Origin of the sequence: Paenirhizobium cremeum (genome assembly GCF_047553425.1) — a bacterium.
Lineage (GTDB): Bacteria > Pseudomonadota > Alphaproteobacteria > Rhizobiales > Rhizobiaceae > Allorhizobium > Allorhizobium cremeum.
Genome location: NZ_CP180217.1, coordinates 1,832,456 through 2,058,935 on the forward strand (window position 1 = coordinate 1,832,456; position 226,480 = coordinate 2,058,935).

The 226,480-nt window shown below is 62.0% G+C and carries 214 protein-coding genes, 1 tRNA gene, 1 other RNA gene, 1 pseudogene and 1 riboswitch (2 of these 218 cut by a window edge); of the genes and pseudogenes, 105 read left to right on the forward strand and 112 right to left on the reverse strand.

Translation table 11 applies throughout. The annotated features are described in order from the left end of the window. Positions 1-283, reverse strand: partial view of a 50S ribosomal protein L3 N(5)-glutamine methyltransferase gene (prmB, locus tag ACLBKR_RS09210; RefSeq protein WP_414901510.1) — the 5' portion only. The gene continues 647 nt to the left of window position 1, outside the view; only the first 283 of its 930 coding nucleotides appear in the window; its start codon is at positions 281-283; its stop codon lies beyond the left edge, outside the window. A gap of 184 nt (positions 284-467) precedes the next feature. Here prmB and ACLBKR_RS09215 point away from each other — a divergent pair, with 184 nt between their 5' ends. After that, positions 468-1,283: a pseudouridine synthase gene (locus ACLBKR_RS09215; protein WP_414901512.1), complete on the forward strand. Its 816-nt coding sequence runs from the start codon at positions 468-470 to the stop codon at positions 1,281-1,283. Positions 1,284-1,315: 32 nt separating this feature from the next. Here ACLBKR_RS09215 and ACLBKR_RS09220 read toward each other — a convergent pair whose 3' ends face one another. The 9 genes from ACLBKR_RS09220 to ACLBKR_RS09260 form a co-directional block, all read right to left on the reverse strand. Continuing rightward, positions 1,316-1,945, reverse strand: coding sequence for a LysE family transporter (locus ACLBKR_RS09220; protein ID WP_113340233.1), 630 nt, complete (start codon positions 1,943-1,945; stop codon positions 1,316-1,318). A 1-nt stretch (position 1,946) separates the two neighbouring features. After that, positions 1,947-2,396, reverse strand: a complete 450-nt coding sequence (locus ACLBKR_RS09225) for an Lrp/AsnC family transcriptional regulator (protein ID WP_113340232.1) — start codon at positions 2,394-2,396, stop codon at positions 1,947-1,949. A 158-nt stretch (positions 2,397-2,554) separates the two neighbouring features. Then, entirely contained in the window at positions 2,555-2,944 is a 390-nt protein-coding gene (sufA, locus tag ACLBKR_RS09230) for a Fe-S cluster assembly scaffold SufA (RefSeq protein WP_112828223.1), read from the reverse strand. A 70-nt stretch (positions 2,945-3,014) separates the two neighbouring features. Beyond that, positions 3,015-3,395 (reverse strand): SUF system Fe-S cluster assembly protein, encoded by a 381-nt coding sequence (locus ACLBKR_RS09235; protein ID WP_113457176.1) that lies wholly within the window; start codon positions 3,393-3,395, stop codon positions 3,015-3,017. A gap of 10 nt (positions 3,396-3,405) precedes the next feature. Continuing rightward, positions 3,406-4,650, reverse strand: coding sequence for a cysteine desulfurase (locus tag ACLBKR_RS09240; RefSeq protein ID WP_113457061.1), 1,245 nt, complete (start codon positions 4,648-4,650; stop codon positions 3,406-3,408). Next, positions 4,643-5,917: a Fe-S cluster assembly protein SufD gene (sufD, locus tag ACLBKR_RS09245; protein ID WP_414901516.1), complete on the reverse strand. Its 1,275-nt coding sequence runs from the start codon at positions 5,915-5,917 to the stop codon at positions 4,643-4,645. Before sufD ends, ACLBKR_RS09240 begins: the two co-directional genes overlap by 8 nt. 25 nt (positions 5,918-5,942) lie before the next feature. Beyond that, a complete protein-coding gene (sufC, locus tag ACLBKR_RS09250; protein WP_113340292.1) occupies positions 5,943-6,698 on the reverse strand; it encodes a Fe-S cluster assembly ATPase SufC in 756 nt (251 codons plus the stop codon). A gap of 74 nt (positions 6,699-6,772) precedes the next feature. Continuing rightward, a complete protein-coding gene (gene sufB / locus ACLBKR_RS09255) occupies positions 6,773-8,242 on the reverse strand; it encodes a Fe-S cluster assembly protein SufB (protein WP_414901519.1) in 1,470 nt (489 codons plus the stop codon). 160 nt (positions 8,243-8,402) lie between these two features. Then, the gene (locus ACLBKR_RS09260) at positions 8,403-9,569 is read right to left on the reverse strand and encodes a cysteine desulfurase family protein (RefSeq protein ID WP_113437630.1); all 1,167 of its coding nucleotides are present in this window, start codon (positions 9,567-9,569) and stop codon (positions 8,403-8,405) included. 214 nt (positions 9,570-9,783) lie between these two features. Between ACLBKR_RS09260 and ACLBKR_RS09265 the strand changes: the two genes are divergently transcribed. Both ACLBKR_RS09265 and ACLBKR_RS09270 read left to right on the forward strand, forming a co-directional pair. Next, positions 9,784-10,461 carry an alpha/beta hydrolase gene (locus tag ACLBKR_RS09265; protein ID WP_113437665.1) on the forward strand — a complete coding sequence of 226 codons (678 nt, stop codon included), beginning with the start codon at positions 9,784-9,786 and terminating at the stop codon, positions 10,459-10,461. A 154-nt stretch (positions 10,462-10,615) separates the two neighbouring features. Continuing rightward, a complete protein-coding gene (locus ACLBKR_RS09270) occupies positions 10,616-11,479 on the forward strand; it encodes a patatin-like phospholipase family protein (protein ID WP_113437629.1) in 864 nt (287 codons plus the stop codon). A 6-nt stretch (positions 11,480-11,485) separates the two neighbouring features. On the opposite strand, the gene ACLBKR_RS09275 is transcribed toward ACLBKR_RS09270, so the two are convergent. Beyond that, positions 11,486-12,610 carry an anhydro-N-acetylmuramic acid kinase gene (locus tag ACLBKR_RS09275; RefSeq protein ID WP_113437628.1) on the reverse strand — a complete coding sequence of 375 codons (1,125 nt, stop codon included), beginning with the start codon at positions 12,608-12,610 and terminating at the stop codon, positions 11,486-11,488. A gap of 151 nt (positions 12,611-12,761) precedes the next feature. Here ACLBKR_RS09275 and tyrS point away from each other — a divergent pair, with 151 nt between their 5' ends. Next, complete coding sequence (gene tyrS / locus ACLBKR_RS09280; RefSeq protein WP_112828217.1) at positions 12,762-14,018, forward strand: tyrosine--tRNA ligase; 1,257 nt, start codon at positions 12,762-12,764, stop codon at positions 14,016-14,018. A 122-nt stretch (positions 14,019-14,140) separates the two neighbouring features. Here the strand turns inward: tyrS and ACLBKR_RS09285 are convergent, their stop codons facing one another. Next, positions 14,141-17,443 carry a hypothetical protein gene (locus ACLBKR_RS09285; RefSeq protein ID WP_414901523.1) on the reverse strand — a complete coding sequence of 1,101 codons (3,303 nt, stop codon included), beginning with the start codon at positions 17,441-17,443 and terminating at the stop codon, positions 14,141-14,143. 257 nt (positions 17,444-17,700) lie between these two features. On the opposite strand from ACLBKR_RS09285, the gene bcp reads away from it, so the two are divergent. From bcp to ACLBKR_RS09315, 6 genes are all read left to right on the forward strand, one after another. Then, positions 17,701-18,168, forward strand: a complete 468-nt coding sequence (gene bcp, locus ACLBKR_RS09290) for a thioredoxin-dependent thiol peroxidase (protein WP_113486844.1) — start codon at positions 17,701-17,703, stop codon at positions 18,166-18,168. Positions 18,169-18,184: 16 nt separating this feature from the next. Then, a complete protein-coding gene (locus ACLBKR_RS09295) occupies positions 18,185-19,009 on the forward strand; it encodes a ferritin-like domain-containing protein (RefSeq protein ID WP_113486846.1) in 825 nt (274 codons plus the stop codon). A gap of 147 nt (positions 19,010-19,156) precedes the next feature. After that, positions 19,157-20,470 carry a M23 family metallopeptidase gene (locus ACLBKR_RS09300; protein ID WP_414901526.1) on the forward strand — a complete coding sequence of 438 codons (1,314 nt, stop codon included), beginning with the start codon at positions 19,157-19,159 and terminating at the stop codon, positions 20,468-20,470. Between the two features lie 51 nt (positions 20,471-20,521). Continuing rightward, the gene (locus ACLBKR_RS09305) at positions 20,522-21,145 is read left to right on the forward strand and encodes a LysE family translocator (protein ID WP_113467507.1); all 624 of its coding nucleotides are present in this window, start codon (positions 20,522-20,524) and stop codon (positions 21,143-21,145) included. 146 nt (positions 21,146-21,291) lie between these two features. After that, positions 21,292-22,779: a DEAD/DEAH box helicase gene (locus ACLBKR_RS09310; RefSeq protein ID WP_113340222.1), complete on the forward strand. Its 1,488-nt coding sequence runs from the start codon at positions 21,292-21,294 to the stop codon at positions 22,777-22,779. A gap of 29 nt (positions 22,780-22,808) precedes the next feature. Continuing rightward, on the forward strand, positions 22,809-23,216 hold the full coding sequence (locus tag ACLBKR_RS09315; protein WP_113486848.1) for an NUDIX domain-containing protein: 408 nt from the start codon (positions 22,809-22,811) through the stop codon (positions 23,214-23,216). Here ACLBKR_RS09315 and ACLBKR_RS09320 read toward each other — a convergent pair. Genes ACLBKR_RS09320 through ACLBKR_RS09350 form a run of 7 tightly spaced genes read right to left on the reverse strand, consistent with a single transcriptional unit; the run spans position 23,178 to position 28,916 of the window. Continuing rightward, positions 23,178-23,576, reverse strand: a complete 399-nt coding sequence (locus tag ACLBKR_RS09320; RefSeq protein WP_113340220.1) for a TfoX/Sxy family protein — start codon at positions 23,574-23,576, stop codon at positions 23,178-23,180. The genes ACLBKR_RS09315 and ACLBKR_RS09320 overlap by 39 nt on opposite strands. 5 nt (positions 23,577-23,581) lie before the next feature. After that, positions 23,582-25,216 (reverse strand): molybdopterin-binding/glycosyltransferase family 2 protein, encoded by a 1,635-nt coding sequence (locus ACLBKR_RS09325; protein WP_113448496.1) that lies wholly within the window; start codon positions 25,214-25,216, stop codon positions 23,582-23,584. Continuing rightward, entirely contained in the window at positions 25,213-25,920 is a 708-nt protein-coding gene (locus tag ACLBKR_RS09330; protein ID WP_112828208.1) for an XdhC family protein, read from the reverse strand. Before ACLBKR_RS09330 ends, ACLBKR_RS09325 begins: the two co-directional genes overlap by 4 nt. Then, entirely contained in the window at positions 25,920-26,249 is a 330-nt protein-coding gene (locus tag ACLBKR_RS09335) for an XdhC family protein (RefSeq protein WP_112828207.1), read from the reverse strand. Before ACLBKR_RS09335 ends, ACLBKR_RS09330 begins: the two co-directional genes overlap by 1 nt. 2 nt (positions 26,250-26,251) lie before the next feature. After that, positions 26,252-27,508: a vWA domain-containing protein gene (locus tag ACLBKR_RS09340; RefSeq protein WP_112828206.1), complete on the reverse strand. Its 1,257-nt coding sequence runs from the start codon at positions 27,506-27,508 to the stop codon at positions 26,252-26,254. Positions 27,509-27,511: 3 nt separating this feature from the next. Further along, positions 27,512-28,441 carry an AAA family ATPase gene (locus ACLBKR_RS09345; RefSeq protein WP_112828205.1) on the reverse strand — a complete coding sequence of 310 codons (930 nt, stop codon included), beginning with the start codon at positions 28,439-28,441 and terminating at the stop codon, positions 27,512-27,514. Positions 28,442-28,466: 25 nt separating this feature from the next. Beyond that, positions 28,467-28,916 carry a flavin reductase gene (locus ACLBKR_RS09350; RefSeq protein ID WP_112828281.1) on the reverse strand — a complete coding sequence of 150 codons (450 nt, stop codon included), beginning with the start codon at positions 28,914-28,916 and terminating at the stop codon, positions 28,467-28,469. 238 nt (positions 28,917-29,154) lie between these two features. Here ACLBKR_RS09350 and ACLBKR_RS09355 point away from each other — a divergent pair, with 238 nt between their 5' ends. Continuing rightward, on the forward strand, positions 29,155-30,228 hold the full coding sequence (locus ACLBKR_RS09355; RefSeq protein WP_113439640.1) for a branched-chain amino acid ABC transporter substrate-binding protein: 1,074 nt from the start codon (positions 29,155-29,157) through the stop codon (positions 30,226-30,228). Between the two features lie 10 nt (positions 30,229-30,238). Here the strand turns inward: ACLBKR_RS09355 and ACLBKR_RS09360 are convergent, their stop codons facing one another. Beyond that, complete coding sequence (locus tag ACLBKR_RS09360) at positions 30,239-31,003, reverse strand: SDR family NAD(P)-dependent oxidoreductase (RefSeq protein WP_414901532.1); 765 nt, start codon at positions 31,001-31,003, stop codon at positions 30,239-30,241. 153 nt (positions 31,004-31,156) lie between these two features. On the opposite strand from ACLBKR_RS09360, the gene rpe reads away from it, so the two are divergent. From rpe to ACLBKR_RS09390, 6 genes are all read left to right on the forward strand, one after another. After that, complete coding sequence (rpe, locus tag ACLBKR_RS09365) at positions 31,157-31,834, forward strand: ribulose-phosphate 3-epimerase (RefSeq protein WP_414901534.1); 678 nt, start codon at positions 31,157-31,159, stop codon at positions 31,832-31,834. After that, complete coding sequence (locus ACLBKR_RS09370) at positions 31,831-32,562, forward strand: DUF2259 domain-containing protein (RefSeq protein WP_414901535.1); 732 nt, start codon at positions 31,831-31,833, stop codon at positions 32,560-32,562. The genes rpe and ACLBKR_RS09370 overlap by 4 nt, the downstream gene beginning before the upstream one ends. Then, on the forward strand, positions 32,562-33,086 hold the full coding sequence (locus tag ACLBKR_RS09375) for a hypothetical protein (RefSeq protein ID WP_414901537.1): 525 nt from the start codon (positions 32,562-32,564) through the stop codon (positions 33,084-33,086). The genes ACLBKR_RS09370 and ACLBKR_RS09375 overlap by 1 nt, the downstream gene beginning before the upstream one ends. A 115-nt stretch (positions 33,087-33,201) precedes the next feature. Continuing rightward, positions 33,202-34,503, forward strand: a complete 1,302-nt coding sequence (gene purB / locus ACLBKR_RS09380) for an adenylosuccinate lyase (protein ID WP_414901539.1) — start codon at positions 33,202-33,204, stop codon at positions 34,501-34,503. Positions 34,504-34,645: 142 nt separating this feature from the next. Further along, positions 34,646-35,218, forward strand: coding sequence for an RBBP9/YdeN family alpha/beta hydrolase (locus tag ACLBKR_RS09385; RefSeq protein ID WP_112828200.1), 573 nt, complete (start codon positions 34,646-34,648; stop codon positions 35,216-35,218). 210 nt (positions 35,219-35,428) lie between these two features. Beyond that, the gene (locus tag ACLBKR_RS09390; RefSeq protein ID WP_113448541.1) at positions 35,429-37,903 is read left to right on the forward strand and encodes a bifunctional diguanylate cyclase/phosphodiesterase; all 2,475 of its coding nucleotides are present in this window, start codon (positions 35,429-35,431) and stop codon (positions 37,901-37,903) included. Between the two features lie 48 nt (positions 37,904-37,951). Here the strand turns inward: ACLBKR_RS09390 and ACLBKR_RS09395 are convergent, their stop codons facing one another. Beyond that, entirely contained in the window at positions 37,952-38,266 is a 315-nt protein-coding gene (locus tag ACLBKR_RS09395; RefSeq protein WP_113340209.1) for a DUF1476 domain-containing protein, read from the reverse strand. Positions 38,267-38,514: 248 nt separating this feature from the next. Here ACLBKR_RS09395 and purC point away from each other — a divergent pair, with 248 nt between their 5' ends. The 6 genes from purC to ACLBKR_RS09425 all read left to right on the forward strand — a co-directional run bounded on the left by purC (position 38,515) and on the right by ACLBKR_RS09425 (position 41,536). After that, complete coding sequence (gene purC / locus ACLBKR_RS09400) at positions 38,515-39,279, forward strand: phosphoribosylaminoimidazolesuccinocarboxamide synthase (RefSeq protein ID WP_112828198.1); 765 nt, start codon at positions 38,515-38,517, stop codon at positions 39,277-39,279. A 32-nt stretch (positions 39,280-39,311) separates the two neighbouring features. Further along, on the forward strand, positions 39,312-39,554 hold the full coding sequence (gene purS / locus ACLBKR_RS09405) for a phosphoribosylformylglycinamidine synthase subunit PurS (protein WP_112828197.1): 243 nt from the start codon (positions 39,312-39,314) through the stop codon (positions 39,552-39,554). A gap of 17 nt (positions 39,555-39,571) precedes the next feature. Beyond that, positions 39,572-39,751, forward strand: a complete 180-nt coding sequence (locus ACLBKR_RS09410) for a hypothetical protein (protein WP_414901543.1) — start codon at positions 39,572-39,574, stop codon at positions 39,749-39,751. After that, the gene (purQ, locus tag ACLBKR_RS09415; protein WP_113467499.1) at positions 39,748-40,419 is read left to right on the forward strand and encodes a phosphoribosylformylglycinamidine synthase subunit PurQ; all 672 of its coding nucleotides are present in this window, start codon (positions 39,748-39,750) and stop codon (positions 40,417-40,419) included. Before ACLBKR_RS09410 ends, purQ begins: the two co-directional genes overlap by 4 nt. Positions 40,420-40,469: 50 nt before the next feature. Then, positions 40,470-40,853 (forward strand): hypothetical protein, encoded by a 384-nt coding sequence (locus ACLBKR_RS09420; protein WP_113448488.1) that lies wholly within the window; start codon positions 40,470-40,472, stop codon positions 40,851-40,853. A gap of 113 nt (positions 40,854-40,966) precedes the next feature. Next, complete coding sequence (locus ACLBKR_RS09425; protein ID WP_244709128.1) at positions 40,967-41,536, forward strand: acyloxyacyl hydrolase; 570 nt, start codon at positions 40,967-40,969, stop codon at positions 41,534-41,536. A 63-nt stretch (positions 41,537-41,599) separates the two neighbouring features. On the opposite strand, the gene ACLBKR_RS09430 is transcribed toward ACLBKR_RS09425, so the two are convergent. Then, positions 41,600-41,881 (reverse strand): DUF1127 domain-containing protein, encoded by a 282-nt coding sequence (locus ACLBKR_RS09430; protein WP_113437612.1) that lies wholly within the window; start codon positions 41,879-41,881, stop codon positions 41,600-41,602. Positions 41,882-41,964: 83 nt separating this feature from the next. Between ACLBKR_RS09430 and ACLBKR_RS09435 the strand changes: the two genes are divergently transcribed. The 6 genes from ACLBKR_RS09435 (at position 41,965) to ACLBKR_RS09460 (ending at position 48,054) form a co-directional block, all read left to right on the forward strand. Continuing rightward, positions 41,965-43,383, forward strand: coding sequence for a PLP-dependent aminotransferase family protein (locus ACLBKR_RS09435; protein WP_112828274.1), 1,419 nt, complete (start codon positions 41,965-41,967; stop codon positions 43,381-43,383). 153 nt (positions 43,384-43,536) lie between these two features. Next, positions 43,537-45,759, forward strand: a complete 2,223-nt coding sequence (gene purL / locus ACLBKR_RS09440) for a phosphoribosylformylglycinamidine synthase subunit PurL (protein WP_113448487.1) — start codon at positions 43,537-43,539, stop codon at positions 45,757-45,759. A gap of 32 nt (positions 45,760-45,791) precedes the next feature. Beyond that, positions 45,792-46,025 carry a BolA/IbaG family iron-sulfur metabolism protein gene (locus ACLBKR_RS09445; protein ID WP_112828193.1) on the forward strand — a complete coding sequence of 78 codons (234 nt, stop codon included), beginning with the start codon at positions 45,792-45,794 and terminating at the stop codon, positions 46,023-46,025. Between the two features lie 19 nt (positions 46,026-46,044). Next, on the forward strand, positions 46,045-46,266 hold the full coding sequence (locus ACLBKR_RS09450; RefSeq protein WP_112828192.1) for a hypothetical protein: 222 nt from the start codon (positions 46,045-46,047) through the stop codon (positions 46,264-46,266). 108 nt (positions 46,267-46,374) lie between these two features. After that, positions 46,375-46,707, forward strand: a complete 333-nt coding sequence (gene grxD, locus ACLBKR_RS09455; protein WP_112828191.1) for a Grx4 family monothiol glutaredoxin — start codon at positions 46,375-46,377, stop codon at positions 46,705-46,707. A 141-nt stretch (positions 46,708-46,848) separates the two neighbouring features. Next, a complete protein-coding gene (locus ACLBKR_RS09460) occupies positions 46,849-48,054 on the forward strand; it encodes a multidrug effflux MFS transporter (protein WP_113424879.1) in 1,206 nt (401 codons plus the stop codon). Positions 48,055-48,129: 75 nt separating this feature from the next. Here ACLBKR_RS09460 and ACLBKR_RS09465 read toward each other — a convergent pair whose 3' ends face one another. The 4 genes from ACLBKR_RS09465 to rpsD form a co-directional block, all read right to left on the reverse strand. Continuing rightward, on the reverse strand, positions 48,130-48,951 hold the full coding sequence (locus tag ACLBKR_RS09465; RefSeq protein ID WP_112828189.1) for an inositol monophosphatase family protein: 822 nt from the start codon (positions 48,949-48,951) through the stop codon (positions 48,130-48,132). Between the two features lie 2 nt (positions 48,952-48,953). Next, complete coding sequence (gene ttcA / locus ACLBKR_RS09470; RefSeq protein WP_113448486.1) at positions 48,954-49,835, reverse strand: tRNA 2-thiocytidine(32) synthetase TtcA; 882 nt, start codon at positions 49,833-49,835, stop codon at positions 48,954-48,956. A 62-nt stretch (positions 49,836-49,897) separates the two neighbouring features. Next, positions 49,898-50,824: a glutaminase gene (locus tag ACLBKR_RS09475; RefSeq protein WP_112828187.1), complete on the reverse strand. Its 927-nt coding sequence runs from the start codon at positions 50,822-50,824 to the stop codon at positions 49,898-49,900. Positions 50,825-50,934: 110 nt separating this feature from the next. Then, the gene (rpsD, locus tag ACLBKR_RS09480; protein WP_113424882.1) at positions 50,935-51,552 is read right to left on the reverse strand and encodes a 30S ribosomal protein S4; all 618 of its coding nucleotides are present in this window, start codon (positions 51,550-51,552) and stop codon (positions 50,935-50,937) included. 335 nt (positions 51,553-51,887) lie between these two features. Between rpsD and ACLBKR_RS09485 the strand changes: the two genes are divergently transcribed. The 3 genes from ACLBKR_RS09485 to ACLBKR_RS09495 all read left to right on the forward strand — a co-directional run bounded on the left by ACLBKR_RS09485 (position 51,888) and on the right by ACLBKR_RS09495 (position 54,745). Then, a complete protein-coding gene (locus tag ACLBKR_RS09485; protein WP_113340198.1) occupies positions 51,888-52,886 on the forward strand; it encodes a TerC family protein in 999 nt (332 codons plus the stop codon). A gap of 147 nt (positions 52,887-53,033) precedes the next feature. Beyond that, entirely contained in the window at positions 53,034-54,272 is a 1,239-nt protein-coding gene (gene pepT, locus ACLBKR_RS09490; RefSeq protein ID WP_113340197.1) for a peptidase T, read from the forward strand. Positions 54,273-54,322: 50 nt separating this feature from the next. Continuing rightward, positions 54,323-54,745 (forward strand): DUF1810 domain-containing protein, encoded by a 423-nt coding sequence (locus tag ACLBKR_RS09495; RefSeq protein ID WP_113340196.1) that lies wholly within the window; start codon positions 54,323-54,325, stop codon positions 54,743-54,745. Positions 54,746-54,757: 12 nt separating this feature from the next. Here the strand turns inward: ACLBKR_RS09495 and ACLBKR_RS09500 are convergent, their stop codons facing one another. From ACLBKR_RS09500 to ACLBKR_RS09530, 7 genes are all read right to left on the reverse strand, one after another. Beyond that, positions 54,758-56,278 (reverse strand): ATP-binding protein, encoded by a 1,521-nt coding sequence (locus ACLBKR_RS09500; RefSeq protein WP_113340286.1) that lies wholly within the window; start codon positions 56,276-56,278, stop codon positions 54,758-54,760. Positions 56,279-56,447: 169 nt separating this feature from the next. Then, complete coding sequence (locus tag ACLBKR_RS09505) at positions 56,448-57,740, reverse strand: hemolysin family protein (RefSeq protein ID WP_113340285.1); 1,293 nt, start codon at positions 57,738-57,740, stop codon at positions 56,448-56,450. Between the two features lie 211 nt (positions 57,741-57,951). Further along, the gene (locus tag ACLBKR_RS09510) at positions 57,952-58,188 is read right to left on the reverse strand and encodes a DUF1127 domain-containing protein (protein WP_113486866.1); all 237 of its coding nucleotides are present in this window, start codon (positions 58,186-58,188) and stop codon (positions 57,952-57,954) included. Between the two features lie 377 nt (positions 58,189-58,565). After that, entirely contained in the window at positions 58,566-59,375 is an 810-nt protein-coding gene (gene murI, locus ACLBKR_RS09515) for a glutamate racemase (RefSeq protein WP_113486868.1), read from the reverse strand. Continuing rightward, positions 59,356-60,183, reverse strand: a complete 828-nt coding sequence (locus ACLBKR_RS09520; protein WP_113467494.1) for an RNA methyltransferase — start codon at positions 60,181-60,183, stop codon at positions 59,356-59,358. The genes murI and ACLBKR_RS09520 overlap by 20 nt, the downstream gene beginning before the upstream one ends. Before the next feature lie 75 nt (positions 60,184-60,258). Beyond that, positions 60,259-60,789, reverse strand: a complete 531-nt coding sequence (locus ACLBKR_RS09525) for a hypothetical protein (RefSeq protein WP_113448483.1) — start codon at positions 60,787-60,789, stop codon at positions 60,259-60,261. A gap of 75 nt (positions 60,790-60,864) precedes the next feature. Beyond that, positions 60,865-61,386 (reverse strand): hypothetical protein, encoded by a 522-nt coding sequence (locus ACLBKR_RS09530; protein ID WP_113486958.1) that lies wholly within the window; start codon positions 61,384-61,386, stop codon positions 60,865-60,867. A 222-nt stretch (positions 61,387-61,608) separates the two neighbouring features. On the opposite strand from ACLBKR_RS09530, the gene ACLBKR_RS09535 reads away from it, so the two are divergent. Beyond that, positions 61,609-62,823: an NADP-dependent isocitrate dehydrogenase gene (locus ACLBKR_RS09535; protein ID WP_112828176.1), complete on the forward strand. Its 1,215-nt coding sequence runs from the start codon at positions 61,609-61,611 to the stop codon at positions 62,821-62,823. A 205-nt stretch (positions 62,824-63,028) separates the two neighbouring features. Further along, a complete protein-coding gene (locus tag ACLBKR_RS09540; protein ID WP_113340191.1) occupies positions 63,029-63,655 on the forward strand; it encodes a glutathione S-transferase family protein in 627 nt (208 codons plus the stop codon). A gap of 55 nt (positions 63,656-63,710) precedes the next feature. Here ACLBKR_RS09540 and ACLBKR_RS09545 read toward each other — a convergent pair whose 3' ends face one another. Then, positions 63,711-64,562, reverse strand: coding sequence for an AraC family transcriptional regulator (locus tag ACLBKR_RS09545; protein WP_113340190.1), 852 nt, complete (start codon positions 64,560-64,562; stop codon positions 63,711-63,713). A gap of 199 nt (positions 64,563-64,761) precedes the next feature. On the opposite strand from ACLBKR_RS09545, the gene ACLBKR_RS09550 reads away from it, so the two are divergent. Next, entirely contained in the window at positions 64,762-66,399 is a 1,638-nt protein-coding gene (locus ACLBKR_RS09550; RefSeq protein WP_113486870.1) for a SulP family inorganic anion transporter, read from the forward strand. Positions 66,400-66,507: 108 nt separating this feature from the next. Here the strand turns inward: ACLBKR_RS09550 and alaS are convergent, their stop codons facing one another. Further along, positions 66,508-69,171, reverse strand: coding sequence for an alanine--tRNA ligase (alaS, locus tag ACLBKR_RS09555; protein ID WP_113448479.1), 2,664 nt, complete (start codon positions 69,169-69,171; stop codon positions 66,508-66,510). 156 nt (positions 69,172-69,327) lie between these two features. Beyond that, a complete protein-coding gene (gene recA / locus ACLBKR_RS09560) occupies positions 69,328-70,410 on the reverse strand; it encodes a recombinase RecA (protein WP_112828172.1) in 1,083 nt (360 codons plus the stop codon). A gap of 242 nt (positions 70,411-70,652) precedes the next feature. Here recA and ACLBKR_RS09565 point away from each other — a divergent pair, with 242 nt between their 5' ends. Continuing rightward, positions 70,653-71,597, forward strand: a complete 945-nt coding sequence (locus ACLBKR_RS09565; RefSeq protein ID WP_414901556.1) for a carbohydrate kinase family protein — start codon at positions 70,653-70,655, stop codon at positions 71,595-71,597. Between the two features lie 28 nt (positions 71,598-71,625). After that, positions 71,626-72,555: a pseudouridine-5'-phosphate glycosidase gene (locus tag ACLBKR_RS09570; RefSeq protein WP_112828170.1), complete on the forward strand. Its 930-nt coding sequence runs from the start codon at positions 71,626-71,628 to the stop codon at positions 72,553-72,555. Between the two features lie 105 nt (positions 72,556-72,660). Here ACLBKR_RS09570 and ACLBKR_RS09575 read toward each other — a convergent pair whose 3' ends face one another. After that, entirely contained in the window at positions 72,661-73,395 is a 735-nt protein-coding gene (locus tag ACLBKR_RS09575) for a helix-turn-helix transcriptional regulator (RefSeq protein ID WP_414901559.1), read from the reverse strand. A 140-nt stretch (positions 73,396-73,535) separates the two neighbouring features. Then, positions 73,536-76,154 carry a cell cycle histidine kinase CckA gene (gene cckA, locus ACLBKR_RS09580; RefSeq protein ID WP_113424894.1) on the reverse strand — a complete coding sequence of 873 codons (2,619 nt, stop codon included), beginning with the start codon at positions 76,152-76,154 and terminating at the stop codon, positions 73,536-73,538. 256 nt (positions 76,155-76,410) lie between these two features. Here cckA and ACLBKR_RS09585 point away from each other — a divergent pair, with 256 nt between their 5' ends. Then, positions 76,411-77,583, forward strand: coding sequence for a flagellar biosynthetic protein FliO (locus tag ACLBKR_RS09585; protein ID WP_414901561.1), 1,173 nt, complete (start codon positions 76,411-76,413; stop codon positions 77,581-77,583). Between the two features lie 152 nt (positions 77,584-77,735). On the opposite strand, the gene dksA is transcribed toward ACLBKR_RS09585, so the two are convergent. Then, the gene (gene dksA, locus ACLBKR_RS09590) at positions 77,736-78,155 is read right to left on the reverse strand and encodes an RNA polymerase-binding protein DksA (RefSeq protein ID WP_112685083.1); all 420 of its coding nucleotides are present in this window, start codon (positions 78,153-78,155) and stop codon (positions 77,736-77,738) included. Positions 78,156-78,435: 280 nt separating this feature from the next. Between dksA and ACLBKR_RS09595 the strand changes: the two genes are divergently transcribed. From ACLBKR_RS09595 to ACLBKR_RS09610, 4 genes are all read left to right on the forward strand, one after another. Further along, positions 78,436-78,945 carry a SixA phosphatase family protein gene (locus ACLBKR_RS09595; RefSeq protein ID WP_112828166.1) on the forward strand — a complete coding sequence of 170 codons (510 nt, stop codon included), beginning with the start codon at positions 78,436-78,438 and terminating at the stop codon, positions 78,943-78,945. 95 nt (positions 78,946-79,040) lie between these two features. Next, a complete protein-coding gene (locus tag ACLBKR_RS09600; RefSeq protein WP_414901564.1) occupies positions 79,041-80,516 on the forward strand; it encodes a YcjX family protein in 1,476 nt (491 codons plus the stop codon). Then, complete coding sequence (locus ACLBKR_RS09605) at positions 80,513-81,598, forward strand: TIGR01620 family protein (RefSeq protein WP_113448475.1); 1,086 nt, start codon at positions 80,513-80,515, stop codon at positions 81,596-81,598. The genes ACLBKR_RS09600 and ACLBKR_RS09605 overlap by 4 nt, the downstream gene beginning before the upstream one ends. Before the next feature lie 134 nt (positions 81,599-81,732). Further along, complete coding sequence (locus ACLBKR_RS09610) at positions 81,733-82,281, forward strand: hypothetical protein (protein WP_112828163.1); 549 nt, start codon at positions 81,733-81,735, stop codon at positions 82,279-82,281. Between the two features lie 32 nt (positions 82,282-82,313). Here ACLBKR_RS09610 and folK read toward each other — a convergent pair whose 3' ends face one another. The 3 genes from folK to folP are packed head-to-tail and all read right to left on the reverse strand — an operon-like array spanning position 82,314 to position 84,056. Continuing rightward, positions 82,314-82,760 carry a 2-amino-4-hydroxy-6-hydroxymethyldihydropteridine diphosphokinase gene (folK, locus tag ACLBKR_RS09615; RefSeq protein WP_162708186.1) on the reverse strand — a complete coding sequence of 149 codons (447 nt, stop codon included), beginning with the start codon at positions 82,758-82,760 and terminating at the stop codon, positions 82,314-82,316. A gap of 58 nt (positions 82,761-82,818) precedes the next feature. Continuing rightward, a complete protein-coding gene (gene folB, locus ACLBKR_RS09620; protein ID WP_113448474.1) occupies positions 82,819-83,190 on the reverse strand; it encodes a dihydroneopterin aldolase in 372 nt (123 codons plus the stop codon). After that, positions 83,187-84,056, reverse strand: a complete 870-nt coding sequence (gene folP, locus ACLBKR_RS09625) for a dihydropteroate synthase (RefSeq protein WP_113448473.1) — start codon at positions 84,054-84,056, stop codon at positions 83,187-83,189. Before folP ends, folB begins: the two co-directional genes overlap by 4 nt. A gap of 101 nt (positions 84,057-84,157) precedes the next feature. Here folP and ACLBKR_RS09630 point away from each other — a divergent pair, with 101 nt between their 5' ends. After that, positions 84,158-84,784: a DUF922 domain-containing Zn-dependent protease gene (locus ACLBKR_RS09630; RefSeq protein WP_414901568.1), complete on the forward strand. Its 627-nt coding sequence runs from the start codon at positions 84,158-84,160 to the stop codon at positions 84,782-84,784. A gap of 291 nt (positions 84,785-85,075) precedes the next feature. On the opposite strand, the gene ACLBKR_RS09635 is transcribed toward ACLBKR_RS09630, so the two are convergent. Together ACLBKR_RS09635 and ACLBKR_RS09640 are read right to left on the reverse strand one after the other, a co-directional pair. Continuing rightward, complete coding sequence (locus ACLBKR_RS09635) at positions 85,076-85,396, reverse strand: 2Fe-2S iron-sulfur cluster-binding protein (protein ID WP_112828270.1); 321 nt, start codon at positions 85,394-85,396, stop codon at positions 85,076-85,078. Positions 85,397-85,572: 176 nt separating this feature from the next. Continuing rightward, on the reverse strand, positions 85,573-85,944 hold the full coding sequence (locus tag ACLBKR_RS09640; RefSeq protein WP_414901570.1) for an Hpt domain-containing protein: 372 nt from the start codon (positions 85,942-85,944) through the stop codon (positions 85,573-85,575). 479 nt (positions 85,945-86,423) lie between these two features. Between ACLBKR_RS09640 and ACLBKR_RS09645 the strand changes: the two genes are divergently transcribed. Then, positions 86,424-92,300 carry a hypothetical protein gene (locus ACLBKR_RS09645; protein ID WP_414901572.1) on the forward strand — a complete coding sequence of 1,959 codons (5,877 nt, stop codon included), beginning with the start codon at positions 86,424-86,426 and terminating at the stop codon, positions 92,298-92,300. Positions 92,301-92,470: 170 nt separating this feature from the next. Here the strand turns inward: ACLBKR_RS09645 and ACLBKR_RS09650 are convergent, their stop codons facing one another. The 6 genes from ACLBKR_RS09650 to ACLBKR_RS09675 all read right to left on the reverse strand — a co-directional run bounded on the left by ACLBKR_RS09650 (position 92,471) and on the right by ACLBKR_RS09675 (position 98,277). Then, on the reverse strand, positions 92,471-93,088 hold the full coding sequence (locus ACLBKR_RS09650; protein ID WP_113447354.1) for an ABC-type transport auxiliary lipoprotein family protein: 618 nt from the start codon (positions 93,086-93,088) through the stop codon (positions 92,471-92,473). Between the two features lie 33 nt (positions 93,089-93,121). Then, complete coding sequence (locus ACLBKR_RS09655; RefSeq protein ID WP_113447337.1) at positions 93,122-94,492, reverse strand: MlaD family protein; 1,371 nt, start codon at positions 94,490-94,492, stop codon at positions 93,122-93,124. Positions 94,493-94,495: 3 nt separating this feature from the next. Beyond that, positions 94,496-95,314, reverse strand: coding sequence for an ABC transporter ATP-binding protein (locus ACLBKR_RS09660; protein ID WP_113443403.1), 819 nt, complete (start codon positions 95,312-95,314; stop codon positions 94,496-94,498). Positions 95,315-95,324: 10 nt separating this feature from the next. Beyond that, complete coding sequence (locus tag ACLBKR_RS09665) at positions 95,325-96,473, reverse strand: ABC transporter permease (protein ID WP_414901575.1); 1,149 nt, start codon at positions 96,471-96,473, stop codon at positions 95,325-95,327. Positions 96,474-96,659: 186 nt separating this feature from the next. Then, positions 96,660-97,520: a UDP-2,3-diacylglucosamine diphosphatase gene (locus ACLBKR_RS09670; protein WP_414901577.1), complete on the reverse strand. Its 861-nt coding sequence runs from the start codon at positions 97,518-97,520 to the stop codon at positions 96,660-96,662. A 160-nt stretch (positions 97,521-97,680) separates the two neighbouring features. Further along, a complete protein-coding gene (locus ACLBKR_RS09675) occupies positions 97,681-98,277 on the reverse strand; it encodes a TetR/AcrR family transcriptional regulator (RefSeq protein WP_112828155.1) in 597 nt (198 codons plus the stop codon). Positions 98,278-98,652: 375 nt separating this feature from the next. Here ACLBKR_RS09675 and ACLBKR_RS09680 point away from each other — a divergent pair, with 375 nt between their 5' ends. From ACLBKR_RS09680 to ACLBKR_RS09700, 5 genes are all read left to right on the forward strand, one after another. Continuing rightward, a complete protein-coding gene (locus ACLBKR_RS09680) occupies positions 98,653-98,805 on the forward strand; it encodes a hypothetical protein (protein ID WP_162708179.1) in 153 nt (50 codons plus the stop codon). Positions 98,806-99,055: 250 nt separating this feature from the next. Continuing rightward, a complete protein-coding gene (locus ACLBKR_RS09685) occupies positions 99,056-101,368 on the forward strand; it encodes an NADP-dependent malic enzyme (RefSeq protein ID WP_414901580.1) in 2,313 nt (770 codons plus the stop codon). Positions 101,369-101,522: 154 nt separating this feature from the next. After that, positions 101,523-102,269 carry a helix-turn-helix domain-containing protein gene (locus tag ACLBKR_RS09690; RefSeq protein ID WP_113340179.1) on the forward strand — a complete coding sequence of 249 codons (747 nt, stop codon included), beginning with the start codon at positions 101,523-101,525 and terminating at the stop codon, positions 102,267-102,269. A 131-nt stretch (positions 102,270-102,400) separates the two neighbouring features. Continuing rightward, on the forward strand, positions 102,401-103,042 hold the full coding sequence (locus tag ACLBKR_RS09695) for an acyl-homoserine-lactone synthase (protein WP_113340178.1): 642 nt from the start codon (positions 102,401-102,403) through the stop codon (positions 103,040-103,042). Positions 103,043-103,187: 145 nt separating this feature from the next. Next, a complete protein-coding gene (locus ACLBKR_RS09700; protein ID WP_113486881.1) occupies positions 103,188-104,216 on the forward strand; it encodes a DUF2865 domain-containing protein in 1,029 nt (342 codons plus the stop codon). 128 nt (positions 104,217-104,344) lie between these two features. Here ACLBKR_RS09700 and bluB read toward each other — a convergent pair whose 3' ends face one another. From bluB to ACLBKR_RS09715, 3 genes are all read right to left on the reverse strand, one after another. After that, positions 104,345-105,052, reverse strand: a complete 708-nt coding sequence (gene bluB / locus ACLBKR_RS09705) for a 5,6-dimethylbenzimidazole synthase (RefSeq protein WP_113486883.1) — start codon at positions 105,050-105,052, stop codon at positions 104,345-104,347. 45 nt (positions 105,053-105,097) lie between these two features. Further along, positions 105,098-105,300: riboswitch (cobalamin riboswitch) on the reverse strand. A 42-nt stretch (positions 105,301-105,342) separates the two neighbouring features. After that, entirely contained in the window at positions 105,343-106,176 is an 834-nt protein-coding gene (locus ACLBKR_RS09710) for a TolB family protein (RefSeq protein ID WP_112828150.1), read from the reverse strand. A 30-nt stretch (positions 106,177-106,206) separates the two neighbouring features. After that, positions 106,207-107,886, reverse strand: a complete 1,680-nt coding sequence (locus ACLBKR_RS09715) for an NAD+ synthase (protein ID WP_113486960.1) — start codon at positions 107,884-107,886, stop codon at positions 106,207-106,209. A 384-nt stretch (positions 107,887-108,270) separates the two neighbouring features. On the opposite strand from ACLBKR_RS09715, the gene ACLBKR_RS09720 reads away from it, so the two are divergent. Beyond that, complete coding sequence (locus tag ACLBKR_RS09720) at positions 108,271-110,010, forward strand: LTA synthase family protein (protein ID WP_113486962.1); 1,740 nt, start codon at positions 108,271-108,273, stop codon at positions 110,008-110,010. A gap of 220 nt (positions 110,011-110,230) precedes the next feature. Next, complete coding sequence (locus ACLBKR_RS09725; protein ID WP_244709179.1) at positions 110,231-111,178, forward strand: hypothetical protein; 948 nt, start codon at positions 110,231-110,233, stop codon at positions 111,176-111,178. On the opposite strand, the gene ACLBKR_RS09730 is transcribed toward ACLBKR_RS09725, so the two are convergent. Next, positions 111,115-111,531 (reverse strand): GFA family protein, encoded by a 417-nt coding sequence (locus ACLBKR_RS09730; RefSeq protein ID WP_113447332.1) that lies wholly within the window; start codon positions 111,529-111,531, stop codon positions 111,115-111,117. The two genes, ACLBKR_RS09725 and ACLBKR_RS09730, sit on opposite strands and share 64 nt — an antisense overlap. Before the next feature lie 262 nt (positions 111,532-111,793). Here ACLBKR_RS09730 and ACLBKR_RS09735 point away from each other — a divergent pair, with 262 nt between their 5' ends. Further along, on the forward strand, positions 111,794-112,228 hold the full coding sequence (locus ACLBKR_RS09735) for a TadE/TadG family type IV pilus assembly protein (protein ID WP_112828148.1): 435 nt from the start codon (positions 111,794-111,796) through the stop codon (positions 112,226-112,228). A gap of 1 nt (position 112,229) precedes the next feature. Beyond that, positions 112,230-113,966 carry a pilus assembly protein TadG-related protein gene (locus ACLBKR_RS09740; RefSeq protein WP_113447331.1) on the forward strand — a complete coding sequence of 579 codons (1,737 nt, stop codon included), beginning with the start codon at positions 112,230-112,232 and terminating at the stop codon, positions 113,964-113,966. Between the two features lie 63 nt (positions 113,967-114,029). Here the strand turns inward: ACLBKR_RS09740 and ACLBKR_RS09745 are convergent, their stop codons facing one another. After that, positions 114,030-115,406, reverse strand: a complete 1,377-nt coding sequence (locus ACLBKR_RS09745) for a class II 3-deoxy-7-phosphoheptulonate synthase (protein ID WP_112828146.1) — start codon at positions 115,404-115,406, stop codon at positions 114,030-114,032. Positions 115,407-115,710: 304 nt separating this feature from the next. Here ACLBKR_RS09745 and ACLBKR_RS09750 point away from each other — a divergent pair, with 304 nt between their 5' ends. Both ACLBKR_RS09750 and ACLBKR_RS09755 read left to right on the forward strand, forming a co-directional pair. After that, entirely contained in the window at positions 115,711-116,571 is an 861-nt protein-coding gene (locus ACLBKR_RS09750; protein WP_113424900.1) for a hypothetical protein, read from the forward strand. Positions 116,572-116,731: 160 nt separating this feature from the next. Continuing rightward, complete coding sequence (locus tag ACLBKR_RS09755; RefSeq protein ID WP_113340173.1) at positions 116,732-118,021, forward strand: VWA domain-containing protein; 1,290 nt, start codon at positions 116,732-116,734, stop codon at positions 118,019-118,021. 367 nt (positions 118,022-118,388) lie between these two features. Here the strand turns inward: ACLBKR_RS09755 and gor are convergent, their stop codons facing one another. The 3 genes from gor to rpiA form a co-directional block, all read right to left on the reverse strand. Further along, the gene (gene gor, locus ACLBKR_RS09760) at positions 118,389-119,777 is read right to left on the reverse strand and encodes a glutathione-disulfide reductase (RefSeq protein WP_414901587.1); all 1,389 of its coding nucleotides are present in this window, start codon (positions 119,775-119,777) and stop codon (positions 118,389-118,391) included. A 151-nt stretch (positions 119,778-119,928) separates the two neighbouring features. Continuing rightward, the gene (locus ACLBKR_RS09765) at positions 119,929-120,462 is read right to left on the reverse strand and encodes a DUF2059 domain-containing protein (protein ID WP_112828142.1); all 534 of its coding nucleotides are present in this window, start codon (positions 120,460-120,462) and stop codon (positions 119,929-119,931) included. A gap of 18 nt (positions 120,463-120,480) precedes the next feature. Then, entirely contained in the window at positions 120,481-121,179 is a 699-nt protein-coding gene (gene rpiA / locus ACLBKR_RS09770; RefSeq protein ID WP_112828141.1) for a ribose-5-phosphate isomerase RpiA, read from the reverse strand. Between the two features lie 162 nt (positions 121,180-121,341). Between rpiA and ACLBKR_RS09775 the strand changes: the two genes are divergently transcribed. Continuing rightward, positions 121,342-122,019, forward strand: a complete 678-nt coding sequence (locus ACLBKR_RS09775) for an HAD family hydrolase (RefSeq protein WP_414901589.1) — start codon at positions 121,342-121,344, stop codon at positions 122,017-122,019. A gap of 18 nt (positions 122,020-122,037) precedes the next feature. Here the strand turns inward: ACLBKR_RS09775 and ACLBKR_RS09780 are convergent, their stop codons facing one another. Both ACLBKR_RS09780 and ACLBKR_RS09785 read right to left on the reverse strand, forming a co-directional pair. After that, complete coding sequence (locus tag ACLBKR_RS09780) at positions 122,038-123,876, reverse strand: L,D-transpeptidase family protein (protein WP_414901591.1); 1,839 nt, start codon at positions 123,874-123,876, stop codon at positions 122,038-122,040. 356 nt (positions 123,877-124,232) lie between these two features. Beyond that, positions 124,233-124,592, reverse strand: a complete 360-nt coding sequence (locus tag ACLBKR_RS09785; protein WP_244709187.1) for an ArsR/SmtB family transcription factor — start codon at positions 124,590-124,592, stop codon at positions 124,233-124,235. A gap of 166 nt (positions 124,593-124,758) precedes the next feature. On the opposite strand from ACLBKR_RS09785, the gene fumC reads away from it, so the two are divergent. From fumC to ACLBKR_RS09800, 3 genes are all read left to right on the forward strand, one after another. Next, positions 124,759-126,147, forward strand: coding sequence for a class II fumarate hydratase (gene fumC, locus ACLBKR_RS09790; RefSeq protein ID WP_112828137.1), 1,389 nt, complete (start codon positions 124,759-124,761; stop codon positions 126,145-126,147). A 169-nt stretch (positions 126,148-126,316) separates the two neighbouring features. Continuing rightward, positions 126,317-127,924: a fumarate hydratase gene (locus ACLBKR_RS09795; protein ID WP_113437581.1), complete on the forward strand. Its 1,608-nt coding sequence runs from the start codon at positions 126,317-126,319 to the stop codon at positions 127,922-127,924. Between the two features lie 223 nt (positions 127,925-128,147). After that, positions 128,148-129,212 (forward strand): diguanylate cyclase domain-containing protein, encoded by a 1,065-nt coding sequence (locus tag ACLBKR_RS09800; protein ID WP_113424905.1) that lies wholly within the window; start codon positions 128,148-128,150, stop codon positions 129,210-129,212. Positions 129,213-129,245: 33 nt separating this feature from the next. On the opposite strand, the gene ACLBKR_RS09805 is transcribed toward ACLBKR_RS09800, so the two are convergent. Together ACLBKR_RS09805 and ACLBKR_RS09810 are read right to left on the reverse strand one after the other, a co-directional pair. After that, entirely contained in the window at positions 129,246-129,854 is a 609-nt protein-coding gene (locus ACLBKR_RS09805; protein ID WP_113340167.1) for a pyridoxamine 5'-phosphate oxidase family protein, read from the reverse strand. 48 nt (positions 129,855-129,902) lie between these two features. After that, complete coding sequence (locus tag ACLBKR_RS09810; RefSeq protein WP_113340166.1) at positions 129,903-130,847, reverse strand: alpha/beta hydrolase; 945 nt, start codon at positions 130,845-130,847, stop codon at positions 129,903-129,905. Between the two features lie 49 nt (positions 130,848-130,896). Between ACLBKR_RS09810 and ACLBKR_RS09815 the strand changes: the two genes are divergently transcribed. Beyond that, positions 130,897-131,364 (forward strand): MarR family transcriptional regulator, encoded by a 468-nt coding sequence (locus ACLBKR_RS09815; RefSeq protein WP_113340165.1) that lies wholly within the window; start codon positions 130,897-130,899, stop codon positions 131,362-131,364. A gap of 12 nt (positions 131,365-131,376) precedes the next feature. Here the strand turns inward: ACLBKR_RS09815 and ACLBKR_RS09820 are convergent, their stop codons facing one another. Next, positions 131,377-131,739 carry a gamma-butyrobetaine hydroxylase-like domain-containing protein gene (locus tag ACLBKR_RS09820; RefSeq protein WP_113340164.1) on the reverse strand — a complete coding sequence of 121 codons (363 nt, stop codon included), beginning with the start codon at positions 131,737-131,739 and terminating at the stop codon, positions 131,377-131,379. Between the two features lie 205 nt (positions 131,740-131,944). On the opposite strand from ACLBKR_RS09820, the gene moaA reads away from it, so the two are divergent. After that, complete coding sequence (gene moaA / locus ACLBKR_RS09825; RefSeq protein WP_113340279.1) at positions 131,945-132,934, forward strand: GTP 3',8-cyclase MoaA; 990 nt, start codon at positions 131,945-131,947, stop codon at positions 132,932-132,934. Between the two features lie 43 nt (positions 132,935-132,977). On the opposite strand, the gene ACLBKR_RS09830 is transcribed toward moaA, so the two are convergent. Continuing rightward, positions 132,978-135,545 (reverse strand): methyl-accepting chemotaxis protein, encoded by a 2,568-nt coding sequence (locus ACLBKR_RS09830; protein ID WP_113447329.1) that lies wholly within the window; start codon positions 135,543-135,545, stop codon positions 132,978-132,980. Positions 135,546-135,801: 256 nt separating this feature from the next. Here ACLBKR_RS09830 and ACLBKR_RS09835 point away from each other — a divergent pair, with 256 nt between their 5' ends. From ACLBKR_RS09835 to mobB, 3 genes are read left to right on the forward strand one after another with little or no spacing between them, the layout of a single operon-like run. Beyond that, positions 135,802-136,713: a DMT family transporter gene (locus tag ACLBKR_RS09835; protein WP_112828131.1), complete on the forward strand. Its 912-nt coding sequence runs from the start codon at positions 135,802-135,804 to the stop codon at positions 136,711-136,713. Positions 136,714-136,727: 14 nt separating this feature from the next. Next, positions 136,728-137,363 carry a molybdenum cofactor guanylyltransferase MobA gene (gene mobA, locus ACLBKR_RS09840; RefSeq protein ID WP_113447328.1) on the forward strand — a complete coding sequence of 212 codons (636 nt, stop codon included), beginning with the start codon at positions 136,728-136,730 and terminating at the stop codon, positions 137,361-137,363. After that, positions 137,360-137,896 (forward strand): molybdopterin-guanine dinucleotide biosynthesis protein B, encoded by a 537-nt coding sequence (mobB, locus tag ACLBKR_RS09845; RefSeq protein ID WP_113439629.1) that lies wholly within the window; start codon positions 137,360-137,362, stop codon positions 137,894-137,896. The genes mobA and mobB overlap by 4 nt, the downstream gene beginning before the upstream one ends. 77 nt (positions 137,897-137,973) lie before the next feature. On the opposite strand, the gene ACLBKR_RS09850 is transcribed toward mobB, so the two are convergent. Further along, a complete protein-coding gene (locus ACLBKR_RS09850; protein WP_113447327.1) occupies positions 137,974-140,136 on the reverse strand; it encodes an OmpA family protein in 2,163 nt (720 codons plus the stop codon). 364 nt (positions 140,137-140,500) lie between these two features. Between ACLBKR_RS09850 and ACLBKR_RS09855 the strand changes: the two genes are divergently transcribed. From ACLBKR_RS09855 to ACLBKR_RS09890, 8 genes are all read left to right on the forward strand, one after another. After that, positions 140,501-141,274 (forward strand): ABC transporter substrate-binding protein, encoded by a 774-nt coding sequence (locus ACLBKR_RS09855; protein ID WP_113439627.1) that lies wholly within the window; start codon positions 140,501-140,503, stop codon positions 141,272-141,274. A gap of 109 nt (positions 141,275-141,383) precedes the next feature. Continuing rightward, a complete protein-coding gene (locus tag ACLBKR_RS09860) occupies positions 141,384-142,187 on the forward strand; it encodes an ABC transporter permease (RefSeq protein ID WP_112828127.1) in 804 nt (267 codons plus the stop codon). Then, positions 142,184-143,014 (forward strand): ABC transporter permease, encoded by an 831-nt coding sequence (locus tag ACLBKR_RS09865; protein ID WP_113447326.1) that lies wholly within the window; start codon positions 142,184-142,186, stop codon positions 143,012-143,014. The genes ACLBKR_RS09860 and ACLBKR_RS09865 overlap by 4 nt, the downstream gene beginning before the upstream one ends. Before the next feature lie 226 nt (positions 143,015-143,240). Continuing rightward, on the forward strand, positions 143,241-143,507 hold the full coding sequence (locus ACLBKR_RS09870) for an usg protein (RefSeq protein ID WP_112828125.1): 267 nt from the start codon (positions 143,241-143,243) through the stop codon (positions 143,505-143,507). Between the two features lie 107 nt (positions 143,508-143,614). Beyond that, complete coding sequence (locus ACLBKR_RS09875; RefSeq protein ID WP_113447351.1) at positions 143,615-144,430, forward strand: class I SAM-dependent DNA methyltransferase; 816 nt, start codon at positions 143,615-143,617, stop codon at positions 144,428-144,430. 243 nt (positions 144,431-144,673) lie between these two features. Continuing rightward, positions 144,674-145,594: a LysR substrate-binding domain-containing protein gene (locus ACLBKR_RS09880; protein ID WP_113447325.1), complete on the forward strand. Its 921-nt coding sequence runs from the start codon at positions 144,674-144,676 to the stop codon at positions 145,592-145,594. A gap of 105 nt (positions 145,595-145,699) precedes the next feature. After that, positions 145,700-146,569 carry an NAD(P)-dependent oxidoreductase gene (locus ACLBKR_RS09885; RefSeq protein WP_414901602.1) on the forward strand — a complete coding sequence of 290 codons (870 nt, stop codon included), beginning with the start codon at positions 145,700-145,702 and terminating at the stop codon, positions 146,567-146,569. Beyond that, entirely contained in the window at positions 146,566-147,258 is a 693-nt protein-coding gene (locus ACLBKR_RS09890) for a DNA alkylation repair protein (RefSeq protein WP_113457086.1), read from the forward strand. The genes ACLBKR_RS09885 and ACLBKR_RS09890 overlap by 4 nt, the downstream gene beginning before the upstream one ends. Before the next feature lie 15 nt (positions 147,259-147,273). Here the strand turns inward: ACLBKR_RS09890 and ACLBKR_RS09895 are convergent, their stop codons facing one another. The 3 genes from ACLBKR_RS09895 to ACLBKR_RS09905 all read right to left on the reverse strand — a co-directional run bounded on the left by ACLBKR_RS09895 (position 147,274) and on the right by ACLBKR_RS09905 (position 149,076). Then, complete coding sequence (locus tag ACLBKR_RS09895; RefSeq protein ID WP_112828121.1) at positions 147,274-147,762, reverse strand: Lrp/AsnC family transcriptional regulator; 489 nt, start codon at positions 147,760-147,762, stop codon at positions 147,274-147,276. A gap of 64 nt (positions 147,763-147,826) precedes the next feature. Continuing rightward, positions 147,827-148,453, reverse strand: coding sequence for a uracil-DNA glycosylase family protein (locus ACLBKR_RS09900; protein ID WP_113486891.1), 627 nt, complete (start codon positions 148,451-148,453; stop codon positions 147,827-147,829). Positions 148,454-148,515: 62 nt separating this feature from the next. Then, positions 148,516-149,076 carry a thermonuclease family protein gene (locus ACLBKR_RS09905; protein ID WP_414901605.1) on the reverse strand — a complete coding sequence of 187 codons (561 nt, stop codon included), beginning with the start codon at positions 149,074-149,076 and terminating at the stop codon, positions 148,516-148,518. Between the two features lie 122 nt (positions 149,077-149,198). Between ACLBKR_RS09905 and ACLBKR_RS09910 the strand changes: the two genes are divergently transcribed. Beyond that, the gene (locus ACLBKR_RS09910; RefSeq protein WP_112828118.1) at positions 149,199-150,731 is read left to right on the forward strand and encodes a sensor histidine kinase; all 1,533 of its coding nucleotides are present in this window, start codon (positions 149,199-149,201) and stop codon (positions 150,729-150,731) included. 48 nt (positions 150,732-150,779) lie between these two features. Here ACLBKR_RS09910 and ACLBKR_RS09915 read toward each other — a convergent pair whose 3' ends face one another. After that, the gene (locus ACLBKR_RS09915; RefSeq protein WP_113457089.1) at positions 150,780-151,172 is read right to left on the reverse strand and encodes a diacylglycerol kinase; all 393 of its coding nucleotides are present in this window, start codon (positions 151,170-151,172) and stop codon (positions 150,780-150,782) included. Beyond that, complete coding sequence (gene cobT / locus ACLBKR_RS09920; protein ID WP_113437572.1) at positions 151,165-152,187, reverse strand: nicotinate-nucleotide--dimethylbenzimidazole phosphoribosyltransferase; 1,023 nt, start codon at positions 152,185-152,187, stop codon at positions 151,165-151,167. Before cobT ends, ACLBKR_RS09915 begins: the two co-directional genes overlap by 8 nt. A gap of 121 nt (positions 152,188-152,308) precedes the next feature. Between cobT and ACLBKR_RS09925 the strand changes: the two genes are divergently transcribed. Genes ACLBKR_RS09925 through ACLBKR_RS09935 form a run of 3 tightly spaced genes read left to right on the forward strand, consistent with a single transcriptional unit; the run spans position 152,309 to position 154,045 of the window. Continuing rightward, positions 152,309-153,091: an adenosylcobinamide-GDP ribazoletransferase gene (locus tag ACLBKR_RS09925; protein ID WP_113486895.1), complete on the forward strand. Its 783-nt coding sequence runs from the start codon at positions 152,309-152,311 to the stop codon at positions 153,089-153,091. A 34-nt stretch (positions 153,092-153,125) separates the two neighbouring features. Then, positions 153,126-153,347 carry a DUF1289 domain-containing protein gene (locus ACLBKR_RS09930; protein ID WP_112828114.1) on the forward strand — a complete coding sequence of 74 codons (222 nt, stop codon included), beginning with the start codon at positions 153,126-153,128 and terminating at the stop codon, positions 153,345-153,347. Next, complete coding sequence (locus ACLBKR_RS09935; protein WP_113486897.1) at positions 153,344-154,045, forward strand: TIGR02281 family clan AA aspartic protease; 702 nt, start codon at positions 153,344-153,346, stop codon at positions 154,043-154,045. The genes ACLBKR_RS09930 and ACLBKR_RS09935 overlap by 4 nt, the downstream gene beginning before the upstream one ends. Positions 154,046-154,061: 16 nt before the next feature. Here the strand turns inward: ACLBKR_RS09935 and ACLBKR_RS09940 are convergent, their stop codons facing one another. The 6 genes from ACLBKR_RS09940 to ACLBKR_RS09965 form a co-directional block, all read right to left on the reverse strand. Further along, on the reverse strand, positions 154,062-155,402 hold the full coding sequence (locus ACLBKR_RS09940; RefSeq protein ID WP_414901610.1) for a diguanylate cyclase domain-containing protein: 1,341 nt from the start codon (positions 155,400-155,402) through the stop codon (positions 154,062-154,064). Positions 155,403-155,495: 93 nt separating this feature from the next. Then, complete coding sequence (locus tag ACLBKR_RS09945) at positions 155,496-156,317, reverse strand: response regulator (RefSeq protein ID WP_112828112.1); 822 nt, start codon at positions 156,315-156,317, stop codon at positions 155,496-155,498. Positions 156,318-156,580: 263 nt separating this feature from the next. Beyond that, entirely contained in the window at positions 156,581-156,835 is a 255-nt protein-coding gene (locus ACLBKR_RS09950) for a hypothetical protein (RefSeq protein ID WP_112828258.1), read from the reverse strand. 136 nt (positions 156,836-156,971) lie between these two features. Next, entirely contained in the window at positions 156,972-159,455 is a 2,484-nt protein-coding gene (locus tag ACLBKR_RS09955) for a mechanosensitive ion channel domain-containing protein (protein WP_414901613.1), read from the reverse strand. A gap of 149 nt (positions 159,456-159,604) precedes the next feature. Then, positions 159,605-160,099, reverse strand: coding sequence for a heme utilization cystosolic carrier protein HutX (hutX, locus tag ACLBKR_RS09960; protein WP_414901615.1), 495 nt, complete (start codon positions 160,097-160,099; stop codon positions 159,605-159,607). A gap of 23 nt (positions 160,100-160,122) precedes the next feature. Beyond that, the gene (locus tag ACLBKR_RS09965) at positions 160,123-160,467 is read right to left on the reverse strand and encodes an antibiotic biosynthesis monooxygenase family protein (protein WP_112828256.1); all 345 of its coding nucleotides are present in this window, start codon (positions 160,465-160,467) and stop codon (positions 160,123-160,125) included. Between the two features lie 229 nt (positions 160,468-160,696). On the opposite strand from ACLBKR_RS09965, the gene ACLBKR_RS09970 reads away from it, so the two are divergent. The 3 genes and pseudogenes from ACLBKR_RS09970 to ACLBKR_RS09980 all read left to right on the forward strand — a co-directional run. Beyond that, positions 160,697-161,605, forward strand: a complete 909-nt coding sequence (locus tag ACLBKR_RS09970) for a heme/hemin ABC transporter substrate-binding protein (RefSeq protein ID WP_414901618.1) — start codon at positions 160,697-160,699, stop codon at positions 161,603-161,605. Positions 161,606-161,610: 5 nt separating this feature from the next. Further along, positions 161,611-162,699, forward strand: coding sequence for an iron ABC transporter permease (locus ACLBKR_RS09975; protein WP_113447348.1), 1,089 nt, complete (start codon positions 161,611-161,613; stop codon positions 162,697-162,699). A gap of 8 nt (positions 162,700-162,707) precedes the next feature. Next, a pseudogene (locus ACLBKR_RS09980) lies at positions 162,708-163,490 on the forward strand (heme ABC transporter ATP-binding protein); the annotation flags it as partial. A gap of 286 nt (positions 163,491-163,776) precedes the next feature. Here the strand turns inward: ACLBKR_RS09980 and ACLBKR_RS09985 are convergent. The 8 genes from ACLBKR_RS09985 to ACLBKR_RS10020 all read right to left on the reverse strand — a co-directional run bounded on the left by ACLBKR_RS09985 (position 163,777) and on the right by ACLBKR_RS10020 (position 171,222). After that, entirely contained in the window at positions 163,777-164,109 is a 333-nt protein-coding gene (locus tag ACLBKR_RS09985) for a hypothetical protein (protein ID WP_112828109.1), read from the reverse strand. Between the two features lie 164 nt (positions 164,110-164,273). Further along, positions 164,274-164,349 (reverse strand) — tRNA-Lys (locus tag ACLBKR_RS09990). 125 nt (positions 164,350-164,474) lie between these two features. Next, positions 164,475-165,407 carry a PhzF family phenazine biosynthesis protein gene (locus ACLBKR_RS09995; protein WP_414901620.1) on the reverse strand — a complete coding sequence of 311 codons (933 nt, stop codon included), beginning with the start codon at positions 165,405-165,407 and terminating at the stop codon, positions 164,475-164,477. 95 nt (positions 165,408-165,502) lie between these two features. Beyond that, positions 165,503-166,264 carry an NUDIX hydrolase gene (locus ACLBKR_RS10000; RefSeq protein WP_113338997.1) on the reverse strand — a complete coding sequence of 254 codons (762 nt, stop codon included), beginning with the start codon at positions 166,262-166,264 and terminating at the stop codon, positions 165,503-165,505. Continuing rightward, positions 166,261-167,370, reverse strand: coding sequence for an endonuclease/exonuclease/phosphatase family protein (locus ACLBKR_RS10005; RefSeq protein WP_113338998.1), 1,110 nt, complete (start codon positions 167,368-167,370; stop codon positions 166,261-166,263). The genes ACLBKR_RS10000 and ACLBKR_RS10005 overlap by 4 nt, the downstream gene beginning before the upstream one ends. 149 nt (positions 167,371-167,519) lie before the next feature. Next, positions 167,520-168,548 carry an ABC transporter ATP-binding protein gene (locus ACLBKR_RS10010; protein WP_113338999.1) on the reverse strand — a complete coding sequence of 343 codons (1,029 nt, stop codon included), beginning with the start codon at positions 168,546-168,548 and terminating at the stop codon, positions 167,520-167,522. Continuing rightward, a complete protein-coding gene (locus ACLBKR_RS10015) occupies positions 168,536-170,230 on the reverse strand; it encodes an ABC transporter permease (protein ID WP_113447319.1) in 1,695 nt (564 codons plus the stop codon). The genes ACLBKR_RS10010 and ACLBKR_RS10015 overlap by 13 nt, the downstream gene beginning before the upstream one ends. An 11-nt stretch (positions 170,231-170,241) precedes the next feature. After that, positions 170,242-171,222: an ABC transporter substrate-binding protein gene (locus ACLBKR_RS10020; protein WP_113447318.1), complete on the reverse strand. Its 981-nt coding sequence runs from the start codon at positions 171,220-171,222 to the stop codon at positions 170,242-170,244. Positions 171,223-171,497: 275 nt separating this feature from the next. Between ACLBKR_RS10020 and ACLBKR_RS10025 the strand changes: the two genes are divergently transcribed. After that, positions 171,498-173,399, forward strand: a complete 1,902-nt coding sequence (locus ACLBKR_RS10025; protein ID WP_113447317.1) for a CASTOR/POLLUX-related putative ion channel — start codon at positions 171,498-171,500, stop codon at positions 173,397-173,399. Positions 173,400-173,455: 56 nt separating this feature from the next. Here ACLBKR_RS10025 and ACLBKR_RS10030 read toward each other — a convergent pair whose 3' ends face one another. After that, positions 173,456-174,679, reverse strand: coding sequence for a PLP-dependent aminotransferase family protein (locus tag ACLBKR_RS10030; RefSeq protein WP_113447316.1), 1,224 nt, complete (start codon positions 174,677-174,679; stop codon positions 173,456-173,458). Between the two features lie 250 nt (positions 174,680-174,929). On the opposite strand from ACLBKR_RS10030, the gene ACLBKR_RS10035 reads away from it, so the two are divergent. After that, positions 174,930-175,679 (forward strand): hypothetical protein, encoded by a 750-nt coding sequence (locus tag ACLBKR_RS10035; protein ID WP_113447315.1) that lies wholly within the window; start codon positions 174,930-174,932, stop codon positions 175,677-175,679. Between the two features lie 97 nt (positions 175,680-175,776). Here ACLBKR_RS10035 and ilvC read toward each other — a convergent pair whose 3' ends face one another. Beyond that, positions 175,777-176,796 (reverse strand): ketol-acid reductoisomerase, encoded by a 1,020-nt coding sequence (ilvC, locus tag ACLBKR_RS10040; RefSeq protein WP_113447314.1) that lies wholly within the window; start codon positions 176,794-176,796, stop codon positions 175,777-175,779. Between the two features lie 72 nt (positions 176,797-176,868). Beyond that, positions 176,869-177,507, reverse strand: a complete 639-nt coding sequence (locus tag ACLBKR_RS10045) for a TetR/AcrR family transcriptional regulator (RefSeq protein WP_113447313.1) — start codon at positions 177,505-177,507, stop codon at positions 176,869-176,871. Between the two features lie 250 nt (positions 177,508-177,757). Between ACLBKR_RS10045 and ACLBKR_RS10050 the strand changes: the two genes are divergently transcribed. Next, a complete protein-coding gene (locus ACLBKR_RS10050) occupies positions 177,758-178,150 on the forward strand; it encodes a DUF4087 domain-containing protein (RefSeq protein ID WP_113447312.1) in 393 nt (130 codons plus the stop codon). 32 nt (positions 178,151-178,182) lie between these two features. Here the strand turns inward: ACLBKR_RS10050 and ACLBKR_RS10055 are convergent, their stop codons facing one another. After that, entirely contained in the window at positions 178,183-178,647 is a 465-nt protein-coding gene (locus ACLBKR_RS10055; protein ID WP_113447311.1) for an Lrp/AsnC family transcriptional regulator, read from the reverse strand. 160 nt (positions 178,648-178,807) lie between these two features. Between ACLBKR_RS10055 and ACLBKR_RS10060 the strand changes: the two genes are divergently transcribed. Both ACLBKR_RS10060 and ACLBKR_RS10065 read left to right on the forward strand, forming a co-directional pair. Then, entirely contained in the window at positions 178,808-179,500 is a 693-nt protein-coding gene (locus ACLBKR_RS10060) for an aspartate/glutamate racemase family protein (protein ID WP_113443484.1), read from the forward strand. Positions 179,501-179,591: 91 nt separating this feature from the next. After that, on the forward strand, positions 179,592-180,521 hold the full coding sequence (locus ACLBKR_RS10065; RefSeq protein WP_113447310.1) for a helix-turn-helix domain-containing GNAT family N-acetyltransferase: 930 nt from the start codon (positions 179,592-179,594) through the stop codon (positions 180,519-180,521). A gap of 9 nt (positions 180,522-180,530) precedes the next feature. Here the strand turns inward: ACLBKR_RS10065 and ACLBKR_RS10070 are convergent, their stop codons facing one another. Next, positions 180,531-180,935 carry a winged helix-turn-helix transcriptional regulator gene (locus ACLBKR_RS10070; RefSeq protein ID WP_113447309.1) on the reverse strand — a complete coding sequence of 135 codons (405 nt, stop codon included), beginning with the start codon at positions 180,933-180,935 and terminating at the stop codon, positions 180,531-180,533. Positions 180,936-181,075: 140 nt separating this feature from the next. Here ACLBKR_RS10070 and ACLBKR_RS10075 point away from each other — a divergent pair, with 140 nt between their 5' ends. Next, positions 181,076-181,960 carry an SDR family oxidoreductase gene (locus ACLBKR_RS10075; RefSeq protein WP_112828092.1) on the forward strand — a complete coding sequence of 295 codons (885 nt, stop codon included), beginning with the start codon at positions 181,076-181,078 and terminating at the stop codon, positions 181,958-181,960. Between the two features lie 104 nt (positions 181,961-182,064). On the opposite strand, the gene ACLBKR_RS10080 is transcribed toward ACLBKR_RS10075, so the two are convergent. Beyond that, entirely contained in the window at positions 182,065-182,817 is a 753-nt protein-coding gene (locus tag ACLBKR_RS10080) for a pyridoxine 5'-phosphate synthase (protein WP_113447308.1), read from the reverse strand. A 336-nt stretch (positions 182,818-183,153) separates the two neighbouring features. Here ACLBKR_RS10080 and ACLBKR_RS10085 point away from each other — a divergent pair, with 336 nt between their 5' ends. The 3 genes from ACLBKR_RS10085 to ACLBKR_RS10095 all read left to right on the forward strand — a co-directional run bounded on the left by ACLBKR_RS10085 (position 183,154) and on the right by ACLBKR_RS10095 (position 185,770). After that, complete coding sequence (locus ACLBKR_RS10085; RefSeq protein ID WP_113447307.1) at positions 183,154-184,164, forward strand: hypothetical protein; 1,011 nt, start codon at positions 183,154-183,156, stop codon at positions 184,162-184,164. Between the two features lie 215 nt (positions 184,165-184,379). Next, positions 184,380-185,069 carry a MerR family transcriptional regulator gene (locus ACLBKR_RS10090; RefSeq protein WP_113339011.1) on the forward strand — a complete coding sequence of 230 codons (690 nt, stop codon included), beginning with the start codon at positions 184,380-184,382 and terminating at the stop codon, positions 185,067-185,069. A 167-nt stretch (positions 185,070-185,236) separates the two neighbouring features. After that, positions 185,237-185,770 carry a DUF4405 domain-containing protein gene (locus ACLBKR_RS10095; RefSeq protein WP_414901630.1) on the forward strand — a complete coding sequence of 178 codons (534 nt, stop codon included), beginning with the start codon at positions 185,237-185,239 and terminating at the stop codon, positions 185,768-185,770. A 20-nt stretch (positions 185,771-185,790) separates the two neighbouring features. Here the strand turns inward: ACLBKR_RS10095 and ACLBKR_RS10100 are convergent, their stop codons facing one another. Then, entirely contained in the window at positions 185,791-186,918 is a 1,128-nt protein-coding gene (locus ACLBKR_RS10100) for an ATP-dependent DNA helicase (protein WP_112828087.1), read from the reverse strand. 183 nt (positions 186,919-187,101) lie between these two features. Between ACLBKR_RS10100 and ACLBKR_RS10105 the strand changes: the two genes are divergently transcribed. Genes ACLBKR_RS10105 through ACLBKR_RS10120 form a run of 4 tightly spaced genes read left to right on the forward strand, consistent with a single transcriptional unit; the run spans position 187,102 to position 189,531 of the window. Further along, positions 187,102-187,473, forward strand: a complete 372-nt coding sequence (locus ACLBKR_RS10105) for a hypothetical protein (RefSeq protein WP_113447305.1) — start codon at positions 187,102-187,104, stop codon at positions 187,471-187,473. Further along, positions 187,457-188,041: an RNA polymerase sigma factor gene (locus tag ACLBKR_RS10110; protein ID WP_113447304.1), complete on the forward strand. Its 585-nt coding sequence runs from the start codon at positions 187,457-187,459 to the stop codon at positions 188,039-188,041. The genes ACLBKR_RS10105 and ACLBKR_RS10110 overlap by 17 nt, the downstream gene beginning before the upstream one ends. Continuing rightward, the gene (locus ACLBKR_RS10115; RefSeq protein WP_113447303.1) at positions 188,038-188,832 is read left to right on the forward strand and encodes an anti-sigma factor family protein; all 795 of its coding nucleotides are present in this window, start codon (positions 188,038-188,040) and stop codon (positions 188,830-188,832) included. Before ACLBKR_RS10110 ends, ACLBKR_RS10115 begins: the two co-directional genes overlap by 4 nt. Before the next feature lie 33 nt (positions 188,833-188,865). After that, positions 188,866-189,531: a glutathione S-transferase family protein gene (locus tag ACLBKR_RS10120; protein WP_414901633.1), complete on the forward strand. Its 666-nt coding sequence runs from the start codon at positions 188,866-188,868 to the stop codon at positions 189,529-189,531. Between the two features lie 7 nt (positions 189,532-189,538). Here the strand turns inward: ACLBKR_RS10120 and ACLBKR_RS10125 are convergent, their stop codons facing one another. From ACLBKR_RS10125 to nthA, 3 genes are read right to left on the reverse strand one after another with little or no spacing between them, the layout of a single operon-like run. Next, entirely contained in the window at positions 189,539-189,913 is a 375-nt protein-coding gene (locus ACLBKR_RS10125; protein ID WP_113339016.1) for a nitrile hydratase accessory protein, read from the reverse strand. Next, the gene (gene nthB / locus ACLBKR_RS10130; protein WP_414901636.1) at positions 189,900-190,559 is read right to left on the reverse strand and encodes a nitrile hydratase subunit beta; all 660 of its coding nucleotides are present in this window, start codon (positions 190,557-190,559) and stop codon (positions 189,900-189,902) included. Before nthB ends, ACLBKR_RS10125 begins: the two co-directional genes overlap by 14 nt. Next, complete coding sequence (gene nthA / locus ACLBKR_RS10135) at positions 190,556-191,215, reverse strand: nitrile hydratase subunit alpha (RefSeq protein ID WP_414901638.1); 660 nt, start codon at positions 191,213-191,215, stop codon at positions 190,556-190,558. Before nthA ends, nthB begins: the two co-directional genes overlap by 4 nt. Before the next feature lie 189 nt (positions 191,216-191,404). On the opposite strand from nthA, the gene ACLBKR_RS10140 reads away from it, so the two are divergent. Together ACLBKR_RS10140 and ACLBKR_RS10145 are read left to right on the forward strand one after the other, a co-directional pair. Continuing rightward, complete coding sequence (locus ACLBKR_RS10140; RefSeq protein WP_414901640.1) at positions 191,405-192,688, forward strand: SDR family oxidoreductase; 1,284 nt, start codon at positions 191,405-191,407, stop codon at positions 192,686-192,688. After that, a complete protein-coding gene (locus ACLBKR_RS10145) occupies positions 192,688-193,167 on the forward strand; it encodes a DUF2269 family protein (protein ID WP_414901642.1) in 480 nt (159 codons plus the stop codon). Before ACLBKR_RS10140 ends, ACLBKR_RS10145 begins: the two co-directional genes overlap by 1 nt. Here ACLBKR_RS10145 and ACLBKR_RS10150 read toward each other — a convergent pair. Next, positions 193,159-193,752 (reverse strand): LysE family translocator, encoded by a 594-nt coding sequence (locus ACLBKR_RS10150; RefSeq protein ID WP_112828079.1) that lies wholly within the window; start codon positions 193,750-193,752, stop codon positions 193,159-193,161. The two genes, ACLBKR_RS10145 and ACLBKR_RS10150, sit on opposite strands and share 9 nt — an antisense overlap. A gap of 285 nt (positions 193,753-194,037) precedes the next feature. Between ACLBKR_RS10150 and ACLBKR_RS10155 the strand changes: the two genes are divergently transcribed. Further along, a complete protein-coding gene (locus ACLBKR_RS10155) occupies positions 194,038-194,883 on the forward strand; it encodes an aldo/keto reductase (protein WP_414901645.1) in 846 nt (281 codons plus the stop codon). A 231-nt stretch (positions 194,884-195,114) separates the two neighbouring features. Beyond that, positions 195,115-195,594 carry a metalloregulator ArsR/SmtB family transcription factor gene (locus ACLBKR_RS10160; protein WP_414901647.1) on the forward strand — a complete coding sequence of 160 codons (480 nt, stop codon included), beginning with the start codon at positions 195,115-195,117 and terminating at the stop codon, positions 195,592-195,594. A gap of 84 nt (positions 195,595-195,678) precedes the next feature. Here the strand turns inward: ACLBKR_RS10160 and ilvN are convergent, their stop codons facing one another. Together ilvN and ACLBKR_RS10170 are read right to left on the reverse strand one after the other, a co-directional pair. After that, the gene (gene ilvN, locus ACLBKR_RS10165; RefSeq protein ID WP_113443493.1) at positions 195,679-196,251 is read right to left on the reverse strand and encodes an acetolactate synthase small subunit; all 573 of its coding nucleotides are present in this window, start codon (positions 196,249-196,251) and stop codon (positions 195,679-195,681) included. Positions 196,252-196,273: 22 nt separating this feature from the next. After that, entirely contained in the window at positions 196,274-198,031 is a 1,758-nt protein-coding gene (locus ACLBKR_RS10170) for an acetolactate synthase 3 large subunit (protein WP_414901765.1), read from the reverse strand. Positions 198,032-198,393: 362 nt separating this feature from the next. Between ACLBKR_RS10170 and ACLBKR_RS10175 the strand changes: the two genes are divergently transcribed. Continuing rightward, entirely contained in the window at positions 198,394-200,544 is a 2,151-nt protein-coding gene (locus tag ACLBKR_RS10175; RefSeq protein ID WP_414901649.1) for a helicase HerA domain-containing protein, read from the forward strand. On the opposite strand, the gene miaA is transcribed toward ACLBKR_RS10175, so the two are convergent. After that, positions 200,529-201,452, reverse strand: a complete 924-nt coding sequence (gene miaA / locus ACLBKR_RS10180; protein WP_414901651.1) for a tRNA (adenosine(37)-N6)-dimethylallyltransferase MiaA — start codon at positions 201,450-201,452, stop codon at positions 200,529-200,531. The genes ACLBKR_RS10175 and miaA overlap by 16 nt on opposite strands. On the opposite strand from miaA, the gene serB reads away from it, so the two are divergent. After that, positions 201,451-202,341, forward strand: coding sequence for a phosphoserine phosphatase SerB (gene serB / locus ACLBKR_RS10185; RefSeq protein WP_113466297.1), 891 nt, complete (start codon positions 201,451-201,453; stop codon positions 202,339-202,341). The genes miaA and serB overlap by 2 nt on opposite strands. 117 nt (positions 202,342-202,458) lie before the next feature. Here the strand turns inward: serB and ACLBKR_RS10190 are convergent, their stop codons facing one another. The 6 genes from ACLBKR_RS10190 to ACLBKR_RS10215 all read right to left on the reverse strand — a co-directional run bounded on the left by ACLBKR_RS10190 (position 202,459) and on the right by ACLBKR_RS10215 (position 207,847). Beyond that, positions 202,459-204,036, reverse strand: a complete 1,578-nt coding sequence (locus ACLBKR_RS10190) for a Do family serine endopeptidase (protein WP_113424938.1) — start codon at positions 204,034-204,036, stop codon at positions 202,459-202,461. A gap of 97 nt (positions 204,037-204,133) precedes the next feature. Further along, complete coding sequence (locus tag ACLBKR_RS10195) at positions 204,134-204,319, reverse strand: DUF2065 domain-containing protein (protein ID WP_113447293.1); 186 nt, start codon at positions 204,317-204,319, stop codon at positions 204,134-204,136. Between the two features lie 10 nt (positions 204,320-204,329). Beyond that, positions 204,330-205,244 carry a protease modulator HflC gene (gene hflC / locus ACLBKR_RS10200; protein WP_112828069.1) on the reverse strand — a complete coding sequence of 305 codons (915 nt, stop codon included), beginning with the start codon at positions 205,242-205,244 and terminating at the stop codon, positions 204,330-204,332. Positions 205,245-205,247: 3 nt separating this feature from the next. Further along, entirely contained in the window at positions 205,248-206,348 is a 1,101-nt protein-coding gene (gene hflK / locus ACLBKR_RS10205; RefSeq protein ID WP_113437562.1) for an FtsH protease activity modulator HflK, read from the reverse strand. Between the two features lie 149 nt (positions 206,349-206,497). Then, positions 206,498-207,022: a dihydrofolate reductase gene (locus ACLBKR_RS10210; protein WP_113447292.1), complete on the reverse strand. Its 525-nt coding sequence runs from the start codon at positions 207,020-207,022 to the stop codon at positions 206,498-206,500. 30 nt (positions 207,023-207,052) lie between these two features. After that, positions 207,053-207,847, reverse strand: coding sequence for a thymidylate synthase (locus tag ACLBKR_RS10215; protein ID WP_113447291.1), 795 nt, complete (start codon positions 207,845-207,847; stop codon positions 207,053-207,055). Between the two features lie 148 nt (positions 207,848-207,995). Here ACLBKR_RS10215 and ssrA point away from each other — a divergent pair. The 4 genes from ssrA (at position 207,996) to ACLBKR_RS10235 (ending at position 209,585) form a co-directional block, all read left to right on the forward strand. Beyond that, positions 207,996-208,365: a transfer-messenger RNA gene (ssrA, locus tag ACLBKR_RS10220) on the forward strand. Between the two features lie 152 nt (positions 208,366-208,517). Continuing rightward, a complete protein-coding gene (locus tag ACLBKR_RS10225) occupies positions 208,518-209,024 on the forward strand; it encodes an SspB family protein (protein ID WP_113339028.1) in 507 nt (168 codons plus the stop codon). A 57-nt stretch (positions 209,025-209,081) separates the two neighbouring features. Then, on the forward strand, positions 209,082-209,273 hold the full coding sequence (locus ACLBKR_RS10230; protein WP_112828064.1) for a DUF4169 family protein: 192 nt from the start codon (positions 209,082-209,084) through the stop codon (positions 209,271-209,273). A 90-nt stretch (positions 209,274-209,363) separates the two neighbouring features. Continuing rightward, complete coding sequence (locus ACLBKR_RS10235) at positions 209,364-209,585, forward strand: ribbon-helix-helix domain-containing protein (RefSeq protein ID WP_112828063.1); 222 nt, start codon at positions 209,364-209,366, stop codon at positions 209,583-209,585. 122 nt (positions 209,586-209,707) lie between these two features. Here the strand turns inward: ACLBKR_RS10235 and ACLBKR_RS10240 are convergent, their stop codons facing one another. The 5 genes from ACLBKR_RS10240 to ACLBKR_RS10260 form a co-directional block, all read right to left on the reverse strand. Then, positions 209,708-213,448 (reverse strand): AsmA-like C-terminal region-containing protein, encoded by a 3,741-nt coding sequence (locus tag ACLBKR_RS10240; protein WP_414901657.1) that lies wholly within the window; start codon positions 213,446-213,448, stop codon positions 209,708-209,710. Positions 213,449-213,639: 191 nt separating this feature from the next. After that, a complete protein-coding gene (locus ACLBKR_RS10245; protein ID WP_414901659.1) occupies positions 213,640-215,049 on the reverse strand; it encodes an FAD-binding oxidoreductase in 1,410 nt (469 codons plus the stop codon). 120 nt (positions 215,050-215,169) lie between these two features. Continuing rightward, positions 215,170-215,904: a dienelactone hydrolase family protein gene (locus ACLBKR_RS10250; protein WP_414901661.1), complete on the reverse strand. Its 735-nt coding sequence runs from the start codon at positions 215,902-215,904 to the stop codon at positions 215,170-215,172. A gap of 43 nt (positions 215,905-215,947) precedes the next feature. Next, positions 215,948-219,112 (reverse strand): efflux RND transporter permease subunit, encoded by a 3,165-nt coding sequence (locus ACLBKR_RS10255; RefSeq protein WP_414901663.1) that lies wholly within the window; start codon positions 219,110-219,112, stop codon positions 215,948-215,950. Beyond that, positions 219,109-220,299 carry an efflux RND transporter periplasmic adaptor subunit gene (locus ACLBKR_RS10260; RefSeq protein WP_113447288.1) on the reverse strand — a complete coding sequence of 397 codons (1,191 nt, stop codon included), beginning with the start codon at positions 220,297-220,299 and terminating at the stop codon, positions 219,109-219,111. Before ACLBKR_RS10260 ends, ACLBKR_RS10255 begins: the two co-directional genes overlap by 4 nt. Positions 220,300-220,562: 263 nt before the next feature. Between ACLBKR_RS10260 and add the strand changes: the two genes are divergently transcribed. Continuing rightward, positions 220,563-221,594 (forward strand): adenosine deaminase, encoded by a 1,032-nt coding sequence (add, locus tag ACLBKR_RS10265; RefSeq protein WP_113447287.1) that lies wholly within the window; start codon positions 220,563-220,565, stop codon positions 221,592-221,594. Positions 221,595-221,694: 100 nt separating this feature from the next. After that, the gene (locus tag ACLBKR_RS10270; protein ID WP_113447286.1) at positions 221,695-224,187 is read left to right on the forward strand and encodes a UvrD-helicase domain-containing protein; all 2,493 of its coding nucleotides are present in this window, start codon (positions 221,695-221,697) and stop codon (positions 224,185-224,187) included. Here ACLBKR_RS10270 and ACLBKR_RS10275 read toward each other — a convergent pair. Continuing rightward, entirely contained in the window at positions 224,184-225,086 is a 903-nt protein-coding gene (locus ACLBKR_RS10275; protein ID WP_414901666.1) for a LysR family transcriptional regulator, read from the reverse strand. The two genes, ACLBKR_RS10270 and ACLBKR_RS10275, sit on opposite strands and share 4 nt — an antisense overlap. A 131-nt stretch (positions 225,087-225,217) precedes the next feature. Between ACLBKR_RS10275 and ACLBKR_RS10280 the strand changes: the two genes are divergently transcribed. Further along, positions 225,218-225,841, forward strand: a complete 624-nt coding sequence (locus ACLBKR_RS10280; protein ID WP_113486917.1) for a cupin domain-containing protein — start codon at positions 225,218-225,220, stop codon at positions 225,839-225,841. Positions 225,842-225,846: 5 nt separating this feature from the next. Here ACLBKR_RS10280 and ACLBKR_RS10285 read toward each other — a convergent pair whose 3' ends face one another. Together ACLBKR_RS10285 and ACLBKR_RS10290 are read right to left on the reverse strand one after the other, a co-directional pair. Then, positions 225,847-226,125 carry a DUF6074 family protein gene (locus ACLBKR_RS10285; protein WP_112828054.1) on the reverse strand — a complete coding sequence of 93 codons (279 nt, stop codon included), beginning with the start codon at positions 226,123-226,125 and terminating at the stop codon, positions 225,847-225,849. A 141-nt stretch (positions 226,126-226,266) separates the two neighbouring features. Then, positions 226,267-226,480, reverse strand: the 3' end of a protein-coding gene (locus ACLBKR_RS10290) for a glucose/quinate/shikimate family membrane-bound PQQ-dependent dehydrogenase (RefSeq protein WP_414901669.1). It continues 2,105 nt past the right edge of the window; only the last 214 of its 2,319 coding nucleotides appear in the window; its start codon lies beyond the right edge, outside the window; the stop codon is at positions 226,267-226,269.

A 226,480-nucleotide genomic window follows, 5' to 3' on the forward strand; every position in this document is an offset into this window, starting at 1 on the left:
CGCGACCGGTGAGATAGGACGAGGGCTTTCGGGTCGTGACGCGCGCCTCGATCCTGTCTGCAAGAAGCCGCCGTTCCGAAGGCAGAAGTCGAGAATCGAGGAACGGATCGAGCGCATCGATCGGTAGATCTAACGAATCGAGCAACAGGAAGGCCGCGTCGTCGCCCGCGGTCGTCGTGCCGTGACCGTAGCTCAGGTTCGCCGCATTGAAGCGGGAAATCGCATAACGCCAGTAGTCGCGCAGCGTTACGAGTTCACCGGTAATGTCGTCCAGCTTCGCCATTCTCTTCACTCCAAACTTGCCCATCTCGCGAATTGCCGGTTGCTGAACGGCAGGCACGGTCTTATTGCAGACACTCCAAAGGCACGTTTCAGCAATTCCGGACCCAGGTCCGCCGCGCGCTTCTCTTGAACGTGCTCTAGAATGACAAGGGTCGGCGGGTCAACAGATCCTGTCAGGAGAACGCATGGCGCCACGGGAACGAAAAGACAGCCGCAACCGGCCGAAACCGGCCCCCGCCCGCAAGCCGGAGGTGTCTCAAGGCGGCAAGCGCGTCACCATAGCCCGCGCGCTCTCGAAACTCGGCCACTGTTCCCGCACCCAGGCCGAGGAGCTGGTGACCGCAGGGCGCGTGTCGCTGGCCGGACGCATTGTCAGGGACCTCCAGACCTGGGTCGATCTTTCGGACGCTGCGATTGCCGTGGATGGCAAACCCGTCATCGCGGAAGAGCGCGTCTACCTGATGCTGAACAAGCCGCGAGGCCTCGTCACCACCCGCCACGACCCGGAGGGCCGCCCGACGGTCTTCGATTGCCTGAAGGACCTCGACCACACCCACCTCTCTCCCGTCGGCCGGCTCGACAAGGCAAGCGAAGGACTGCTGCTCTTCACCAACGACACGGAATTCGCCCAAAGCCTGCTCGATCCCGAGACCCATGTGGCGAAGACCTACCACGTCCAGATCGACCGCATCGCCACCGACGAGATGCTTCAAGCCCTGACGACAGGCATCCGCCATGACGGCGAGTTTCTCCACGCTGAAAGCGTGGAGAAACTGCGCGAAGGCGATAAAAACTCATGGCTGGAGATCGTTCTCGACGAAGGCCGCAACCGCCAGATCCGCCGCATGCTCGAAGCCCTCGGCATCTCGACGCTGCGCCTCATCCGCGTCTCAATCGGCAACCTCCCCCTCGGCGACCTCGAAAAAGGCGCCGTGCGTTCGCTGACAGACAAGGAGGTCGAGGACTTGCGAAGCCTTGTTGCGGCCAGGGCTGCGAAGTAAGGATGCTTAGGGCAACCTCGCAATCGGCAGCCTCAAGCCACCAGTAGCGCCTTGACCCCCATGCCGAGAGCGAGGACGCCGAAGACCAGCAGCACCAAGCCGGAGGCGCGGGCGACCCAGTGGGAGAAGCTTTCCGGCAGACGGTGGTGGAGCAGCGATACCGTTCCGCACAGGAAGAACCACCAGAGCAGCGAGCCGGCAAAGACGCCGACCACGACAAAGGCGGCACTCGAGCCATCCACGGCACCCGCAATCCCAAGCCCCGCCAGGATTGCGGCAAAGGACAGGATGGTCGCGGGGTTTGCCATGGTCAGCAGGAAAGTGGCAATCGTGGTCGAGAACAGGTCACGCGCGCCGATGGTCGCGGCCACGGCAGCCGGGCGCGGCTGGAAGCTTTTCACCCCGAGCCACAGCATGAAGGCGCCACCGAAGAGTTGCAGCGGCACGGTGATGGCATCGAAGAACATCGTGAAGGCGGCAAAGCCGGCCGCCGCCATCAGCGCAAAGGTGCAATCGGCAAGCGCCGTGCCGAGGCCGCCGGCAATCCCCGCCCAGAAGCCGCGCTCCAGCGTCCGCGAGATGCAGAGCGTGCCGATCGGTCCAAGCGGGGCAGCAATGGCAAGACCGAGCAGGATGCCCTTGCCGAACAGGAAAAGGCTCATGTCAGTTCTCCGCTGAGGTAAAGGCGCGCTCGGTGGGCGTGGAAAGCGCGATCATGGTCTGGCTGCGGGCAAGGAAGCGCCGCGACTTGAGTTCGGAAAGAAAGGCCTCGACGCCGGCGAGATCCCGGACGCGGATCTTGACGAGGTAGGACCACTCCCCGGTGACATGGTGGCATTCCGCAACGGAGAGATGCCCTTGCGCAAAGGCCCTGAAGGCCTCCTCGCCGGTATCGTAATCGAGCGCGACGAGCAGGAAAGCGGTAACCGAAAGCCCAAGTGCTGCCGGATCGGCATCCACAGTGAAGCGCTTGATCGCCCCTTCGGCGACCAGACGGCGTATGCGGTCGTTGACAGCCGAAGGCGACAGCCCCACCCGCTCGCCGATATCGGCAAGCGAACGTCGGGCATCCTCGGCCAGCAATCCGGTGATTTTGCGGTCTATTGCATCCATGACAGGTACATATGCGGAATATCGGCCAACATCAATATATTTTGCGAAAAATGTTCGCGATAACCGCAAATACAGGGTAGCGGCGCAAGGTCTCCCGCAAAACATAAGGTCCGGCGTTTGTCGGACCTCAGCATGGAGATCGAGGTTCCGGGCGGCGGTCAGCGGGCCGCAACGGTTTCCTTCTGCCGGGCGAGTTCCGCAAGATCGGCGGCCTTGAGTTCGACCGATTCGCCGCAGCCGCAAGCCGAAGTCTGGTTGGGATTGTGAAAGGTGAAGCCCGAGCGCAGCTTGGTCGTCTCGAAATCCATCTCGGTCCCCAGCAGGTAAAGAACGGCGGCCGGATCGATCCAGACGCTTGCGCCGTCACGGCTGATAAGGTCGTCCTTCGGGTTGGGCTCGGTGACGAGGTCGATGGTGTATTCCATCCCCGCGCAGCCGCCCTTCTTGATGCCGACGCGGATTCCGCGCGCACCGGGACCGGAATTTTCGACGATAGCCCGAACGCGCGCCGCAGCCGCATCCGTCATGCTCATGACTTGAAAGCCCATGCTGTTCTCCTGTCGCAACCGGGTTCAAGGTCCGGTGCTTCGGTGAATGTAGTTGCCGTCTTGACGGCGATCAATACCAGCCGACGGCGACCTGTGCTTCTTCCGACATGCGGTCCGGCGTCCACGGCGGATCGAAGGTCATTTCCACCTCGACGCCCGATACGCCCTCAACCGCGCTGACGGCATTCTGCACCCAGCTCGGCATCTCGCCGGCAACCGGGCAGCCCGGTGCGGTCAGCGTCATGACAATCTTGACCATCCGGTCGTCATCGATATCGATCTTGTAGATCAGGCCGAGTTCGAAGATGTCGGCCGGAATTTCCGGGTCGTAGACTGTCTTCAGCGCAGCGATGATGTCGTCGGAAAGCCGCGCGACCTCCTCGGCGGGGATCGCCGTGTGCACGATGCCATCGCGGACATCCGACTTCTGTTCGGTTTCATTCATGCTCATCGTCTGATCCTCACGCGAAGAAGGTGCGGGCATGGTCCAGCGCATCGGCCAGCGCATCGACCTCTTCACGGGTGTTATATAGGGCAAAAGACGCCCGGCAAGTGGAGGTCACGCCGAAACGGGCAAGAAGCGGCTGGGCGCAGTGGGTTCCGGCCCGGACAGCCACGCCGCGCCGGTCGATCAGCATCGATACGTCATGCGCGTGGATGCCGGCAAGCTCGAAGGAGAAGATCGAACCCTTGCTCGGCGCATTGCCGATGATCCTCAGCGAATTGATCGCCGAAAGGCGCTCATGCGCATAGGCGCGCAGGCTCTCCTCATGGGCAGCGATCGCCTCGCGGCCAAGGCTTTCCATGTAATCGAGCGCATAGCCGAGCCCGATCGCCTGGACGATCGGCGGCGTGCCGGCCTCGAAACGGTGCGGTGGGTCGTTGTAGGTGACGTTGTCTTCCGTCACCTCGACGATCATCTCGCCCCCGCCCATGAAGGGCCGCATTTCCTTCAGCCGCTCCATCTTGCCGTAGAGCACGCCGATACCGGAGGGGCCGTAGAGCTTGTGGCCGGTCACGGCATACCAGTCGCAGTCGATGTCCTGCACGTCGACCGGCATGTGCACGGCGCCCTGGCTGCCATCGACCAGCACCGGAATACCGCGCGCGTGGGCGATCCGGCAGACGTCCTTGACCGGAACCACCGTGCCGAGCGCATTCGACATATGGGTGATCGCGACAAGCTTGGTGCGCTCGGTCAGGCAGTTCTCGAAGGCCTCGAGATCGAAAGAGCCGTCTTCGTGGACCGGCGCCCAGACGAGTTTCGCGCCCTGACGTTCGCGGATGAAATGCCACGGAACGATATTGGAATGATGCTCCATGATCGAGAGGACGATCTCGTCGCCCTCGCCGATATGGGTCATGCCCCATCCGTAGGCAACCGTGTTGATCGCCTCGGTCGAGGACTTGGTGAAGACAAGTTCGTCCACGGAACCGGCATTGAGGAAGCGCCGCACCTTTTCGCGCGCCGCTTCATAGGCATCGGTTGCCGCATTCGAGAGGAAATGCAGGCCGCGATGCACATTGGCGTATTCGTGAGAATAGGCATGCGCCACCGCGTCGATCACCAGCTTCGGCTTCTGCGCCGAGGCGGCATTGTCGAGATAAACCAGAGGCTTGCCGTAGACCTCGCGGGAAAGGATCGGGAAATCCTCCCTGACCTTCTGGACGTCGTAGCCGGACTTCGTGGAGGAGAGATCAGCCATGACGTTCCAGCCAGTCGGAAATGATCCCTTCCAGCGCCTCCACCAGAGCCTCGTCTTCCAGTTCCTCGACCACTTCGGCCACGAAGGCGTTGACCAGCAGCGCCCGCGCCTTCTTCTGCGGAATACCGCGCGCCATCAGGTAATAGAGATGGGTATGGTCGATGTCGGCGACCGTCGCACCATGGGCGCACTGCACGTCGTCGGCGAAGATCTCGAGTTCCGGCTTCACCGAAAACTCGCCGTCATCCGAAAGCAGCAACGTATTGCAGGCCATGCGCGCATCGGTCTTCTGGGCGTCGGGCGCAACCCGGATCTGCCCCTGGAAGACGCCACGCGCCCGGTCGAACACCACGTTGCGGATGACCTCGGTCGAGGTGGTGTTGGGCAGGTCGTGGCCGAGCGTCATCGTCACGTCGGTATGGCTTTCGCCGCCGAGCAGATTGACGCCGCGAAGGGTGAAATCCGATCCCTCGCCTGCGGTCCGGACATGGATTTCCTGACGCACCAGCTTGCCGCCGGCATTGATGACGAAGAGCTTGAACTTGGCATCCGCGCCGAGTTCAACCTTGATCTGGGCAAGATGGGTATCGGCAAGTCCCTGCGTCTGCACGATGATCCAGACGACCTCGGCGCCATCCTCGATCTTCACGTCGCTGACGGAAGAAACGAGCGCGGCCTCTTCACCGGCATTGAGGTGGCGTTCGATCACCACGGCCTTGCTGGCCCGGCCGAAACGGGCGGGAAAGCGCACATGCACCTGGCCCGCTCCATGGATGGCCTGCAATTCGATCGGAGCCTCGGGTGTGGCGTCGGCAGCGATCGTCAATTCGAAGCCGTCTTTCACGAAGCTGCCGTTCAGCCGGCCGACTGCGTCATCGGACCCGGTGGCCGTCAGCCGGGCAGCGGCGGTGCCGTTGGCGAGCGCATCGCGATAGGCGGTGGCGGTCACGCCCTCCGGCAGGGTGACGTCATCCGCCCTGCCCTGGGCAACGCCAAGAAGGGTCGAACCTTCCACGATCGGCACGACCGCCTTGGCGAGCGCCGAGGGATCGATCGCAGGCACGGCACGCAGCAGCGCCTTGAGATCGGTATAATGCCAGGCCTCGACGCGGCGCGTCGGCAGGCCGGCGCGCTTCAGTTCGTCGAACAGCCTGTCACGGGCGGCAAGCACCGCGCCATCGCCGGGCAATGCGCCGATTTCCGCGCCATAGGCTTCGATCAGTTGGCTTTCCGCCGCCGTCAGCCTGTTTGCAGCTTGCAATGTCATGATCTGCACTCCTTGCCGCAATGGATCAGGCGGCGGCCCCGATGATATCGGCATAGCCATTGGCCTCGAGTTCCAGCGCAAGATCCTTGTCGCCGGTCTTGATGATCTGCCCCTTGTAGAGAACATGAACCGTATCCGGCACGATGTAGTCGAGCAGGCGCTGGTAGTGGGTGATGACGATGACCGCGCGATCCGGCGACTTCAGCGCGTTGACGCCGTCGGCGACGATCTTCAGCGCATCGATGTCGAGACCGCTGTCGGTTTCGTCGAGAATGCAGAGATTGGGCTCCAGAAGCGCCATCTGCAGAATTTCCGCACGCTTCTTCTCGCCGCCGGAGAAGCCGACGTTGAGCGGGCGCTTCAGCATGTCGGGATTGATCTTCAGCTCGGCGGAAGCTTCCTTCACCCGGCGCATGAATTCCGGCGTGGTCAGTTCGTCTTCGCCGCGCGCCTTGCGCTGCTCGTTCATCGCCACCTTGAGGAACTGCATGGTGGCGACGCCCGGAATTTCCACCGGATACTGGAAGGCAAGGAAGATGCCCTTGGCCGCGCGCTCTGCCGGGTCGAGGTCCAGAATGCTCTCGCCATTGTAGAGGATCTCGCCCTCGGTGACCTCGTAGTCCTCGCGGCCGGACAGAATGTAGGACAGCGTCGACTTGCCGGAGCCGTTCGGGCCCATGATAGCAGCGACTTCGCCAGCCTTTACGGTCAGGTTCAGGCCGCGAATGATCTCGGTGCCGTCTTCGGCGATGCGGGCGTGCAGGTTCTTGATTTCAAGCATGGTCATATCCTTCCGGACGAATAGGGTAATGCGCTTCGAGGCGCAGGAAATCGGTTACCGGGATGGTCGGCCGTTTAGCCGACCGATCCTTCAAGGCTGATGCCGATCAGCTTCTGCGCTTCGACGGCGAATTCCATCGGCAGTTCCTGAATGACTTCGCGGACGAAGCCGTTGACGATGAGCGCAATGGCCGCTTCTTCCGGGATGCCGCGCTGCAGGCAATAGAACAGCTGGTCTTCCGAGATCTTCGAGGTCGTCGCCTCGTGCTCGAACTGGGCCGTGGCGTTCTTCGCCTCGATGTAAGGCACGGTATGCGCCCCGCACTTGTCGCCGATCAGAAGGCTGTCGCACTGGGTAAAGTTGCGGGCGTTCTCGGCCTTGCGATGCGCCGAAACCTGACCGCGATAGGTGTTGTTCGAGAAGCCGGCGGAAATGCCCTTGGAGATGATGCGGCTCGACGTGTTCTTGCCGAGATGGATCATCTTGGTGCCGCTGTCGACCTGCTGGTGGCCGTTCGAAACCGCGATGGAGTAGAACTCGCCGCGCGAACCGTCGCCGCGCAGGATGCAGGACGGATATTTCCAGGTGATCGCCGAACCGGTCTCGACCTGCGTCCAGGAGATCTTGGAATTCCTGCCACGGCAATCGCCACGCTTGGTGACGAAGTTGTAGATGCCGCCCTTGCCGTCCTTGTCGCCCGGATACCAGTTCTGGACGGTGGAATACTTGATTTCGGCATCGTCGAGCGCCACGAGCTCGACGACAGCCGCGTGCAGCTGGTTTTCATCGCGCTGCGGCGCGGTGCAACCTTCGAGATAGGAGACGTATGCTCCTTCCTCGGCGATAATCAACGTGCGTTCGAACTGGCCGGTATTCTTCTCGTTGATGCGGAAATAGGTCGATAGCTCCATCGGGCAACGAACGCCCTTCGGAACGAAGACGAACGAACCATCGGTGAACACGGCCGAATTCAGCGTTGCATAATAATTGTCGGTGACCGGAACGACGGAGCCGAGATACTTCTGCACGAGGTCTGGATATTCGCGGATCGCTTCGGAAATCGACATGAAGATCACGCCGGCCTTCTTCAGCTCTTCCTTGAAGGTGGTGACGACAGAAACGGAATCGAAAACCGCATCGACCGCGATCTTCGACTTCTCGACGCCTGCCAGAATTTCCTGTTCCTTGAGCGGAATCCCGAGCTTTTCATAGACCTTCAGAAGCTCCGGATCGACCTCGTCGATGGACTTCGGCCCCTCCGCGGTCTTGGGCGCCGCATAGTAGTAGATGTCGTTGAAGTCGATCTTCGGATAGTTGACGCGCGCCCAGGTCGGCTCTTCCATGGTGAGCCAACGCTTGTAGGCATCGAGCCGCCACTGCAGCATCCAGTCCGGTTCATGTTTTTTCGCGGAAATGAAGCGGATGATGTCTTCCGACAGGCCCTTGGGGGCCTTGTCGACCTCGATCATCGTCTCAAAACCGTACTTGTACTGGTCGACATCGATCTGGCGGACCCGATCGATCGTTTCCTGCACGGCAGCCATTTGCGTTCTCCAATCTTGCCGGGTCCAAGGTCCGGCAGCTTGTCAACGTGTGAAGCGGAAACCCGCTCTTATGTAATCGCCAGAGGCGAATTTTCACCCCTTGTGGCAAGGATAAAATTGCATTTTGCCAATTTTATCCAAGTCTTCCTCGTTCAGGCCCTCACGCGGCCTGACCGGCCAATTTCCGTCGCGCCGCGACCCGCGCGAAGATCCCGATGGCGAGATCGATTTCCTCGCCGGTCGTCGAGTGCCCGAGAGACATGCGCAGGCCTCCCGTCTTCGCATCCTCGCCCATCGCGGTCAGCACATGGCTCGCCCCGACCTTGCCGGAGGAACAGGCCGCGCCCGCCGAAAGGGAAAGCCCTTCCAGATCGAAGGCGATCTGACCGGTCTCCGCCTTCAACCCCGGCAGGGTGAAGAAACTCGTATTCGCCACGCGGGCCACGCCACCGCCATGGATCACCACGTCCGGCGCGGCGTCCCGCATGCCCTTTTCCAGCCGGTCGCGCAAGGCGCCGATTGCCGCATTGCGTGCATCGAGGCCACGGGCCATGAAGGCCGCCGCCGCGCCGAAACCGGCGATCGCCGCGACATTCTCCGTGCCGGCGCGATGACCCTTTTCCTGCCCACCGCCACGAATGAGCGGCGCGGGCATCAGCGTCTCGCCGCGACTGACAAGTGCTGCCGCACCCTTCGGACCAGCGATCTTGTGGGCAGAAAGGATCAGGAAATCGGCGCCGAGCCGTTCCATATCGAGCGGCAAGCGGCCGGCAGCCTGTACGGCATCGACGACGAGGAGGCCGCCGTGTGACCGCACGATCTTGGCTGCGTCCTCCACCGGCTGCACGATGCCGGTCTCGTTGTTGACCATCATGATCGCCACCAGCGCGAAGCCGTCTTCCGCTCGATGAGCCGAAAGCAGGCGTTCAAGCGCTTCGAGATCGACCACCCCGCTTCGCAGGACGGGGATTTCGGTGATGCGGTCTGCCGGAAAACGCCCGCCTTCGCGGATCGCCGGATGCTCGATCGCGGACACATAGAGACGGCTAACGGAAAGCGGAGCCCGGCCCATGCGGAAGTCGGGGGTCAGCACCAGATTGGCGGCCTCGGTCGCGCTTGCGGTAAAGATCACCGAAGCGGGATTGGCGCCGACCAGCATCGCGACCTGCCGCCTCGCGGCTTCGACAACGGCGCGCGCCGCGCGCCCCTCGGCATGGACGGAGGATGGGTTGCCGGGAAGCGCAAGCGCATCGACCATGGCAAGACGCGCGGGCTCGCAAAGCGGCGCCGTGGCGTTCCAGTCGAGATAGATGCGTTGCCTGCTCATGGGCTCCTGCCTGACGCTCCTCATTCACAACCGGCGCATTTTCCTTGAAATTTCCGCCGGGCTTGTCCTATGACACGATCCAACATGGATGGACAGCCATTCCAGTTTTGAACTGTTCTAAACTGAGTTTTAGAAAAGCTGACTGACTTCGTCAAGTCATCTCTCTGAAACGATGGACCGTGAACCGATTTTTTTCACAGGGACCGGAGTCTCAATGCCTGAAGTGATATTCAATGGCCCGGCGGGCCGCCTCGAGGGACGCTACCAGCCATCCAAGGAAAAGAGCGCGCCGATCGCCATCATCCTGCATCCGCATCCGCAGTTCGGCGGAACGATGAACAACCCGATCGTCTATCAGTTGTTCTACATGTTCCAGAAGCGCGGCTTCACCACGCTGCGCTTCAATTTCCGTGGCATCGGCCGCAGCCAGGGTGAGTTCGACCATGGCGCAGGCGAGCTTTCGGATGCGGCTTCCGCACTCGACTGGGTGCAGAGCCTGCATCCCGACTCGAAGAGCTGCTGGGTAGCCGGTTACTCCTTCGGTGCCTGGATCGGCATGCAGCTGCTGATGCGCCGGCCGGAAATCGAAGGCTTCATGTCGATTGCTCCGCAGCCGAACATCTACGACTTCTCCTTCCTTGCACCCTGCCCTTCGTCCGGCCTCATCATCCATGGCGATGCCGACAAGGTCGCGCCTGAAAAGGACGTCCAGGGCCTCGTCGACAAGCTGAAGACCCAGAAGGGCATCCTGATCACCCACAAGACGATCCCGGGCGCCAACCACTTCTTCAACGGCCAGGTGGAAACCCTGATGTCTGAATGCGAGGACTATCTCGACCGCCGCCTCGACGGCGATCTGGTTCCGGAACCGGCTGCCAAGCGTATCCGCTGATAGCCAGAACAACTCGTTCAAGGGCGTCGACCGAAAGGCCGGCGCCTTTTTCTTTGCGGCGTCATTCCGCCGGCGTTGACAAGGGTGCCCGAGATAGTTCTCAATTGAACAATTGAGACGTCGTCCTTTTCAGCCAATCGATGATACGACAGCAATGACCGGAAGCCTTTCCTTCGATGCCATCGGGTTTGCCGGAGGCGGCAACCGCTGCTACTGGCAAAGCGGTTTCTTCGAGGCGTTAAACGCGCGCCACCCTCAGCGGCCGAACTACTACGTCGCCGTTTCGGCCGGGGCCTATCACTGTGCGATGAACCTTGCCGGCGTCGGCGAACGGGTGCGCGCCGCAGCCTTTGCCTTTGCCGAGCGAAAAATGCCGGATATCGACTGGTCGGCCCTTCGCCGTCGCCGGTCGCCTCTGGTGGTCGGCGCTCTCTTCCGCGATTTCCTGGCGGAGCAGTTCGGCAGGGCGGAGCTGGCGGCCCTGCATGACGCCCCGCCCATCCTGATCCAGCTTTCCGCCCCGCCGGCATGGATGCCCGGAGGCGTGGCTGCGCTGGGCTCGATCACCGCCTACCAGATCGAGAAGCGCCTCACCGGCGGCGCCCATTCGAAGGCCGGTTCCTATCTCGGGCTGAAACCCGCATGGATCTCGACGCACGAGATCGACAGCCCGGCCATGCTTGTCGATGCGCTCATGGCGACGTCCTCGGTGCCGCCCTTCATGCCGGTCGGACGCATTGCCGGGAGAGCCCATCTCGACGGCGGACTGGTCGACAATCCTCCACTTCGCAGACTGATGGAAACGGAAAAGAGCGGCGGCAGGACCCTCCTGCTCACCACCCGCTACGGCAAACTGCCACCCTCGGCGCCGGAACGGATCGTAGTCGGACCGAGCGAGGATATCCCGGTCGACAAGTTCACCGTCGGCGACGCGGCCGGGCTGCGCCACGCCTACGAGGTCGGGCGGCGGGACGGGGCTGCCTTCGCTGAAAAGCTACCGGAACTGCTTGCCGCCTGAAACTTCCTACCCCTGGGTCCGGGCCAGAATGCCACCGCTCACCGGCTTGCGCACTCCAGTCGTTCCGGGAAAGGTCAGCGGTAATCCCTTCAACGAACGTACCGCGAGATAGGCCCATGCCTCAGCCTCCATCGCGTCCCCGTCGAAGCCGGCATCCTCGGCGGAGAGCACGACCGACCCATGACGCGCCGCGAGGTCCCTCAGGTCTGCCATGATGATGCGGTTATGCCGTCCGCCGCCGCAAATGACGAAAGTCCCCGGCATTTCAGGGAGATGGCCGGAGGATTTCAGGATCGCGGCGGCCGTCAGGTAGGCGAGCGTTCGTGCACCATCGGAAAGTTCGGCCTCGCCGCCCTCCGGCGGCAGGAAGTCGTTGCGATCGAGCGAGCGGCGCTTTTCCGCGGTGAAGAACGGACTATCGAGGTAACGCTCGACAAGAGACGCGACCACCCGTCCCTCCGAGGCGATCATCCCGCCCTGATCGTAGGGAACGCCGGCATGGGTCTCCACCCATTGGTCGATCAGCGTATTGCCCGGCCCGCTGTCGAAGGCGACGATCTCGCCGTCGTGCCCGAGAAAGGTCAGGTTGGATATGCCGCCGATATTGACGAAACAGACCGGCCACGCCGCTCCCTTCAGTCCTTGCGCCAGCGCCGCGTGATAGGCGGGAACCAGCGGCGCCCCCTGTCCCCCATGAACCATGTCGTTGGCGCGCATGTCGTAGATCACGTCGATGCCGGTCCTGGCCGCCAGCATCGGGCCGTCGCCGATCTGCACCGTCAATGCGTCGTCAGGCCGGTGCAGTACCGTCTGGCCGTGGAAACCCAGAATATCGATATCGGCGGCGTTCAATCCGTTCAAAGCCAGAAAGCGCTCGACCGCATCCCCATGCCGGAGCGTCAGCTCCCTTTCGAGATCGGCAAGGATGCCGGACCGCTCCGTGCGGGCGCAGATTGTCTTTGCATCCTCCAGCCCCCGTTTCAGGCGATCGCGGAAAGCGGGATCGTAGGGCACGGCGAGGAAGGGACCGCGTTCGACCACGTTTTGACCATCCGTCGCCAGCATGGCGACGTCGATCCCGTCCATCGACGTTCCGCTCATCAGGCCGATCGCCCGCACCAGTTCGCTCACACTGCACTCCCGTCTGTCAAAAGGCACCCTCGACCGCCCGAATGAATCGCATCAGCAACATTCATGGCCGAAAGACGTGCACATTTCAAAAAACAGTGCTAAAGCCGCCGCGAAATTTAATATCCCGCACGATCCAGAGAGTTCCAAGGTCATGACGAAGCTCAAGTCCGATTTCCTCCGCACCATGCATGAACGCGGCTTCATTCATCAGATTTCCGATGAAAGCGGCCTCGACGATCTGCTGAGCAAGGAAACCGTCACGGCCTATATCGGCTTCGACCCGACGGCGCCTTCGCTTCATGCCGGCGGCCTCATCCAGATCATGATGCTGCACTGGTTCCAGGCGACCGGCCACCGGCCGATCTCGCTGATGGGCGGCGGCACCGGCATGGTCGGCGATCCCTCCTTCAAGGAGGAGGCGCGCCAGTTGATGACCATCGACACGATCGAGAGCAACATCGCATCGATCAAGCGGGTCTTCGCCAACTACCTCGACTACGACAAGGGTCCGAAGGGCGGTGCCCTGATGATTAACAACGCCGAATGGCTGCGGTCGCTCAACTACCTCGAATTCCTGCGCGATGTCGGCCGTCACTTCTCGGTCAACCGCATGCTATCCTTCGACAGCGTGAAGACTCGCCTCGACCGCGAACAGTCGCTCTCCTTCCTCGAATTCAACTACATGATCCTGCAGGCCTACGACTTCGTGGAACTCAGCAAACGCTACGAGTGCCGGCTGCAGATGGGCGGTTCCGACCAGTGGGGCAATATCGTCAACGGTATCGATCTCGGCCACCGCATGGGTACGCCACAGCTCTACGCGCTGACCTCGCCGCTTCTCACCACGTCTTCGGGTGCCAAGATGGGCAAATCGGTAAACGGCGCCGTCTGGCTGAATCCGGACATGCTGTCCGCCTATGACTTCTGGCAGTACTGGCGCAACACCGAAGACGCCGATGTCCCGCGCTTCCTGAAGCTCTACACGACCCTGCCGATGGCCGAAATCGGCCGACTGGCGTCGCTCGGCGGCTCGGAAATCAACGAGGTCAAGAAGATCCTCGCGACCGAGATCACCGCCATGCTGCACGGCCGCGAAGCCGCCGAACAGGCAGCGGAAACCGCCCGCAAGACGTTCGAGGAAGGCGGTCTTTCAGAGAACCTCCCGTCGATCGACGTGCCTGCCGCTGAACTAGACGCCGGTCTGGGCCTGCTTTCGCTGATCGTGCGCGCCGGTCTCGCCGGTTCGAACGGCGAAGCCCGCCGCCATGTCCAGGGCGGTGCGGTGAAGATCAATGACGCGGCAGTCAACGACGAGCGCATGACCGTGGGCAGCGGCGAAGTCACCGCCGACGGCGTCATCAAGCTCTCGCTCGGCAAGAAGAAGCACATCCTGGTTCGTCCGGCCTGACCCTGAAACGGCATCCGATGTCAAAAAAGCCGGCGTCTTCGCCGGCTCTTTTGTTTCTCCTGTCTGAACACGACCGGCAAAGCGAGCGGTGCCGATGGCGCGCCGTTCTCACCGAAATCGCCCTAGCGGAACTCGAAGATCTGCCGGAAGACACCGGGGGCTATGAGCGACAGGGGATTGATCGTCAGCTTGGGCTGTTCGGTAGCGCCCGTCAGCTTGAAGGTGATGCCGAGCAGGCCGCGATCCCGGCCGTTGCCGAGCAGGATGCCGATCACCGGCAATTCGGCAAACAGCCGGTTGAGCCCATAGGCGGGCATGAAGGTTCCGGTCATGTCGATCCGCCCGTTGGCGTCCCGCACGGTTCCCTGGATGGTCGCACCGACCTGTTCGCCGCGAACGATGCCGTTGTCGATGCGAAGCGTCGAGTCCGAATAGACCAGACGGGCAAAGGCGCGCTGGAACCGCGCGCTGCTGACATCGATATCCCGCCTGACCGCGCTGTTCAGGCTTCGACCGTCGGCACCGGTCGGCGTGGAAACGATCGACTGCAGGCGCTGTTCGTTCTCCACCTGAAAATTGCGGATATCGAGCGAACCGTTCCAGATCCCGTTTGCGCTTTCCGCAAGCTTGAGGTTAAGCAGGCCGCCGATCATATGGTCGTAGAGATCGATGAAGCGGCTGAGCGCACCGGCATCGCTGCTGGTTACGGAAACCTCGCTGAGGCCTTCCGGCCGGCGAAGTTTGGCCACCAGCGCCTGTCCCGTATCCGTGACGGCCGAAATATCGAGTGCGGTCGTCTTGCCGCCGCGCGAGCCATAGGTCAGCGATACATTGCTCATCGCCTCGTCGCCAAATCCGACCACGCGATCGAGCTTTGCCTGGAGCCGAAGATTGAGATTCGCCTCCCCGCTGCCTCCCTTGCTCCCGCCCCCCTTGGCCCCGACAGGCCCGTCCGATTTCATCTTGGCCACCAGTGAGCGGACATCCGCCGACTTGCCGGAGATGTTGACGTCATAGGTTCCCTTGGCCAGGCGCAGGACCAGTGCGAAATCGTCACCGGGAGAAAGCTGCATGCTGCCGAAATCGGCCGAAATCAGCCCGTCCTTGCCGGCGGCGAGGTTGCCCTTGGCGCCGAACCCGTCGCCATCCAGAACGAACTTGTCGATGGCCGTCTGGCCATTTTCTCCCTCGACCGTCTCGAAGCTCGCTTTGGCGGCAATACCCTGCCCCTTTGACCAACCGATCCACGGCACCATGAGGTTGGCGGATTTCAGATCGACGCTGACCGCCTGACGGTTCTCGTCAAGACGCGTCAGTTCCACCGCAACCGGTCCGTCGATGATGCCATCGAGGCCCGGCGCCAGCTTGTCGCGGTCGGCATTGCTCAGCGTAGCCTTCACGACCCGTTCGCGCGCCACATCCGAATCCGAATCCACCGGTTCGGTCATCGCGATATCCATGGGAACCCCGTCGACACCTGCCTTCGCCTGCAGGCGAGCGGCGCGCGGATCGACATCGAGCGTACCGTCGACATCGGAGATCACACGATCGCCGAACGGTTTGGCGATATCGACGCCCTGAAGCTGCAGGCTGGCCTTCCAGACCGGTTCCGGAGGATTCTGGTCGGCGATCAGTCCGAGACGAACCTGCGCAGACCCCTTGACCTCGCCGGAAAAGTCCTCCGGCACGAAGCCGACCCGCTGCAGGGCGCGCATCGGCTTGAAGGAGACGAGTTCGGCGACCGCGTCGGCAGCGCCGGACACCGCGATATCGATGTCGGCCATCAGCGGCTTGACATAAACGTTGTCGAGCCCGATGCCGCCGCCTTCAATCTTCACCATGCGCCCCGACGGGAAATAGGAGGCCGCCGACTTGATGTCGACCGCCACCTTGCCGCCGGTCATGTCGAAATGCGCATTGAGATCCCTCAGCGGCGGGATATCGCCGGTGACATTCATTCGGGCATTGACGATATCGAAATTGATATTGAGTTCGTTCGCGTCGAGATGCAGCGGCCTAGGCTCGACGGTCAGCCGGTCCTGGGGAATGAAGACCGAGATCTGACCGTGTGTGACGGTTCCGCCGAAGATGTTGGCCAGCACCCATTTCCTCGGCTTGTCCGCCATCCAGTAGGGCCAGAGCTGCTTGATGACGCCGGACTTCATATTGTTAATCAGGGCGTCGAAGCGGATTTCGGGACCCGTGCCAACGAACCGGATGCGCAGGTTTCCGTCCATGGTGCCGGAAGGCGTGGAAACCGACAGCGTATCGATCTGCAGTTCCTTCGCCTCGTTCACATAGCGGCCGAAAACCTTGAGGGAGAACGGAAAAGGCGTATCTCCGGACGCGGGAACGGCAGCAAGCCCCTGCGAGACGACAAGATCGATGCCGAAGCCGGTACCGGGCACGGTGTTCCCCGGCAACCGGTCGAGATCGATGAGGCCGCCGGACAAGGGCAGCACCATCGGTCCAAATTCCATGCGCGAGGTCGAGGCGACCTCCAGCGTATCCTTGGCGAAGTCATAGCCGAGATCCAGATGCGCGCGGGTCAGTTCCTGCGGATTGCCGTCGAAATAGAATGTCCCGGCCTGACTGTTCAGCGTCATCGTCATCGCCGGCGTACGGCCCTCGCCCGCCCGCTTGGCCGAAATTATGACTTCGGAAGACCCGTCGAGCCCCTGGCGTGGATTGCCCGTCTTGTCGCGCCTCAGCAGGAAGGGCGTAAGCCTGAGATCGGCGACGCGCATGGTCAGCGACTGTGCGCGACCGCCGTCGTTGACGGTGAGCGCCGTCAGTTCGGTCTGCTGGCCGTTGATGGAAATCGCGCCATACATCGACAACGAATTGTCATCCCCGCGCTCCATCGCCAGATCGTCGACGGCAATCGTCATGGGACGGCCGCTGGCGCTTGTCGCCGAGATTTCGAGACCGCCGACCCTCATCCGGTCGAGACCGCCTTTGGCGATGAAGGACTGCACGATGTCGAGTTGACGGAACGACTCCTCGAGCACGGCCGGAATGTGGTCGATCCTGAGTTTCGACAGGTCGAGCGGTTCGCTGGCCGGCAATAGCCGGGCGTCGAGCGCCACGCCTTCGCTCTCGATCTCCCGAACCCTGATTTTGCCTCCGAGCAAGGCGACCGGATCGAGAATGAGACGGACAGACTGTGTTCTGGCAATCGGGCTGCTGTCGGCTTCCCCGACCATCGAAACGTCCCGCGCCTCAATGGCAAGCTGAAAGCCCTCGGCAAAACGGATGGCGGTGCCGCCGATCTCGGCGCGATAAGCCGGCGCAACGGCTGAGTTGAGCGCGGAACGGGCAACGTTAGAGAGAACGGAATCGAGACCGCCAGCTTCGATCAGCGCAAAGATACCGCCTGTAATCAGCACGAAAAAAGCGAGCACGCCAAGAGACCAACGTCCCACGCCCCCCAGGGCGGTGGACCGCGGAGGGCAATGCACAATGATGGGATCCTCGATTCGGGCCGAGGGCATTTCGTGCAGGGGAACGAAGTCTTCTTTGCGAAATCTTATCTTTTCGCCGCGGATCTCTCCCATGTGTCTGGCGATTGTCTCCGTCCAAGGATGCCGATATTCACAGTCGCGCTGGACGACCTCGGTCCGGACTATATATCGATAGCCGTGACAATCATCCATAAAACGGGCAAAAGAAAGGTTATCCCATGGCGGAATTGGCAGTTGGCGATCAGGCCCCCGACTTCACCCTGCCGCGCGACGGCGGCGGCTCGGTTTCGCTTTCGGCGTTTGGCGGCAAGCCGGTCGTTCTATACTTCTATCCCAAGGACGACACCAGCGGCTGCACGGCCGAGGCCATCGCCTTTACCGAGCTCGCAGACGAATTCGCCAAGGCTGGCGCAGAGATCATCGGCATGTCTCCGGACAGCGTCAAAAGCCATGACAAGTTTGCCGGCAGGCACAATCTTTCCATCACGCTGGCCTCCGACGAGGAGAAGACAGTGCTTTCAGCCTATGGCGTCTGGAAGGAGAAGAGCATGTATGGCCGGACCTACATGGGCGTCGAACGCACCACCTTCCTGATCGACCGCGCCGGGCGAATCGCCGCCATCTGGCGCAAGGTCAAGGTTCCCGGCCACGCCGAAGCGGTTCTGAATGCGGTCCGCGCCCTGTGAGCGGCAAGCGTCCGGCATGAGCGGAAACCCCTTCACCTCCCTGCGCGCGGCGGCGACGCGCGCGATCCTCAGCACCGATCTCGACGAAAAGACGGAACTGGCGCAGGAGGCCGCCCGCCGCTGGCATCGGCGGCGGCTGTCGCTGCGCTCGCCGCTCGACCCCGACCTGCCGGAACGCCCCGGCCGGCCGGACAAACCGGAACTCGTCCCTCCGAAGGCGACCGAGAAACGCTCGCTGCACACCCTGCCCGGCCGCGTCGCCATGCTGCATGCGCTCGCGCATATCGAGCTCAACGCCGTCGACCTCGCGCTCGATATCGTCGCCCGATTCGCCGCCGAACCGGTGCCGCATTCCTTCTTCGACGGCTGGATGCAAGTGGCATTCGAGGAATCCAAGCATTTTCGCATGGTTCGCGAACGATTGAAGGCGCTCGGCGCCGATTACGGCGACATGCCCGCCCATGACGGACTGTGGCAGGCGGCGCACGCCACCCGCAACGATCTGACGGCAAGGCTCGCCGTTGTACCGCTCATCCTCGAAGCCCGCGGCCTCGACGTCACGCCCTCGCTCCAGGAAAAGATGCGCGAAACCGGCGATATCGAGAGCGCCGACGTGCTGAAAGTCATCTATGACGACGAGAAGGGTCATGTGGCGATCGGCGCCAAATGGTTCCGTTTCCTCTGTGCGCGCGAAAGACGCGATCCGGCCGCAACCTTCAAGGAGCTGGTGCGTGCCAATTTCCGCGGCTCGCTCAAGGCTCCTTTCAACGACGTCGCCCGCGCCGAAGCCGGCCTGACCCCGTCTTTCTACCGGTCCCTGACATCGAAGAACAGCGACTGATTCAACCGCCGTCTCCGGGCAATCCTCCTCTTTTCAAGCCTTTGTTAACCTTAATGATGTCTGATCGCATCAGGCAAAAACCGGTACCGGAGCGGCGTTCATCGCCCTCCGAAGAGCTCGGTCAGCCGACGGGACAGGGGATATTGCGTGGCGACTTCGGCGGGAAATCGGGTCTTCGGCAAACGCAGTCAGCCGCATGTCGTGATTCTGGCGCGCGGCGACAAGATCCGCCACATGACCGTGCACCCCTGGATGGCGGCGGTCGCCTTCTGCTTCGTCGGCGTCATGGCGATCGGCTATCTCGGCGCGACCACCTATCTCGTCTTCCGTGACAACCTGATCGGCGCAAGCATGGCCAGACAGGCCCGCATGCAGCACGACTACGAGGATCGCATCGCCGCGCTCAGGGCCCAAGTCGACCGCGTCACCTCGCGCCAGCTCCTCGACCAGCAGGTGGTCGAAGAAAAGGTGGAAAAGCTGCTCGAACAGCAGATGGCGCTCTCCTCCCGCCATGGACGGCTGGGCGCGTTGCTTGACCGCGCCGAGGCAGTCGGCCAGCTGCCGACCTCCGTTCCGGTGCCGAACGAGAAGCCGGGGGCGACCGGCAAGCAGGCGAACCTTTCCGGCGGACTGGACGCGATCGAGAATCTTTTGGGGCGCAAGACTGCGTCGGACACGCCGCCAACCGACAAGAGCGGCCAGACCCCGTCCGCCGCGCTCGGCTACGTGCCGTTGACCGACACGGCGGCGGACCGTTCCGACCGGCTCTTTTCGCACATGACGCTGTCGCTGAAGGACATCGAACGCGACCAGATCAACCGGGTGCAGAAGCTCGCGGACGGCGCCAGCGAAACCGCGGAGGAAATTTCCGGAATCCTGCGACGCAACGGTATCCCGCTCGACCAGGCGGACAAAGCCTCGAGCATGGACGCCATCGGTGGCCCCTATGTCGCTCCCCGGACCGCGGAGGCCTTCAACACCTCGCTTAACGAACTCGACGCGGCGCTGAGCCGGCTCGAAAACGTCCGCGCCACGGCGATCCGCATGCCTTTCGCCAATCCCGCACCCGGCCGCGAGATCACCAGCCGCTTCGGCAACCGGCCCGATCCGTTCTTCGGCGGACTAGCGATGCATGCCGGCATAGACTTCCGCTCGCCGGTGGGCGGCGAGATCCATGCGACGGGCTCCGGCAAGGTGGTCAATGCCGGCCCCTCCGGCGGCTACGGCAACATGGTCGAAATCGATCACGGGCTGGGCTTCAGCACCCGCTTCGGCCACATGTCGAAAATCCTTGTGAAGGTCGGCGACGAAATCAGTGCCGGCGACGTGATCGGCTATTCCGGCAATACCGGCCGTTCCACCGGCCCGCATATCCACTATGAAGTGCGCCGCAACGGCGAGGCGGTGGACCCGATGCAGTTCCTGAATGCCGGCATGAAGCTGACGACGCTCATCGATTGACCCCTTCTGCGGGACATGTACTCTCGGCATCATCACGCTGGAGGAATCGTCATGGAGCCGCATGCACTTTTGGCCTTCGCCCTCGCCTTCTTCGTGTTCGCGGCAAGTCCCGGTCCCGACAACATGACCATCATGGCGCGGACTGTCTCCAACGGCGCGGCGTCCGGCATCGCCTACGGCACCGGCACGGTGATCGGCATCCTGATCTATCTGGCGCTTGCCGCTTTCGGACTTTCGCTGATCGCCAGCGAAATGGGTTTTCTGATGACGCTTCTGCGCTATGGCGGCGCGGCCTATCTGATCTACATGGGCTTCAGGCTTTGGACGGCGCCGCCCGTCATCCCCGATGCAACCGTAACGGAGCGGGGACGCGATCTCGTAAGCGTGTGCCTGACCGCCGTCGCCCTGAACCTCGGAAACCCCAAGATGCCGCTCTTTTATCTGGCGCTTCTGCCGAATTTCGTCGGCGCCGATTTCTCGACCGGTACATATCTCAGCCTCGCCGCGACGATCGTCGCCGTTGAGGTGATCGTGATCGGCGGCCATGTGTGGATCGCCGGGCGCGCGCGCCGGTTGCTGCGCACTCCGGGCATCGTCAAGGCGGTCAATCGCGGTGCCGGTGCGGTGTTGGCGCTTGCCGGAGTGGCCGTCATCGCCACCCGGCGTGCCGCCTGAAGCTTTCGTTTATCCTTTGTTACTCCAAATCCGCCAGTTTCCTTGACTTTCCGGCTTTTTGGCACTATCCCGCGCTGACGTTAACGCCCGCGTTCGAGGGCGATTCAATTGTGTTCGCAAGAACCGGAACGGAAACAGATTTCCCTTTGACCACTTTCGCTGACCTTGGCCTGAGCCAAAAAGTACTTTCAGCCGTCACAGATGCCGGCTACACCATCCCTACCCCGATCCAGGCCGGAGCCATCCCGCCTGCCCTGCAGCGCCGCGACATTCTCGGCATCGCTCAGACGGGGACAGGCAAGACCGCCTCCTTCGTTCTCCCGATGCTGACGCTCCTCGAAAAGGGTCGAGCTCGCGCCCGGATGCCCCGCACGCTGATCCTTGAGCCGACCCGCGAACTGGCAGCCCAGGTCGCAGAGAACTTCGAGAAATACGGCAAGAATCACAAGCTCAACGTCGCGCTGCTGATCGGCGGCGTTTCCTTCGAGGACCAGGACCGCAAGCTTGAACGCGGCGCCGACGTTCTGATCTGCACGCCGGGCCGCCTGCTCGATCATTGCGAGCGCGGCAAGCTGCTGATGACCGGCGTTGAGATCCTGGTCATCGACGAAGCCGACCGCATGCTCGACATGGGCTTCATCCCGGATATCGAGCGCATCGCCAAGATGATCCCCTTCACTCGGCAGACGCTTTTCTTCTCGGCCACCATGCCGCCGGAAATCCAGAAGCTCGCCGATCGCTTTCTGCAAAACCCCGAGCGCATCGAAGTGGCTCCGCCGTCCTCGACGGCAAAGACCGTGACGCAGCGTCTCGTGGCGGCCCACAACAAGGACTACGAGAAGCGCTCGGTCCTGCGCGATCTGATCCGCGCCCAGGAAGACCTGAAGAACGCGATCATCTTCTGCAACCGCAAGAAGGATGTTGCCGACCTCTTCCGTTCGCTGGAGCGTCACGGTTTCTCGGTCGGCGCCCTTCACGGCGACATGGATCAACGCTCGCGCACCAACATGCTGGCCGGCTTCAAGGACAACCAGATCTCGCTGCTTGTCGCCTCGGACGTCGCCGCCCGCGGCCTCGATATTCCCGACGTCAGCCACGTCTTCAACTTCGACATCCCGATCCATGCGGAGGATTATGTCCACCGCATCGGCCGCACCGGTCGCGCAGGCCGTTCCGGCGCCGCCTTCACTCTTGTCACCCGTTCGGACACCAAGTATCTCGACGCGATCGAGAAGCTGATCGGCCAGAAGATCGAATGGCTGAACGGCGATCTTTCGACCCTCCCCGCGGCTGCGGAATCCCATGACGACCGTCGCGGCAAGCGCGGCGGCGGCAAGGACCGGGATAAAGGCCGCGAGCGTCGCGGCGGTCATAAAACCGATACACGCAACGAACAGACTGCGGACATCGCGGAACAAGTGGAAGAGGCAAAGGTGGAATCAGTGGCGAACGAACGCAGGTCCGAAAAACGTGGCCGTGACGCCAATCGAAACAGCCGCCCGAACCCGGCGAACGACGATCATCGCGAACGCCGCCGCAGCCACTACCGCGACCATGACGACGGCCCGACGCCCGTCGGCTTCGGCGACGACATTCCGGCCTTCATGCTGATCGTCGCCAACGCCAAGGTCTGACGTCATCCGCTGCTGAAAAGCATCCGCTTATGGCCACGCCCGGTATCGATTTTCCCGGCCTCGGAGTCGGTCTTGCCATCCTTCGCGATGGCAAGCTCCTGCTTTACCGTCGCCGGAAAGCCCCCGAAGCAGGTTTCTGGAACATTGTCGGCGGCAAAGTCGACCATATGGAACCGGCAGAGCAGGCCGCCCGCCGCGAAGCCGAAGAGGAAACCGGTCTCTCGATCGGTTCGATCGGCTTTCTTGCCGCGACCGAACAGATCATCGACGACGACCGGCAGCACTGGGTTTCACTACTCTACCGGACCGAGGACTTTTCGGGCGAAGCGCAACTGACTGAACCGGACAAGCTCTCGGAGTTCGGCTGGTTCGACCTCGATGCCTTGCCCGAGCCGTTGTCAGCCTTCACCCGCGCCATTCTTCCCTTTCTTCGCTGATTTCGCTTTGGCCGGCTTCGCTCCGCCTGCCCTGGCTTTCAACGCCTCTGCCCTGAGACCCGCCTCGAAGGCGAGCCGCACCCACTTTGCCATTTCGTCGGGATCGTCATAGGCATCATCCGGGATCGACCAATAGGGCATGGCGACAGGGCTCTTGCCCTCCCTCTGATAAATCCACTGACGGGCGCCCGCCTCCTCGAAGAGCGGCGCGCTCTCCTCGTCCGCCTTCAGCATGACCTCCTCGAACAGTTCCAGCGCAAAGATCACGCCGTCGCGATAGATCCCCTTGCCGCCGAACATCCGGCGAATGGAGACGGGGCCGACCGCCTGAAACATTTCCTCGATCTCGATATTGTCCATTAGCCTCAGCCCTTCAGCACGCCGCCCGCGGCAAGGACTGCCTCCGGCGTATCGACGTCGAGTTTTGCGGCGGCACCAACCTCGACGTCAACAATCGGCAGACCGGAAGTCTCGATGATATGGCGGGCGCCGATATCGCCCTCAAGCCGCATCAGCGCCGGAAAGGTCGCACGTGGCAGGATGACGGGATTGCCGCGCTCGCCGTCGGCCACGGCTCGCACGATGGATCGGCCGGCCGACGCGCGAAAAGCATCGGCCAGGCGGGCCAGGTCATTGCTCGTGATACCCGGCATGTCGCCGAGCAGGATCATGACGCCGTCCGCGTCATGCAGGGAGGGGACAGCAAGCCCTGCCCGGATCGAGCTTGCCATGCCGCTGGCGTAATCCCGGTTCTCCTGCAGTTCGGCCGGCAACCCTTCCAGACAGGCGGAAATCTCCGGAGCGCGAAAACCGGTAACGACGACGACGGGACCGGCCGCCGCGTCGAGCGCCCGTTCCGTCACGCGCCTGATGAGCGGCACGCCCTCGAATTCCGCCAGCAGCTTGTGCCGACCGCCTTCACCCATCCGGCTTGCCCTGCCGGCGGCAAGAATGATGATGCCGACACGAAAAGCCTTGTCGGCAGAGGTCGCCGCCTCGCGCGGCAGCGGACGGCTGGGGATTTCCATGAGCAAGCCTCCGACACCAAGCCCGGTCAGCTCCAGCGCATCAGGATTCTCACCGGCGAGAATCCGGTTCAAAATCCAGTCGAAGCCGTTTTCCTTCGGCGAACGGGCACAGCCCGGCGCACCGATGACTGGTATTTCTCCCACATGCCCCAGCACGAGCAGATTGCCCGGATCGACCGGCAACCCGACCTGATCCACCGTGCCACCCGCCATGCGGATCGATTCCGGGATGACATCGACCGGATCGCATACAGCCGATGCACCGAATACGATCACGAGCGGCGGGTCGGAAAGCTCCCGGCGCAAGGCGTCCTCGATGGCCCTGGCAACCGCATCCGCCCGGTGCGCCACCCTCCATTCTCCGATCAGCCGGCTGCCGGAAGCAAGAAGGCGCTGCTCGAGCACCCGCGCGGTCTTGTCCATGACCGAGGTCTTCAGCGACGGCAGCTGCGTGGCGATCAGGGCGACATTGCGGGGACGATAGGGCTTGAGTTCGATGGCCCGCCCTTCGGCGAGAATGCCCAACGCGCGCGCGACGCTCGCGCCGGAAACGCCGAGTGGAATGATCTTCACGGTCGCAACGAGATCGCCTTCGCGCACGTCGCTGTGATCGGCGAGACAGGCAAAGGTTATTGCCGGATCGATGCGGTTGAACCGGTCGACCAGATCCCGGCTCGCCACGAGGAGGCCGTTGCGCGTGGCATAGAAATTGACCCGGCCCGTCGAGGGCTCGGACATGCGCAGGTTGTCAAGGCCTACGCCTGCCGCAAGTCGCCCGGCCGCCTCGTCCTCCCCCAGATCTCCATCTTCCAGCCTGCAGGCGATGACGGTGCGCAGCCCCGCCGCCTCCAGAGCAAGGATATCGGCCTGCGTCAGCCGCTGGCCTTTGGGAAGCCGGCCCGACGGCAATTGCACGGAATGCGCCAGCACCAAGCCTTCGGCCCCTTTCAGCGGGAACTCCCCGAAGATCATGCCGCCTCGCTTGCCGCCGCCCCGAGCGACCGGCGCCGGAAAGACTGGATGACCTCGGCAAGGATGGACACCGCGATCTCGGACGGGGTGGCGGCCCCGATATCGAGCCCGACAGGAGCCGAAATGCGGCCGATTTCGGCCTCGGAGAGCCCATCGTTCTTGAGCCGCTCCACCCGTTTCACATGGGTTTTGCGGCTGCCGAGCGCACCGACATAGAAACAGCCGGCCCTGAGCGCTGCAACGAGCGGAAAGTCGTCGATCTTCGGGTCATGCGTGACTGCGACCATCGCGCAATAGCGGTCAAGCGGCCTCGCCTTCAGCGCATCTTCCGGCCAGTCCGCTAGAAGATCGACACCGGCAAACCGCTCAGGCGTCGCAAAGGCGGTGCGCGGATCGATCACCGTGATGTCATAGCCGGCGATCTCGGCCATGGGGCAGAGCGCCTGGCTGATATGAACCGCGCCAATCACCACAATGCGCGGCGGCGGCAGGTGGACGTTGAGAAAGAAGCTGCGTCCTTCCAGATCGACGAGGCCGGATTTTCCGGACAACAGCCTTTGCCCGATCTCGGCCCCCAGCGGCCCGATGACGGCTTCGCCCTCGACCACAAGCCGGTCACGGCCGTCGCCGAGATCGGTCACCAGCACGGCCGCGCGCCGCGCAAGCCTCGCCTCGTTCAGCTTCTTCAGGTTTGCCGTGTCCATCAGCCGAGCCTTTCGACGTAAACGCGGATGCGGCCGCCGCAGGAGAGCCCGACCCGCCATGCGGTCTCATCGGCAACCCCGAATTCCAGCATCCGCGGCTTGCCCGATTGCAGCACGTCCAGCGCCTCGGTGATAACCGCCCCCTCGACGCATCCGCCGGAGACGGAACCTTGGAAATTGCCATCGGCATCGATGACCAGATGACTGCCAACCGGGCGCGGTGCCGACCCCCAGGTCTCGACCACGGTCGCAATCGCCACATCCCGCCCCTTGCCCTTCCAGTCCTCGGCAACGAGCAACGGGTCCATTCGCTCTGCAACGGCCGTCATGTTCAAACCCTCATCGTGTTCAGGAAACGCCGCGGATCGGCATCGCCTTTCATGGGTGCGGAAAGTGCGGCGACGAGATCGGCAAGGGAATCGAGATTGTGCACGGAACGCAACTCGTCGACATGGGGAAGCATCGCCCTGACGCCCCGCGCCCGTGCCTCGAACCCTTCGAACCTCAGGAGCGGATTGAGCCAGACCAGCCGGCGGCACGAGCGATGCAGCCGATCCGTCTCGGCAGCGAGCATCGCGACATCCTCCCGCTCCAGACCGTCGGTAATCAGCAGGACCACCGCGCCCTGCCCGAGCACGCGCCGCGCCCATTGCCGGTTGAAGAGCCTGAGCGTCTCGCCGATTCGCGTGCCGCCGGACCAGTCGCTGACCGCGCCGCTGCATTGCGCGATCGCCTCATCGGGGTCGCGGTTCTTCATCTGGCGCGTGACATTGGTGAGGCGCGTGCCGAACAGAAATGTGTGGACGCGACGGCGGCGCTCCGTCAGCACATGCAGGAAATGCAGGAAGATGCGGGTGTACTGGCTCATCGAACCCGAGATATCGGCAAGGATGACCAGCGGCGGTTGTTCGATACGACGTGCCCTGAACTTCGGCAGGATGAGATCGCCACCGCTGCGCAACGCCGCGCGCATCGTCGCCCGCGCATCGACATGTCCCGGCCGTCGAGACGGGCGAAACCGGCGCACGCGCACGGTATCGAACGGCATAGCCAGCCTCTCGATCTCGCGCCGCGCCTGCGAAAGCTCAGCCGCAGACATCTGGGCGAAATCCATCCGGCGCAACACTTCCGAGCCCGAGGTGGTGAAACGGGCGTCGATCTCGATATCCGGCTCGTCGCGCGCCTCCTGCCGCCGCTTGCGTTCTGCATAAAGCGCGTCGCTCACCCGCGAGGCGCCGGCCTTCGCCTTATCTCTTTCGCTGAGGTCGGCAGCGACCGGCGACATCATTGCAATCATCTTCGCTACCAGATCGCGCGAACGCCAGAAAAGTCTGAACGCCTCGTCGAAAACCGGCTGATCCTCGTGCCGGTTGACGAAGATCGCGCCGAGGGCCGCATGAAACTCCTCCCGCGATCCGATGCCAATGGCATCGACCGCGGCGATGGCGTCGAGCACCGCCCCCGGCCCCGGTTTCAGGCCGGCCCTGCGCAGCACACGGGCAAAATGCACGATATTGTCGGCGAGCCTGCCGTCGCCGGCCACAGGCGGCGGTATCACGATCCCGTCACGGCCGGCCGAAATCTCCATGGCTCAGCCCGCCGCCAGAAGCTCTGCCTTCACCTCGGCAAGAACCTTCTGGCCTTCCGAACCCTGAATGCGGACAATATCGTCCTGGTATTTCAGAAGCGTGCCGAGTGTGTCGGCAATGGTTTCGGGGTCGAGCGCCAGCCGGTCGAGTTCGGTGAGAGCCGTAGCCCAGTCGATCGTCTCGGCAACGCCTGGGTTCTTGAAGAGATCGAGGGTGCGCAGCTTCTGCACATAGGCGACGATCTGGCTGGAGAGCTGTTCGTTGCAACCCGGCACCTTGCGCCGGATGATCGCCAGTTCCTCGGCCGCTTTCGGATAATCGACCCAGTGATAGAGGCAGCGCCGTTTCAAAGCGTCGTGAACCTCTCGCGTCCGGTTGCTGGTGACGATGACGATCGGCTTTTCCGTCGCTTTCACGGTTCCGTATTCCGGGATCGTCACCTGGAAATCGGAGAGTACTTCCAGGAGGAAAGCCTCGAAGGCCTCGTCGGTGCGGTCGAGTTCGTCGATCAGGAAGACCGGCGCGCGGCCCGGCTCGCACTCCAGCGCCTGCAGCACCGGCCGGCGGATCAGATAGCGTGCGGAAAATATGTCATGCTCCAGCCGGTCGCGGTCGGAAACTCCTGATGCCTCGGACAGGCGGATTTCGAGCATCTGCGCGGGATAGTTCCACTCATAGACGGCCGATGCGACATCGAGGCCTTCATAGCACTGGAGGCGGATCAGCGGCCGGTCGAGCGCGGATGCCAGCACCTTGGCCACCTCGGTCTTGCCGACACCGGCCTCACCTTCGAGAAAAAGCGGCCGCTGCATGCGAAGGGCAAGGAAGAGAACCGTGGCCAGTGGCCGGCCGGCCAAATAATCGTGCTGCGAAAGGAGATCGACGACGGCATCGATCGATCCGGGCAGGCCCTTTGAGGACGTCTCAGGCATCCTTCCTCCTCTTTTTGAGAGGAGCTTACAGGGTGTGGTAGCTGCGGTCCAGATAGATCAGCGACGCTTCCTTGGCCCCGAAATGCACCGCCTTCACCTCGCCGAAAAGCACGGTATGGGTCGCCGTGACTTTCGTGTCGGTCACCCGGCAATCGAAGGAAACGATGGCGTCGGACAGCACCGGAGCGCCGGTGACCAGCCTTTGCCATTCGCCAAGCGCAAAGCGCTCATCGACGGAGAGGCCGCCGAAACCGGCAAAGCCGTTGGCGAGTTCCCGGTGATGCGCGCCCAGCGTATTGAGGGCGAAGAACCCGCTTTCGAAAAACACGGCATTCTTTTCGTTGGTATTGTTCAGGCAGGCGAGAACAGTCGGCGGATGGTCGGAGACCGAGCAGGCGGCGGTAATCGTCACGCCACGCCGGATGCCACCATGCTCCGTGGTGATGAGCTGGACATGACCCGCATAACGGCTCATCGCTTCCCGGTAGACGACCGGGTCAATCTGCTGCGCGTTCAACACTTCACTCTCCGCGATTGGCCCTAAGCCTGTATCCGACAGGACTATGCCGGGCAAGTTTTACCTTTTCCCCAACGGACGGATTTTACCCTGGTAGCCCGCTGTTATTGCACCGCATTGCAGTTTGCGTCACGGAGCGGTTAAACTAGGCGCGTTTCAATGGCCGAGCGCCGCATCCGGAAAAATCGAAACAAGAATGAACCCGCATCGACTTCTGCCACTGACCTTTCTCGTTTTGACCGGACTTGCCGCGCCGCTCGCCGCTGCCCCGCTGAAGATCGCGGTGGTCGCGCCGCAATCGGGAAATTTCGCGACCTTGGGCGATGAAGTGCGCCAAGGAGCGAAGATCTCCGCCGACCGCCTCGGCGTGGAGATCGCCCTGATCGACGAAAGCTGCGAGGCCGGCAGCGGGCCGCAGATCGCCGCAAGTATCCGTGAGGCGGGCGCAACGGCGGCAATCGGTTTTCTCTGCTCGGAAAGCCTCGACGGTGCCCTTGCGCCGCTGAAGGATGCGGGCGTCCCGGCGATTACGCTTTCTGTCCGCTGGAAGGGGCTGATGGAAGACGCTCTCAAGAATGGCTGGCCGCTCTTCCGCATGGCGCCGACGGTGGATGACGAGGCTGAAAAGCTGACCGAAATCATCCTCCGCGACTGGAAGAGCGAGGCGATCGCGCTCATAGAGGACGGCACGATCCATGGCCGGGAGCTTACGGAGACCATCCGCAACAGTTTGGAAGACCGTGGCCTGAAACCGGTTTTCACCGATACGTTCCGTCCGGGACAGGAGCAGCAGATCGCACTCGTGCGCCGCCTGCGGAAGGCGGGCGTGACCAGCGTCTTCGTGGGCGGCGATCGTGCCGACATGTCGGTGATTGCCCGAGACGCAGCCACGGAAAAGATCGATCTCAACTTTTTGGGCGGTGAAGCCTTGAATGCCGCCGACCAACCTGTGCCGCTTGCCGAGGGCGTTCAGGCGGTACTGCTCCCCTATGTCGTCGGCGGCCCGCAAACAACGGACGGCAATACCAGCGAACCGCCGCGAGAAGGTTATGTGCAGCCGGCCGAAGCGGCAATCTCCATCCTTGCCGATGCCGCCGCACTGTCCGGCGCCATGGGCTCGCCACTTGTCGATACGCTGGTCGATACGGCTTTCGATACACCGATCGGTCCGATCACTTTCACGACAGGCCATGAACTCGCCGACAATCCCTACCGCCTGATGGAATGGCGCAGGGGCGGTTTCGTCGAGCCTTCTCCGTCAACCCAGTGATCGCTGCCGGTCATGACGGATAGGGCCAGAAGGCCTGCGTGAATACGCCTCCGTCCACCCAGATCGTCTGCCCGGTGACGAAAGCGGCATCGGCACTCGCAAGAAACAGCACCGGCCCCGCAATGTCTCTCGGCGTGCCGACCCGGCGCAACGGTGTCACCCGGCCCCAGGTTTCGGCATAATCGGGCGCCTCCGCGCGGGTGCGCTCCGTCTCGATTGCGCCGGGAGCCACGCAATTGACCCGGACGCCGTGGGGACCGAGTTCGACGGCCGCCACCTTGGTGAACTGCTCGACGCCGCCCTTTGAAGCCGTGTAGTCGACCAGTTTCGGAAAGGCGAGCTTGTTGCAGCCGGAACCGATATTGACGATTGCGCCACCCTTACCGGCCTTCACCATGCGACGCCCCGCTTCCCGCGTGTTGAGGAACGTGCCTGTCAGATTGGTGCGGATCACCGCATCCCACCGCTCCTCGGACAATTCCAGCAGCGGAGCCCATGTCTGGATGCCGGCATTGTTGACGAGGACATCCGGCGCATCGCCAAACCAGGCGCAAGCCTCCTCCATAAACGCCGTCACGCAAGCTGCGTCGCCGGCATCGGAAGAAAAAGCGCGCGCATGACCGCCGGTGGCAGTAATCTCCGCGAGGACCTCGGCAGCCGCGGACTCGTCATTGCGATGCGTGAAGGCCACTCGATACCCCGCCTGCGCAAAGGCGATCGCGAGATGTCGCCCGATGCCGCTGCTGCCGCCGGTGATGATCGCGGAACGTTCCATGTCTCTCTCCCTTTGCTCCTCGTCACGAGGGATGGAGAAGGATCGGGCCAAGGTCAAGCCGACCGCTCCCATGGCAGACTTTCGAAGAGTTGCCGGGCTGGCCGGGCGATGCTATGGGCAGGCCGAAAAGTCAGCAATTCCGGAGCATCCGCCATGACACGCCCCCTCAAGATCGCCCCTTCGATCCTCGCCGCCAATTTCGCCCGGCTCGGCGATGAAGTGGCCGACGTGGTCGAAGCCGGCGCAGACTGGATCCATCTCGACGTCATGGACGGCCATTTCGTGCCCAACATTTCCTACGGCCCCGCCGTCATCAAGGCACTGCGCCCCTTCACCAAGGCGGTGTTCGACTGCCATCTGATGATATCGCCCGCCGATCCCTATCTCGACGCCTTTGCCGATGCCGGCTGCGACGTCATCACCGTCCACGCCGAGGCCGGCCCGCACCTGCATCGTTCGCTGCAGAAGATCCGCTCGCTCGGCAAGAAGGCGGGCGTCTCGCTGAACCCCGCAACGCCGCTCTCCGCGATCGAACATGTTCTCGACGACCTCGACCTCCTGCTCATCATGAGCGTCAACCCCGGCTTTGGCGGCCAGAAGTTCATTCCCGCCATGACCGAGAAGCTCGCCAAGGCCAACCTGATGATCGGTAACCGCCAGATCGATCTCGAGGTCGATGGCGGCGTGACCGCGGAAAACGCAGCGCTCGTAACGTCGGCGGGCGCCAATGTCCTCGTCGCCGGTTCCGCCATCTACAAGGGCCAGGGCGTTGACGACTATCGCAAGACAGTCGACACTCTGCGCAAGGCTGCGGAAGAGGGACGCCGTTGATAGATTGCAGGACATGGCTGGCGGGTCTCGCGGCGGCATTCGTCGCACTGCCGGCCGTGGCTGCCGAGTTCTCCACGTTCCAGTCGCTCGGCTTTTCCGAAGACGGAGGCGTCTATGCCTTCGAGGAATACGGTATCAGCGACAGTTCGGGCCTGGCCTACTCGTCCATTTTCTTCATCGATACCGTGAAAGACGCGTTCCTGCCGGGCACGCCGATCCGCATAGGCGTGAAACGCGACAAGGCAAGCATCGCAACTGTCCGTCGCGAGGCGATGGAAAAGGCCGCACCGCTGCTGTCCGAGCATGGACTTCTCGACCGGCCCGGCGAACTCGCAGCCTTCAACCCGATCAGCGAGGTCGATGCCGCGAAGGACGAACTTCGCTATTTCCAGCATCCCGCCGACCCCGCCTTCGGCAAGCCATATACCCTGAAGATCGAAGAGTTCTTCGCGACACCGACCCGCTACTGCGTGGATCTCGTCGATGCGCTCAAGGCCTTCCGGCTGAAGTTCAGCGAGAAGAACGGCGAACCGGTCGACGAGATTGTGCACGAGGACAGCACCGATATTCCCGAAAGCCGCCAATGCACCGTCGACTACCGCCTGGGCGGCGTCGTCACCTATGCGCCGCCGGCGGGCGCTCCCGTCCACGTGGCGCTTATCAATGTCCTCAGCCTCGGCTACGAGGGCAATAACGGGCGCTGGATCGCCGTCCCTGCCCGCCCCTGATGATGGAAACCGGCCTCACCAAGCCCCAGATGCCAATACGCGCGCGCCTTGCCGCGGCCCGTCCCCCGGCCTCGTTCTGGTTTGCCGGGGCGCTGGTCTGGGGCGCGCTCATGGCGGCGACGTTAGCGGTCTCGCTCTACGGTATCGGACGACCGGCAAGCGGGCACGCGCCGGCGCTCTTCGGCATCTACTTTGCAGGAGGCGCTCTCGGCTGGCTTCTCGCCTTGCCCCTCATTCGCTTCTTCAGCTTCCGCCGGCGCCCCGAAACGCGTTTCGCGGCGGCCTTCCTCTTCCTTTCCTGCGGGACGATGGGCGCGACCGCCCTCCTCTTTGCGCTGCAATACCGGATGTTCTACGCCCAGTGGCACGCCCCTTTCGGCACGGTCATATGGGCGTTCCAGTTCGTCTTCACGTCGGCTTCCGCCGTCTATCAGTTCACGGCCCTCGGCAGCCGCCATTACCTTCCCTTGGGCGTCGCACTGCTCGTTGCGGCAAGCCTCTGGCTTGCGCGCCGCAACCGTTGAGCTTGCCGGGCTTCTTTGCTAAGAGCGCCTGACAAAGCCCCGGCCAGCCCGCCCTTCCGGTGTTTGACCAGGCGCTCCAATCCGCGCCATCGCCAGTCCAAGGAAAGAAAAGCCCATGATCCCGCGTTATTCCCGGCCCGAAATGGTCGCCATCTGGTCTCCCGAAACCAAGTTCCGTATCTGGTTCGAGATCGAGGCCCATGCCTGCGATGCGCTGGCCGATCTGGGCGTGATCCCGAAGGAAGCCGCGCGGATCATCTGGGAAAAAGGCGGAGCCGCCGAATTCAACGTCGCCCGCATCGATGAGATCGAGGCCGTCACGAAGCATGACGTCATCGCCTTCCTCACCCACCTTGCCGAATTCATCGGCCCCGACAGCCGTTTCGTGCATCAGGGCATGACCTCTTCCGACGTGCTCGACACCACGCTGAACATCCAGCTCGTCCGCGCCGCCGACATCCTGCTCGCCGACATGGACCGCGTGCTCGCAGCCCTCAAGGCCCGCGCCTTCGAGCACAAGGACACGGTGCGCATCGGTCGCAGCCACGGCATCCACGCCGAACCGACGACCATGGGCCTCACCTTCGCCCGCTTCTACGCCGAAATGACCCGCAACCGCGCCCGTCTCGTCGCCGCGCGGGCGGAAGTGGCAACCGGCGCCATCTCCGGCGCTGTCGGTACCTTTGCCAATATCGACCCGCGCGTCGAGGAGCATGTCTGCGAAAAGCTCGGTCTCGTTCCCGAACCGGTCTCGACGCAGGTCATCCCGCGTGACCGTCACGCCATGTTCTTCGCCACCCTCGGCGTGATCGCGTCCTCGATCGAGAACGTCGCGATCGAAATCCGCCACATGCAGCGCACCGAGGTTCTGGAGGCGGAAGAATTCTTCTCGCCGGGCCAGAAGGGTTCGTCCGCCATGCCGCACAAGCGCAACCCCGTGCTGACCGAAAACCTGACCGGCCTCGCCCGTCTGGTGCGCATGTCCGTCGTCCCGGCCATGGAAAACGTGGCTCTCTGGCACGAGCGTGACATCAGCCATTCGAGCGTCGAGCGCGCCATCGGCCCGGATACCACGATCACCCTCGACTTCGCGCTGAACCGTCTCGCCGGCGTCATCGAGAAACTGGTGATCTATCCCGAGAACATGCTGAAGAACATGAACAAGTTCCGTGGCCTCGTGATGAGCCAGCGCGTTCTTCTCGCCCTCACCCAGGCCGGCGTCAGCCGCGAGGACGCCTATCGCCTCGTCCAGAGAAACGCCATGAAGGTCTGGGAACAGGGCAAGGATTTCCTCGAGGAATTGCTCGCTGACCAGGAAGTTCGCGCGGCCCTGTCCGAAGAAGATATTCGCGAGAAGTTCGACCTCGGCTACCACACCAAGCACGTCGACACGATCTTCAAGCGCGTCTTCGGCTGATATCATCGCCATCGAAGAACGATCCGGTCCGTGACGACGCGGGCCGGATTGTCTGTTTTCAGAGATGCGCGTTGACTGGTTTTGTCGGGTGCCCCGCGCAGATATCCTTGACGAAAGCCTGCCCAATAAGCAGATAAGGCCCATGAAAGCTTCCGACGCAGACATCCTCATTATTCCCGGTTACACCAATTCCGGTCCCGACCACTGGCAGAGCCGCTGGCAGGCGAAGCTCTCGACAGCGAGGCGTGTCGAGCAGGCGGAGTGGTCGAAGCCCGTGCGGGAAGACTGGGTCGCCCGCGTCGTTGAGGAAGTCGAGAAGTCCACGCGGCCGGTGGTGCTTGTCGCCCATTCGCTCGGCGTGCCGACGGCGGTCCATGCCGTTCCCCGTATCGGCAACAAGGTGGCCGGCGCCTTCTTCGTGGCGCCGCCGGACGTGGCCAATCCGGCCATCCGTCCCAAGCACCTGATGACCTTCGGCCCCTACCCGCGCGATCCGTTGCCCTTTCCGTCGATCACCGTCGCCAGTCGTAACGATCCCTTCGGTGCGTTCGAGCATGCCGACGATATAGCCGGCGCCTGGGGATCGCTGCTGATCGATGCCGGGGAGTCCGGGCATATCAACTCCGATTCCGGCCACGGCCCCTGGCCGGAGGGCACCATGGTCTTCGCGCAATTCCTGAGCCGGCTCCGGGCCGATGTCGGCAGGACCGCGTAGCGCGCCAGCCCGGTAATATCCCGGCAGATTATGCTCTCATCCATGATAAATGAGGCGTTTCGGGTTTAAGCGGATCTTAATCGAAGACGGCTATCGTCGGCACCACCGAACGTTGTCGATGGATAGCCTTTGCATCCCAGCCCGACCAAAGCCAGTCATCCCGACGCCAGCGAAGCCAGCGGCCTTCGCCAACTTATTTCGATTCTGCCCATGCCAAGCGTCGTTCTCGACCCGGTCGGCCGCATTCTGGCGACCAACGATCGTTTCGACGCATTGCCGCTGCCACCTGGGGAACCATCCGGCGCTCTTCTGATCGATTATCTGCAGGAGGAGGATCGGAATATCCTCGCCGTCCAGCAGCTTGCCGCCCTTTCCGGCAAAGTAGGTTCCGATCCCGTCGAGGTCCGCTTCATCACCCATGACGGCTTTCCGCTGTGGATGTCGCCCCATGTCTCGACAATACCGGCGGATGGACAACTGGCGGCACCGAGACTGCTGGTACAGCTTGCCGACATCACCCAACTGAAGGTTCGGGAACTGGACCTTGCAGACCGGGAAAGCCGCTGGAACAACGCGCTCGTCAGTTCATCGACCGGCGTGTGGGACCACAGGCTCGATCTCGGCATCTGGTATTATTCGGAGGAGTGGCGCGCCATTCGCGGCCTGCGGCCAGACGATCCTCTGCCGCCCACCACCAAGGATTGGCTGCAACTCGTGCATCCGGACGACCGCGAGCGGACCATGCGCTGTATCGAGCGTCAGAATGCCGGCGACGCCGACTACATGACCTTCGAGTATCGGGAGCGCCACAAGGACGGTCACTGGGTGTGGATCGAATGCCGGGGTGCCTGCGTAAGCAGGGACGAGAACGGCAAGCCGCTGCGCATTATCGGCACCGACGTGGATATTACCAGCCGCAAGCTGGCCGAGGAGAAGATCGCCCATATGTCGCGCCGGCTCAAGCTTGCGCTGGAAGTGTCCCGCATTGGCGTGTTCGAGGCGGACTTCGACAAGGGGACGGCCGATTGGGACGAGGGCATGAGAACCCTTTTCGGCATAGAGGGTCACCAGGATGTGCAGATAGGCGGAATCTGGGAGAACATGCTGCACCCGGAAGACGCTCCCCGCGTTTTCAGCAAGGTGGAACACCATGTGGAAAAACTCCTGCCTTTCTCCGACGAATACCGTGTAATCCTCAAGGACGGTTCAACGCGCTATATTCGCTCGCGCACCCTGCCCTTCATCGATGCCGACGGACACCGCAAGATGATCGGCGCCAATTGGGACGTCACCACCGATCTCGCGCTCCACCGCGAACTGGAACGGGCAAAGATCCTCGCGGAAGCCCGCAATGCGGAGCTTGAGGCGGCCAAAGCGCGCATCGAACATATCGCGCTGCACGACTACCTGACCGATCTGCCGAACCGGCGTTATCTGGACGAGACGCTGGATCGTTATGGCGAAAGCGCCGGCGCTCGCAGCAGCGGCCTTGCCGTGCTGCATATCGATCTCGACCGGTTCAAGCAGATCAACGACACCCTCGGCCACAGTGCCGGCGACATGATGCTGAAACATGCGGCGAAGGTACTGAAGGCCAACACGCGCGTCGGAGATTTCGTCGCCCGCATCGGCGGCGACGAGTTTGTCTTTCTCGCGCGTTTCGAAGGTTCCCAGCGCAAGCTCGCCCAACTCGCCGACCGCATCATCGGGGAACTCAGGAAGCCTGTCTCGTATGAAGGTCACGAATGCCGCTTCGGCGCCAGCATCGGGATCGCCTGCGCGCTCGGACCGGAGATCAATGCCCGCCAGTTGCTGCTGAATGCCGATATCGCGCTTTACCATGCCAAGAATCGCGGCCGCAACCGCCATGAATTCTTCTCCCGCGACAGCCATCGGCACATGGTCAATACCCGCAGGCTGTCGGACGACATTCTCCGGGCATTGGAAAACGACGAGTTCGTTCCCCACTACCAGTTCCAGTTCGACGCGCGGACGCTTGCGATCGCCGGCGCAGAAGCTCTGGCGCGCTGGGACCATCCGAAACACGGCATTTTGACGCCCGGCCGCTTCCTCTCCGTGGCTGAGGAACTGGGCGCCGTACCCCATATCGACGCCCTTATTCTGGAGAAAGCGCTCGCCGACTTCGAGCGGTGGCGCGCACTCGGCCTGACCGTGCCCAAGATATCGGTCAATGTCTCAACCCGCCGCCTGCACGACCCGCTTCTGAGGAAAAAGCTCAGCGCATTTACCCTCGAACCCGGTACCGTTTCCTTCGAACTGCTGGAATCGATCTTCCTCGACGAATATGACGACCAGGCCATGGAGAATCTGAACCATCTCCGCAAACTCGGCGTCGACATTGAGATCGACGATTTCGGCACGGGTCACGCTTCCATCGTCAGCCTGCTGAGGCTCAATCCCAAGTCGCTGAAGATCGACAGGGAACTGGTACGCGACGTGCCGGAATCGACCGAACAGCGCAAGCTCGTCGGCTCGATCATCGATATCGGCCGTTCTCTGAACATCGGAGTAACTGCGGAAGGTGTCGAGACGCCGGACCATGTCCGGATACTGGCCGCTCTCGGCTGCGACGTGCTACAGGGTTTCGGGCTGGCGCGCCCCCTGCCATTCGAATTGACCGCCGATTTCATCGCCGGTGAATCCTGGCGCCGCCCGTTCCGGTGAACGGACGGCATATGATAAAGCGACCCGAGGACCGCGCCCGGACAAGCCTTACTCGCCCTGGACCTGAGCGACGGCTTCGGCCAGGAATTCAAGCATCTTGGAGCGCAGTTCCTCGTCGGTGACCGAAACGCCGCCTGCCGTGAGATCGGCCTTCAGCTTGCGAATGACGTCCGCATCGCCAGCCTCTTCAAAGTCAGCGGCAACGACTTCCTTGGCATAGGCGTCGGCATCCGCCTTGCCGAGCAGGCCGGCAGCCCAGAGCCCGATCAGCTTGTTGCGCCGTGCCTCAGCCTTGAAACGAAGTTCCTGGTCATGTGCGAACTTGTTTTCAAAGGCCTTTTCGCGATCACTCATACCGCTCATCTGTGTCTCCCAAAGAGTATGCCGTCACCATGCGGGGGCTTCGTTTCCCCCATTAATCAAAAGGCTGTAGAAAGTGCAATGCAAACTTGGAGCGAATGCTGATTCTCCGAGCCTTGCCTTGGTTTGGACGAAATCCGGGGAGGTAACAACAGCCGCATTGTGAAAAGCGTGGTTTTCCTTTATGGGACCGCTTCAATAATCGTTCCACAGCGTCCCCAGTGTGACGCCAACAGCAGAGAAAACCAGCCATGAACCGTCGCCGCCGTGTTTACGAAGGCAAGGCCAAGATCCTTTACGAGGGTCCGGAGCCCGGCACGCTGATCCAGTTCTTCAAGGACGACGCCACGGCGTTCAACAAGAAGAAGCATGAAGTCATCGACGGAAAAGGCGTCCTCAACAACCGCATTTCCGAATATCTCTTCAGCCACCTGAACAAGATCGGCATCCCCACCCATTTTATCCGCCGCATCAACATGCGCGAGCAGCTGATTAAGGAAGTGGAGATGATCCCGCTCGAGATCGTCGTGCGCAACGTCGCCGCCGGCTCGCTCGCCAAGCGCCTCGGCATCGAGGAAGGCATTGTCCTGCCGCGCTCGATCATCGAGTTCTACTACAAGTCCGACGCGCTCGCCGACCCGATGGTCTCGGAAGAGCACATCACCGCCTTCGGCTGGGCCAATCCCGCCGAACTCGATGACATCATGGCGCTCGCCATCCGTGTCAACGACTTCCTGTCCGGCCTCTTCCTCGGCATCGGCATCCAGCTCGTCGACTTCAAGATCGAGTGCGGACGCCTTTACGAGGGCGACATGATGCGCATCATTCTGGCCGACGAAATCTCACCGGACAGCTGCCGTCTGTGGGACATCGAGACCCATGAAAAGCTCGACAAGGACCGGTTCCGCCAGGATCTCGGCGGCCTGCTCGAAGCCTATCAGGAAGTGGCCAAGCGCCTCGGCATCATCAACGAAAACGAGCCGCTGCGCGGCACCGGTCCGGTGCTGGTGAAGTAAGCTGCCAAAGAAGTAATCTACGGAGATTGAGAGTGATCAAGGCACGCGTGACCGTAACCCTTAAGAACGGCGTCCTCGACCCGCAGGGCAAGGCGATCGAAGGCGCGCTCGGCGCGCTCGGTTTCGACGGCGTCGGCCATGTCCGCCAGGGCAAGGTCTTCGACCTCGAGCTTGAAGGCACCGATAAGACAAAGGCCGAAGCCGATCTCAAGGCGATGTGCGAGAAACTCCTCGCAAATACGGTCATCGAGAACTACACTATCGCCATCGCCTAAGGGTCGAAGGCAACGGGATGGCCGAGATCAAGGCCGAATTGAATGCAGTGCGCGGGACAATGATCCCGATGCATCGGGACATTCGCAATATCTGTAGCGTTCTCGCCCGCAACGGGAACCGCCTCGACCGTATCGAAAACTGCCTGGAGCTGCGGGGGCTTCAGGAAGCACAGGCAAGGTTTGAGCCACACCCATGAAATCTGCTGTTCTGCAACTTCCGGGCCTCAATCGCGACCGCGATATGATCGCGGCGCTCACCAAGATTTCGGGCAACGCGCCGGTGACCGTCTGGCAGACCGAAACCGAGCTTCCGGATGTCGATCTCATCGTCATCCCCGGCGGCTTCTCCTACGGCGATTACCTGCGCTGCGGCGCGATCGCAGCCCGCATGCCGGTCATGCAGGCGGTGAAGGCTGCAGCAGAACGGGGTGTCAAGGTTCTCGGCGTCTGCAACGGCTTCCAGATCCTGCTGGAAGCGGGCCTGCTGCCGGGTGCGCTGATGCGCAACGCCTCGCTGAAATTCGTGTGCCGGGAAATCAAGCTCGAGGTCGTAAACGCCGACACCGACTTCACCCGCGCCTATGCAAAGGGCCAGATCATCCGCAGCCCCGTTGCCCATCACGACGGCAACTACTTCGCGGACGCTGAAACCCTGAAGGCCATCGAAGGCAACGGACAGGTCGTCTTCCGCTATGCGGAAGACACCAACCCGAACGGCTCGATCAACGACATCGCCGGCGTGATGAACGAGAAGGGCAATGTTCTCGGCATGATGCCGCATCCGGAAAACCTGATCGAAGCGGCGCATGGCGGCAATGACGGACGCGGCATCTTCGCTTCCGCCCTCGACGTAATCGCTGCTTAACCAGTCGGGTGATAGAGAGCGGGCGCCCGATGAACGAAAAGCGATTCAGCATGCGCCCTGCCCTCCTTCTTGCCGCCCTTCCCCTTATCGCACTTGCCTCCTGCCAGTCGAAGCCGCAACCGGCAGCGTTCCATGGGCCGTCTGCGCTCGATATCATGGAGAAGGTCGCGGTCGGCGCCAATCGCTGCTGGATCAAGTCGGGCGATCCTGCCTTCAGGGCCTATGCCATGGCGCCGGAACTCAATTCCTTCTCCGGCAAGCCACGCATTCTTCTCGTCCGCAAGGGTTCCGGGGATATTCGCCCGCTGCTCGTCGTGCAGGCGGAAGGCCGTCCGGCCCGCCTCGACGCCTTCGGCCCGATGATGGGCGAACCGGTCAGCGCCCGCATCACCGCAGACGTCAACCGCTGGGCCCGCGGCGGCAAGGACTGCTGACTTTTCAGCAACGCCTGGGGACATTTCAACGCAGAGTGAGGAAATCCGCTTCGCAGCGCGCCGCGGCTTATGCTAGCGTCCCGCAATCCCTGCGAACGACACGGATACCTGTCATGACCGACTGCAGACTTTCCGAATGTCTCCGTGTTCCGCTGCTCGCAGCGACATGCATGCTGCTGTTTTCCCAAAGCTCTTTTGCCGCCGACTGGTCGCTGAAAGAAGTCCGGGCAGGCGCCACGGCCTCGATCCAGGCGAAAAGCACCTTCGAATCAGGTTTCTTCCCGACGGTGATTCTCTACTTCGATCCGCTGGATTCGGCCAATGCGGCAACCTGGGGCGAAAAACTGCTTCGGCCGCAGATCCACGCGGGGCTTTCCGTGAGCAGCGCCGGCAATGCCAGCCAGGCCTTTGCGGGGTTTAACTGGAAGGTCGATCTGACGGATCGCCTGTTTCTCGATGTTGGCTTCGGCGGCACGGTACACAATGGCGACCTGGACGATGACGGCACCGATGGCCCCAAACTGGGTTGCAGCGTGCTGTTTCACGAATACGCCGCCGCGGGCTTTCGTGTGACCGACAAGGTCGACGTGCTCGCCACCATCGACCATTCGTCGAATGCGGACCTCTGCGACGTCAATGACGGCATCAGCCACGCCGGATTGATGCTCGCCTACAGGTTCTGAGGTTTTCCATCTCTTCAGCGACGCCGGTCCTGCGCGCAGGAATGGCCGTTGCGACGATTGACATCATGGCAGCATGAGCAGCCATGACTTGCGCGCCTCGCGCTTGGCATCGATCCGCGTTATGCCGATATCGAGCAACTGGTCGTCGGTCAGCTCCAGAAGCGCAAGGCGGCCGCTGCGCCTCATGCGCCAGTGGGATGCGGCTCGGAACAGCCTCAACCAGAACCCTTCCTCCGGCCGCGCAGGCGAAAGCATGTCACCGCTGGAGCGGAACAGGGTCTCGCGGGCATAGCCATCCGGCCATATCGTATCGATTGACTCAATATATCGCGCCGTCTCAGTCATTTCCTCACCAAATTGTCTCTATTTATTGATGCAATATGGATATCATTGACTCGAAAATGAGGACAATATATTGAATTGTCATGATGACAAATTGGCTTCCCGACCTTTCCCAGGGCAAAGGCCCGATCTATGTCCGCCTCGCCGACCAGATCGAGGCCTCGATTGCCGGCGGCGCGCTGCCCCCCGGCGCCAAGCTTCCGCCCCAGCGGAACCTCGCCTTCGATCTCGGCATCACCATCGGCACCGTCAGCCGCGCTTATGCGCTTGTCCATGAACGCGGGCTGGTGACGGGCGAGGTCGGCCGCGGCACCTTCGTGCGCGACATGCGCGACACGTCACCGAACGGAGACCTCGACCCCGTCGCGGCAGCTCTGGTCGGGACGCGTCCGATTGCACCGCCACCCGGCAAGATTCGTTTCGACAGCACTGCGGCCCCGGATGTCGGCCAGGGCGAATATCTGCGCAGTCACATCGAGGGGATCCTGCGCGACCATCCGGTCGACATCGCCAGCTACACCCGAAGCTTTCCGGAACACTGGTTTGCCGCGGGCGCCCGATGGCTCGGCAAGGGCGACTGGTCTCCGGACCCGCAGAACATCGTTCCGACCCTTGGCGCCCATGCCGGCATCATGGCAGTCATCACCGCCGTAACGGCCCCCGGCGAGCGCGTGGTCTTCGAGCATCTCACCTATTCCCAGGTCAGCCGCAGCGCCGGACTGGCCGGTCGCCGCACGACGCTGGTGGAAAGCGACGAGGACGGCGTGTTGCCCGACGATTTCGAACGGGTCTGTGCCCAGCAGCATCCGAAGATCGCCTTCATGATGTCGTCTGCGCAGAATCCGACCCTTGCCGCCATGCCGGTCGAACGGCGGAAGGCGCTGGTCGACATTGCGCGCCGGCATAATGTCTGGCTGATTGAGGACGACCTCTACGGCTCGATGTCGCAGCAGCAGTTGCCCCCTCTTGCTGCGCTGGCGCCCGACCGGACGTTCATGGTCGGCGGTCTGTCGAAATCCGTGGCCGCCGGCGTGCGCGGCGGCTGGGTCGCCTGCCCTCCCCATTTCGCCCAGCGGGTGCGTATCGCCCACAAGATGATGACCGGCGGCATTCCCTTCCTGCTGGCGGAGCTTTGCGCCCGGCTGGTGATGTCCGGCGACGCAAGAGCGATCCGAACGCTCTGCGCCGAGGAGATTGCCGCAAGGGAAGCCCTCGCCCGCCGGGCTCTTCACGGCTTCGATTTCCGCTCGAACCCAGCTGTTCCCTTTCTCTGGCTGTCGCTTCCCGACCCCTGGCTCTCGGTTACCTTCAAGAATGCCGCACTTGCAGAGGGCGTGCTGATAGACGACGAGGATGAATTCAAGGCCGGCCGCTCGGAGAAGGTCCTGCACAAGGCCCGCATCGGCTTCTCCTCGCCGAAGGACCGCGACGAGGTTCAAAGCGGTTTTGCCGTCCTGCGAAGGCTGCTTGAAAATGGCGGAGCAGGCTACGACAGCGTGGCCTGAGCGGCCACCCGCCGGAAGCGGCATAACCGGCTGTTGTCAGGCGCATTTTCCTGTCGCACTGTCGGCCTACATGCGCTAAAGAGGCGCCGAAACGCCGATTTCCCGCAGCCGGCCGGCGCAGGACGAGCCCCAGGACAAGCCTCAGGACAAGCGATGACGATCTCCAACACGATTGCAATCACTCCCGAACTCGTAGCCGCCCATGGCCTCAAGCCGGACGAGTACGACCGTATCCTGCAGCTCATCGGCCGCGAGCCGACCTTCACCGAACTCGGCATCTTCTCGGCGATGTGGAACGAGCACTGCTCCTACAAGTCCTCGAAGAAATGGCTCCGCACGCTGCCCACCAAGGGCGAGCGCGTCATTCAGGGCCCCGGCGAAAACGCCGGTGTCGTCGATATCGATGATGGCGACGTCGTGGTCTTCAAGATGGAGAGCCACAACCACCCGTCCTATATCGAGCCGTATCAGGGTGCGGCGACCGGCGTCGGCGGCATTCTCCGCGACGTCTTCACCATGGGCGCTCGCCCCGTTGCCGCGATGAACGCGCTTCGCTTCGGCGCGCCCGACCACCCGAAGACCCGTCATCTCGTCGCCGGCGTCGTTGCCGGCGTCGGCGGTTACGGCAATTCCTTCGGCGTGCCGACCGTCGGCGGCGAAGTCGAATTCGACGCCCGCTACAACGGCAACATCCTCGTCAACGCCTTCGCCGCCGGCCTTGCCAAGTCCGATGGCATCTTCCTTTCCGAAGCCAAGGGCGTCGGCCTGCCTGTGGTCTATCTCGGCGCCAAGACGGGCCGCGACGGCGTTGGCGGCGCGACCATGGCATCGGCGGAATTCGACGAGTCGATCGAGGAAAAGCGCCCGACCGTGCAGGTTGGCGACCCCTTCACCGAAAAGTGCCTTCTGGAAGCCTGCCTCGAGCTGATGGCAACAGGCGCCGTCATCGCCATCCAGGACATGGGCGCAGCCGGCCTGACGTGTTCGGCCGTTGAAATGGGCGCCAAGGGCGACCTCGGCATCGAGCTCGAACTCGACAAGGTGCCGGTGCGCGAGGAGCGCATGACGGCCTACGAAATGATGCTGTCGGAAAGCCAGGAGCGCATGCTCATGGTTCTTGAACCGTCGAAGGAAGACGTCGCCAAGGCGATCTTCGTCAAGTGGGGTCTCGACTTCGCTATCGTCGGCCACACGACCGACGACCTTCGCTTCCGCGTCATCCACCAGGGCGAGGAAGTCGCGAACCTGCCGATCAAGGAACTGGGCGACCAGGCACCGGAATACGACCGTCCGTGGATCGAGCCGAAGGCGCCGGCCCCGCTCGCAGAAAACGATGTGCCGCAGGCCGATGTCGCCGACGCGCTGGTCAAACTGGTCGGCTCCGCCAACAACTCCTCGCGTCGATGGGTCTATGAACAATACGACACGCTGATCCAGGGCAATTCCCTACAGCTTCCGGGCGGCGACGCCGGCGTGATCCGCGTCGACACCCACCCGACCAAGGCGCTCGCCTTCTCTTCCGACGTCACGCCGCGTTACGTCGAGGCCGATCCGTTCGAAGGCGGCAAGCAGGCCGTCGCCGAATGCTGGCGCAACATTACCGCGACGGGCGCGCTGCCGCTTGCTGCCACCGACAACCTGAACTTCGGCAATCCGGAGCGCCCTGAAATCATGGGCCAGCTGGTCTTCGCCATCAAGGGCATCGGCGAGGCCTGCAAGGCCCTCGACTTCCCGATCGTCTCCGGCAACGTCTCGCTCTACAACGAGACCAACGGTCAGGCGATCCTGCCGACCCCGACGATTGCAGGCGTCGGCCTGATGAAGGACTGGTCGAAGATGGCCCGTATCCGCTTCGCGGCGCAGGGTCAGGCAATCCTGCTCGCCGGCGCGCCCTCGGGCTGGGGCACCCACCTGGGACAATCGGTCTATCTGCGCGATATCCACGGCCGCACCGACGGCCCGGCCCCGTATGTCGACCTCGCCCATGAAAAGAAGGTTGGCGACTTCGTCCGCGGCCTGATCCAGGATGGTCTCGCGACCGCCGTGCACGACTGCTCGTCCGGCGGTCTGGCGCTTGCGATTGCGGAAATGGCGATTGCATCCGGCATCGGCGCGACGATCAACGCGCTCGACGGCGCCGATCCGATCCCGGTCTTCTACGGTGAGGACCAGGGGCGCTATGTCGTCACCGTCGAAGAAAAGAACGTCGATGCGGCAATGGTCCGTGCGAAAGCCGCCGGCGTCTTCTGCCCGTGGATCGGTCGCACCGGCGGCAGCAACGTCGTGCTGGGCAATGCCCGCGCGGTGGCAATTGAGGAATTGCGTTCCGCCCATGAATCGTGGTTCCCTGATTTCATGAATGGCGAAGTGGCCTGACCGGCCGCTTCCAGGAAGCAGGGAGAACGACCATGGCAATGAAACCGGGAGAAATCGAAGACCTGATCAGGGCGGGCATTCCGGGAGCCAAGGTCGTGATCCGCGATCTCGCGGGCGATGGCGATCACTACGCAGCCGAAGTCGTGGCGGAAGCCTTTCGCGGCAAGTCCCGCGTGCAGCAGCACCAGATGGTCTATGACGCGCTGAAGGGCAATATGGGCGGTGTCCTGCATGCGCTTGCGCTGCAGACCTCCGTTCCGGATTGAGCAGGCACCGGGGACCGATATGGCCGACCTCATCAAGGAAGTGGTCGAGAACGTCGTTGAAGGCGTTCTGAAGGAAATCCTGAAGAAGACCGGCGGACGCAGCGCCACGCGCCGCCGCAAGCGCCAGACGCGGTCTTCCTCCACCGGACGCTTTACCAGGAAGACGACGCGCAAGCCCGCGAAGAAGCAGGTCAGCCGCCGCCGGACCGCAGCAAGCCGCAGCCGCCAGCGCAAGAGCTGATCGCACCCCTCCGGTCCGCGGATTGCTCTGGCAAAAGCGCCTCATGCTTGCTATCTAGAAGAGACGTTTAAACAGCGGTCCTTGAAGCCGCATGTGAAAGGAAATCCCATGAGCGTTCACGATTTCATCGACAATGAAGTGAAGACCAACGACGTCGTTCTTTTCATGAAGGGCACCCCGCAGTTCCCGCAGTGCGGCTTCTCCGGCCAGGTCGTCCAGATTCTCGATTATCTCGGCGTCGCCTACAAGGGCGTGAACGTTCTGGCCGACAGCGAGATCCGCCAGGGCATCAAGGATTATTCCAACTGGCCGACGATCCCGCAGCTTTACGTCAAGGGCGAATTCCTCGGCGGTTGCGATATCGTCCGGGAGATGTTCCAGGCCGGCGAACTCCAGAAGCACTTCGAAGACCAGGGCATCGCCGTCCGCGGCGCCGCCTGACCATCGGCCCGCGGCTGATCCGCGGGAGTTCATTTTCGTTTCGATTTGAAAAGGCGTTGCCATCAGCAGCGCCTTCTCCTTGTTTTCAAGGCACGCATTATGACTAAAACGTTACAGCCCGCTCCGGCCAGCCTCAAAGGCATGGGACGGGTGGAATTCATCGCGATGATGGCCTTCCTGATGGCGCTCAATGCGCTCGCCATCGACATCATGCTGCCGGGCCTGCCGCAGATCGGCGCCTCGCTCGACGTCCAGAACGAAAACCACCATCAATACGTGGTTTCCGCCTATCTGATCGGCTTCGGTATCGCCCAGCTATTTTACGGACCGATTGCCGACCGCTTCGGCCGCCGCAGGCCGATGCTGTTCGGCCTCGGCATCTATGTGCTGTCGTCGCTTGTGGTCGTTCTCGTGCCGTCCTTCGGCACGCTGCTCGCGCTGCGTTTCATCCAGGGCATCGGTTCGGCCGCCACCCGCGTCATCACCGTCTCCATCGTGCGTGACGTCTATGGCGGCCGCCAGATGGCGGAAGTCATGTCCCTCATCATGATGGTATTCATGGTCATTCCGGTTGTCGCCCCCGGCACCGGGCAGGTCATCATGATGTTCGGCCACTGGCACTGGATCTTCGTCTTCATGGCCGCTGCCGCTCTAGCCGTCGGCCTTTGGATGTATCTGCGGCTGCCGGAAACGCTGCACCCCGAGGACGTTCGCTCCTTTACCGCGAAGTCCATCGTTCAGGGCTTCCGCATCGTGCTCACCGAGCGGGTAGCGCTTTGCTACACGATCGCAAGTACCTTCATCTTCGGCGCCCTGTTCGGGTTCATCAACTCCGCGCCGCAGATCTATCTCGGCATCTACGGATTGGGCGCGCTGTTTCCGGTGGCATTCGCAGCCGTTGCGCTGTTCATGGCGCTGTCGTCCTTCGTCAATGCCCGTCTCGTCGGGCGTTTCGGCATGCGGCGACTGTCGCATGCCTCTCTGCTGGGGTTCATCGCCATCAACAGCGTATGGCTGCTGATACAAATCCTGGGTCCCCAGCCCATGCCTTTCCCGCTTTTCATCGTGTTCTTCGCTCTGGCGATGTTCCAGTTCGGCTGGATCGGTTCGAATTTCAATTCGCTCGCCATGGAACCGTTGGGCCATGTCGCAGGTACCGCCTCGTCGGTCCTCGGCTTCATGGGCACGGTTGGCGGCTCGCTGATCGGCGCGATCATCGGCCAGGCGTTCGACGGTACCGCCCTGCCGCTGGTGGCGGGTTTCTTCACGGTTTCGCTGATCGGCCTCGTCTTCGTGCTCATCGCCGAACGCGGCCAGCTTTTCCGGCCGCACAACAAGCCGGTCTGAGTTTTCAGCCCTGAAAAGGAAAGGCGCGCGAACCGAGCGGCTCGCGCGCCTTTTCATTGGTGCGCCGAATGACGCTCAGACGTTGAAGATCTTTTCACGAAGCTCGTTCCAGCTTGCCTCGTCCGAGGCCACGAGAATGCCGCCTTCGAAATCATAGGGCCTGTAGGCCGTACCATCGAGCTTGCGCACATGAGCGCCTGCTTCCGCCGAGATCAGCGTGCCGGCCAGATGGTCCCACGGCATCAGCTTGCGATATTGCAGGAAATGCAGGTGGCCGGCTGCAAAGGCGCGATATTCATGGGCCGAGCAGCGATAACTGGTGAAGAGCCTGACATCGGCGAGATTGGCAAGCGTCTGCCGCTTCGCCTCGCGCTCCATATAGGTCACTGCGGCGATGCCCACCATCTGCGAAAGCGGCACGGACGGAGCGACCGCCATCTGTTCCTGCTGGCCGTCCGGCCGGCAGAGCCATGCTCCGGACCCCTTTTCCGCAATCAGCCAGTCATTGCCCATCGGATCGTAGATCACCCCGGCGACCGTCTCGCCTTTGCGGACCACCGACAGCATGACGCCGAACAGCGGCAGGCCGGCCGCATAGTTGAAGGTGCCGTCGATGGGATCGACGATGACAGCCAGATCCGCATCCTCGATCTTGCCGAGCAGCGCCGGATCGGCGGCGACCGCTTCCTCGCCAATAAAGACGGCCTCCGGCATCATGGTCGCGATGCGTTCGCGGATAACCCGCTCTGCCGCCTCGTCGGCTTCCGTGACCAGATCTATCGCCTCCGACTTCATCCGCACGTCATCCGTGCCGAGATTCCTGAAACGCGGCAGGATCTCGCCTTCCGCTGCCTCCTGAAGCAGGTTGGCAAGCGCTGCGATATCAAGTTCGGCCATGGTCAGAAATCCTTTGTCGTCTGAAGGGCGGAGAAATCGAAAAGCTTCGGGTCGAGAAGGTGCGAGGCATCCACATGGCCGAGCGCACGCAGCATCGCGTCCTTGCGTCCCGGCATCTTCGCCTCGATCCCCGCCAGCATCTCCTTCATCGCATTGCGCTGCAGTCCGTCCTGGGAACCGCAGAGATCGCAGGGGATGATCGGAAACGCCATCGCCTCGGCAAAGCGCGACAGATCGTCTTCGGCCGCATAGGCGAGCGGCCTCAGCACCATCAGATCCCCCTCGTCGTTGAGGAGCTTCGCCGGCATCGCCGAGAGACGACCGCCATGGAAAAAATTCATGAAGAAGGTTTCGAGGATGTCCTCGCGATGATGGCCGAGCACCAGCGCGTCGCAACCCTCCTCACGGGCGATACGATAGAGATTGCCGCGCCGGAGGCGCGAACACAGCGAACAATAGGTTCCGCCCTGGGGAACCTTCTCCTTCACCACGGAATAGGTGTCGCGATATTCGATGCGATGCGGCACGCCGATCGAGGAAAGATAATCCGGCAGGATATGCTTCGGGAAATTCGGCTGGCCCTGATCGAGATTGCAGGCAACCAGTTCGACCGGCAGCAGGCCGCGCCATTTGAGATCGAGCAGGATGGCGAGCAGCCCGTAGGAATCCTTGCCGCCCGAAAGGCCGACCAGCCAGCGCTTCTGGCCCTTCAGCATGTCGAAATCCAAAAGCGCCTGCCGTACCTGCCGGATCAGCCGCTTGCGCAGCTTGTTGAAGCCGACGGAACGCGGTGCGGCGGCAAAGACCGGATGGGCGCCGCTCGAAAGATCCTCGTCCTCAGCGGCATCGGCTGTGAAACTGTCGGTCGATGGCAGGACGTTCATGGGCGGGCTCCGGTGCGCATGCGGCGCTTGAAAACAGCCAATGCCTGTTTAGGCCGTCAAGATCAAGTGCCGAACACCGACCAGCCGGTCCGCGTAGCGAGCATTTCCAGCGCAACCGAACCCAGCGCCGAGTTGCCGACCCTGTTCAATCCCGGCGACCAGACCGCGATGGACGCCTTGCCAGGCGCAATCGCCAGGATGCCGCCACCGACACCGCTCTTGCCCGGCAGGCCGACATGATAGGCGAAATCGCCCGACCCGTCGTAATGGCCGCATGTCAGCATCAAGGCGTTGATGCGCCGCGCACGCTTCGGCGACACCACGGAGAAGCCGGTGAGCGGATTGGTGCCGCGATTGGCAAGATAGAGCCCGGCATGGGAAAGCTGTACGCAGCTCATGGCCAGCGCGCACTGGTGAAAATAGACCCCGAGAACATGCTCGACCGGATGCTGGAGATTGCCGAAACCGCGCATGAAATTGGCGAGCGCAAAGTTGCGGTAACCCGTCTCCTGCTCCGAGCGCGCCACCTTCTCATCGATGGTAACGGCATCGTCGTCGGCGATGAAACGCATGAAGCGCAGGAACTCGCCGATCGCCTCGCGCGGCTCGTGGCCGGCCAGAACCATGTCGGTAATGACGATGGCGCCCGCATTGATGAAGGGGTTGCGGGGAATGCCGTGCTCATGTTCGAGCTGGACGATGGAATTGAATGAGGAGCCCGAGGGTTCGCGACCGACCCGTTTCCAGATCGCCTCTCCCGCCTTGCCAAGCGCCAGCGTCAACATGAAGACCTTGGAGATGCTCTGAATCGAGAAGGACGTCCCCGCATCGCCGGCGGTATAGGTGGTGCCGTCGACGGTCGTGATCGCAATGCCGAACTGGTTCGGATCGACGCGCGCGAGCTGCGGTATGTAGTCGGCTACCTTGCCCTCGCCGAGCCGGGGCTGAAGATCGCGCACGATATCGTCAACGACTGCCTGAAGGTCCATGGCTTCCTCTCGATGCAAAGCGCGGCCGACATAATCAACCGGGAATGCTGCAGCGCAAATAGAAAAAGCCGCCCGGAAGGGCGGCTTTCCACAATCGGCTCTCGCAGAAATCAGCGAGAATAGAATTCGACGACGAGCTGCGGCTCCATGACGACCGCATAAGGTACGTCGGAAAGGCCCGGCACGCGAGCGAAGGTGGCAACCATCTTGTTGTGGTCGACTTCGATGTAATCCGGAACGTCACGCTCGGCGAGAGAAACCGATTCCAGAACGGAAACGAGCTGCTTGGACTTCTGGCGAACTTCGATGACATCGCCGGCCTTGCAACGGTAGGAACCGATGTTGACGCGAACGCCGTTGACGGTGACGTGGCCATGGTTGACGAACTGACGGGCAGCGAAAACCGTCGGAACGAACTTGGCGCGGTAGACGATCGCGTCGAGGCGCGATTCGAGCAGACCGATCAGGTTCTCCGAGGTGTCGCCCTTGCGGCGGTTGGCTTCGTCGTAGATGGCGCGGAACTGCTTCTCGCGCAGGTCGCCATAGTAGCCCTTCAGCTTCTGCTTGGCGCGGAGCTGAACACCGAAGTCGGACAGCTTGCCCTTGCGGCGCTGGCCGTGCTGGCCCGGGCCGTATTCGCGGCGGTTGACCGGGGACTTCGGACGACCCCAGATGTTTTCGCCCATACGGCGATCGATTTTGTACTTGGATGCAGCGCGCTTGCTCATCGCATTTCCTTCTCAATAAGTTAGGCCGGTTTGTTGCCAAACCGGTCGAGGAAACACGCCCTCCTCTGAACGCCATTTTGGACGTTCTGACAGGTTTCTCACGTAAGCGTACGGATGAAACCACGGGACATGTCAAAACAAACACCGGGCATTACGGCCCGGCGTTGGTGGGCTCAATAGCGACGGATCACGGGAAAGTCAACGGCTGGTGCTTGAACTAATTGCGCCGATGACCATTTCGAGGGAGCGCAGCACCGGGCCCCTCTGACGCGAGTGCCGGATTCCCGTGATGTCGGAGCTGCTATCACCAACCGTTCCGGCAAAGGAAAGCCTCGATGGATTTTCTTTGGACAGACTTCTTGGGGACCGCCATATGGATGTGGCTCTCCTTCCTGGCCCTTGTCATACTTCTCCTCGCCCTCGACCTGGGCGTCCTGCACAAAAAGAACGCCGAGATCGGCATTCGTGAAAGCTTCCTGCTTTCCGCCTTCTACATGTCGCTCGGACTTGCCTTCGGCGGATGGGTCTGGTGGCAATCCGGCCAGCAGGCCGGCCTTGAATATCTGACAGGTTTCGTCGTCGAGAAAAGCCTGGCGATGGACAACATCTTCGTCATCGCCATGATCTTCGGCTATTTCGCCATTCCCCGCGCCTACCAGCACCGGGTTCTGCTCTGGGGAATTCTCGGAGTGATCGTCTTGCGCGGCATCATGATCGCCGCCGGTGCCTCCATTGTCGAGAACTATCACTGGGTTCTCTACCTTTTTGCCGCCTTTCTGATTGTCACCGGCATCAAGATGCTGCTTACCGCCGACAAGGAATACGATGTCTCGGGCAATCCGCTTCTGCGGTTCCTGCGCAAACATCTGCCGATCACGGAAAAACTCGAAGGGCACCGCTTCGTCGTCCGGCGGGAAGACGTCTTTTCCGGCAAAATGAAGATCTATTTCACCCCGCTCTTCCTGGCCTTGGTCATGGTCGAACTCGCAGACCTCGTCTTTGCGGTCGATTCCATTCCGGCGGTGTTTGCCATCACCACCGATCCCTTCATCGTCTACACCTCGAACATCTTCGCGATCCTCGGCCTCAGGGCGCTGTACTTCGCGCTGTCGGCGCTCATTCACCGCTTCGCTTATCTGAAGTATGCGCTCTCCGTGGTGCTGATCTTCATCGGTTCGAAGATCTTCGTGGCCGATATGCTCGGGCTTGCAAAGATCCCCCCCACGGTTTCGCTCGGCGTAACCCTCGCCATCCTCGGCGCTGGCATCCTCGGATCGCTCTGGGCGACCCGCAACGAGGACAAGGCGGGCGCGAACACGCTGGCTCGGGAATAGCGATCCCCTCGAAGCAGGCAGGGGCGGCGCGGTCATGCGCCGCCCCTCGTCTTGTCGCACCCTCCGGCCTTTCGCTTTCGAGCATTCACGACAGCCCTCCGAAGGGCTATAGCTGGACGGTCTCCATACTTTCAATCCGGATAGCTCATGACCGATACCGTCCTTGAACGCTTTCTTCGCTACGTTGTCATCGATACCCAGTCGGACCCAGCCTCGTCGGCGCAACCCTCCACCGAAAAGCAGAAGGATCTCGGCCGTCTGCTGGTCGATGAACTGCTGGCAATCGGCCTTTCGGACGCCCATCTCGACGAACACGGCAATGTCTACGCCACCATTCCGGCCAACGTCCAAAAGCCGGTTCCCGTCATCTGCTTCTGCTCGCATATGGACACCGCCCCGGATTTCACCGGCACGAATGTCAGGCCGCATGTCCTGCGCAACTACCAGGGCGGCGACATCCGTCTGACCGGCGACACCAGCCAGGTCATCCGCGTTGCCGATAATCCCGAACTGAACGCCCAGATAGGCCACGATATCGTCACCACCGACGGCACGACGCTTCTCGGCGCCGACGACAAGGCCGGTATCGCCGAAATCATGACGGCGGCCCAATATCTGATGGATCACCCCGAAATCCGCCGGGGCAAGGTCCGCATCCTCTTCACCACCGACGAGGAAATCGGCCGAGGCGCCGACAAGGTCGATCTCGAAAAGCTCGGCGCGGCCTTCGGCTATACGCTGGACGGAAGCACCGTCGGCGAAATCGAGAACGAAACCTTCTCGGCCGACGGCGTGGACATCGTCATCTCCGGTGTCGCCATTCATCCCGGCACCGCCAAGGGCAAGATGGAAAACGCGATCAAGATCGCAAGCGAGATCATTGCCCGGCTACCGAAAGACATCGCGCCGGAAACCACCGAGGGCAAGCAGGGCTTCATCCATCCGGTCGATATCGGCGGCTCCATGGAAAAGGCCCGCCTCTCCTTCATCATCCGCGACTTCGTGGAAGACGGTCTCAAGACCAAGGAAGCCCTGCTGGAGGAGATCACGAAAGAGGTGATGAAGGGCTATCCCGGCTCGACCTTCACCTTCTCGGTCAGGGAACAATATCGCAACATGAAGGTCGTCCTCGACCGGCACCCGATGGTCGTCGACAATCTGGTGGAAGCGGTGCGACGTGTCGGCCTGACACCGGAACTGCACAGTATCCGTGGCGGCACCGACGGTTCGCGCCTGTCCTTCATGGGCCTGCCTTGCCCGAACATCTTCACCGGCGGCCACGCCTATCACTCGCCGCTCGAATGGATAAGCCGGCAGGACATGGAAAAATCGGTCGAAACGATCGTGGAACTGGTGAAGGTCTGGGAGGAACGCACGCCGGACTGACGGTCGACGCGGCCTGCGGATATCCGGCGGCAGGCAGGAAAGGAATTCGCATGAACGATCCTTTCGATCTCGAACGCTTCGTGAAAGCCCAAAACCCGGTTTACGGCGGGGTGCTTTCAGAACTTCGCAACGGGCGCAAGACGAGCCACTGGATGTGGTTCGTCTTCCCGCAATTGCGCGGGCTCGGCAACAGCCCCATGGCGGCAAGATATGCCATTTCATCGCTTGAAGAAGCGGCCGCCTATCTCGATCATCCGGTCCTCGGGCCACGCCTGTGGGAATGCTGCGACATCCTCATGGAGACCGATGGACTGAGCGCAGACGATATCTTCGGTTATCCCGATGTGCTGAAGCTGCGGTCATCGATGACGCTTTTCTCGAAGGCCGCCCCCGCACCCAGCATCTTCGGCGGCATATTGGAGAAATATTACGATGGCGAGCCCGATCCGGGAACTCTGTCCCGATTGCGATAAACAAAGCCGATCTTATTCCGCCGCCGAGGGAACCTCCGCACAGTCGTCAGTGGCGTTCGGATCGCCGGGCCGGGTCTCGGCCTGAAGATCCGGAAAGGCGACAATGCGCTTGCCGGCAAAGTCGGTATGTACGACGATCAGCCCCTGCTCCTCGAAATAGCCGAGAAGCCTGCGGGCGCGGCGCGCGGAATGGGTCCCGTACGCCTTGGCGATTCGCTGATCGGAGGGGCAGACCTCGCCCCGGATCGCGGCCTTCGCCATCAGCAGGAAAACGCCCTGAAGATCGTCGGAAACACCGGCGGAAAGCGAAAGCGCGGTCGCCCAGGCTTCGCTCGCCGCCGTTTCTTCATCCACCCCTGCCCGCGCGATCGCCACCCGGCGACGGAATTCGCCCATCGCCATCGGCGGCCCTGGCACGCGGCGCATGCGGGCGCGAACGAGGAACTCCTGATAGAGAACGGAATCCGTGCGATACGCGGCCTGCGGATCGGCGAGGATTTCCGACAGAACGGCGGCAAGCCGTTCCTCCCGTTCTTCCTCCGAGATTTCCGGCGCGGCTGACCGGCTTTCGGTCGCGACCGGCTGGGTCGCCGCCGGCGTCGAACGGGAGAGTTCGGCGAGAATGTCGGTGGTCGGACGTGGCGCGGGTGGCGCCCGGCGCACGATCGGACGGGTGAATTCCTCAGGGTCCGGCGTGAAAATCAGGTCTTCGACGTCCTGCGGCGCATCCGGCAGCGGCATCAGCTTGGGGCTAGACGAACGCGCCGAGGTCTCGACCGCACCGATGACGATCGGCAACGGACGGCGGGACAGCGCCGGGCCGAGCGCGACGAAGTTGCCGCGTTTGAGATCGCGGAACATCTCCGCCTGGCGGCGATCCATGCCGAGCAGGTCGGCCGCGCGCGCCATGTCGATATCGAGGAAGGTACGGCCCATCAGGAAGTTGGAGGCCTCGGCCGCCACGTTCTTGGCAAGCTTGGCGAGACGCTGCGTGGCGATAACGCCGGCAAGCCCGCGCTTGCGGCCGCGGCACATCAGGTTCGTCATCGCCCCGAGCGACATCTTGCGGGCGTCTTCGGAAACGTCACCACCAACGGAGGGCGCGAACATCTGCGCCTCGTCCACCACCACGAGAACCGGAAACCAGTATTCGCGCTCGGCATCGAACATGCCGTTGAGGAAGGCAGCGGCCGCCCGCATCTGTTGTTCGATATCAAGCCCTTCGAGCGTCAGGACGCAGGAAACCCGGTGTTGGCGGATACGGTTGGCGATGCCGGCAAGTTCGGCTTCGGTCCGTTCGCCGTCGACCACGACATGGCCGTACTTGTCGGAAAGCGTGACAAAATCGCCTTCGGGGTCAATGACGACCTGCTGCACCCAGGGGGCGGACTGTTCCAGCAGCCGGCGCAGCAGATGTGACTTGCCCGAGCCGGAATTGCCCTGCACCAGAAGGCGCGTCGCCAAAAGCTCCTCGATATCGAGCTTGGCCGGCTGACCGCCCGACACCGTTCCCATATCGATCCCGACCTGCAAATCCCCGACCTCGAAAAGTGCGAATCCCCAACGCCGCCAAAGCGGCGCATCAGGACATGCCATAACAAAAATGATGCGGATACGCGCGTCAGGAAAAATTTAACCCACAGGGGAATGCGGCGCGTCCGGAACCGGCGCTGCATTCAAGCGAATGCTGCGCCGGGACCTGTCAGATATTCGGGTCCTCGGCCGGAGAAACCAGCAGCTTATCGATTCGGCGACCGTCGAGGTCGATCACCTCGAACTTCCAGCCGTCCTTGATGAAGCTCTCGCCGAGTTCCGGAATGCGCTTGAGCTCCGCGATCACGAAGCCGGCAACGGTCGTGTAGTCCGGGTCAGCCTCGGTCGTCACGCGAATCTTGTCGACGAACTCGTCGATCGGCGTCCAGCCGGCGACAAGGAAGGAGCCGTCATCGCGGCGAACCAGCGAGGGTTCTTCCTCCTCGCCTTCCTGGAAGGCGCCGGTAATCGCCTCCAGGATATCGCCGGAGGTGACGATACCCTCGAAATGACCGTACTCATCATAGACCAGAACCATGTGCAGCGGCGTCCGACGCATGGCCTGGATGATGTCCGTAGCGCTTGCGAGGTCGGATACGATCGGCACCTCGCTGACGAGGGGGCGGATATCGAGAAGATCGCCCCCGGCGGTGATCGCGTCATAGACGTTCTTCACGAACAGCACGCCGATGATCTCGTCGGAATTGCCGGTACGCACCGGCAGGCGCGAATGCTGTGTCTTGCGCAGCGTTTCGCGGATTTCCTCCGGCGTATCCTCGATGTCGACCACTTCGACGTCGCGGCGCGGCGTCATCAGCCCACGCGCAGTCCGGTCCGCCAGGCGCATGACGCCGGAAATCATCGCCTGTTCCTCGGTCTCGATCACGCCGGCGCTCTGCGCTTCCGCCAGCACCGTCTTGATTTCCTCGTCGGTCACCGTGCCGGCGGCAACGCCGCTCTGGCCGAGCAGGCGCAGAACCAGCTTACCGGAAGCGTCGAGCAACCAGACAAGCGGCGCGGCGACCCGCGACAGGATCAGCATGGGCCCCGCGACCTTCGAGGCGACGCCCTCGGGATTGCGAAGCGCGATCTGCTTGGGCACGAGTTCGCCGACGATGAGGGAAAGATAGGTAATGAGAACCACGACGGAACCGACGCCCAGCGCATTTGCGGCACCGGCCGAAAGCCCCTGCGTTTCAAGCCAGACCGAAAGCCGGTTGCCAAGGGTGGCGCCTGAAAACGCACCCGAAAGAACGCCGACCAGGGTAATGCCGATCTGCACGGTGGACAGAAACCTGCCGGGCTCTTCGGCGAGCCTCATCGCCACGGCTGCGCCAATATTGCCCTGTTCGGAAAGCACCCTCAGGCGCGCGGTCCTCGATGACACGACAGCCAGTTCCGACATTGCAAGAACGCCGTTCAACAGGGTTAGAAAAACGACGATCAAAATTTCCGTTAACAAAACGAGAATCAAAGCTCCTCTACACCGGCTAAGCGTCCGGCAACAGGGAAGATCTCTAGCATAGATGCCGACGCCTTCCAAACGGGAACCCCGACGCCTCCCGGATTTAGCGGGCTGTTGATTTCGAACCGGAATTCAGGCCGCAGCCTGCCGAAAAGGCGTGTCTGCTGTCACGCCCGGCATGGCATAGCCGGGCGCGACCGCACACCGTTCACGGCCTGAAATCCCAGGGATCGAGGCTCGGGTGGCGACGGGGAGCCTCCATTTCCGGCAGGCCGATATCCCGACGCATGTAATTGTCGAGATCGTCCAGCCGGTTCGAGGAACGACGCTCCCGCCAGCCGAGGGCGAGAATAGCCCGGACAAGCTTCCAGAAACCGTATTCCCTGTGCAGTTCATTCATGGCCTCAGCCAGAGGATAGGCAACCAAAGATTGCATTTCACGCATGGTTTTCCGTCCCGGCGCATCGCAGCAGCCAGGCCCTTTCAAAGTGCTGGGGACGTGCGGAGAAGCCGCGCGAAGGCACAAGCCGCCGCAGTGTCAGCCGGTCACGTCAGAAAAATGGAAAAGACGCCAAAAGGCAGAAATATCAGGCGCAATAGGCCTGAAAACCAGATCGGCGTCGGGTCATCGCACCAAGTGCGCTCCCCTTGTGGTCAATGCCGCCGGTGAGGCGCATAAGCAAAGAAAAAGCAGTCATATTGCGCCTCCTATGGTTCGATTTGCAGACGTCTGGATCATCGCACGACTGAGGCCAAACGACAAGACCACAATTGCGAATTGCAAGAGTTGCGGCAATCGAGTTGCCGAAATGCCACAGTGTCCTATAGGGCGCGGATCGTAAGGCCGAAACCCTGCATCAAGCGCCGGGTGGAGAAATCCGGCTTGCCCGAGGTGAAGACGGCGAAATCGAAACCGTCGGGGTGCTCGGCGCCGTCGACCATCGGCACGAGACGGCGGGCCTGCCTGGCAATCGCCTCCGCCGGGTCGAGCCAGTCGACCGGCCAGGGTGCAAGCCGGCGAAAAACATTGGCAAGAAAGGGATAATGCGTGCAGGCAAGCACCACGATGTCCGTCTTCGCACCGTCCTTATCGACGAAGCAGGGCACAATCTCCGAAAGCACGGCCTCATCCGCAATCGCCTCGCCGCGAATATAGGCTTCCGCCATCCTCGCAAGGCTCTCCGAACCGACGAGCCGGACATGGCATTTCGAGGCGAAAGACTGGATGAGGTCGCGCGTATAGGCGCGCTTGACGGTACCCGGCGTGGCGAGCACGGAGACGAGACCGGAGCGGGTCCGCTCGGCGGCGGGCTTGATCGCCGGCACGGTGCCGATGAAGCGCATGTCGGGAAAGGCGTGTCGCAGGTCGGTACCGGCAAGGGTGAAGGCGGTGTTGCAGGCGACGATCACCGCCTCCGGGCTGTAGCGTTCCAAAAGATCGGTGAAGAGCCCGACGATCCGCTCCCGAAGCGGCTCTTCCTCCCATCCGCCATAGGGAAAGCCGGCATCGTCGGCGACATAGATGAAGCCTCGTTCCGGCATCAGTACGCGCGCCTCGCGCAACACGGTGAGGCCTCCGATCCCGGAATCGAAAACCAGAACCGGTTTCAGGTCATGCCCCGCTGTCGTCATCCCCGTGCTCGTCCCCATTGCCCGATTTCCCCGCGCCGCGCGGGTTCTTGCGGCTGTAGCGGTCGAATGTGGCGAAAACGCCGCGAAGCACATGGATTTCCTGTTCGGTGAAGGCGCGCCGCGACAGAACCGCCCTCAGATTCTCCACCATGCGCGGCTTCTTGCCGACCGGGCGGAAATAGCCCCGGGCGTCGAGCGCCTCCTCGACCATCTCGAAAAGGCCGATCAGGTGCTCCTTGGTCGCCGGGCTCTGTTCCACCGCCTGGAACCGCGTTTCGCCAAGGTCCTCCATGCCGGATTTCATCCACTCATAGGACATTAGCAGCACGGCCTGGGCGATATTGAGCGAGGCAAAGGCGGGATTGACGGGAAAGGTCACGATCTCGTCAGCCAGCGCCACCTCCTCGTTGGTGAGCCCCCAGCGCTCGCGCCCGAACAGGATGCCCGTCCGTTCGCCGCCGCGGAACTTGCCGCGCAAGGTTTCGGCGGCAGTCACCGGCGAGCGCACCGGCTTGAAGCCGTCGCGCTCCCGCGCGGTCGTCGCATAGACGAAGTTGAGATCGGCAATCGCTTCCTCGAGCGTTTCATAGACCCGCGTCGCATCGATGACGTGATCGGCCTTGGACGCGGCGGAACGGGCCTTCTCGCTCGGCCATCCGTCCCGCGGCTTGACGAGACGCAACTCCCATAGCCCGAAATTCGCCATGGCCCGGGCAACCATCCCGATATTTTCGCCAAGCTGCGGCTCGACGAGAATGATTACGGGCCCTTCCGCCAGAAGCGCGCGCTCGCTGTTCGTACCTGCCATGTTCCTGTCCGAGATTTTCAAGTGGCGGCTTCACTGGCACAGGCTGGGGCAAAAATCAAAAACTCATTGCCGCAATCAGGGGCGGGCAAGCCTTTCCAGCGAGGCTTTCAGTGAAAACCAGCTGCCATCGAGCCTCTCTCTCAAGATATCGTCGATGACGAAACGCTTTCCCGCGGCATCGTCCGCAAGCAGGATGAACATCAGCCGTATCTGCGATCCGTTCCCGGAATTGCCGTCACAGGACGGCAGATCGAGCCTCGCCTCGACCATAATCCGCGTATCCGCCCGGGTAAGATCGGCAATATGGGTGTTGCCGATGGGACAGCGGTTCGCATCGCCCGTGATTGGGTCATCCTCGAAGAGGCTGACCTCCCGACGCATCCGAGCCGCATTCAGGGCTGCCGCGTAGGCGGAAACGAAATCCGCGCCGAAATCGTTGAGCAGCTGGATCTCGGTGAAATAGGCGCGATGGCCATCCGGCTGATCGAGCGAGTTCGCAACGATCCTGTCGACATACATGCGAACGAGCCCCACCCGGTCATTCGCGTTCGCCGGCTGGACCAGAGCCGGCAGAAAAAACAGCAGCAGCCCGAACGTCCGTCTCATACGCCCCTCACCTCTCGCCGCCGCAATCAGTAGCGCAGCCACGATGATCGATGCAACAACCCGGATTTCAGGGCTCTATTGGGCGGCGATGGTCTTCAGGTCGTCCTTGATCGAGCTTGAGGAATTGCCGTTCTCTACAGGATAGATGTCGTCGATCACCTGCCGGCCATTCTCGGTCTTCATATGGAAGATCAGTACCCTGTCTTCCTTGTAGGCGGGATCGTCGCCGAAGCATTGTCGATTGTTGAAAAGCGCCGTCACCTGGCCGTCCCCGTCGTCCTCGATACGGATGTTTTCGAAGTTGCAGCCATCCTGGCCCCCGGCGATCGGATCGTAGTCGAACGGGCTTCCCGTGGTTTCGCCCTCGGGCGGATCGAAAGCCGGATGCTTCGACGCCGCGCGATAGGCATTGGCGAAATCGACGCTGAACAGCCGTTTCAGGCGGTCGTCGCTGAACACGTCGTCGTCGGTCGCATTGGCCGCCGCCCAGTTTCCGGACGCCACATTTATGACCTCCTGGACGGGAACGGTTGGATCGGCAGCGAACGCAGGCGCTGCGAAAAGAACGAGCAGAGCGGCGAGAAACATGGATTTCATGGTCGGCTTCCGAACGGGCTGATGGTTGCGGCGCAAGATATCCGGCCACTCGTAAAGCTCAAGGCCGCAAGGCGGGGTCGTAAGGCCAAAGTTGGTATGATTTTATGAACGAAAAGCCGCTATCCGGGCAGCGCAACGCTTTGCGTTCCCGGTTCGGAATGCTATAGCGCAGCGAGCCTAACAACGGGACCCTCGTCCCTCCCCCAATCAGCGAGGATATTCATGAGCAAGATCAAGGTAGCCAACCCGGTCGTCGATCTCGACGGCGACGAGATGACCCGCATCATCTGGCAGTTCATCAAGGACAAGCTGATCCTGCCTTATCTTGACCTGCAGATCGAATATTACGACCTCTCTGTCGAGAACCGCGACGCCACCAACGACCAGGTGACCGTCGACGCCGCCAACGCCATCAAGAAGCACGGCGTTGGCATCAAGTGCGCGACCATCACCCCCGACGAAGCCCGCGTCAAGGAATTCAACCTCAAGGAAATGTGGAAGAGCCCGAACGGCACCATCCGCAACATCCTCGGCGGCGTGATCTTCCGCGAGCCGATCATCTGCAAGAACGTTCCGCGCCTGGTTCCGGGCTGGACCAAGCCGATCGTCGTCGGCCGTCACGCCTTCGGCGACCAGTACAAGGCAACCGACTTCAAGTTCCCGGGCAAGGGCACGCTGACCATCAAGTTCGTCGGCGAAGACGGCCAGACGATCGAGAAGGAAGTCTACAAGGCTCCGGGCGCCGGCGTGGCTCTCGCCATGTACAACCTCGACGAATCGATCCGCGAATTCGCCCGCGCCTCGATGATGTACGGCCTGATGCGCAAGTGGCCGGTCTATCTGTCGACCAAGAACACCATCCTCAAGGCCTATGACGGCCGCTTCAAGGATATCTTCGAGGAAGTCTACCAGACCGAATTCAAGGCCAAGTTCGACGAGATCGGCATCACCTACGAACATCGCCTGATCGATGACATGGTCGCCTCGGCGCTCAAGTGGTCCGGCGGCTACATCTGGGCCTGCAAGAACTACGACGGCGACGTTCAGTCCGACACGGTTGCCCAGGGTTTCGGCTCGCTCGGCCTGATGACCTCCGTCCTGCTCACCCCCGATGGCAAGACCGTCGAAGCAGAAGCTGCCCACGGCACCGTGACCCGCCACTACCGCCAGCATCAGAAGGGTCAGGAAACCTCGACCAACTCGATCGCATCGATCTTCGCCTGGACCCGCGGTCTCGCACACCGCGCCAAGCTGGACGACAACGCCGAGCTCGCGAAGTTCGCAACGACGCTGGAACGCGTCTGCATCGAGACCGTCGAATCCGGCTTCATGACCAAGGACCTGGCGCTCCTGATCGGCCCGGATCAGCCGTGGCTTTCGACCACCGCCTTCCTCGACAAGATCGACGAAAACCTGAAGAAGGCCATGGCCGCCTGAGGCCGGGCCCCCGCCGTTCTTCTTGAGAAACCCGGCCTTGTGCCGGGTTTTTTGTTCCGGAACCTCCGGGTCCGGCGATGGACGGATTTCTGAAAACCGCCAAAAGGGCCATCTGCGCTTGGCAACATCATCTCAAGGATCGCAAACCGGCTTCGTTGACACGCAGGAACAACGAACATAAAGTGAACGAAAACGGAGGAGCGGTATGAGTGAAATCGTCTTCTACACCAATCCCATGTCGCGCGGACGCATTGCTCGTTGGATGCTTGAGGAAACCGGCGCTCCCTATCGTGCGGAGATCGTCCCTTTCGGTCCACCGATGAAAACCGCGGTTTATTGCGCCATCAATCCGATGGGCAAGGTGCCCTCGATCGTGCATCGCCAGAAGATCGTCACCGAATGTGCGGCGATCTGCGCCTATCTCGCCGACGCCTTTCCCGAGGCGGAGCTTGCGCCCGCAACAACGGATCGGGCAGATTATTATCGCTGGATGTTTTTTGCCGCAGGTCCGCTGGAGGCCGCGGTCTCCAATCGCGCGCTTGGCTTCGTCGTGCCCGAGGACAGGCGCCGCATGATCGGCTACGGTTCGTTCGATGATGTCATGGCCACGCTGGAAAAGGCGGTGAGCCGCACCGCCTATATCGCCGGCGAACGCTTTACCGCAGCGGATGTCTATGTCGGTTCGCATATCGGCTGGGGGCTGCAGTTCGGCTCGATCGAGAAGCGTCCTGCCTTCGTCGACTATCTGGGGCGCGTGAGCGAGCGTCCTGCATATCGGCGCGCCGTCGAACTGGACGATGCCGCGATGGCGGCCATGCAGAAAAGCGCATGATTCCTTCGCGACATCCATATCGGACACATCGATATGCGATCTTTCTGCGCCCGAGCTATCTGAGCGGCAGACATATCTCCGTCAGCAATTCGGCCGGAGGGACTTCCCGGGGATTGTTGAGGTAGATTTCGAAGACCGGCGCATCGCGCACCTCCCGGCCTGAATTGCGCAACCACTCCCCGTAAAGCCAGCGATAGGCGAAACGCATATCGGCATATGGCCCCTTGTGCAGCAGGACGGCGCATTCCCCGGCTTCGATGAGAGCCGTCTGCAACGGCGGATCGACGGGTGTCGGCTGAGCAACGGTGACACAGGCAAGCGAGCGGAGCGCGCTTTCCGCGACGCTTTCGGGATCGTCGTAATAGATCGCCAACATGCGCGCATGCGGATCGCCAAGATTTCGGCTGAACAGCGTTCCGAAAAGCTGTTCGAACGCCTTGCCGATCTCCATATAGGCACCGCGATGGGCAACACCCATGACCGGCATGTCCGCAAATGTTCTCAATGTCACGTCATACATCGCCCAATCCTCCTTATCCCGGATCGTCTGGAACATCCGATGGCTCCCCTCCTTCCGATATCGGGCCGGCGGCAGACCGTAGGCCGCCTTGAAGATCCGGTTGAACGACTGGAGATTGGGGTAGCCGCAACGGCGGGCGATCAGCGGGACAGGACGGTCGGATGCCGCAAGCTCCGCGGCCGCGCGCTGCAGGCGCAGCCGCTTGACCGTGGCGGCCAGCGTCTCACCATGCACCGCGCGATAGATGCGATGCCAGTGATAGGGCGACATGCAGGCAACCCCTGCGAGCCTGTCGTTGTCGAGTTCCTCGTCGAGGTGCTCGTAGATATGGCGCGAGACGCGCGGCAGCCTGCTTTCGTAGGTCGCCCAGATATCCGTCTTCGTCATGTTTTCCGTCTGCCGATTGCCATGCCGTTGCGCTTGAGAAGGAAGCACAGGCCGATTTGACAAATCCTGCTTTCCATTCCTTGACTTTTATCAAATATCGCCGGACCGGCGATTTGCGATCAGGCAGACTCGGGGTACCAATGATAGGGCGCCATGAACCGCGTTTGTCCTCAACCCCTATTCGCATCGTCGAGCCATCGTGAACAGCGAATTCGAGCCAAAGCTCATCAGCGTCTTTGCCGAAGGTTACAGCCTGCCACGGCTGAAGGCCGATGCCATAGCGGGCCTGACGGTTGCCATCGTCGCCCTTCCCCTTTCCATGGCCATTGCCATCGCCTCCGGCGTAACTCCGGATCGGGGGCTCTTCACCGCCATCATCGGCGGCTTCCTTGTCTCGCTCCTGGGGGGCAGTCGCCACCAGATCGGCGGACCCGCCGGTGCCTTCATCGTGCTGGTGGCCGCGACCGTCGCCACACATGGGGTGGAAGGCCTTCTGCTTGCCACGGCGATGGCCGGCTTCTTCCTCATGCTCGCGGGGCTTCTGCGGCTCGGCGACTACGTGAAATTCATCCCCTATCCGGTCACCGTCGGCTTTACCGCCGGCATTGCCGTCATCATTTTTTCGAGCCAGATCACCGAACTCCTGGGACTGACATTGCCCGGAAGGGAACCAGGACCACTGATCGAAAAACTGCCGGTCCTGATCGAAGCCTTTCCGACGCTCAACGTCGCTGCGGCGGCAGTGGCATTTCTGACGATTGCCACCATCCTCATCCTGCGCCGGTTTCGCCCTTCCTGGCCCGGATTGCTGATCGCAGTATGTCTCGCATCCCTCGTCACGGCGCTTCTGGACCTGCCGGTGGCAACCATCGGCACGCGCTTCGGCGGCATCCCGCGCAGCCTGCCGGTACCCCACCTGCCGTCGCTGTCGCCGGAGCTTGCCCGCGCAGTATTGCCTGACGCCATTGCCTTTGCATTGCTCGGCGCAATCGAATCCCTTCTGTCGGCAGTCGTGGCCGACGGCATGACCGGTCGTCGTCACCGCTCCAACATCGAACTCATCGGCCAGGGCGTCGCCAATATCGGCTCTGCCCTCTTCGGCGGCATCTGCGTGACCGGAACCATCGCCCGGACCGCAACCAATGTCCGCGCCGGTGGAACGAGCCCAATCTCCGGCATGCTGCATGCCGTCTTCCTGCTCGTCTTCATGGCCGCCGCAGCCCCGCTCGCCAGCTATATTCCACTGGCCGCGCTGGCCGGCGTGCTGGCAATCGTCTCCTGGAACATGGTCGAAAGGCCGGCCTTCGCCGCCCTGCTCAGGTCGTCGCTCGGCGATGCCGTCGTCTTGCTGGTCACCTTCCTGCTCGTGGTCTTCCGCGACCTGACGGAAGGGATCATCGTCGGCTTTACCCTCGGCGCGCTGCTCTTCATCAACCGCATGAGCAAGAGCGTTACCATCGTGCCCCACGAGGAGGAGACCGAACATCCGCTGGACAACAGCGATGCCAGCACCGTTGTCTACCGGATCGGCGGCGCCTTCTTCTTTGGCGCGGCCGCGACCGTCGGTTCGGTTCTCGACCGTATCGCCGACCGATACCAGAATTTCGTGCTGGACTGCTCGGCCGTATCGTTCATGGACTCAACTGCGGCCAACGTGATCGCCGGCACGATCCGCAAGGCCGAAAGGGCGGGCGTTCGGGTCTTCATCGTCGGCGCCAATCCTGATTTCCGGCGTCTTCTGGAAACCCATGAGGTAAGAAGCCCGCAGGTCGACTATGTTCCAAACATCCGGACCGCACGCGCGCTGATCCGGGAAGCCGCCGCTCCCGTGGCCTGAGAACCGCAACAGCACCGCGCCGCGACCAAACGAAAGGGGCGCGGATGTGGTCCACGCCCCTATTTCCTGTTGGAATCGTCGGCCCGGCGAAACGGGCCAACCCGAAGATCAGCCGGCCAGTGCGGCGGCGACGGCCTCGATTGCGGCTTCGGCCTTGTCGCCATCCGGACCACCCGCTTGGGCCATGTCCGACCGGCCACCGCCACCCTTGCCGCCAACGACGGCCGCGGCAACGCGAACGAGGTCCACGGCACTGAATCGGCCGGCGAGATCGGCGGTAACGCCGACCACAACGCTTGCCTTGCCATCCTCGGAAACGCCGATCAGCGTGACGACGCCCGATCCGAGCCCGGCCTTGCTTTCATCGACAAGGCCCTTGAGATCCTTGGCATCGACACCCTTCAGCACCTTGCCGAGGAAGCGCGTACCGGCCACATCGCGCGCGCCTTCATCGGCGGCAGCCGGACCGCCGCCGCCCATGGCGAGTTTGCGCTTGGCATCAGCCAGTTCGCGCTCCAGCTTGCGGCGCTCATCGACCAGAGCCTCGACGCGTGAGACGACATCACCCGGCTGGACCTTCAGCGTCGTGGCAAGCTGCTTCACCCGCTCGTCCTGCTCGGACAGATAGGCACGCGCCGCTTCGCCGGTCAGCGCCTCGATGCGGCGTACGCCGGCGCCGACCGCGCTGTCCGACAGGATACGGACAAGGCCGATATCGCCAGTCGCGGCCACATGGGTGCCGCCGCAAAGCTCGATGGAATAGGGCTTTCCGGCCTTCGGTCCGCGGGTCGCGGTACCCATGGAAACCACGCGGACTTCGTCGCCGTATTTTTCGCCGAACAGAGCCATAGCGCCTTCCGCGATCGCGTCGTCCACGCTCATCAGGCGCGTCGTGACGGGCGCGTTCTGGACGATGATCTCGTTGGCCATTTCCTCGACGACCTTCAACTCGTCCGCCGTGATTGGCTTCGGATGGGAAACGTCGAAACGCAACCGCTCAGGCGCGACCAGCGATCCCTTCTGCGCCACATGGGTGCCAAGCACCTCGCGCAGCGCCTCATGGATCAGATGGGTGGCCGAATGGTTGGCGCGCAGGCGCGAGCGGCGAGCGTGATCGACCGTCAGGCTGACGGCGTCTCCGACACGGATCGTGCCGTCCGAAACCTCGGCGATATGCACGAACAGTCCTTCGCCCTTCTTCTGGACGTCCGAAACGGCAAGGCTTGCGGTGTCGCTTGCAATCGTGCCCGCATCGCCCATCTGACCGCCGGACTCACCGTAGAACGGCGTTTGGTTGACAATGACCTGCACCGCATCGCCCTTGGAGGCGCTGTCGACGGCGGCGCCGTCCTTGACGATGGCAAGAACTTGGCCTTCGGCCGCCTCGGACGAATAGCCGAGGAATTCCGTCGCACCGTGTTTTTCCTTGAGTTCGAACCAGATGGTCTCGGTCGCCTTGTCGCCGGAACCCGCCCAGTGAGCGCGCGCCTCGGCCTTCTGGCGCTGCATGGCGTCGTTGAAGCCGGTGATGTCGACGCCAATGCCGCGGGCGCGCAGCGCATCCTGCGTCAGGTCGAGCGGGAAGCCATAGGTGTCGTAAAGCTTGAAGACGGTCTCGCCATCGAGGCTGTCGCCCTTCTTCAGCTCGGAGGTGGCGTCCGAAAGCAACGAGAGGCCGCGCTCCAGCGTCTTGCGGAAGCGGGTTTCCTCGAGCTTCAGCGTCTCGGAGATCAGGGCCTCGGCCCGCACCAGTTCCGGATAGGCGCGGCCCATCTGCTGGACCAGCGTCGGCAGCAGCTTGTAGATGATCGGCTCACGCGCACCGAGAAGTTCGGCGTGACGCATGGCGCGGCGCATGATGCGGCGAAGCACATAGCCGCGGCCTTCATTCGAAGGCAGCACGCCGTCCGCGATCAGGAATGCCGAGGAGCGCAGGTGGTCGGCAATGACCCTGTGGCTTGCCCGGCGCTCGCCCTCGGCCTTGACGCCCGTCAGTTCGACGGAGGCTTCGATCAGCGCGCGGAAGAGGTCGATATCGTAGTTGTCATGCTTGCCCTGCAGGACGGCGGCAACACGCTCGAGGCCCATACCGGTGTCGATCGAGGGACGCGGCAGGTCGACGCGCTCCTCCTTCGTCACCTGCTCATACTGCATGAAGACGAGGTTCCAGATTTCGATGAAGCGGTCACCATCTTCTTCCGGCGAGCCGGGCGGGCCGCCCCAGATATGGTCGCCATGGTCGTAGAAGATTTCCGAACAGGGGCCGCAGGGCCCGGTATCGCCCATGGCCCAGAAATTGTCGCTGGTCGGAATACGGATGATCTTCTCGTCGGAGAGACCGGCGATCTTCTTCCACAGGCCGAAGGCTTCGTCGTCGGTATGGTAGACGGTGACCAGAAGGCGATTGCGGTCGAGACCGAATTCCCTCGTAATCAGGTTCCAGGCAAGCTCGATCGCACGCTCCTTGAAGTAGTCGCCGAAGGAGAAATTACCGAGCATTTCGAAGAAGGTGTGGTGGCGCGCAGTGTAGCCGACATTGTCGAGGTCATTGTGCTTGCCGCCGGCACGCACGCATTTCTGCGCCGTCGCGGCCGTCGAGTACGGGCGCTGTTCGAGGCCGGTAAAGACGTTCTTGAACTGCACCATGCCGGCATTGGTGAACATCAGCGTCGGGTCGTTGCGCGGCACTAGCGGGCTGGATGAAACGACTTCGTGGCCGTTCGTCTTGAAGTATTCGAGGAAAGTCGACCGGATGTCGTTTACACCGCTCATGTCACGCCCTTCATTCACGCCGGGAAACCGGCCATTCGCGAAAATCAATGGCTTTTATCGTCCGGCATCCCCCCTGTCCAGCCGCCCGACGCAAAACCGGCCGCACCTCGCGGGAGATGCAGCCGGCAAAGAAATCAAAACGCAAGAACCGGGAGTTTATTCGTCCGAACCATCCCCGTCGTTTGCATCCGGCCCGCCGTTCTGCAGGCTCTCGGCAATGAGACCGGCGTTCTGGCGAAGCGCCATCTCGATCTCCTGGGCAAGCGCCGGATTGTCACGCAGGAACAGCTTGGCGTTTTCGCGTCCTTGCCCCAGCCGCTGGCTGTTGTAGGAGAACCAGGCACCCGATTTCTCGACGATCCCAGCCTTGACGCCAAGATCGACCAGTTCGCCGGTCTTGGAAACGCCCTCGCCGTACATGATGTCGAATTCAACCTGCTTGAAGGGCGGCGCCATCTTGTTCTTGACGACCTTGACGCGGGTCTGGTTACCGATGACCTCCTCGCGCTCCTTGACGGCGCCGATACGGCGGATGTCGAGACGAACCGAAGCATAGAACTTCAGCGCATTGCCGCCGGTGGTGGTTTCCGGCGAGCCGAACATCACGCCGATCTTCATGCGGATCTGGTTGATGAAGATCACCATGCAGTTTGAACGGGAGATCGACGCTGTCAGCTTGCGCAGCGCCTGGCTCATGAGACGCGCCTGAAGGCCCGGCAGATTGTCGCCCATTTCGCCTTCGATTTCAGCGCGCGGCGTCAGCGCGGCAACCGAGTCGACGACGAGCACGTCGACGGCACCGGAACGCACCAGCGTATCGGTGATTTCAAGCGCCTGCTCACCGGTATCGGGCTGGGAGATCAGAAGATTCTGCAGGTCGACACCGAGCTTGCGGGCATAAACCGGATCGAGCGCGTGTTCGGCATCGACGAAGGCGCAGATGCCGCCCTTCTTCTGGGCTTCCGCGATGGTCTGCAGAGCCAGCGTCGTTTTACCCGAGCTTTCCGGACCGTAGATTTCGATGATGCGGCCCTTCGGCAGACCGCCGACGCCGAGCGCGATATCGAGACCGAGAGAGCCGGTCGAAATCGTTTCGATCTCGACCACGCTCTCGTTTGCGCCGAGCTTCATGATCGAGCCCTTGCCGAACGACCGTTCGATCTGAGAGAGCGCCGCTTCCAATGCCTTGCTTTTATCCACCGATTTGTCCTCTACGAGCCGCAAAGAATTCTGTGCCATTCTGTCCACCTTTAGGTTATTGAAGCCGCATAGGCAATGAAGCAGCCGGTGAACTGTATGTACACGTTTTGTTCCAATATTGCAATACCCCGTCAACCCAATGAATTATCGGGAAATTCTGCAATACGTACTTTTTATGTTCCGCCACTGCGGGACGCAGCTTCCCCGCGCCTCTCCGACATCGCTGGCAGCACCGGAACATGGCTCGATTCGCCACCGTCCGACACCGGTGGCGCACCCCTATGACGGTCGATGTCCTCGTCATCGGCGGCGCCCATATCGATCGCCGCGGCCGTCTCTTCGGCCCGGCGAAAATGGGTGCGAGCAACCCCGGGCGCTGGATTGAGGAACCGGGTGGCGGCGGCTTCAATGCAGCCTGTAATCTTGCCCGCCTGGGCCGCAGCGTCCGGCTGATCTCCCCCCGCGGCGGCGATCCGGCCGGTGAACGTGTCTCTGCGGCCGCTGAGCGACTCGGCATCGACGATTGCCCCATCACATTTCTCGATCGGGTCACGCCAAGCTATACGGCCATACTGGAAGAGGATGGCAATCTCGTGATCGCGCTGGCGGACATGGCGCTCTACGACCTTTTCACGGCACGGCGCCTGCGGGCCCGCACCGTCCGGGAGAGCCTCGCTTCTGCCCACATGATCCTGTGCGACGCCAACCTGCCATCGGAGACGATCGCCGCTATCGCCGACATCGCCGCATCGAACGGTGCATCGCTTGCCGCCATTGCCATTTCGCCGGCCAAGGCGACGAGACTGCTGCCCTGCCTCGAGCGCCTCGACCACGTATTCATGAATGCAACCGAAGCCGAGGTGCTTGCCGGCCGCCGCGCCGTCGATGCCGTCGAGTGGCCGGACCTGCTGCGACGCGCGGGCCTGAAGGCCGGGACGATCACCGCCGGCGGCGACATGACCATCGCCTTCGAGAAGGATCGCGTGATCGCCCTCACGCCGCCGCCTGTGTCGGATATCGCTGACGTCACGGGCGCCGGAGACGCCTTCGCCGCCGGGTTCCTTGCCGCGCGGCTCGACGGCGCGTCCCTCGACATCGCCCTGCGCACCGGCACCGCGGCCGCCGCAGTCACCCTGCTTTCGCCGCAGGCGACGGCCGAAAATCTCGCGACGGATATTCTTGCCAGCCGGCTGGAGCTTGTGCCCGACGCCGAAATCCTGTCATGACAATGTTTGCACAATACGGATATCAGTGATGACCAAAGCCATCTCGCCTCTCCTGCCCATCGTCTATTCCGGTGAAGTCACCGCCGCCAAGGCCCGCAACGCGCCGATCGTTGCCCTGGAATCGACCATCATCACGCATGGCATGCCCTATCCCGGCAATCTGGAGATGGCGCGCAGCGTCGAATCCATCATCCGCCAACAGGGCGCCGTTCCCGCGACCATCGCAGTGATCGACGGCGTACTGCATATCGGCCTCGATACCGCACAGATCGAGGCACTGGCCAGGCGCCACGATGCAATGAAGCTCTCCCGTGCGGATATCGCCTTCGCGCTTGCCGAGCGTCGCACCGGCGCGACAACGGTTGCCGCAACCATGATCGCGGCCGCTCGCGCCGGCATCTCGGTCTTTGCGACCGGCGGCATCGGCGGCGTCCATCGCGGGGCGGAGGAGACCTTCGACATTTCCGCCGACCTGGAGGAACTCGGCCGCACGCCGGTCATCGTGGTCTCTGCCGGCCCGAAGGCCATTCTCGACATCCCGAAGACGCTGGAATATCTGGAAACCCGTGGAGTGCCGGTTGTAACCTACGACAGCGAGGAATTTCCGGCCTTCTGGTCGCGCAGTTCCGGCCTGCCGAGCCCGCTGACATTGCCGAGCCCGGCAGCCATCGCGAATTTCCAGCGCATGCGCGAGCAACTGGGGATCGAAGGCGGCATGCTCGTGGCAAATCCGGTGCCGCTTGCCGACGAGATCCCGCGCGAGGAAATGGAAATCTATATCGGCCGGGCGCTCGTCAATGCCGAACGCGAGGAAATCACCGGCAAGAACGTCACGCCATTCCTGCTCGATAATCTTTTCCATCTGACCGATGGTCGCAGTCTGAAGACCAACATCGCCCTGGTCGAGAACAACGCCCGTCTCGCCGCCGAGATCGCCGTCGCGATGAACGACCGATAACGCCTCGGCCGGAAACGATGGGGCGGCAGGTCGGACGCTGCCCCCTCGACACGCCGAAGTCTGCAACGACTTTGCCCGACACGCCCGCCGCGACAATCCTCCTGCTTAGATGAACCCGATCTGCGCGGCACGGCGCAGGGCCTGTTCCAACCGGTCCGTATTCAACTTGCGGCAGAGCGAACCGACGAGATAATTGACCGTCCGCGTCGAAAGCGACAACCGCACCGCAATCGCCGCAGTGTCGAGGCCGGAGGCCGCCATTTGAAGGCATCGGATCTCCAGGTTGGACATGCCCGCCCGGGCGCCGTCGAGACGTTTCTCCAGCATCCCCGCCCGGTCGAGCACGTGGATGGCGAGAAAGCAGAAGTCCTCGATCTCGGCGGAGGAAAGCGGCAAGCGGTCGCCATAAAGGCTCATGATCTGTTTTTTGCCATCGAGCGCCGGCAGGGCGAAATAGACGCCGTTCAGCATGTCGTGGCGCGTCAGCAACTTTGTCAGTTCGACCAGGTTGGGTGCGAGGCCTTCCAGACATCGCAGATCGTCGATAGACCATTGATAGAGCTGCTGCTCGGCACTGGCGAGAATGATGTCGGGCGTGGGCGGTAGATCGCTGATGGCGTCGAAGCCGTCGAGGAAGGCCTCGTCGACACTGTAGAGCAGCAATCTGCCGCGTAACGATGTGCCATTCGCCGGGCGCTGCGCAAAAAGCTTGTAGAAGCGAAAACCGAAGCGCCGCTGCAACAGCCGCATGCAGGTATCGAGATCAGTCAGACTGTCGGCGGTCTGTATCCGGGCAAGAATTGCATTCCGCTCGACCGGCCCCTCGGCCCACTCGTTCATCTCGCTCAGTTCCCGAATACCTCCCGCATGGATCGACCGCCCGCCGAAAATAGCGCATCCGGCCCGCCACGATCACAGGATATCGATGTGACAGGAGGATGTTGTCCGTCACAGAAATAGGGCAAATATGGTGACTGTTGTCAATTTGAACTATCGAGCATCTCGCGCACGGCCACGGCGAGCTGCTTGAGCGAGAAGGGCTTGGGCAGGAACCCGAACTTTGCGTCGGCCGGCAGGTTGCGCGCGAACGCATCCTCCGCATAGCCGGAAACGAAGATGAATTTCAGGTCGGGATATTTCTTGCGAAGCTCCCCAAGCAGCGTCGGGCCATCCATTTCCGGCATCACCACGTCGGAAACGACGATATCGACCGCTCCGCCGAGCTCGTCCATGATATCGAGCGCTTCCACGCCGGAACCCGCCTCATGCACGGTATAGCCGCGGGTTTCCAGCATGCGCTTGCCCCCGCGGCGCACGGCCTCCTCGTCCTCGACCAGCAGCACCACCGCCGACTTGCCGGTAAGATCGTCGGGTTCCGATGCCTGCGGGGCCGCCGCCTGCGCGGTCTGCGCGGCATCGCCCCCCTCGGACACAGCGCCCGTCGGCGCTGCGCTCGGCGCGAGCTCGACCACATGGCGTGGCAGGAAGATGCGGAAGACCGTGCCTCTGCCCACTTCGGACTCGGGATAGATGTAGCCGCCGGATTGCTTGATGATGCCATAGACCATCGCCAGTCCGAGACCGGTTCCCTTGCCCACTTCCTTGGTGGTGAAGAAGGGTTCGAAGATCTTGTCCATGATCTCGGGGGCGATGCCGGTACCGGTATCGGCGACCTCGACGAGAACCATCTCCTCTTCCGGCAGGCCACGATAATGGAAAGCCGCAGTCTCCGGGGGCGAGACGTTGCGTGTCGTGATGGTGATCGTACCGCCATCCGGCATGGCGTCTCGGGCATTGACGCACAGATTAATCAGCACCTGCTCGAACTGCGAGAGGTCGGTTTTCACCGGCCAGAGATCCCGCCCGTACTCGACCTTGAGCTTGACGTTGGTTCCGGAAATCAGCCTGTCGACCAGCATTCTCAAGTCGCCGATCACGTCCGTCAGATTGAGCACGGTCGGGCGCATGGTCTGCTTGCGCGAAAAGGCGAGCAACTGCCGAACGAGTACCGCCGCCCGGTTAGCGTTGCGCTTGATCTCCATAAGGTCCGCAAAGCTGGCATCCGAAGGCCGGGCCTGAAGCAGCAGGTGGTCGGAGGAAAGCAGAATGGCTGTCAAAACGTTGTTGAAGTCGTGCGCGATACCGCCCGCAAGCGTGCCGACTGCGTTCATCTTCTGCGTCTGCGCCATCTGCGTTTCGAGCGCCTTCTGGTCAGTCACGTCGACGGCGTAGACGATGGCCGCCTCTTCCGGAGCCTCGTCGCTCTGGTCGATCACCGCATTGACATAGAAACGGAAATGCCGCGCATCGTTTTCCGGGTGACGGCTATCGATCGGGGCGATGTCGACCTGGCGATCCTTGGCGGCAGCCAGCGCCTGACGGAACTGCTCCCGCTCGCTTTCGTGGATCACGGCCTCGAGCTTGCCCCCGCGATCGACATAGTCGCGGCCGACGATATCCGAAAAGAGCTTCATGAACGGCGCGTTGGTGCGCAGGATCCGGCCCTCGCCATCGACGGAGGCGATCGCCATCGGCGTATTGTTGAAGAACCGGGTGAAACGCATGGAAGCGATCGAGGCCGACTGATCGGAACCTCTGCCCTCCTGCCGCGCAAGCACGATGGAACGGCTCTCGCCGGGTGCCCCGTCCCGCGCCGAACGAACGCGGTGGACGAGGTGCACCGGAAAGCTCTGGCCGTTGGTCTTTCTGAGATCCAGGTCCAGCGTTTCCGTCTTCGACAGGCCGGGCTCGGCCTGCACCGAATTGACCAGCGCCATGCCTTCGCCCGCGACAAGATCGGCAATCGTCATCGAACCCGGCGCAAATTGGGTCAGGTCGATACCGAGCCATTCCGCCAGCGTGGCATTGAGATAGTAGATTTCGCCTTTCCGACCGGCCGAGAAGAAGCCTGCGGGTGCATGGTCGAGATAGTCGATGGCGTGCTGCAGTTCCTTGAAGAAGCGTTCCTGATCGTCCCGCTCCGAGGTGATGTCGGTGATCTGCCAGACATGCAGCTTCCGCGCACCGGTTTCACTGGGGACCAGCCTGGCCTTGAGCCTGTACCAATGTGCGCCGGAACCGTTCCCGGTGTGGACACCCAGCGGCTTGAGCAGGCGAAATTCCTCATAGCCCTCACGGCCCTCGCGCAAGCCGTTGGTCAGGCGATAAAGCGCCTCGGACGACTCGCGATAGCGCGACAAAAGGGTTTCAAGAGCCTGAACCTCGGTCGCCTTGGTGGCGCCGGTCATTCGACCATAGGCGGCGTTCGCGTAAATCACCCGCCCGTCGGCCTCGGTAATCAGCGTGCCTTCCGGCAGGTTGGCCAGGAAATTGCGCGCGAGCGAATCCGAACGGGATTGCGGCATCACCTCGACGAAGCCGATCACGGCAGAAACCAGAAAGAAAATTCCAGTCATCGCCAGAACGCCGAGAACGCCGAGCACCACCTCATTTTCGAGCTGGTCCTTGAAAAAGACAAAAGCGACGGCGGCACAGACAAGCACAAGTGCAAGCAGAATGATGCGGAAAGCCGCGCCGGAACGGGCGCCGCGATCCAACAATGGACCTTCGTACTCGCCGGCCTGCTGCAATCTCTTCATATATGCCTCGTGTGTGAAGCCGACCCGTGGGAATCGGATACTTCAGATCTTCTTTAGCAATTTGCACCTGTCGCAAAAAGCTCCGAACAAGCGGATTGAGGGGCTGAGGCGCGGCAATCCCCACAGGATTGCCTCATTTAGGTCGTGGAATGCGAAAGAGAAACGATCAGCGCCGTGTCAGCCGGTCGTTGGCGCCCTGCCCCGGATTGCTAAAACAATCGCCTTCTGCCAGAAAGCAGAAAAAGGAGAGCGCGACATGCTTGAAGAACTGGTCACCACCTATGGTAACCGTTTCCTGGTCGCTGCGCTCGGCGTAAGCCTTGCGCTTCTGTGCCTGTTTGTCGTTTTACGGCTCTTGCGCAACCGCGCGCCGTCGCCCTTCGTGCGTGGCGGAAGGAATCGCCAGCCGCGGCTTCAGGTGCTGGATGCGGCAGCCGTCGACGCAAGGCGTCGGCTCGTTCTCGTTCGCAGGGACAATGTCGAGCATCTCGTGATGATCGGCGGTCCGACCGATATCGTCATCGAGAGCGGCATCGGCGACGAGCGCGCTTATCTCTCGGCCGTTCCCGTAGCCGCGTCGGTGGAGAACCCCGAAACGGCGGCCCGTATCGCCCCCCATGCAGAGTCTCCCCGCAGCCTGCCGCAGGAGCAGCCCATCCCGGCCGTCGAACAGGCCCCGAGACCGCCGGTCGCCGAACGTCCGCCGGCGCCCCAGCCCGTCAAGGCAGAACCCGTCGCGGCAAGACCGGCGCAGCAATCCGCTCGTGCCCCCGCTCCTCGCCCCGAACCGGCAGCCCCCCCGGTTGCCGCAGCCGCACCTGAAGCAGTGGCGCAGACTCACGCACCCCAGAGCGCGCCTGTGGTGCCGACCGCATCGCCCGCATCCGGGGCCACCAACGTTCAGCCGGTCCATATCGAGCCACCGGCGCTGGCCGCGGCGACGGCGCCTTCCTCGGACGCGCGCGCTGCAATGCCCGTGCAGCAACCCGCGCCCGCCGCGCCCCCGCCAAAACAGCAGGAGCAATCCGAGCACCAGGCGCAGGGGCAAATGGTTCATGCGGAGGATATTCTCGAAGCGGCCCGTCAGCGCGTTCTTCCTTCCAGCCAGGATCAACCGCCGGCAGCAAACATTGCTCCGGCCATTCATGCGGCGGACGAACAGCATCCCAAGCAGGAGCTGAGCGAGTTCGAGCGCGTACTGGAGGAGGAAATGGCGCTTCATCTTTCGGCGAACGAGACAGCCGCGACAAGAACGCCGTTCGAGGTGGCAGCAATCGTGCCGGACATTCGGCCCAACCGCCCTGTGGCGCCTCCCGTGATCGTTACGCCGCCGCCCGGCACGCCGACATCGGGCAATCGTGAAGAACCGAACCTTCAGAAGGAAATCGCCCGCATCTTCGGCGAGATATCGGTCAACCGCAACAACTGAACGGCAGGGCAGGAAGCGCCCGGAAAGCCGAGCGCACGTCCACCGCGGGGATAAGCCCGGATCGCTATCCAATGAAAAATGCCGGCTTTTGGCCGGCATCTTCTTTTCCGGCCCTGGGCCGGCAGTTCATTTCATCCTCGCCCGGAGGGATATCACTCGTCGCGATAGACTTTCTCGCGACGCTCGTGACGCTCCTGCGCCTCGATGGACAGCGTCGCAATGGGACGTGCATCCAGCCGCTTCAAGCCGATCGGCTCGCCGGTTTCCTCGCAATAACCGTAGGTGCCGTCTTCGATGCGCTGCAGGGCTGCATCGATCTTCGAGATCAGCTTGCGCTGACGATCGCGGGCCCTGAGTTCGATGGCACGGTCTGTTTCTGAGGAAGCCCGGTCGGCAAGATCGGGATGGTTGGCGCTTTCTTCGGCAAGGTGATCGAGGGTTTCCCGCGCTTCCCGGAGGATGTCGTTCTTCCATGCGATGAGTTTTGCCCGGAAGTATGCCCTCTGGTTTGCGTTCATGAACTCATCGTCTTCCGAGAGAACATAATTGCTAAGATCGATCTTCTCACTCAACGCGATTCTCCTGAAGAACATCTCAATGGGCGGGTGTATAACCTTTCGGTAAAACAGGTTCAAGCCTTCTGGACGTTTTCAAGGCATTTTTAAATCTGTCACATTTTTCAGCTAAACGCATAGTATTTAACCACTATTTCATTTTTCGCACTCGACGGGCCGCAAGTCCTGGTTGATAGCCGACAGGCCTCGCCTCCTATCGGCCTTTAGCAGCAGTTGACGGACGTCCCTGTCAACGGCTAGGTCAATGCCGAAGTCCATTCGCGGAAAATCTCACCGGATGTCTCTCGTAACCCCGCCTCCCGATCGTATCTATCTGCTGCGGCATGCGAAATCCGGCTGGGCGATGCCTGGACAGCGCGATTTCGACCGTTCCCTCGACGACGCCGGATATGCGGAGGCTGAACTCGTGGCGGACGCGGCGGCCGACAGGAACTATCGTCCGGAACTGCTGATTTCCTCGACTGCCGTGCGTTGCCGGCAAACGGCAGATGCCATCCAGCGGGCGTTCCCCGGCGAAATGGAATGCCGGTTCGTTGACGAACTCTACAACGCGCCGGCCGACAACTACCTCGAAATTCTCTCCGCCCTGGAGGGCTACGGTTCGGTAATGCTCGTCGGCCACAATCCCGCGATCGAGGAAGTGCTGATCTCGCTTGCCGGCATGGATGCGGCAAACCGCTTCATTCCGGAGGGGTATCCGACCGCGGGTCTTGCGGTTCTGAACTACGGCGCGCCTTCTGCATCGGGTGAAAAGCCCTGGCTGCTCGCGGATTTTCTGGTCGGCTGACGAAGGCCACCCGGAGGAAAGCACGCCGCCTCGTCTTTCGGGCTTCGCCACGGCACCCTATATTGGCGCTGCAGACCATTGCGGGAAAAAGACAATTGCCTCCTTCGCTGACCAGCCTTTCCGATGAAGCCGCCATCGTATTCGACAATCTCACGGACCGGGCCGCCAATCTCGTCAATCCGACGCTGAGGCTCGGCGTGACCGGCCTGTCGCGCGCCGGCAAGACCGTCTTTATATCGTCGCTTGTTCACAATCTCCTGCATGGCGGCCGCCTGCCCCTGTTCGAGCCCGTCCGTTCCGGCCGTGTTTCGAACGTCCGGCTGGAGGAACAGCCCGACGATGCGATCCCGCGCTTCCAGTATGAGGATCACATCCGCGCCTTGGTCAAGGATCGCGTCTGGCCCGATTCCACCCGGGCCATCTCCGAACTGCGCGTGACGATCGAATTCAGGAGCGCCAGCGGCTGGAACCGACTTTTCTCGCCCGGACGGCTTTCGATCGATATCGTCGACTATCCCGGAGAATGGCTGCTCGACCTGCCGCTGCTCGGACAGGATTTTCGCGAATTCAGCGAAAACACCGCCGCACTCGCAAAAAGGGGCATTCGCGCCGAACTGGCGCGCGACTGGCTGGCACATTGCTCCGCAACCGTGATGGATGCCCCCGCCGATGAAATGACCGCCCGCCGGCTCGCGGAAAGCTTCACCGCCTATCTGAGAGCCTGCAAGTCGGACGAGCGATCGCTTTCGACGCTGCCGCCCGGCCGCTTCCTGATGCCTGGCGATCTCGAGGGGTCACCGGCTCTGACCTTCGCGCCACTACCCGACATGCCCGAAACCAGGGCTCCGAAAGGCTCGCTCCGGGCAATGATGGAGCGCCGTTACGAGGCCTACAAGACGGTCGTCGTCAAACCCTTCTTTCGCGAGCATTTCGCCCGTCTCGACCGGCAGATCGTGCTGATAGACGCGCTGCAGGCGATCAACCGAGGGCCGGAAGCCGTCCAAGACCTCGAACGGGCTCTGGCCGACGTCCTTGCCTGTTTCCGGCCGGGCTCGAATAACCTGCTGACATCGCTGATCCGCCGCCGGATCGACCGCGTTCTCGTCGCAGCCACCAAGGCCGACCACCTCCATCACGAAAGCCACGACCGCCTGCAAGCGATTACCCGACGGCTGGTCGAGCGCGCCATCCACTCGATCGGCATGGCAGGCGCCGGCATCGACGTCATGGCTCTCGCCTCCGTCCGCGCGACCCGGGAAGCCAATGTCCGCCGCGACGGCCACGAACTTCCCGTTATTGTCGGCACCCCCATGGCCGGCGAGACGATCGGTACGGAGCATTTCAACGGCCACCGCAAGACCGCCGTCTTTCCGGGCGACCTTCCGGAAAACCCGGAGGCCTTTTTTCACGCATTGGACGACGCCACCTCGCCCGGCCATCTGCCCGAACTCAACATCGTGCGCTTCCGTCCCCCCATGCTGGAGGAAACGGGCGGTGGCATAACACTCTCGGTGCCCCATATCCGGCTCGATCGCGCCATGCAATTCCTGTTTGGAGACCGTCTCGCATGAAGGATTCCAAATCCCCGACTGCGCCGCCGTCAAACGGTCGCCGCCCCGCCTCCTTCAGTGTCGAACCCGACGAACCGATCCGGCCGACACCGCAGCAGCGGCGCTCACCCCAGAGTTTCGATCATGACGTCGATATCGTTCCAGATGAAGCCGACCCGTTTCTCGGCGTGGACCTCGCCGGCGAGCAGATTCCGGTGGCGGAACCGCGCAGGCGCACATTCTCTTTTGCGCGCATAGCGTTCGGCGCCTTCGGCATCCTCCTTTCGCTGGCGATCGGCCTCTGGATCGACAGCCTCATCCGCGATCTCTTCGCCCGCTCCGACTGGTTGGGTTATGCGGCTATCGCCGTGCTCGCGGTCGGCCTTCTGGCGCTGTTGATCGCCGTTAGCCGGGAAATCGCCGGGATCTACCGGCTGGACGCCGTACAGAAACTCAAGGAAGACGCCGAACGCGCGACGGCGGAGGGCATCAGGCCCGCCGCCCGCGCCGTCGTCGCGAGGCTCGTGCGGCTCGTTGCGTCCAAACCGGAAACCGCCCGCGGCAGGCGCACCCTTGCTGAAAGCGACGAGGACATCATCGATGCGCCGTTGCTGATCGAGCTTGCCGAAAGGGAACTGATGGCTCCGCTCGATATCCGCGCCCGCGCCCTCATCCTTGGTGCATCGAAGCGCGTGTCGGTCGTTACCGCCGTCAGCCCGCGTGCCGTGGTCGATCTCGCCTATGTGCTGTTCGAGGTCGTGCGGCTGGTGCGGGCCATGGCCGAACTCTATGGCGGCAGGCCGGGTGCTTTCGGCATGCTGCGCCTCTTGCGCGACGTCATCGCCCACCTTGCCGTAACCGGTTCCATCGCTGTCGGAGACAGCCTCGCCCAGCAGATTCTCGGTCACGGCCTTGCCGCCCGCCTGTCGGCCCGCCTCGGCGAAGGCGTCATAAACGGCCTGATGACAGCACGAATCGGCATCGCCGCCATGGACCTCTGCCGCCCCCTTCCCTTCAAGGCCTTGCGCCGCCCCGGTATCGGAGACTTCATCTCGGATCTCGCTCCGAAGTTGACAGGCAACGCCCCGGATGCGAAGGAATGACATACCGTCGCCGCACGGAAGTCGTGTTGCCGCCACGGACAGTTGAAGTGTTGATGCGCCAATCAAGGAAGCGTTAACCACTTTCACCTTATTCTTCATGCGGGTTTATTGGTTGCTCGTACCAAGGTAAGTCGATGTCACCTCGTTTCTTTTCGCCAGTCGGCCGCGTGGTCGCCGCATCCGTCGTCGCCACGATCGCCACCGCTCCGGCTGCCGATGCGGCCTCGCGCGACAAACGCTTTTTCCAGCAGGTTGCCGGTGTCTGGAAAGGTCCGGGCGAGATCGTCGCAGGCAAGTACAAGGGTACCAAGTTCACCTGCAACCTGACGGGCCAGCCGGCCGAAGGCAAGGAAACCGGCATGACGCTCGACGGCACCTGCCGCGTCGGTGTGTTCTCTCAGCCGATGCGCGCCGTCATCGCGCAGGTCGACGGCAACTACAAGGGCGAGTTCCTCGACGGCGCCGACGGCAAGGGCCTCGACATCGTTTCGGGCCAGGTCAACGGCGACCGCGTCGTCATGGGCATCAACCGCGCCAAGCTGAACGGCGCCATGGTGGCCCGCATCGAAAAAGACACCGCGATGAACATCACCATCTCGGTCAAGGTCGAAGACCGGATGATTCCCGTCATCGGCCTCAAGCTTAATCGTCAGGCATCCGCCATGGCGGTCGCCGAGGAATAGCTTTCACCTCGAAGGCAAGCGACTGAAGGATTTCAACCGCGCCACCAGGCGCGGTTTTCGTTTGCAACGACGATTCCGCCTGCATCCGCCTCGCCAAGCCAATCGGAAACGGTCCGCCCGTCCACCTCAAGATCGGGAGCGATATCGGCAAGAGGCATCAGCACGAAGGCGCGCTCCGTCATGCGCGGATGCGGCACTTTCAGCGCCTCCTCGTCATGCTGCTCGTCGGCATAGGTCAAGATATCGATGTCGATGGTCCGCGGCCCCCAGCGCTCGATCCTCTCACGCTTCATGTCACGCTCGATGTCGAGACACAGCGCAAGCAGCGCCCTGGCGGAAAGCGTGGTCTCGACGGCCGCGCAGGAATTGTAGAAATCGGCCTGATCCGTCTTGCCCCAGGGCGGTGTGCGATAGAGACGGGATACGGCCGTGACGCGGCAATCCGGTCGCGCATCGAGCCGACGAAGCGCAAGCGCCATCGCGGCGACCGGGTCCCCGATATTGCCGCCGAGCCCCAGCGTCGCCGGACGCCAGGCATCATTTGCTGAAGTGTTCAACACTCACCTGTACATAGTCGAGAATGCCGGGAATCGGCGCACTGGGCTTGCGTACGGTAATCCTGGCCCGCTTGATCGGCTGAAACCGGGCGCAAAGCTCCCTGGCGATCGAAAGCGCCAGCGCCTCGATCAAAAGCTTCCTGTTGGTGGTGACGATTTCCTCGATCACCTTGAAAACGATCCCGTAATCGACGGTGCCGTCGAGATCGTCGTTCTCGGCAGCCTTAGCGCCGGCCACGTCGAACTCCGCATCGACGTAGAAACGCTGGCCGAGAAACTCCTCTTCCGGATAAACGCCGTGCCGGGCGAAGAAGGCGCAGTTCTTCAGTGTGATGGTGTAGATATCGGTCATTGCTCGCCTTCCCTTGAAGCCTTGCGGCCCGCGGCCACCATAGCATCGGCGACGAGCAGCGCGTCCCTGTTGATCGCGACATTGTGCACCCGGAAAACCGAAGCCCCCTTGAGGCGTAGAAGCGCGGTCGTCGCGGCCGTCGCAGCATCGCGCTCGGCGGGCTCGCGGCCGGTGACGGCACCGAGGAACCGCTTTCGGGACGTGCCGACCAGCAGCGGAAAACCGAGACTGGAGATTTCCTCCAGCCGGGCCATAAGTTCGAAATTCTCCTCCGCCGTCTCCTTGGCGAAGCCGAACCCCGGATCGAGCGTGATCGCCTCTGGCGCAACACCCGCAGCCGACGCGATATCAAGCGAACGCCGCAGAAATGCGAACTGATCCGCCACCACGTCGGCAAGCTTCTGCCTGTCGCGCCCCGTATGCATGATGCAGAGGCCCGCGCCGGTGTTCGCCGCCACTTCGGCGATGTCAGGCTCCCGCTGCAACCCGAAAACGTCGTTGACGATATGCGCCCCGGCGGAGACCGCCGCCCGCGCCGTATCCGCACGATAGGTGTCGATGGAGATCGGGGCATCTGTCTCTCGCGACAGACGTTCGATCACTGGCAGGACACGGTCCTGCTCCTCGCCGGCGCTGACGGGATCGCTTCCCGGACGGGTCGATTCGCCGCCGATATCGAGGATATCGGCACCTTCGGCAAGGCAGGCAAGCGCATGCTCCACCGCCTTTTCGACGCTGAAGTGCCGGCCGCCGTCGGAGAAGGAATCTGGCGTAACGTTGACGATCGCCATCAGGCGGCCCTTTTCTCCAAGTAGAAGTTGCCGTCCATGGGCAAGGTGCCAGTTCGTGACGTTCCCGGAAACCATGACCGGCCCTTTCCACTCTTTAAAAATTGCGGGCACCGATATTGCGCTCGCTGTCGCTATGCCCCAAGGTCGCGGCGAATACAACATTGCGGATACGAAGAATGACGTTTGCAAACCGGCTGGGGATCATGGCCATCACTGCCACCATGCTGGCGCTTTCCCCCTTCCAGTCGCAAGCAGAGACAATCGTCAGCAAGAGCTTCAGCTACTTCCAGATCGGCGGCCGGACCGCCGAGGAACTCGACCGGGAACTCGAGCGTCGCGGCCCGATGACGAAGACCAGCGGCAACCGTCATCCCGGTGCGACCCAGATAAGATTCGGCGGCGAAATCACCTATCTTCCATCCGATGGACGCTGTTCCGTCGGCGAGGTGAAGGTGACGTTGAAGACCAAGATCATCCTGCCGCGCTGGAAGAACCGCAACCGCGCCGACCGGGAACTCGGTCTGATCTGGGATGCGCTTTCGAGCGATATCAAGCGGCACGAGGAGCGCCACGCGGAAATCGCTAGGCAGCATGCCCGCAAACTGGAGCAATCGCTGAAACGCTTGCGACCCGCGCGTGACTGCGAAACGCTTCAGGCAAAGGTATCGGAAATCACGGCCAAAGCCGTCGAGGAACATGACAAGGCTCAGATCGCCTTCGACCGCATCGAAGCGGTCAATTTCGAGGACCGGCTGATTCGCATTCTCGAATACCGCTCCAGAAGCAAAAAAGCCCAAAACTGAAGGGTGATCCCTCGACACCCCCCGGAAAAGCGGCCGTTTGGCGGCGAAGCTTGCGCGAAACTTGCGCACTGCCCTGTGAATAATCGGCTATTTCTTCTGATAGCACTTGATGAAAAGCTGAAATACAAGTGTCATGATACTTGTAAGTTCATCTCAGTTGTAAGCGGGTCCCCGAGTTCTCCTGGCGCATCATGGTGCCGCAGGTGTCTCCTCCCTCGCCTGCCAGGGCGATGCGCCCACTTGCCTCGCTCTTCGCTGGTCGACGAGCGAGGCTTTTTTTGGCGGCCGGGTTTAGCCCTGGCGTTCGGGCACGTGCACGGTCAGCCCGTCGAGGGCCGCCGTCATCTTGATCTGACAGGACAGGCGCGAATTCGGGCGCACGTCGACCGCGAAGTCGAGCATGTCCTCTTCCATCGGCGAAGGGGAACCGGCCTTTTCGACCCATTCCTCGTCGACATAGACATGACAGGTGGCACAGGCACAGGCGCCGCCGCATTCGGCATCGATCCCGGGAACCGAATTGCGCACCGCATTCTCCATGACCGTCGAGCCCTCTTCGGCAGAAAGGTCGAAACGGGTTCCGTCAAATGCGATGATAGTGAGTTGTGCCATGATGAGATGTCCAGACGTCGCGGATTGAAAACCGGCGAAGTCATCCACCAATTCTCCCTGTCAGTCAACATTTCGCGGGAGAGTGCATGTTGCATTGCGGCGCTACCGGGAAAGCATCGCGCCGCAAGCTGTATGCAAGCGGCGAACGCAAGTGGCATTCGACCGCTGCCGAACCTTCAACGGCAGAGCTTGCAGATGAAGTTTTCGGCTTCGACGACCGCAGCCGCGACGGCAGCGATTGCGGCAGGCTCCTCGGCACGGGTTTCAACGTCGGCAGCCGCTGCAGCAACCGCATGGGCGCCGACCGCATGGGCGGCGTTCTTCAGCCTGCGGGCGATCGCCTCGCGGGTTTCGGAACTTGCCGGATTGCCGAAAGCCTGCAGGCAACCCCGCGCCTGGCGGGCGAACATCTGCAGCACTTCCATTTCGAGCGCCTTGTCGCCCTTGGTCTGCTTGGCGAGGTGTACGAGGTCGATCGGGCGGTTCTGGGAGGGGCAACGCCCGCCGGAATTTTCGGGGGCTTCAAACGCGATATTCAGCGCTGCCATGCCAATTTCCTTTTTTTATCTTTATTGGGTGCCATGATGTTTTTCATGGCGGCGTGCCTATCCGGTTAAATTCAGGCCCATTTTGGGCGAAAACCTCGAGACATGGTTAACAACCGTTAAACATTTGTCTCAAATGGTTTTTCCCTCTCTAAATTAGTTTAAATGCTGTTAACAACCGATATGCCCCGTTAGGAATGACAGGGCGATTAATTGTAACGCATCCGCGAATGTGTCACTACGATACGCTCATATGGGTGAAGGGTGTAAACCTTTGCCCGTTGGTCGGAAGATGATAAGGAATTGTCATTATGTGCTGAAGAAAAGCACTGTCCGGCCATTGTAATCCAATGGGATTTCCCTCTGGCGTGGCGGCAGAACGGCAATCCCTGAGTAAGGCGGTCAATGCCGCGCCCCTATTGCAGGCGGCTGAGGGAGCAAGGCAGAAACCGGCCGAGTAGGCGGTAACGAGGCGTAACCCTATGGCGAACAACAAGACGGTCGAGTCGATTGACGACAGCGCGTTCCAGGCACTCGAGGCGGCTCTGAGGATCGACTTCGACGAAGAAGAAAAGCCCGCGTCGAAAACTCGACCGGCGCCACACGCACCGGAGGCCAAAGTGTCCGAGTCCCATACCTCCCGCCCGACTGCTGCACAACAGAAACAGGCGGAACGACGGGCACAACGTGCCGGCGAACTTGCTCCCGAGCCCGCGCCAAAGGCGCCCGCTTTCGAACCGGCCAACGATGCCTCCCGCCGCAGCCCCGCCGCGATCATGAAGTCGCTGGAAGGCGCTTCGATGCGCTCGGCCATCCGTAACGCCGCCATCGTCTCGGTGCTCTGGGTGCTCGGCGCGATCGGCCTCTCCCAGCTCCTTTACGGCAACCAGATCTGGCAGGCGGCGACAGTGGCCGATGTCGTGGCCATGCCCGGCGTGGTCGCCATCGCGATCGGCACCGTCATCCCGGTCCTGCTCTTCTTTGCATTCGCGATCATGATGGCCCGCGCCCACGACCTGCGCAACGCCGCGCGCTCCATGGCGGAAGTCGCCCTGCGCCTTGCAGAGCCGGAAACCATCGCCTCCGAACGCATCATGACCGTCGGACAGGCTGTCCGTCGCGAAGTCTCGGCCATGAATGAAGGCATCGAGCGCACGATCGCCCGCGCGACCGAACTCGAAACCCTCGTCCATTCCGAAGTGACCGCGCTCGAACGCAGCTATACGGACAACGAACTGCGCGTGCGCGGCCTCGTCCACGAACTCGGCTCCGAACGCGACGCAATCGTCAACCACGCCGAGCGCATCCGCACTTCCATCGTCGGCGCCCACGAGCAGCTGAAGGAGGAACTCTCGCTCGCGACGGAAGAGATTTCCGTGCGTCTGGCGACCTCCGGCGAAGCCTTCGCCTCGCTGATCGACACCCGCGCGGCAGCCCTGATGGAGAAATCCGACGCGGCGGCCAGCGCCATTGGCTCGTTGCTCACGGCAAAGACCGAAAATCTCGTCCAGACGCTGAGCGCCTCGGGCATTTCGCTCGCCAGCGAATTCGATACACGCCTCAACCAGCTCACCGGAACGCTGGCCGAGCGCGGCCGCGAACTCCTCGGTGAATTCGAGACCCGCGCCTCCACGCTCGACGCCAATACCGAAAAGCTCAACGCGGCGCTGAGCGAGCGCGCACGCCAGCTCAATGAAACGCTGGTCGAAAGAACCCGCGAGATTGCCGAGAAGCTGACCACCGGCGAACAGGGCATCACCAATTCGCTCGGCGAAGCGCTGGCCAAGCTCAATGCGAGCCTCGACGAGAAGGGCCAGACCTTCCGCCAGAGCCTGCAGTCCAGCGTCGACGATGCGATCGTCGATCTCGACCTGCGTTCCGGCCTCTTCGAAGACCGTCTCCAGGCCACCATCGGCCAGGTCAACACCGTCTTCGACGAGCGCGTGGCGGAATTCGCCAGCGCCTTCGACCAGCGCGCCGGCTCGCTCGACAGCAAGCTCATGGAAAGCCTCGCCCGCATCAACGAAACGGTCAGCGGCGGCTCCGAGGCGATCGACGGCATTCTGAACTCCAGCATCGATCGCCTGGGCTCGACGCTCACCGACCAGTCTTTTGCGCTCGCAACCGCAGTCGGCACCGGTCAGGAGCTGATCGACTCGGCGCTGGCCAACCGCGCGCAGGAAATCGCGGACGCCATGTCGGCCCGCGCCCAGGCGCTCACGGAAAGCCTGGAGAACGCGCAGCGTCGGATCGACACCGTCATGGAGGAGCGTGGCGGCGCGCTTTACAACGCGCTTGCCGACAATCAGTCGCGCTTCGAGGAAACCCTTACGAGCCGTGCCGAAACGATCGTCAACGCCCTTTCCGGCAATCATGATCGCTTTGCCGAAACGCTTGATACCAAGAGCCGCGAAATCGCGCAGACGCTCTCCGAAGCCCAGGCGCGCCTGGACGAGACCTTCGACGGTCGCGCCGAAGCCATAGGCCTTGCCATTTCGCTCAATCACGACCAGATCGCGGAAACGCTGGAAGCCCGCAACCGGGAGATCGCGCAGACGCTCGCCGAAGGACATGCGCGCCTCGACGAGACCTTCGACGGCCGCGCCGAAGCCATCGGCCTTGCCCTCTCGCTCAATCACGACCAGATCGCCGAAACGCTGGAAGCCCGCGGCCGCGAAATCGCCAAGACGCTCGCCGAAGGACATGCGCGCCTCGACGAGACCTTCGACGGCCGCGCCGAAGCCATCGGCCTTGCCCTCTCGCTCAATCACGACCAGCTCGCCGAAACGCTCGAAAACCGTACACGCGAGATCGCTCAGTCCATGTCGGAGCTCAAGGCGAGCCTTGACGAGACGCTGGAGACCCGAAGCCGTGAGATCGCCCTTGCCCTGTCCGAGGGACAGACGCGCCTCGACGAAACCCTCGACGGCCGTGCTTCGGCGCTCGTAGACGCCGTCACCGGGACCGAAACCCGTCTTGCGGAAGCGCTCGACCGGCGCACCAACGCAATCGTCGAAACGGTTGCGGAAGCCGACCGACGCCTCGAATCCACCTTCGCCGACAAGGCGGAGATGATCCGCAATGTTTATGGCGATACGCAGCAGCAGCTCGACATGGCGCTCGCAAGCCACACGTCCTACCTTACCTCCACCCTTGAGGACGCAGGCAGCCAGATCGAAAAGACCCTCAGCGAAGGTTCGGGCCGCATCGGTCAGACACTCTCGTCGGGCATTTCCGAGATCGATGACAAGCTCTCCGACACCCATGAGCGTATCCGTTCGACGCTCGATGACCGCAGCAACGCCATCAATCTGGCCCTCAATGACGCACGCAGCCAGCTGGAAACCACGCTGACCGAACACGGCACCTCCATGGGTGCATCGCTCGCAGCCAGCGCCGGCATGCTCGAGATGACTCTCGAGCAGCGCGAGGAAGCGCTTCGGCGCACGATCGACGAAAGCGGCAAGGCGCTCGACGAGCGTCTGCGCGGCACCGCTGAATCGCTGGTCACCCGCATCGGCGACGCCGCCGGTGAAATCACCCGCACCGCAGAGGACTTCTCCGGCCGGGTCGAGCAGTCGGTCGGCGGCATGAGCGCAAGGATCGACGAAACCAGCGCCCGCATCGAAACGAGCCTCGGCACATTGGAAGACCGTATCCGCAACGGTCTCGACGGCGTAGACACCCGCGTCGGCGATGCCGGCGAGATTTTCGCCGCGAAGCTGGCCGAAAAGGTCTCCGATATCGAGAAGGTGGGCGCCGAAACCGCCGAACGCGTCTCGCGCATCCTCGAGGAAGGCACCAATCGCGTCGCCCAGACCTTCGAGGGCCGCACCGCCCAAATCGACGAGCGTCTCTCCACCATGGACCGCGCGCTCAATATCGGCCTCGACAATGTCAATCGCACCATCGAGGGCAAGGCGGCCGGCCTTGCATCGACGCTGCGCAGCGCCGTGGCCGATGCCGCCCGCGAACTCGATACGGAAGCGCAGCGCTCGGTCGATCTGCTCAACCAGAGCGGCCAGCAATTTGCCGAACGGATAGGCGAGCGCAGCGCCGAGCTGAGCCGCGCCGTCGAAGAACGGTCTGAGGATCTGGCAAAGCGCATTGCCGAGACCCAGAGCCGCCTTGCCGGCCAGGCCGCATCGGTTGCCCAGACCTTCTCCGAAGCCGGTGACATCATCGCAAATAAGGTGGCCGAGGCGGAAACCCTCGTCGGCAGCCAGATCCAGGCGCTGACCGGCACGCTCTCGGAAGCCGGCAACACGCTCGAAGCCCGCGCCGCAGCGATCCGCGAAGCCCTGAGCGGCAATACCGCGGAACTGGCTGAGACCATGGATACGGTCGACAAGGCGCTGGAAGCGCGCGGCAACTCGATCCGCGCCGTGCTCGACGAGCGCACCCGCGAACTCAACTCGATGCTCGCCGGCCGTTCGGCCGAGCTGTCGCGCCTGATCGACGAGAAGGCGACGCCGGTCATCGCGGAATATGCCGAGACCGGCCGCGTTGCAGCGGAACGCATCACCGAGGCCGCACGTCTCAGCGCCGAGCGCCTGCGCTCCGAAAACCAAGCCGTCGTGGCGGCGATCAGCGAACGCGCGGAAAAGGCTGTAGAGGCTCTTGGCACCGCCGAGAGCAGCATTGCCGAAAGCGCTGGCCGCCTGATCCAGCGTCTCGGCGAAAGCAATTCGAACCTCGCCGGCATGATCGAGCAGGTGGCCACCAACATCGCCGCAGCCGACAGCCAGCTTGGCCAGACGACGGAACGCTTCACCGAAGCATCGTCCAAAGCCGCCGACCTCCTTTCCACCTCCAGCCGGCTACTTGACGGCAAGCTCGAACGCCTGTCGTCGATCTCCGACGATACGCTGTCGCAGGTCACCGCCATCGTCGGCCGTTTCAGCGACCATTCGAAGGTTCTCGGCCAAGCCTCCGACCTCCTTTCGGCAGCCCAGTCCAATCTCGTCGGAACGCTGGAAGACCGGCAGCAGGCGCTGCGCGATCTCGCCGTGGGTCTGGTCAAGCGCTCCGAAGAAATCGAAACGACCATGCGCGGCCTGACCAACATGGTCGAATCTGCCTTCGAGCGCGCCGAACAGCGCTCGGGTCAGGTGGCCGGAAATCTCCGGCAGGGCATCCAGACGTCGTTTGCCGATATCGGCAAGATCCTTTCTGAGACCGAAAAACAGGCTCAGGCGACGGCCGGCAGCATGCGCAACGCGCTGCTTTCCGCCGGTGAGGAAGCCAACCACTCGATCGAGAAGACCCTCTCGGAAGCAGAGAAGCGCTCCGCCGATCTCGCCGACCGTCTGCGCGGAGGCCTCTCCGCATCGCTTTCCGACGTGGACAGGCTGCTCGGCGAGGCCGGCCGCAAGTCGGATGGCGCAGCAAACCATCTGCGCGAAGCCCTGCGGCAGGCAGTCGAGGAGGCCGTCAGCCGCTTTGCCGGCGCCACCGACGAAATCCGCCGCTCCGCCCAGGATATCCGCAAGGAACTCGACCTGACCCGCAGCGAGCTGAAACGCGGCGCCTTCGACCTTCCGGAGGAAGCCAAGGAAAGCGCCGCCGCCATGCGTCGCGCGGTTTCCGAGCAGATCAAGGCATTGCAGGACATTTCCCAGCTTGTCGGCCGTTCGACCCAGTCGCTGGAAATCTCCGAACCGGTCGCGCGCCGCCTGGCCGACGCCCGCCCGGCTGAACAGCCGCGCAGGGCCGCTCCGGCGCCTGCACCTGCCCCGCAACCGGCTCCTGCTCCGGCACCCGTGCAAACACGCGCCAGCGAACCGCTCGGCCTGCGCGGCAGCCTGAACGTCACTGCTGCCCCGGTTCCCGCCTCGGCTCCGACCCCGGTCCCCCGCCAGGAAACCGGCGGCTGGATCAGCGACCTGCTGCGCGGCGCCTCGCGCGACGAGGAACAGGAAATGGCAGCCCCCCAGCCTGCCCGTCCTGCGGCACCTCGCCCCGCGGAACAGCAGCCCGCACAGCAGCGGCAGGCCGACACCCGCAATCCGCGTCATATGGTGGAATCGCTGAACTCGCTTTCGGTCGATATCGCCCGCGCCATCGACCACGATGCCTCGGTCGAACTCTGGCGGCGCTATCAGCGCGGCGAGCGCGATGTCTTCACCCGTCGCCTCTATACGCTGAAGGGCCAGCAGACCTTCGACGAAATCAAGCGCAAATACGAGCGCGAGCCGGAGTTCCGCACCGCTGTCGACCGTTACATCAACGACTTCGAAAAGCTGCTCGCCGACGTCGCCCGCACCGACCGCGACAAGAGCGTCACGCAGTCCTACCTGACGTCGGACACGGGCAAGGTCTACACCATGCTCGCCCACGCCGCCGGCCGCTTCAACTGAGCCGCAAGCAGCGCAGAAGACCGAGCACCGCAGAAGACAAGGAAAAGCCCCCGGAGCCGATAACTCCGGGGGCTTTTCTTATCGATAGAGATCTCTGGATGGCCTTGAGCCGGCTCAGCCGAACCCTTATCAGCCCTGTCCCGTCATCGCCGAAAGCCGGTTGCAGGCGATCAAAGCTGCGTCATCGTCCAGGCAACGATTTCCGCTGTCACCTGACCGAAGGCACGGTCCATCGCCCGGATATAGATCTCGTTGGTCGAACCACCGGTCGGTACGGAAGCGCTGAAGGCACGTTGAGCCTTCACGGTGCCGTTGCGGTCGTTGAGCAGCTTAGCCGAAATCTCGACCACCGCGCGGTCGCTGCCGCTGGCATCGATCTCGAAGGCACGAATATCGGTAATCAGCTGGTAATCGATCGCCAACCCCTGCCCCGGCTTGCCGACACCACCGAGTTTGCCGGTGTTCTCGAACGCTTCCACAAGTTTCGACTGCACCATCCGGCTCAGCTTGTCGCTCCACTGGGCATTCGAGAGGTAACGGATTTCTGACCCGGAGACCCGGACCAGCACCTGTTCGCTGTCAACCGCTTTCAGGGCCGAAGGATCGGCGATCAGAAGCTGCCGGTTACGGGCGGAAGCCGTGGTTTCGACCGCCGGCGAGGCTGAGAGATCGAAGGTATCGTTCTTCGGAGCCGAACTGCAGGCACTGAGCCCGCTCAAAGCAAGTGGCATGACGATCGCCGCAAGAAGCCCGATCCGTCGACGCGCCAGCAAACCGCCTACCTTCATGTCAGCCCTGTCCTTTCGGCCTTCGATCATCATTCACCGCCGAGTCCGTCCGTCATACTGCTTGACGGTTTCGCCGCCGAAAATCAACCGCTGCGGGTCGCGGTCGAAGTTGGTGATCGCATCGTTGAGATCGCGCATGGTCTGCCGCGTATCAGTGACGAGCGACTGGATATCCCTCAGACCGCCGCCAGAGAACCGTGTCAGGTTGTCGGCGATCGGACCGATCCTGGCATTCAGGTTCTCGGCCATGACACGAATGGATTCCAGTGTCTTGCGCGCCTCAACCGTCAGGGAGTTGGTGTCGTCCGAGCCGAGAATGCCGTCGACCTTCTTCAGAATGCCATCCACCCGATCGGAAGCGTTGTTCAGCTTGTTGGCAAGCTGGGTGAAATCGGTGATCGCCTGATCGATATCCTGGCGCCGGTTGGTGACGCTCTGGCTGAGATCCTTGAACCCCGCGACGGCGGTTCGCGTATCGGCGGCGGCAACGGAAACGTCGTCGACAACGCGGCCGACCTTCTGGCTGTCCACCGCATCGATGAGCTTGGTGACCTTCGTGAGTGTCTCGTCTGCATGCACGCCGAACTGTTGGAAGGTGGAGGCGGTCTCGCGGAAACCGTCGATGGCCGGCGCGATCTTCTTGGAGGCGTCTGCGAAATTCGCGGTCGCCTCCTGCGTATTGGTCAGGATCTTGTCGATCTTTTCGGAATTGAGCGACCGGAACAGATCCTCGGCCGCCGCAAGGGTCGAGTCGAGCCGTCCGGAAAGGCCCGAGACGGATTCAGACAGCGCGCTGACGCTCTCCAGGAACTTGTCGATGCCATCGGCATTGTCCGCGAGAGCCTTGGAGAAGGTCTCCGCATTCTTCACCGTATTGGTCAGCGGCGTCCTCGAATCCTCGATAAAGCCCTGCAACTCGCCGATTGCGCTGTTCGCCCGCTGCAGGATCTTGTCGGCGGTCGCAAGCAGGTTGGTTACGCTCGACTGGTCCGCGATGATGACCGCCGGCTCACCGGTCGAAATCGCCTTGGCGAGGATGTTTTCGTCTGCCGCGTTACCACCGGAAAGCTCGATATAGGCGGCCCCCGTCAGCCCCTGGATCTCCAGGACGGCTTTCGTGGAGGTGGTAACAGGCGCGTCCGCACGCACTTCGGTAAAGGCAATGGAGAACTGTGGGTCCTGCTTGTCGATGTAGAGATTGCGCACCGAGCCGACGGCGATACCGTTGAACCTCACCGGTGAGCCTATGCTCAGGCCGTTTGCGGAGCCGGGAATGCGGATGGCAAGCGGCGCGACCGGGCCGCCGCGACCGTATTCCGCCATCCAGTAGACGAAACCGAATGCCGCCGCGATGACGAGCACCGTGAAAAAACCGACGATGGCGTAATTGGCTTTGGTTTCCATAGGTCAGTCACTCACCGGATTTTGCGCCGGAGCTGCCGGCCTCTCAATGGAACGGGCGCGCTTGCCCCTGAAATACGACCTCACCCATGCATCGTCGCAGGCGAGCATATCGTCTAAGCTTCCTTCGACCAAGACCCGCTTCTGTCCCAGCACCGCGATGCGGTCGCAGACGGAAAACAGGCTGTCGAGGTCATGCGTCACCATGTAGACGGTAAGACCGAGCGTGTCGCGCAACCGCGCGATCAATTCGTCGAATTCCGCCGCACCGATCGGATCGAGCCCCGACGTCGGCTCGTCCAGGAAGACGAGATCCGGATCGAGCGCAAGCGCTCGCGCAAGGGCAGCGCGCTTAATCATGCCGCCGGAAAGCTCGGACGGATATTTGTCCGCCGCATCAGGGTCCAGTCCCACCAGCTCGATCTTCAGATAGGCGAGTTCGTCCATCAGCCATTTCGGCAGATCGAGATATTCGCGCATCGGCAACTGAATGTTTTCCTTGACGGTCAGCGCCGAGAACAGGGCGCCGTGCTGGAAAAGCACGCCAAGGCGGGTATCGAGCATCATCCGCTCGGCCTCGGATACCTTGTCGTAATCGGCGCCGAGAATTTCGATCGAGCCGGAACGCCGTGGCAAGAGCCGCAGCACCGTGCGCATCAGCACCGACTTGCCGGCGCCGGAGGCGCCGACGAAACCGAGGATTTCACCGCGATAGATGTCGAGATTGAGATGGTCGAGCACGACCTTCTCCCCGAAGGCGACCGTCAGGTCGCGTACGGAAAGCACCGCCTCGCGCTTCTGCCTGCCGGAGGGATTGTCTGCCATTCATCCCTCCTCAGAAGTCGATTGCGGCGTAGAACATGGCGAAAAGCCCGTCCACGAGGATGACGACGAAGATCGATTTGACCACCGACGCGGTGACGTGCTGCCCGAGCGATTCCGCGCTGCCCCCCACCTTCATGCCTTCGACCGCCGAGACGATGCCGATGATGAGCGCCATGAAAGGCGCCTTGATCATGCCCGAAGCTATGGTCGAATAGTCGACTGCATCGTGCAGGCGGCCGGTGAAGACATCGAAGGTGATATCGGAATAGGCCCAGGCGACGAGTGCCGCCCCGTAAAGGGCCGCGAAGTTGGCAACGATGGTCAGAAGCGGCAGGGCGATGGTCAGCGCCACCAGCCGCGGAAATACCAGGACCCCGATCGGATTGAGGCCGATGACCTTCAGCGCGTCGATTTCCTCGCGCATCTTCATCGAGCCGATTTCGGCGGTGATCGCGCTGCCCGAACGGCCGGCGATCATGATCGCGGTCAGCAATACGCCGATTTCCCGCAGTTGCAGGATGCCGACGAGGTCGACGACAAAGACTTCCGCCCCGAAATAGCGAAGCTGGAAGGCACCCTGCTGGGCAATGATCGCCCCGATCAGGAAGGACATGAGCACGATGATGGGAACGGCCCTAACACCCATGTGGTCGAGCTGGTTCACCACGGACGCCGGCGAAACGCCGCTACCCCGGCCAAGCTTGGTCTGGGCGCCGCGCACCGCCGAACCCAGAACGAACATCATGGCGACGAAGTCCTGCCAGAGCTCCACCACCGTCTCGCCGATCGGCGCGAAGAAGCGCTGGAAGAGAGGCCCCCTGGCCTCACCCTTGCCCGGGGAGTTGACCTTTTCCGGCATGGCGGAAATGAGTTCCCGCATGGCTTCGGTGCCGCCGGTCACCGCGACGGAAACCCCTTCAGCCTTCTGCTTGGCAAGGAAGCGACGGATCAGCCACGCACCGGCGGTATCCATTGCCGAAATGCGCGAGAGATCGATTTCGACGATGCCGGCCTCCCCGTCAGCCAGGCGACCCGCATCGTGCAGCATCGCACCGAGGCTGTTGTTGCGCCAGACCCCACGCAACTCGATGCGCCGTCCTGCCCGATCGGGCAGGTCGTGTATCTCGATCGACGCGCTTTCTGGATGAACCGGCTTCACTGTCCCGACGACTTCTACGCTTTGGCCATGCGCACTCGCCAGTGACGGCCGCCTGCGCGAAATACGATTCCTCGCAGTATAGCCGGACCGCACAAGGATGAAATCCTTAACCGGCGTTAAAGATTGTTAGGTGCAGCAAAACCACAACAAAAACCGGTCATTCCGCCGACCGGACGGCAAACGTCCTCACGCGGCGCGGACATCCTCGCCGGTATCCTGCTTGACCGGCGCGAGAGCGAGCGGAACCGGCGCCATGACAAGCTGCTTGGCGGGCTTGGCCGCGCCCACGAGATGCCCCCAGGAAATCAGCTCGAAGCGGCCATCCGGATGCTCGGCAATGGCGGTGCAGCTTTCCACCCAGTCGCCCGTGTTGATGTAATGGATACCGTCGATATCCTCCATGATGGCATGGTGGATATGGCCGCAGATCACCCCGTCGACCTCGTTTCGACGGGCTTCCTCGGCCACCACGCGCTGGAACTCGCCGATGAAGTTGACGGCCTGCTTTACCTGCTGCTTGGCCCAGGAGGAAAACGACCAGTAGGGCATCCCAAGCCGGCGCCGGAGTCCGGCGAGCACCACATTGATCGCGATGGCGGTGTCATAGGCCCAGTCGCCGAGATAGGCGAGAAGCCGCGCGTTGCGCACCACGACGTCGAACTCGTCCCCGTGCAGAACAAGATATTTCTTGCCGTTGGCGGTCTCATGGATCATGCGCTCGGCGACCTCGATCCCGCCGAAATGGGTGCCCGGGAAACCCCGCAGGAATTCGTCATGGTTGCCGGGAATATAGACGATACGGGTTCCCTTGCGCGCCTTGCGCAGCAGTTTCTGCACGACGTCGTTGCAGTCCTGCGGCCAGTACCAGCTCCGCTTCAGCCGCCAGCCATCGACGATATCGCCGACGAGAAATATCGTGTCGGCCTCGTGCTGCCGCAAGAAATCGAGAAGAAAATCGGTCTTCGCCGCCTTTGAACCCAGATGCACGTCGGAAATGAAAAGGGTTCTGAAATGCCGCGTTTCCGTCTGCCCACTCACGGTCGCCATCCTCTGGATCTCGCTTCATGAAATCATGAACTGGCTCAAACCAGACTCGTGTTTCAGGATGATGACATGTTGGGGATATGCGACAGGGGACCGCACAAAACCGGGCAAAATACCCTGCCCGGTCGGCTTCTGGGGAGGAAGGTGCGACGAGAAGCTGCCGTCAGATGAGTTCCGGCAACCGATGCCGGGACATGCGCCCCGCCTCCCCGCGCTCCACCCCGAGCGACACGAGAACGAGTTCGGCGACCTCGCTGCCGGCATCGCGCCAAGTCTTGTAACCCTCCTGCACCAGCATCATCCCGGAAAGCGTCGCGCCGCCGATGATTGCCAGCGCCGAATTGGCCTGCTCCGGCGGGATCGTATAACGGCCGTTCTCGATCCCCGACCTGAGATCCTCGCCCGAGGTCCCCGCAAGAAGCCCCTGAAGCGTCCGGTTGCTGAAGCCGAAATGAACCATGAAACGGCCCCATTGCGGCTCCTCGTGCGACCTGCGAATGAAAAGCCGGATGCCGCAGGCCAGCCGCAGGGGAGGATCGCTTATCGTTTCCAAGGTGGCGCGCACCTTGAGCAGCATTTCATCCGCCAGGTCGCCGGCGATCTGCTCGAACAACATGCCGGGATCGGGTATGGTGTTGTAGACCGTCCCGCGGGCCACGCCCGCCTCTTCCGCAAGGTCGCTGATCGTCACACGATCGGACCCTTTTCGGGAAAAAAGCCGCATCGCGGCGTCATAGATACGGCATTTTACATTTGTCACGTGAAGGAACCCTCCATGGCCGCCGGCCGGACATGCTTCATCCGACGATCATTCCGGCAACAGAATCCGCCTGAAACCTTTTCATATCGCAATTGAGAGACAACCGGTCTCATATCACCCCCGGAAGCCTTCGCCTTCCTTCCTCGCCCCTGGACGGGCGACAATGGCCAACCGACGGAATACCGGATTCTCTTTGGGCGATACCACATTGAACTCCTTAGGGCAGCCCCGTTCATGCCGCCTGCGTCAAATAGACGCTCGTGTTGACTTTTGAACATTTGTGTTCAATATAGACCGGAACTGATTACACATCAACATCTCATCCCGGGTCATGAGAATCGTTCTCCCGAAAAAGGCCCGACAAGGAGAAAATCCGTGAAGAAACTGATCGTCGCACTGGGCCTGGTCATGACACTCGCGGCCTGCGCACAGACCACAAGCGAAACCACAGGCAGCACCCCGTCCGGTAAATCGAAATACGGCATCGGTCCCACCTCGCTGCCGCCGGTCATCACGCCGTCAGTCTGATACCCGCCCCTCGGATCATCGGTTTTCGCCACCGCCACTGGCGAACGCCATGCCTCCGATGGCGCATGTCGGACCGGCCGATGCAGGTCCGGCAAAGCGCCGCGATGGCCGGATCGGGTCCGCCGTCCGGCCATCGCCGGTGCACTGTCGGCAATGCGGTTGCGATAGGAACCGAATGGGACTTCCACCGGAAGCCAATTGGTGTATTCAGGGATTTCGATAACCTGAAACGACGATGCCGATGGACCCGATGAACGCTCCCGAAAAGAACAAGCCGCAGCCGACGACCGCAACGGCGGATCTCGATGAACAGGCCCTGTTTTATCACCGCTATCCCCGTCCCGGGAAGCTCGAGATTCAGGCGACCAAGCCGCTGGGCAACCAGCGCGACCTGGCGCTCGCCTATTCCCCGGGTGTGGCCGCTCCCTGCCTTGCGATCCGCGACGAACCTGAGACCGCTGCCGACTACACCGCCCGCGGCAATCTCGTCGCCGTCATCTCCAACGGTACCGCCGTGCTCGGTCTCGGCAATATCGGCCCGCTGGCCTCCAAGCCGGTCATGGAGGGAAAAGCGGTTCTTTTCAAGAAGTTCGCCGGCATAGACGTCTTCGACATCGAAATCGACGCCGCAAGTGTGGACACCATGGTGTCGACGGTTTCGGCACTGGAGCCGACCTTCGGCGGCATCAACCTTGAGGACATCAAGGCCCCGGAATGCTTCGAGGTGGAAGCCCAGCTTCGCGAAAAGATGAACATCCCGGTCTTCCACGACGACCAGCACGGCACGGCGATCATTGTCGCCGCCGCCATCCTGAACGGTCTGGAACTGGCGGGCAAGAAGATCGACGAGGTAAAGATCGTCGCCTCCGGCGCAGGCGCCGCCGCACTGGCCTGCCTCAACCTGCTGGTGACGCTTGGTGCGCGCCGCGAGAACATCTGGGTCCACGACGTCGAAGGCCTGGTCTATGTCGGGCGCGAGGTGCTGATGGACCGCTGGAAATCGGTCTATGCACAAGAAACCGACAAGCGCGCCCTGGCCGAGTCCATCGATGGCGCCGATGTCTTCCTCGGGCTTTCCGCCGCCGGCGTGCTGAAACCGGAACTCCTGGAGAAAATGGCCGAAAAGCCGCTGATTATGGCGCTGGCCAATCCGACGCCGGAGATCATGCCGGATCTCGCACGGGAAGCCCGCCCTGACGCGATGATCTGCACAGGACGCTCCGACTTCCCCAACCAGGTCAACAACGTCCTCTGCTTCCCCTATATCTTCCGTGGCGCGCTCGATTGCGGCGCGACCACCATCAACGAAGAGATGAAGATGGCCGCTGTGCGCGCCATCGCGGCTTTGGCGCGCGAAGAAGTCTCCGAGGTCGCGGCCCGCGCCTATACGGGCGAAACCCCGACCTTCGGCCCGAACTACCTGATCCCGTCCCCCTTCGATCCACGGCTCATCCTGCGAATTGCGCCGGCCGTGGCGCGCGCTGCCGCCGAAAGCGGCGTGGCGAAGCGCCCGATCGTGGACTTCGACAGTTATCTCGACCAGTTGAACCGATTCGTCTTCCGCTCCGGCTTCGTCATGAAGCCGATCTTTACCGCGGCGAAGAAGGCAACCCAGAAACGGGTCATCTTCGCGGAAGGCGAAGACGAACGCGTGCTGCGCGCGGCCCAGGTGCTTCTCGAGGAAGGCACCGGACGGCCAATCCTGATCGGCCGCCCCCAGATCATCGAAACCCGCCTCAACCGCTTCGGCCTGCGCATCCGCCCTGGCGTCGATTTCGACCTCGTCAATCCCGAAGACGATCCGCGCTACCGCGACTATGTCGACGACTATTTTGCCCTTGTCGGACGCGAGGGCATCAACCCGGAAGCCGCCCGCACCATCGTGCGCACCAACAACACCGTGATCGGAGCGCTTGCCGTCAAGCGCGGCGAAGCCGATGCGCTGATCTGCGGCGTTGAAGGCCGCTACGACCGCCATCTGCGCGATGTCCACCAGATCATCGGCAAGAAGCCCGGCGTGTGCGCCTTCTCGGGTCTCAGCCTGCTGATCTCCCAGCGCGGCGCGATCTTCTTCACCGACACCTTCGTGACCTATAATCCCTCGGCCGCGGAAATCGCCGAAATGACGATCCTCGCGGCACAGGAAATCCGCCGCTTCGGCATCACGCCACGGGCAGCCCTCGTCACCCATTCCAATTTCGGTTCACGCGATTCCGAAAGCGCCCGCAAGATGCGCGACGCCCTGAAGCTCATCCGCGAGCAGGCGCCGGAACTGGAAGTCGACGGCGAAATGCAGGGCGGTTCGGCGCTGTCGGAAAGCCTGCGCAAGCGGGCCATGCCGAACAGCACGCTGACCGGCGAAGCGAACCTGCTGGTCTTCCCCAATCTCGATGCAGCAAACATCTCGCTCGGTATCGTGCGCACGATGATGGATGCCCTGCATGTCGGCCCGATCCTTCTCGGCGCGGCACTTCCGGCTCACATCCTCTCGTCTTCGGTCACCTCGCGCGGTGTCGTCAACATGGCAGCACTCGCCGTGGTCGAGGCGTCACAGCCCGGCTGAGACAAGCCCTTGAACAAGCAGATGATGATATCCCCGCCGCCCGGCGGCGGGGATCGCGGGTCACGGCTGCCCACCATGAATGCCCCCTAAAATTCGGCTGGACAACGGCCACCCCTCCGCCCAATCTCGACCCACGTAATTTCAGGGTTTCAGAATGACGAACCAGGGCGGCTATTTCGACCTGCTGGACTGGCTAGAGAGTGAAAAGGGCGTTCGACCGCAACAGTTTTTCAAGAGGATGCAGAAGGTCTTTGGCCTTGCCAATCTGCTCTACGCCGAAGCGTCCATAACCCCGGCCGGGGCCAGGCTTCACCGGTTGCACCACACTTTCGCGCCGGCTGCGGTTCGCGCCGTCAACGCCCTGCCCGCAGGGATCACCCGCCCACCGGTTCAGGAGGCCTTCGGCGCGATAGGGGTGCTCGACTGGTCCTGGATCGCCACGCACACCGTTGGTCTCGAAACATTCCAGCAGCTTGTCGCCGAGCTTGCCATCGCACCGCGCGGGGCCGTCTATCCTCTGGTGGCAAGAGAGGGACGCTCGGCCCTTCTGGCCGTCAATGCGGACATGCCGGAAACGGAATGGGCACGCTTCAGGCGCCACAACGATCCTTTCCTGCATGACCTCGCGACCCGTTTCCACGCCACTCTCGTCGATGGCCAGACACCCCGCTCGATGACCGGCCGGCGACAATACCAGCTGACGACCCGCGAACGCGAAGCGTTGACCTGGGCGGCAGCCGGCAAGAGTTATTGGGAAACCGCGATGATCCTCGGCATTTCGGAGCGCACCGTGCGGTTCTTCATGTCCAATGCCCGAAGAAAACTGAACGTCGCCACCAATACCCAGGCCGTGGCGGAAGCCGTCTGGCGCGGGCTGATTACCGGCTCGAAGGACAGCTAGCGTCCCATAGCCCGTAGTCAGGGGCCGCAATAATAATCAAGAATTGCATAATTTTGCACTGTCACTACCGACAGTTTAAATTCCTAGGCGGTACGGCATTTTTTCCTCTCCAACTATGGAAGGAAAGCGCCATGATTAGGATTATTACCGCCGCAAACCGCGAAAGCCATTCGGCCGAGATCGCCGAGATGCACACCCTGCGCAAGCGGGTCTTCCACGATCTGCTGAAATGGGACGTCTCTGTGAAGGGCGACTGGGAGATCGACCACTATGACGACGCCAACCCGGTCTACGTTCTCTCCTATTCGCCCGAGGGCCGCCTGCGCGGCTCGCTGCGGCTGCTGCCCACCCTCGGCCCCAATATGCTGGACGACACCTTTCCCATTCTTCTGGGCGGGGAACCCGAGATCCGCAGCGCCTCGGTCTGGGAATCCAGCCGTTTCTGCATCGAGCCGGAAATTTCCCAGGACCGAGCATCCAACCAGGTGACGGTGGCCGCCGCCGAACTGATGTGCGGGGTGGGCGAACTTTGCCTTGCTTCCAGCATCTCGCACATCGTCACGGTCACGGACGTCTTCCTCGAACGCATGTTCCGGCGCATGGGATGCCCGGGCGAACGCATCGGCGAGCCACAGAGGATCGGTTCGGTCTTCGCCGTTGCGGTCGGATGGGAAATCGATACGGAGATGCTGGCTGGCATGAAGGCCATCGCCGCCATCGACGGTCGCGTTCTTGAGGAAGCCTATGCGCTCGACCGCGCGCGTGCGGCCTGACGCACGGCCCGGGCGCAGATACAAGGCCCGTTAACACAAATAAGTGTTCCCGGTTGGCACTTCGTCACTCGCTAATTATGGTCAGATTACCTATAGGCTCATCGGATATGAGCCGAAGTGGAACAGAGCTGACCGGGGACACGATTTGCAGCGCGGCAAGAAACGATTTCTGCTGGCATTCGCCGCCTTTCTGGCCTGTCAGCCGCTTGCCACCCAGGCCTCGGACGTCTGCGAGAGACTGCGGGAAGGACTCGCCTCGGGCAGCCGGATCATCGCCAACAGCAGCGAATTCCGCCGTTATTCCAGTGCGATAGCCCGACAGAATATCGAGATCCGCAAGACCCGGCAGGACATGCGCCGCCTGCACTGCGACACCTCGGCGATCGTGGTCATCCGCTCCGACGGCGGCAATGACTGCTCGGACCTGTCAACGGCCCTTGCCAGGATGGAAGAGAACAAGCGCGATCTCGCCGGCAAGCTGGAAGCTCTGCGCAACAGCGGCCCCGACGAGGCAACCAGGGCACGCATTCTTGCCGCCCTTGATGCGAACGGCTGCAACGAAGAACCGCAGGAGCGTGCGGAACCTACGTCGTCAGACGGAACGGATGACCGGATGGCCGCCGCGCTTGAGAGCGCCACCGGCATGGGAAACCTCCGCACGCTCTGCGTCCGCACCTGCGACGGCGGTTTCTTCCCGATTTCGTCCAACACCTCCCCGATGAACTTCCGACGGGACGCCGATACCTGCCAGCAGATGTGTCCGGGGGTGGAAACGGAGCTCTACTATCATTCGATGCTTTCAGGTGAGAGTTCCGACATGGTCTCGGCCGAAACAGGCAAACCCTATCGGGAATTGCCGACCGCGTTTTCCTATCTGAACCGCCCGAGCGGCGAAAAGGCGGCCTGCGGCTGCAATCTCTCGGCCTATTACGAAAAGATGCGGGCAAACGGAGCCGCAGGGACCATTCCGGACGACAATTCGTCGATCATCGAGATAAAGCCTCGGGACCCTGTAACCGCCCCCTCGCAACAGGCGTCCTCGGCACCGGCCGAACGCCCCTATGATCCGGAAAACAGCAGGATCCGCCGCGTCGGCCCCGCCTTCCTTGCCCCCGACCAGGGCAAGATCGACCTGAGGCATCCGGCAGCGCCGGGACCGCAGCCGCAGCAATAGAGCGATGCCGCCAAGAGCGGCACTTGCCCTTCTTCCGGAACAGCTTGAAAACAAACGGATAAGATATTGAGGTGACTCCGTTTTCGCTGGAAACGCACCAGCAAGTCGCCCGTTGCACGACGACCGCGTCAGCCGCTCGCGGCGCCGTCGCGGCGAGCGCCCCATTCCTCCTCGAACACCAACTCTTCCAGCGGAATCCTCTGCCTCCAGCCTCTCACCGCCAATTCAGGCTGATCGAACAGCCTGTCGACATAACCGAGACAGAACCAACCGATGACCTCGACATGATCGGGGATCGAGAGGATGGATTTGAGGTCGGCCTGATGGAAGATGCTGACCCAGCCGACACCGACGCCTTCGGCGCGGGCCGCAAGCCAAAGGTTCTGAACGGCACAGACCGTCGAATAGCTGTCCATCTGCGGGTTGTGTGTCCGCCCCAGGATAACCGGGCCGCCCCGGGTCGGATCACAGGTCACGCAGATGCCGACCGGCGCCTTGCGAATACCTTCGAGCTTCAGCGCCTGATAGGTCTCGCGCTGTTTTCCGGAAAACATCGCCGCCGCCTCGCCATTGGCCCGGCAAAATGCCTGCCAGACGGCTTCCCGCCGGGCCGCATCACGCACCACCAGGAAATTCCAGGGCTGCATGAAACCGACCGAGGGCGCGTCATGCGCCGCCTGCAGCAGGCGCCAGACAAGTTCGTCCGGCAAGGGCTCCGGCAGGAACTGGTCGCGTACGTCGCGGCGGCTGCGAATGGCACGATATACAGCCTCCCGCTCCTCGGCGGAAAAGGCGCCTGCCGTTACGAGATGATCGTTCGGTTCGTCGTTGCGCATCGTCATATCCCCAACAATGCCTGCAACCGCCTGCCGTCCACGCAGGGCGAGTCTATCCCGCCAGGCCGGTCTTCTGACTGGGCTTCATCTGCTCCGCGCGACCTTCCCGGCCTTTCGGCCAGTGGTCCGGACCCGAAGGGGTCCAGCGGCTGAGCATCCACCTCACAGCGTTGGGCACGTGCCGGAATTCCACCGGCTTCCCGATTCTCCCGCGGCAGTCCGCGGGCACCTGACACAAACGGTTCTACAGCAAGCAGGCAGCCATGCAAGCAGTCGTTTGCGACACGGTTTCAGGCGGTTGCGGGAAAGTAGCGGACATAGGCGAACTCGTCTCCGTCGGGCGACCAGTTCGGCACATTGATCGTACCCTGACCGCCGAAGAGCTCGAACAGCGTCTCAAGGTTGCCGCCATCCATGTCCATCAGGCGAAGGCGGACGGAAAGATCGCGCGGATGATCGAAGACATCGGGATCGTAGGAGAGCAGCACGACCTTGTCCCCCTTCGGCGAGGGATGCGGAAACCAGTTGCCGAAATTGTCGTCGGTCAACTGCTGCAGGTCACGCCCGTCCGGACTGACCCGCCAGATCTGCATCAGGCCCGTGCGGCTGGAGTTGAAATAGATCCACGCCCCGTCGGCAGACCAGTCGGGACCGTCATTACGCCCTTCGCCGAAGGTCAGACGCCTCTCCTCGCCGCCTTCGATCGAGATAGTGTAGATGTCGAAGATCTGGTCGCGGATGCCGCAATAGCTGACGAAACGCCCATCCGGCGACCATCCGTGCCAGTAGGACGGCAGGTTCTCCGTCACCTGCACCGGCGTCCCGCCTCCGGCCGGCAGTATGTACATGCACGTTTTGCCATGTTCGACCTTGTCGCACAGCATGATGAAACGGCCGTCCGGCGAAATGCCGTGATCGTTGTTGCAGCGGGTCGCGAAGCCGGTATCGATCTGCCGCGGCTCCTCGCTGCCGTCGGGCGGCAGTCGATAGAGCAGGCCGTCGCTGTTGATGAGCAGATAGCTGCCGTCGGGCGACCAGTTCGGGGCCTCGATGAGCCGATCCGTCTGCCAGACGATGCGATGGCGGCGCGTTCGGATATTGAAGATCTCGAGCGAGCTTCGCATGTCCCCTCCAGCCAGGCCGCCGACGTGCCGTCAGCGGTCCCGGAAACGGTTGGTGATCGGATAGCGCCGGTCGCGGCCGAAGTTCTTCTTGGTGATCTTCACGCCGGGGGCCGACTGTCGCCGCTTGTATTCGGCGAGATAGAGCAGATGCTCCACCCGGTGCACCGTCGCGACGTCATGGCCGCGGGCCACGATATCCTCGACCCCCATCTCCTTTTCGACGAGGCATTCGAGAATGTCGTCCAGCACCGGATAAGGCGGCAGCGAATCCTGGTCTGTCTGGTTCGGCCGAAGCTCCGCAGACGGCGCCTTGGACAGGATATTGGCAGGAATGACCTCTCCCGACGGTCCAAGCCCGCCCGGCGGCACATGGGCGTTGCGCCAGCCGGAAAGAGCGTAGACCTGCATCTTGTAGAGGTCCTTGATCGGATTGAACCCGCCGTTCATGTCGCCGTAAAGCGTGGCATAGCCGACCGACATCTCCGACTTGTTGCCTGTGGTCACCACCATCGAACCGAACTTGTTGGAGATCGCCATCAGGATCGTGCCGCGGGCACGGCTCTGTAGGTTTTCCTCGGTGATACCACTGTCCGTTCCCTCGAACATGTCCGACAGCGCAGACAGGAAACCTTCGACGGGTTCTGCGATCGGCACGATGTCATAGTGGCAGCCGAGCGCCTTTGCGCAGGCCTCCGCATCCGTGAACGATTCCTGCGAGGTATAACGATAAGGCAGCATCACCGTGCGCACCCTCTCCTCGCCCAGCGCATCGACCGCGATTGCCGCACAGAGCGCCGAGTCGATACCGCCGGAAAGGCCGAGCACGACGCTCTTGAAGCCGTTCTTGTTGACGTAGTCGCGGAAGCCCAGCATGCAGGCGCGATAGTCTGCCTCTTCCTTCTCCGGAATATGCGACATCGGCCCGTCGCTGCAGCGCCAGCCATCGGCAGACCGCTTCCAGGTGGTGACGGTCAAGGTCGGTTCGAACTGGCTCATCTGGAAAGCCAGGGACTTGTCGGCGTTAAAGGCGAAGCTCGCACCGTCGAAGACCAGTTCGTCCTGCCCGCCGACCTGGTTGGCGAAGATCAGCGGCAGTCCGCTTTCGATCACCTGACGCAGCGCTACCTGATGGCGCACGTCCACCTTGCCGCGATAATAGGGGGAACCATTGGGCACCAGCAGGATCTCAGCCCCCGTCTCCGCCAGCGTCTCGCAGATGCCAAGATCGTTCCAGATCTCCTCGCAGATCGGGATTCCAAGCCGCACCCCGCGGAAATTCACCGGCCCCGGCATATCGCCCTCGACGAAAACCCGCTTCTCGTCGAACTCGCCGTAGTTGGGCAGGTCGATCTTGTCGCGAAGACCGAGAATCCTGCCGCCGTCGAGAACTGCCGCCGAATTATGCCGGCCCTTCTCCCCCTGTCGCGGAAAACCGACGATCACGCCCGGCCCGCCATCCGCAGTATCGGCGGCAAGCTGCTCTACGGCATGCAGGCACGCCTTGAGAAAGGCTGGCTTAAGCACGAGGTCTTCCGGCGGATAACCGGAAATGAACAACTCGGTCAGCAACAGGAGGTCGGCTCCTTGCGCGGCCGCCTCGGCACGGGCCTCCCGCGCCTTTGCCAGATTGCCGGCGACATCGCCGACCGTCGGATCGAGTTGGGCAATCGCAATGCGCAGGATGTCGGGTCGAATGGTTGTATCGCTCATGCGGCAGGTGTAGCGCGTGACGGTGACAATCGCAATGCGGCCGTCAATCCGGAACGCCGATCTTGGGAATGGATCGGCGCCAAACGCATCCTGTGGGAACAAACCGCCTGAACGGTCAGTTCATCTGGCATTCATGACGGTTATGTGACAGCTATGTGAAGTTTGGATAACGTGACGTAATAGCTGGAGAGCAAAGTGGTCGAGATTGGCTCAGAGCCGGCGGTTTCGCCAAAGACCGCCAGGAATGGCGCTGCTGTTCAGGTGGGCAGGCAGCAGGTTGCAAGCGCTCTCTTGCCGGTCGCGAATTCGCTGCTGCTGGCCATCCTCACGATCATCTGCAGCGAATGGCTTGCCCGGGGTAACCTGGTCGATATTCCCGACTACATGCTTTCGCCGGCCCGGCCCGGTCTCGTGGCAGCAGGCGTGATCTTTGTGCTGCTGCTCGCAGGCGACGCGCTGTTCGGCCGTGCCTATCAATCGGCGCTGGTGGTCATTCCGCTGGCGCTGCTTCCGGCCTTCTTCTCCGGGCAGAAGCAGCTTTTTCTCTCCGATCCGCTCTATCCGAGCGATCTGCTTTTCGGTCGCCAGATCGCCGAACTCCTGCCGGTCATGGTGGCGGCGAAGCCGGTCGTGGCCGCCGGCATATTGGCCGCCACGCTCGCGGCGCTCAGTGCTCTCGTCTATCTGTTCGCCGTGAGCTGGCAACGCTTTCCGCGCCTCTCCGGCCTTTCCAAGCTGACGCGCCTGATCCTCACCCTGCCCTTGATCGGTGCCTTTCTGTCCCTGATGGATGCAACCTCCTACTCCTATCTGCGCGACCGGCTCAACATCGTCCCCATGATGTGGGACCAGCAGGAAAACTATCGCCATAACGGCTTCCTGCTCGCCTTCGCCTTCAACGTGCCAATGGCCAATGTCTCGGCGCCCGAGGGCTATAACGGCGACGCAATAGCGGACATTCCAGCCGACCGGGTGCCTGCAAGCTTCTTCTCAGGTCGCAACGCCGACGTCATCATGGTGATGAGCGAGTCGCTCTGGGATCCGACGCGCCTCTCGAATGTGGGCTTCTGGCCCGACCCGATGCCGACCATCCGCGCCAACCAGTCGGGCAACGTCTTTTCGCCGGAATTCGGCGGCATGACCGCCAATGTCGAATTCGAGGCGCTTACCGGTTTCTCGAACGCTTTCCTTCCCTATGGAAGCATTCCATACCAGCAATACATACGCCGCCCGCTGCCCTCGCTCGCCACCTTCTTCGAATCCAAGGGCTATACCAGCAAGGCATTCCATCCTTTCCAGAGCTGGTTCTGGAACCGCTCGAACGTCTATTCCGCACTTGGCTTCGAAAGCTTCGATTCCGAGGAAACCATGCCCGCAATGGAAAAGCGCGGCATCTTTGCCTCCGATGAAGCGTTGACCCGCGAGATCATGCGCGTCGGCGACGAGACCGGTCGGCCCTTTTTCTTCTTCGCCGTCACCCTGCAGGGACATGGGCCGTACGAAGCCAACCGCTATGTGAAGAACACCGTTGAACTGGATGAAGCGGTGCTTTCCTCGGAAAGCCGCGCAACGCTCGCGACCTATGCCCAGGGCGTGCGTGAAGCGGACAAGAGCCTCAAAACCCTGATGGAATGGGCGAAGAAGCGCCGTCGCGAGACCATCATCGTGATGTTTGGCGACCACCTACCGCCGCTTGGCACGGTCTATACGGAAAGCGGCTACATGCCGGATCAGGTCGCTACCCGCAGGGCGCCGCTCGATGTCATGAAGCGCGAGCATGAAACGCCGCTGGTCGTCTGGTCGTCGAGGCGCGGCGTGCAAAAGGATATCGGTTCGATCAGCCCCGCCCAGTTGCCCTCCCTCGTGGTCAAGCTGGCAGGCTATCGCCATCCCTACTACACCGGCGTCCTCGGTCGGGCGCAGGAGCGCTTTACGGTCTTCGACCGCCACCTGCTGGTCGAGCGCAGCGGCAAGACCCAGGCCGACTGGGCCGTCGACGGAACCAGGCTCGACCCTGCCATTCGCGACCTGCGCCTGCTGCAGCACGACATGATGTTCGGAAAACAGTTCGGCGCCGAACGTTTCTTCCCTGAGATGACGGACCGTCTCAATCCGTCCTCCTGACGGTACGACGAAAGGACAGGGCAATTGGACCGGGCTCCACGCATTATCGTTGCCCGGTATCTTGCGCGGACGAAAGAAAAGCGTCATTGACATAGCCGGCACATCCCAAAAGGATTGGCGGGAAAATGATATTTCCCCGCGTGGCAGGATGCCATGGTTCCATGGCATCGGCCCGCGATTGTGAAGAATGTTCAAGGATTTCATCAGAGCGTAACGAGCCATGCGGTCACTGACCCGAGCTGAGATTGCTGCACATCCGTCGTTCCCGTCGATTGAAAAGCAGATCGCCAAACACCTTATCGGCATCCATGTCCGCACGCCGCGTCTGTCGCGGCTGAAGGCATCCCATCGCAAATGGCTGATGACGCAATCTCTCTACGCGCTGAGCCTGCAGCGAACGCAGGACGATCCGCTGTCCGGCCTGACCGCGACCCGTTTCGTCGAGATCGTGATGAAGCTCGGCGCGGCCAGCCGCAACACCGCGACCGCGTTTCTGGCCGAACTGGTTGCCTACAAGTTCCTCCGGGATGTGCCGGACGTGCCGGACCGACGGGTCCGTGTCCTCGAGACGACGGAGGCCAGCAATACGGCCATGCTTGGCTGGTTCATGGGCCATATGGCCTGTCTCGACCAGCTCGATGGCGGCAACCGGGAGGCTGCCGCTGCCTCCGATCAGCGCATCTTCCGCATCGCCCAGCCCTATGCCGCAGCCAAGCTCGTCGAGGATCCGATCTGGCGGGACCCGCCGGATACGATCGGGCACTTTCTATGGTCCGATCTTGGCGGCATGGTTCTGCACGACCTGATCGCACGCATAGATGTGTTCGATCCGACGGCGGAACGGACCAATATCGGCCCGGTGACCCTTGCCGAACTCAGCGAGACCTACATGATCTCGGCTACCAACCTGAAGCGGATGTTCAAGAAGGCGGAACTCGAAAACCTGCTCGGTTGGGATCAACCGCGCCGCCGCGGCGATCTTTGGCTGTCGAAGTCGTTCCTCGACGATTATTTCACCTGGCAGTCCGCTAAGTTCGCAGCCCTTGACGAAGCCTATCGCCACGCGATCGATGAAATCGCCGAAACGGCTTCCACCACCTTGCCTCACGCCGTTGCGGCAGACGGTCCGTCCGCCGGAAACTTCGGCAGCGCATCGTCGAGATCGTAATAATCGCCCTTGTCGGCGCAGTAGATATGGTAGCCGGGCTCAAGCCCCGTGGGTCCCTCGAACGAGCCCGCTAGGACCGACATATAGTCCAGCCCGTCGCCGCGCCAGAAGAGCGCCGAGCCGCATGTGCGGCAAAATCCGCGCGCCGCATTGTCGCTTGCGCGATACCAGGTGAGATTGGCTTCACCCGTCAGCCTGATGTTCTTCAGCGCAACATTGGTCGCAGCGTAATAATGTCCCGTCTGCTTGCGACATTGTGAGCAATGGCAAAAGATGATCGGCCGAAGGCTGCCCCTCACCTCGAAGGACACCGCACCGCAAAGGCATGCACCATGTCGCAGCTCGTCGCTCATTGCCGCTGTTCTCCCTTTTTGTTTGTGACTTGCCACAGGTTCGCCTTCGGTGCCTTTCGCCGTCAATGGCAAACCGTTGATGCATTGATTGCAATTTACTGAAGAGCGCCCCAGCCCCTCACGCGTCCACTGACAGCGCTAACCATATGGATATTTTCTAATGCAAGCACAAATTGCCAAAATGAAATAACTAAACCTTAATGAACGAGGGAGTTTCATCGTCGTCTAAATTACGCATAAAAGAAAAGAGGGGTATTCTGAGATGCGTAGAAGACGACACCTGCTATCACACCTGACGAACGACACCCGCGGCACATCGGCAATCGAGTTCGCTATCCTGGCACCCATCTTTTTCATGGTGGTCTTCTCGATGATCGGATACGGCATCTACCTGAGCGCAAGCCATGCCGTGCAGCAGATTACGGCCGATGCCGCCCGCACTGCCGTCGCCGGCCTCGACGCTGCGGAGCGCAGGAGGCTCGCTGAAGACTATGTGAAGACATCCACGAACGAATACGCCTTTCTTGACGAACGCGCCTTTGCGGTCGCCGTCCAGGACGATCCGAGCAATCCCGCACAATTCACCGTCAGCATATCCTACGATGCGACCGATCTGCCGATCTGGCAGCTTTACAGTTTCGCGATGCCGGACAAGGTCATCAGGCGCTTCGCCACCATACGGGTCGGAGGTATCTGACATGCTCCACCGCCCTTCCCTCCAGCCACGTTCGATTTCGATATTGAAGAACCGCGCCGGCAACATCGCCGTCACCGCGGCACTCGTCTCTCCGCTGATGATCGGCGCCCTGGCGCTCGGCGTGGACTACGGCCACCTGACAACGCAGCAGCGCGCCCTGCAGCAGGCCGCCGACCTCTCCGCCATCGCCGCGGCTTCCAGCTTGTCGGCCCCGGAGCGGGCTGCCTTCGACTATTTCCGGATGAACGGGCTGGATATCCCCGTCGCCACGGCGTCCGGCCTGATGACCGACGCCGGCATGGTGCCGTTTGAAAATATCGACCAGTACACAGCGATGGCCACCGTGACACCCGGTCGCTACACCGCCGATCCCGCGCTGTCCGTCGAGGCGCGTTTCATCCGGGCGGGAAGCCAGCCCGATGCGGTTCGCGTCGAGATCCACAAGCGGGCCGATCTCTTCTTCGCCGGCGCCTTTGCTGAAGCGCCGATGCTCGGAGCGGTCGGTACCGCCGCGGCAAACAAAATCGCGAGCTTCTCGATCGGTACCAGGCTTGCGAGCCTGCATGACGGCGTGCTGAATGCCGTTCTTTCCGGATTGCTGGGAACGAGCGTCGATCTCGAACTCATGGACTATCGCGCCCTCGTCGACGCCGATGTCGATGTTCTGCGAACCCTCGATGCCATCGGGATCGATCTCGGCCTGACCGCGGTGACATACGAGGAGTTGCTTCAGACCGACATCGGCTTCGGCAAGCTGATCGACGGCGTGTTGCGCGCGACGACGCTCGATGCCCGGTCGCGGTCGGCACTCGAGGCGCTGAAGCGTTCGGCCTCAAGGACAAGGCTCACCGTTCGCCTTGAAAGCGTCCTCAATCCCGGCCCCTATTCCGAAAGACTGGTCGGCAGCGCCGGCCACCTGCAGGTGAATGTCGGGATCTTCGAATTTCTGACGGCCGCAGCGGCGGCGGCAAATGGCGAGAACCAGATAGCGGTCGATCTCGGCGCATCCCTGCCCGGAATTGCTTCGGCGAAACTGTTGATCGCCATCGGCGCGCCGCCCGTCTCCACCCCGCCCGCGGCAATCGGAGGAGAGGGCACGATCGTCCGCACGGCACAGACGAGGCTTTCTCTGAACGTCACCGTCAATGGCCTGCTCGCGCTTGCCGGGATCAAGGTGAAGGTTCCGCTCTATGTCGAAGTCGCCCATGCCGAGGCAAAACTTGCCGGTGTCCATTGCCGCGACCGGAACGGTGCGGCGGATGTGAGGATCGAGGCGGTGCCCGGCGTCGCGGAAATCGCCATAGGCAACATCGACCCGAATGCCTTTGCCAATTTCGGCACCACACCGAGAGTGACGAAGGCAACGCTGGTCCAGGAGCCGCTTCTCGGCATCGACGCCATGGCCCACGTCAACGCCACCAATTTCGACAGGAAGACGCTGACGTTCACACCAAACGACATTGCAAATGGCGTCGCCAAGACCGTTTCGACCAGCCAGACCCTTACGACGCTGCAATTCTCCCTGCTGCGCAATCTCGATGTCGACGTCCGTCTTGCGGGGCTGACCCTCGGCACGCCGCAGACTGTTCAGAACGCCCTCTCCCAGACGCTGGCGAATCTGACCGTTCCGCTGGACAGCCTGCTCTACAATACGCTTCTCGTGCTGGGTATCCGCATCGGCGAGGCCGATGTCAGGGCCACCTATGCCACCTGCCAGCAACCCGCGCTGGTTCAGTAGGCGCAACGAAAAAGGCCGGCGCCATGGGAGCGCCGGCCTTTTTCGTGTTTCTTCTGTGGAACGTCAGCCGTTTGCGACCAGCATCCGCTTCTCGTCCCGACCACCCTTCATCCGCTCGGCCAGCAGGAAGGCCAGTTCGAGGGCCTGATCGGCGTTGAGACGCGGGTCGCAATGGGTATGATAGCGATCCTGCAGGTCCTCGGCCGAGACGGCGCGCGCGCCGCCGGTGCATTCGGTCACGTCCTTACCGGTCATCTCGATATGGATGCCGCCCGGATGCGAGCCTTCCGCCCGATGGATCTGGAAGAAGCTCTCGACTTCCGACAGGACCCGTTCAAACGGACGGGTCTTGTAGTTGTTGAGCGTGATGGTGTTGCCATGCATCGGATCGCAGGACCACACGACCTTGCGTCCTTCGCGTTCGACGGCGCGGATCAGCTTCGGCAGATGATCGGCGACCTTGTCGTGACCGAACCGGCAGATCAGCGTGAGACGGCCGGCTTCGTTTGCCGGGTTCAGGATGTCGATCAGGTTCAGGAGGTCGTCCGGCTGCAGGGACGGACCGCACTTCAGGCCGATCGGGTTCTTGATACCGCGGCAATATTCGACATGGGCATGATCCGCCTGGCGCGTGCGGTCGCCGATCCAGATCATGTGGCCTGACGTCGCATACCAGTCGCCCGAGGTGGAATCGACGCGGGTCAGCGCTTCCTCATAGCCGAGAAGCAGCGCCTCGTGGCTGGTGAAGAAATCCGTCTCGCGCAGGCTCGGATTGTTGTCCGAAGTGATGCCGATGGCCTTCATGAAGTTCATCGTCTCGGAGATCCGGTCGGCGAGCTTGCGGTAACGCTCTGCCTGCGGGCTGTCCTTGACGAAGCCGAGCATCCACTGATGCACGTTTTCGAGGTTGGCATAGCCGCCCATCGCGAAGGCTCGCAGCAGGTTCAGCGTCGCGGCCGACTGCCGGTAGGCCATGATCTGGCGTTCCGGATTGGGGATGCGAGCTTCCGGCGTAAACTCGATGCCGTTGATGATGTCGCCACGGTAGCTCGGCAGTTCGACATCGGCCTGCTTCTCGAAATCGGAAGAACGCGGCTTGGCAAACTGGCCGGCGATACGGCCGACCTTGACCACCGGCAACTGCGCGCCATACGTCAGCACGACCGCCATCTGCAGGAAGGCGCGGAAGAAGTCGCGGATCGTGTCGGCGCCATGTTCGGCAAAGCTCTCGGCGCAATCGCCGCCCTGGAGCAGGAAGGCGTTGCCTTCCGCCACATTCGCGAGCGCCTTGGTCAGACGGCGGGCCTCGCCGGCAAAGACGAGCGGCGGATACTTGGAAAGCCGGGATTCCGCATCCACGAGCGCTGCCGCATCGGGATAGGCCGGAACCTGCTTGATCGGCTTCTGTCGCCAACTGCCGGGGGTCCAATTCTGTGCCATGGTCGTCACCTGCTGTTAAGGGCGGCCTCCTCGGGGCCGCTTGGAATTCGGGGCTTATAGACGGATATATCGGCATTGCAAAGCCGAAGTTGAAGGCCTTTCGCAGACACGGGGGTCTCGTCTGAGGAACCCTTCCGTCCATTCCGCCCCGCCTGCCCGCTACTCTATCAGATTTTCCTGAAAAAGCAGCGCTTTCGCTGACGCCCTTTTCCCGAGCCGTCTGCTGCTTGTTGATTTTACATGAACGTAAACGTAAGAATTGATCGGGTTGGAGTTTGCACGCGACGGAGGAGGAGATCGGTCGATGCGAAAGGAAGCGGATGTTGGACGAAGCGATATCGCCTTCGAGGCCTCCGACGGGTTTCCCCTTGCAGGCACCCTCTTCGAAGGCGCGGGGGACGGGCCGCTCGCCCTGATCTCCTCGGCCGCCGCCGTTCCACGCGCCATCTACGCCCGCTTTGCGCAGTATCTCGTCGCAGAGCACGGCTACCGCGCCGTTCTCACCTACGACTATCGCGGCGTCTCCGCCTCCAGAGCGCCGCCCGGCTGGCGTGCCCCGCCCCGCATGGCGGACTGGGCGGAAAAGGATATGCCGGCCGCCATCGACCGGCTTGAGCGGCAAGCGCCCGGTCATCCCATGGTCGGCATCGGCCAATCCTTCGGCGGACAGGCACTCGGCCTTAGCGGGCGTTCCGCACGGTTCGAACGCTATCTGATGGTGGCCGTGATGTCTGGCCACTGGCGCTATACCGATGAACCCCTGAAGGTCTACGCCGCCATGAATCTCGTCGGCGTGCCCCTCGCCCTGCTGACAGGCAGGGTCCCGGGCTGGGTCGGTCTTGGGGAGACACTGCCCGGTACTGTCTTTCGCCAGTGGGCGGCCTGGGGCCGCTCGCCGGAGTATTTCTTCGCCGACCCCGCGATGGACGCGGCAAGGCGCTTCGCCGAGGTCCGCACCCCCATCCTCTCGATCGGCCTCGAGGACGATCCCTGGGCGACCCCGCGAGCACAGGAAGCTATTTTGAAGGGTTATGTCAACGCACCGATTGAGCGACGACGCATTGCCGCGCCTCCCGGCCAGACCATCGGCCACCTCGGCTTCTTCCGGCCGTCTTTCAAGGAAAGCCTCTGGAAACCGGCAACGGATTGGCTGAACGGAAAATAGTCTCTCGAATGGCGGCATATTCCCGAAATTCATGGGGATAGGGCGAACATTAACAAACCCGCAACAACATTCGGTTTACCTATGCGGCAGTCGCCCGCTGCAGGGTGAAACACAGGCACCATGACGATGCCGCCCCAACTGTGCTTAAGGGACATTTGTCATGCGTGCGTCTTTCAAGCGCCTTCTCGCTTGCCGGGCAGGCAATTTCGGTGTGTTGACGGCACTTCTCGCCGTACCCCTTCTCGGTTGCATCGGCATGGCGCTGGATTTCACCCGTGCACTGGATGAACGCAACCTGCTCATGACGGCTGCCGACGCAGCGGCCATCGGCGCATTGTCGGAACAATCGGCCGGCGTCATCGCCGCGCTGAGCGCAGGCGGCAACGGGGAAGTGACCATTGCCGAGGAAGATGCGCGCCACCTCTTCAATGCCCAGTTGGAAGCCGCTGGCATCGAAATCTCCAGCCTCGACATCTCGGTCACCAAGACGGGCTCGGACCTCAAGTCCACAGTCTCCTTCTCTGCCAAGGTTCCGACCAGCTTCCTCAGGGTGATCGACAAGAACGAGATCACGGTATCGGGCACCGCGAATGCCGTCTTTAAGGGCGGCGGCTTTATCGATTTCTACGTACTGCTCGACAACACTCCATCCATGGGCGTCGGCGCGACGGAAGCCGATATCGCAATGATGGAAAAGAACACCTCCGACACCTGTGCCTTCGCCTGCCACGACCTTTCCAAGAGCAACAACTACTACAATCTGGCCAAGAAGCTGGGCGTTCAGATGCGCATCGACGTGGTACGTCAGGCCACGCAGAAGCTGACGCAGACGGCAGCCGACAGCATGCGTTATACGGATCAGTTCAGAATGGCGGTTTATACCTTCGGTGCCTCGGCAACGGACGCGAAACTGACGAATGTGGCCGGCCTTTCCTCGGACATGAAATCGGTTTCGAGCGCTGCAAGCGCCATCGACTTGATGACGATCCCTCGTCAGAACTACAACGACGACCAGACGACCGACCTCGACGCCGCCCTCAAGCAGTTGAAGGACATAATCCAGAAGGGCGGCAGCGGACAGAACAAGAGCGACCCGGAGAAGGTTGTCTTTTTCGTTTCCGATGGCCTGACGGACAGCGCCAAGGGCAGCGCCTGCACCAAGAAGACCACCAACGGTACACGCTGCCAGGAGCCGATCGACTATTCCTTCTGCACCACCCTCAAGGACAAGGGCATCAAGATCGCCGTACTTTACACCACCTATCTGCCGCTGCCGAAAAACGACTGGTACAAGAACTGGATCAAGCCATTCCAGAGCGAGATCGCGACGCATATGCAATCCTGCGCCAGCCCCGGTCTTTATTTCGAAGTCAGTCCGTCCGAGGGCATTGCGGACGCTATGAACGCCCTCTTCAAGAAGGTCATCAGCAGCCCCCGCCTTGCCAGCTGACCATCCGGCGCAAACGCCTGCAGCGATCGCAAAAGGGTGAAGACGGCAAGTTTCGCGCAAGCTTCGCGACCTACCCCGACCGCCGCAGGATGCGGGCCGACGACAATCCGCCCGGCGGTTACCCCGGTCGACTGCATGTGTAAGGTTATGTCATGAGGACGAGTTGAATGGCGTATGATTGGAGCGGCGTTCGCACCAGACGCATCCGGCAGTGGAAACTGGCCGCCGCCATATTGATCGGCCTTCTGGCCTTGGCTGCACCCGTTCTGGCCTTGGCCTGACAACTCCCGAGCCGGCGCCGCGGTCGAAGGGAGAGCTTGAAAGCGCGGCAAGAACTGAAATTGCCGCGCTTCGCGATGCGGGAGCGTCAGACGCGCTCGCCGTTCCTGATCCGATAGCTCGGGCTGTACATCGTCACCAGTTCCTCGGCAGCCGTCGGATGCACCGCCATGGTACGGTCGAAGTCATCCTTGGTGCAGCCCGCTTTCAGTGTGATTCCGAGAAGCTGTGCCATTTCTCCGGCGTCGTGGCCGAGAATATGGGCGCCGACAACCTTGCGGTCGGCGGCATTGACGATCAGCTTCATAATCATCTTTTCCGTCCGGCCGGAAAGCGTGGCCTTCATCGGCCGGAACTGCGCCCGGTAGATCTCCAGTTCGTCGTACATCTTGGCAGCGGCTTCTTCCGAAAGCCCGACCGTGCCGATCTCCGGCTGGGAGAACACCGCCGTCGCGATCAGGTCGTGGTCCGGAGACGTCGGGTTGTTCTTGTATTCCGTCTCGATGAAGCACATCGCCTCATGGATCGCCACCGGCGTCAACTGGACCCGGTCGGTGACATCCCCGAGGGCGAAAATGCTCGGCACATTGGTACGCGAGTACCGGTCGACGATGATCGCGCCGCGCTCGTTGGTGGCGACGCCCGCCGCCTCCAGACCGAGGCCGCGGGTATAGGGATCACGGCCCAGCGCCAGCATGACCTGGTCTGCCACCAGCGTCCCGTGGTTCATAGTTTCGGCGGCCAGGCGTCCACCGACCGTCTTCGAGACAGCGGTGAAATGGTCGTGGAGAAGGATCCGGATACCCTTTTGCTCCATCGCTTCGTGCAATCCCCGGCGCAGGTCCTGGTCGAAACGGCTGAGTATCTCCGCGCCACGGTAGATCAGCGTCGTCTCGACGCCAAGGCCATGGAAAATGTTGGCGAATTCGACCGCGATGTAGCCGCCGCCCGCGATCACGATGGATTTCGGCAGTTCGGGCAGGTGGAACGCCTCGTTCGACGAAATGCAGAGTTCATGCCCCGGCAATGCGATATGCGTATTCGGCGCGCCGCCGACCGCGATGACGATCTTTTCGGCGGTGACGACCTTGCCGCTGTTCAGCAACCGCACGCTGTTGGGGCCGACGAGCTCCGCCCGCGTTTCGAGGATCTCCGCTCCGGCGCCTTCCAGCCCCTTGCGATAGAGACCTTCGAGCCTTGCGATCTCCTTGTCCTTTGCGGCGATCAGCGCCTTCCAGTCAAATCGGCTCTCACCGACCGTCCAGCCGAAACCGGCCGCATCCTCGAAATGCTCGTAATATTGCGAAGCGTAGACGAAGAGCTTTTTCGGTACACAGCCTCTAATCACGCAGGTGCCGCCGAAACGGTATTCCTCCGCGATGGCGACCTTCTTGCCAAGGGAGGCAGCCAGCCTGCCGCTACGAACACCGCCTGAACCGCCACCGATCACGAACAGGTCATAGTCGAAACTCGACATCGAAAATCTCTCCTTGCAAGATCATAGGTAACCGGACTGCCACCCGATATAGAGTGCCGCCGATGCATTTGAAACGGGTCGTTGCCGCTGGCGGGCAAAAAGAAAGCCCGGAGACGATCCGGGCTTTTGCTCGAAAACGGAACGTCGCCGTTTACTGCTTGGGCGCTTCGGCCGGAGCCTGCCCGCCGACTTCCTTGAGAAGCGCATCGTTCGTCTGCTTCTCGAGATCCCGGGCGACACCGGTGGTCCAGATATCGGCCGCCTTCAAGAGCTCGCGGGTCGCGATCGGCCCGTCCTTCAAGAGCTTCTTTCCGGCGTCGCTGGAGTAGAAGTCGGTGATCGCCTTGAGTTCGTCGACCGTGAAGGCCTTGGCGTAAACGAGCGCGGCTTCGCGTTCCAGATCGGCACGGCGCGGTGCAAGCTTCAGAGCCTCATCCTCGATCTTCTTGGAAATCTCGTCTTGAAGGTTCGGATAGGCCTGGATGAGCTGTGCCGTCAGACGGTCCATGATGTTCGGCAGAATATTGTCGAAGCGGTTGGTGACGCCGAGCGCGGTGATCGCGGCACGTGCGGCCTGCAGGTGCTCCGCCGGCACTTCCTGTGCCTTCGCGGAGGCGGCCAGCATCATGCCGCCAGCAATGAGCGCGACCGAGGCAACACGGCTCAGACCCGAAAACTTAATCATGAAATTCACAGCTCCTGTTTAGTTCTTAGCGCCCATCACCCGCGCACCCGCCGGACCGGCGATGATGGCAAGCGAAGCCAAGTTGATGAATAATCCGTGTTCGACCACACCGGGGATGGTGTTCAGCGCACTTGCCAAGGCCTCTGCATCAGGAATGCGGCCAAAAGATGCGTCGAGAATGAGATGTCCACCGTCCGTGGTGAATACGCCGTCATCCGACATGCGGATGCGCAATTCCCCGGACAGGCCGAGGCGGGAAGCGACCTTTTCGACCGCAATCCGCGTTGCGACCTGACCGAAGGGATTGATCTCGATCGGCAGCGGGAAACGGCCGAGCATGTCCACCACCTTGCTTTCGTCGGCGATCACGACCATCCGCGAGGAGGCGGCAGCGACGATCTTTTCGCGCAAAAGCGCACCGCCGCCGCCCTTGATGAGGCGCAGGCCGGCATCGACTTCATCCGCGCCATCGATGGTCAGATCGAGTTCCGGGAGTTCGTCGAGCGACTTCAGCGGTACGCCGAGTTCGACACACAGGCGCGCCGTGCGCTCAGAGGTCGGAACGCCCTCGACCTTTAGGCCTCCCGCCACCTTTTCGGCCAGCAGCCGGACGAATTCCTCCGCGGTAGAGCCAGTGCCGATGCCGAGGCGCATGCCGTCTTCGACATGCTCCAGAGCCGCAGCGGCGGCCTTGATCTTCATCTCGCGGGCGTCCATGCGCCGAAAACTCCCATCTGTTGCGTCGTGTGCTGTTTACACGGCTCACAGCCCGAACGAAAGCCCCTTTCCGATACCGCCGTAGCGGTTGCCTTTTGTCCGGCTTTCGCCTAACCGCGGAGGAGACGCACCCGCCATCCACCCAAGCGACGGAGCCTGCCCTTGACCGCCCCCACCATCGTCTTCGACCTCGACGGCACCCTTGTCGACACCGCGCCCGATCTCGTGGAGAGCCTCAATCACACCATCGCCGTCGCCGATCTCGAGCCGGTCACCTATGCGGACCTCACCCATCTCGTTGGACAGGGTGCCAGGGTGATGATCGCACGGGCCTTCGCGCTGCGCGGCGCACCGCTCTCTGAAGAGGAGTTGCCTGCCCTGCTCGACCGTTTCATCGTGCACTACAAGGCCGGCATGCCGGGCGGAAGCCGCCCCTTCCCCGGCCTTCTGCAAGCTCTTAACCGTTTGACGGAGGCCGGCTTCAATCTCGCCGTCTGCACCAACAAGATGGAGGCGCTCGCCCTGCCGCTCATCGAGAAGCTGGACATGACGCGCTATTTCAAGACGATTGCAGGCGGAGACACGTTTGCGGTGAGGAAGCCGGACCCAGGCCACATAACCAGCACCATCGAACGTGCGGGCGGCGATCCCCGGCTCGCCGTGATGGTCGGCGACAGCGTCAACGACATCCTGGCCGCTCGAAGAGCCGATATTCCCTCGATTGCCGTTCCGTTCGGCTATTCGGATATTCCGGTGGAGAACCTCGGCGCCGACCGCCTCATCAGGCATTTCGATGAACTGGATGCTGCGCTGATCGGTGAACTGCTCGGCCCTCGCTGAGCAGTTCACACAGTATGCTTAAGACCGGCTGCGGGCGTCGCTCGTCACCTTGAAGGCTCTCATCGTCGCCGCGTCGCGGCCATAGACGTCGTCGAAATATTCGACCACGCCGTTCTTGTTCGGCCATGCGGTGAAATAGGACACATAGACCGGAATCTTCTGCGGCACCTGTACGGCACGGTTCTGGCCGGAAGCGATCTGCTTGGCGATCTCTCCGACATTGGTGCCCATGACGGCCGCCGCCATCACGCGCGGCTCGGCAAGACGCACGCAACCGTGGCTCAGCGCCCGCATGTCGCGCTTGAAGAAGCTCTTCGAAGGCGTGTCGTGCATGTAGATCGCATGCGCGTTGGGGAACAGGATCTTGAGTTCGCCGAGCGCATTGTCGCCGCCCGGAGGCTGGCGCACGTCAACCGAATGGGTCGTGTTCCAGTCGACCGCGGTCGAGGAAACCGTCCGTCCGTTATAGCTGACCTCGTAGCCGAGCCGGTCGAGATAGGACGGGTCCTGGCGGAGCTTGGGCAGCATTTCGTTGACGATGATCGACTTCGGCACACCCCAATAAGGATTGAACTCGACGGTCTCGATCTGGTCCTGGAAGAAATAGGTCTGGTTCGACTTCGATCCCACCACGACCCGCATCGACAGCTGTTCATGGCCGTCATTGACGTAGTAGGCCATGTAGGCGGGCTGATTGATGAAGACATAGCGGGGGCCGAAATCAGCCGGCAGCCAGCGGATCTCCTCCATCGCGACGATGAGCTTTTCGATCTTCTCGGCATTGCTGTGGCCGGTGAGCGCCCGGATGGTCGCGCGGCCGATAACGCCGTCCGGCTTGAGACCCTTTTCCTGCTGGAAGGCTTCGACCACAGCAACCAGTTCCGGCGTGTAGTCCGGCGTTCCCGCATAGCTCTCCAGCACCGCCCCATGCTGCATCCTGATCGCGTCGGAAGCCTGCTTCTTGATGGCGGCGAGGATATTGGCCAGTTCGGGATTGCTCTGCCCCGGCTTCAAGAGGGTGTCCGGAGCGATTGTTACGACGACGCCGGCCTGATCGTCTTCCGCCCTGAGGCGCGCCAGTTCGTCCCGCATGGCGACGAACTGACTATTGTCTGGATCGCGGCTGCGGATGTATGCGCCCACATCGGGGCTCAGACGAGCCATGTTGAGAACGGGCTTCAGGTTCACCGACTTGCGCTTGAAGTCGTGATAACCGGAGAGCTTGTTCGGATCGATCCGGCCGCGCACCGTGTCGTTTATATAGGTCAGAAGCTTGGCCGAGAGCGCCAGCTCGAACCGGGCGAGTTCCTTCGCCGGCTTGTCGGGATCGGCCGGGTCCGACGCATCGGACGGCAGGGCGACCGCGTAGTCCTCGGGGGAGAGACCCGCCACGTCCGCAGCGGCAAGCGCGGCCATGGCAGCGCGTGCCTGATCTGTAATGCCCGCTTCGGACACCCAGATCAGCGGCTTGCCGGCCTTGTAGTAATCCTCGACGGCCGCAGCCACATCGGTCGTGGCGTTCACTTTCACGGCGGAAAGGAAATTCCTCGCACCTGTGACGGGGGCAATCTCGGCGCCGACCGCCGCGGCAGCGGGAATGACGATCGGCCGTGTGGCTTCCGCTTTATAGGTATAGTAACGCGGACCGGTGACCTTCGGCAGCGGCTCCGGATCACCCATTTCCAGCCCGCCATTCGCCTGCGGATCGATGACGGAATTGACCATCGGCTTGGAGCGTGCCGGACCGCCGCGCAGGAGGTCCAGCAGCGTCGCGGCATCGGCGGACTGTGGAAAGGCGTTGAAGCCCGTCACCGCGGCCAGCACTGCCGTTGCCGCGATCTTGTTGTATCTCGTCATTTCGCTCTCGTTCCCGACATGGGTTCGTGACAAGCCTGCCCGGGAATGGCCGACCCGCTTCGGTGCGGATCACTAGCCGATCGGCACCCTATTGAAAAGTTGTGACTGCTAAGAACGCGACCGACTCGCATGTCAGATTTTGTGTATATCTGCACGCCAATGTCTGTGGCATCCGACACAAAGTAAGTGAAAATATTCGTTAATTTTTCCTTTACCGATCACATCAAGTTGACCGGAGACCGATCCGGCCAAATTTGATAGATGCGGATTAGCAGACGGCCGTGCCAAATATGCCACGCGACCCGCCGCCTCGTCGCGTTCGGCCGGATCGCGACGGAAAAATCCCCGCTGGAGAACTATTCCTCACACGGGTTGGAGGCCCGACCGGCCGGGCAGGTTTTCGCGGTATCATCGAAAACCGGGCAGCGGAATTCCGGTGAGGCGCGGCAACAATCCTGCATCAGGGATAGCGCAACCTCGCGCAGCAAAGGAGCCTCGACCCGATAGCGGACGTTACGGCCCGCCCGTTCCGCCGAAATCAACCCGGCATTGGTAAGCACGGTGAGATTTGTGGAAAGCGTATTGGCGCGAATACCGAGCCGCACGCCGATATCGCCGGCATTGAGACCGGCCGGCGCATGGCGCGCCAGCAGACGGATGATCGAGAGACGCCCCTCGTGACCGAGGGCTGAAAGAGCCGCGAGAACGGGCTTCAAATCCGGGTTTCCTGAATGCATGAGCTTTCAAATCTTCAAAAACGTCTTTCGCGCAGACCGCAGCCGATAACTTGACAACAATAATCATGTAAATGCTATTCGATTGCGTCCCGAAGATATCCTCCTAAGTTGTCGGGACCCGTTGAACCAATCCGGAGCAGGAAAAATGAATACCCGCACAGAAAGCGATACCTTCGGGCCGATCGAAGTGGCAGGCGACCGCTATTGGGGCGCCCAGGCGGAACGTTCCCGCGGCAACTTCAAGATCGGCTGGGAAAAGCAGCCGCTTTCGGTAGTCCGGGCGCTCGGCATCGTCAAGCAGGCCGCCGCCCGCGCCAACATGGCCCTCGGCCATCTCGACCCCTCCCTCGGTGACGTGATCGTCAAGGCAGCGCAGGAGGTCATCGACGGCAAGCTCAACGACCATTTCCCGCTGGTCGTGTGGCAGACCGGCTCCGGCACGCAGTCCAACATGAACGCCAACGAGGTGATTTCCAACCGCGCCATCGAAATGCTGGGCGGCGTGATGGGCTCCAAGAAGCCGATCCACCCCAACGATCACGTCAACATGAGCCAGTCGTCGAACGACACCTATCCGACGGCCATGCACATTGCCTGCGCCGAACAGATCGTCCATCACCTGATCCCTGGCCTGAAACACCTGCACGAAGCGCTCGAAGCGAAATCCAGGGCCTTCGCGCATATCATCAAGATCGGCCGCACCCACACCCAGGACGCAACGCCGCTGACCCTCGGCCAGGAATTCTCGGGCTATGCCGCTCAGGTCGCCTCGGCCATCAGGCGCATCGAACTGACGCTGCCGGGCCTCTACGAACTCGCCCAGGGCGGCACCGCCGTCGGCACCGGCCTCAATGCGCCGGTCGGCTTTGCCGAAAAGGTCGCGGAGGAGATCGCCAAGATCACCGACCTGCCCTTCGTGACCGCCCCCAACAAGTTTGAGGCGCTGGCGGCCCATGACGCCATGGTCTTCGCCCACGGCGCGATCAATGCGGCAGCCGCCGCCCTCTTCAAGATCGCCAATGACATCCGTTTCCTGGGGTCCGGCCCGCGCGCCGGCCTCGGCGAGCTCGCCCTGCCGGAAAACGAACCGGGCTCGTCGATCATGCCGGGCAAGGTCAACCCGACCCAGTCGGAAGCGCTCACCCAGGTCTGCGCCCATATCTTCGGCAACAACGCGGCGATCACCTTTGCCGGCAGCCAGGGCCATTTCGAGCTCAACGTCTACAATCCGATGATGGCCTACAATTTCCTGCAGTCGACTCAGTTGCTCGGCGATGCGGCACGCTCCTTCACCGACAATTGCGTCGTCGGCATCGAGGCGCGCGAAGACAACATCAAGCGCGGCGTGGAAAACTCGCTGATGCTGGTGACGGCGCTGAACACCCGCCTTGGCTACGACACCTGCGCCAAGATCGCCAAGACGGCCCATAAGAACGGCACGACGCTCCGGCAGGAAACCGTCGGCGGCGGCTATCTCACCAACGAGGAATTCGACGAGTTGGTGCGGCCGGAACTGATGATCGGCCCGAAGTGACGAAACGGGCCTGACCGTCCCGACGAACACGTTACCGGCGGAAACCATGCCTTAAGGAGAAGGTTTTCGCCGGTCACCGAACGACTTTAGAACCATTGCAAAACGGGCTTTCCGGGACTAGACCGGCGTGCGAAATGCGCTTCCGCACATCGTCCAGAAAGGCTCCGCAATGGCTGACGATCTTTTCCCACTCGGCGAAGATAACACCTCCTATCGCAAGATCACCTCCGACTACGTTTCCACGACGACGTTCAACGGCAAGGAAATCCTGACCGTCGAGCCGGAAGGTCTGCGTCTCCTCGCGGAGACGGCCCTTGCCGATATCAACCACCTGCTGCGCCCGGGCCATCTGAAGCAGCTCGCCTCGATCCTCGAAGATCCCGAGGCGACCGACAACGACCGTTTCGTTGCCTACGATCTCCTGAAGAACGCCAATATCGCCGCGGGCGGCATCCTGCCCATGTGCCAGGATACCGGAACTGCGATCGTGATGGCCAAGAAGGGCCGCCGCGTCTGGACCGAAGGCGGCGACTATGAAGCGCTGGCCGCCGGCGTACGCGACGCCTATGAGAAGAAGAACCTGCGCTACTCGCAGCTTGCCCCGATCAAGATGTTCGAGGAGAAGAACACCAAGACCAACCTGCCGGCGCAGATCGACATCTACGAGGAAGGCGACGACGCCTACAAGTTCCTGTTCATGGCCAAGGGCGGCGGCTCGGCCAACAAGACCTTCCTTTATCAGGGCACGCCTTCGCTTTTGACCCATGACCGCATGATCGATTTCCTCAAGGAAAAGATCCTCACCCTCGGCACGGCAGCCTGTCCCCCCTACCATCTGGCCATCGTCATCGGCGGCCTGTCGGCGGAAATGAACCTGAAAACGGTCAAGCTCGCCTCCGCTCGCTATCTCGACAACCTTCCGACCGAAGGCTCGGAAAGCGCCCACGCCTTCCGCGATCTCGAGATGGAAAAGGAAATCCACAAGCTCACCCAGCAGATGGGTGTCGGCGCTCAATTCGGCGGCAAGTATTTCTGTCATGACGTCCGCGTCATCCGTCTGCCGCGTCACGGCGCCTCGCTGCCGATCGGCCTCGGCGTCTCCTGTTCCGCCGACCGCCAGGCGGTCGGAAAGATCACGAAGGACGGTATTTACATCGAACAGCTCGAGACCGATCCGTCGAAATACATGCCGGACATCGACGAAACGGCGCTTTCCTCCTCGGTGGTCAAGATCGATCTCAACCAGCCGATGAGCGCCATTTTGGCCGAGCTGACCAAGCACCCGGTCAAGACCCGCCTGTCGCTCACTGGCACGATTATCGTCGCTCGAGACCTCGCGCACTCCAAGATCCGCGAACGTCTTGAAAAGGGCGAGGGCATGCCGGACTACATGAAGAACCACCCGGTCTATTATGCCGGACCGGCGAAGACCCCGACCGGTTACGCCTCCGGCTCTTTCGGCCCGACGACGGCCGGCCGCATGGACAGCTACGTCGACCAGTTCCAGTCCTTCGGCGGCTCCATGGTCATGCTCGCCAAGGGCAATCGCTCGCGCGCCGTTCGCGAAGCCTGCAAGAAGCATGGTGGCTTCTATCTCGGCTCGATCGGCGGTCCGGCCGCCCGTCTTGCCCAGGACTGTATCAAGAAGGTGGAAGTGCTCGAATATCCGGAACTCGGCATGGAAGCCGTCTGGAAGATCGAGGTTGAGGATTTCCCCGCCTTCATCGTCACCGACGATAAGGGCAACGACTTCTTCCAGGAGTTTAATCTCGGCTGACGGCAATCGCCCGGCCTGGAACAAAGGGATGCGGCGCTCCGCCGCCGCATCCGTCAACCAATTAAAACATATAATAAAATCAGTAGATTACGATAATTTTGCATCGCACCATAATTTCTGTCCAATAAGTTTTGAGGTAGCGGCCATTAAAGGTTTTCCAATAATTTTAGTTCAATAGATAAATAGGGATGACCAATCCGAAGACACAGACTGGAGTTAGCCGATGAGCACGGCAACGACGCCCAAGGGGCAGGTTCCTGACGTTGCGGCGCAAATCACATATGCCATGCGGACAATGGGCGTCGCTCCCATCCCCCGCAATTACGAGCTTTTCTACGAAGCGTATATCGGCTCCAACCCTTCCCTCACCCGCGAATTGGCCGCCCTCGGCAGCCGCGCGACCCAGGACGAACTGGACGCACTCGGCCAGCAATACTTCGGCAATCACCAGAGCCGCGTCATCGAAAACGTCCACACGAAGATCATCGCCGAACTCGATGGCCTGCTGCGGCTCCTGAAACAGGAGCAGAACTCGCTTGAGAGCTACAACAAGCTGCTGGGCGAGACCTATACCCGGATCAACTCGAAAAGCAGCGCCAGCGCCGATATCCTCAGAAGCGCGATCACGCTTCTGACCGAAGCGACCGGCGATACGATGGCGCATGGCGAGCAGACGGCGGAAAAATTCAGCCAGAAATCCCAGGAAATGGACCAGGTCCGCAAGGAACTGGACGAATACAAGCGCATCGCCAACACCGACTCCCTGACGCGGATTGCCAACCGCCGCGCCTTCGACGAGCGGTTGGCCGCAATCTACGACAATTCGACGAACCCGCTCACCGCGCTGGTGCTCGCCGACATCGACCATTTCAAGAAGATCAACGACACCTACGGCCATCCGGTCGGTGACAAGATCCTCGCCACCGTGGCGACCGTCATTCGCTCCAACGTCCGAAAGGATTGTTTCGTTGCCCGCACCGGCGGCGAGGAATTCGCCATCATCATCGACGGCAACACGGCGGAGGAAGTGAACCAACTCTGCGAGCGCGTGCGCATCGCTCTGGAGGCGACCCCCTTCAAGAACTCGAAGACCGGCGTCAATTACGGTCCGATTACCATGTCGCTGGGTTTCTGCATGGCAGGAGAAGCCGAGGATCCGGGCGAACTCTACGCCAAATCCGATATCGCCCTCTATTGCGCCAAGAATGCCGGCCGCAACCGTACCAAATACTACGAGGACGGCATGAAGAAGGATTTCACCAAGAGCTGGCTGATCTACAGGCGATAGATCGGCAGGGGCCATTCCGAGGCCCCAAAATCATCACCACATGGTCTTTGCGGCGCGCGCCGGCCATTCGCGGTCGTAGGTCTCCTTGTCGAAATCGGCTTTTGCCGCCTTCAGGAGATCGCCGGGCGTCGGCAGGCCTTTGGGATCAACGAAGCTTGCCGGATTCCAGAGGTCGGCCCGCATGATCGCGCGTGCACACTGGAAATAGACCTCGTCGATCGTCACCAGTACGACGGTGCGCGGATGCCTGCCGTCGATCTCGAAGCTTTCGAGAAGGGCTTCGTCGACGGAAATCACTGCATGCCCGTTGACGCGGATCGCGGTGTTCGAACCGGGAATGAGGAACATCAGCGCGACCCGAGGATCCCGGACGATGTTGAGGAGCGAATCGATGCGGTTGTTGCCGCGCCAGTCGGGCAAGGCCAGCGTCTTTTCATCCTCGACGCGCACCACCGAGCCACGGTCGCCGCGCGGCGAACAATCGAGCCCTTCCGGCCCGACCGTCGCAAGCGCCATGAACGGCGCCATCTCGATCATAAGGCGATATTCCGTCGTCAGGTTTGCCGTCACCTTGGCGACCGATGCCTCCGACACACCGTCATAGATCTTCTTCAGATCCTCAGCGCTGCGAATAATCGACATGAAACCTCCCGACCGGCCGAATGGCAGTGGCACTAGGCCCGAGACGTATCAGAATGATGACGCATCGCGAAGCCGTTCCGGGGATCTTTCGACCGAGGAAAGATAGGCATCTTCGCCGCAGACAAATCGGATCGTGGCGGCAATCACTTCGGGGGCGCTGACGATACGCCGGTGGCCGTAACCGTTGGCCCAGAAATGCCGGATTTTATCGGATACGCCGAAATAGCGCCTGGCATGGTCTGCGCGCACCTCCTTGTCGTCTTCCGCGTGGATGACGAGGATAGGTCGGTCGATACGCCGCGCGATGGGGACAGCATCATAGGCTTCCGGAGACGCCCCCGTCATCGCTTGCGAATATTCGGCAAGCCGCGCACGGACAACGGGGGAAAGGCCGACATGATCGGCGAATTCCCGCATGACGTCGGTGATCCTGGAGGGCGCGCCGATCAGCACGAACCGCCCCGTTTCGAACGGCGGAACGCAACCGAAGATGCCGCCTGCCGCCGTCATGAGGCTTGCGCCCCCGAAGGAATGCCCGACAGCGCCGTCGAACGGTCCAAACTGCGCCTGCGCCGCCGCAATCGCCTCCGCCGCACGTCGCATATCGAGGAAGCGGCCCGAAGAACGACCATGGCCTGGCAGATCGAGAAGGGTCACTTCCGCACCGCCTGCGTGAAGTCCCTCGGCAATATCCATGAGATATTCCGCCCGCGCACCCCAGCCATGGACGACGAGAACACGCCTCGATGCCTTCTCCGCCGAGGGCAGCCGATAGGCGGTCACGAAGCCGCTGCTGGTTGAAAGCGTAACCCTCTCCGCTTGGGATAGCCGCGACGCCCCTTGCGCGAAGACCGTTCTCGCCTTGTCGCCCTTCGGTTTCCGCGAAGGCGTCAGGCAGAAGAGCAGGAAAGCCGCGCGCGCCGCGACACCGGGCGAGGCTCGCTCCATTAGAGCGAAACCGGCACGGGTGACCTTCAGGGCAAAGGATGGCATAGTCCGGATATCCGTGATAAAGTTCAATTATGAACAATAAAGTACAACGATGAACAAAAATCAAGTCCTGCCCTGGGATCATCCCCGTTTCAAGAGCTGGATTGCCGTGGGCCGTGCCTGCCAGTTGATGCAGCAGGCCCTGACGAGAGCGCTCTCCGGTCTCGACATCAAGCCGCCGCACCTCGACATTCTGGTCAATCTCTACCGCTTCGAAGGCATTTCCCAGCAGGAACTCGCCCGAAAGCTGCTCGTCGGACGCTCCAACATGAGCATGCTGCTGCCGCAGATGGAAAAGCGCGGTCTTCTGGAGCGCAGGCCCGATCCGAAGGACAAACGGGTATTGCGCCTCTACCTGACCGAATCGGGCCGGGAGCTGACGGAGCGCGCCATGGTCATCCAGACCGATCTCATCGAAAAGACGCTGTCGGCGACGCCGATCGAGGACTGCCTGGCCATGGCGGACAATATGGAGCGCCTGATTGCCCGGCTCCAGCGAGAGGGCGTTGTCGATGAATGAGAAAGCGCCGCCTCAGCGGGAATCGCGGCTCAGCCCCTTTTCCGCAAGCTCGCACTCATATTCGGCGAATTTCTCGGCGCCGGTCATCCCGAGTTCGCGCAGATAGCTCCAGGTGAAGATGCCTGTGTCGTGCCCGTCGTCGAAACCGATTCGAACGGCATAGTTTCCGGTCGGAACCACGGCGGAAATCGCGACGAGGCGCTTGCCGGGCACCGTGACCTTCTGGCCGGGGCCATGCCCCTGCACTTCCGCCGAGGGCGAAAGTACGCGCAGCATTTCAGCGGCAAGGACGGCGCTCGTTCCGTCGTTGAAGGTTACGGTCAACTGCCTGCGATCCTTCGAGACCTTGAGTTCGCTCGGCCAGACATCGCTCATCGTCATGCTCCACCCGCAAAGTGTGAACACGACAGTTAGGCGCCGCGGTTTTGCAGCGCAAGACATTTTGATGAAAAGGAACAGACGGATCGCTTGACGCAAATCCCTGAAATCACCATCCTATTGGAAAAATCGGGAGGTTTCCTTGAATTTCACCGCAGGTCCAAGACCCGGCGCTTCGGCTCTGATCGGCAGCGATGCTCCGATGATCGACCCGTTCGGCCGGGCCGTGACCTATTTGCGCGTGTCTGTGACGGACCGCTGTGATTTCCGCTGTTCTTATTGCATGGCGGAAAACATGACCTTCCTTCCGAAGAAGGACCTGCTGACGCTCGAGGAACTCGATCGCGTCTGTTCCGCCTTCATCGCCAAGGGCGTCCGCAAGTTGCGTCTGACGGGCGGAGAACCCTTGGTGCGCAAGAACATCATGTTCCTTGTCCGCAGCCTCAGCCGTCATCTCTTGTCCGGCAAGCTCGAGGAACTCACGCTGACGACCAACGGTTCGCAGCTCGCCCGCTTCGCCGACGAACTCGCCGATTGCGGCGTGAGCCGCATCAACGTGTCGCTCGATACGCTAGATCCCGACAAGTTCCACACCATCACGCGCTGGGGCGATTTCGGCAAGGTGATGGAGGGCATTGCGGCCGCGCAGAAGGCCGGCATAAGGGTCAAGCTCAACGCCGTCGCCCTCAAGGGATTTAACGAGGACGAAATCCCCGACCTCCTGCGCTACGCCCATGGCAACGACATGGACCTCACCTTGATCGAGACCATGCCGATGGGCGAAACCGGGGAAGACAGGACGGACCAGTATCTGCCGCTTTCGACCGTGCGCGAACGCCTGTCCAAAGACTTCACCCTGAGGGATATTCCCTTGTCGACCGGCGGACCGGCCCGCTATGTCGAGGTAGTGGAAACCGGCGGGCGGCTGGGCTTCATCACGCCCCTCACCCATAATTTCTGCGAGAGCTGCAATCGCGTCCGGTTGACCTGTACCGGTACGCTCTACATGTGCCTCGGCCAGAACGACGCGGCCGATCTCAGGACGGCGCTGCGCGCCTCGACGGATGACGGTTTCCTCTCCGCGGCAATCGACGAAGCCATCACCCGCAAGCCGAAGGGCCACGATTTCATTATCGACCGGGATCACCGCCGTCCGGCCGTTGCCCGCCATATGAGCGTCACCGGCGGCTGAGGAGCCGGGAACCGCCCCAGCCCACCAATCCGCCAAATTGCCCTCAGGCGCTCCGCCTGATCGCCAAGCCATCGAGACCTCGTTCGCTGGCGCCAGGAACATGCTGGCTTGCGAGATCGCGGGTCTTGAACTGGTCGATCTTTGCCATCAGCACCTCGACCCGATGGCGAAGCCCCTGGATTTCGGCATTGTTCTCTTCCACCATGGCGGCATTGCGCTGGGTGATGAGTTCCACGTCCTTGACCGCCTTGGTCACTTCGCTGATGCCGGTCGACTGCTCGCGTGTCGCCGACGAAATGCCCTCGACCAGCGTCTGTACCTCCTCGACCTGGTCGATGATCGCCTGCAGCGCCTCGCCCGTCTGCTCGACCAGAGAAACACCCGACTTCACCTGCCCGGCACTGACCGAAATCAGGTCCTTGATCTCCTTGGCGGCGCTGGCGCAACGCTGGGCGAGTTCACGCACTTCCTGTGCGACGACGGCGAAACCGCGACCCGCCTCGCCCGCGCGCGCCGCCTCGACACCGGCGTTCAGCGCGAGAAGATTGGTCTGGAAGGCGATCTCGTCGATGACGCCGATGATCGTCGAGATCTTCTCCGAAGAACGGCTGATCTCGGCCATCGCATCCACGGCGCGGGTGACGACGACGCCAGACTGGCGGGCATGATCGCGGGCAAGATGGACGGAATGGGCGGTGCGGCCGGCACCTTCCGCGGTCGACCGCACCACTTCGCTGAGATGCGCGAGCGCCCGCGCGCTTTCTTCAAGGGCGGCGGCCTGCTGTTCGGTGCGGCGGGCCAGATCATCGGCGGAGACGGCGAGGTTGCCGGTTCCGGCATCGATATCGACGCTGGTGGAGCGGACATCCGCAAGCGTGGCGCGCAACGCCTCGACGGCATGGTTGTAGGTATGGGCCATGGCGACGAAATCGCCGGGCAAGTCATGGCGCATGGTCACTTCGAGATTGCCGGCTGCAAGCGCGTCGAGGACCTCCGAGAGTGCGTCGAGTGCCGAACGTTGCTCGGCTTCCACCTGTTCCCGTTCGCGGGCGCGCTGCTCGGCCTCCTGCGCCGACATCTGCCGGGCGGCGGCCGCCTCGTCCTCCAGCCTGCGGTTTTCGACCGCGGCATCGCGGAAGACGGTGACGGAGCGCACCATGTCGCCGATCTCGTCGCCGCGGTTGCGCCCCTCGATCGGCACGGCGAGGTCGCCACTTGCAAGCCGGGTCATGACCTCGGTCACCCGCTTCAGCGGTGCACGCAGCGTCTCGACCAATAGAAGGCCGCCGACAATCGCAAGCAGAGTGCCGATCACCATGGCGATCACGGAAATCGTCGCGGACCGTTCGCTGTCCTCCTTGCCGATCTCCTGCGCATGGCTGACGAAATCGCGAAGCGCGAACATCGCCTTCGAGACATGCTCGGAAGCGACCGCCCTCTCCTGCCGCCAGGTTTCGTCAAGGGCGAGAAGCGATGCGGACTGACTGTCTATCGCCGACACATGCGGCTCGATCTTCTTGGCAAAATCCCGCAAGGCGCTGTTCTTCGCGCCCAGCGCGGAAATCTCCGCAGCTGCTTGCGTGAGCGCTTTCAGGTCGGAAATGACCTGCTGCCGGGACGCATCGTCGATGAGGCTCCGCATACGCTCGCCATGCAGCCTCAAGGCATCGATCCCGATCAACGCCGCGTCAACCTGCTGCATCAACTCCTTCTGGTCGGAGACCAGCTTGTCGAGCCCGACGAAACGGTCGGAAGCGACATCGGTGTTTTTGGCCGCCTGCAGGGTGAGTTTCTGTTCGATGCCGACCAGTTCGGACAGCAGCCGGCCGAGAGCCTGAGCCTTGGCGTCGTCGCTGTCGCTGCCGGCCAGGATGGCATCGAGCCGGGATACGGCGCCGGCCACCTCGGCAATCGCCGTCTTGCTCTTCGGCGATGCGATGGATTCGGCACGCGCCAGCTCCTTGGAGATAGCCCCCATGTAAAGGCGCGCTTCGTCCAGCTGTTCGGCCGGCGTGAACGCCATCTGCACGCCTGCGCGCATCTTGCCGAGCTTGTCGACCAGCCCCTTGAAAGCCGAGGAGTCGAACAGCAATTCCTTGGCAAACTGCTCCTTCTCCGTGAATTCCTTGCGGACGAATTCGATCTGCTTCTCGATCTGGTCGCCTTCCGCCTCGATTGCGGCAAGGCTCGTTTCGATGGCGGAATCGAGATTGTCGCGCTCGGTCTTGTTGGCCCACATCTTGTCGAGCTGCAGACGCATACGGTCTGCGAGGGCTCTCAGATCGCCGAGTTCCGCCTTCGAAGCCTGTTCGGCCAGCACGCCGTCGAGAACGCCAAGTCCCGCCTCTTCCGCCGAGATCGCCGCCGTCAGCGCTGAGCGGCTCTGTTCGGAAGGATCGAGCGTGAATTCCTGCAGCGCCGCCTGCACCTGTTCAAGGTCGCTGATATTGCCGATTGTGGCGCGCGTCACCGTCATGTGCCCGTTGAGCATGCTTGCGGTGTAGTAACCGAGCAACCCCACACCGGCCATCAGGATGACAAGCGGCACCACGAAGAGAAGAACCTTCGTGACGATACGGCGGCCTTGCAGCAAGCGGTCAATGAAACTCATGCGATCCTCGAAAAAGAATTCTGGTAAAATTTATGGTGCATCTTCATCGGCGCCCGGCGAACCGAGCCAAGTCCGCCTCATGCGGAGATAGCGGAACTGTCCCGCCACAAACTTGAACATTCGTTAAACCGAAGCGTGTTTTCTCGCGTATTTCCGGGCTTTGTGCACGCCTGTAACGCTTCGGCATGCGGAAAAGCGGGTATCGGTCATAATCGACTTCGGTTAGAAGAAGCCTCCAGGTTCTCGGGATTCTTCAATGGCTTTGTCCAGCAACACCAGGGGCGCCTTGTTGATGGCGCTTTCCATGGCCGGTTTCACCATCAACGATGCGCTGACCAAGGCAGTGACGCCCTTCATGAACGTCGGACAGATCATGTTCCTCCGAGGCGTCATGACCACGCTGCTGGTCTATCTCATTGCCCGCCGCATGGGCGCCCTTGTCCATATCCGCTCGCTCGCCCAACCGCTGGTGTTGCTGCGTATCCTGTGCGAAACGCTTTCGACCATCGCCTATCTCAGCGCCCTCAGGCAGATGCCGCTGGCCAATGCCTCCTCGATCCTGCAATCGCTGCCGCTCGCCGTAACGCTCGGGGCAGCCCTGTTTCTCCGCGAACCGGTCGGCTGGCGGCGATGGACGGCGATCATCGTCGGCTTCATGGGCGTGCTCATCATCATTCGCCCCGGCCCGGAAGGCTTCACCCATGCCTCGATCTACGTGGTGTTGAGCGTCTTCTTTGCAGCCTCACGTGATCTGGTGACGAAAAAGATCGACTCAGCCATCCCTTCGCTCAGCGTGACGCTGTCCACGGCGGCGGGTATTACCTTGACCGGTGCCGCGCTGATCGTTCCGCTCGGCGGCTGGCAGCCGGTCGGCTGGGCGAATTTCGGCACGCTGGCGCTCGCCTCCACCCTGCTCTTCGTCGGCTATCAGGCGATCATCATGGCCATGCGTACGGGGGAAATCTCCTTCATCGCCCCTTTCCGCTACATGAGCCTGCTCTGGGCCGTCGCACTCGGCATGATCTTCTTCGGCGAAGTGCCCGACGCCTGGATGATGACCGGCGCCGCGATCGTGATCGGTTCGGGCCTCTACACCTTCTACCGAGAAAACAAGCGCAAGATCCGCAACCCGGTGGGACAGCAGTCCCGACCGGGTTCGCCGCTTTGACTGCGAGGAAAGACATGAACGGGCCGCAGGCAGCAAATTCCTTCCCGGCGCTCATTCTTGCAGGCGGGCTTTCCCGTCGAATGGGCCGGGACAAGACGGTGGCCGAGCTCGCCGGGATGCCGATGGCCATGCACGTTGTTGCCCGGCTAAGGCCACAAGCCGGCAGCATCGCGCTCAACGCTCCGGCCGGCTTTCCTCTCGACAGCGGTCTCTCCCTCGTACCCGACACCGTTCTCGGCCACGCCGGCCCGCTTGCCGGGGTTCTCGCCGGGCTCCGCCACGCGGAGAAAGCCATACCGCACGCCTCCCACCTGTTGACGGTGCCTGCCGATACGCCCTTCCTTCCAATGGATCTCCTCACAAGAATGGCGGAGGCGGCCGCACCCGGAAGGATCGTGGTGGCAGCCTCGCTCGGGCGCACCCATCCCGTCGTGGCGCTCTGGCCACTTTCTCTTGCGGACGACCTCGAAACATGGCTGGCGGATCCTGCAAACCGGAAACTGCAGACATTCATCGCCCGCCATCCCTCCGCAACGGTCGATTTTCCGCGGGTCGAAACCACATCCGGCCCCCTCGATCCGTTCTTCAACGTCAACACGCCCGAAGATCTCGCCCATGCCGAGCAGCTCCTGAAGGAATATCGCCCATGACAGAGGAAGAACCGACCGACAGACCACGCATTTTTGGAATTGCGGGATGGAAGAACTCCGGCAAGACCGGACTGGCGGTGCGCCTGGTCGAGGAATTTACCCGACGCGGTTATCGCATCTCGACGATCAAGCATGCTCACCACGACTTCGACATCGACAAGGTCGGCGCCGACAGCTATCGCCACCGCCAGGCAGGCGCCCACGAGGTCACGATTGTCTCCGGCACGCGCTATGCGATCATGCATGAGCTGCGCGGCGCACCGGAACCATCCTTCGAGGAGATAGTCGCCCGGATCGCCCCTTGCGACCTTATCCTGATCGAAGGCTACAAACGGGAACCGGTCCCGAAGATCGAGGCGCGGCGGCTGGAAGCCGCAAAGCGTGAGCCGCTTGCACCGTCCGATCCGCACATTGTCGCCGTCGCCGCCGATCATGCCGTTGAGGACACCGCCCTTCCCGTCTTCGATCTCGACGACACGAATGCCATCGCCGATTTCATCGCCGGCATCACGGGCCTACCGCCCAGACAATAACCTGTCGGCGCCTTCAGCCCCAATGAAAAGGCCGCCGGAGCGTCTCCGGCGGCCTTTCCGTTCTCCCGATCCGCCGCCTAGCGGTTGGCGACGTTTGCCGGACGAACCAGCGGCGTCACGCGGCGGATGGTTACGCGGCGGTTCTGCTGTTCGGAAGCCAGCGTACGGATCTTCAGGTAGCGTTCGCCGTAGCCCTGGGTCGACATGTTTTCCGGCGGAATGCCGTAGACCTCGGTCAGAAGGTTCGCCACGGTCTCGGCGCGCTGGTCCGAAAGCACGAGGTTGGAACGGTCGGAACCGACGGCATCCGTGTGACCCTCGATGAGGAACACTTCGCCCGGATCCTTGTCGAGAACCTTCTGCATGGCTTCCGCGACCCGGCGGAGCGTCTTCGCCTGCGCCAGCGGCACTTCCGCGGAACCCGACGGGAAAGTGATCGTATCGAGATCGATACGGCGGACCTTGTCGCGCAGACGTGCCGACGATTTCACCTCGTCGAGGGAGTAGACGCGCTCGACGCGCTCGACCGGCGGACGGGCGAGGAAGTCGTAATAGTCGCGCTCCGGCGCATTCGACATGGTGACGATATAGTCGCTGACCGGAACGTTGAGCCGCATCGGCGGCAGGCTGTAGCCGACGTCCACGTAGACGCGCGGCTGCTCACTGTCAGCCTCGGGCGAGTAGACCAGCACATATTCCTCACCGTCCGGCGTGAAGCGCGAGCGCAGTATGATGTCGCCATAACGGTTGTAGATTGTCACCAGACGCGAACCGTCGCCGCGTTCGATCGTCTCGCGCGTACGCCCGCGCGAAAGCTGCTCATAATAGGTTTCCTGCGCGTCATAACGCAGGCGCGGACGGTCGTCGCCACGGACAACCACCTGATTGCCAACGTTGATGACGGTCCGGTTGTCGATCTGCTCGATCACGCGGACTTCGTTCACCTGATTGACCACGTTATTTCGAACATTGTTCGTCACGTTGTTGGTGACGTTGTTCGTGACATTGGTCACATTGGTCACGTTCGTGATGTTGTTGACCACGGTCGTCGGAACCTGGAAGGTCGGAGCCGCTTCGAGCTGCGTGCCCTTTTCCTCTACGGCGGCCTCGATCACCTTCGCCTCAAACTTCGGCGCGTCAGCCTGAGCTGCAGCGTCGCTTTCCGGCGGCGCCGCAACCGGCGTCTCCTCGCGGACCTGGGTGCGGACATCGCGGACATCGGCTTCGCCTGTATTGTCGGCATCCTTGTCGCTGTCGAGCACGGCAGCACCGTTATCCACCGGCAGAACCACCGTTTCGGCCGTCTTTGCCGGGTCCTCGGCGATCTCCTGCTTCTGTTCCTCGGTTCGGGTGTCGACCACTTCGGGAACGGGAGCCTCGGCAGGCGGCTCTACGGCGGGGACGACCACCTGCTCACCACCGGCCTGTCCTTCCGGAGCCGGTTCGGTGGTCGGCTGGGCGGTAGACTGCTCCGGCTGTGGCTGCGCGGGTGCTTCGGTCTGGGTTGCATCCTGCTGAGGTGCATCCTCGGCCGGAGCCTCTCCCGTCTGCGACGGTTGTTCGGCCGGAGCCTGTTCAGTCGGTGCGGCCGTCTCGGCCGGCGGGCAGGCTTCCGCCGAAGCAGCCTGGGAGCCGTCCGCGCAGGTCACGGCCTCGGGAGCCGCCGGCTGCTGGGTCTGCTGTTCAGCGGCCTTCTGTGCTTCCTCCGCTGCCTGTTGCTCGGCAGCCTTCTTCGCTTCCTCAGCGGCTTGCTGTTCGGCGGCCTTTTGCGCTTCCTCGGCAGCCTGTTGCTCGGCGGCCTTCTTCGCCTCCTCGGCAGCCTGTTGCTCGGCGGCCTTCTGCGCTTCCTCGGCAGCCTGCTGTTCGGCGGCCTTCTTCGCTTCCTCGGCGGCCTGTTGCTCGGCGGCCCTCTGCGCCTCCTCGGCAGCTTGTTGTTCTGCAGCGCGCCGTGCTTCCTCCGCGGCCTGCTGTTCGGCGGCGCGCTGGGCTTCCTCCGCGGCCTTCTGCTCCGCGGCCCGCTGGGCGTCGATTGCATCGCAGGTGGCCTGATCGGCGGCCTGGCTGCCATCGCTACAGGTCACGGCAGCCTGCGCAACAAGAACGCCGGATTGCTCGATCGTGGAACGGACAGCCATATCGGCATTGTGCGAAACGGCGGAAGCCGAAACCGGCTCCACCATGACGGCAGCCGACAGAACCGGCAAAGCGACCGTCGCGAACAGTTTTGATCTCAATTTCATATCACCTTCCTTGCGAAGCGCGTCTCCACGCGGGTCCCGGAAAAGCAAACGCGGAAACGGCAATTTTGTGTCCGATTCCCTTTCCTCCCGCTCCCGATCGGGCAGACCCTAGTTTTCGGCAAATTAACCTCGGCTGAACGAAAAAGTTCATCCGGTCCTCCCGTCGCGAACCGCTCGGTTTCCGATTCCGGACGTTCGCATCAAACAGGACAGCTCATGCAATTTTTGCGACAGCGGCGTGTTTCCTGTTGATTTTCCGGAAAAAAAGGTAGGAATATCTGCTCAGGTTCGACACTGGGGGTGTCGTTCTATCCAGTTCAGCGCGGGAACGACAACCGCGCGGACGACCAACAGAGAGGATCTCATGCGTATCGCCACCCGTTTCCTTGCCGCCGCTTCGATCGCCGCACTGTCGCTTTTTGCCGGCTCCGCGATGGCGGAAGACAAGTTGATTATCGGCACCGAGGGCGCCTATCCGCCCTTCAACAACCTCGAATCGGACGGCTCGCTCGTCGGCTTCGACATCGACATTGCCAAGGCGCTGTGCGAGGAGATGAAAGTCACCTGCGAATTCGTCACCCAAGATTGGGACGGCATCATCCCGGCGCTTCAGGCCAAGAAGTTCGACGCGATCATCGCTTCCATGTCGATCACGCCGGAGCGTCTCGAGAAAGTCGACTTCTCCAAGAAGTACTACAACACTCCGCCGGCCATCGCCGTCCCGAAGGATTCCACGATCACCAAGGTCGAGGAACTGAAGGGCAAGGTGCTCGGCGCGCAGTCCTCGACCACCCACTCGAACTATGCTGAAAAGCACATGCCCGATTCCGAGCTGAAGCTTTACCCGACGGCTGACGAATACAAGCTCGACCTGTCGGGCGGTCGTGTCGACGCCGTCATCGACGACATCGTCGTGCTTTCGGAATGGGTGAAGTCCGACGCCGGCTCCTGCTGCAAGATCCTGACCCCGCTTCCGATCGACCCCGAAATCAACGGCCAAGGCGCCGGCATCGCCGTACGCAAGGGCGAAACCGCGCTTGCCGACAAGTTCACGGCAGCCATCGACGCCATCCGCAAGAACGGCAAATACAAGGAAATCAACGCCAAGTACTTCGACTTCGACGTTTACGGCGAATGATCCCCTGAAAAACTGAAGTCATGGATGGCGGAGGACGCGTTCTTCCGCCATTCTTGTAATGCAGAAGCGAAAATAAGATGCGGTATAAACCGCCAAGGGGAATTTTGGCATGAGCGGAGCGTTTTCCGCCCTCGGATCGTTGTGGTCCTGGTTGCAGTATGTGTTCGATCCGTTCTGCGGGCCTGTAGGGATCTTCCATCTTCTCGGCGGGTCATCGCTGGTGTCCTGCGGAGCCGCCGGCTGGGGTGACGAAATCGCCCTCGGCGTCAAGGTCACCGTCTCCCTCTCTCTCGCCACCCTGCCCTTCGGCCTGTTGCTCGGTTTCCTTGTTGCGCTTTCCATGCAGTCGAAGGAAAAGCTCCTGCGGCTCGCCGGCGGCATATACACCACGATCTTTCGTGGCCTGCCCGAACTCCTGACCCTCTTCATCATCTATTACGGCGTGCAGATGCTGATCCAGGGCGTGCTGTCATGGTTCGGCTATGACGAACGCATCGAGATCAATGCCTTCATTGCGGGGATGATCGCGCTTTCCGTCGTGTTTTCCTCCTATTGTTCGGAGGTCCTGCTGTCGGCGTTCCGGGCCATCCCCCAGGGGCAGTACGAGGCGGGCGACGCCCTCGGTCTCGGACGTGCGACCACCATGCGCCTTGTCATCCTGCCGCAGCTCATCCGCATCGCGCTCCCCGGTCTCGGCAATCTTTGGATGAACCTCCTCAAGGACACCGCGCTTGTCTCCGTCATCGGCCTTGCCGATATCCTGCGCCAGACGGGGATCGCCGCGAAGGTGAGCAAGGAGGCGTTCCTGTTCTACGTTCTGGCCTGCGGCCTCTATCTCGTCCTCGCCATGCTGTCTTCGATCGTCATCAGCGCGATCGATCGTTCGACCAGAGGCGCGGAGGGCCGCCGATGAGCCACGTAAAGGAACTTATTCCGCCCCGCCCGGCACCGCCCCAGCTCGCGCGCCGCATCAGCAAGAGCCGCATAGCAGGGGGAATCGTGCTCGCGCTCTGGTTCCTGCTGGCTGTCGGCATCGTCTACATGATCGTTTCCAACTGGGACCCGGATAAATTCGCGAAGTATGGCGAACGCTATTTCTCGGGCCTCCTGACCACCTTGATGCTGGTGGTGGGTTCCATCACGCTTGGCGCCCTGCTTTCGTTGCCCATCGCCTATGCCCGCATGTCGAAGAACCGGGTGCTCAGCACCGTTTCCTATGCCTATGTCTACCTCTTCCGCGGAACGCCGCTGCTCGCCCAGATTTACCTGATCTATTACGGACTAGGTTCGTTCCGTCCGCAGATCGAGGCTGTCGGCCTGTGGTGGTTCTTCCGTGAGGCCTGGAACTGCGCCCTGCTTTCCATGACGCTCAACACCGCCGCCTATCAGGCCGAAATCCTGCGCGGCGCGATCCGCAGCGTACCGCGCGGCCAGACGGAAGGCGCGAAATCGCTCGGCCTTCCGGCCTCCGTGACATTTTGGAAGGTTATCCTGCCTCAGGCGCTGATCGTCGCGCTTCGCCCCTATGGCAACGAGATCATCCTGATGATTAAGGGATCGGCCGTCGTCGCGGTCGTCACGGTTCTCGATCTGATGGGGCAGACCCGCTACACCTTCTCCCGCACGTTCGACTATCAGGCCTATCTCTGGGCTGCGATATTTTATCTCTCGATCGTGGAATTCATGCGCCACGCCTGGGGATGGATGGAAGCACAGTTGACGCGGCATCTGAAACGTTGAGCCCTGCTCGAGTTGCGATAAAAACTTGGCAGCACTCACGGGCCCATGCTGCCAATATATTGTTTTAAAAAGAAAAAATTCGTTTATGACAGTTTTGTTAAGCCTCGTTTAAGCCTCATTCGCTTATAGTTTCGTTAACCGTGTTTCACGGCACGGCCACCGGCCTCGCCGAAGCGGAAAACCGCCGGCCCCGGTTCCTTCGGAATGGGAACAGAACGAGGTTGCGATGAACCACGACATGGAACTGATGCTCAAGGGATACGGTCTGACGACCGCCCAGATACTCTACCGCCTTCCCGATCACCCGACATTCCTGCAGACCTATATCTGGCAGCACTATGATCTGGCGCCCGACTTTCCCGAGATGCGGACCTTCCTGAAATTCTGGCAGGAAAAACTCGATGGTCCCCTTCATTCCGTACGCTACGTTCACAAGAAGATGATAACGGCAGGCGAGTGGCGCGCCCTGAAGGGCGAGTTCATCCTGCACTGACCGGAGGCCGGGATCTTCGGCTGATTGCAAATGGCGGCTCGAACGGTTAGAGCCAGTCGCGAATGGCTGTCGGCTGGCGGCGGCCGGATGCAGCGGAGCGGTTTGCAATGGCCAAGATCGACGAGGAAGCCCTGGCGGAAGCGTATAATCGCGCGCTGGCGCTGGAAAAAGCCGGCGACATCGACGCGGCCGTGAAAGCCTACGAGGAAGTGCTGGCGATCGATCCGGAAGACCATGGCGGCGCCTCCGTTCGCATCGCATCGCTCGGGCGCGGCGAGACACCGCCCAAGGCACCGGACGCCTATGTCGAGACCCTGTTCGATCAGCACGCGGAAGCCTTCGAGGATATTCTCGTCGAGCAGTTGGGTTATGCAGTGCCGGTTATGGTCCGCCAGCGGTTGCAGACGCTCGACCTCGGTCCCTTCAAGCGCATGCTCGATCTCGGCTGCGGCACCGGCCTGACGGGCTGCACCCTGCGGGACATGGTCGACGACATCACCGGCCTCGACATCTCCGAAAACATGGTGGAGATCGCCCACGAAAAGGATCTCTACGAGACCCTCTACGTTGCCGAGGTCGAGGATTTCCTGGAAGACAATGACGACGAGCCCTTTGACCTGATTACCGCCACCGATGTCCTGCCCTATCTCGGCGCGCTGGAGCCGCTGTTTTTCGGCGTGGCCGAAAACATGGTCGAAAACGGGATCTTCGTATTCTCCTCGGAAACCCTGCCCGACGACGTCATGGCCGGCCGCCCCTACATGGTTGGCCCGCACCAGCGTTTCGCCCATGCGGAAGCCTATATCCGGGAACGGCTGGCCGCCACCGGCTTCGAACTTGTCGAAATCTCCGAAATCAACGTGCGCATGCAAGACGGCCATCCGACGCCCGGACATCTGGTGATCGCGCGCCTGCGCGGCTGACAGTCCGTTTCTCCGTGGCGTCAGCCCCCGCGACGGGGCGGTGATTAAGGCAGCACTCGTCTGGGTCAAGCTTGCAGTACGGTCCGCCTGTAGCGGACGACTGGAAGGTCAGGACCCGGATAACCTCAAGATATATCTCTACAATGGTGGACATGGCATTTCTCCTTTGCCCACCATCTCAACGCACTTGCGTCCTCTTCTCAAACGAGCTTATCGTGCGCTTCGATTGACTTGAGGTTATGGATGAAACGCGGTCGCCTGCCCCTGACGGCATTGAGGAGCTTCGAGGCGGCGGGCCGTCTCGGAAGCTTCACGGCCGCATCGCAGGAACTCTTCGTCTCGCAGGCCGCCATCAGCCGGCAAGTCCGTGAACTGGAGACAATCCTCGGCAAGCCGCTGTTCGAGCGCGGTCATCGCCGCGTCACGCTGACGCCGGCGGGCCGCAGGCTGCTGGAAAGCCTGACGACCGCCTTCGACCGCATGGCGCTCAGCCTGGATGAAATCGCCGGGGAACCGCAAAGGCGGACGCTGGTCATCAGCAGCGAACCGGGCTTTGCCGCAAGCTGGCTCGGACCTAACCTGCGGCGCTTCAACGCCGCCTATCCCGATATCGAACTGACCGTGGATTCGGATCAGCGCCTCATCGACTTCCGGCACAGTCAGGCCGAAATCGCCATCCGCCACAGCGTCGACCGGGACGCCTGGCCTCGCACTAAGGCTCGCAAGCTGACCGATGTAATGCTGATCGCGGTCGCGGCACCCGGCCTGCTCGCCGCAGGTCCGCCCATCAGGACAGCCATAGACATTCTCCTCCACCCGATTTTGCACGAGGAGAACCGCGACAACTGGCAGAACTGGCTGGCAGCGGCGGGCGTCGATGCGACAGTGCCGGCGGGACCGGTCTACACCGATAGCGCCCTGGTGCTGCAAGGCGCCCTGCGAGGGGACGGCATCGCCCTCGTCGACCGTCTCCACGCGGCCGAGGCATTGCGAAACGGAGCCCTGCTGCGGCTTTTCGACCACGCACTCCCCTTCGGAACCTTCTGGATCGTCGCGCGCGACTTCGATCACCTGACGGACCAAGCCCGTGCCTTCATCGGCTGGCTCGATGCCATGATGGTCCGGGAGGATGCAAACCAGCCGAACGCAGCAGTGCTTCCGTGACCTAGGGTCCCTATGCCGTGCGCGATTTCCAGCAGGTCGGCGGCAATAGCCTTTTCCGCGCGCCGTTCTTCCTTTAAGCGGGAGGCACAAGCACAGGAGAACAGCATGGCAAAGGTCGCATTCATCGGTTTGGGCGTCATGGGGTACCCGATGGCGGGGCATCTGAAGACCAAGGGCGGTCACGAGGTAACGGTCTACAACCGCACCGCCGCCAAGGCCGAGAAATGGGCAGCCGCGTTCGGCGGCCGTACCGCGCCGACGCCGGCCGAGGCGGCCGCAGATGCCGATTTCGTCTTTACCTGCGTCGGTAATGACGACGACCTGCGCTCGGTGACGATAGGTGAAAACGGCGCACTTGCCGGTATGAAGGCCGGCGCAATCCTGATCGACAACACCACGGCATCCGCCGAAGTTGCGCGTGAGCTTCATGCCGCCGCGACCGCCAAAGGCTGCGGCTTCATCGATGCCCCTGTTTCCGGCGGGCAGGCAGGCGCGGAAAACGGCGTGCTCACGGTGATGTGCGGCGGTGACGAAGCGACCTTTGACAAAGCCAAACCCTTGATCGACGCCTATGCCCGCATGGTCGGCCTGATGGGGCCGGTCGGCGCCGGCCAGCTTACCAAGATGATTAACCAGATCTGCATCGCGGGCCTGGTCCAGGGTCTCGCCGAGGGGATTCACTTTGGCAAGAAAGCCGGCCTTGATATTGAAAAGGTTGTCGAAGTTATCTCCAAGGGGGCGGCCGGCTCCTGGCAAATGGAAAACCGGCATAAGACCATGAACGAAGGCAGGTACGACTTCGGCTTCGCCGTCGACTGGATGCGCAAGGACCTCGATATCGTCCTCACCGAAGCCCGCCGCAATGGCGCCAGCCTTCCCGTCACCGCGCTGGTCGATCAGTTCTACGGCGAGGTACAGAAGCTCGGCGGCAATCGCTGGGATACCTCTTCGCTTCTCGCAAGGCTGGAAAAATGACGCTTGGCCGCGCAGCCTCGACCCCGGAAATCGTGGCGCATCTCGAAACGCTGCGCAACGAAACCAACATCGAGGGCATGTCTCGCTTCGGGATCGCCACCGAAACGGCGCTTGGAATTTCCAATCCCGACCTGCAGAAACTGGCGAAAACGATCGGACGGGATCACCGCCGCGCACTCGAACTCTGGCAGACAGGGCTGCGCGAAGCACGCATGCTAGCAATCTACACTGCCGACCCGAAGATCATGACAAAGCCGGAAGTAATGGCCTGGGCCGCCGACTTCGCCTCCTGGGAGATCGTCGATGCCGCCGCCGATCTTCTGACCGAGACCCCTTACTGGCGCGAACTGATCTTGGAATTTGCCGGCGACCACAGGGAGTTCGTTCGCCGCGCCGCCTTTTCCATGATCGCCGGCGCGACCGTCCACAACAAGAACGAACCGGATGCGGCCATCATCGCCTTCCTCCCACTGATCGAGCGGCATGCGGGAGATGACCGCAACTTCGTGAAAAAGGCCGTGAACTGGGCGCTTCGCAACATCGGCAAGCGCAACGGGACCTGTCATGCCCCGGCGCTGGCGCTTGCGGAAAAACTCGCCGCAAGCGAAGACAGAACGGCTCGCTGGATCGGCAAGAACGCGCTTCGCGAGCTCACCAGCGACAAGATCCTCGCAAGGCTCAAGGCCTGACGGCCAGCGCCCCGCTCAGTCCTCCGCGGACTTCTGGTTGTCGAGGACCATGTAGTCGAGCGGCAGTTCGGTCGTATATTTGATCTGCTCCATCGCGAAGGCGGAGGAGACGTCACGGATTTCGATCTTGGCGATCAGACGCTTGTAGAAGGCATCGTAAGCCGCAATGTCCGGAACGACGACGCGCAGAAGATAGTCCACGTCACCGCTCATGCGATAGAACTCGACCACTTCGGGAAACTCGGAAACGACCTCGGAAAAACGCTTCAGCCACTCGATCGAATGGCTGGAGGTGCGCACCGACACGAAAACGGTCACCTTGGTATTGACCTTCGCCGGGTCGAGCAGGGCGACGCGACGACGGATCACACCGTCCTCTTCCATCTTCTGAATACGCCGCCAGCAGGGCGTCGTCGACAAACCGACCTTCTTGGCGAGATCAGCAACAGCCAGTGTGGAGTCTTCCTGAAGGATGCGGAGAATTTTTCTGTCGAGTCGATCCATGCTCTTACCTTTCGAATATTATTCTCGATATAGCGTGGAAAACCTTAAAGCAAAGAAAATTGTTTCAGGACAGAAGTCTTTCCACTTCCCGCCGCAGCACCGGCAGCACGTCAGCCTCGAACCATGGATTGCGCTTCAACCAGGCAGTGTTCCGCCAGCTCGGATGCGGCAGGGGCAGGATTTTCGGCCCTTCGGTATTGGAGAGAAGGAAGTCGCGCCAGTGCTGGACCGTTTCGGTCATCGATTTGCGCCGCCGCCCGCCGAGATGCCAGGTCTGGGCATATTGTCCGATCGCCAGCACGAGTTCGATCTGCGGCATGGCCGCCATTACTGTCGACCGCCATTGCGGTGCGCATTCCCGTCGCGGCGGCAGGTCATGGCCCTCTGCATCATAGCCTGGAAAACAGAAACCCATGGGCACGATGGCAAACCGCGACTGGTCGTAAAAAGTCTCACGTTCCACGTTGAGCCATGACCGCAGGCGGTCGCCGGAGGCATCGTTGAACGGAATGCCGGTCTGGTGAACCTTCATGCCCGGCGCCTGGCCCGCGATCAGGATGCGCGCCGTCGTGGAAACATAGGCGACCGGTCTGGGCTCATGCGGCATCCTGTAAGCCTCGCCGCCCGCTGGACAGTCCCGGCAGATCCGGCAGGAAGCAATCGCGCGCCGCAGCGCCTCAACCTCATTCATCCCGCCACTCGTTTGTCTGCGCCTTGCGGAAAGAAATCATGGAAGGATTCGCAATCATCGTTTCAGTTGATACCGAGCCACTGCAGGAAGAAAGCGAAAAAGTCGCCGGCGGGTTCCGCCTCACCGGTTTTGTGAATGCGCCGCCACTCCTGCGGGACCTGGAACGGGCCTGCCCACAGGCCACGCCGCTCGCGTCGCGCCACCCCTTCTTCCACCCGATAGTCGCCATAGGAAACCGCCAGCCCCTCCCGCACCAGCACGGCTGCAGGATCGCCCTCCGGCATTTGGCACCGCACGAGCTTGCGCCGGTAGCGATCCGGCTGTCCACCATGACAAATAAACTCCCTTGCGCCGGCGAGTTGCGCGAGCCTGCGTCGGGCCGCCGAACCGCAGTCCCATGGAGCATCGTCCGCCCCGCATGTCTGGCCGGTTTCCGGCGCATCGATCCCTTCGAGACGCAGCCGCTCCGGTCCGAGCGCGAGCGTATCCCCGTCGATGACGACAAAATGCCCGGAAAATTCCGCTTCCTGTTGCCGTTCGAGCTTTGCTGCGATCAGCAGGCCGAGCAGCAAAATGCAGAAACCGACCACGAAATCCCTGAGGATGCTCCAGGACCGCTTCACATTTCGGCCCATTTCGAAAACGAAACCTTTTCGATCATGGCAAACAAAACCTTTTTCGACAGTATCTTCTTAAGAAATGACTATTAAGCTCGCCTCATCAACGAGACGTGAACTCCTGGCATATGAGTAAGGGCGTATCCACATCGACGGACAAGAACATCGTCGACCTTTCACGCAGCCATCGCAACAAGGCTGTCGCGAAGGCTGTGCGCACGACTCGTGAGCGGCTTCAGTCGAACGGAGGTATTCCCCAGTTCGAAAGTGAAATGCTCGGCATGCATGTCAGCGCCACGCTGCAGGCCGCCGCCGTGATGCCGATCATCATCCTGATGGTCACCGGTATCGGCATCTATCTCAGCCAGCAACCGGGCATGCTGATATGGACATTGCTGGCGCTGACCGTTCACGCTCTCAATATCCTCATTGCCCGTCGGGCTTCCTCGCACACCTTCACCGCCGAAAACATCGTTAAATGGCGCCGTTTGCTGCTCGCCGGCCAGGCGGCGATGGGATGCTGCTGGGCGCTGTTCTCCCTGCAAGCCTGTCCGGCCTGCGAAGGCGACAGCTTTATCTTCTACAAGGGCGCGGTCCTGCTGGTCGTTCTGTCGTTCACGGCGATGTCCAACATGCTGTTGCGGCAGGCCGTGCTCTTCGGCTTTCTGCCGACCGTCGCAGCCCTCCTCTATAGCGCCGTCATCAGCCGCGACGTGCTCGACATCGGGCTGACGGCGATGTTCACCACCGCCCTCGTTTTCTTCATCTACATCACCGGCCGCCTCTACCAGACGAATCTCAAGCTGCTCTCCTTCCAGACCGAGAAGGACGACCTGATCGCCGAACTGGAAGTTGCCAAGTCGCTCTCCGATGAGGCCCGCCGCCGCGCCGAGGAAGCAAACCTCGCCAAGTCCCGCTTCCTCGCCTCGATGTCCCATGAACTGCGCACGCCGCTGAACGCCATTCTCGGTTTTTCCGAAGTCATGGCAACCGAAGTGCTCGGCCCGCTGAACAACCCGCTCTACAAGGAATATTCCGGCGATATCCATCGCTCCGGCCAGCATCTCCTCGACCTTATCAATGAAATTCTCGACCTCTCGCGCATCGAGGCCGGAAAGTACGACTTGAACGAAGAAACCGTCTCCCTGCTGGAGCTTGCCGAGGATTGCGTCGGCATGGTGCAATTGCGCGCAAAAGCCAAGAACATCAGCATCGAGGAACAGTTCGAACCGAATCTGCCGGCCGTCTGGGCGGACGAAAAGGCCATCCGCCAAGTCATCCTCAACCTTCTGTCGAATGCGATAAAGTTCACGCCACAGAATGGCGAGATCGTCGTGAAAGTCGGCTGGACTGCCGGAGGCGGGCAATATGTCTCGATTCGCGACAATGGCCCCGGCATTCCCGAAGAGGAGATCCCCGTCGTCCTCTCCGCTTTCGGCCAGGGCTCCATCGCGATCAAGAGCGCCGAACAGGGCACAGGCCTCGGACTTCCCATCGTGCAGGCGATCCTTGCCAAGCATGGCGGCGAGTTCAAGCTGAAGTCGAAACTGCGCGAAGGCACCGAGGTCATCGCCATCCTCCCGGCCCGGCGCGTGCTCGAGAGCCTGCCGGCCGTCAGCGAGGCCCATGCGGTCGAGCCGCGCAGGCGTCACTTCGCCTGAAGACGTGGACGGACTGCGGCGGATCTCCGCCGGCCGCGAAGATCGTTTTCAGAAAAAGACGACGTAAGCCGCGTAGAGCCCGTTTGCTATCAACAGGCAGAAGACGGCGAAGGAGCCGAGATCCTTGGCGTTGCGGCCGACGGTCGAAATCTCCGGCGAAATCCGGTCGACCAGTTCCTCGATTGCGGTGTTGATCGCTTCCACCGAGAACAGGATCGCCATCAGCACGACGAAGCCGAGAAATTCCGCGAAACTTGCTCCGACAATCGCAAAGAGGGCGAGGCCGGCAACGAAGGCCAGCAATTCATGCCGGAAGGCGGATTCCTGCACCAGACGCCGGAACCCCTGTATGGAATAGCGGCCGGCGGCGAAGAAATGCGCGACGCCCGTCTTTTTCTCGATCGGTTCGCTCGCCGGCGTGTCGGTCGTTCTCTTACGCATCGGTCTTGTTGGACACTCCGGCCGCCGCGAAGGTTGCCATGCCCGAATGGCAGGCAGCTGCAGCCTTGACGATACCGGCAGCCAGCGCCGCGCCCGTACCTTCGCCAAGCCGCATGCCAAGCGCCAGAAGCGGCGTCTTGCCAAGCTTTTCGATCGATTTCAGATGTCCCGGTTCACCCGACACATGGCCGATGAGGCAATGATCGAGAGCGGACGGATTGGCTGCCTTCAGGATCGCGGCGGCAGAAGTCGCGACGTAACCGTCTATCAGCACCGGGATCTTCTGCATGCGAGCGGCAAGAATGGCGCCGGCCATGGCCGCAATCTCGCGACCGCCGAGACGCCGCAGGATCTCCAGCGGGTCATCGAGATGCCCCTTGTGGAATTCGAGCGCGGTCTTCACCGCCTCGACCTTTCGGCGCAGGACCTCTCCCTCGGAACCGGTGCCCGGCCCGACCCACTCCTCGGCGGTGCCACCGTAAAGCGCAAGATGGATGGCCGCAGCGATGGTCGTGTTGCCGATGCCCATCTCGCCGATACACAACAGGTCGGTGCCGCCGGCAATCGCCTCCATGCCGAAGGCCATGGTGGCGGCGCAGTCGCGCTCGGACAGGGCAGCCTCGCAGGTGATGTCCCCCGTCGGATAGTCGAGAGCGAGGTCGAAGATCTTCAGGCCGAGATCGTAGGTCGCGCAGATCTGGTTGATCGCGGCACCGCCCGCTGCAAAATTCTCCACCATCTGCTGCGTGACAGACGGCGGATAGGGCGTAATCCCATGCTTCGTTACGCCATGATTGCCCGCGAAGATCGCGACCAGCGGCCTGTTGACGGCCGGCGGACGGCCCGTCCAGGCGGCAAGCCACATCGCGATCTCCTCAAGCCGACCGAGAGCCCCCGGTGGCTTGGTAAGCTGCCGGTCACGATCGCGCGCGGCAACCAGCGCCGCCGTGTCAGGACCGGGCAGCTCGCGCAGGAGGACACGGAAATCATCGAATGGCAGGCCGGTCACGGTCATCGGCAGGAGTCCTTGTGGTCTTCTCGCAAATCGGTTTTGCCTCTAATACTGACCCGGCCGACCGGCAACAACCGAAAAAGCGCCGCATGCCGTCGTCTTTCAAACGGAGTGACTGAAACCGATGATCCTGCGCGACTTTCTGACCGACACGGCACGGGCGCTCGCATTCCTGAGCAGGCTTCCGGTCCCCTCCCGCTTTTTCGAAGGCCATGACGGCACCTTGTCCCGCACGGTTCGCGCCTTTCCGCTGGCGGGCGCCCTGATCGCCCTGCCTCCGGCGGCCACGCTTGCCGCAGCGCTGCTCCTGAATGCGACGCCGCTTCTGGCCGCCTTCCTTTCCATTGCCGTTCTTCTCGCCATCACTGGCGCTCTGCATGAAGATGGCCTCTCCGATACGGCCGACGGTCTCGGCGGTGGAGGGGATCGCGCGCGCGCCCTGGCGATCATGAAGGACAGCCGCATCGGCTCCTACGGCGCCGTGACCATCGTGGTCGCCATCGGCATGCGCGCCGCTGCCATCGCCGAACTGGCGAGCGCCTTGCCTCCGGTCGCGACCGCAACCTGCCTGCTCGCAACGGCGGCGACAAGCCGGGCCCTGATGGTCTGGCACTGGTCCGCACTGCCGCCGGCCCGCGCTGACGGGATCGCCGCATCCGCCGGCCTGCCCGAACCCGCATCCCGGCACATGGCGCTGATGTCGGGCCTGCTGCTCGCCCTTGTTTTTCTCCTTCCCGCCTCATCGCTGCTTGCCACGGTGGTCGCATTGCTGGCGGCTGCCCTTTCCGCATCCGCCTTCACCGCGCATGTGCGCCGCCGGTTGGGCGGCCACACCGGCGATACCATCGGAGCCTGCCAGCAGGTTACGGAAATCGCTGCTCTCGCCGCCCTTGCCATGGCCGCCTAGAAAACCGATATAAAAACGGGAACAAGGTTTGCTCATGGAATCACCCTGCATTCTCGTCTGCTCGATCGACATGAAGACCGGCTACTGTTTCGGCTGCGGCCGCACGCGCGACGAGATCGCCGGCTGGACAAGCTACACGGATCAACAGCGGCGCTCGATCATGGAGGGGTTGCCCGCCCGCCTCGAAACCGTCGAGCGCAAGCCTCGGCGTGAAACCCGCCGCGCCCGCATGGCCCGCGAACGCGAGAACGGTTGATGCGACTCGTCATCGTTCTTGCCATTCTCGGCTTCGGTCTCGTCGTGCTGATGGTCAATCAGGATACCGGCCGCAGCTTCGGCATGAGCAATGACGACTTCGGTAATTTCATCAGCCTTCTGCCCTTTGCCGCGATGCTGTCGGTTGGCCTCCTTGCAAGCCGTCGCTCGCTCGGACAGGCGGTGCGGCAACTGTTGCTGTGGCTTTTGATCGGCCTTGCGCTCGTCACCGGCTATCTCTATCGCAACGAGCTTCGTTCCGTCGGCGAGCGGCTGACCGCGGGGCTCATTCCCGGACGGGCGGTGATCGCCACCGGTATCGACGGTCAGCCGGAGGTAGTCCTGCACAAGACGCGCAGCGGACATTTCGAAACCACGGTCGATATGAATGCGGTGCCCGTGGATGTGATGATCGACACCGGCGCAAGCACCGTCGCATTGCGTTACGAAGACGCCGAACGCATCGGCATCGACATGTCCCGTCTCTCCTTCACCAGGGCCATCATGACCGCCAACGGGCGAGCAATGGCCGCTCCCGTTCGCCTTCGCCAGATTGCGATCGGTCCGATCGTTCGCGAAGACGTCGAGGCTTCGGTGATAGAAAAGGGCCAGCTCGATCAGAGCCTGCTCGGCATGAGCTTTCTGTCCACGCTCGCATCTTTGCAGATGCGGACCGACGAGCTACGGCTGCGCGACTGATATCGAAACACCAGCCCTATTTCGCTGCTGTCGCCTCGATCAGCATGCTGTCGGAATAGACACGATTGCGGCCGTAGTGCTTGGCGAGGTATAGGAACTGGTCGGCGGCGTTCAGATAATTGGAGAAATTCTCCAGCCCCCCAACTTCCGCAACGCCGATCGATGCCGTGACGGAGATGTCGTTATCGTCGAGCGCCACCTTGAGATCGGCAATGCTCTTACGGATCGCCTCGCAGAACTGGCTGGCGGCGCTTGAATCGAGGCCGGTCAGCAGCAGGCCGAACTCTTCGCCGCCCAATCTGGCCAGAAGGTAGTCGGTGTCTTCCGTCAGAGCCTGCAACTTGGTTCCGACCGCCTTGAGAACCCTGTCGCCGATCTCGTGGCCATAGGTATCGTTGAGTTTCTTGAAGTGGTCGATGTCGAGCATGGCCATGCTGCAGGCCTGCCCCTGTTCAAGGCAGCGCGCCACCTTCGCCGGCCCCTCGTCGAAGAAATGCCTCCGGTTTCTCAGACCGGTCAGATAGTCGCTGAAAGCGGCAAGTCGCAATTGCCTGAGTTGCGACAGCGTTTCGACATTATGGCCGATACGGCATTGCAGTTCCTCGACGACGAACGGCCGGTAGACGAAATCATTGGCGCCCGCCTTGAGGAAGCTTGCCGACAGAAGACGATCCGCCGAAGACGAGATACCGATGATCCTGACGCGGTCGGAACCGTGGGCGCGACGGATGCGCCGGGTGAGTTCGTAGCCGTCCATATCCGGCATGTTGTAGTCGGTGACGACCAGTTCGATGCCCGGATGGGTGATGAGCATCTCCATGGCTTCACTGCCGGTAGACGCTTCGAAGACCTGGAATTGCTGGAGGCGGAGAAGCTCGGTCAGCATCTGGCGGGCAGAGAGCAGATCATCGACTACGAGAACCCGGACGTTGCGGTTCGCCAATATCCGGTCGACGGCCGCGATGACCATGTCGACCGCGCGCTCGTTATTCTTGATGACGTAATCGGCGACGCCCCGCTCTACCAGCCTCTCGCGCATCTCACGATTGAAATCCGCGGTAAAGACGATGGCCGGAATGCCCATCGCCACGACCTCGTCGAGCACCTGCCCGTCCGGAGAGTCGGGCAGCGTGAGATCCACGACCGCGATGTCGAAACGCGCGGCGTCCCCGCAGGCATCATGAAAGGCCCGGGTCGTCGCGCAATGCGTGACGTTGTAACCGTGCTCCTTCTCGAAGCGATGACACAGCAGGGACGAAAAGGTCCGCGAGTCCTCGATAACCAGCACATGCGCCTTCTTGCGATGAACGGATTGGTCAATCGGACCCGTTGTGCTGGTATCGGCTGGCATGAACATCCTCGGTACTTTCAAAAGACAGAAAACATAAATCGAGGGGCGTTGCCATTGCTCCGGCCAGTCGCTTCTTGGGCCGCATCGCGGGCGCGCCCCTTATTTCCTCTTCTGCGCCGCGCGAATCTGCACGAGTGTATCCAGATTCTGATTAACGCGGCAGTAGAATTCCTCATCAATGAAGGGCCGCAGCATGAAATCGTTGCCGCCGACCTTGAGGAAGCGGGCCGACAACAGCCGATTGTTCGACGACGAAACCCCGATGATGCGCAGCTCATGCGAACCGCGGGCGGCGCGAATCCGCCGGGTCAGCTCGAAACCGTCGATATCCGGCATGTTGTAGTCGGTCACCACCAGGCCGATGTCGGAATTGGCCTTGAGGATTTCCAGCGCCTTGGCGCCGCTCTCCGCGACGCTGACGCGGAAATTGTAGCGTTTCAGGCGGCTGGAAAGCAGGGCCCGCGCCGTCGGGCTGTCGTCGACGATCAGGACGTGGTGCTGGTGATTGGTGAGGAAGCGATAGACGGACTCCCCCAGCATCTCCACGGCAAAGATGTTGTCCTTCAGAATATAGTCCACAATGTCCTTGGCCAGAAGCTTCTCGCGGGTCTCGTCCTGGAAGGTGCCGGTGAAGACCACCGTCGGAATATTGAGGTCGATCAGATATTCAAGCGCCTCGCCATTCTCCGCCCCCGGCAGATTGATGTTCGAGATGGCAAGCGTGACCGGAGTGTCCGAAAGTTCGTTTGCAGCCTGCAGATCCTCGAAGGTGCGGCAAATTTCCGCATCGATACCGAACAGCTCCTTGAGGCGCGTTCCGATCATGGAGGTGAAAACGTTCGAATCTTCTGCAACGATGATTCGAGCATCAGGGAATGTTTCTCCGGAATACTGCATTCCGGAAATACCGAGGAGAGCCATAGCGCCTTTGACCTTGAGAGACGGTTGCAACTTGCATTGGGATGACTTGCAGAACGGTCATGTTCTGGGCAGCGCTATAAAAACATGCAGAGATTAATCCCCAATAAAAGGAATCGGTCGCAACCCCTCATTTTTCGGCGTTTTTTCGCAATCGATTGCACTTGGAGGTCGCAATCACCGGCGAGATCGACCGGAACGGGACATGCCGTCAGGCCGAAATACAATCCTCTCGAAAAGCGGGGAGCGGTCGGGCGGTGGCGCTATCACCGGATGGTGGCCGAACCGTCCTTGATCTCGATGGTTTCGCCGCCCTCCAGCCCGACGCGGTCTCCGTTGGGCAGCGTCACGAAACAACCGGAAGGGCAAATCTGCTCGGAAGCACCGGCATCGATGGAGACTTCCATACGATTGCCATTTTCCACGACCACAAGAACAACGGCTCCCGACCCGGCATTGGTCACGGTGGCAGCGACAGCGCCGCTGCTCAGTGCGCCAAGCATCAGGAATGTCGCCGTCATGATCTTCTTCATGCGAATGCGGTGCGTTCGCACCGTCCTCTCGTTGCGTCCCGCCGCATCCGGGATGTCCCTTGGACTGCGCGAGCTATGCCCCTCTTTTATTGGTTCACCGCTGAATAGAGCCTGAACGCGCCGTTCATGGCAAGATCTTGTCTTCATCCTCCTGATCGGGCGTGCTGCGAGGTTCCGTCTTGCTCCGTCCCCGCCCCCGCTCGCGCTTCGGCTCGCCGTCCTTCTCGATATGCAGGCGCACTTCCTGATGCGGATAGGGAATCTGGATACCCTCGGCCTTGAAGCGTTCGAAGATCGTCACGCGCAGGTCGTTCTTGACCGGCAGCCCGCCCAGCACGTCGCCCACGAACCCCCTGAGTTCGAAATCGAGCGACGACGCTCCGAAACCGTTGAACATCACCACCGGTTCCGGATTGCGCAGCACGCCGGGATGGGCCAGCGCGATTTCGAGCAGAAGCTCCATCACCCGCCGCGGATCGTTGTCGTAGCTGACGCCCACCGGAATTTCGATGCGTCCCAGCTTGTTGCGATGGGTCCAGTTGCCGACAGGAGCATTGATGAGCTCGGAATTCGGCACGATGATCGACTGTCGCTGGAAGGTTTCGATCTCCGTCGCACGCACGGAAATCCTCCGCACGAAGCCCTCGGTCGTTCCGGTCGCAACCCAGTCGCCCACCTTGAAGGGACGCTCCACGAGCAGGATGAGGCCGGAGACGAAATTCGAAACGATGTTCTGCAGACCGAAACCGATACCCAGAGAAAGCGCACCGGCCACGAGGGCGAGACTTGACAGATCGATGCCCGCCGCCGAGATGCCGATCAGGCCGGCGATCCCGGTTCCGAGATAGCCGATACCGGTTTTCACCGAGTTCCGAACGCCGGCATCGACCTGCGAACGCGCCATGACGCTGCCGTCCAGCCATTTCTGGAACCAGCGAGTGACGACAAGGCCGATGCTGAAAAGCAGCACCCCGCCAAAGATCCCAATGAGCGAGATGCGGATGGTCCCGACATGGATTTCGGTGAAGATGTTATAAAACCAGAGCTGCAGATCCCTGGGCTGGAAGCCCCAGGAGATCAGGATCAGGGGAATGCCGATCGTCAGCGCAAAGGCATAGATCAGCAATCCCGCCACCATGCCGGCCTGATCCAGCGCCACCGGCGAAAGCGAGAAGCGCTTTTCCAGATATTTGCCGACCCGCGTCTCGCCGAACCGATTGGGCGCGGAAATCGCCTTACCCGAGAGAATGCCGATATACATGGTGGCGATGACGGCGCCCGTCAGGATGATCTGCGTGGCAAGGAAGCGTGCCAGTCCTACATAGCCGATAACGCTTGCCAGAACGAGGCCGATACCGATCAGCCGCAACAGCACCGCGAAGGCTCTCGGCCAGGGTTTGCCACGCTCGGATGGATCACCGCTGTCGTTCAGAACCGGCTTCAGGAAAGAGACGATGAAGATAATGAGGCCGACGATGACCGAAGATACGAGGCTCTTCATGACGGTCACGACAACCGGCGAGCTCAGTGTTTCGCTGATGGCGCCCAGCACATAATCGAAACCATTCACGACGGCCATGGCCACGACCGCAAAGTTGAGATCGCGCGCGCCCTTGTTCGAAAGCCTGACCAGCCGCCAGCTCGGCGCCTTGGGAGCAAGAACCGCCCGCGCCAGCATCGAGACGAAGAAGACGATGCCGGCCAGCGCGAAAAGCGCAGACGCTATCGGCGAGATATCCGGCCGCAGCACATTGAAGGTTTCGAGGAAGAGGAAGCTTGCCCCGAGGAAGGCCCCAAGCGCCAGCGCCGGCAGGATGGTCGACCAGAAGGCGACGGAAAAGCGGCTCATATAGGCCGGGTCCTTGTTGTCCGGGTCCCGCTTGATAAGCGAGCCGAACAGCCGGTATTCCGCATAGATCATGACAAGAGCGAGCGAGAGCGACAGCATGACCGCCGTGCCGAAGGGCACACGCTTGAACTTCCAGATGAAGGAATACCAGCTTGAAATGGTGCGCCCGAAACGGCTGATCTCGGTCGAAAACGCGCTCAGCGCCTCGTCCAGCACTTCGCCCGAGATTTCCGTGTGCTCGAAAAGCTGATCGGCAAAGAGCCGCCGGCGGATATCCGTGATGGCGTTCGAGAGATTGGTGCCGCGGATGGAGAGATCTTCCGCCTGCCCGGTCAGTGTGTTGATCTGCAGCCGCTCGGCATTCAGCTTGTTGCGCTCTTCGGTAATTTCCGGCGCCTCGGCGGGCTGTCCGTCCTTGGGCGATTCGCCGAGTTGCGTGAGCCGCGTGGTGACGTCGTTCAGGCGTGGCCGAAGCTGCACGGATATCTGCAGAAGATCGCGGGAAAGACCGTCCACCTGCGCCTTGATGTCGACGAGCGCTGCATCGTCGGTTTTTCTGTCCTCGACCTGCGCCTCCAGGCTTTCGAGCCGCTTCTGGGTCTCCGCGATCTTCTCGCTGGCATTGCCCATGATGTCGTCCCGCTGCAGCAGGGTATCCTGGGCCATCGCCAGCCCCAGCGGTCCTCCGGGAAGAACCGGGGTAAAGGCAAGGAATGCGGCGATCGAAAGCGGAATGAGGCTGCGGCAGAGGCGAAGCAAGGCTATGTCCTGAACTGGTCTTGTGCGATTTGCGCGGACAATAGTTTCAGTTTCGGTCAAAAGAAAGAACGGTGAACCGCCGCGCAAAATGAAATGCCGGCCCCGCAGTGTCGCGGGACCGGCACGATCATGGCAGTTCTGCGTCTAGGTCAGGCCGCGGCTATGCGCGCCCGCAGTTCCTCGAAACGCTGCAATTGCTCGGCGATCAGCGCCTTTTCGGCATCGCGCCGGACGAAGACCTTGAACATCGCCCGTCCCTCGCCGTTCATGAACCAGACCGAACAGGAGCGACGACCGTGGAAGCCCCGGTCGACGAAGACGATGGAGGCGCATCGATCCTTGCGGATATGGCCGCTGATCGGGCTGTCGCCGTGAATGTTGAACCATCCGTGGCCTTCGCTGCCGGCCGGCAGGCTGCCGACAACCTCGAGAACGATATCCTCCGTATGCACGATCAGCAGGACATCGCCCCAACCGGAAAGATCGTTCCAGATACCGTCCCAATGCTCCGCGGCGGCAATCGCCGCCGCTCCTTCCGGCAGGACGGCGAGCACATCGGCTGGCGTCACCCCGGCAGTTGCGGCGATGGCTTCGATCACGCCATCGGGCTTGTCGGCTAGTGCCGCACGCGCCCGCTCAGACATGGAGTTTACCGAAGCATCCATTCTCAGGCAGCCTCAGCATCGGCGCGCTTGCCGTTGCGGTCCTCATGGATAATGACCTCGAAACCCTCGAAATGCGGGCCGGAGAGATACTGAACCTTGCTTTCACCCGCGCGCGCATGAGCGGCCCGGAACTGTTCGGACTTCGTCCAGGCGGTGAAATCCTCCTGGCTCTCCCAAACGGTATGGGAGGCATAGAGCGTATGGTCTTCCGCCTTCGGCCCCTTCAGCATGTGGAACTCGATATAACCGGGCATTTCGGCAAGACGGCCCTGGCGAGCCCTCCACTGCGCCTCGAACGCCTCCTCAAAACCCGGAACGACCCTGAAACGGTTCATGGCAATATACATGGCAAATCCCTTCTGGTCCGGCCTGGCCACGGTCGCGGCGCCCCCCGGCCTTTCAATGAAATCGGCACGCAACACGAACGACCGATCTGTTGCCTTCCTATTTAAACTTGCGTATAAAAGTCAAGTTAAATGTCGTCGCGCAGGCGACGGCTTTCGTTTGCAATTCTGCCTGCCGTCCCAGCCGAACCGATCATTGCGCGCTTCGGAAGCAGTTCTACAGGATATTGAAATGATTGAATTTTCCATGCCGCTCGCCGGTGTTTTCCGCCGCCTTGCGACAACCGTCTGCCTGCTCGGCGCCGGCGTTGCCTCGGCCCTTGCCCAGTCTCCGGCCGAAGCGAAACGCATCGTCTCGATCGGGGGAACCGCAACGGAAATCATCTATGCGCTCGGCGAGGGCGACCGCATCGTCGCCGTCGATACAACAAGCACCTATCCTGCCGATACGGCAGGCAAGGCCAGCGTCGGCTACATGCGACAGCTTTCCGCAGAGGGCGTTCTTTCGCAGAAGGCCGATCTCATTGTCATGGAAGAGGGCTCGGGGCCTGCCGACGCGATTGCCATCCTGAAAGCGAGCGGCATTCCGATCGCCACGATCCCGACGCCGCCCGAAGCCGCAGGGATCGGAAACAAGATTCGCGCCGTCGGCGCAGCCATCGGCAAAAGCGAACAGGCGGAAGCGCTCGCCGCCGACACCGAAAGGCGGCTCAAGACCCTCGAAACCGAGATCGCCGGCCTGCCCGGTCCGAAGAAGCGCGTCCTGTTCGCACTTTCGCTGGCCAATGGCCGCGTGATGGCCGCCGGCAGCAAGACCACCGCGGACGCCATTATCGGCCTTGCCGGCGGCATCAATGCCGTGGCCGACGTGACGGGCTACAAACCGCTGAGCGACGAGGCCGTCATCGCCGCGAAACCGGATGTCATTCTGGTCATGAACGGCGGCGCCATGCACATGAGCGCCGAGCAGGCCTTTGCCGTTCCGGCGCTGCAGGCCACGCCCGCCGCGGCAAACAGGTCCTTCATCGCCATGGATGGCCTCTACCTGCTGGGGCTCGGCCCGAGAACGCCGGAAGCGGCGCATGATCTTGCGGCGAAACTCTACCCGGAGACCGTCAAGCCGGGAACCAGCAAGCCATGAACGCGATGGCGACCTTCGCCACGAGGGCGACGAAGCGGGCGGTCCCGGGCGACCGCTCCGCTCTCGGGGTAGCGCTTCTCGCGATGCTTCTCCTGCTGCTGGCCGCGAGCGTTTTTGCCTCTCTCGTCGTCGGCCCGACCGGTGTGGGCCTGCGGGATCTCATGGCCTATGTCTCGGGTCGGGGCGCCGATCTTGCGCCGCAGGCTCTCGTCATTCTGGAGGCGGTACGCCTGCCCCGCACCGCGCTCGGCATCCTGGTCGGTGCCGGTCTCGGTGTCTCCGGAGCCATGATGCAGGGACTGTTTAGAAATCCGCTTGCCGATCCCGGTATTGTCGGCGTCACATCCGGCGCGGCCTTTGCCGCCGTCTGCGCCATCGTCCTCGGAGGAACAGTGCTGGCGCCGCTGCAATCGCTTCTCGGCAATCATTTCCTGCCGGTTATGGCCTTTGCCGGCGGGCTTGCCAACACGCTCCTCCTCTATGCCATCGCCACGCGCAACGGCCAGACCTCCACCACCGCCCTCGTTCTTTCCGGCATCGCCATCGGCGCCATGAGCGCCGCCGGAACCGGCCTGCTGATCTTCATGGCCGACGACCGGGCGCTGCGCGACATCACCTTCTGGTCGCTCGGTTCGCTGGGCGGCGCCACCTATGCCAAGATTCTCGCGACCCTGCCCTTCATCCTCTCCGTCATCGTCATCATTCCCTTCGTCGCGCGCGGCCTCGACGCCCTGGTGCTCGGCGATGCGGCGGCCTTCCACATGGGCATTCCGGTACAGCGGCTGAAACGCTGGGCCATCGTTGCCGTCGCCGCGGCCTGCGGCGCGACGGTTGCCGTCGCCGGTTCCATCTCCTTCGTCGGCATCGTGGTGCCTCACCTGCTGCGCCTTGCCATCGGCCCGTCCCACCGGTTCCTCTTGCCGGCCTCGGCCATCGGGGGGGCAGCCCTGCTGCTCCTCGCCGACAGTATCGCAAGAACCGTCGCGGCACCCGCTGAAGTGCCGATCGGCATCATCACCGCCATCCTCGGGGCTCCCGTCTTTCTGTTTCTGCTGCTCGGCCGCCGCGGTCGCGCAGCCATGGACGGCCTCTGATGATCGCCGCCGAGAATGTCTCCGTCCGCCGCTCGGGCCGCCCCCTGATCGACAGCATCAGCCTTGCAGTGACGTCCGGCCGGTTCACCGCCGTCATCGGTCCGAACGGTGCCGGAAAATCGACCCTGCTGAAGGTCCTCTCAGGAGAAATTGCACCGGACGAAGGCTCCGTGACCTGCCACGGGCGCGACCTCGGCCGTCTCTCGGCAACCGAACTCGCCAGCGAGCGTGCCGTGCTTCCGCAGTCCACCGTGCTTTCCTTTCCTTTCACCGCGCTCGAAGTGGCGCGAATGGGAGCCGTCGCCCATGGCTGCCAGGACCCGACGCAATCGGCCCGGCATGCCCTTGCCCGCGTCGGGCTCGAAGGTTTCGAGGGCCGCGCCTACAACGCCCTTTCGGGTGGCGAACAGCAGCGCGTGCAGTTCGCGCGCGTCCTCGCCCAGCTTCCGGCCGCCGTGGAAAATTCGAAAGCCAAGGCACTTTTTCTCGACGAGCCCACCTCGAGCCTCGATATCGGCCATCAGATCGCCGTGCTGGAAATCGCCAGGAACTTCGCTGAGAGTGGAGGCGCGGTGCTGGCAATTCTTCACGACCTCAATCTCGCCGCGGAATTTGCAGATCATCTGGTGGTAATCAGCCACGGCCGCATCGTCGCCGAGGGGCATCCGGCGGAGACCCTTCGGGACGACGTCATCGGCGAGGTCTACGGCATACGGGGAACCGTCGGCAGAATACCGCCCGGGTGCATACCCTTCGTCTTGCCGCAATCGCGAATCGGCAAAATCGCCTAAAGCCGGCTAAGGGAGTTATCCACAGCTTTCCACAGGTCAATTCAGGAAAAACGGACCAAAATACGGAAACGTTTCAGGAACACTGCTGTGGTGCTCCGGGAACAAAAAGAGATTCCGGCGCGCAATCGAAGAAATACTGGATGCTGAGCCGCCTTTATCCAAATAACCCGCGGCATTTGCCGGCAAAGGGCGACAGGCAGGAGAGCAGGAAGGCTCGCGGCAGGCCGATTCCCGTTGTGTCCGTCTCCGCCCGACCAGATGGAGCGGAGACGGACACGACCGAAGCTCACTCGTGAATGGTGTAGGACCCGAGTTCGCAGAGGTTCTGGGTGTCTTCGGTGGTGTCGAGATCGGAGTCCTCCTCGAATTCGAAGCGCATGTCGTATTCGCAGACGGTACGGCCGTCGGCGATCGTAAGCTGCACGGTTTCACCCGGTCCGAGCACGTCCCTGCCGAACACATCCTCCTCCCAGTCGTCGACGCCGACGGGAGACGTGTAGAAACGGGTCAGCACGGAATTGGTGCCATTGGTCAGGGTGAAGACCAGATCCTCCGCCTGCGCGGCGGTCGATGTCAGGATAACGGCCAGAAGGCCGGCGGCGGAAACTATCGTTTTCATGCGTAGCACATCTCCAGCCCGAGATTGGGCAGGATCTGCATACAAGGAAATAATAAAGTAACAATCGCGTGATCGCTGGTAAGCGCGACCAATTTTGGTCGGCAGGCAAAAAACGCCCTGCCGGCGCAATTTTTACTTTGAAAATATGGCTCTTCAGGAGAAGATGGTGGGTGATGTAGGGCTCGAACCTACGACCCGCTGATTAAGAGTCAGCTGCTCTACCAACTGAGCTAATCACCCGTCAGCACCGTCCGGCGGTGTGAGAGGGCGTATAAACAGGATCGGCGCTGTTGTCCAGCGCCGAAACCAAAAATCTTGTCCGCTTTGTCAAAAAAATTTCGAAAACCTAGATTTTCCCAGCATTTTCAAATATCTAGGACACCAGTCGCAAAACGGACCGCCTGTCCACCGATCCGCGCCCGTGAAATCTCGCCGTCCTTGGCGTCGATATGCAGGTGAATATAGGACGGCCGCTTCATCTCCACTCCCTGCTCCACCATCAGCGGATGATGTCCGTCCGGCAAAGCGTCGAAATAGCGGATCGCGCCGGAAAGCGCGGCAACTGCTGAGCCGGTCGCCGGGTCCTCGCTAATGCCCATGTCGGGCGAAAACATCCGCGCATGGAACTTCGCCCCGTGATTGACGCCGCCGCGACAATAGACATAGGCCGAGGTGAGCGCGCCCTCGCAGAGCGGTGCCGTCCGCTCCCAGAGCTGGGTATCGAAATCCACCCGCTCGACCGCGTTGAGATTGTGTACCGGTACAAGGAGGAAGGGAACGCCGGCGCTCCACACCGAGGGAACGTGATTCTCGAAACCGAGATCGGTAATCTTCAGCGACAGGGCGTCGGCTATGCCCTGCCGATCCAGCGCCAGATCGTAGCGCATGGAGGTTTTCGGCAAATCGAACTCCGCAAAGCTCGCCTCCCCCGCCCGCAACCGCACGGCGCAGCGCACCGGACCGACATTCTCCTCCAGCACCGAGACGAGATCGAGATTGCCGTCGTTGTCGCCATAGGCACGCTCAGCGAGCGCGATGGCGGCACCGACGGTCGGATGGCCGGCGAACGGCAGTTCGCGCGCGGGCGTGAAGATACGCACCCGCGCACTATGCGAGCCATTCGCCGCCTTGAGGACGAACACCGTTTCCGAGAGGTTCATTTCCGCCGCGACGGCCTGCATCGCCGCATCGCTCAGATCTTCCGCGTCAAAAACGACGGCGAGAGGATTGCCGGCGAGTTTCCGGTCGGTGAACACATCGTAGATGGCATAAGGTCGCGACAAGGCTGATCTCCGCATTTTCCTGCATTCCGAACCTCGGAGACTGCCCGACCTTGGCCGAACGTGCAAGCAAGCAGAAGGGCTAGCACCCTCCTGCCCGGGACTGGGAAAATTCAGTCCGGGATGCGACCGGACTGCCGGCCCTCATCGAAAAACCACTCCAGGAGCGGCAACATCGCCCTGTTGTAGAAGTGGGCATGGGGGTCGGCGGTGCGGATCGCGACCGCTCCGGCAATCTCCTTTTCCTCATCGACCAGCATATGCGCGGCGATGCGATCGAGCAGCCTCGTGGCCGGTTCGTCAAACCGGAAGCACTGAAGAATGATGAGCCGCCGGTTCCGGTAGCTGCCGAAGAGCCGTCCGTCGCTGGAAGCCTGCGCAAGATCGAGCCCGGTCTCCTCCCGCACCTCGCGCCGCATATTGCCGCCGAGATCGCAATAACCGTCCACGATATCGCTGCGGTCGAGCGAGCCGGCTGCGAAATAGACCTGGCCGGCATTGGCGGTGTGAGACGCCATCTCCACCGCGATGAGCGCGTCGTCGGAGGAGATGATGACGGGAAAGCAGGCCGCGTGAAAAGCACCCAGTCCCTCAGACTGCCGACGCCACCAAAGAAACGTCGAATAGGGCGCGATAAAGGCCTCGCCCTTCAGCGTGCCGTCGCGAAAGTCGAGCTTGTGCTGAAGCACCATGTCGCCATCGAAGAGCGCCGGCTTCTCGGTGATTTCGGCCTTCCAGTTCTCCGCCGCTGCCGCCTTGTGCGCGACATGGAAGGGATGTTCGCCTTCAAGCACCCGCAGGCTGATATCCCTCATTGGAAAAACCCGCCCGTCATCGGGCATTCCCGTCTGGTCGCAAAGGAGAAGTTCGTTCATGGAATATCCAGGGAGATGACGATGGGGCAATGGTCGGAGGCCTTCGGACGATCCCAGCCGATACGCGGATAGCGTTCGACCGCCTGGCCCGGCGGAAAGACCGTTCGGAATGGCTGGCCGGCACGAACGATATCGGGGCTGCGGCCGGGATTGGCGGCGGAAAGGGCGGGCGAAAGCCAGATGTAATCGAGCTGGCAGAGATGCTGCTCCGCCGGCCCGCGGGCATGATAGAGCGTCCAGCGATCGAGGGGCTCCCGCCACAGCATCACGTTTTCCACAAACCCGTCGGCGGAAAAGACATCGAGCGCGCTCGGTCGCGTATCCCGGTATTCGAAGCGATAGCCGGCTCTCCGGTCGCCGATCACCTCCACGCGCTCCTGATAGTCGTTCATGTCGCCGCAGATGGCGAAGTTCTTGTCGGCCGTCTCCCCCTTGCCGAAACGCTGCTCGATGATGTGGCGCACAGCCTTCGTCTCCGCCTCGCGAATGGGCATCGTCGCAGTGCGCCCATCGACGCCGTCCCGGCCATTGGTCATCGATTTGAAATGCACGACGTAAAGCGTGAACGGTCGCCCTCCGACAAGGAGATCAAGCTCCAGGCAGTCCCGCTTGAAGATGCGGTCGTCCGGCTTGGCATAATTTGCGAGTTCCGGCGTGAAAAGCCCGAGATCGTCATAGGTCAACGCCGCATGGCTCTTGATGTCGGAGACCGCAATCGTCTCGCCATCGCGGGTCTGCTCGCGCATCATCACGCCCACATCGATGCCGCGGCTGTCATTGCCCTCGACGAGATATTTGTGCCGATAGCCGGCGCCCATCATTCGGAAGAGGTAACCGTATTCGAAGTTCTGCAGCGCGGCCATGTTGTCGACCTCCTGCAGGCAGAGAATGTCGGCATCCATATCGGCAATCGCCAGCGCCGAAAGCTGCCGGGTATCGTCGGTCGACGCCACGACGCGGGCCGCCTCCAGCCTCTGATAGTCCTGCTCGTTTCGCATATCGAACAGCTTCAGCACGCGATCCTGGCGCAACTGGTTGCGAAACCCGGTGAAATCGAAGCGTGTCATCAGGTTCTCGATGTTGAACGTACCCAGTCTCAACGCCATGCAAATCATCCATCACAAGGTCACGCGGACGAACGGCGCGCCCGCACCGGTAAGGATAACGACTAATGATCGCGCCGTCATGAACGGCGGATGATGAAATTGTCCGGGGGAAGCCCGCACCGTATCGGTTGCCGGAAGATCGCCCCGCGCTAGAGCCGCCAAGCCTTGCTGAGCACGACCTTCACCCGGTCTCCCCGCATTGCCGGTTGCCGGCCATGGGCACGCAGAACCTGTCCGTCATCGAGCCGCAGCCGCAGGGCATAGCGTTCGCCCTCATAGAGCGCGGTCTCGATGGTGGCGTTCAGTCCTTCAGAACCGAGAAGGACATCCTGCGGGCGGACCAGTATGTCGATCGTTCCGCCGCCGGCGCGCCCCTGCGTCATCAGCGCTGCAAGCCGCTGCCAGTCGAGTTCCCGGTTGTCGTCGCCGCTTGCAGGAATGCTGAGGACGGCTCCCTGCCCGATCAACGAGCCGACCAGCCGACCCTCCGGACGCGCATAGATTTCAGCCGGCGCCGCCACCTGCAACAACCTGCCTTCGGACATGACGGCAATGTCGGTGGCAAGCGCCATCGCCTCGGCCTGGTCATGGGTGACATAAACCATGGTCGCGCCGGAACGCGCATGAAATTCGCGGAAGGTTTCTTCCATCTCCTGGCGCAGATGCCGGTCGAGATTGGCAAGCGGCTCGTCGAGCAGCACCACATCCGGGTCCGTCACTAGACTACGCGCCAGCGCCACCCGCTGGCGCTGCCCGCCGGAAAGATCCGCCGGACGGCGCTCGGCATATTGCTCGAGCCGCACCGACCTTAGCGCCTCGCCGACCTTCTCGCGATAACGCTCGCCGGAAACGCCCCGCACCTTCAGCGGATAGCCGACATTGGCCGCAACAGTCATATGCGGCCAGAGCGCGTAGGACTGGAACACCATGGCCATGTTGCGCCGCTCCGGAGGAACCGCTCCCGACGCATCGGATAACACGCGCTCGCCGAGCAAGATGGAACCGTCGCTTGGCGTCTCGAAGCCGGCGATCATCCGGAGAACCGTCGTCTTGCCGCAACCTGACGGTCCGAGCAGCGCCAGAAAACCGCCGTCGCGGATTTTAAGCGACACGTCGTTCACGGCCGGCTTGCCGGTACCGTAATCCTTGCAGAGCTTGTGCAGTATCAGTTTCGCCAAGGAACGACTCCTTTCGGCAGCCGCGCCGCCATCAGTTCAAGCAGCAGCATCAGCAACACGACCATCGCCACCACCAGCACGGAAAGCGCCGAGGCAAGATCGTAGGAGCCGCTGTCGTCTAGATTGTAGATCGCCACGCCGAGCGTCTGAGTTCCCGCGGACCACAGAAGAGCGGATACCGTGAGTTCGTTGCAGGCGATCAGGAAGACGAGGATGACCGACGCGCCCGCCGCCGGCGCAATCAGTGGCACGATGATATCGATGAGCCGCCGCCAGAAACCGGCTCCCGACAGACGCGCCGCCTCCTCGAGCGCTGGATCGAGCTGTCGCAGCGCACTGACCACGGGCTTCAGGCCTACCGCGAAGAAGCTCGAGAAATAGGCGGCGAGAATGATCCAGATCGTGCCGTAGATCGTCACCCCGAGCAAAGGCAAGGGCGCCGCGAAGACCAGGATGAAGGCGACGGAAATCACGATACCCGGCAGCGCATAGGGAATCTCGATCATGGCCGAAAGCGCAGCAGCAAGACGGCGGCCTCCCCGTGTCAGCGCATAGCCCGTCAGCACCCCGATCACCAGCAGCCCGAAGGCGGTGGCCGAAGCAAGAAAGATCGAGTTTGCGAAGGCAGTGCGCGTCACCTTCTGGCGGAACAGGATTTCCTCGTAGGCGGCAAAGGACGCCGTCTTCAACGACAGCGCCACGCCATAAGCGGGCACCAGCGATGCGGAAACGAGTGCGACGAAAGGCGCGATCAGGATCGCGAAAAGCAGGAGCCACAGAAGAAGCTCGAGGGGCAATCGCATCCCGCCGAGCCGGAACGTCGCGGATGCGCCCGAAAGCCCGATGACACGATAATCCCTGCCCTTCAATGCCTGCTCCTGGACCTGAAGTCCGACCACCGCCATGACGGCGATCATGCCGGAGAGCACGGCAATGTCGCCGAAGGTGCTGGTGCCGAAGCTGGCGAAGCGGGCGTAGACCAGCGTCGGCAGCGTGTAGATCGACGCGGGAATACCGAGGATCGCCGGAATGCCGAAATTGCCGACGCCAGAGACGAAGGCCATGGCCGCGCCCGCGATCAATCCCGGTAAAGACAACGGCAGAATGATGTCCTTCAGCATCTGCCAGGGAGAGGCGCCGGCAAGTTTTGCGGCCTCGATGCCATCGCGCGGCAGGGCAAGAAGCCCGGCTCGAAGCGACAGGAAGACGAGCGGTGAATGCTGCACTCCGTAAAGCAGGGCAATACCGGCAATAGAATAGAGCGGTTGGGGGCTGCCGAGCGGCGGCGCAAGCCCGAGTGCCTTCAGAAGCGGGCTCGATGGCCCTGTCATGCCGACCCAGGAAAGTGCCGTCACCTGCGGCGGGATCATCGTCGGCAGCATGAAAAGGAAGCTCAGGAGCCATTTGCCCCGAATGTCGGCGAGCGTCAGCGCCAGCGCGAAAAAGCCGCCGATTGCGACGGCCGCGATCATGCCGAGGACGGACGTCGTCAGCGTATTCCACGCCGCGGTCCAGATCGCCGGATCGGCAAGAAGCTCCAGCGCCTTGCCGTTGAGGATAGAGGAAATGCCAGCCATCACCAGCCTTGCGAGCGGCAGCACGCAAAGGCCGGCGACTACGGCCGTGACAAAAGGAAACAGCCAGCGGGGCTGGCTGTTCGCATTGGCGGGAAGACGCGGCATGAGCCCTTCGATCAGTTGGTGCCGAAGATGCCGGAGAAGGTCTTCAGGTCTTCGTCGGTAGCTTTCAGCGCAGCAGCGGCGTCGATCGGGAGAACCTTGATGGTATCGCGGGCCGGGAAACCGGCGGGAACGGCCATGCCGTTGCGAGCCGGGATGTAACCGAGCTTCAGGAAGCCTTCTTGCCCCTTTTCGGAAAGCACATAGTCGACGAACTTCTTCGCGGCTTCGGCATTCTTGGTGGACGCGAGAATGCCGACCGGCTCGGTGACGGCGGAAACGCCTTCTTCCGGGAAAACGAACTCGACCGGAGCGCCCTTGGCCTTTTCGCGGATCGGCATGTAGTCGACCACGACGCCGTAAGCCTTCTCACCCGATGCGACGGACTTCAGCACGGCGCCGTTGCCGCCGGAGGCGATGGCGCCGTTGGCCTGCAATTCCTTGTAATAATCCCAGCCGAGCGAGGGAACACCCGCGAGCGTCTGGGCATGAATGAGAGCGGCGCCCGAGGTGAGTGGGCTCGGCATGGTCACGAGGCCCTTGGCTTCCGGCTTGGCAAGATCCTTCCAGCTCGTCGGCTTCATCGTAGCGGCAGTGTTGTACATGATGCCGGTGGTGATGAGCTTGGTGGAATAGTAGAAACCGTCGGCGTCATAGAGCGCCTTGTCGTAATTTGCGGCTTCCGGCGACTTGTAGGCCAGAAGGTGGCCGGCCTGCTTCATGCGTTCGAGCGTGACCGTGTCGGCAATCAGCAGCACGTCGGCGACCGGATTGCCGGCCTCGATTTCGGCCATCAGCTTCGCCATGATCTTCGGCGTGCCGTCGCGCACCCAGTCGACCTTGATGTCGGGATTGGCGGCCATGAAGCCATCGACCGTCGCCTGCGCATCTTCGTTCGGCTGGCTGGTGTAGAGCACCAGATTGGCGGCATCGGCCGTAACGGCCATGAAGCCGAAGGCGGCAAGCGCGGTGAAGGCGGAAAGCAGAGTTTTCATCAAAACGTCCTCGTGTGGGTGAGACGCCGCTGATTAGTGACGCCATATAACACGTGCATGACACGCAGCTTTCTTTCCCGACAAAAATGCCGGGTTACGGCTTGCGGAGGCAAGATGCATCGGCAGGGAGAAAGGCGGTCCTGCCGATGCTTCGATGCGGCGATATCCCGCGACTTTTATGGGTTCCATGCGCTTCGCCTAACCTTGGCCGTTGCAGGCATTCGCGAATACTGCGATGGCGAAGGGATCATTCGACGGGGGAGCAAGGAAGAGACATGAAGACCCGCAGTCATTGGCGCGCGCGGTTGCGCTATGAGTTCGACAAGAGCATGGCGGGCGGAGCAATCGCCCTGATCGGCTGGCTGGCCCTCATTTCACTTGTAGTCATCGTCCTCGCAGGCATCTTTCTGGCGGTCACTGGCATCGCTCCGGAAGGCGGCGAGCCGGTCGGCTTCCTCGAAGGCGTATGGGAATCCCTGATGCGAACCATGGACGCCGGCACCATGGGCGGCGACATGGGATGGGGCTTCCGCATGGTGTCGCTCGTCGTCACCGTCATCGGCATCTTCGTCTTCTCCGCATTGATCGGCGTCATATCTTCCGGCCTCGAGGACAAGCTGAGCGAACTGCGCAAGGGGCGCTCCCGCGTACTCGAGACCGACCACACCATCATCCTCAACTGGTCCCCCTCTATCTTCGACGTCATCAACGAGCTGGTGATCGCCAACCAGAGCCGCAGGAAACCACGCATCGTCATCATGGCCGACAAGGACAAGGTGGAGATGGAAGACGAAATCGCCACCAAGGTCGAGGACCTGAAGAACACAAGGATCATCTGCCGCAGCGGCGATCCGACCGACCTCTATGATCTCGACATCGTCAACGCCCAGACCTCCCGCTCGATCATCGTCCTGTCGCCGGAAGGCGAGGATGCCGATTCCCGTGTGGTCAAGTCGGTGCTTGCCCTGGTCAACGATCCCAAACGTCGGATCGAACCCTACAAGATCGCCGCCGAGATCCGCGACGGCCGCAATGCCGAAGTCGCCCGCATCGTCGGCGGCCACGAACTGCAGCTCGTTCTCGCCGACGACCTCATCTCCCGCATCGTCGTCCACACGAGTCGCCAGTCCGGTCTCTCTGCCGTCTATTCCGAACTGCTCGATTTCGACGGTTGCGAGATCTATACGCTCGAGCAGCCGGAACTGACCGGCAAGCCCTTTGGCGCTGCCGTGATGAGCTACGAAAACTGCTCGCTGATCGGCATATGCGATGCATCCGGTGCCGTCATTCTCAATCCGCCGCCGGCAAGGGTTTTCGAACAGGGCGACCGCGCGATCATCATTGCCGAGGACGACGCCTCGATCCGTATATGGAACGGCAATCTGGAGATCGCCAAGGAAACGATCCGCCCAGCGGCCAAGCGCGAACGTCAGCCGGAACGCACGCTGGTCCTCGGCTGGAACCGTCGCGGTCCGATCATCGCCTCGGAACTCGCCCGCTATGTCGCTCCCGGCTCTCATCTCACGATCGCCGCCAACTCCGCGGCCTTCGACAGGGACGTCGGCAATCTCGACATCGATCCTACCGTAATGACGGTCGAATGCCGTGTAGTCGACACCAGCGACCGGACCTCCCTCGACGCCCTGGCTATCCCCTCCTTCGACCACGTACTGGTTCTCGGCTACAGCGACGACCTTTCGGCACAGGGCGCCGATACTCGTACCCTCATTACCCTTCTCCAACTGCGCCGCATTGCCGAGCGTTCCGGCAAACGCGTCAGCGTCGTCAGCGAGATGATCGACATCCGCAACCGGCAGCTTGCCGAAGTCACCCGCGCCGACGACTTCGTCGTCAGCAACAAGCTGGTCAGCCTGATGCTGGCGCAGGCCTCGGAAAACGAGTTCATGGCAGCGATCTTCAACGAACTGCTGGATGAAAAGGGCTCGGAAATCTACATGCGCCCCGTCACGGATTACGTATCCATCAACCAGCAGGTCAACTTCTTCACCATCAGCCTGGCAGCCCTGCGGCGTGGCGAGATCGCCATCGGCTATCGCCGACAGCGCGAGGACGATGCCGACGCCCGCAAGCTCGGCGGCGTCACCGTCAATCCCTTGAGATCCGAGAGGATCACCTACTCGGCCCGAGACATGGTGATCGTGCTCGCCGCTGATTGATGCAACGAAAAAGCCCGGCTTCCACCGGGCTTCTTCTCTCTGCCATTTGAACGGCCTCAGGCCGCCAGCGCCAGCGCGCCGTTGACCAGACGACCCAGGCGTTTGATGCCTTCGTCGATCATCTCCTCGTTGGCGCACGAGAACGAAAGCCGCAACGTGTTGGCTCCGGAACGGTCGGCAAAGAAGGCTTGGCCTGGTACGAAGGCAACCTTTTCCGTCTCGACGGAACGGGCGAGAAGCTCGCCACCGTCCAGTCCCTCCGGCAGCGTCACCCAGATGAACATGCCGCCCTCCGGCCGTGTCCAGACCGTCCCGGCCGGCATGTACTTCTCAAGCGCCGCCAGCATGGCATTGCGCCGCGCACTGTAGGCAGCCCTGATCCTGGCAACCTGCTCGTCGAAGTGCCGCGTCGCCACATGGGCGATGGCCATCTGGTTGATCGTGGAAGAATGCAGGTCAGCCGCCTGCTTCATCAGCACCAGCTTGCGGATAACCGGCATGGCCGCAACGACGAAGCCGACACGCAGACCCGGCGCCAGCGTCTTGGAAAAGGAGCCGCAATAGATCGTGCGGGTATTCTCGATCGAGCCCTTCTCGGCAATCTCCAGCGCCAGTATCGGCGGGATCGCCTCACCGTCATAGCGCAGCGACTGGTAGGCGGCATCCTCGATAATGGCGATATCGAGTTCATCGGCCAGCTTGAGAAGCCGCCGACGTCCGGTGAGATCGACGGTCTCTCCGGTCGGATTGGCGAAATCGGCGGAGAGATAGGCGAACTTCACCTCACCGCCAAGGTTTTCCGCCGCCGCTCTGTAACTTGCCGGCGTACGGTTGCCGAAGGTGAGTTGGTCATAGTTCGGCTCATAGGCGTTGAACGCCTGCAACGCGCCGAGATAGGTCGGCCAGTTCACCAGCGCGGTATCCTTCGGCGACAGGAACAGCTTGCCGAGATAGTCGAGCGCCTGCTGCGAGCCGGATGTGATGAAAATGTTGTCGACCGTACAGGCGATCCCGAGCTTTTCCATCTCGCCCCTCAGCCATTCACGCAGCGGCCTGTAGCCCTCGCTCACGGAATACTGGAGCGCAGCCCCTGCCTCACCGCCCGAGAAGATGTCGGCATAAGCGACCTTGAAGGCCTCATCCGGAAAAAGTGCAGGATCGGGAATGCCGCCGGCAAAGGAGATGATATCCGGGCGCTCCAGCAACTTCAGCAGTTCGCGGATTTCGGATGCACGCATGCGAGACGACCGGGTCGCAAAGATATGATCCCAATTCAGCACGGGAGTTTCCTCGAATTGTTTTTTAATAGGTTCAGATGAACATGGATGGGTCGATATGTCAACAATGCTGACCTATCTCACCCCGAAACTTTTCCAGAAAAATCGCCTCCGACAACGCAACAATAATTCGCGAGTGGTATGCGTTCAGCAAGATTGCGTCGATCCGGCTCGCCAGATACCTCTTTTGGCAGCGGATGCGATCCGGCTGGAAAACTGGTAGAAAGAGGGCGAAGCATCGTGGAGGCGCAAGGTGCACAAGAGGCTCTCCATATTCGTTCTGATCGGCGGTCTGCTGCCGCCCGTCCTTGCCCATGCCGACTGCATCGACCTTGGCAAAGGCGAGCCGTCAAGCCTCAGCGGCATCCTCACCCATCACATTTTCGCCGGTCCGCCGAATTTCGAGGATGTTCAGAAAGGCGACACGCCGGAACCCGGCTATGTGCTTACGCTCGACAAAGACATCTGCCTGACGGGAGACGCGGATTTTGCCGATCCCAAGCTCCGTTTCGATGAGGTGCAGCTTGTCCCGACCGAGGAAACCGGCGAGGACATGAGGACATTGCGCGACAGCCGGGTGCGCGTCTTCCTGAAGAACCCGATGCCCGCCATGACAGGCCATCACCACCGCCCGCTCGTCGCCTGGGTGACTGCCATAGAACCGCAGGGCGACCCGACCAAGAACTACGGCACCGCGGCAACCACGGTCGAAGCCTTCTACAAGGCCCTGGAAACCGGAGACGGCATGCTGGCCGCGCGCTTCATCATTCCCGAAAAGACGGAGAAAGGCCTGCTGTCTCCGGGCGCGCTTTCACGCTTCTACGGAAATCTCGACGAGCCTCTGAAACTGCATGACGTCCACGCAATTGCCGAAGATAAGTTCCTCGTCCGCTACCGGTTTCGCGATGGCGAAAGGGTCTGCGACGGCCGCGCCACCGTCACCACCACCCGCCGCGATGGCCGGGCGTTCATCAAGTCGATCCGGGCCGATAGCGGCTGCTGAGCGGCCAAAGAAAAAGGCCGGGGAAGTAACCTCCCCGGCCCGGATATTCTGGCTTCTCCGATCCGATGACGCACAAGACGCGCCAGGGTGACGGAGATTAGTTGCGGGCCTTGTCGACCAGCTTGTTCTTGCCGATCCAGGGCATCATGGCGCGGAGCTTCGTGCCGACTTCCTCGATCTGGTGGCTGTCGTTCAGGCGGCGGATGCCCTTGAAGCGGGCAGCACCGGCGCGGTATTCCTGCATCCAGTCCGAGGTGAACTTGCCGGTCTGAATGTCGTGCAGAACGCGCTTCATTTCAGCCTTGGTTTCGGCAGTGATGATGCGCGGGCCGGTGACGTATTCGCCCCACTCGGCCGTGTTGGAGATCGAGTAGTTCATGTTGGCGATGCCGCCTTCATAGATCAGGTCGACGATCAGCTTCACTTCGTGCAGGCACTCGAAATAGGCCATTTCCGGAGCGTAACCGCCTTCAACCAGCGTTTCGAAGCCGGCGCGGATGAGTTCGACGAGACCGCCGCAGAGAACGACCTGTTCGCCGAAGAGGTCGGTTTCGCACTCTTCCTTGAACGAGGTTTCGATGATGCCCGAACGGCCGCCGCCAACGCCACAGGCGTAGGAGAGAGCGAGTTCAAGCGCGTTGCCGGAAGCGTTCTGATGGATGGCAACGAGGCAGGGAACGCCGCCGCCCTTCTGGTATTCGCCGCGAACGGTGTGGCCCGGGCCCTTCGGCGCGATCATGACGACGTCGACCGAAGCCTTCGGCTCGATCAGGCCGAAATGAACGTTGAGACCGTGGGCGAATGCGATGGCCGCGCCGTCGCGGATGTTCGGAGCGATGTCGGCCTTGTAGATATCGGCCTGAAGTTCGTCCGGGGTCGCCATCATCATCAGGTCGGCCCAGGCGGCAGCTTCGGCAACGGTCATGACCTTGAAGCCGTCGGCTTCGGCCTTCTTGGCGGTTGCGGAACCGGCCTTCAGCGCGATGGCGACGTTCTGCGCACCGCTGTCCTTCAGGTTGAGGGCGTGTGCACGGCCCTGGGAGCCGTAGCCGATGATGGCGACCTTCTTGGCCTTGATGAGGTTCAAGTCGGCATCACGATCGTAATAAACGCGCATCGTATTTTCCTTCCCTATGCTTGTCGGTTGTGATGGATATCAGTTGTCGGCGAACCGTGTTGGGCAGAGCCCCTACGACCCCGCCAGTGCTTTTTCAGTGCCATAGAGCGTAAGAAAGGCATGAACCGCCTTTTCCGCCCGGGCAGCGAAATTCTTCGTATTGGGCGCCTCTCCCAGCAGCATGCGCACATGCAGGTCGGAGACAATCAGCCCGTAAAGCGTGCGGTAAGCCTCTTCGCCATCGGAAAAGCGCAACAGGCCATCGCGCTGTCCCGCGTCGAGAAGCGCCCGCGCGCGCCGGTCGATCTGCCGGCGGCCGCGCTCCAGAAGCAGCGTGCCGAGCTTTGATCCGTCGCGGCTGCTCTGGCCGATCGCCAGACGGTTGAGCGCCAGCGAAACGTCGCCCGCGAGAACGTCGAGCAGATCGTGGGAGAAAACGTCGAGATGTTCCTTGAGGCTTGCCGAACTCAGGCGTTCGCCCGGTCGCTCGACTGTCCTGACCTTGCTCGCCTGATAGGAGATCATGGCCGACAACAGCCCGTCGCGATCGCCGAACCACTTGTACAGGCTTTCCTTGGAGCAGTTCGCGGCACGCGCCAACCCGGCGGTCGTCAGCGCCTTGTCTCCGCCTTCGACGAGCAGACGCAACGCTTCCGCCAGAACAGCGCTCTGGCGCGGCGTGAATTCGGCGTTGGCGGTTTCGGTCTGCAAGATAGCGCTCCACAAGTACCGTACGGTACGGTTCTCCCTACCGACAAAAAAATCCGCGGTCAAGTGCCATGTGGAGAATGACGATAAGAAGAAGGTTCTCGCCCTGCCCTCCGGATCGACGGAACCACCAGCTTCCAATGCTTTCGGCAGATATCGAAATCTTCATTGATGCCAGTTTTAGTGTTTGGTTCAATCAACGCAGCGGGGTAAGGCTGGCCAGCAACTTACCCGATCAAGAGGATAGCTTTCGATGTCGTTGCGCGTTGCCGCCCTGTTCCTTGCCTCCGCCTCCCTGCTTGCCGCTTCTCCGTCGGCGGCTGCGCCCGAGAATCGTTGCGGCTGGATCCAGAACCCCACGCCCGGCAACAACTGGCTGGACGACCGTGACGGCACCTGGATCATCACTACGCAGGGCATGGATGACGAGCCACTCGGCATGGAGAACTTTCCGGATATCTCGACCGGCGATTACGTCGCCGTCAACGGTAACTACGGCTACACCTGCGGATGCATAACGGCCGAGACGACAAGGGAGATCGATCGGCAGTCATCGGCAAGCGGCAAGATTACCGCCGTCTACAGCGTGAAACTGCTTCCCCTCAACAAGTGCCTGGCGGACCGCAAGCTGCCCAAGCCGGAATAAAGAGGATCGCGCGGACACGCCGGTCTTCGGCCTCAGACGGCATAACCGACCGGCACCGCCTGCCCGCTCTTCAGCGTTTCCATCGAAATGAAGGCAGAAACGTCGAACAGTTCGATACGCTTCACGAGGCGGCGATAGACCACGTCGTAGTGTTCGACCTGGGGCAGCACGACCTTCAGCAGGTAGTCGTAGCTGCCCGTCAGCCTGTGCGCCTCGACGATCTCGGCAATGTCGGCGATAGCGCCCCGAAACGTCTCGATCCAGTCATCGGAGTGATGCGCCGTCTTCACGAGGGCGAAGACGGTCGTCGGCACGCCGATTTTCTCCCGATCGAGAAGAGCGATCCGCTTTGAGATATACCCCGTCTCCTCCAGCCGCTGGATACGGCGGGAACAGGCCGAGGCGGATAGCGAAACCAGTTCGGCGAGGTCGGCAAGCGGAATGGAGGCGTCGCGCTGCAGGGCGTCGAGAATCTTGCGGTCGCGATCGTCGATCATATACAACTCCAAACTGCCGGACTGACGCCGGAAAACTGCAGAAAATATCTACATTTCGCATTCAATATGCGCGAACTATGGATGCAGCCTTCGTATTTGCAAGCCGTTCGCCCGGATCATGCGTCATAATCCCAAGAACAATTTCTTCCGGAGAAGCAAGATGAAGCGTGTGGGTCTGATCGGCGGCATGAGTTTTGAGAGTTCGGCGGTTTATTACCGGCTTATCAACGAGATGGTCCGCGATCGCGTCGGCGGTCTGGCCTCCGCCGACCTGCTGATGCATTCGGTCGATTTTTCCGAAATCGTCGGCTATCAGAAGGCCGGACGGTGGGACCTTGCCGAAAAGCGCCTCGCCGAGGTCGCGGGCGGTCTGCAGGCGGCAGGTGCGGAATGCGTCCTGATCTGCACCAACACCATGCATCTCGTGGCCGACGCCGTGTCGCAATCCGTCGCTATCCCGCTGCTCAACATCATCGATGTGACAGCACGGGAGATCGTTGCGAAGGGCTACCGTCGCCCCCTGCTCCTCGCAACCCGTTACACGATGGAGCACGGCTTCTACGCCGAGCGCATGCGGACACATGACCTCGATCCGCTCGTCCCGGACGAGGATGATCGCATTCGAGCGCATTCGATCATTTTCGACGAATTGTGCGCGGGTCATGTCCGGGACGCCTCCCGATCGGCCATGAATGCCATGATCGAGAAAGCGAAACACGCCGGCGCGGACAGCGTCATCCTCGGCTGTACGGAAATCTGCCTCCTTCTCGATCCGGACAAACTTTCCCTGCCCGGTTTCGATTCCACCCAGCTTCACGCCGCTGCGGCGGCGGACTTCGCGCTCGCCGCCTAACGGAAGACCCCGCAAACAATTTGACTAAGTCAACTAATTCGTTGCCTAGGTCACACTCTTCGTCTATTCAGCATCCAAAGGGAGAACATCGATGCTGGATAGACGAGACCTTGCGACCATCGAAGCGATGCGCGCCTTCAACCGCTTCTATACGGATCGGATCGGGGTTCTGGACCGCGCCTATCTGAAGGCCAACTACACATTGACGGAGGCGCGCATCGTCTATGAACTCGGTGTCCGCGGCAGAGCTTCCGCGGCCGAACTCGTTCGTGACCTGCACCTCGACCCCGCCTATCTCAGCCGCATTCTCAAGGCGTTCCGCTCTGCGGAACTGGTAGAGCAGACGCGCGATCCGGATGACGGTCGCAGCCAGATCATCAGCCTCACGCCGAGAGGTGTTGCGGAATACGAGGCACTCGGCGAGCTGTCGCGCAGCCAGCTCGAAGAGATGCTGGCGCCGCTTGGCCCCGCCGAAAAAGCCACTCTGGTCGAGGCCATGGCGGCGATCACCGGCCTGCTTGATGACGACAGGCGCAACGAGGCACCGCCCGTCCTGAGGCCTCATCGCCCCGGCGACCTCGGTTGGATCATCGAGTCCCAGACGCAATTTTATGTGCGGGAATTCGGCTGGAACGACAAGTTCGAGGCGCTTGTCTCGGAAGTCGCCGCAAATTTCCTGAACGGCTTCAATCCAGCCCGCGATTACTGCTGGATTGCCGAGCGTCGCGGCATCCGGATCGGTTCGGCACTGGTCATGGATGGCGGCGGCGATGTCGCCAAACTCCGCCTGCTCTATGTGGATGAGGCCGCCCGTGGGCTGGGTCTCGGACGCCTGCTTGTCCAGCAGTGCATCGATTTCGCCCGACGCGCCGGCTATCGGCAGATCACGCTTTGGACCAACGACATCCTGCATGCCGCCCGGCACATCTACATCTCCCTCGGCTTCAGGCTGGTGTCGGAGGAACGGCACACGCTCTTCGGTCCGGAACTGAACGGCCAGACATGGACGCTCGATTTCTGAACACGCCGCTCAGACGCCCTCGGCATCGAAACGCTGGCGCGCTTCCCGGACGGCAAGAAAATTCGCCTCGGCCCATTCCAGCAGGCTGGACAGCGCCTTGAACAGCGACTGGCCCAGTTCCGTCAGACAATATTCCACGCTCGGAGGCTTGGTCGGAAAAACCGTGCGCTGGACATAGCCGTCCCGCTGCAGTTCACGAAGCGTCTGCGTCAGCATGCGCTGCGAGATGTCGGGCACCAGCCGCCGCAGTTCACCGAACCGGAAAGGCCGCTCCCTCAAGAGGATCAGGATCAGTGTCGACCATTTGCCGCCGATATGGTCGATCACGGAACGCACCGGACAGTCGGCAAGCGACGGTCCTTCGCTCCGGTAGGCAGCGATCTTGGCTTCGTAGCCGGTGATGGCAACAGTCATGGAGTTCCCTTTTAAGCCGGTGGGCACCAAAAAGTGCCTTCTTTACAAGACAGCGTCAATTCCCAATTTAGCGTTACTCTCATTTTGAGAGCGCCATTTCCGCCACGGACCTCCCGCGGCAACACAAAAGGAAAAGACCCATGAGCAAGATTCTCGTCACCGGCGCCTCCGGCAAGCTCGGCAGCCTCGTCATCGACAACCTGATCGCCAAACAGGGCGTCGCCCCTGCCGATATCGTTGCCGGCACGCGCGACCCGTCGAAGCTTTCCGCCCTCGCAGCCAGGGGCGTCGAGGCCCGCAAGGTCGATTTCGACGATCCGGCTTCGCTGGAGACTGCTTTCAAGGGCATCGATCGCCTGCTGATTATCTCGACAGACGAACTGGCTACGCCGGGCAAGCGCCTCGTTCAGCACAAGGCCGCCGTAGAGGCCGCGAGGAAGGTCGGCGTCGGACGCCTTTTCTATACCTCCCTGCCCAACCCGGAAACATCGAAGGTCACCTTCGCTCCCGATCACCTCGGCACGGAAGAAGCAATCAAGGCCACGGGTCTGCCCTACACCATCTTCCGCAACAGCTGGTACATGGAAAATCTGTTCATGGCGCTTCCGGCCGCCCTCGGCAGCGGCCACTGGTACACCGCATCCGGCCAGGGCAGAATCGGCCACATCGCCCGCGGAGACATCGCCAAGGCCATTGCCGGCGCGCTCGCCAAGCCGGTTTCGGAAAGCGTCATCTACACGCTGACGGGCGAAAAGACCTACACGACCGACGAGATTGCAGCCCTCGTCCGCGAAGCAACCGGCAAGCCGCTCGCCGTCGTCCACGTGACCGACGAACAACTGGCGGCTGGCATGGCCGGCGCTGGCGTCCCCGCCCCCTTCATCCCGACCTTCGTTTCCTTCGACACGAATATCCGCGAAGGCCTCTTCGACATCGTCAACAACGATGCGGAAAAGCTGTCGGGTGAAAAGCTGGTTCAACTCAAGGACTTCCTGCTCGAGAACAAAGCTGCCCTCAGCGCCTGATGCGGAGAATACCAGACGACGAAGGCCCGGCGCTCAAGGCCGGGCCTCTCGACAGGGTTATTGCTTGCCGTGTCCGAAGATCGATCGAAACGTCCTGCGCCCCGTCAGACAGCCTGACCGCAGGCGCGTCGGAAGCGGCGAACCGTCTCACCCATTCCGTATTCCAGGGCATCTGCCGTCAGTCCGTGACCGATCGACACCTCGGCAAGTCCAGGAATGCGCTTCATTAGCGCCGGCAGGTTGGCGACCGTCAGGTCATGGCCGGCATTGACCGCAAGGCCGCAGGCGAGTGCGGCATCCGCCGTCCGTCCAAGCAGGTCGATCTCCCTCGCGGCCTTTTCCGGGTTATCGAAACAACCGCCATAAGGACCCGTATAGAGTTCGATGCGGTCGGCCCCCGTCTCCCTCGCGACAGCGACCGCATCGGCATCGCCGTCACCGTCGGCGAACAGCGAAACACGCATGCCTTTCGATTTCAGCCGCGCGACGGTATCCGACAGGAATGCCTTGTGCTTCCTGAAATCCCAGCCGTGATCCGAAGTTGCCTGGCTCGGATCGTCGGGCACAAGCGTCACCTGCTCCGGCTCCGTCTTCTCGCAAAGAACAAGGAAATCCTCGGTTGGATAACCCTCGATATTGAATTCGGCATGGGGAAAATCGTCGTCGATCAGCGCACGCAGCACCGGAAGGTCCGTGAAACGGATATGCCGCTGGTCCGGCCGGGGATGAACGGTCAGGCCGCTTGCTCCGGCTTCGAGCGCCAGCCGTCCGAAGCGCGCAACGTCCGGCCAGGGCAGATCCCGGCGGTTGCGCAGCATGGCGATGGCATTGAGATTGACGGAGAGCTTTGCCGGCATCGCGATCTTTCCAGAGTGTTATTTTTTCAGAGCCAAGCATTTAGGCGATCGCACTCCGGAACGCCAACGAGAATCGCGCATATTCCCATCGACGGCGCTGATGGATGCGTTCCCGCCCCAGCGAAACCGGCGGCAATCCTAAGTTTTCAGGGGAAATGATAAAAATTGGCTATTTTCCTCAGCTTTAGCTTTGTGGCATTCCCGCGATGGCGGTAAGATCGGCAAAAATGAGACGTGTCTTGCAAGGCGTCGTGCTTCCAAAGGGCTTTGGTTCCACCCGGACAGCGACAGGCACGATGGCTCAGCTCTTGCACAATACGACACCATGGAGAAACGATGAGTGAGGATCGGCGCATAGACAGCGACAGCGTGAAGCTTGCGCTCCAGGCGATTCTCGGCAGCCAGACCTTTGCCCGCTCCGAACGCCTGCGAGCATTCCTGAAGTTCGTCGTAGAGATGGAGCAGCTTGGGCTCGCCCATCAATTGAAGGGATATACGATCGGCATCGATGTCTTTTCCCGGGACGAATCCTTCGATCCGGGCGCCGATCCTCTTGTGCGGGTTCAGGCGGGAAAGCTGCGCCGCTTGCTCAATCAGTATTACGCCGACGAGGGACGCCACGAACCGTTGCGCATCCGCATCCCGCTCGGCTGCTATGTCCCGATCTACGAAAGGGCCCCGGCCGAAAGCCACCGCTTCGCTGCGGACAAGCCCGCAGCAAGCTGGCCGGAAATGATATCGCTTCCCCTGATGCCGCAGACGTCAGGCTCCGTGACCGCCGCACAATCCGCCTATCGCCTGCCACGCATCGCCGTCACGCCGATCGACGATTCCGACTGGCGAACCCGGATCTTCGCGAATGCCGTGCGCATGTCCGCCAGGCATTTCCGGGGTGTGGAGCTGGATTGCCGCGAGGCGGGCGACCATGACGACGAGGCACTCGATTTCGCCATCGAGATCGGCTCCGAGGAAGGCGCGGCTCCGCTCACGGCAAGCCTGCGCCATCGTCAGTCGGGCAAGCTGGTCATCAGCCACTCGCGCAGTGCAGGCGAGACGGGTTCAAGCCGGCAGATCGCCCTCTTCGCCAAGCACTTCTGCACCGAGAGCCTGTCACTGACCGGGCAGCTCTACCACTTTTGCCGTTGCCGGGGGATCTCATCGGTGCTGATGGACTGCATAGAGGCGACCTACCTTTACCAACTCGACAATTCCGATGACGCCTTCCTGGAGGCGACGCGCCAGCAGCAGCGGCTTGTTCATCCCTATCCTTTGACCCATTTCGTAAACGAGCTTTCGGATCTCATTGCGCTTACGGCGGATACCGGCCGGACCGTGCGGCAGGGGTGACATCACCCAGACCGGCCCTTGCCTTGTTACGCGGTTTGCAAAAGGCCCGGCCAAGGATTAATCTGAAGTTTTACATCGCCCGAAAGACAACTTTTTGAATGTGGCGAGGGGGCACGGCGTCCCTCTCGCGTATTTATTGCCGTGCGTGGGCGGCACGAGGGACGGACGGAAAATGCACTGAGAGGAACGACAGGAACGCTGGACAGGGGGAGGTCATGGCGGAAGGGTTGCACCATCGGCAAGCGGCTGGCGAAGCAAGAGCCAGCATCATATCGGACACGATTTTTCTGCCGGGGGTCGAGCTGCCGGCGCCCCTGCCGGAAGAGCCGGTTGCCATAGCGGAGATGGCGACCCTCTTCGGCGTCACCCACCGCACCCTGCATTTCTACGAGGAGAAGGGTCTCATCAAGGCGGGACGCGTCGGCCTGATGCGTGTCTACAGCCGCGGGGATATCGCCCGCATGGCGGTGATTACCGCCTGCCGGGACGTCGGCATGCCGGTCGCGGCGATAAAAGATCTCATGCAGGCGCTGGAGAACGCCCGCTCCCGGGAAGAGAGCGACGCACTATTCGCCGAAGCGCTGCTGGCCCGACAGCGGGAATTGACCGCCATTCTCTCGACCACCCATCACCAGATGCAGCAGATTACCCGGCTACTGGCGCAAGACAGGGACGAGGCGCAAAATGCGCGCGTGCAGCAGGCCCAGCGCATCGGGCTGACCGACCTGGAACGCCGCTGCCTCGAACTGATGGCGGAAGGCTATGCGTCGTTGCGGCTGGCCCGCGCGCTCGACATGAGCGCCGGCGAAATCAACGCCGTCGAGGAGGAGATCATCCGCAAATTTGACGCCAGCAACAGGTTTCAGGCTGTCGCAAAGGCAGTCCTGCTCGGCCTCGTCGGTTAGCCGCCGACCACAATCCCTGGCCGCTTTGCCAAAAACCGCCGGCATGCACCACAGGTTCACGGCACCGATAAAGCGGCAAATCGTCCAGGATTTGTCGACGGTCAATTCCTACCGGAATTTAACGGGACTTACGTTCTCGCAGGAGGTAGCCAGAGACGGTTCAAACAATGAGTGAGCTTACGAAAATGCCTACCTTCCTGTCCCGTTACGCAACGCCCTTCATCACCGGTTTTTTCCTCGTCTCCCTTGTCTCCGGCATCGCTCTCTTCTTCCATGTCGGCACGGCCGCGTTCCGCGAGATGCATGAATGGTTGAGCATGGTGCTCATCCTGCCCTTCGTTCTGCACATGTGGAAGAACTGGCGGCCATTCATGATGTATTTCAAACGTCTGCCCATGACGGTCGCGCTCGGCCTCTGTCTTGTCTCCGGCCTCGTCTTTGCATGGCCGGCCATCACCGGGACGGCAAGCAGCACCGGCGGCAATCCGGCCATTGCGATGGCAGGCATCGTCGCCGGCGGAACGCCCGCACAAGTGGCTCCCCTGCTCGGCCATACCGAGGAAAGCCTTGTCGCCTCATTGAAGGAAAAGGGCTACAGCGCTGCCGACGCGGGCAAAAAACTCTCGGATATCGCGTCGGCCTCCGGCAAGGAGCCGATGGCGATGATGGCCACGCTCGCCTCGCTGCGCACGAATCCGTAACGCTTTTGCGAAAACGACGCTTACCGGACGATGGTCAGCGTCTCCGCGGCGCGGGTGACTGCGGTATAGAGCCAGCGCTCGCGGGTATCGCGGAACGCCCAGCTCTCGTCGAACAGGACGACATCGTTCCATTGCGAGCCCTGTGCCTTGTGCACGGTGAGCGCATAGCCGTAGTCGAACTCGTCGTAGCGCTTCCGGGTCGACCAGGGGATTTCCCCCTCGATATCCTCGAACGCGGCCTTCAACAGCTTGATCTTGGCCGCCCCGCGATCCATGTCGTCGTCTTCCGGCCGGATCAGCAGGTTGATGCCGGGCTTCACCGTCTCCCGCGATGAGGTCATCACCTGCCAGAGCGAACCGTTCAGAAGACCCTTGACCTGATCGTTGCGCAGACACACCAGCTTGTCGCCCGCCTGCGGATAGTCGACCGTGAAACCCTTGAGCTCCCGCAGGCGCTTATTATAGCGGCGCCGCGTCTTGTTGGTGCCGACCAGCACCTGGTCCGCGCCCAGCACCAGTTCCTGTGTGACATCGTTGCGGGAAATCACCCGGGCGGTGCCATAATCGCCATGCATGATCTCCTTGCCTTCGCGCACCTGCATCGCAAGCTGGATGATCGGATTGTCCCGTGCCTGACGGTGGATATCCGTGAGCAGATAATCGGGCTCCTGCTCGGTGAAGAAGCCGCCGCCCGAAACCGGCGGCAACTGTCCGGGATCGCCGAGGACCAGAATGGGGGTTCCGAAGCTCATCAGGTCCTTGCCCAATTGTTCGTCCACCATCGAGCACTCGTCGATCACGATCAGCGCCGCCTTGGCGACCGGGCTCTGCCGGTTGATCGAGAACATCGGCGCGATGGACGTCTTGCCCGTCTCCTCGTCCTCGACAGCCTCCTCGCCCCGTGGACGATAGATCAACGAGTGAATGGTCTTGGCGTTCGAAGCCCCGCGCGAGCGCAGCACCTGTGCCGCCTTGCCCGTGAAGGCGGCGAACAGGACGTCGCCCTCGACATGCTCGGCAAAATATCGGGCAAGCGTCGTCTTGCCCGTGCCGGCATAGCCGAAAAGGCGAAAAACCGGCTGTCTGCCCTCTTTCAGCCATTTGGAAACGGCTTTCAGGGCTTCATCCTGTTGAGGTGCGAACTGCATGGATCGACTTGTCAGGATTCGCTCGGAAAAGGCAAGCAAAGCGTGAACAGGACGGAAACAACGGAGACAAATCCACGGCCGGAGAAAATCGGCGGAGACGAGGGAATAAAATGACCGGCTGCGGTGTCTAACTCTCAGGCGGAACCATGACGGTGTCCGCCCGCAACATTCGGAGGAAGTCCCATGAAAGCCCGTTTGCTCCTTTCCATCGCTCTCATCGCCCTTGCCGGACCGGCACTGGCCCAACCGTTCATGTCCGTCGAGACCTCTGGCGGCAAAGTGCTTGCCGACGAAAAAGGCATGACGCTCTATACCTTCGACAACGACAAGAAGGGCGAGTCCAGCTGCTACGACGCCTGCGCCGCCAACTGGCCACCCTATCTTGCCGCTTCAAGCGCCACGGCGGAAGGCGCATACTCACTCGTGACACGCAAGGACGGCAAGAAGCAATGGGCGCTGAACGGCATGCCCCTCTACCTCTTCGTCAAGGATATGAAGCAAGGCGATATGACCGGTGATGGCGTGAAAGGGATCTGGCATGCCGCAAGGCCCTGACAGTCAAGGCCCAGACAAGCAAGCCAAGGGCGATCGCGACGGCGGACCGGGGGAATTCTCCTCCGGTCCCGGCCGTTTCGAAAGCGATATCCTGGCCCTTCTGCCCGCCTTGCGTCGCTACTCCCGCAGCCTTACACGCTCCGATGCCGAAGGCGAGGACCTGTTTCAGGATTGCGTCGAGGCCGCCCTTGCAAGGCGCGCCAACTGGCGAGGAATCAATCTGAAAGCGTGGATCTACGCGATCATGACCAACCTGCACCGCAACAGCGGCCGCCACGCCCGCCGCCATTCGGCCGTCGATCTGGAGGCGGCGGCGGATCTCCCCGCGCCTGCGACGCCCGACGATCCCCTCGAACGCCGGCGGCTGCATGCCGCGCTGAACGGATTGCCGGACGAACAAAGGGCCGTGCTCATGCTGGTTGTCGTCGAGGGCTACGCCTACCACGAAGTCGCGGAAATCCTTGAACTGCCGATCGGCACGGTGATGTCGCGCCTCTCCCGCGCGCGCCAGCGCCTGCGCGACGCGCTTGCCGAAAAGAACATCATTGCCATGCGGAGACCGAAATGACGCAAACTCTCCCCCCCGTGGATGACAGCGATCTGCACGCCTATGTCGACGGTCTTCTGGACGAGGAACGGCGCGCGAAGGTCGAGGCCTGGCTTGACACCCATCCCGAGAAGGCCTCCATGGTCGCCGACTGGCAGAGGCAGAATGCCGGCATCCGCGATCTCTTCCGGGACTACGAGCGGCATGACGAGGCAGATCGGTCCCTGCTTGCCCGCCACGGCTCCACCAGCGGCCCGCATTTTGCCACCGGAACGGTTATGATGCGTATCGCCGCATCCGTCCTGCTTTTTGCCGCCGGTCTCGCATCCGGCCAGATCGCCCCGACGCTCTTTCGCAACGAGCCGGTACCGGCGGTCACGGAGACCGCCAGTCTTCAGGACCAGGCGCGTTCGGCTTTCCTGATCTATGCAAGCGATGTCCGTCATCCCGTCGAGGTTGGCGCGGACCAGGAAGAGCATCTGGCGGCCTGGCTCGGCAAGCGCCTGGGCTACTCGATGCACATACCCGACCTTTCGGCTGTCGGCCTGAAACTCGTCGGCGGCAGGCTGGTGCCGGTCAGCGGCAAGGCCGGCGCCATGCTGATGTACGAGGATACCTCCGGCGAAAGGATCACGGTGCTGATCGGCCGAAACGAGGATAACCGCGAAACCAGCTTCCGCTATGCGAGCGACGGCGGCCTTGAGACATTCTACTGGATTGACGGACCTGTGGGTTATGCGGTGACGGGAGAAATCCCGCGTGAGAGGATGCAGCAAATCGCCGATGAATGCTATCGTCAGTTCGACACCTGATATATTCATGATACGTCCTGCAGGAGAACGCGGATGGCGATGAAGCTCTACTTCCATCCCTTGGCGTCTTTCTGCCACAAGGTGCTGATCGCACTCTACGAAAACGACCTGCCCTTCGAACCCGTAGTCGTCGATCTCGGCGATGAGGCATCGCGCGAGGCTTTCAGGCAGGTTTGGCCGCCCTTGAAGTTCCCGGTGCTGGTCGATGAGGCCCGGCAGGCGACAGTCGCCGAATCTGCTACCGTCATTGATTATCTCGACAGCTTCGCCAATCCGGCGCCCCCTATGGTGCCGCGCAATCCGGACCTCGCCTGGCGGACGCGCATGTGGGATCGGCTGTTCGACGACATGCTGCAACTGCCTATGCAGAAAGTGGTGCTGGATGCCCTTCGTCCCGCGAGTAACCGTGATGCTTTCGGGGTCGAACAGGCGAAGAAGGATATCCGCACCGCCTACGCCTTCATGGAGGAGCGTTGGCCGCAAACCGGCTGGGCCATCGGCCCGGACTTCACGCTGGCCGACTGCTCCGCCGTACCCGCGCTGTTTTACGCCGACACGATCTGCCCGCTCGGCGAGGATTTTCCCCGGCTCAGTGCCTATTTCCTGCGGCTGAAGGAGAGAGCGTCGGTCGCTCGGGTACTGCGGGAGGCCGAACCTTATTTCGGCATGTTTCCGCTCGACCAGAAGCCCGTTCGTTGACCGCCACTCAGGCCCGCAAGGGGTCGTTTTCGAGCAGGATCGGACTGCCATGCGGCGTCGCCTCGGCTGCCCGCTTCCAGCTTTCCTGCAGGGCAAGCACCGTTTCGGCGTCCGCAAGCCCCTTCGAAACCAGAAGCCCGGTCAACGCCGCCACCCAACCGTCGAAATAGTCTGAACCGTCTTCCGCGCGATCTGGCTTGTGCAGTTCGGCAGACAAAGCCTCGGCCCATTCACCCCAGGAAAAAAGGCCGCGCTCATAAAGATGCACGGTCATGGCAAAGGCCTGCGCGTTCCAGGGCTCCGCAAAGACGGGATCGCCTTCCGACGATTTCGGCAGGCCCGGCGACCGCCTGAGCGGCGAGGAAACATCACACCTCGTCAAGATAGCTCTCCCAGGCATCGATCGACACCGTCAACGACGGATCGGCACCCTCACCCCAGATTTCGTCGGCGTCGAAGACGACGGTGTAGACCCATTCCGGGTTCTCGCCCCGGCCATGGGCATTGTCGTCGGGAAAGACATAGCTGCCCTGCACAGCCTCGATCACGCCCGCCCTGGCGCGAGCGTAGCGGGGTAACCGGGTATGGGTTTCCGGATTGAAATTCCGGGTACGGACACGATCCCCAACAGAGAACCGTGGCTCGCGATGCACCGGTCGGTCGCAGGGACCGCCCCGCGCCAGAACGCCGGGCACCATATCGGCCTTCAGAATGCGCTTTGGCACGGCGCCCTGGCCGATGTCCCGCCCGGAGAAAAGCTCCTCGCGCGTTGCAAAACCATGCCGTTCGAGAAGCGTGTCCAGCGCGCGAATCCAGATCTCGTAGTAGCTTGCGGAAAGATAGTCCGCTGGCGGGATGTTTTCCCTCGCATGACGGCTTTCATCAATCGACCATGCGCCGAAGGCACCGCAGCAAAGCGTCAGGCCAAGCGCGCGCTTTTCCCATTCGGCATGGAAGATCGGCTCGTCCTTCTCCGGCGCAACAGGCCCGAAGCCCATCTGTCCGCCGAGATCATGCGGGCCGTTCATCGTGCTGTCTCCGGCGAAAGTGCGAGGCCGGTACCGATCATCGAATCCCGCGTGACGAGAGCCGCGAGTGCCGCCTCGTCCATCCCTTCCGTACCGGCGGGACGTTCCGGAATCACGAGATAGCGCAGTTCCGCAGTCGAATCCCAAACACGGATCTTCTTGTCGGCATTGAGCGTCACGCCGAACTCCTCCAGCACCGCGCGAGGATTGATGACCGCGCGCGAGCGATAGGCCGGCGCCTTGTACCACACCGGCGGCAGCCCGAGCACCGCCCACGGATAGCAGGAGCAGAGCGTGCAGACGACCATGTTATGCGTATCAGGCGTATTGAACACCGCTCGCATGTGCTCGCCCTGCCGACCCGTATAACCGAGTCTCGCGATCGCCGCGGTCGCATCCGCCTTCAACCACTCCGCAAAGGCAGGTTCGCTCCAGGCCTTGGCCACCACATGGGCGCCGTTTCTCGGTCCCACCTTGGTCTCATAGGTCTCGACGATCGCATCGATGGCCGCCGGATCGATCAGGCCCTTTTGCGTCAGCAGGGTTTCCAGCGCACGAACCCGCGCCTGCATATCGGAATAGTGATTGTCGTGATGATGGTCATGACCGTCATGGCCATCGGAATGGGAATGGTGGTCGCGATGATTGTTATGCACGATGGATACTACCTCATGAGATCGGTGGAGAGAAAGGAGATCCCGATACCGCTCGTCGGCGCAGCATCGACCAAAGAGCGCTGACAGGCAAGGCAGCGATCTCATCGCAGTACGATTTCCCCGCACGCAACAACCCCAATGGGAAGAGCCGCCCCTGTCCTTTCGAAGCCCGTCGGCTATCCTCGCTCCATGGACATCCTGATTCTCGGCGGCAACGGCTTCATCGGCTTGGCGGTGGCACTTCGGCTTGAAGCCGAAGGACACCGTATCACCGCACTTGGACGATCTGTCGGCCGCGCCAACCGCCAGCATCCCAACATCCGATGGAAATCGGCGGATCTTGCACAGTTCGAAAATGCATCCGGCTGGCAGGACCTCGTGCAGGGGCATCAGGTAATCGTCAATTGCGCCGGCGCCCTGCAGGACGGCCTTCGCGACGATCTGGCCGCCACTCAGGAAAGAGCCATGCTGGCGTTGTATCAAGCGGCGAACGAAGCCGGCGGCCGCAGGATCGTGCAGATTTCCGCCCGTGTCGAAGGCGCGGCGGGCAGCCTGCCCTTCCTCGCGACGAAAGCCCGGGCCGATCGTGCGCTTGCCGCCTCCGGCCTCGATCATGTCATCCTGCGCCCTGCCCTCGTCGTGGGACGAAACGCCCATGGCGGCACGGCGCTGGTGCGCGCGCTCGCCGCGCTGCCCCTCGTCCTGCCTCTCGTCCACGCCGCAAGCCCGGTCGAGACGGTCGCCCTCGACGACGTCGCCGAGGCGGTCGCCCTTGCAGTCGCTGGCAAGATTGAAAGCGGCAGCGATATCGATCTCGCCGCATCCGGCCAATTGTCGCTTGGCGAGGTCGTGGCTGCCCATCGTGCCTGGCTCGGCCTGCCAGCCACTCCAGTCATTAATCTGCCAGCCTGGATTGCCCGGCCAATCAGCCTCCTCGCCGATCTCGCCGGAAAACTGGGCTGGCGTTCGCCGCTGCGCTCCACGGCCATGACGGTCATGACAGAGGGCGTTCTCAGCGGTCCCGGCACCGGCGCGCCTTTTCCGCTGGCGTCGCTCGCTGAAACGCTCCGCCGCAATCCCGCAGGCGTGCAGGATCTCTGGTTCGCAAGGCTCTATCTGCTGAAAGCGCCGGCCATTCTCGCCCTGTCGTTCTTCTGGCTGTTGTCCGGCACGATACCGCTTTTCCGCCTCGATGCGGCCGCCGCACATTTCCTTCCCCTGTTGCCGCAAGGGATGGCAATCGCCGCAACGCTCGCAACCTGTCTGCTCGATATCGTCCTCGGCCTTGCCGTGCTGGTGCGGCCTTTTGCCCGATCCGCGCTTTTGGGCATGCTTGCCGTCACAACAGCCTATCTCGCAGCAGCCACGCTGGTGGAGCCCGCGCTCTGGCTCGATCCGCTCGGGCCGCTGGTCAAGGTCGTGCCATCCATATTCCTGACGCTGGCTGCGCTGGCCATTCTGGACGAACGCTGATGCCGGTCGAAGAACTGCTGCGTCTCGTCCATGTGATCGGTGCCACCGTCCTATTCGGCACAGGCGCCGGCATTGCCTTTTTCATGGTGATGGCGGTGAAAACGCAGGACGCACGGCTGATTGCCCATGTCGCCGGAACGGTCGTCATCGCCGATACGCTGTTTACCGCGACAGCGGTCATTGTGCAGCCCTTGACCGGCTATCTGCTGGCAAGAGCCATCGGCTGGCCCATGACGGAGGGATGGATCGTACTGTCGCTCGCCCTCTATGTGTTGACCGGCATATTCTGGCTGCCGGTCGTCTGGATCCAGATCAGGCTCAGAAATCTCGCCCGCGCCGCCGCCTCGGAGGGAACCACCCTGCCGCCGGTCTTTCAAAGGCTCTACCGGATCTGGTTCGCCTGCGGCTTTCCGGCCTTCTTCTCCGTCATTGGCATTCTCTGGCTGATGCTGACGAAACCGGACATTGCACTATTTTAGCATCGGCCACAGGCTTGCCACGAGCAGCACCGCCATGGTGATGTTGAACCATTTCAGCCGGACCGGCACCGACAGCCACTCCCGCAGCACAGAGCCGAAACCCGCCCAGGTCGAAACGCTCGGCACGTTCACGGCAGCGAAAACCAGCCCGACGATCATGACGCTCCAGAAATAGTTTTCGGCATCGATATAGACCGACATCGCCGTCACCGCCATGACCCATGCCTTGGGGTTGACCCACTGGAAGGCGGCAGCGCCGAGAAAGGTCATCGGCCGCGCCGCCGTTTCGCCGTCGCTCAGCGTCCGCGACGTACCGATCTTCCAGGCGATATAGATGAGATAGAGCCCGCCCGCGATCTTGAGACCGGTATAAAGCAGCGGAATGGTCGCCAGCAGCGCTCCAAGCCCGAGCCCAACGCCGATCAGCAGCGAGAGAAAGCCGACGCCGATGCCGAGCATATGCGGGATGGTGCGCCGGAAGCCGAAGTTCACGCCGGAGGCAAACAGCATCATGTTGTTCGGTCCAGGAGTGATCGACGTGGCAAAGGCAAAGCCGACCAGAGCCGAAAGTGTCGCGGTATCCAAGATGAGCCTCCCGATCTGCCTGAAATGCAGGAGTGGGTTTCGCCCGGAAACCGCGAGGTTTCCCGCCCTTTCCTGCAAGAGGCGCCACCATAGTCACAGCCGGACTGGCCGGCCATCGAAGAATTGTCATCATGGCAATCCTCAAGGAGCAGCCGGCAGCGCCGCCGGCTTTCGTTCCCTTTGCCCGAAACGGCCCCCGCCACAACTGCCGTACCGGATGGCGTCGGGATTGAAACGGGCGGCGGCAGCGCTAATCTGAAGGACGTGTTCACGAGAGGAGCTTCGATGCACGACCAGATTCCAACGGTAGTTCTTCCCTCCGGTCTCGACGTTCCGGCGCTCGGACTCGGCACATGGAAGATGGGAGAAGCAAGGGCACGGGCGGCGGAGGAAATCGACAGCCTTCGGCTCGGACTCGACCTCGGCATGACCCTGGTCGACACGGCGGAGATGTATGGCGAAGGCGGAGCGGAAAAGGTGGTCGGCAAGGCGCTGGAGGACCGCCGCGACGAGGTCTTCCTCGTGAGCAAGGTCTATCCCTGGAACTCGGGCTACGAGAAGACCATCGCCGCCTGCCGGGCAAGCCTCGACAGGCTCGGAACCGACCGCCTCGATCTCTATCTGCTGCACTGGCGCGGCGAATACCCGCTCGCAGAAACCGTCGCCGCCTTCGAGCACCTGAAAAAGGAAGGCGCAATCGGTGCCTGGGGCGTGTCGAACTTCGACGTCGAGGACATGGAGGAACTGTTCTCCGTTCCCGATGGACGAAACTGCGCGGCCAATCAGGTTCTCTACAATCTCGGACGACGCGGCATCGAATACGATCTCCTGCCATGGTGCCAGCAGCGCGGCATTCCCGTCATGGCCTATTCGCCGATTGAACAGGGCCGCCTCGCTCATCATCCCGACCTGATCCGCATCGCCAAGACCTATCAGGCAACCCCGGCGCAGGTGGCGCTTGCCTTCCTGCTCGAACGCGACGGTGTGATCGCCATACCGAAATCCGCCAACCTGCGGCGAGTGCAGGAAAACCGCGATGCGGTTGACCTGGAGATCAGCGACGAGGACTGGGCCGAACTCGATGCCGCCTTCCCGCCGCCCGACCGCAAGGTGCCACTGGCGATGCTTTAGGCGCCCCCAAACACACCCGGAAGCCAGCCGGTCGGCTCCCGCGAGCCTGCTTCTCGTTTCACCTTCGGCGGCGGGTCGACAGCCCATCCGCGACAGCAAGCCGGAGAGTGAATTTCTTATTTAGCTGGAAAACTAAATATCGGGTCGACATCGCTCTGGAATTTAGGAAATTCCCTAATTATGGAATTCACACATCCAAGGACGCGACACCCAGAAAAGACAGGCATCCCGGTGAAAAAGGAAACGAAGAAGAAGACCTCTGCCGGCAAGGCGGAAAGACAAGCCCATCAGGTCTTCCATGCGCTGGCCGCTCCCCCGCGTCGAATGATCCTCCGCCATCTCGCCGCCTCCGGCCTGACGGCCGGCGAAATCGCCTCTCATTTCGACATGGCCAAGCCCTCCATATCGCAACACCTGAGCATTCTGGAAAATGCAGGGCTGATAACACGGGAAAAGCGGGGGCAGTATGTTCACTACGCCCTTGTGCCGGGCATTCTGGAAACTGTCCTGAGAGGCTTTCTGCAGGATCTCGGCGTAGCCAATGTTGCGACAGCCGACAAGCCGGATAAACCCGGCAAAGCAGACATAGTCAAGGCAGACGGGGCAAAGGGCGGCGACACCGGAAAGGCGGCAAGCAGCGCTTCGAAGCAGTCGGAAGCCGCTACAGAACCGGCGGAAAAAACGCTCCCGACGCAGATGTCGATGTTCTGAGCACGCCACCTTACGGTCGGAAAACCATCAACGAAAACGGGCGGCCGAAGCCGCCCGCACTCGTTAACCCGAAGGCAAAAACGATCACATGCCCTGAGAGCCGCGGTTCATGGCAGCGATGCCGGTGCGGCAGATTTCGTTGAGGCCGAGCGGTTTCATGATCGCCACGAACTGGTCGATCTTCGAGGATTTTCCGGTGATCTCGAAAATGAAGTGCTCGACCGTAGCATCGACCACCTTGGCATGGAAGGCATCGGCAAGACGCAGCGTCTCCGCCCGCATCTCACCCGAGGACACCACCTTCACCAGCGCGACCTCGCGCTCGATCGGACGTTCCTGCCCGAGTTCGCGGGCACGAACCGTCAGATCGAGAACCCGATGCACCGGCACGATGCGCTCGAGCTGGGCCTTGATCTGCTCCAATACGCTCGGCGTACCGCGCGTCACGATGGTGATGCGCGACAGATGCGCCTCGTGCTCCGTCTCGGAAACCGTCAGGCTTTCGATGTTGTAGCCGCGACCGGAGAATAGGCCAATGACGCGGGCGAGGACGCCCGGCTCGTTGTCGACGAGAACCGATAGCGTGTGGCTCTCGATGGCTGCGGTTTCCTTGGCGATGAAATAGGCCGAGCCGGTGGGTTGAAGCTGTGCGTTCATGTCTCTGTTCCTGTCTCTCGCGTCAAACCAGCTGGCGGCCCTTGGCGTCGATCGCCGTCGCGACGGCTTCATCGGTCGCCTCGTCGGGCAGAAGCATCTCGTTATGCGCCTTGCCCGAAGGGATCATCGGGAAGCAGTTGGCGAGATTGGCGACGCGGCAATCGAAGATCACCGGCTTCTTGACGTTAATCATCTCCATGATGGCATCGTCGAGTTCATCCGGCTTTTCGCAGCGCAGGCCGACGGCGCCATAGGCCTCGGCGAGCTTGACGAAGTCAGGCATGGCCTCGGTGTAGGAGTTCGACAGGCGGTTGCCATGCAGGAGTTGTTGCCACTGGCGAACCATGCCCATGTACTGATTGTTCAGGATGAAGATCTTGACCGGCGCTTCATACTGGACCGCACAGGACATTTCCTGAATGCACATCTGGATCGAGGCATCGCCGGCAATGTCGATGACGAGGCTTTCCGGATGGGCGATCTGCACTCCGATCGCCGCCGGGAAGCCGTAGCCCATCGTGCCGAGACCGCCCGAGGTCATCCAGCGGTTCGGCTTCTCGAAGCCGAAGAACTGGGCGGCCCACATCTGGTGCTGACCGACCTCGGTGGTGATGTAGGTGTCGCGATCCTTCGTCAGGTGGTAGAGCCGCTCGATGGCGTATTGCGGCATGATGACATCCTTCGACGGCGTGTAGGCGAAGGAGCGGCGCGCCTTCCAGCGAGCGATGCTGTCCTTCCACTCCGCCGTCTGGGCAGCCTCGGGCTTCTTCGGCAACGCGCGCCAGAGGCGGACCATGTCTTCAAGCACATTCCCGACATCGCCGGTGATCGGAACATCGACGCGAACATTCTTGTTGATCGAGGACGGATCGATATCGATATGGATCTTCTTCGAATTCGGCGAGAAGGCATTGAGCCTGCCGGTGATGCGGTCATCGAAGCGCGCGCCTATGCAGACCATGACGTCACAATCGTGCATCGCCATGTTGGCCTCGTAGGAACCGTGCATGCCGAGCATGCCCAGCCAGTTCTTGCCCGAGGCCGGATAGGTGCCGAGGCCCATCAGGGTGGAGGTGATCGGGAAATCGGTGAGTTCGACCAGTTCGCGCAGCAGCTTGGAGGCTTCCGGCCCGGAATTGACGACGCCGCCACCGGTGTAGAAGACCGGACGGCGCGCATGCGCCATCAGCTCGATAGCCGCGCGGATGGCGTTCTCGTCGCCCTGGACCTTCGGCTGGTAGCTCTTCTGCGCAACATGCGCGGAAGGAGGCGTATAGGTGCCGGTGGCGAACTGGACATCCTTTGGAACATCGACCAGAACCGGACCGGGACGGCCGCTTTGCGCAATGCGGAAGGCCTCGTGAATGACGCCGGCAAGCTCGTTGACGTCCTTGACCAGCCAGTTGTGCTTGGTGCAGGGACGCGTGATGCCGACCGTGTCGCATTCCTGGAAGGCGTCGGAACCGATCAATGTCGTCGGAACCTGGCCCGAAATGCAGACGAGCGGGACCGAATCCATCAGCGCGTCCTGCAGCGGGGTAACCGCATTGGTGGCGCCGGGACCGGACGTCACGAGCAGGACGCCGACCTTGCCGGTGGAGCGGGCATAGCCTTCGGCGGCATGCCCTGCCCCTTGTTCATGGCGGACGAGAATGTGCTGGATCTCGTCCTGCTGAAAGATTTCGTCGTAGATCGGCAGCACGGCTCCGCCGGGATAGCCGAAGATATGTTCAACGCCGTTGTCCTTCAGCGCGCGCAGAACGATTTCCGCGCCGGTCATCTGATTGTCTTTACCCGTCATGCCTGTTTCCATCTGCCTGGGGATTTTTTTTAAAGAGCCGTAGCCCGGTTCTGGCCATAAAAAAAGGCCCCTTTGAGGAGCCTGTCATCTAGCGCATGGGTGGCTGTCGCCGGATGGTTACACCATCCTGCCCATGCGCTTTCCCACCACAATAAGAGCCTGCGAATTTTTCATGAGGCGAGTGATAACATAAATCGGCCGAGCGTCAACGCATCAAATGTCAAAAACAGGCGTTAAATAAGACAGAAAAGATCGCGCTTCGGGAAAATCCGGCTTCTGTAATATACACAGCGTTAAGCCTCGGCGTTTATCCTGCCACTCCCGAGCAGGAGAGTTTCCTATTGCGTAACGACGATCTCAAGACATCCGGCCGGGCTGGCGAACAGGATCGCCGCGACCGTATGCACCCGGGCAACCGCATGCTCGGGCGCGTCGTGGCCTGCAACGGGTCGCGCGCAACTATCGCTGCAATCGCGGCGGAAGGGTCCACCGACCTCACGGAACTCTGGTCGGTTGGCCGCCTGATCTCGATCAGCGTCGGCGAAAACCGCGTCGTGGCGCTCGCCTACTCCATGCAGACCGGCTCCCGTGACTGGGGTGAGCAGGACGACAACTATTTCCTGATCGAGGTCGAGCTTCTGGGCGAGGTTCACAAGGGCCTCGATGGACAGGACGAATTCTCGACCGGCATCTCGCGCTATCCCTATCTCGGAGCGGTCGCCCATCGCATACGCGCCGCCGATCTCCTGCGCATCTATGACAGCCGCAAGGGCTCCTCCTGCGCCATCGGCAAGCTGACACAGGACGAAAGCATCGATGCGACCATTCACATTCCCTCCATGTTGTCGAAGCATTTCGCCGTCGTCGGCTCGACGGGCGTCGGCAAGTCGACGGCCGTTTCCCTGCTTCTTCGCAAAGCGATCGAAAGCGATCCGAAGCTGCGTGTGCTGATCCTCGATCCGCACAACGAATTCGCCGCCGCCTTTCCGGATCACGCGGTTGTCATCGACACGGACACGCTCGACCTGCCGTTCTGGCTGATGAAACTCGAGGAATTCGCCGAGGTTCTGTTCCGCGGCCGCCCGCCCGTGCCGGAAGAACTCGACATTTTGCGCGACCTCATGCCCGAGGCGAAGCGTGCCTTCCGCGGCAGCGAGTCCCCCCTGATGCGCCGCGCCTCGGACAAGAGCTCGATCACCGCCGACACGCCGGTTCCCTACCGCATGGCGGATCTTCTGGCCCTGATCGATGACCGCATCGGACGCCTGGAAGGCCGTGGCGACAAGCCCTTCCTGCGCTCGCTGAAGATGCGCATCATGTCGGCGATCAACGATCCGCGCTATCACTTCATGTTCTCCAATAATACGATCAGCGACACCATCATGGAGACCATCGCGGAGATCTTCCGTATTCCCGGAGACGACAGGCCGATCTGCACCTTCCAGCTTGCAGGCATCCCCTCGGAAGTGGTCAACTCGGTCGCCTCGGTTCTCTGCCGCATGGCCTTCGAGCTCGCCTTGTGGTCGAATGGTGCGATCCACATGCTGGTCGTGTGCGAGGAAGCGCATCGATACATTCCGGCCGATCCGAACCTCGGCTTCTTCCCCACCAGGCAAGCCATCGCCCGTATCGCCAAGGAAGGTCGAAAATACGGGGTTTCGCTCGGCATCATCACCCAGCGACCGGGCGAGCTCGACCAGACGATCCTTTCGCAGTGCTCCACCCTGTTCGCCATGCGTCTGACCAATGACCGCGACCAGGAGATTATCCGCTCGGCGATCCCGGATTCGTCGATCTCGACCACCAGCTTCATTTCTTCCATCGGCAACGGCGAAGCCATTGCCTTCGGCGAGGCGATCGCGGTGCCGATGCGCATGCGGTTTTCCCGCGTCGAAACGAACCGTTTGCCCAAGGCCAACGGCGCCAATGCCAAGCATAGCGACGATAACCCCGATACGGTCGACCTGCGCTCCATCGTCAGCCGCATGCGTTCCATCGCAGCGCCCGATATCTCAGCTTTTCAGCAGAGCTTCGACGCCTCGTTCTCCGGCAACGCGCCGGAAAACACTCTCGGCGCCGTCGAGGAATTCCGCCATATCGCAGAAGACGAGGACTTCGGGGCTGCGGCCCGCCTCGACGCGAACGCCTCTTTCGAGGAAATCCGCCAGGCCTTGCTGACACCTTCGACACCGCAGCCGACCATGGAGCCTCCCTCGCCCCGGCCGGTCGACCCCGCACCGGTCATAGAACCCTATCGACCGGACATGCTGCCCGGCGGCAGGCCGCAGGCCGAGCGTCCCTTCCTTCACCGGGAGGACATGCCGCCCGGTCGCCTGCGGGAAGAAGATGAAACCGCTTCCTTCGCCGGCGCGCGACCGGCGGAACCCCATTCGCCGCCGTCCTTCGGCGGCGGGACGCTACGCCGCGAAGGCAGTTCGCTGCGCGAGAGCATTCTGAAAAAACCGCTCTCCAGCCTCTACCGCAAGGACTGAGCGGAGAATACGGCCGGATCGATCCGCGTCCAGCTTTCGTCCATCTGGTTGCGGAACCATGTCATTTGCCGCTTGGCATATTGCCGGGTCGCGGCCGATGCCGTCTCGACGACCTCCGGCCTGGTCGTCTCGCCCCTCAGCATAGCCGCGATCTGCGAAACGCCGATCGCCTTCATTGCCGGCATGTAGGGAGAAAGCCCAAGCGCCAGAAGGGCTTCGACCTCCTCGACCGCACCCTCTTCGAACATGCGGGAGAAGCGCCGGTTGATCCGCTCGTGCAGCACCGCCCTGTCGGGCAACACCACGAATTTGCGGGCGCGGGCGGGGTCGACCAACATCGGACCGGCCTTGCCCTGGAAATCCGCGATCGAACGCCCGGTCGCCTCCAGCAATTCCAGCGCGCGCACGATCCGCTGCCCGTCCTGCGGGTTAAGGCGGCTCGCCACAGCAGGATCGCGCATCGCAAGCTCACGGTGAAGCGCTTCGCCCCCTTCCGTCGCCAGTCGGCTCCGCAGCCTTGCGCGTATCTCCTCGGGCACGGCCGGCATGTCCGAAAGCCCGCCGGTCAGCGCCTTGAAATAGAGACCCGTCCCACCAACGATCACGGGCAATGCGGCACGATCCTTCAGCCGGGCCAGCAATGCGCCGGTTTCGCGCAGCCAGTCGCCGGTCGAATAGGCATCGCCGGGGGGCACATGCCCGTAGAGATGGTGAGGAACCCCTTCCATCTCTACTTTCGACGGTCGGGCAGTCAGCACCCGCAGAACATCGTAGACCTGCATGCTGTCGGCATTGACCACGTGCCCGCCGAAACGCTTTGCGAAATCGAGCGCCAGGGCGGACTTGCCGCTGGCGGTCGGCCCGGTTATCAGGATCGCGTCGATATCTGTTCCAAGGTTCTCCATCATGGCCCTCGTTGCCACGCTTATTGCCAATCCGTCAAATCCCGTTCTCGTCCCCGCCGTTGCGGAAAAGGCCGCGGAAGCCGTGAAGGCCTCCGGCCTCTACTGGCTCGCCGACGGGATTGCCTGCGATATCGCGCTAAAGGACGACACGGACGCCGCCGGGGCGACCGCCGCCATTCGCGCGGTTATCGACGGGCTGCCGGTGGATCTTGCCATTCAGGACGCCGACACCAGACGCAAGAAGTTCCTGATCGCCGACATGGACTCGACCATGATCGGCCAGGAATGTATCGACGAACTGGCCGCCGAGGTCGGCCTGAAGGAAAAGGTGTCGGCGATTACCGCGCGCGCGATGAACGGCGAAATCGCCTTCGAACCCGCTCTTCGCGAACGGGTCGCGCTACTCAAGGGCTTGCCGGTCACCGTGATCGACGACGTGATCGCCAAACGAATTACCCTGACATCCGGCGGGCCGGAACTGATCGCCACGATGAAGGCGAAAGGTCACTACACCGCTCTGGTCTCCGGTGGGTTCACGGTCTTCACCGCGCGCATCGCCGCAGCCCTCGGCTTCCATGAGAACCGCGCCAACATCCTGATCGAGGCAGACGGCGCCCTTGTCGGCGAAGTCGTCGAGCCGATCCTCGGCAAGCAGGCCAAGGTTGACGCCCTGCTGGACATCAGCCGAAAGCTCGGCATTGATCCTTTCGACGCAATTGCCGTCGGCGACGGCGCCAACGATCTTGGCATGCTGGAACGCGCCGGATCGGGCGTGGCGCTCCATGCCAAGCCCGCCGTCGCAGCGCAGGCGAAGATCCGTATCGATCACGGCGACCTCACCGCGCTCCTCTACCTGCAGGGCTACCGAAAGACGGATTTCGTCACGCCCTAACGCAAGCCCGACGGGCTTCACCGGAAAAAACGGCCTCCGCGCGGATGCGCAGGAGGCCGTCTGAAGAAAGAACGGATCGGCAAACGCCGCCCGCCATCGTCGAAAAACGAACGCAGGCTATTCGAGCGGTACAGCCACAAGCCTGAGGTTGCCCTCGCCGTCGGCCACCATCAGATGCGCGCTACGGCGTCCCTCGCCCTTCAGCGCGGCCAACATATCGACGACATCCTTCGGCACCTGCACGAATTCCTGCGCCACCTCGACAATCACCTGTCCCACCTTCAGGCCTTTTCCCTCGGCCTGCGAACCCGGCAATACCTTGGTGATGACGACGCCTTCGACGCTCTCGGCGATGGAATAGGTTTTGCGGGCAGCGTCGTCCAGCTGCGCCAGTTCAACCCCGATGAGATCCTCGGACATCGGCCCGGAGACACTGCCTTGATCGGCGGGCGACTGCTGGTCTTCCTCGATCGTACCGTCGTCGTCGGGCGAGGGTTCGCCACCGTCGTCGGGCGGCGTGACGCTTTCGCCGTCGCCATCCGACGGCTCCTGCGACGGTTCATCGGCCTTGGCCTGCTGTTCGTCTTCGAGACGACCGAGCTTGACCCTCAGGGTCTCTTCCTTACCGTCGCGCAGGACGACGACATCCACATCCGCCCCGACGCTGCTCTCTGCAACGATGCGCACGAGATCGCGCGTGTCCGCCACCTTCTTGCCGTTGAACGCAACGATCACGTCGCCGACCTTGATCGGGCCGTTTTCGACCGGCCCGCCCTTGACGACGCCGCTGACGAGGGCGCCTCGGGCCTTGCCAACGATGCCGACGCTCTCGGCCACCTCGTCCGTCACCGGCTGGATGCGCACGCCAAGCCAGCCGCGCCGCGTCTCGCCGAACTCCATCAGCTGCTTGATGACATTTTCGGCAAGCTCCGTCGGAACCGCGAAACCGATACCGATGGACCCGCCGCTCGGCGAGATGATAGCCGTGTTGATGCCGATGACCTCGCCCTTCATGTTGAACAGCGGACCGCCGGAATTGCCCTTGTTGATCGCGGCATCGGTCTGGATGAAATTGTCGTAGGGGCCGGCGTTGATGTTGCGGCCGCTGGCCGAGATGATGCCGACGGTGACCGAGCCGCCAAGGCCGAAGGGGTTGCCGATCGCCATGACCCAGTCGCCGATGCGCATCGTCCGAGAGTCACCGAATTTGACCGACTTGAGCGGGGCCGGCGGCTCCACCTTCAGCACGGAGAGATCGGTTTTCGTGTCGGTGCCGACCAGCTTGGCCTTGAGCTTGGAGCCATCGGGAAAGATGGCCTCGATATCGTCGGCGTTCTCGATCACGTGATTGTTGGTGACGATGAAGCCGCTCGGATCGATGACGAAGCCGGAGCCCAGCGAATTGACCTTGTTGTTGCCCCCGTCGCCGCCGCGATTCTTGAAGAAATCTTCGAAAAGCTCCTGGAAGGGAGAACCCTCCGGCAGCTTCGGCATCGGCACGTCCCGCTCTTCCTTCACGCTCTGCGAAGTGGAGATGTTGACGACCGCATCCAGAAGGCCTGCGGCGAGATCAGCAACGGATTCAGGCCCTTGCGCCAGCACGGGCCGCGGCGCGGCAAGGGCGCCGACGGCAAGGGCTGTCCCCACCAGGAATGCTGGAAGGAGAAGATGGCGCTTGCGGGCGTCGACGGTCATGAGGCTTCCTTTGCGGCTCGGAGATCGCTTTTTGGCGACAGCATAAGGCGTAATGATGAAAGGTTAAATCAATTTCAGGCGAGACCGGGACGCCCCGTCATCCGCGAAGCAGCCACACAAGTCCCACTCCGCAGGCGATCGCGACAAGGCCGGAGAGACGCAACTGCCCCTCCGGAATATCCGGCAGCAAACGCGCCATTTTCACAAGCAAACGAGGGGCCAGTGCATAGACCAGCCCCTTGATGATGAGAAAGAACGCCACGCCCGTCAGAAAATCCGACATGGCGTGCCGGTCAGTTGTTGGCGGCAGGCGCCGGCGCTGGCGTGGCCGGAGCCGTCGTTCCGTTGAAATAACGGAAGAACTCGGAGTCGGGCGAAAGGACCATCGTCGTGCCGGTACTGGACAGCGCGCCGTTATAGGCCCGCATCGAACGATAGAACTCGAAGAAGTCCGGGTCACGCGAGAAGGCTTCGGCAAACACGCGGTTGCGTTCCGCATCGCCCTCGCCTCGCAGCACTTCCGAATCCCGCTGTGCTTCCGCCTGGATCTCGACGACCTGGCGGTCGGCGATTGCACGGCGCCGCTGGCCTTCCTCGTTACCGCGGGCGCGGATAAGTTCGGCTTCCGCCAGACGTTCGGCCTTCATGCGGTCGAAGGTCTGCTGGGAAACTTCCTGCGTCAGGTCGGTGCGGCGGATGCGCACGTCCTCGATGGTGATGCCGAGCGATTCGGCATCGGCCCGAAGATCGTCGCGAACCTCCTGCATCATCGAGGCGCGGGCATCCGAAAGCGCGGCCTCGAAGCCTCTCAGACCGTAGACCCGGCGCAACGAAGCGTCGAGACGGGTGGTGAGGCGGGTTTCGGCGGCATCGCGGTCGCCGGAAACGGTCTCGCGAAAACGTCGGGCATCGGTGATCTTGTAGACCACGAAGGCATCGACCTCGTAGAACTTGCCGCCCGAGACCTGCACGCGGATATTGTCGAGATCGAAGCGGAGCGCCTGATCTTCCACATACTGGACACGGTCGGCATCGGCGAAGGCGAAGGGCAGCTTGAAGTAGAGGCCCGGCTCCTTGTAGACGGCCTGGATCTGGCCGAAGCGCACCACGATTGCCTGCTGCCGTTCGTTGACGACGAAGACCGACGAGTAGACGAGAAGCAGAAGGGCGGCAAAGCCGATCAGGATATAGGCAAGGCGATTGGACATGGATCAATTGCCTCCCTGCTGGGTCTGGTTCTGGCTCTGGCCCATGCGGCCGATCTCGTTGAGCGGCAGATAAGGCACAACGCCCTGTTTCTCGTCGATGATGACCTTGTTGGAGTTTTTCAGAACCTGCTCCATGGTTTCGAGATAGAGGCGCTTGCGGGTCACGTCCGGCGCCTTGCTGTATTCCTCGTAGATGTCGACGAAGCGCTGGGCCTCACCCTGGGCTTCCTTAACGACGCGGTCCTTGTAGGCAGCCGCTTCTTCGCGGATCTGCGCGGCCTGACCGCGAGCCTGGCCAAGCTGCTGGTTGGCATACTTGTTGGCTTCCTCGACAAACCTGTCTTCATCCTGCTCGGCACGCTGCACTTCGTCGAAGGCATCGGCCACTTCGCGCGGCGGAGCCGCATCCTCGATGGCGACCGCGTTGATCGAGATCCCGGCGCCATAGGTGTCCATGGTGCCCTGGATGATCGCCTTCACGTCGGCGGCGATCTGCTGGCGCGCATCGCGGAAGATGTCCTGCGCCGGACGGCGGCCGACGACTTCGCGCATGGCGCTTTCGGCGACCTGCTGCAGCGTCTGCGGTGGGTTTTCGATGTTGAACAGATAGGCCTTCGGATCGCTGACGGTGAAGAGGACCGAGAACTGCACATTGACGATGTTCTGGTCACCCGAAAGCATCAGGCCGGCGCTCGACGAAGACGACGCCTTGGCGCCGACATTCTGCTGCTGCTCGGTCACCTTGACGATTTCGACGGTCTCGAACGGCCACATGTGGAAATGCAGGCCCGGCATCGAGATCTCTTCCTGGGGCTTGCCGAAGCGCAGTTCCACGCCGCGCTCGTCCGGCTGTACCGTGTAGATGGCCTGCATGACCCAGAATGCACCGAGCACGAGAAGCAGGATCACCACCACACCGCCATTGAAGCCGCCCGGCACGATGTTCTTCAGCCTGTCCTGACCGCGGCGGATGAGATCCTCGAGGTCGGGCGGCGTATTGCCACCGCCACCGCGCGGCCGGTTGGGTCCCTGCCCCCAGGGTCCCTGATTGTTACCACCGCCGCCGCCCCATGGGCCGCCGCCGTTCTGATTGCTCCAGGGCATCAATACCTCTTTGTTTGCAAGTGCTCCCATCGTTCCAGCCGCCGGCACTCGCGGGCCGCGGACGGAACGCTCGTCCCGTTATAGGTATCGGGCCGAGGCCTTTCAACGGAAAGTACCTAACTTCTTCTGCAGTTAGGGAAAATAATACGTTATGCCGCAGTGCGGCGCCGATAGACGGCGTAGCGCGTGGGATAATTGTCCTTCTCACCGGCGGGAACCGGCGTTTCCTGCACCTTCTCGAAAAGTGCCGGGTCTATCTCGGGAAAAACGGTATCGCCGTCGACCTCGGCGTCGACATGGGTCACGTGCAGAACGTCCGCGAATGGCAATGCCTGCCGGTAGATTTCGCCGCCGCCGGCGATGCAAACCTCGTCCACACCGGTTTCGATCGCAATTTCCCTCGCTCTTTCAAGGGCTTCTTCGAGGCTGCGCGCCATAGAGACGCCAGGCATGGCGATCTCCGCGCCACGGCTGACGATCACATGCGGCCGCCCCGGCAGCGGCTTGCCGCCGACGGATTCGAAAGTCTTCCGCCCCATCACAAGAGGTTTGCCCAGGGTGAGCGCCTTGAAGCGCTTGAGGTCGGTCGAGAGCTTCCAGGGCATGTCGCCATCGCGCCCGATCACATTGTTGGCCGCCATCGCGACCACGATCACAATTTCGGGATTGGACATTTCCTGTCTTTCGTGAGTGCCAATCCGGGATCAGACGGCGATCGGCGCCTTGATGCTTGCCTCGGCCTCGTAGCCTTCGAGGCTGAAGTCCTCGAAGCGGAACGAGAAGATGTCGCGCACCTGCGGATTGATCCGCATCGTCGGCAAGGGCTTCGGCGTTCGGGAAAGCTGCAGCCTCGCCTGATCGAAATGATTGGCGTAGAGATGGGCGTCACCGAGCGTGTGGACGAAATCGCCGGGCTCGAGATCCGTCACCTGCGCGACCATCATCGTCAGGAGAGCATAGGAAGCGATGTTGAATGGCACGCCGAGGAAGATATCGGCAGAGCGCTGGTAAAGCTGGCAGGAAAGCCGGCCATCCGCCACATAGAACTGGAACAGGCAGTGGCAGGGCGGCAGCGCCATATTGTCCACCTCTGCCGGGTTCCAGGCGGAAACGATGTGCCGGCGCGAACTAGGGTTCTTGCGGATGCCTTCCACCAGATTGGCGATCTGGTCGATATGACCACCGTCACCGGTCGGCCAGGAACGCCATTGCGCACCGTAAACCGGCCCGAGATTGCCGTTCTCGTCTGCCCATTCGTCCCAGATGGTGACGCCGTGTTCGTGGAGATAGGCAATATTGGTGTCCCCTCTCAGGAACCACAGCAGTTCATGGATGATCGAGCGGAGATGCAGTTTCTTGGTGGTGAGAACGGGAAAGCCCTGACCAAGATCGAAGCGCATCTGGTAGCCGAAGACCGAGCGCGTGCCGGTGCCGGTCCGGTCGCCGCGGTCGGTTCCGTTGTCCATCACGTGCTTCAGGAGATCGAGATACTGCTTCATTGTTCCGTCATTCGACTCAAGGGAAAGGCTCCGCAGTATAGTGTCCCGACGTCTGGGAACCAAGGTGCGGATCGGATTTCCCCCGGTTATCGCAGGCCTCGGACATTCTGGGTTTCCCCTGACCCGATGACCGGAAAGAGCTGCCGCCCCCCTTTTCAATATGACAGGAAACACCTATATCACTCCTGCCGGCTTTCGGGCCGGCTATGGCAATAAACGGTCGGTGTAATAAACCTATTGGACCCGGGGGCGGTACCCGGCGCCTCCACCAAAAACCGGTCGGTCCTTGATGACCGGCTTTTGATGGGGGCGAAACAGGATCGACAAGGGCGTAAAGATCGAACTTTTGCTCGGCATGATACCGCCGTTATCGGGTCACAAGTGTAGTTGCAAACGACAACAACGCTAAGGGTTATGCTCTCGCTGCCTAATGGCGGTGCGGGAAACCCACACTAAAGCCCTCTAGGTTAGCCCCTTGAGGCGGGGTTCGAAGGCACCTGGCAACAGAAGCCTTCACCTAACTCCTTTTACCCATTCTTCCTCGCCTACCCCCTTTCGCCAAAATCATGTATTGTCTCCCGATATGACTCGTCACCGGGGGCTTTCCCGCTGTCCGGCGCCATGGCATATAGCCGTGGAAAGACGTCACAGGAAAGAAAGACAGGACCATATGGCGCAGGACCATATTCGCTACGACATTCTGGCTCAGGACGCGCTGCGCGGTGTCATCCGCAAGGTTTTGACGGAGGTCGCAGCCACCGGCCGTCTGCCGGGTGACCACCACTTCTTCATCACCTTCCTGACCGGGGCGCCGGGCGTGCGCATCTCCCAGCACCTGAAGGCCAAATACGCCGAGCAGATGACCATCGTCATCCAGCACCAGTTCTGGGACCTCAAGGTTTCCGACAGCCAGTTCGAAATCGGGCTTTCCTTCTCCGACACACCGGAAAAGCTGGTCATTCCGTTCAACGCGATTCGCGGTTTTTATGATCCCTCCGTGAACTTCGAGCTCGAATTTGACGTGCCGCTCGCGGAAGAAGATGAGGAAGGCGCGGAGATCACCGCCTATCCCGTCTCCGCTGTCGCCGAACACACGGAAGAAACGGCTGAAAAGCCGGCCGAAGAGAAGAAGGAAGGTTCCGTCGTTTCCCTCGACGCATTCCGCAAGAAGCAGTGATATGAGATCCGGGGCGCCTCCAAGAGGCGTCCTCTTCCAGCCGCCGGAACATCAAAGATGAGCGCAGACGTCGTCAATCTCCGCCAGTTCAGGAAGACCAAGGTACGTTCCGAAAAGGAAGCGAAGGCCGAGCAGAATCGTATCTCCTTCGGCCGCACCAAGGCCGAGAAGCAACTGACCGACGCACTCAACAGGAAAGCCGAAAAGACACTCGACCAGGGGCGTCTGGACCGTCCGAAGCCCGAGTGACGGGCATCGCGGAAAACGATTCCGCGCCAGACATTTCGCGCCGTTTCCGGACTCTTTTTCTCAGAAACCAGACGACCGGATGAGGCATCCGTGATCCGCAAGCATTCGGCGACATTGCACGGCCATCGAACCAGCTTCTCGCTGGAAGATGCCTTCATGGACGAATTGAGAGCGATCGCCGGCGAACGTGGAATGGCGCTCGCCGCCCTCATCACCGAGATCGACGAAACACGCGATCCGACGGCCAACCTCTCGTCGGCGCTACGGCTCTACGTGCTGAACCGGCTGAAGGCGGCGGCGCAAAGACCTTAGGAAGAAGCGCGAAGTCGTGTACCGCGACAGCCTCCGCTCTCCCCTAAAGACAGGCTGACGCCGAAGCCTGACGTCCGGAAAAACCGGACCCGATGGCAAACGTTCATCCGGTCAGTAAAGGCTCAGTTGACGCCCGGAAGAGTATCGAACTGCAGCGGCGCCGCGGGAGGAAGATTGTCGCGCGTGACCTTCTCGTCCGGAGATACAGGCAATCCCGGAGTTGGTATCGTCCCCTCGCCGGCCGGCTCCCCGCCCGTCGTCGCGGCATCGCCTTGCGAAGCGGCTTCTGCGGCGCGCCGCCGCGCTTCCTCCTCCGCGGCCAACCTCTCTGCCTCCGCCTTCTGCCGGGCCTCCTCTGCCAGCCTCGCCTGTTCTGCCTCGGCCTTCCGGCGCTCCTCCTCCCGGTAACGGTGTAGGACCACCTCGCGCCTCAGCCGTTGCTTTTCCAGAACGTTCGACTGCAACGCCTCGACCCGGCGGCGTTCCCGTTCGAAGGCGCGAAGCGACAGGAAGTTGGTGAGGTCTCCGACTTCAACCTCTCGGATGGGTGAGGCGACTGCGCCGGCATAGGCAAGCCGAAAGCCGGGCTCCGCTCCGGCCAGCGCTTCGTCGCCGGCATCGAGCGCCACCTGGACGACGCCATCCATTGTGCCGTCGACGATGTCCACGCGCGCTTCGCCGTTGAGCTTTGCTGTCTGGCTTTCGAGCGTCACGTTCTGGACCCGCAGGACCCCATCGGTAACGTTGAAGGGAATGGCGACATCGCGGAACGTACCCGGAGCGGCGTCGATCAATCCCCCGGCGATGTCTCTCACCCTGTCTTCCGTGATGTCGCCCTGGATACCATCCGCCGCCGCCAGCACCTGAGGCAGAAGCCCGAGATTGAGCTTGGAAACCGTGAGGGTATCGAGCTTCACCGAGCCGGAGCCATTGGTCGAACCGAAGAGCTCGGATACCGTCTTGCCGCTCGCCTCGGTGACGATATCGAGATCGAACCGGCCTGTGGCCGCCGGCTGCGCGTCTCCATCCTGCCTCGGTAACGCTTCGACAAGGTCGCCGCCGGCAAGCGTGAGCCGACTCTGGTAGAGCCCCGTGCCTCCGGCATTCGCAATCATCAATCGGCCGGTGAGTTCGCCATCGAACCAGCGCCCCTTGATCTCGTCGAGCGACAACTCGCCGCCGGTCCGGCGTAGTCTCGCTGAAAGACCCGAAACGGGCTTGGCAGGACCGGCGGATAAGGCATCGACATTCAGGGCAAGATCAAGATCGGGCCCGTTCTGTTGAACCGATAGGGCCTGCTCGGAGAGCTTGTTGGTCGTGGGATCGGTCATCGGTCCGAGGACCGTCTCCGCAAGCCAGGCGACATCCGCATGGGAGGCCTTGACCTGCCCCTCGACCTTCGGCTGCGCCTGCGTCCAGTCGGCTGCGAGCGTGCCCGACAATGCATTCCCGTCCAACGTAGCCCTGATCCCGTCAAACGAAACCCGACGATCCGAGATCTTCACCTCGGCCGCAAATTCCGCTGGTAGGCCGGAGCCGGTCGACGGCATCACGACGCCACCCGCCATCAAATAAGGTTCAAGATCGCTGCTGCGGACGGAAATACTACCGCTGCCGGCGAGAAAATCCGCTGCATCGAGCGACACCTTGCCAGTCGCCGTCGCCTCCGTACCGGGAGCGGTGAAGCGCAATGCGACATCGGCAGGTTCCGTGCCGCGATCGTCGATGTCCAGAGCGAGGCGGCCCGCAACACCGGTTCCGACCGGCAGAGGATCGAGCCCGGCCTGTCCCAGAAGGATCTGAGCTTCCGGATTTTCCAGCGTGGCGTTCATCTTCAACGCCGCCGTGCCGGTGAAATCGGTAATATCGTCGACGGCATAGTACAGCGTAATGCTGCTGCCATTGGCCGTGCCGGTGAGCTTCGCGGTCAGGCCGCTCCCGCCGGCATCGCCGAGCGATACATTTGCCTGCAATCTTGCATCTGCATACCAGGGCGCACTCTCGACCAGCCGCGCCAGAGCCGGATGCGGCGGAAGTTGACCCGCGATCATCGCGAGGAACGGAGTGGGATCAGCAGCATCGAACGACAGTTGCGCCTTGCCGGTATAATCCAGCAGGGAACCGCTCGCCGATCCGCTAACCCGTATCGAAGCGCCCGCCACATCGCCGATATTCAGCCGCTCGACCGAAACGCTGCCGCTGTCGAGCGTGAAGATCGTATCGACATCGCGGCTCTCGACACCGTAGGCGACGAGCTTGCCGACCTTCATGCGGGTGGCGATCCGCTGGGCGAACACGCCGTTGTCGAGGTCGTCGCCGACGATGAGCGCGCCGAGCGCCCGCGCCGCATCGAGATCGATTTCGTTTCCCGAGAGATCGACCGACAGCGTTGCCGGCTGACCATTGACCGACTGCCGCTCCAGACGGCCGTTGAGATGCGCCTCGCCGATGGCAAGTTCCAGCTTCTCGAAACGCTGGGTATCCGGCGTCAGATTGACGGCTGCGGAAAAGCCGGCCGATTTCAGTTGCCGGATCGCCGGATCGACGGTGCCGGAAATCCACGAGGCAAGTCCCGTGGGTTGGGTCGATGCGACAAGCAGGTCGCCGCTGAATGACGGCGATCCCCGGAGCACCAGCTTGCCTTTCGCCTCCACCTGCGTGCGGCCGGGCAGGATGGCCGCTGCGCGCTCGACGGTCCAGCCGGTGCCCGCAGGGCGAACGTCGATCTGAATGTCGCGCAAGACGGTGTCGCCTGCCACGATAGCCGGAAGCTTCAGGTTCGCCCGCCCCGGCACGCTGGGGATCGGAATATCGGCAGCCATCGCGATCAGCAGGTTGAGACGCTGTCGAACGGAGCCCGCGGCATTACGCCCGGTCTTGCCTTTCGCGCCCTCGTTCGCCAACCGGTTAACGTCAACCTGCTGCCCCTCCGCCGTCAGCAGGAATTCCGACTGCGCCCCGGTATCGAGTTTTGCCTCGCCGGTAATGACATAAGGATTATCGGCCTCGGCAAGTTCGAGTCGGTACTCTGGAACGACGATTCGCTCATTGGTAAGCTCGAATGCACCCTTGACCCGCGGCGCCGGTGCCTTGCGCTCGTTGGGAGCCTCTTCCACATGGGCGTCCAGCCATTGGCCCTGGAAACGTCCCTTGTAGATCGGTCTCCCGTCGACCAGTGACAGGTCCCCCTCGAGGTCCAGGCTGAATGGCCGGCTGTCCGGATCGAGCCGAAGCTTGAGCGGAACCGCTCCTGTTGCCGGATTGGGCTGCTGGCTGGAAAGATGGAAACCACCCGCCTCGCCGTCTACCACGGCTTTGCCATCGGCGGTCCAGGGACCCGCGAGGGATGCCGCCGTCATCTCTGCGTCGAGGCTGCTTACCTTTCGCGTCCGGCCGGATTGCTCGTCGATGAATTCGATCTCGCCGCCCGTGACATGCACCTTCTCGAGCACCACGGTGCGCGCCGGGATCTCCGCGCTGGAGCCGCGCAGCCAGTCGAGCGTGCCGTCGGCCAGAAGCCGGATGCGCGCTTTCGGCTCCTCGATGCGCATGTCGAAGATGCGCGCCTCGCCGGAAAGGAAGGGGGCAAGTTCCGCATCGAGCGAAAAGCGCGAGACGGTGACGAGCGGCGCACCTTCGCTGTCGGGGCCGACCGTCACGTCATGCAGGGTGACGGAAGGAAAAGGCAGCAGGCGGGCATTGACCTCGCCATGCACGGTTACCTTCTTGCCGAGAATACGGCTGGCCTGGTCCTCGAAATCCTTGCGGAAATCGGTCCAGTCGACGAACATCGGCCCGAGCAGCGCCGCAAACAGCGCCACGACCAAAAGCCCGCCGAGGAAAACCAGTAAGCGTCCGATCACGACCTGCCCACTCCATGCACATTCGCGGCAACTTCAAAGCGTGTGGCAATCGTTCAGATTCGCCGTTACGCTTTGCGTTCTCATTTTATCCCATGCCGTTGCCGCAACACCGCTCAACACTTTTCGGCATGGGTCGGTTTCGCGGCAAGACTACCCGTATTTTGCCCTGCGGCAACTGCAAGGATTGGCTTTTACAGCCGGAAGATCTTGCCGGGATTGAAGATATTGTCCGGATCGAGGCTCTTCTTGATCGATCGCATGACCGGAAGAGCCGAACTCAATTCCTGCGCGAGATAGGTCATCTTGCCCTGCCCCACCCCATGCTCGCCGGTGCAGGTGCCGCCCATCGCAAGCGCCCGGGCGTTGAGCCGCGCCATGAAAGCCTCGCTGCGTGCGAGGTCGTCCGGTTTCTTGTCGTCGAACAGCATCAGCACATGAAAATTGCCATCGCCGGCATGCCCGACGATCGGCGCCAGAAGCCCGGTTTCGCGAATATCGGCCTGGGTCTCGGCCACGCATTCGGCTAACCGAGAAATCGGCACGCAGACATCGGTCGAGAGGCCGTTCAGTTCGGGAGCGAGCGCCCTTCCCGCCCAGTAGGCATTGTGTCTCGCCTTCCAGAGCTGAGCCCGCTCCTCGGCATTGCTGGTGTACTGGAATTCATCGGAACCGAATTCGGCGGCGATTTCCCGGAACTGTTCGGCCTGTATGGCGACCGTCTCTTCCGTGCCGTGAAATTCGAGGAAGAGCGTCGGCTTTTCCGGATAAGCAAGCTTCGAATAGGCGTTGACCGCCTTCATCTGCATTTCGTCGAGCAGTTCGATGCGGGCAACCGGAATGCCCATCTGGATCGTCATGACAACGGCATCGCAGGCGGCTTTCAGGCTCGGAAAGGCGCAGACGCCGCCGCTGATCTTGGCAGGGATGCCCTGCAGCTTCAGTGTGATGGAGGTAATGATCCCAAGCGTCCCTTCCGCTCCGACGAAAAGTCGGGTCAGGTCATAGCCGGCGGAAGATTTCCGCGCCCGTTGCGCCGTCCTAATTTCCTCGCCATCGGCGGTAACGACGGTCAGCGCCAGCACGTTTTCCTTCATCGTGCCGTAACGCACCGCATTAGTGCCGGAGGCGCGCGTCGAGGCCATGCCACCGATCGAGGCATTCGCACCCGGATCGATCGGGAAGAAGAGGCCTGTGTCACGCAGATAGGCATTCAGCTCCTCGCGCGTAACACCCGGCTCGACCGTGCAGTCGAGGTCTTCCGGGTTGACTTCAATCACCCGGTTCATCCGGCTGAAATCGAGCGAAATACCGCCGCTCGGCGCATTCACGTGGCCCTCCAGCGAGGAGCCGGTGCCGAACGGGATCATGGGAACCTTGTGAGCGGTGCAGGTCCGCACCACCGTCTTCACATCTTCGGAGCTTTCGACGAAAACCACGCCGTCGGGCAGTTGCGACGGCAGGTAGGTCGTTGTGTGGCTATGCTGTTCGCGAAACGACTGCCCGGTCTGGAAACGCTCGCCGAATTCCTGTTTCAGGATGCCGAGGACTTTGGCGATCCCCTCCTCATTACGAATACCGGGCACCACATCCTTCATCACCATGACCGCATCTCCTGCATTCCGCGGCCGTTTCGCAGCCGTTCTTTCGGGGCGAAGCTATGGGACAGCAAGGGGCCTTTGTCCAGTGCAGCATGTGCCGGCCGGGGAAGGCGGCTGCGTCGGTCACCGCGTCTTCAGGGTCTCAGCGAAAAAGGCGATGAGCCGTCGCCAATGGCGCTCCGCGCCGCCTTCGTCATAGACACTATGGTCCAGAACGCACCAGCCATGGGTCATGCCGACATAATTCTCCAGCACGAAATCGACTTCGGCGCGACGGAAGGCATCGACGAAGCGGTTGGACTGCTCCGGTGAAAACGAACCGTCGACGCCGGCTGTCCCGACATAGACTCTGGCGCGGATCCCGTCCGCCAGCAAATGCGGGCTATCGGGCGCCTCGCTTGCAAGATTGCCGCCATGGAAGCTCGCGGCAGCGACGATATCGTCCGGATACGTGCCGGCGGCGGTGAGCGCCCGGCTGCCGCCCATGCAATAGCCCACGACCCCGACCGGTCCGGTCGCCCCGGCCTGCCTCAGTGCGGCCAGGAAGAAACCCGTATCGGCGGCCGTCATCGCCTGCGTGGTGCCACCGATCATGGCCCTGAGCTGCGTTGCAGTCTCCGGCGTGCTGAACGCAGTCGTCGCATCGAACGGCCCGTAGGCTCCGAAGCGGTAGAAGAGATCCGGCACCAGTACGGTATACCCCTCACCCGCCAAACGCTCCGCCATGCGGAAGAGCGCTTCCCGCGGACCGAAAGCGTCCATGTAAAGGATCACGCCGGCCCCTGTTGCGGCTGTGCCGAACAGATGTGCGGTGGCGATACCGTCGGATGTCGCGACCTCGATTTCCCGTTTCGTCATGTTGGCTTCCTTTCCGGCTCGACCACCCTGGCTCGACCGCGGATCATTCGCCCGCCTCGACCGAAGCGGCAAAGGCCATTTCCCGTTGCAGCCGTTCCTCTTCATGGGCGTGCGGCTTGGCGAAGCGGGCAAGCGCCAGATAGGCAACCGGCGTCACGAACAGGGTCACCACGGTCGCGAGCCCCAATCCGCCGACGATGACCCAGCCGAGCGCAATGCGGGCTTCCGCGCCGGCACCATGGGCGAAGACCAGCGGCACGCCGCCGAGAATGGTGGCGATCATCGTCATCATCACCGGCCGCAGACGCATATTGGCGGCATTCTCGATCGCCTCGCGCACATCCTGCCCGCGGTCGCGCAACTGGTTTGCGAACTCGACGATCAGGATGCCGTTCTTGGCCATGATACCGACCAGCATTACGAGACCGATCTGGCTGTAGACGTTAAGGCTGGTGCCGGTGAACAGCAGGGCGAAGACCGCGCAGGCCAGCCCCAGCGGCACCGTCGCCATGATAATAACCGAGGAAAGCACGCTCTCGAACTGCGCGGCCAGCACCAGGAAGATGATGACGATGGCAAAGCCGAAGGTAATGCCCATACCGCCGGTGTTCTCGCTGAGCGTCGCGGCCTCCGCCAGCGGCAGGATGCGTGCGCCAGGCGGCAGCAAAGGTCCGGCGATGGTCTGCGCCTTTTCAAGCGCCGATCCCAGCGAAAGTCCCGGACCGAGACCTGCCGTGATCTGCACCGCGGCAAGCTGCTGTTCGCGCTGAAGGTTCGGCGCAACAGCCTTTTCCTGCAGTTTTGCGATGACGGACATCGGTACGATCTTGCCGTCACCGGTCTTGAGGAAGATGTTCTCGAGATCTGTCGGATCGTCGATCGGCCGCGTCGTCGAAGTGAGTTTCACCGGATAGGATTCACCGTCGATATAGACATCGCCGATCGAACGCCCGTCGAGCAGCGATTGCAGCGCCTGGGCAAGTCCGGTGATGTTGATGCCGAGATCCGCGGCGCGCTCCCGGTCAATACTGACGCCGAGTTGGGCCTGGCTGATGTCGTTTGTCAGCCTCGGATTGTCGAAGCTGCCATCCGCCTCGAGTGCGGCGACCACCTTGATGGCCGCGTCCGTCAGCTGTTCATGGCTCGAACCGACGAGGGCAAACTGCAGACCGCTGCCGCCGCCGCGAATCCGCAGGCTGTTCGGCTGCTGGGCGAAGGCATTCACCCCGGGAATGCCCGCCGTTGCCTTGTTGATGTCCCGGACGATGCTGTCCTGGCTTCGTTCCCGTTCTCCCCAGGGCGCAAGCGTCAGCACCATGAAGCCGCTGTTGGTATTGCTGCCGAACCCGGAGATCGAGAACAGGTTGACGATCTCGCCGCTGTCGCGCAGCGGCTTCAGCGCCTCCTCGATGCGGCGCATCTGGTCCTGCATGTAATCGAGGCTGACGCCCTGCGGCGCCGTCACCCGCAGCGTCACCGTCGAACGGTCCTCGCGCGGCGTGAGTTCGTTGGTAATCATGGAGAATGCGCCGAAGGCGGCGAGGGAAAAGACCACGGCCACCACGAATACCACCACCGGCGTGTTGAGGCAGGCGCGCAGGGCACGCCGGTAAAAGGTGGAGAAAGCATCGCCGAAGCGCCCGAGCAGTCCCCCGTGGTGCTCGACCGCATGCGCGGTCAACATGCGGGAAGCAAGCATCGGGCAAAGCGTCAACGCCACGATGGCCGAAAGCGCCACCGAGAAGGCGAGAACGAAACCGAATTCCCGGAACAGCCCTCCGACCTGTCCAGGCAGGAAGGAAAGCGGCACGAAAACGGCCGCAAGCGTCGCCGTCGTGGCGATGACGGCGAAGAACACTTCTCGCGTGCCGAGTACGGCCGCTGCCCGCGGTCCGAGACCCTGCGCCCGCCGCCTGACGATGTTTTCCAGAACCACGATCGCATCGTCGACCACCAGGCCGGTCGCCAGAACGATCGCCAGCAGGGTCAGAATATTGATAGAGAAGCCGACCAGATAGACCGCCGCCAGCGTGCCGATCAGCGATACCGGCATGGTGATCGCCGGAATGAGGGTCGCCCGCCAGTCGCGCAGGAAGAGATAGATGATGCCGATGACGATCACCGCGGCAAGCGCCAGCGCATTCACCACTTCATCGATGGAGCCGCGGATGAACACGGCATCGTCGCTTGTGATGCGGATCTGCGTCCCATCGGGCAATTCCTTTTGCATCGCCGCGACCGCGGTCTTGATTCCGTTCGAGATGCTGAGCGTGTTCGATTTCGCCTGACGGATGACGCCAAGCCCGATGCCGGCCTTGCCGTTCGAACGCAGCGCCGTGCTGCGCAGGTCCGGTCCAAACGTGATCGTCGCGACGTCCCCGAGCCGCACCTTGTCCTGAACGATCAGGTTCGCGAAGTCCTGCGGCGTCCTGAGGTCCGCCGTCGCGCGCACCACGATATCCTGGGTCGAACTGGTGATGGAACCGGCGGGAACATCGAAGGCGATATCGGAAAGTGCCGTCGCCAGCGACGCGATGGTCAGCCCCCGGCTCGCGAGCGCCGACTGGTCGACGTCCACCCGGAAGATCTTCTCCTGTTCGCCGTAAAGCTCGATGTCGGCGACGCCCTCGACCGAGGCCAGCCGGTCGGAAATCTCGTTATCGACCAGAAGCGTCAAATCCTCGATGTTCATCCGGTCGGAGGTGACGGCAAGCCGCATGATCGGATCGGAATCGGAGTCAGCCTTGACGATACGCGGCTCGTCGGCGTCGTCGGGCAGGCTGTAGCTGACGCGGGCAATGGCGTCCCGCACGTCGCTGGCCGCCACATTGAGGTCCGTCGTATCGGTGAATTCCAGCGTCACGCGGCTGTTGCCGAACGAAGAGGACGACGAGAGCGCCTTGAGCCCCGCGACGCGCGCCACGGCACCCTCTATGACGGTCGTCACTTGCTGGTCGACCGTCTGGGGCGATGCACCGTCGAACGTCGTGCGGACCGTGATGACGGGCCGGTCGACATCGGGCAGTTCGCGCACTTCGACGCCGGAGAAGGCCGCAAGGCCCGCAACCACCATGAGCGCATTGACGACCGCCGCGAAGATCGGCCTGCGGATGAAAAGTGCCGTGAATCCGGCCTGCACGTCCGGCGCGGCCTTGGGCTCCTTGGCCCCGGCAGTCTCTTCTTCCGGCGCGTTCGTCATATCGCTCATCGGCTGGCCACCGGTTTTTCGCCGTTCGCCGGTTGCGGCGCCTCGGCATTGTCACCCATGATCTGCACGGCCCTCCCGGCCCGGACACGCTGGACGCCTTCGGTTACGACGCGATCTCCTTCGGCAAGCGCAGCTTCCACCAGCAAGGCATCCGGATTGCGCTGCACGATCCTCACCGGAACGCGCTCCGCCTTGCCTTCAAGGATGCGCCACACGAAGGAGCCCTCGCTGTCCCACTGGACGGAAAGCGGATCGACGGCGGGATAGCGCTCCCCTTCGAAAGTCATCGTGACGGTAAAGGCCATGCCGGCCCTCAGGTCGTCGTTGTCGTTGCCGATACGCGCACGCACCCGGAGCGTGCGGCTCGCTTCGTCGATCCGGTTGTCGACGGCCTCCACGCTGCCGTCGTAGAGATTTCCAGGGCGGGCCACCGCCGTGGCATTCACCGGTTGCCCCACCTTGATGATCGGCGCGAAACGTTCCGGCACCCAGAAATCCACCAGCAGTTCGGAACGGTCGTCGACTGTCGCAATCGCCGTCGAGGTGGTGACGTTGTCACCCGGATTGACGGTCACGATCCCCGCGATGCCATCGATCGGTGCCACGATGTCGCGGCGCTTCAGTTCAAGTTCGGCGGAGGCGAGCGCAAGCTTCGCCGTCTCAAGCGCGATCTCCGCATCAAAGGCTTCGATACGGGAAACGCTGGATTTGAGATTGGTGTAGAGCTGCGACTTTTCCGTTGCGCTTTTCAGCGCCACCTGCGCCTGGTCGCGGGCAATGCGCTGTTCCTCGTTCTCCAGTCGCGCGATCACCTGCCCCTTGGCGACCTTGTCGCCGGACTTGATGTTGATCTCGAGAAGCGTGCCCGCCACCTGCGGCATCACCGTTACGGACTGGATGGCATCGCCGGTGCCGATGGCGGAAAGGCGGTCGTTCACCAGCCCGAGCTTCACATTCTGTACGACCACCGATGGCGCAGCATTGCCGTTTCGGCCGCCGCCCTGCCCCTGGCCTTTGCCGGAGGCGCTTTGCGGCGTCTCGCTACTCGGTCCGATCATGGCGATCACCGAATGCGGAACGCCTGCCCGCGCAAGGAGTGCTGTTGCGCCGGGTACGAACCATAACCATCCCAAAAGACAAAGCACGATCGCCACAACACTGAGCAGCAATTGCTTCCAAAATGCCATCGGGTACTCCAGTCTCGATGCCGGCAGCCTGCCCATGGCACGGCTGCCGTAAGATCGCCGCGGATATTGCGCCGGCTTGCGCGGCAATATTCCGTTCCCGGACCGCTTCGGCAAGTCACGAAACCGTACATTACCAAATTGTCATCCGGCGCGGATCAATCTCTTGCTTGACAAATGCTGCAACGCAACAAACCTTCTGGCAACGGCAACTCCGCTCGCCGTTTTTTCAATATGTTCCATTCTTGTAAATCGGGTAGCCAACAATGCTGACGCTGGATGAATTTCTCGCCCGCATACCGAAAATGGAATTGCATCTGCACCTTGAGGGCTCGATCCGTCCCCGGACCGCCGTCGAGCTTGCCGCCCGAAACGGCGTGACGCTGCCGCCCTTCAAGAAGGTCGAGGAACTCTACCACTACGACAATCTCAAGGACTTCCTGGCGATCTATACGGCTGTGTCCGACAGCGTGGTCTCGGCGGACGACTACCGTCGCATCACCTATGAGATGCTCGAAAGCTGCGCCGCCCACAACGCGCGCTACGTCGAGTTCTTCTTCTCCCCGCAGGTGCATTTCCCCCATGGGGTCAGTTTCGACACCCAGATGGACGGCATTCTCTCCGGCATCGCCGACGCCGAGAAGGATTTCGGCATCCTCAGCGTCTGCGCGCCGGGCATCAACCGCGAACTCGGCCCCGAAGCAGGCGAAGAATTTCTCGACATGATCCTCGCGCGCCGCGATGAAAAGCTCGTCGGCATCGGCCTCGATTTCAACGAAGCCCCCTTCCCGCCGGAGCCCTACGCCGCCCTGTTCGAACGTGCCCGCGCGGCAGGCCTGAGGGTCACCGCCCACGCCGGCGAGACGGGGCCTGCGGATTTCATCCGCGGATCGCTAGACGCGCTGAAGGTCCGCCGCATCGACCACGGCTATCACGTGGTCAACGATCCGGAACTCATGGGTCGCTGCCGCGACGAAGGCATCCTTTTCACCGTCTGCCCCTCGACCAGTGCCATCACCTCACCCTGGCATGACCTGACGAGCCCGGATCACGCCATCCGCAGGATGAAGGAGTCCGGCCTGAAGGTCATGCTGAACAGCGACGATCCGCCGATGTTCTTCACCGATCTCGGTGAGGAATACCGCAAGGCCGCCCATTTCCTGGGCTTTTCTCCCGCCGATATCCGCGCGACCGTAATGAACGCCATCGACGGAAGCTGGCTGGACGAACGGACGAAGAAACGCTGGAAAGGCGAGTGGAGCCTGGAGATTGACGCGCTGATGGCGGATCTCCAGTAGGCCGGATCACGAAGGTTTTCCCTGCGGATCATGGTGATGTCGGAATGAAAGGAGAACATCTTGACTCGCCTTTCCATCCCGAATCACTACATTGAGCCGCATGAGTAACGGTTTCGACGACATTCCCTTCTTCGATGAAGAGCCCGCACCGCGCAAGCCGGCAACCGGCGCGACCTCCGGTTCGGAGCCGGCGTCGGGCGGCCTCGGCATTGCGGCGCGCGCCATGGCCGCCCGCGATCAGGCCCGCGGCCCGGATTATCTCGCCGGCCTCAATCCGGAGCAGCGCGAGGCGGTCGAGACCACCGATGGCTCGGTTCTGGTGCTTGCCGGCGCCGGCACCGGCAAGACCCGCGTGCTCACCACCCGCATCGCCCATATCCTTGCGACCGGCCGTGCCTTTCCCTCGCAGATCCTCGCCGTGACCTTCACCAACAAGGCAGCGCGCGAGATGAAGGAACGCATCGGCATGCTGGTCGGCGGCGCGGTCGAAGGCATGCCCTGGCTCGGGACCTTCCACTCGATCGGCGTCAAGCTGTTGCGCCGCCATGCGGAGCTTGTCGGCCTCACCTCCGATTTCACCATCCTCGACACCGACGATGTTGTGCGCCTCATCAAGCAGTTGATCCAGGCCGAAGGACTGGACGACAAGCGCTGGCCGGCCAAGCAGTTCGCCGCCATGATCGACGGCTGGAAAAACAAGGGGCTGGACCCATCGCAGATCCCGGAAGGCGACGCCCGCGCTTTCGCCAACGGCAAGGGCCGCGAACTCTACGCAGCCTACCAGAACCGGCTGAAATCGTTGAACGCCTGCGATTTCGGCGACCTTCTGCTACACCCGATCCGCATGTTCCGGGCAAACCCCGATGTCCTGAAGGACTATCACCAGAAATTCCGCTACATCCTCGTTGACGAGTATCAGGACACCAATACCGCGCAGTATATGTGGCTGCGCCTGCTCGCGCAGCGCCCGCAGGGCATTCCGCAGAACGTTTGCTGTGTCGGCGATGATGACCAGTCGATCTACGGCTGGCGTGGTGCCGAAGTGGACAACATCCTGCGCTTCGAGAAGGATTTCCCCGGCGCCAAGGTCATCAAGCTTGAACGCAACTACCGCTCGACGGAGCACATCCTCGGCGCGGCCGGCCACCTGATCGCCCACAACGAGGGCCGCCTCGGCAAGACACTCTTCACCGACCGGCGGGAGCCAGACGATGAAAAGGTCGTCGTCCATGCCGCTTGGGACAGCGAAGAGGAAGCCCGCGCCGTCGGCGAGGAGATCGAACGGCTGCAGCGCGGCGATGCCGATGGCAGGAAGCACAATCTGAACGACATGGCGATCCTGGTGCGCGCCTCCTTCCAGATGCGCGAGTTCGAAGACCGCTTCGTCACTCTCGGCCTGAACTACCGTGTCGTCGGGGGTCCGCGCTTCTACGAGCGCCTCGAAATCCGCGACGCCATGGCCTATTTCCGGCTGGTCTGCCAGCCTGCCGACGATCTTGCCTTCGAGCGTATCGTCAATACGCCGAAGCGTGGCCTTGGCGATACGACCGTGCGCGCGCTGCATGATTATGCCCGCGCCCGCGACATTCCCATGCTTGCCGCCGCAGCCGACATCGTCGAAACCGACGAACTGAAGCCGAAGGCCCGCAAGGCGCTGTTCGACGTGATTCAAATGTTCAGGAGATGGCAGGAACTGCTTGAAACGACTCCACATACCGAGCTTGCCGAGCAGATCCTCGAGGAGTCCGGCTATACCGACATGTGGAAGAACGACAAGTCGGCGGATGCGCCCGGTCGCCTCGAAAACCTGAAGGAACTCGTGCGCTCGATGGAGGCCTTCGAATCGATGCGCGGCTTCCTCGAACATGTTTCGCTGGTCATGGATGCCGAGCAGAACGAGGACATGGACGCGGTCTCGATCATGACGCTGCATTCGGCCAAGGGTCTGGAATTCGACACCGTCTTCCTGCCCGGCTGGGAGGAAGGCCTCTTCCCCCACCAGCGGGCACTCGACGAAGGCGGACGCGCCGGCCTCGAGGAGGAACGCCGCCTCGCCTATGTCGGCATCACCCGCGCCAAGCGCCGCTGCCACATCTGGTTCGTATCGAACCGGCGTATCCACGGCCTATGGCAATCGACCATGCCGTCGCGCTTCCTCGACGAACTGCCGGTCACCCATGTCGAGGTCGCCCAGACCGAACAGTCCTATGGCGGCTATGGTCGCGGCGGCTACGGCCAGTCGCGCTTCGACAAGGCCGATCCCTTCGCCAATTCCTATTCCACGCCGGGCTGGAAGCGTGCTCAGCAGAACAAGAGCGAAGCCACCCGCGACAACTGGGGCAGCCGCTCCGGCCACGCCGTCGAACGCATCGGTTACGGTGAAAGCGGCCCCCGCGCCCGCACCATCGAGGGCGAACTGGTGGCGAAATCGGTGGCCGACACGCCATCGAAATTCGCCGTCGGAGACCGGGTGTTCCATATCAAGTTCGGCAACGGCAACGTGGCGGCGATAGAAGGCAACAAGCTGACGATCAATTTCGACCGCGCCGGCGAAAAGCGCGTGCTGGACGGCTTCGTGGAGCCCGTGTCCTAATCCCGGATCGTCAGCTTGTGCTGACGGACCACACCCTTGACGACGTCCATGACCGCCCGGACGCGCGGATCGTGCTTGAGCCGTTCGGAGGTGAGCAGCCAAATCTCCAGAGCCGGTGGCAGGTCGGGCCGAAAGCACCACACGAGGTCCGGACAGGCGGCCGCGACGAAGTCGGAGTAGAAGCCGACGCCCAGGCCGGAACGCACGCTCTGAAAATAGGCGGGCACTGAATTCTGTCGCAGGATGATGGCGGCGGCCGGGAAATTCGCATGGCTCCACTGGAAGGCCGGGCGTGAGCCTGCATCGCCGGTGAAGCCGACCAGCGAATGATTGGCCAGTTCCTCCTCGCTGCTCGGAACACCGCGCGTTTCTGCGTAGCGCTGCGAGCAATAAAGGCTCCAGCGATCAACCGCGAGCCGACGGCCGAAAAGGCCCGGCGCGTCCAAAGTCTGCGCCGCCCGCAGGCAGACATCGGCCTCCCCCAGGGACAGATCGCGGATCACCCGCGTCGTGTCGGCCTCCAGCCGGATGAGCGGGTATTTCTCCTGCAGCTGACGAGTGATCTCTGGCAACAGGATCTCGGCCAGCGGCTCGGCTGTGCTGAAACGGACGATGCCCTGGATACCGCGTCCAAGCGCGTCGGCAGACACCGAAAACTGATCGAGGGCTGCCCTGACGGCTGACGCCGAGGCCAGGAGCTGCCGCCCCTCATCGGTGATCACGTAGCCGGTGCGCAACTTGTCGAAAAGCCGGATGCCGAGGGCCCCTTCCAGCGCCGCGATCCGCCTGGAGACTGTGCTCTGGCTGACCGAGAGCTTCCGGGATGCCCGAAGCGTCGAGCCCGTTTCGCTGACGGCGAGAAAGTGCTGCAGATCATCGACGTCGAAGCGTGGCGCCATGGCTATGCAAATCCGGTGAACGCAACCGCAGGAACGGTGTTTGAACCTGAAGCAACCGCATTTTACACGGCTGAAGCGCGACGGGAAGAACCCCGCGGCATCAACCAGCACCAAAGATTGCGAGGAACACCATGTCTGAGCTCATCAGGCCGGATACCCAGATTCTAAACCACTTCAACCGGGAGACCTTCGTCTTCACCCATCCCTATGACGATCAGCCCGAAAGCCGGATGGACGTCATCCTTGGCGAGGGCGGCTCTGGCGGCGGAAACGCCATCGCCCACATTCACCCCGAAACGGACGAGATTTTCACGGTCCGGTATGGCCGCCTCTCCGTCACGCTGGACGGCGTCGAGCATTTCGTCGAGGCGGGTCAGACGATCACCGTGCCGATGGGCGTCAGCCACTTCTTCCGCAATGCCTATGCGGGCGAAACCCGGGCGACCGTCGTCTTCTCGAACCCGCAACAACACCAGCGGTTCTTCCTGAATCTGGCGAAATGGACCCGAGACCGGCCCGACTATTTCGGCCCAAACGGCGAGGTGAAGCTGCTGGTGATCGCTCTGTGCCTGCACCGCTATCGCGACCACCTCTACATCGCGGGAAAGCCGGTGTGGTTGCAGAAAATTCTGTTCGCGGCGTTGGCGCAGGTCGCCCTGCTCGCCGGATATCGCCTGTCCGTGGAACCGAGAAACGCGTCAGGCCATCGAAAGTCGGAAGGCAAGGTGGCCGGAAAACGGGGCGTGGCCGCCTGAGGCGCTCAGCCCCGGGCCTCTTCCCCACGATGCAGCCACATCAGTTCAGCCTGCACGGCGGCCTGGAAATCCATGATTTCGGCGCGCATTTCCTCTTCGGGGCATCCAAGGGCAAGCAGTTCGTCGCCAAGCGAGCGGCAGACGGTGCGCCAGTATTTCACCGCGTGGTGTCCGTTGAGGCGATCGAGCTCGACGGCGGATCGACGAATCAGATCCCGTCGACCGGCCAGCGGAAAGAAGGCAATGGAAGGGGCAGTCTGGCCGTTGGCGGCGAAATCACTCATACGAAGCATCCTTACGTTACGATATGTGTGTAAGGTCCACATGGTTAACGTTCGGTTTCGCCCTCAGATTTCATGGGTTCGGCAGATCTCCCCGGACATTCGCGTCCGGAGAGACCGGCTCCTCGTGAGACGCCAAGCGGTTCAGGGCAAGGTATAGGCGATGACGTAGTCGCCCGGCTTGGTGCCGACCGAGCCGTGGCCGCCGGCCACCATCACGACATACTGCTTGCCATCGTCCAGCGCATAGGTCATCGGCGTCGCCTGCCCACCGGCCGGCAGCCTTGCCTTCCAGAGCTCCCGTCCGGTGGTCAGATCGTAGGCCCGCAGGTAGTTGTCGACCACTGCTCCGAGGAAC

What these genes read in the sequence shown, in the direction of transcription:
- ACLBKR_RS10155 (WP_414901645.1), top strand. Translation starts at nt 194,038, where the DNA reads ATGCACGACCAGATTCCAACGGTAGTTCTTCCCTCCGGTCTCGACGTT.
- ACLBKR_RS09450 (WP_112828192.1), top strand. Translation starts at nt 46,045, where the DNA reads ATGGCCGACCTCATCAAGGAAGTGGTCGAGAACGTCGTTGAAGGCGTT.
- sufC (WP_113340292.1), bottom strand. Translation starts at nt 6,698, where the DNA reads ATGCTTGAAATCAAGAACCTGCACGCCCGCATCGCCGAAGACGGCACC.
- ACLBKR_RS09835 (WP_112828131.1), top strand. Translation starts at nt 135,802, where the DNA reads ATGGCTTTGTCCAGCAACACCAGGGGCGCCTTGTTGATGGCGCTTTCC.
- ACLBKR_RS10085 (WP_113447307.1), top strand. Translation starts at nt 183,154, where the DNA reads ATGAGTGAGGATCGGCGCATAGACAGCGACAGCGTGAAGCTTGCGCTC.
- ACLBKR_RS09650 (WP_113447354.1), bottom strand. Translation starts at nt 93,088, where the DNA reads ATGAAGGTAGGCGGTTTGCTGGCGCGTCGACGGATCGGGCTTCTTGCG.
- nthB (WP_414901636.1), bottom strand. Translation starts at nt 190,559, where the DNA reads ATGAACGGCCCGCATGATCTCGGCGGACAGATGGGCTTCGGGCCTGTT.
- bcp (WP_113486844.1), top strand. Translation starts at nt 17,701, where the DNA reads ATGGCGGAATTGGCAGTTGGCGATCAGGCCCCCGACTTCACCCTGCCG.
- ACLBKR_RS10115 (WP_113447303.1), top strand. Translation starts at nt 188,038, where the DNA reads ATGACGCAAACTCTCCCCCCCGTGGATGACAGCGATCTGCACGCCTAT.
- ACLBKR_RS09220 (WP_113340233.1), bottom strand. Translation starts at nt 1,945, where the DNA reads ATGAGCCTTTTCCTGTTCGGCAAGGGCATCCTGCTCGGTCTTGCCATT.
- ACLBKR_RS09885 (WP_414901602.1), top strand. Translation starts at nt 145,700, where the DNA reads ATGGCAAAGGTCGCATTCATCGGTTTGGGCGTCATGGGGTACCCGATG.
- ACLBKR_RS10020 (WP_113447318.1), bottom strand. Translation starts at nt 171,222, where the DNA reads ATGAAAACTCTGCTTTCCGCCTTCACCGCGCTTGCCGCCTTCGGCTTC.
- ACLBKR_RS09385 (WP_112828200.1), top strand. Translation starts at nt 34,646, where the DNA reads ATGAAAGCTTCCGACGCAGACATCCTCATTATTCCCGGTTACACCAAT.
- ACLBKR_RS09335 (WP_112828207.1), bottom strand. Translation starts at nt 26,249, where the DNA reads ATGACGGCCGTTGCAGAGCGAATGGACCCGTTGCTCGTTGCCGAGGAC.
- ACLBKR_RS09495 (WP_113340196.1), top strand. Translation starts at nt 54,323, where the DNA reads ATGAACGATCCTTTCGATCTCGAACGCTTCGTGAAAGCCCAAAACCCG.
- ACLBKR_RS10195 (WP_113447293.1), bottom strand. Translation starts at nt 204,319, where the DNA reads ATGTCGGATTTTCTGACGGGCGTGGCGTTCTTTCTCATCATCAAGGGG.
- ACLBKR_RS09240 (WP_113457061.1), bottom strand. Translation starts at nt 4,650, where the DNA reads ATGGCTGATCTCTCCTCCACGAAGTCCGGCTACGACGTCCAGAAGGTC.
- ACLBKR_RS09860 (WP_112828127.1), top strand. Translation starts at nt 141,384, where the DNA reads ATGAGCGGAGCGTTTTCCGCCCTCGGATCGTTGTGGTCCTGGTTGCAG.
- sufA (WP_112828223.1), bottom strand. Translation starts at nt 2,944, where the DNA reads ATGGGCTTTCAAGTCATGAGCATGACGGATGCGGCTGCGGCGCGCGTT.
- ACLBKR_RS09740 (WP_113447331.1), top strand. Translation starts at nt 112,230, where the DNA reads ATGCTCCACCGCCCTTCCCTCCAGCCACGTTCGATTTCGATATTGAAG.
- ACLBKR_RS09915 (WP_113457089.1), bottom strand. Translation starts at nt 151,172, where the DNA reads ATGCGTAAGAGAACGACCGACACGCCGGCGAGCGAACCGATCGAGAAA.
- ACLBKR_RS09830 (WP_113447329.1), bottom strand. Translation starts at nt 135,545, where the DNA reads ATGAGTTTCATTGACCGCTTGCTGCAAGGCCGCCGTATCGTCACGAAG.
- purB (WP_414901539.1), top strand. Translation starts at nt 33,202, where the DNA reads ATGATCCCGCGTTATTCCCGGCCCGAAATGGTCGCCATCTGGTCTCCC.
- ACLBKR_RS09595 (WP_112828166.1), top strand. Translation starts at nt 78,436, where the DNA reads ATGTCTCTCGTAACCCCGCCTCCCGATCGTATCTATCTGCTGCGGCAT.
- ACLBKR_RS09755 (WP_113340173.1), top strand. Translation starts at nt 116,732, where the DNA reads ATGCGTGCGTCTTTCAAGCGCCTTCTCGCTTGCCGGGCAGGCAATTTC.
- ACLBKR_RS09565 (WP_414901556.1), top strand. Translation starts at nt 70,653, where the DNA reads ATGACGGTCGATGTCCTCGTCATCGGCGGCGCCCATATCGATCGCCGC.
- ACLBKR_RS09710 (WP_112828150.1), bottom strand. Translation starts at nt 106,176, where the DNA reads ATGCGAAGCTCGCTCGAGATCTTCAATATCCGAACGCGCCGCCATCGC.
- ACLBKR_RS09850 (WP_113447327.1), bottom strand. Translation starts at nt 140,136, where the DNA reads ATGAAATTGAGATCAAAACTGTTCGCGACGGTCGCTTTGCCGGTTCTG.
- ACLBKR_RS09345 (WP_112828205.1), bottom strand. Translation starts at nt 28,441, where the DNA reads ATGCCTGAGACGTCCTCAAAGGGCCTGCCCGGATCGATCGATGCCGTC.
- ACLBKR_RS09325 (WP_113448496.1), bottom strand. Translation starts at nt 25,216, where the DNA reads ATGATCTTCGGGGAGTTCCCGCTGAAAGGGGCCGAAGGCTTGGTGCTG.
- ACLBKR_RS09570 (WP_112828170.1), top strand. Translation starts at nt 71,626, where the DNA reads ATGACCAAAGCCATCTCGCCTCTCCTGCCCATCGTCTATTCCGGTGAA.
- bluB (WP_113486883.1), bottom strand. Translation starts at nt 105,052, where the DNA reads ATGCGCAACGACGAACCGAACGATCATCTCGTAACGGCAGGCGCCTTT.
- ACLBKR_RS09945 (WP_112828112.1), bottom strand. Translation starts at nt 156,317, where the DNA reads ATGGCTCTCCTCGGTATTTCCGGAATGCAGTATTCCGGAGAAACATTC.
- ACLBKR_RS09690 (WP_113340179.1), top strand. Translation starts at nt 101,523, where the DNA reads ATGACGAACCAGGGCGGCTATTTCGACCTGCTGGACTGGCTAGAGAGT.
- ACLBKR_RS09810 (WP_113340166.1), bottom strand. Translation starts at nt 130,847, where the DNA reads ATGCCATCCTTTGCCCTGAAGGTCACCCGTGCCGGTTTCGCTCTAATG.
- ACLBKR_RS09510 (WP_113486866.1), bottom strand. Translation starts at nt 58,188, where the DNA reads ATGCGTGAAATGCAATCTTTGGTTGCCTATCCTCTGGCTGAGGCCATG.
- ACLBKR_RS09910 (WP_112828118.1), top strand. Translation starts at nt 149,199, where the DNA reads ATGAGTAAGGGCGTATCCACATCGACGGACAAGAACATCGTCGACCTT.
- ACLBKR_RS09655 (WP_113447337.1), bottom strand. Translation starts at nt 94,492, where the DNA reads ATGGAAACCAAAGCCAATTACGCCATCGTCGGTTTTTTCACGGTGCTC.
- ACLBKR_RS09630 (WP_414901568.1), top strand. Translation starts at nt 84,158, where the DNA reads ATGACGTTTGCAAACCGGCTGGGGATCATGGCCATCACTGCCACCATG.
- ACLBKR_RS10255 (WP_414901663.1), bottom strand. Translation starts at nt 219,112, where the DNA reads ATGAGCGATATGACGAACGCGCCGGAAGAAGAGACTGCCGGGGCCAAG.
- rpsD (WP_113424882.1), bottom strand. Translation starts at nt 51,552, where the DNA reads ATGAGCAAGCGCGCTGCATCCAAGTACAAAATCGATCGCCGTATGGGC.
- moaA (WP_113340279.1), top strand. Translation starts at nt 131,945, where the DNA reads ATGATCGACCCGTTCGGCCGGGCCGTGACCTATTTGCGCGTGTCTGTG.
- ACLBKR_RS09890 (WP_113457086.1), top strand. Translation starts at nt 146,566, where the DNA reads ATGACGCTTGGCCGCGCAGCCTCGACCCCGGAAATCGTGGCGCATCTC.
- ACLBKR_RS09425 (WP_244709128.1), top strand. Translation starts at nt 40,967, where the DNA reads ATGACCGACTGCAGACTTTCCGAATGTCTCCGTGTTCCGCTGCTCGCA.
- tyrS (WP_112828217.1), top strand. Translation starts at nt 12,762, where the DNA reads ATGACGAAGCTCAAGTCCGATTTCCTCCGCACCATGCATGAACGCGGC.
- add (WP_113447287.1), top strand. Translation starts at nt 220,563, where the DNA reads ATGCTGACGCTGGATGAATTTCTCGCCCGCATACCGAAAATGGAATTG.
- ACLBKR_RS09940 (WP_414901610.1), bottom strand. Translation starts at nt 155,402, where the DNA reads ATGTTCATGCCAGCCGATACCAGCACAACGGGTCCGATTGACCAATCC.
- ACLBKR_RS09660 (WP_113443403.1), bottom strand. Translation starts at nt 95,314, where the DNA reads ATGGCAGACAATCCCTCCGGCAGGCAGAAGCGCGAGGCGGTGCTTTCC.
- recA (WP_112828172.1), bottom strand. Translation starts at nt 70,410, where the DNA reads ATGGCACAGAATTCTTTGCGGCTCGTAGAGGACAAATCGGTGGATAAA.
- ACLBKR_RS10095 (WP_414901630.1), top strand. Translation starts at nt 185,237, where the DNA reads ATGAGTGAGCTTACGAAAATGCCTACCTTCCTGTCCCGTTACGCAACG.
- ACLBKR_RS09695 (WP_113340178.1), top strand. Translation starts at nt 102,401, where the DNA reads ATGATTAGGATTATTACCGCCGCAAACCGCGAAAGCCATTCGGCCGAG.
- ACLBKR_RS09235 (WP_113457176.1), bottom strand. Translation starts at nt 3,395, where the DNA reads ATGAGCATGAATGAAACCGAACAGAAGTCGGATGTCCGCGATGGCATC.
- ACLBKR_RS09635 (WP_112828270.1), bottom strand. Translation starts at nt 85,396, where the DNA reads ATGGCACAACTCACTATCATCGCATTTGACGGAACCCGTTTCGACCTT.
- ACLBKR_RS09750 (WP_113424900.1), top strand. Translation starts at nt 115,711, where the DNA reads ATGCGAAAGGAAGCGGATGTTGGACGAAGCGATATCGCCTTCGAGGCC.
- ACLBKR_RS09995 (WP_414901620.1), bottom strand. Translation starts at nt 165,407, where the DNA reads ATGCGGAGATCAGCCTTGTCGCGACCTTATGCCATCTACGATGTGTTC.
- ACLBKR_RS09435 (WP_112828274.1), top strand. Translation starts at nt 41,965, where the DNA reads ATGACAAATTGGCTTCCCGACCTTTCCCAGGGCAAAGGCCCGATCTAT.
- folK (WP_162708186.1), bottom strand. Translation starts at nt 82,760, where the DNA reads ATGGCGCTTGCGCTTCGTCGGCTCGATGCGCGACCGGATTGCCGCGTC.
- ACLBKR_RS09765 (WP_112828142.1), bottom strand. Translation starts at nt 120,462, where the DNA reads ATGATTAAGTTTTCGGGTCTGAGCCGTGTTGCCTCGGTCGCGCTCATT.
- ACLBKR_RS10065 (WP_113447310.1), top strand. Translation starts at nt 179,592, where the DNA reads ATGCTGGATAGACGAGACCTTGCGACCATCGAAGCGATGCGCGCCTTC.
- ACLBKR_RS09780 (WP_414901591.1), bottom strand. Translation starts at nt 123,876, where the DNA reads ATGACGAGATACAACAAGATCGCGGCAACGGCAGTGCTGGCCGCGGTG.
- ACLBKR_RS10215 (WP_113447291.1), bottom strand. Translation starts at nt 207,847, where the DNA reads ATGAAGCAGTATCTCGATCTCCTGAAGCACGTGATGGACAACGGAACC.
- hflK (WP_113437562.1), bottom strand. Translation starts at nt 206,348, where the DNA reads ATGCCCTGGAGCAATCAGAACGGCGGCGGCCCATGGGGCGGCGGCGGT.
- ACLBKR_RS09925 (WP_113486895.1), top strand. Translation starts at nt 152,309, where the DNA reads ATGATCCTGCGCGACTTTCTGACCGACACGGCACGGGCGCTCGCATTC.
- ACLBKR_RS09970 (WP_414901618.1), top strand. Translation starts at nt 160,697, where the DNA reads ATGATTGAATTTTCCATGCCGCTCGCCGGTGTTTTCCGCCGCCTTGCG.
- ACLBKR_RS09305 (WP_113467507.1), top strand. Translation starts at nt 20,522, where the DNA reads ATGGAGCCGCATGCACTTTTGGCCTTCGCCCTCGCCTTCTTCGTGTTC.
- rpe (WP_414901534.1), top strand. Translation starts at nt 31,157, where the DNA reads ATGACACGCCCCCTCAAGATCGCCCCTTCGATCCTCGCCGCCAATTTC.
- ACLBKR_RS10230 (WP_112828064.1), top strand. Translation starts at nt 209,082, where the DNA reads ATGAGCGCAGACGTCGTCAATCTCCGCCAGTTCAGGAAGACCAAGGTA.
- ACLBKR_RS10245 (WP_414901659.1), bottom strand. Translation starts at nt 215,049, where the DNA reads ATGGTGATGAAGGATGTGGTGCCCGGTATTCGTAATGAGGAGGGGATC.
- ACLBKR_RS10105 (WP_113447305.1), top strand. Translation starts at nt 187,102, where the DNA reads ATGAAAGCCCGTTTGCTCCTTTCCATCGCTCTCATCGCCCTTGCCGGA.
- ACLBKR_RS10015 (WP_113447319.1), bottom strand. Translation starts at nt 170,230, where the DNA reads ATGCCGCGTCTTCCCGCCAATGCGAACAGCCAGCCCCGCTGGCTGTTT.
- ACLBKR_RS09815 (WP_113340165.1), top strand. Translation starts at nt 130,897, where the DNA reads ATGAACAAAAATCAAGTCCTGCCCTGGGATCATCCCCGTTTCAAGAGC.
- ACLBKR_RS09545 (WP_113340190.1), bottom strand. Translation starts at nt 64,562, where the DNA reads ATGACGAAGACGGATATCTGGGCGACCTACGAAAGCAGGCTGCCGCGC.
- ACLBKR_RS09430 (WP_113437612.1), bottom strand. Translation starts at nt 41,881, where the DNA reads ATGACTGAGACGGCGCGATATATTGAGTCAATCGATACGATATGGCCG.
- ACLBKR_RS09735 (WP_112828148.1), top strand. Translation starts at nt 111,794, where the DNA reads ATGCGTAGAAGACGACACCTGCTATCACACCTGACGAACGACACCCGC.
- ACLBKR_RS09900 (WP_113486891.1), bottom strand. Translation starts at nt 148,453, where the DNA reads ATGAATGAGGTTGAGGCGCTGCGGCGCGCGATTGCTTCCTGCCGGATC.
- ACLBKR_RS09535 (WP_112828176.1), top strand. Translation starts at nt 61,609, where the DNA reads ATGAGCAAGATCAAGGTAGCCAACCCGGTCGTCGATCTCGACGGCGAC.
- ACLBKR_RS09985 (WP_112828109.1), bottom strand. Translation starts at nt 164,109, where the DNA reads ATGAAAACGATAGTTTCCGCCGCCGGCCTTCTGGCCGTTATCCTGACA.
- ACLBKR_RS10210 (WP_113447292.1), bottom strand. Translation starts at nt 207,022, where the DNA reads ATGTCCAATCCCGAAATTGTGATCGTGGTCGCGATGGCGGCCAACAAT.
- ACLBKR_RS10140 (WP_414901640.1), top strand. Translation starts at nt 191,405, where the DNA reads ATGGACATCCTGATTCTCGGCGGCAACGGCTTCATCGGCTTGGCGGTG.
- ACLBKR_RS09585 (WP_414901561.1), top strand. Translation starts at nt 76,411, where the DNA reads ATGCTTGAAGAACTGGTCACCACCTATGGTAACCGTTTCCTGGTCGCT.
- murI (WP_113486868.1), bottom strand. Translation starts at nt 59,375, where the DNA reads ATGACGACAGCGGGGCATGACCTGAAACCGGTTCTGGTTTTCGATTCC.
- ACLBKR_RS09855 (WP_113439627.1), top strand. Translation starts at nt 140,501, where the DNA reads ATGCGTATCGCCACCCGTTTCCTTGCCGCCGCTTCGATCGCCGCACTG.
- ACLBKR_RS09930 (WP_112828114.1), top strand. Translation starts at nt 153,126, where the DNA reads ATGGAATCACCCTGCATTCTCGTCTGCTCGATCGACATGAAGACCGGC.
- ACLBKR_RS09715 (WP_113486960.1), bottom strand. Translation starts at nt 107,886, where the DNA reads ATGAGCGATACAACCATTCGACCCGACATCCTGCGCATTGCGATTGCC.
- ACLBKR_RS10090 (WP_113339011.1), top strand. Translation starts at nt 184,380, where the DNA reads ATGGCGGAAGGGTTGCACCATCGGCAAGCGGCTGGCGAAGCAAGAGCC.
- ACLBKR_RS09865 (WP_113447326.1), top strand. Translation starts at nt 142,184, where the DNA reads ATGAGCCACGTAAAGGAACTTATTCCGCCCCGCCCGGCACCGCCCCAG.
- cobT (WP_113437572.1), bottom strand. Translation starts at nt 152,187, where the DNA reads ATGACCGTGACCGGCCTGCCATTCGATGATTTCCGTGTCCTCCTGCGC.
- ACLBKR_RS10280 (WP_113486917.1), top strand. Translation starts at nt 225,218, where the DNA reads ATGTCTGAGCTCATCAGGCCGGATACCCAGATTCTAAACCACTTCAAC.
- sufB (WP_414901519.1), bottom strand. Translation starts at nt 8,242, where the DNA reads ATGGCTGCCGTGCAGGAAACGATCGATCGGGTCCGCCAGATCGATGTC.
- ttcA (WP_113448486.1), bottom strand. Translation starts at nt 49,835, where the DNA reads ATGAACGTCCTGCCATCGACCGACAGTTTCACAGCCGATGCCGCTGAG.
- ACLBKR_RS10275 (WP_414901666.1), bottom strand. Translation starts at nt 225,086, where the DNA reads ATGGCGCCACGCTTCGACGTCGATGATCTGCAGCACTTTCTCGCCGTC.
- ACLBKR_RS10110 (WP_113447304.1), top strand. Translation starts at nt 187,457, where the DNA reads ATGCCGCAAGGCCCTGACAGTCAAGGCCCAGACAAGCAAGCCAAGGGC.
- ACLBKR_RS09330 (WP_112828208.1), bottom strand. Translation starts at nt 25,920, where the DNA reads ATGGACACGGCAAACCTGAAGAAGCTGAACGAGGCGAGGCTTGCGCGG.
- ACLBKR_RS09720 (WP_113486962.1), top strand. Translation starts at nt 108,271, where the DNA reads ATGCTTTCGCCGGCCCGGCCCGGTCTCGTGGCAGCAGGCGTGATCTTT.
- ACLBKR_RS09265 (WP_113437665.1), top strand. Translation starts at nt 9,784, where the DNA reads ATGCCTGAAGTGATATTCAATGGCCCGGCGGGCCGCCTCGAGGGACGC.
- hflC (WP_112828069.1), bottom strand. Translation starts at nt 205,244, where the DNA reads ATGTCCAATCGCCTTGCCTATATCCTGATCGGCTTTGCCGCCCTTCTG.
- ACLBKR_RS09670 (WP_414901577.1), bottom strand. Translation starts at nt 97,520, where the DNA reads ATGGCGACCGTGAGTGGGCAGACGGAAACGCGGCATTTCAGAACCCTT.
- ACLBKR_RS10120 (WP_414901633.1), top strand. Translation starts at nt 188,866, where the DNA reads ATGGCGATGAAGCTCTACTTCCATCCCTTGGCGTCTTTCTGCCACAAG.
- ACLBKR_RS09530 (WP_113486958.1), bottom strand. Translation starts at nt 61,386, where the DNA reads ATGAAATCCATGTTTCTCGCCGCTCTGCTCGTTCTTTTCGCAGCGCCT.
- hutX (WP_414901615.1), bottom strand. Translation starts at nt 160,099, where the DNA reads ATGTCTGAGCGGGCGCGTGCGGCACTAGCCGACAAGCCCGATGGCGTG.
- ACLBKR_RS09800 (WP_113424905.1), top strand. Translation starts at nt 128,148, where the DNA reads ATGAGCACGGCAACGACGCCCAAGGGGCAGGTTCCTGACGTTGCGGCG.
- ACLBKR_RS10225 (WP_113339028.1), top strand. Translation starts at nt 208,518, where the DNA reads ATGGCGCAGGACCATATTCGCTACGACATTCTGGCTCAGGACGCGCTG.
- ACLBKR_RS09745 (WP_112828146.1), bottom strand. Translation starts at nt 115,406, where the DNA reads ATGGCACAGAATTGGACCCCCGGCAGTTGGCGACAGAAGCCGATCAAG.
- ACLBKR_RS09605 (WP_113448475.1), top strand. Translation starts at nt 80,513, where the DNA reads ATGAAGGATTCCAAATCCCCGACTGCGCCGCCGTCAAACGGTCGCCGC.
- ACLBKR_RS09520 (WP_113467494.1), bottom strand. Translation starts at nt 60,183, where the DNA reads ATGGCAGGTACGAACAGCGAGCGCGCGCTTCTGGCGGAAGGGCCCGTA.
- purC (WP_112828198.1), top strand. Translation starts at nt 38,515, where the DNA reads ATGAACCGTCGCCGCCGTGTTTACGAAGGCAAGGCCAAGATCCTTTAC.
- ACLBKR_RS09730 (WP_113447332.1), bottom strand. Translation starts at nt 111,531, where the DNA reads ATGAGCGACGAGCTGCGACATGGTGCATGCCTTTGCGGTGCGGTGTCC.
- ACLBKR_RS09475 (WP_112828187.1), bottom strand. Translation starts at nt 50,824, where the DNA reads ATGGACCTTCAGGCAGTCGTTGACGATATCGTGCGCGATCTTCAGCCC.
- ACLBKR_RS09820 (WP_113340164.1), bottom strand. Translation starts at nt 131,739, where the DNA reads ATGAGCGATGTCTGGCCGAGCGAACTCAAGGTCTCGAAGGATCGCAGG.
- ilvN (WP_113443493.1), bottom strand. Translation starts at nt 196,251, where the DNA reads ATGAACGCACAGCTTCAACCCACCGGCTCGGCCTATTTCATCGCCAAG.
- ACLBKR_RS09465 (WP_112828189.1), bottom strand. Translation starts at nt 48,951, where the DNA reads ATGGCCGAACTTGATATCGCAGCGCTTGCCAACCTGCTTCAGGAGGCA.
- ACLBKR_RS09225 (WP_113340232.1), bottom strand. Translation starts at nt 2,396, where the DNA reads ATGGATGCAATAGACCGCAAAATCACCGGATTGCTGGCCGAGGATGCC.
- ACLBKR_RS10250 (WP_414901661.1), bottom strand. Translation starts at nt 215,904, where the DNA reads ATGACGAAACGGGAAATCGAGGTCGCGACATCCGACGGTATCGCCACC.
- ACLBKR_RS09395 (WP_113340209.1), bottom strand. Translation starts at nt 38,266, where the DNA reads ATGAGCGGTATGAGTGATCGCGAAAAGGCCTTTGAAAACAAGTTCGCA.
- ACLBKR_RS09410 (WP_414901543.1), top strand. Translation starts at nt 39,572, where the DNA reads ATGGCCGAGATCAAGGCCGAATTGAATGCAGTGCGCGGGACAATGATC.
- ACLBKR_RS09320 (WP_113340220.1), bottom strand. Translation starts at nt 23,576, where the DNA reads ATGGACAATATCGAGATCGAGGAAATGTTTCAGGCGGTCGGCCCCGTC.
- ACLBKR_RS09350 (WP_112828281.1), bottom strand. Translation starts at nt 28,916, where the DNA reads ATGAGCCGTTATGCGGGTCATGTCCAGCTCATCACCACGGAGCATGGT.
- purQ (WP_113467499.1), top strand. Translation starts at nt 39,748, where the DNA reads ATGAAATCTGCTGTTCTGCAACTTCCGGGCCTCAATCGCGACCGCGAT.
- ACLBKR_RS10050 (WP_113447312.1), top strand. Translation starts at nt 177,758, where the DNA reads ATGTCGTTGCGCGTTGCCGCCCTGTTCCTTGCCTCCGCCTCCCTGCTT.
- serB (WP_113466297.1), top strand. Translation starts at nt 201,451, where the DNA reads ATGGCCCTCGTTGCCACGCTTATTGCCAATCCGTCAAATCCCGTTCTC.
- miaA (WP_414901651.1), bottom strand. Translation starts at nt 201,452, where the DNA reads ATGATGGAGAACCTTGGAACAGATATCGACGCGATCCTGATAACCGGG.
- grxD (WP_112828191.1), top strand. Translation starts at nt 46,375, where the DNA reads ATGAGCGTTCACGATTTCATCGACAATGAAGTGAAGACCAACGACGTC.
- pepT (WP_113340197.1), top strand. Translation starts at nt 53,034, where the DNA reads ATGACCGATACCGTCCTTGAACGCTTTCTTCGCTACGTTGTCATCGAT.
- ACLBKR_RS09355 (WP_113439640.1), top strand. Translation starts at nt 29,155, where the DNA reads ATGAACCCGCATCGACTTCTGCCACTGACCTTTCTCGTTTTGACCGGA.
- fumC (WP_112828137.1), top strand. Translation starts at nt 124,759, where the DNA reads ATGAATACCCGCACAGAAAGCGATACCTTCGGGCCGATCGAAGTGGCA.
- ACLBKR_RS10285 (WP_112828054.1), bottom strand. Translation starts at nt 226,125, where the DNA reads ATGAGTGATTTCGCCGCCAACGGCCAGACTGCCCCTTCCATTGCCTTC.
- ACLBKR_RS09895 (WP_112828121.1), bottom strand. Translation starts at nt 147,762, where the DNA reads ATGGATCGACTCGACAGAAAAATTCTCCGCATCCTTCAGGAAGACTCC.
- ACLBKR_RS09725 (WP_244709179.1), top strand. Translation starts at nt 110,231, where the DNA reads ATGCGGTCACTGACCCGAGCTGAGATTGCTGCACATCCGTCGTTCCCG.
- ACLBKR_RS09460 (WP_113424879.1), top strand. Translation starts at nt 46,849, where the DNA reads ATGGGACGGGTGGAATTCATCGCGATGATGGCCTTCCTGATGGCGCTC.
- ACLBKR_RS09260 (WP_113437630.1), bottom strand. Translation starts at nt 9,569, where the DNA reads ATGAGCAGGCAACGCATCTATCTCGACTGGAACGCCACGGCGCCGCTT.
- ACLBKR_RS09445 (WP_112828193.1), top strand. Translation starts at nt 45,792, where the DNA reads ATGGCAATGAAACCGGGAGAAATCGAAGACCTGATCAGGGCGGGCATT.
- ACLBKR_RS10260 (WP_113447288.1), bottom strand. Translation starts at nt 220,299, where the DNA reads ATGGCATTTTGGAAGCAATTGCTGCTCAGTGTTGTGGCGATCGTGCTT.
- ACLBKR_RS09975 (WP_113447348.1), top strand. Translation starts at nt 161,611, where the DNA reads ATGGCGACCTTCGCCACGAGGGCGACGAAGCGGGCGGTCCCGGGCGAC.
- ACLBKR_RS10170 (WP_414901765.1), bottom strand. Translation starts at nt 198,031, where the DNA reads ATGACCGGCGCGGAAATCGTTCTGCGCGCGCTGAAGGACAACGGCGTT.
- ACLBKR_RS09880 (WP_113447325.1), top strand. Translation starts at nt 144,674, where the DNA reads ATGAAACGCGGTCGCCTGCCCCTGACGGCATTGAGGAGCTTCGAGGCG.
- ACLBKR_RS10070 (WP_113447309.1), bottom strand. Translation starts at nt 180,935, where the DNA reads ATGACTGTTGCCATCACCGGCTACGAAGCCAAGATCGCTGCCTACCGG.
- ACLBKR_RS09420 (WP_113448488.1), top strand. Translation starts at nt 40,470, where the DNA reads ATGCGCCCTGCCCTCCTTCTTGCCGCCCTTCCCCTTATCGCACTTGCC.
- ACLBKR_RS10190 (WP_113424938.1), bottom strand. Translation starts at nt 204,036, where the DNA reads ATGACCGTCGACGCCCGCAAGCGCCATCTTCTCCTTCCAGCATTCCTG.
- ACLBKR_RS10100 (WP_112828087.1), bottom strand. Translation starts at nt 186,918, where the DNA reads ATGCAGTTCGCACCTCAACAGGATGAAGCCCTGAAAGCCGTTTCCAAA.
- ACLBKR_RS09950 (WP_112828258.1), bottom strand. Translation starts at nt 156,835, where the DNA reads ATGACGGCGACATTCCTGATGCTTGGCGCACTGAGCAGCGGCGCTGTC.
- ACLBKR_RS10025 (WP_113447317.1), top strand. Translation starts at nt 171,498, where the DNA reads ATGAAGACCCGCAGTCATTGGCGCGCGCGGTTGCGCTATGAGTTCGAC.
- ACLBKR_RS09685 (WP_414901580.1), top strand. Translation starts at nt 99,056, where the DNA reads ATGAACGCTCCCGAAAAGAACAAGCCGCAGCCGACGACCGCAACGGCG.
- gor (WP_414901587.1), bottom strand. Translation starts at nt 119,777, where the DNA reads ATGTCGAGTTTCGACTATGACCTGTTCGTGATCGGTGGCGGTTCAGGC.
- mobB (WP_113439629.1), top strand. Translation starts at nt 137,360, where the DNA reads ATGACAGAGGAAGAACCGACCGACAGACCACGCATTTTTGGAATTGCG.
- ACLBKR_RS09875 (WP_113447351.1), top strand. Translation starts at nt 143,615, where the DNA reads ATGGCCAAGATCGACGAGGAAGCCCTGGCGGAAGCGTATAATCGCGCG.
- folP (WP_113448473.1), bottom strand. Translation starts at nt 84,056, where the DNA reads ATGGTTTCCGGGAACGTCACGAACTGGCACCTTGCCCATGGACGGCAA.
- ACLBKR_RS09270 (WP_113437629.1), top strand. Translation starts at nt 10,616, where the DNA reads ATGACCGGAAGCCTTTCCTTCGATGCCATCGGGTTTGCCGGAGGCGGC.
- ACLBKR_RS09645 (WP_414901572.1), top strand. Translation starts at nt 86,424, where the DNA reads ATGGCGAACAACAAGACGGTCGAGTCGATTGACGACAGCGCGTTCCAG.
- ACLBKR_RS10060 (WP_113443484.1), top strand. Translation starts at nt 178,808, where the DNA reads ATGAAGCGTGTGGGTCTGATCGGCGGCATGAGTTTTGAGAGTTCGGCG.
- ACLBKR_RS09215 (WP_414901512.1), top strand. Translation starts at nt 468, where the DNA reads ATGGCGCCACGGGAACGAAAAGACAGCCGCAACCGGCCGAAACCGGCC.
- ACLBKR_RS09870 (WP_112828125.1), top strand. Translation starts at nt 143,241, where the DNA reads ATGAACCACGACATGGAACTGATGCTCAAGGGATACGGTCTGACGACC.
- ACLBKR_RS09795 (WP_113437581.1), top strand. Translation starts at nt 126,317, where the DNA reads ATGGCTGACGATCTTTTCCCACTCGGCGAAGATAACACCTCCTATCGC.
- ACLBKR_RS10075 (WP_112828092.1), top strand. Translation starts at nt 181,076, where the DNA reads ATGAGCAAGATTCTCGTCACCGGCGCCTCCGGCAAGCTCGGCAGCCTC.
- folB (WP_113448474.1), bottom strand. Translation starts at nt 83,190, where the DNA reads ATGACCGATATCTACACCATCACACTGAAGAACTGCGCCTTCTTCGCC.
- ACLBKR_RS10145 (WP_414901642.1), top strand. Translation starts at nt 192,688, where the DNA reads ATGCCGGTCGAAGAACTGCTGCGTCTCGTCCATGTGATCGGTGCCACC.
- ACLBKR_RS09575 (WP_414901559.1), bottom strand. Translation starts at nt 73,395, where the DNA reads ATGAACGAGTGGGCCGAGGGGCCGGTCGAGCGGAATGCAATTCTTGCC.
- ACLBKR_RS10000 (WP_113338997.1), bottom strand. Translation starts at nt 166,264, where the DNA reads ATGAACGAACTTCTCCTTTGCGACCAGACGGGAATGCCCGATGACGGG.
- ACLBKR_RS09965 (WP_112828256.1), bottom strand. Translation starts at nt 160,467, where the DNA reads ATGTATATTGCCATGAACCGTTTCAGGGTCGTTCCGGGTTTTGAGGAG.
- ACLBKR_RS10270 (WP_113447286.1), top strand. Translation starts at nt 221,695, where the DNA reads ATGAGTAACGGTTTCGACGACATTCCCTTCTTCGATGAAGAGCCCGCA.
- sufD (WP_414901516.1), bottom strand. Translation starts at nt 5,917, where the DNA reads ATGACATTGCAAGCTGCAAACAGGCTGACGGCGGCGGAAAGCCAACTG.
- rpiA (WP_112828141.1), bottom strand. Translation starts at nt 121,179, where the DNA reads ATGGACGCCCGCGAGATGAAGATCAAGGCCGCCGCTGCGGCTCTGGAG.
- ACLBKR_RS10055 (WP_113447311.1), bottom strand. Translation starts at nt 178,647, where the DNA reads ATGATCGACGATCGCGACCGCAAGATTCTCGACGCCCTGCAGCGCGAC.
- ACLBKR_RS09315 (WP_113486848.1), top strand. Translation starts at nt 22,809, where the DNA reads ATGGCCACGCCCGGTATCGATTTTCCCGGCCTCGGAGTCGGTCTTGCC.
- ACLBKR_RS09485 (WP_113340198.1), top strand. Translation starts at nt 51,888, where the DNA reads ATGGATTTTCTTTGGACAGACTTCTTGGGGACCGCCATATGGATGTGG.
- ACLBKR_RS09540 (WP_113340191.1), top strand. Translation starts at nt 63,029, where the DNA reads ATGAGTGAAATCGTCTTCTACACCAATCCCATGTCGCGCGGACGCATT.
- cckA (WP_113424894.1), bottom strand. Translation starts at nt 76,154, where the DNA reads ATGAAGAGATTGCAGCAGGCCGGCGAGTACGAAGGTCCATTGTTGGAT.
- ACLBKR_RS09360 (WP_414901532.1), bottom strand. Translation starts at nt 31,003, where the DNA reads ATGGAACGTTCCGCGATCATCACCGGCGGCAGCAGCGGCATCGGGCGA.
- ACLBKR_RS09340 (WP_112828206.1), bottom strand. Translation starts at nt 27,508, where the DNA reads ATGGAGATTTCGGCCGGCCGTGACGGGATCGTGATACCGCCGCCTGTG.
- ACLBKR_RS09610 (WP_112828163.1), top strand. Translation starts at nt 81,733, where the DNA reads ATGTCACCTCGTTTCTTTTCGCCAGTCGGCCGCGTGGTCGCCGCATCC.
- ACLBKR_RS09805 (WP_113340167.1), bottom strand. Translation starts at nt 129,854, where the DNA reads ATGTCGATTATTCGCAGCGCTGAGGATCTGAAGAAGATCTATGACGGT.
- ACLBKR_RS09375 (WP_414901537.1), top strand. Translation starts at nt 32,562, where the DNA reads ATGATGGAAACCGGCCTCACCAAGCCCCAGATGCCAATACGCGCGCGC.
- ACLBKR_RS09640 (WP_414901570.1), bottom strand. Translation starts at nt 85,944, where the DNA reads ATGGCAGCGCTGAATATCGCGTTTGAAGCCCCCGAAAATTCCGGCGGG.
- ACLBKR_RS09295 (WP_113486846.1), top strand. Translation starts at nt 18,185, where the DNA reads ATGAGCGGAAACCCCTTCACCTCCCTGCGCGCGGCGGCGACGCGCGCG.
- ACLBKR_RS09525 (WP_113448483.1), bottom strand. Translation starts at nt 60,789, where the DNA reads ATGAGACGGACGTTCGGGCTGCTGCTGTTTTTTCTGCCGGCTCTGGTC.
- purL (WP_113448487.1), top strand. Translation starts at nt 43,537, where the DNA reads ATGACGATCTCCAACACGATTGCAATCACTCCCGAACTCGTAGCCGCC.
- ACLBKR_RS09390 (WP_113448541.1), top strand. Translation starts at nt 35,429, where the DNA reads ATGCCAAGCGTCGTTCTCGACCCGGTCGGCCGCATTCTGGCGACCAAC.
- mobA (WP_113447328.1), top strand. Translation starts at nt 136,728, where the DNA reads ATGAACGGGCCGCAGGCAGCAAATTCCTTCCCGGCGCTCATTCTTGCA.
- ACLBKR_RS10005 (WP_113338998.1), bottom strand. Translation starts at nt 167,370, where the DNA reads ATGGCGTTGAGACTGGGTACGTTCAACATCGAGAACCTGATGACACGC.
- ACLBKR_RS10080 (WP_113447308.1), bottom strand. Translation starts at nt 182,817, where the DNA reads ATGCCGGCAAAGCTCTCCGTCAATCTCAATGCCATCGCCATGCTGCGC.
- ilvC (WP_113447314.1), bottom strand. Translation starts at nt 176,796, where the DNA reads ATGCGCGTTTATTACGATCGTGATGCCGACTTGAACCTCATCAAGGCC.
- alaS (WP_113448479.1), bottom strand. Translation starts at nt 69,171, where the DNA reads ATGAGCGGTGTAAACGACATCCGGTCGACTTTCCTCGAATACTTCAAG.